Here is a 230,686-nt window from a genome sequence, read left to right on the forward strand (position 1 = left end):
CCCCGGCGCCGAACAAAAAAACCACCCCCCCCCCACACCACCACCCCCCCGCCCCCCCCCCCCGGGGGCGCCGGGGGGGCCCCCCCCCCCCCCCCGCCCCTGTGACGTCTACGCGTATCCGCTACGCGGACTTCTCGTGGCGGCCGTCGTTCTTCACGATGCGCGGCTCGCGCGGCACCAGCGTCGGGTTGACGTTGTCGCGGACGACCTCCGCCGTGATGACGACCCGGGCGACGTCCTTGCGGGACGGCACCTCGTACATCACCGACTGGAGGACCTCTTCGAGGATGGCGCGCAGCCCGCGCGCGCCGGTGCCGCGCAGGATCGCCTGGTCGGCGATGGCCTCCAGGGCCGGCCGGTCGAAGTCCAGCTCCACACCGTCGATTTCGAAGAGCCGCTGGTACTGCTTGACCAGCGCGTTGCGCGGCTCGACCAGGATCTGGAGCAGCGCCTCGCGGTCCAGGTTGTGGACGGAGGTGAGGACCGGGAGACGGCCGATGAACTCGGGGATCATCCCGAACTTCACCAGGTCCTCCGGCATGACCTCCTGGAACTGGTCGCTCTCCTCGACCTCGCGCTTCGAGCGGATCGTGGCGCCGAAGCCGATGCCCTTCGCGCCCGCGCGGGACTCGATGATCTTCTCCAGTCCGGAGAAGGCGCCGCCCACGATGAACAGGACGTTCGTCGTGTCGATCTGGATGAACTCCTGGTGCGGGTGCTTCCGGCCGCCCTGCGGCGGTACGGAGGCGGTGGTGCCCTCCAGGATCTTCAGCAGCGCCTGCTGGACGCCCTCGCCCGAGACATCGCGGGTGATCGACGGGTTCTCGCTCTTGCGGGCGACCTTGTCGATCTCGTCGATGTAGATGATCCCGGTCTCGGCCTTCTTGACGTCGTAGTCCGCGGCCTGGATCAGCTTGAGCAGGATGTTCTCGACGTCCTCGCCGACATAGCCGGCCTCCGTCAGCGCCGTCGCGTCGGCGATGGCGAACGGTACGTTCAGCATGCGCGCCAGCGTCTGCGCGAGGAGCGTCTTGCCGGAGCCGGTGGGGCCCAGCAGCAGAATGTTGGACTTGGCCAGCTCGATCGCGTCGTCGCGGCCCGAACCGCCGCCGTTCTCGCCGGCCTGAACGCGCTTGTAGTGGTTGTAGACCGCCACCGAGAGGGCCTTCTTCGCGGGCTCCTGCCCGACGACATAGCCCTCAAGGAACTCGTAGATCTCGCGCGGCTTGGGGAGTTCCTCCCACCGCACCTCGGAGGTCTCGGCGAGCTCCTCCTCGATGATCTCGTTGCAGAGGTCGATGCACTCGTCGCAGATGTAGACACCGGGTCCTGCGATGAGCTTCTTCACCTGCTTCTGGCTCTTGCCGCAGAACGAGCACTTGAGCAGGTCGCCGCCATCACCGATGCGTGCCACGAGGTGCTTCCCCTTCGCCTGGGAGCAGCTTGGTTCAGCGGCTCCTGTGCCTCATATCCGACGGTACCTTGCCCGGGCCCCCGTTCGGGCCCCCCTTGGCGCGGTTCACATGGTCGCGGATCTCCGACGACCGGTGTGAGGGCCCGCGCCAAGGGCGCCGGGTGTGTCAGGCGGCCGCTGCGGCGGCCGTCGTCTTGCGGGTCGCCACGATCTGGTCGACCAGGCCGTACGCGAGCGCGTCATCGGCGGTGAGGATCTTGTCGCGCTCGATGTCGTCGCGGACCTTCTCGATCGGCGTCGTCGAGTGCCGGGCCAGCATGTCCTCCAGCTGCGCGCGCATGCGGAGGATCTCGTTGGCCGCGATCTCCAGGTCGGAGAGCTGCTCGCGGCCCGTCTGGCTGGACGGCTGGTGGATGAGCACCCGCGCGTTGGGCAGCGCGAGGCGCTTGCCGGGGGTACCGGCGGCGAGCAGCACGGCGGCGGCGGAGGCGGCCTGGCCCATGCAGACCGTCTGGATGTCCGGCTTCACGAACTGCATCGTGTCGTAGATGGCCGTGAGGGCCGTCATCGAGCCGCCGGGGCTGTTGATGTAGATCGAGATGTCGCGGTCCGGGTCCATCGACTCCAGGCAGAGCAGCTGCGCCATGACGTCGTTGGCGGAGGCGTCGTCGATCTGCACGCCGAGGAAGATCACGCGCTCCTCGAAGAGCTTCGCGTACGGGTCGTACTCGCGCACGCCCTGAGAGGTGCGCTCCACGAAACGCGGCACGACGTAACGGTTGTCCACCTGAGGGCCGGAGTAGAGGCCGCTCGCGGAGTAGTTGTTCATGTGGGTGTTCACCATCCTGTGGCGTTCGAGTGGGCCGACGGGCTGCTGCGGGGCGAGAGGGGGTCAGGCCCCGGTGCCGCCGCCGCCCGGAACGTGCGAAGCAGCGGAGATGATCTCGTCGATCAGGCCGTACTCCTTGGCCTCTTCCACCGTGAACCAGCGGTCGCGGTCGCCGTCACGGATGATCGTTTCCGTGGTCTGGCCGGAGTGGTGGGCCGTGATCTCGGCCATCCGCTTCTTCGTACGGAGCAGGTACTCGGCCTGGATCTTGATGTCCGAGGCCGTACCGCCGATTCCGGCGGAGCCCTGGTGCATCAGGATGTCGGTGTTGGGCAGCGCGAAGCGCTTGCCCGCCGTGCCGCCGGTCAGCAGGAACTGGCCCATGGAGGCCGCCATGCCCATACCGATGGTGACGACGTCGTTCGGGATGTACTGCATGGTGTCGTAGACGGCCATGCCGGCCGTGACCGAACCACCGGGGCTGTTGATGTAGAGGTAGATGTCCTTCTCGGGCTCGGCCGCGAGGAGGAGGAGCTGCGCCGTGATCTTGTTGGCGATGTCGTCGTCGACCTGCTGGCCGAGGAAAACGATCCGCTCCCCAAGCAGTCGGCTGTAGACCTGGTCGCCGAGGCCACCGAGGGACGGCACATCGGCGGCGTAAGGCATCAGATTCGTCACGTATACACCTGCTCGTCTCTGACGGCTTCGGCCGTCTCAGCGTCTTCGTACCGGGGACGGGAGACTCCCCTGCCCTCGTATTCATGGACCCTAACGCGCTGGTCGGCGGGCGCCATCCCGCTTCCGTGACTGTTCGCTGGGAGCGCAAGGTAGTTGAGGGCTCCGTACGGGCACGGGACCGCCGGAGCGGGACAGGACGGGCCCCGGGCGCGTGTCGCGTCCGGGGCCCGTCCTGGCGGTGGGAGCGGGATCGCTCAGGCCCCGGCCTTCTCGTCCTTGGCCGCGTCCTTCGCGTCGTCCTTCGCCTCGTCCTTGGCGGCGTCCACGGCCGGCTCGGCGGCGGGGGCGGCGTCGGTGACGGCCTCGACGGTCTCGGCGGCGGCCTCGGTGATCTCGTCGGCCTCCTCGTCCTCCAGGTCGACGACCTCACCGTTGGTGTCGGTGACCGTGGCGGCCTCGACGACCACGGCGAGCGCCTTGCCGCGGGCGACCTCGCCGACGAGCATCGGCACCTGGCCACCCTCGACGACGGCCTGGGCGAACTGGTCGGGGGACATGCCGGAGGACTGCGCGCGCCGCATGAGGTGCTCGGTGAGCTCCTCCTGGTTGACGTTCAGCTTCTCCTTGTTGACCAGTTCGTCGAGGATGAACTGGGTCCGGATGCCCTTCTCCGCCTGCTCCTTGGTCTCGGCGTCGAACTCTTCCTCGGTCTTGCCCTGGATCTCCAGGTACTTCGCGAGGTCGAGGCCCATCTGGCCGAGCTGGTGGTGCTCGAGGTTGTGCTTGCGGGTGTTGATCTCCTCCGCGAGCAGCTTCTCGGGGATCGGGACCTCGGCCAGCTCCAGCAGCGCGTCGAGGACCCGCTCCTGGGCCTGGGTGGCCTGGTCGTACTGCTTGCTGGTCTCCAGCCGCTTGCGGCTGTCGGCCTTCAGCTCGTCGAGGGTGTCGAACTCGCTGGCCAGCTGCGCGAACTCGTCGTCCAGCGCGGGCAGCTCACGGGCGGCGACCTGGCTGACCTTGACGGTCACCTCGGCGGACTTGCCCTCGGCGGCACCGCCCTTCAGCTCGGAGGTGAAGGTGGCCTCGCCACCGGCCTCCAGGCCGATGACGGCCTCGTCGATACCGTCGAGCAGCTCACCGGAGCCGATGGTGTACTGCACACCCTCGGCGACCCCGTCGGGCAGGACCTCGCCGTCGACCTTGGCCTCCAGGTCGACCGTGACGACGTCACCGTCGGCGGCGGCGCGCTCGACCGGGTTGGTCGAGGCGAAGCGGTCGCGGAGCTGCTCGACCGACTTCTCGATGTCCTCGTCGGTGACCTCGATGGCGTCGACGGTGACCGCGATGCCGGAGTAGTCCGGGATCTCGATCTCGGGACGCACGTCGACCTCGGCGGTGAAGGAGAGCAGTTCGCCGTCCTTCAGCTCCTTGATGTCGACGTCGGGCTGGCCGAGGACGTTCAGCTCACCCTCGTTGACCGCTTCGGTGTAGAACTTCGGGAGGGCGTCGTTGACGGCCTCCTCCAGCACAGCACCACGGCCGAACCGCTGGTCGATGATCCGGGCCGGGATCTTGCCCTTGCGGAAGCCCTTCACCGTGACCTGCTGGTTGATCTTCTTGTACGCCGCGTCGAGGCTGTCCTTGAGCTCCTCGAAGGGCACCTCGACTGTGAGCCGAACCCGAGTCGGGTTCAGGGTCTCCACGGCGCTCTTCACGGTTCGGTCTCCTTGGTGGCTGATTCTTGGATTCTGCCGCGCCCACCGCGTCTGCGGCGGCCCCGGCGGATCGGCCCGGTTCTTCAGCGACTCTTCAGACACACGGGCACGCAGCTTGCATAGTAACCGCAAGCGGGAAGGCGCCCACAACGCGCTCGTGCGCTGCGATCATGAAAGAGATGGTCGGGGTGGCCGGATTCGAACCGACGACCTTCCGCTCCCAAAGCGGACGCGCTACCAAGCTGCGCCACACCCCGTCGGTGCGACACGTAGGGTACATGCTTGAAGGCCCCGCGCCGCCATCTTTGACCGGCGCTTTACGGGTGTGCGGCGAACGCCCCGGACCCGCTACGATGTTGTCCGTGCCGCACGTCCTCGACCTGCGGTGCGACGTATGCGGGCGTAGCTCAATGGTAGAGCCCTAGTCTTCCAAACTAGCTACGCGGGTTCGATTCCCGTCGCCCGCTCCAGCGCCTCCGGCCCGATCCGTGTGTTCACTTCCACGGGTCGGGCCGGAGGCGTTTCCGGCCCCGGAAGCCCCGGAAGCCCCGGAAGCCTCAGAAACTGATCTTGCTGATCGTTTCGGCCAGCGAGTTCAGGAAGTTGTTCACCGACGGAGCGATGTTGGTGGAGGCGAGGAAGAAGCCGAAGAGGATCGCGACGACCGCCGGCCCTCCCTTGATCGAGCCGCCACGGATCAGCACCACGAGGACGACCGCCAACAGAACCACCACAGACAGTGAAATGGCCACTACTGATCACACCCTCGGTCGGTCCGTCCAGCTCCCGCTCGGACCATCGTGCCACCAACTTCCCCGCAGATGTGGCCCGGTGACGATTTCTCGCCGCCACGTTCACGCCAATCCCATGACAGAACGGTCACCCCGTCCCATCTGACAGTTACTCAGTAAATCATTTGGTAAACTAATTACTGACGATTCCTTGACGCTCCCTTGACCCGACGGAGGAACGATCCCATCGGACACGCAGAGACCCTCATAGCAATGGGCGGCGCTTTCGTCGCCGCCGCCGTGCTCGCCCGTCTGGGCAGCAGAATCGGTCTGCCCACTATTCCCCTGTTCATCCTGGCCGGGATCCTCCTCGGCCCGCACACCCCCGGCATCGTGCTGGTCAAGGACCCGCACGAGCTGGAGATGCTCTCCGCCCTCGGCCTGGTGCTGCTGCTCTTCTACCTCGGCCTGGAATTCCATCTGGACGACCTCAAGGCGGGCGGCCGCAAGATGGCCCTCGCCGGAGGCGCCTATCTCCTGCTGAACGTGGGCGCCGGGCTCGGCTTCGGCTTCGCCCTGGGCTGGGGTACGTCGGAGGCACTGGTCCTGGCCGGTGTGCTCGGCATCTCCTCGTCGGCGATCGTCACCAAGGTCCTCGTGGACATGGGGCGCATCGGCAATCCCGAGACCAAGCCGATCCTCGGCATCATCGTGGTCGAGGACATCTTCCTGGCGCTCTATCTCGCCGCGCTCCAGCCGATCCTGTCGGGCGCGGACAGCGCGGGGGCCGCCCTCGTGGACGGCGGGAAGGCGTTCGGCTTCCTGCTGCTGCTGGCGCTCGCCGCCCGGTACGGCACGAAGGTCGTCGGCCGGCTCATGAACACCAGGGACGACGAGCTGCTCGTCATCTCCTTCCTCGGCGCGGCGGTCCTGGTGGCCGGCGTCTCCGAGTGGTTCGGGGTCGCGGACGCCATCGGCGCGTTCATGGTCGGTCTGATGCTCGGCTCGACGTCCTCGGGCGACCGGATCCGGGAGCTCGTCCACCCGCTGCGGGACGCGTTCGGCGCGATCTTCTTCTTCTCCTTCGGCCTGTCGATCAACCCGGGCGACCTGCCGTCGGTGGTGTGGCCCGTACTCATCGCCGTCGCGGTCACCCTGTTCATGAACATCGCGGCGGGCCTCTCCGCGGCGAAGATCTTCGGCTTCGGCGCCACCCCTGCGGCCAATATCTCGACCACCCTGCTGGCCCGCGGCGAGTTCGCGCTGATCCTGGCGACGATGGCGGCGGGAGCGGGCCTGGACAGCCGGCTCGCCCCCTTCATCGCCGGTTACGTCCTGGTCCTCGCGGTCCTGGGACCGCTGGCGGCCGGCCGCTCGCACTGGCTGGCCCGGATCCTGCCGGGTGGCCGCGGAGGCGGCGACGGGGACACTCCCGTACGGGAAGAACCACCACCCGCCGCCAAGGACCCGCAGAAGGACGCGGAGGCATCGGTGACGCACTGATTCCGATGCCCTTACCCACCACCGCGCCCGCACGGCAGGTCCCGCACCGCCCGCACCCCCGCCCCCGAGCGTCCTGGAATCGGCGCCAACCCCGCCCCACCGGCTCTCCCCCGCCGGTGGGGCGAACTATGTCCGGCTCACGCCTCTCGGCAGATCAGCAGCAGCGCGCGGTCGTCGTTGACGTCCTTGGCGACCGCCTCGATCAAATGCCAGGCCGCGCCCTCGAAGCCCGGGACGACATAGCGGTCCGCCTCGCCGGTGAGCCGGTCCATGCCCTCGTCCAGGTCCCGTCCAGGGGCCTCGACCAGCCCGTCCGTGAAGAGCATCAGCACGTCGCCGGGGCGCAGCGAGCCCTTGACCGGGTCGAACTGGGCGCCGTCGTAGACGCCGAGCAGCGGGCCCTCGCCCGACTTCTCCTCCCAGCGTCCGCTGCCCGCGTGGAGCTGGAGGGCGGGGAGGTGGCCGGCCGAGAGCAGTTCGTAGTCGCCGGATTCGAGGTCGAGGACGAGGTGGATGGAGGTGGCGAAGCCCTCGTCCCAGTCCTGCCGGAGCAGATAGCCGTTGGCCGCCGGGAGGAAGCCGTGCGGCGGGAGGGAGCCGAGGAGGCCGCCGAAGGCGCCGGAGAGCAGGAGGGCCCGGGAGGCCGCGTCCATGCCCTTGCCGGAGACGTCGGTGAGGACGACTTCGAGGGACCGGCCGCCGTTGGTGCGGGCCGCGACCACGAAGTCGCCGGAGAAGGACTGGCCGCCGGCCGGGCGCAGCGCCATCTCGTGGTGCCAGCCCTTGGGGAGCCAGGGCAGCGAGCTCTGGACCCGGATCCGTTCGCGCAGGTCGAAGAGCATCGTCCCGCCGCGCCGCCAGGGCACGCCGACCCGGGCCCTGAACTGGGCGATCAGCAGCCCGAAGAGCCCGCAGGCCGCCACCACGAGCACCGTGCCGGGGGTGACCCGGGCGGGGCCGTCCGGATACGGGCCGAGGACCATCGACTCGATGATCAGCGCGGCGGCCGAGGCGGCGTACAGGCTGAGCAGGCTGGCCGGCCGCAGCAGCAGTCCGCCCGCCACGATCGGCAGGACGAGCGCCGAGGGCGCGCACCAGACGGGCACCGCGATGGTGGCCAGGGCGATGGCCGGGACGGTCAGCAGGAGACCGACGAGGGCGATCCAGTCCGAGCCGTCGCCGCGGAAGTAGTCGACCCCGGATTTGCGCACGCCGGTGCGGACCCGGTGCAGCCTCATGCGCAGCCGGGCCGAGTAGGAATCCGCTCTCGCGATACCGGCCATTGTTGTGGACCCTATCGATCCGCCCGGGTGGCGTGCAGGGGACCCCCGTGACATTGCGTTCGAAATCGGGTCGCCCTGTTGTCGTACCCCTGGTACTGATGGCATATGACTACGGAGCTGCGAGTACTGGAACCGTCCGAATGGGAGCGCTGGTTCGGGACGTTGGAGCTGGCGTTCGGCGGAAACCCGTGGCAGGACGAGGAGCGCGCGCTCTTCCGGGACCTGACGGAGTGCGACCGCTCGGTCGGTGTCTGGGACGGCGAGGAGTGCGTCGGCACGGCGGGCGCCTACAGCTTCCGGCTCTCGGTACCGGGCGGCGCGCTGGTGCCCGCGGCGGGCGTGACGATGGTGAGCGTCGCGGCGACGCACCGGCGGCGCGGGATCCTGACGTCGATGATGCGGCGCCAGCTCGACGATGTGCGTGCGTGGGGCGAGCCGCTCGCCGTGCTGACGGCGTCCGAGCCGGCGATCTACGGCCGGTTCGGCTACGACCTGGCCGCGCGGCGGCTGTCGGCGGAGATCGACACGTCGCGGGTACGGATCACCGCGCCCGCGGCGGGTGAGGCATCGGACGGGTCGCACGATGTACGTCTGCGCCGGGTGAAGCCGGACGACCCGGCCGTACGCGACGCGTGCGAGGCGGTCTACGCCGCACAGCTCGCGGGGCGGCCCGGGATGCTCGCGCGGCGGCCCGGCTGGGAGCGGCTGCCCGTGGTCGGGGGCGGGAAGCCGAAGGACGGCGTGTCGGCGCTCCAGTGCGTGCTGGCGGAGCGGCACGGCGAGGTGGTCGGGTTCACGCTGTTCCGTACCAGGGCGGTGTGGGAGGAGGCGGTTCCCGAGGGGGTCGTCGAGCTGGACGAGCTGTACGCGCGCGACCCGGCCGCGTACAGGGCGCTCTGGGACTTTCTCTTCGGGATCGATCTGACCACGACGGTACGGGCGGGGAACCGGCCGCCGGACGACCCGATCCAGCATCTGGTCTCCGATGTCCGCCGGTGCGGGCTGCGCCTGCGGGACGAGCTGTATCTGCGGCCGGTGGAGGTCGGCGCGGCGCTGGAGGCCCGTACGTACCGCACCCCGGTGGATGTGGTCCTCGCGGTCGAGGACTCGTTCTGCCCGTGGAACGAGGGGACGTGGCGGCTCAGCGGCGACAGCAAGGGCGCGTCCTGCGAGCGCACCGGCGACCAACCTGAACTGGCGCTCTCCGTAAGGGAGTTGGGGGCGGCCTATCTGGGCGGCACCTCGCTGACCGCGCTGGCGGGCGCCGGGCGGGTGCGGGAGCTGCGCGGGGGCGCGCTGGCGGAGGCGTCGGCGGCGTTCGGCTCGGACGTGGCGCCCTGGCTGCCGCACGGGTTCTGATGGCCCGCCGCTAGCGGTCCTGGCAGCCCGGGCACCAGAAGAGGTTGCGGGCGGCGAGGGTCTCCGTACGGATGCCGGTGCCGCACAGGAGGCAGGCCATCCGGGCCCGGCGGTAGACGTAGACCTCGCCGCCGTGGTCGTCCACGCGGGGCGGGCGGCCCATGGCCTCGGGGGTGTGTTCTGGACGGACGGTGTCGATGCGGTTGTGCCGTACGCCCTCGCGCATCAGCGCGACCAGATCCGCCCAGATCGCGTCCCATTCGGCGCGGGTGAGGTCCTTTCCCGCCCGGTACGGGTCGATGCCGTGCCGGAAGAGGACCTCGGCGCGGTAGACGTTGCCGACGCCCGCGATGACCTTCTGGTCCATGAGGAGCGCGGCGACGGTCGTACGGGAGCGGGAGATGCGCGCCCACGCCTTCTCGCCGTCGTCGCCGGTGCCGTCGTCGCGGGCGCGCAGCGGGTCGGGGCCGAGGCGGTCGTGTATCGCGCGCTTCTCGGGCTCGGTGATCAGGGCGCAGGTGGTGGGGCCGCGCAGATCCATGTACGCCGTGTCGGAGCCGAGGCGCAGCCGGACCGTGTCGGTGGGCGGCGGGGCGGGCGCGTCACCGAAGCCGACCTTGCCGAAGAGGCCGAGGTGGATATGGACCCAGCCCGTGTCCCCGAAGCCGAGGAAGAGGTGCTTGCCGTGGGCGTCCACCGTGTCGAGCACCCGGCCGTCCAGGAGCGCCGCGCTGTCGGAGAACTTGCCCTGCGGGCTGCGGGCGCGGACGGTCCTGCCGCCGAAGCGGGCGAGATGGTCCTGGGCGAGGCGGTGGATCGTATGCCCCTCGGGCACGGGGTCCTGCCTTTCTGACGTGGGGTGGCGGGGCCGGACATGGCTGTGCCGCCGGGCCCGGCGCGATTCCGCGATTCCGGGGCCCGGCGGCACGGGCGGGTCGGACCGGTCGGTCTCAGTTCTCCGGCTGGGGGTGGTGGGCCGGGACGGGCGGCAGCTCGCCGGTCGTCTCGTACGCGGCGAGCATGGCGATGCGGCGCGCGTGGCGCTCCTCGCCGGAGTACGGGGTGGCGAGGAAGATCTCGACGAACTTGGTCGCCTCTTCCTGCGTGTGCATCCGGCCGCCGACCGAGATGACGTTGGCGTCGTTGTGCTCGCGGCCGAGCGCCGCCGTCTGCTCGCTCCAGGCGAGGACGGCCCGTACGCCCTTCACCTTGTTCGCGGCGATCTGCTCGCCGTTGCCGGAGCCGCCGATCACGATGCCGAGGGCGTCCGGGTCGGCGGCCGTACGCTCCGCGGCCCGCAGGCAGAACGGCGGGTAGTCGTCCTGGGCGTCGTAGATGTGGGGTCCGCAGTCGACGGGCTCGTGGCCGTGGGCCGTGAGCCACTCGACGAGGTGGTTCTTGAGTTCGTAGCCGGCATGGTCGGAACCGAGGTACACGCGCATGGGTGAAGTGTGGCACGAGAGGCATGAACGCGTAGCGGCGTCCTACGGGAAGAGGCGCTCCCGGCCGCCCTGTGCGGTGGCGGGGAGCGCCTCTCCGTATACGTATACGTATACGCGTACTCAGCCCCGGCGGCCCAGGAGCTTCCAGGCGGTGGGCAGCGCGCCCATCGCGAGGGCGGCCTTGAGGGCGTCGCCGAGCAGGAACGGTACGAGGCCGGCCGCGGCGGCGGCGCTCAGGGACATGCCGGTGGACAGCGCCAGGTAGGGCACGCCGACGGCGTAGATGACCGCGGAGCCGACGGCCATCGTCCCGGCCGTACGCAGCACGGAGCGGTCGCCGCCGAGCCGGGCCAGCGCGCCCACGACGGTGGCGGCGAGCAGCATGCCGAGGACATAGCCGAAGGTGGCGCCGCCCGCGCCGGAGGACCCGCCGGCGAACCACGGCACCCCCGCCATGCCGACCAGCGCGTAGAGCGCCAGGGAGAGGAAGCCGCGGCGGGCGCCCAGACCGGCGCCGACGAGCAGCGCGGCGAAGGTCTGGCCGGTCACCGGGACCGGGGAGCCGGGCACCGGCACGGCGATCTGCGCCGCCAGACCGGTCAGCACGGAACCGCCCAGCACCAGGGCGATGTCCCGGGTGCGGGTGGCGGGGAGAAGGTCGGCGAGAACCGCTCCGGTACGGGGAGCGGCGGCAGCAGTACTCATGGGGACTCCGGCGATCGTCGGGGTGTACGGGGGCGTACGGGAGTGCGGGGACGGTTCGACGTTAGTTCAGACAGTCGTGGGCGATCACCGTCAGACGCCGACAAAGCGGAGGTCAGGACCTTGTCGGAGGTGTCACAAGCACACGGCGGATCTATCGCTGCTAGTGTGCAGTTGCATAAGATGCGCAATAAGAGGCCGGAGGGTACGGACACATGGCCACGCTTCTCGAACACCCCTACACGCTCCCCGAACTCCCCTACGACTACGCGGCGCTGGAACCGGTCATCAATCCGCAGATCATCGAGCTGCACCACGACAAACACCACGCCGCCTATGTCAAAGGCGCCAACGACGCCCTGGAACAGCTGGCGGAGGCGCGCGACAAGGCCGCGTGGGGCTCGGTCAACGGGCTGGAGAAGAACCTGGCGTTCCATCTCTCCGGCCACATCCTGCACTCGATCTACTGGCACAACATGACCGGTGACGGCGGCGGCGAGCCGCTCGCCGAGGACGGCGTGGGAGAGCTGGCGGACGCCATCGCCGCCTCCTTCGGCTCCTTCGCCGGCTTCCGGGCGCAGCTCACGAAGGCCGCGGCGACCACCCAGGGCTCCGGCTGGGGCGTGCTCGCGTACGAGCCGGTGAGCGCCCGGCTGATCGTCGAGCAGATCTACGACCATCAGGGCAATGTCGGCCAGGGGTCGGTCCCGATCCTGGTCTTCGACGCCTGGGAGCACGCGTTCTACCTCCAGTACAAGAACCAGAAGGTCGACTTCATCGAGGCGATGTGGCAGGTCGTGAACTGGCAGGACGTGGCCAAGCGCTACGCGTCCGCCAAGGAACGCGCCCACAGCCTGCTGCTGGCCCCCTGACCGGCGGCCCCCGGACGTCCTGCCTCGTGATCGTCTTCTCAACCTTCACCGGCGGACGGCATGACGAAGGGCCCCCGCGAGGACAGGACTCGCGGGGGCCCTTCCAGACGTCACGTCAGTCGAAGACCGGGCCCTGCGTACGGGTCCGCTTGATCTCGTAGAAGCCGGGGATCGACGCCACCAGCAGGGTGCCGTCCCAGAGCTTCGCCGCGTCCTCGCCCTTGGGCGCCGGGGTGACCACCGGGCCGAAGAAGGCGACCTGCTCGCCGTTGGCGCCGGGGACGGCGATGACCGGGGTGCCGACCTCCTGGCCGACCTTGTCGATGCCCTCCTGGTGCGAGGCGCGCAGTTCGGTGTCGTACGCGTCGGAGTCGGCGTAGTCGATCAGCTCGGCGGGCAGCCCGACCTCGTCGAGCGCGGCGGCGATGCCCTCGCGGGTGACGCCCTCGCCCTGGTTGTGGAAGCGGGTGCCGAGCGCGGTGTACAGCTTGCCGACGACCTCGTCGCCGTGCTTCTGCTGCGCGGCGATGACGACCCGGACGGGGCCCCACGCCTTCGCGAGTCCCTCGCGGTACTCCTCGGGGATGTCCTTGTCCTCGTTGAGGACGGCCAGGCTCATCACGTGCCACCGGACCTCGATGTCACGGACCTTCTCCACTTCGAGCACCCAGCGCGAGGTCATCCAGGCCCAGGGGCAGAGCGGGTCGAACCAGAAGTCCACAGGCGTCTTGTCTGACATGTCTCTCCTCATCGGGCTGCCCCTGACCGGGCTTGCCGGTCGGGGCTTACTGGTCGGGGCTTGCTGGCGCACCTCTTCCCCCGAACGCCTCTCCGCACCACGGGCATTCCCGCACCCGTGGTGTCAGTGGCACGTGCGAGGATCGTTTTCGGCTGCTGAACGACCCTCTGAACGCGAGCCGAGAAGGAGTGACCGTGCCCGGTGAGAACCTGTCCCGTGACGAGGCCCGTGAGCGGGCCCGTCTGCTGTCCGTCGACGGGTACGAGGTCTTCCTCGACCTGCGGTCGGCGGTCGGCGACGCGCCGGACGGCTCCGGACCCCGGACGTTCCGTTCGGTGACGACGATCCGCTTCCGCTGCTCGGACCCGGGCGCGGCCACCTTCGCGGATCTGATCGCGCCGGCCGTGACCGCCCTGACGCTGAACGGGACGGATCTCGACCCGGCCACCGCCTTCGACGGCTCACGGATCGCCCTGGAGGACCTCAGCGCGGAGAACGTGCTGGTGGTGGACGCGCGGTGCGCGTACAGCCGGACGGGCGAGGGCATGCACCGCTTCGTCGACCCTGAGGACGGCGAGGTCTACCTCTACACGCAGTACGAGCCGGCCGACGCCCGTCGCGTGTTCGCCAACTTCGAGCAGCCGGACCTCAAGGCGCCGTACCGCTTCGAGGTGACGGCGCCCGAGGGCTGGACGGTGTGGAGCAACGGCGCGGGGACCCTGTCCGACACCGACAGCACGTGGCGGTTCGCGGAGACGAAGCCGATCTCGACGTACATCACGGCCGTCGTCGCCGGTCCCTACCACTACGCGACCGACTCCTACCGGCGCACCTTCGACGACGGCACGGTGCTGGAGATCCCGCTGGGCGCGATGTGCCGCAAGGGGCTGGCCAGGCACTTCGACGCGGACGACATCTTCCTGGTCACCAAGCAGGGGCTCGACCTCTTCCACGACCACTTCGACTATCCGTACCCCTTCGGGAAGTACGACCAGGCGTTCGTCCCCGAGTACAACCTCGGCGCGATGGAGAACCCGGGGCTGGTGACCTTCCGCGAGGAGTACATCTACCGGGGCCAGGTCACGGAGGCCGCGTACGAGCGCCGGGCGAACACGCTGCTGCACGAGATGGCGCACATGTGGTTCGGCGACCTGGTCACCATGGAGTGGTGGGACGACCTCTGGCTGAAGGAGTCCTTCGCGGACTTCATGGGCGTCTTCGCGCTCGTGGAGGCCACCCGTTACACCGATGCCTGGGTCACCTTCGCCAACAACCGCAAGTCGTGGGCATACCGCGCGGACCAGCTCCCGTCCACCCACCCGGTCACGGCGGACATCCGTGACCTGGAGGACGCGAAGCTGAACTTCGACGGGATCACCTACGCGAAGGGCGCCTCCGTACTGAAGCAGCTGGTGGCGTACGTCGGCCGGGACGCGTTCCTGGCGGGTGCCCGGCGCTACTTCAAGCGGCACGCGTACGGGAACACCCGGCTGGGCGATCTGCTCGCCGCGCTGGAGGAGACCTCCGGGCGGGATCTGACGGCCTGGTCGCGGTCCTGGCTTCAGACGGCCGGGCTCAACTCGCTGACGCCGCAGGTCGTGTACGACGCGGAGGGCCGGATCACCGAGCTGGCCGTCCTCCAGGAGGCCGCCGCGTCCCATCCGGAGCTCCGGCCGCACCGGGTGGCGGTCGGTCTCTACCGGCGGCTGCCCGACGGGGAGCTGGTGCGGTTCGCCCGCGCCGAGACGGACATCGACGGGCCGCGTACGGTCGTCAAGGAGCTGACCGGGGCCGAGCGTCCCGATCTGGTGCTGGTCAACGACGACGACCTGACGTACTGCAAGATCCGCTTCGACCAGGCGTCGCTTGACACCCTGCGCGCCCATCTCGGCGACATCGGTGACCCGTTGGCGCGCGCTCTGTGCTGGTCGGCGCTGTGGAACCTCACGCGGGACGCGCTGATGCCGGCCCGGGACTTCCTCGCGCTGGTGCTCGCGCACGCGGGCCGCGAGACGGACATCGGTGTGCTCCAGATGCTGCACGCCTGGGCGCGTTCGGCGCTGGGCCACTACGCGGCGCCGGCCTGGCGCGAGGAGGGCGGCCGGCTGCTGGCCGAGGGCGCCCTGCGCGAGCTGCGGAACGCGGAGCCGGGCAGCCAGCACCAGCTGACCTGGGCCCGCTTCACCGCCGCGGTGGCCGTGTCGGACGCGGACTTCCAGCTGCTGCGCGGGCTGCTGGACGGCACGGCGAAGATCGACGGGCTCACCGTCGACCAGGAGCTGCGCTGGGCCCTGCTGGGGCCGCTGGTCGCCGCCGGGCTCGCCGACGAGGCGGCCGTCGCCGCCGAACTGGCCCGGGACGACACGGCGTCGGGCAAGCGCCATGAGGTGCGCACTCTGGCCTCCCGCCCCTCGGCGGCGGTCAAGGCGCAGGTCTGGGCACAGGTCGTGGAGTCGGACGCGCTGTCGAACGCGCTGGTCGGCGCGGCCATCGCGGGCTTCGCCCAGCCGGGTCAGCGGGAGCTGACCGCGCCGTACGTCACCACCTACTTCGAGGCGATCGAACGGGTGTGGGCGGAGCGTTCGATCCAGATCGGTATCGATGTCGTGAAGGGGCTCTTCCCGGCGTACCAGGACGGCCGGCCGACGCTGGAGGCCGCGCAGGGCTGGCTGGAGGGCCACCGGGACGCGGCTCCGGCGCTGCGCAGGCTGGTGCTGGAGGCCACGGACGATCTGGCGCGGACGCTCCGGGGGCAGGAGTGCGACGCGGCGAGCGCGTGACGCGGCGGCATCGCCGGACCGGAAGACGGGCTGTCTGTCGGCCTGTCTGATCGGCAGTCGAACGCCCTTACTTTAGTACGAGCTTGTCCGGTTTTGTCGATGAATCGGTTACAGAGGTTGAGGAGCGGTGCGGGCGGGGCAGATCCCGGGACATGAAGAACAACTCCCCGCTCTCCCTCCGCCCCGCCGGCCTCCCCCTCCCCGTCGTCCGGCTCGCCGGCGACCCGCGTGGCCGGGTGCTCTCCCTCGCGCAGCTGCGCGCCCTCGGCGTCCCGGGCGGCCGGGCCGCCGCGCAGTGCCGGCCCGGCGGCCCCTGGCAGCAACTGCTGCCGGGCGTCTATCTGCTGCACACGGAAGCGCCGACCGCCGAGGAGCTGCTGCGCGGGGCGCTGCTGTACGCGGGCCGGCCCGGCGCGGCGAGCGCCGTCCGGAACGTACCGGCGCAGCCGGGCCCGCCGGACGGTCCGAGGGCGGCGGCGCCGGATCCGTACGGTTCGGCGATGGTCACCGGGCTGGCGGCGCTGGCGCTGCACGGCTTCTCGGTGTCCGCTCCCCCGCCGGACACCCTCGACCGGGTCGATGTGCTCGTACCGCGCACGCGGCGGCTGCGCTCCACGGGCTACGCCCGGCTGATCCGCGCGCATGTCCTGCCCCGGCCCGAGCGGATCGGCGGTCTGCCGGTGGCGCCGGTCGCCCGCGCGGTGGCGGACGCGGTCGCCCATCTGACCGACGCGGACTCGGTGGTCGCGGTACTGACCGAGGCGGTCCGCGACGGCCACTGCGAACCGGCCGTGGTGGTGCGGGAGTTGAACCAGTCGGGGCTGCTGGTGCGGCAGTACGTGGTGGACGCGGTGGACGCGCTGCTCGCCGAGGGACGCACCCTGGCCGAGGGCCGGCTGTACGAGCTGGTGCGGACGTACGGTCTGCCGGAGCCGGTCTGGAACGTCGATCTGCGGCTGCCGGAAGGCCCGGGGCTGGGCGCGGTGGACGCGTACTGGCCCGAGCGGTCGGTCGCGGTCGAGCTGGACACCCGGGCGCCCCGGCAGGACGGCCGGTGGAACAGTGACGACGACGAGCAGTGGTCGGTGGCCGTGCGCAAGCGGGAGCATCTGGAGCGGCTCGGCATCACGGTCGTCCATCTCACGCCGAAGAAGCTGCGCGAGTCACTGGAGCAGCAGGCGACGGTGGTCCGTACGGCGCTGTTGGCCGCGGACGACCGGGATCCGGTGGCGCGGGTGGTGGTCCTGCCGAGATAGGGGGCGACTTGATGGGAGGGGCGACTTGACGGGGAGCGGCCCGACGGGGGTGCGGGCGGCCGTGTGGCGATCGACGGCCGCCCGCACCGGGGCGATCGGGAGCGGTCAGCCGCAGAACTCGGCTTCGAGGACCGTCGTGCTGTCGCCCGCCCAGTCACCGTTGAGGTTCATGGCGAGGCTGTGGCGCCCGTCGCGAGTGGTGACGGCCGTGCTCAACGAGCCGTGTATCCCGCCGTTGTGGCCCCACACCTCCGTGCCGCAGGAGAGGGTCTGCCGGTAGAGACCGAGGCCGTAGCCGAAGGAGGGCCCTACCTCGGGGGTGGGCACGGTGGTGGTCATCTCCTTGAGCTGCTTCCGGGGGAGCAGCTCGCCCTTGAGCAGCGCGCGGTAGAAGCGGTTCAGATCGGCGGAGTCGGAGATGATCGCACCGGCCGCACCCGCCCACGAGGGGTTCTGCTCGGTGGCGTCGTGGACCGGGGCCGAGGGTTCGAGTCCGAGGGTGGAGTAGGCGCGGCTCGCCGGACCCGGCACGGTGGGGTCGGTGACCGGCACGGTGGTGGCGCGGAGGCCGAGGGGGCGGATGATCCGGCGCTCGACCTCGGTGCCGTACGGGCGGCCCGTGGTCTTCTCGATGACCATTCCGGCGAGGATGAAGTTGGTGTTGGAGTAGTTCCAGCCCTTGCCGGGCGCGAAGTCGGGCGCGTGGGTCATGGCCGCCGCGACCAGTTGCCGGGGCTTCCAGGTGTCGTAGCGGTGCTGGAGGAAGCCGTCGCCGGTGATCTTCGCCAGGACGCCCGGGTCCGTGGTGTAGTTGTAGATCCCGCTGGTGTGGTTGAGGAGCTGCCGGAGGGTGATCTTCCGGCCGTCGTTGCCGTTGCCCCTGACCAGTCCGGGCAGATGGCGGTCGACGGTGTCGTCCAGGTCGAGTCTGCCCTCCGCCTCCAGCTGGAGCAGGACGGTCGCGACGAAGGTCTTGGTGGTGGAGCCGACGCGGTAGCGGTCCTCGGCCCTGCGCGGCGCGTTGGTCGTACGGTCCCCGACCCCGGACGCGCCCTTCCAGACGCCCCTGTCGTCCTTCACCTGTGCGGCGACCCCGGGCACACCCTCCTCGACCAGCGCGTCGAGGGCCTTCCGGGTGGCGCTGTGGCCGGGTCCCGTACCGCCGGGCGCGGGAGCGGCCACCGCCGCCGGGGCGGTGAACGCCGTACCGGCGACGGCGACGGCCGCGAGGGCTCCGGTGAGGGCGAGACGGGTGCCGCGGGTGCCGCGCGCCGCGCGGCCGTTACGTATCGTGCGGGCTGTCATGCGACCAACTTCCCTGTCCGTGAATGCAGTTCGGCAGACAGGACGTGGACGTAACGGGCGGGGTTGACCGTCGGTGCGAGGTTGGCCCCTTTTGATCGCGCCCGCTTGAACCCGGGCAGGCGCCGCCCGGCCTCCGGCCGTGAGCGGTGACGCGATCCCGCCCCTTACGGACGGTCACCGCCCCAACTCCGAGCGGATTTGGTCGGGTTGGTTCCCGTTGGCGGGAGATTCACCGTGGCGGATCTCCGCCATGACCGTATCCCGTGCCCAACAGCTCTCCACAAATCCCTGGTTCGTAGGAAAAGCTGAACGATCAGCCGGTACCGAAATCCGGACTGTCTTCACCGAACAGGATCAGGATGCTGATGACCTCCGAATCCGATAGCCGCATATCCGGGCCGAGACGCGTGGCCAGGGTCACGGCAGCCGCCGGGCTGGTGGCGGCGCTGATCGCCGCCGGCGCCACGCCCGCGTTCTCCGCGACGGGCGCCGACGACCCGGCAGCCCCCGCGCCCGTGAAAACGTCCCAGGGCCCCGACGAGCTGGGGACGGCCAACGCGGAGCTGCTCGCCCAGGCGAAGGCCGAGGGCGAGAAGAGCGTCACCATGATGGTCGCCACCACCCCGGGGGCGACCAAGCAGGTTGCCGCCCAACTGGACGCCGTCGAGGGCTCCGTGGTCGGCAAGACGTACGACAAGCTCGGTTACGTACGGGCCACGCTCCCCACCGCGAAGGCGGAGGCCGCGATCAAGGCGGCCCAGAAGCTGTCCTCGGTCCAGGGCGTCGAACTCAAGCAGGAGATCCTCCTCGACGACCCGCGGCCCGACGCGGACGGCACCGGTCAGAGCGCCAAGGGCGGCACGTCCGGCGCGAACTCCGTGCCGTACCCCGCGCCGGACAGCAAGACCCCGGCGAAGAACCCGTACAACCCGTCCTTCGAGACGGGCGCGGTCGACTTCGTCCAGCAGAACCCCAAGGCGGACGGCCGCGGCGTCACCATCGGCATCCTGGACAGCGGTGTCGACCTGGGCCACCCCGCGCTCCAGAAGACCACCACCGGCGAGCGCAAGATCGTCGACTGGGTGACCGCGACGGACCCGGTCGTCGACAGCGACGGCACCTGGCTGCGGATGGACACCTCGGTGACCGGCCCCACCTTCACGGCGGACGGCCGCACCTGGAAGGCCCCGGCCGGCTCGTACAAGTTCTTCACGTTCAAGGAATCCGCCACCCTGGGCGGCGACATGGCGGGTGACCTCAACCGCAACGGCACCACCACCGACAGCTGGGGCGTGCTCTACGACCCGGCCAACGGGACCGTACGCGTCGATCTGAACAACGACGGCGACTTCACGAACGACACCGCGATGAAGCCGTACAAGGACGGCTTCCAGATCGGCTACTTCGGTACGGAGGACCCGGGCAACCCGGTCTCGCAGCGCATCCCGTTCACCGTCGAGATCCGCAAGGACGTCGTCTACAACGCGGCCGGCGCGAAGTCCGACTACGTGAACATCGGCGTCATCGAGAGCGCCCACGGCAGCCATGTCGCCGGGATCACCGCCGCCAACGGCCTCTTCGGCGGCAAGATGAACGGCGCCGCCCCCGGCGCCAAGCTGGTCTCCTCGCGCGCGTGCACCTGGAGCGGCGGCTGCACCAGCGTCGCGCTGACCGAGGGCATGATCGACCTCGTCGTCAACCGCGGTGTGGACATCATCAACATGTCGATCGGCGGTCTGCCGCCGCTCAACGACGGCAACAGCGCCCGCGCCCTGCTGTACAACCGCCTCATCGACACCTACGGCGTCCAGCTGGTGATCTCGGCCGGCAACGACGGCCCCGGCACCAACACCCTCAGCGACCCGGCCGTCGCCGAGAAGGTCATCTCGGTCGCCGCGTCGATCTCCAAGGAGACCTGGGCCGCGAACTACGGCTCCGTCGTCACCAAGAAGTACGCGCTGCTGCCCTTCTCCTCGCGCGGCCCCCGCGAGGACGGCGGCTTCACGCCGACCCTCACCGCCCCGGGCGCGGCCATCAACACCACCCAGACCTGGGCCCCCGGCGGCCCGGTCGCCGAGGCCGGCTACCAGCTCCCGGCCGGCTACACGATGCTCCAGGGCACCTCGATGTCCTCCCCGCAGGCCGCGGGCGCGAGCGCGCTGCTGATCTCCGCCGCCAAGCAGAAGAAGATCAGCCTCACCCCGGCGAAGCTGCGGACGGCGCTGACCAGCACCGCCACCAAGATCCCGGACCTCCAGGCGCACGAGCAGGGCGCCGGTCTGATCAATGTGGTCGCCGCGTGGAAGTCCATCGAGCGCGCCTCGGCCAAGAACGCCGTCGCCGCCCATGAGTTCGCGGTGAAGGCGCCGGTCAGCACGCTCCTCTCCGGCCTCCTCAAGACCCCGGGCTTCGGCACGGGTGTCTACGACCGCGAGGGCGGCCTCAAGACCGGCCAGACGCGGACGTACGACGTCGTCATCACCCGCACCACCGGCACCAAGGCCGCGCTCTTCCACACGCTGCGCTGGAAGAACAACGACGGCACCTTCAAGCTGCTCGGCAGCACGAAGGTCAAGCTGCCGCTGAACACGCCGGTGACCGTCAAGGTGCAGGCCAAGGCCGCCAAGGCCGGCGTGCACAGCGCGATCCTCCAGGTGGACGACCGCCTCACGGTCGGGATCGACAAGCAGATCCTCGCCACCGTGGTCGTCGCGGAGAAGCTGGCCAAGCCCACCTACGCCTACTCGGCCTCGGGCTCGACGCAGCGCAACAGCTCGACGTCGTACTTCATCACCGTGCCGGAGGGCGCGCGGACCCTGGAGGTGGCGCTGAGCGGGCTGGCCGCGAACAGCCAGACCCGGTTCATCAGCCTGCACCCGTACGGCGTGCAGATGGAGAACAGCTCCACGATCAACTGCTACCCGCACTACAACCCGGCCAACACCTGCCGCCCCGACGCGCGTTCGTACGTGAACCCGCAGCCGGGCGTCTGGGAGGTCGAGGTCGAGTCGCGGCGTACGTCGCCGCTGCTTGACAACCCGTACAAGCTGGACGTGACGCTGCTGGGCGTGGACTTCACCCCGGCGGTCACCTCGCTCCCCGAGGCGACGATCGGCGAGCCGACGCCGGTGTCCTGGACGGTCACCAACACCGCGGGCGCCGTCGAGGGCACGCTCGGCGGCGGTTCGCTGGGCTCGGCGAAGGTCGCGCGGCCGACGATCGAGGACGGTGAGCAGCAGGTGTCCACCGTCACGATCGGTTCGGGCGTCGAGCGGCTCGACATCGCCATCGGCAACACCACCGACGCCGGCGCCGACCTGGACCTCTTCGTGATCAAGGACGGCAGAGTGATCGGTCAGTCCGCGTCTGCCAGCTCGAACGAGTCCGTGAGCCTCGTCAGCCCGGCGGCCGGTACGTACACGATCGTCGTCGACGCCTACGCGGTCCCGGCCGGGTCCACGGCGTACGACTACCGCGACGTGTACTACGCGGCGTCGCTCGGCTCGGTCAAGGCCGACAGCACGCAGCCGGTGAAGCTGGCGAACGGCGCGTCGGCGCAGGTCTCTGCCGAGGTGACGGTGGGCAGCGAGGCCCCGGCGGGCCGGCAGTTCTTCGGCGAGGTCAAGCTTCTGAACGCGCGCGGTACGGCCGCGGGCACCGGAAGCGTCTTCATCGAGAGCGTCGTCACTCCGTAACACCGTGAAGCGCTGAGGAGGGCGGGTGTCCGTACGAACGGGCACCCGCCCTTCGCCGTCCCTCCGCCCGGCGTCCCTCCGCCCGCCGTCCCGGCAGGCGGACAATGGATTGGCAAGCGGGCCGGGGGCGGACGCATGATGAGAAAACGCACGGAGCACCCCCGCGCCCCCGCGCACACCCCCCGCCCACCAGCTAAGGAGCCTCAGTGAAGGTCGGAATCGTCGGAGCCACCGGTCAGGTCGGCACGGTCATGCGCAGGATCCTGGCCGAGCGCGGCTTCCCCCTGGCCGAGCTGCGGCTCTTCGCGTCCGCCCGCTCCGCGGGCTCGGTCATCGAGTGGCAGGACCGGTCCATCACCGTCGAGGACGCGGCCGAGGCCGACTACTCCGGGCTGGACATCGTGCTCTTCTCGGCCGGCGGCGCCACCTCCCGGGCGCTCGCGGAGAAGGTCGCCGCGCAGGGCGCCGTCGTGATCGACAACTCCTCCGCCTGGCGGCGCGACCCCGAGGTCCCCCTCGTGGTGTCCGAGGTCAACCCGCACGCGATCGCGGACCGCCCCAAGGGCATCATCGCCAACCCGAACTGCACCACGATGGCCGCCATGCCCGTGCTGCGCCCGCTGCACGCCGAGGCGGAGCTGACCGCGCTGGTCACCGCCACCTACCAGGCCGTCTCCGGCTCGGGCCTGTCCGGCGTGGCCGAGCTGCACGGCCAGGCGCTGAAGGTCGTCGCCGAGGCCGACCGGCTCACCCACGACGGCGCGGCCGTCGACTTCCCGGAGCCGGCCGTCTACCAGCGGCCCATCGCCTTCAACGTGATCCCGCTCGCGGGGAACCTCGTGGACGACGGCTCGTACGAGACGGACGAGGAGCAGAAGCTCCGCAACGAGTCCCGCAAGATCCTGGAGATCCCGGAGCTGAAGGTCTCCGGGACCTGTGTCCGGGTGCCGGTCTTCTCGGGCCACTCCCTCCAGATCAACGCCCGCTTCGCCCGCCCGATCAGCGTGGAGCGCGCGTACGAGCTGCTGAAGGACGCGCCGGGCGTCGAGCTGTCCGAGATCCCGACCCCGCTCCAGGCGGCGGGCCGGGACGCGTCGTACGTGGGCCGGATCAGGAACGACGAGACGGTGGAGAACGGGCTGGCCCTCTTCGTCTCGAACGACAACCTCCGCAAGGGCGCGGCCCTGAACGCGGTGCAGATCGCGGAGCTGGTGGCGGCGGAGCTGAAGGGCTGACGCCGGGGCGAGGGGGCCGGGGGCCCGGGGGCCGGTACGTCAGGGAGGGGTCACGTACGTCATGACCATCCCGTACGTCATGACCGTCCCGTACGTACGTGATGATCAGCCCGTACGGGCCCCCCGCGCCCGGCCCCGTCCCCCGCCCAGCGCCCCCGCCCCCAGCGCGAGGGCGGCGAGCGTGCCGCCCAGCCAGAGCGCCCCGGCCGCCGCGTAGCGGTCGGCGGCCCGGCCCCCGGCCAGCGCGCCCAGGGCGATCGCCGCGTTGAAGACCCCGGCGAAGAGGGCGGAGCCCGCCTCGCGGTGCGCGGGCACGGTTGCCATCAGCCAGTTCTGGGCGCTGACCGAGACACCCCCGTACGCCAGCCCCCAGACCGTCAGCAGCGCCACCGTGGCCGGCAGCGAACCGCCGGCGGGGACGGTCAGCAGGACGGCCCCGGCGAGGACGGCCGAGACGGTCAGCAGCGCCCGGCGCGGGGTACGGGCGGCGACCGCGCCGCCCAGGAAGTTCCCGGCGACGCCCGCGACCCCGTACACCAGCAGCAGCCCGCTGACCGCCTCGGTGCGGATCTCCGGGACACGCTCCAGTACGGGCCGTACGTAGGTGTACGCGGCGAAGTGCCCGGTGACCAGCAGCGTGACCACGAGCAGCCCGGAGCGGAGCGCGGGGATCCGCAGCAGCCCGGCGATCTCACCGGGGCGTACGGCGCCGTACGCGGGCAGCGGCGGCAGCAGGAGGGCGAGCAGCGCGGCGACCGCCAGGGCGAGCCCCGTCATCACGGCGAACGCCCAGCGCCAGCCGGCCAGGGAGCCCATCAGCGTCCCGGCCGGCACGCCGAGCACGGACGCCACGGCGATCCCGCTGAAGATCACGGCGGTCGCGCGCCCGGCGTGCGCGCCGTGTACAAGCCGGGCGCCGAGCCCCGCCGCCACCGCCCACACGCCCCCGATACAGACCCCGACCAGCGCCCGAGCGCCCAGCAGCACGCCGAAGGTGGGGGCGAGCGCGGAGAGCAGATTGGCTCCGGCCAGCAGGGCGAGCAGCGCGCAGAGCACGGTCCGCCGGTCCGCGCGGCGCACGACGACGGGCAGCACCAGCGCGGCGACGGCGGCGACCAGACCGGGCAGCGTGACGGTGAGCCCGGCCGTGCCGTCGCTGAGGCGCAGCCCGTCGCCGAGCGCGGTGAGCAGCCCGACCGGCAGCATCTCGGTGGTGACGACGGTGAAGGTGGCGACGGCGAGAACGAGGACGGCGGGCGCCAACGCGCCTCCACCCGGAGGTCGTTCGATTATTTGTTCCATAGGGAACAGCCTTCGCCGGACCGGGGCCGGATAATGCGCCTCCGCCCGTCCGGCCCCGCGTGGAAGGATGAACCCAGACGTCACAGACCGAGGACATACCGAGGAGATGACCGCGTGCCCGGCACCAATCTGACCCGCGAGGAAGCGCAGCAGCGGGCGAAGCTGCTCACCGTGGATTCGTACGAGATCGATCTCGACCTCTCCGGCGCTCAGGAGGGCGGCACCTTCCGGTCCGTGACCACCGTGCGCTTCCGGAGCGCGGAGGCCGGGGCGGAGACCTTCATCGACCTGGTGGCGCCCACCGTGCACGAGGCCGTGCTGAACGGTGTGCCGCTGGACGCCGCCGCCGTCTTCGCGGACTCGCGGATCGCGCTGGCCGGGCTGTACGCGGGCGACAACGAGCTGACGGTCGTCGCGGACTGCGCGTACACGAACACCGGCGAGGGGCTGCACCGTTTCGTCGACCCGGTCGACCAGCAGGCGTATCTCTACACGCAGTTCGAGGTGCCGGACGCGCGGCGCGTCTTCGCCTCGTTCGAACAGCCCGACCTGAAGGCGACGTTCCGGTTCACCGTGAAGGCCCCCGAGGGCTGGACCGTCGTCTCGAACTCGCCGACGCCGGAGCCCAAGGACCACATCTGGGCCTTCGAGCCGACGCCGCGCATCTCGTCGTACATCACGGCGCTGATCGTCGGCCCGTACCACTCGGTGCACAGCTCGTACGAGAAGGACGGGCAGTCCGTGCCGCTCGGCATCTACTGCCGTCCCTCGCTCGCCGAGTACCTCGACTCGGACGCGATCTTCGAGGTCACGCGGCAGGGCTTCGACTGGTTCCAGGAGAAGTTCGCGTACGACTACCCCTTCGCCAAGTACGACCAGCTGTTCGTGCCGGAGTTCAACGCGGGCGCGATGGAGAACGCGGGCGCGGTGACCATCCGCGACCAGTACGTGTTCCGGTCGAAGGTGACGGACGCGGCGTACGAGACGCGTGCCGAGACGATTCTGCACGAGCTGGCGCACATGTGGTTCGGCGACCTGGTCACCATGGAGTGGTGGAACGACCTCTGGCTGAACGAGTCGTTCGCCACGTACACCTCGATCGCGTGCCTGGCGTACGGTCCCGAGTCGCGCTGGCCGCACTCCTGGACGACGTTCGCCAACTCGATGAAGACCTGGGCGTACCGGCAGGACCAGCTGCCTTCCACGCACCCGATCATGGCCGAGATCCGCGACCTGGACGATGTCCTCGTCAACTTCGACGGCATCACGTACGCGAAGGGCGCCTCCGTACTGAAGCAGCTCGTCGCGTACGTCGGCCAGGACGAGTTCTTCAAGGGCGTGCAGGCGTACTTCAAGGCGCACGCGTTCGGCAACACGCGCCTCTCGGACCTGCTGGGCGCGCTGGAGAAGACCTCCGGGCGTGACCTCAAGGCATGGTCTGCGGCGTGGCTGGAGACGGCCGGCATCAACATCCTGCGTCCGGAGATCGTCCTGGACGAGGCCGGTCATGTGACCTCGCTGGCCGTCCTCCAGGAGGCCCCGGCGCTCCCGGCGGGCGCGAAGGGCTCCCCCGTCCTGCGCCCGCACCGGATCGCGGTCGGCTGCTACGACCTCGACGCGGACGGCAAGCTCGTCCGTACGAACCGGATCGAGCTGGACGTGGACGGCGCGCGCACCGAGGTGCCGTTCCCCGCGAACACCCCGCGCCCTGCGGTCGTCCTGCTCAACGACGACGACCTCTCGTACGCCAAGGTCCGGCTCGACGAGGAGTCGCTGCGCGTCGTCACCGCGCACCTCGGCGACTTCGCCGAATCGCTGCCGCGCGCGCTCTCCTGGGCCTCGGCGTGGGACATGACGCGCGACGGCGAACTGGCCACGCGCGACTACCTGGAGCTGGTGCTGGCCGGCGTCGCCAAGGAGTCGGACATCGGCGTCGTGCAGTCGCTGCACCGCCAGGTGAAGCTGGCGCTCGACCTGTACGCGGCCCCCGACTGGCGCGAGGCCGGCCTCACCCGCTGGACGGACGCCACGCTGGCGCACCTGCGCTCGGCCGAGCCGGCCGGCGACCACCAGCTCGCCTGGGCACGCGCGTTCGCCGCGACCGCCCGCACCCCGCAGCAGCTGGACCTGCTCCAGGGCCTCCTGGACGGTACGGAGACGATCGAGGGCCTGGCCGTCGACACCGAGCTGCGCTGGGCGTTCGTCCAGCGGCTCGCGGCGGTGGGCCTGCACGACGAGGACGAGATCAGCGCCGAGTACGAGCGCGACCGCACTGCAGCGGGCGAACGCCACGCGGCGGCGGCCCGCTCGGCCCGCCCGCTGGCCGAGGCCAAGGCGGAGGCGTGGGCGGCCGTCGTGGAGAGCGACAAGCTGCCCAACGCCCTCCAGGAGGCCGTGATCGGCGGCTTCGTCCAGACCGACCAGCGCGAGCTGCTCGCCCCGTACGCGGAAAAGTACTTCGCGGCGGTCGCGGACGTCTGGGAGTCCCGCTCGCACGAGATGGCGCAGCAGGTCGCGGTCGGCCTCTACCCGTCGCTCCAGGTATCGCAGGCGACCCTGGACGCCACGGACGCGTGGCTCGCGGCAGCGGGCCCGAACGCGGCGCTGCGCCGCCTGATCTCGGAGTCGCGCGCGGGGGTTGAGCGGGCACTGCGGGCGCAGACGGCGGACGCGGGGGCGGCGTAGCCGCGGGGTTTGTGTTCTTGGCCGAGCCCGGTGACCACCTGCGGGTGGTCGCTGGGCTCGGGTCGGGGCCCGGCGGTCGTGGGCTGAGCCCGGTGGCGCGGGTGCGGGTGGTCGCCGGGCGGGGCGGCGTGGCCGCCGGGGGCTGCGGTCTGTGGGCCGAGCCCGCTAACCGCGTGCGGGTGGTCGCCGGGCTCGGGCACGGTGGTCTTGGCCCGGAGCCCGGTGCGTACGTGCGGGTTGTTGCCGGGTGCCCCTCCGGGGGCACGCGCCCGGACTGCACGATTTACGCCGCGTGACGGGCCGGAACACCAGGCGCGGGTATCGCTCAGCGGCACAAATCGCGCTTTACGTCCGGACACATACCCCCTGCGGTGCCCCCTTCACCACCCGTCACAACCCCCGCGCCCCACGCCCGACCGCGACGGCCAAGGCGAGGATCCCGAGGACGGCCCCCAGCGTGACCGCCACGGCTTCCAGCCGCCTCACGAAGCGGGGTGGTGCGGGTGACGCCGGATCTCCACATTGCGATCGCTGACAAGGGACAGGTCCCCCGCCTTCCGCGCCTCCTCCCGCCGCACCCCCAGCCCCGTACACACCTCGCACCCGGACACCGGCACGGGCTCCAGCCCCGGAAGCCCAAGCCGAGGAGCCTCTCCCATGGCCCACTCCGAGCCGCTCACGACACCTCCCGGGCAGCGCACCAGTCGTCGTACGCGTCATCGAAGAGCCGCACGAACCGCCGGTCAGCCCCGTCCCGTACCTCCCCCAGCAGTGTGTGCCGCGCGTACTCCCACGCAGCCCGATTCTCCGGATGCCGCATGAAATCCGCCGCCACACGCCGGATCGCACCCGAGGCAACCGCGCCGGTCCGGTGCTGAAGAGACCACAGAAGTAACCAACGCCGACAGTGCAGTTGATACGTACGCTCCTCAGCAGCGAACGCGGCCAACGACGCCCACAACGCGGCCAACGCCGGATGCTGCTCCTCATCCGCCATGAGCCGCGCATGCATCTCACCGGTGACCAACCGACACCGCTCACGGTGCTGCCGCACACCAAGCACGATGTGGACAACACCGACCGCCGAGACGGTGAACAGGGCGGGGACAAGAAACCTCATGCGAGACCTTCCATGTGTGAAACATGCGGTGCGGTACGCGGCCGTGCGTGCCGGCGTCGAGTGCGGCCGAAGGGCCACCACCAGCGCCGCCGCCGACGGCCTCTGACGCCGCACGCGACGGCGGACAGGTCCGGCGGGGCAGTAGTCGGTACGGCGGTGAGGGTGTAACGGCCCGAGCCATCCACCGCGCTGACCGTCAGCCGGTCACCACACACCAACCGCCGCCGGGCCACGTCCTGCTGCCCGTCGTCGTCACACCACGCCCGCAACACCGAGGGAACGTGGGCCACTTGAGCCCCCACGGGCACGAGCACCGGCCCGGAGTAAGTGATCCAGCCCGCGTACGGGTCGGGTTCGAGCCCGTCGGCGATCCGGTACGCCTGCCCCCGCAGCCACTGCAAGGCCCCCTCGGGCGTATACGTCCGCCGCGCGCCCAACACCACCCGCACCACCGTCCCGTTCACCGGGCCCTCGGCCACCACGGTCGACACGTACACCCGCCCGTTCACGACGCCGCGCTTCCCGGAGCACGTCCCGTGCTCCGGATATGCGGCGAGCTGTCGACCACACCGCTCGACGGCGACCCGCCCAGTTCCCCGTAGCACCGTCGCCCCTGAACTACCCAGATACGCGCGCCTGTCTCCTGCTCGACGTGCTGCCTCATGGCATCCTGAAGGCCTGGCAGCCGAGCGAAGTGCCAGAGCGAGGGGACGATAATGTCCTTCACTTCGTGGCGTTTCAAGGCGTCGAGCATCGCGTAGAAGGCAGACTCCGAACACCAGATGTTCTCCATGAACATCTGGTCGAGCGTGAAGCCTTCACGCCGTGCGTACACGGCAAGTTCCTCTTTGGCACGCTCGGATTCGTCATCCATCTCGCCACCACTCACCACGCGCATGTAGCCGTAAATCGCAGGCCTCATTAAGTTCCCTCCCGGCAATGGAAGACCGACATGACAGCCGACTTGGAGTCCGACACCATGGGACTTGGCAACCAGAAAATCGCCTTGCCGTGGAAATACCCAGAGCGAAGTCGAGCTGAAAATGTCGCAAAAATGAGGCACTGGAGATCCTGACCTGGGAAAACAGGACCCGTCTGGCTATGGTTGGTGATCCCCCAATCCCGGGAGGGAAGAGCAATGGCAACCAAACGTGTGCGACTTGCTCAACGTCGCAAATCTGCGGGCTACAGCCAAGAGAAGCTCGCTGAACGGCTGGGCGTCGAGCGCTCAACGGTGGTGCGGTGGGAGGCGGCCGAGAGCGAACCCCAGCCGTGGGCACGTCCCAAGCTTGCCGCCGCGCTCAAGGTAACGGTTGACGATTTGCAGTCACTGCTGGATGACGTATCGGTCGTTCAGGCCAAGCCGAGTGAGCACATGAACTACGTGCTCGAACACCCCTCGTCCGTAGACTTGGTAGCTGTCGCCCATTTACACGAACGGATCCGCCAGCTCGACGAACAGTACGACCGAACGCCCTCAACGGCGCTTATGGGACCCGCCGGTCAGGTCCACGGGCTGGTGAAGTTCCTTCAGGAGAACGCAACCCGTCCGCGTGTGCGAAGAGCCCTCTTTGAGGTCGAAGCCGAGTCGGCCACATTCATGGGGCAGCTTGTCTGGGACGTAAGCCAGAGGCGCGACCATGGAGCGCCTGCTGCTTATCTGGATGAGGCAGTGACCGCGGCCCGCCAGGCCCACGATCCCTACACGGAGGCGTACGCAACCCTGCGGAAAAGCTTCGTGGCGCTCTACGGCGAGAGGGATCCCCTCAGAGGCGTGGCTCTCGCGGGACACGCGGCTGAAGTCGCCCGGCAGGTCAGTCCTTCCCTTACCGGGTTGAGCTTGCTTCACGTAGCCGAAGGCTCCGCTATGACCGGCGACCTCAAGTCATGTGAGCAGGCTCTGACGAAGGCGGAGGAACAGCTCAGCCAGGCCAGCGCCGACGACATGGCTGCCGATTACTACACGATTAACGAGTTCATCCGCTTGTCCGGGTCGTGCTACCTCTTCTTGAACCTGCCCGAGAGGGCGGAGCCCATTCTCCGTGAGGCAGCCAGGGCTCTCGTGGCGAAGCAGAAGAGCCAGGCCATCGTGCTCGGGAATCTCACCCTGTCGCTGATCCGCCAGCGGAAACTGGACGAGGCGGCAGCCGCCATGCACCGCACGATCGACACCGTGGAGCTCACACGCGGTGGTGGAGGTCTCAACTTGGCTTTCGCCGCTTGCCGAGAGCTCCGGGAGTGGCGGCACGAACCGTGGGCGCAGGACATCAACGATCGACTCCTGGCCCTTATGACGGCCATCTAGTGGTAGTGGTGAAACGTGACGAACATCGACCAGGCCAAGGAAATCGTTCGCGACCAGGTGTGGCGTCAACTCGAACGTGAGGGCGTGGTGCCGGAAGGCTCGTACGGCAAGATCCCCGGCTTCTACGGCGCTGAGGCGACCGCCGACCGACTTGCCGAGTTGGAGGTGTGGAAGCGCGCCCGGACGGTCAAGGCAAATCCCGACTGGGCACAGCTCCCGATCCGCACGCGAGCGCTCCAGGACGGCAAGTTGCTCTACATGGCCGTCCCTAGGATGGCGAGCCTCCAACCGTTCTTCCTGCTCGACCCGGAGACGCTTGAGCTGCCCGCCGAGCAGGCAGCGGAGAAGAAGGGGGCCGCGCGGGCGGCTCGCCGTGTCGGCGTCGAGGACATGAACCCCATCGACGTCGTAATCTGCGGCAGCGTGGCCGTCAACCGCTCCGGCGCGCGCATCGGCAAAGGCGCGGGCTACTCCGACCTGGAGGTGGCGCTCCTCATCGAGGCGGGCCTCGTAACGCAGGAGACAGTCATCGTTGCGCCCGTCCACCAATCGCAGGTCATCGACGGCGAGATCCCCGAGACGGAACACGACTTCCGTGTCGACCTCATCGTCACGCCGGACGAGGTGATCGAGTGCCCCAACCGCCGCCGCCCGCAAGGACTTGTCTGGGGCAACCTCACACCGGAGAAGATCGGGGCGATCCCGGTGCTGGCCGCACAGGCGCGTGCTCGGCAAGGGATTCAAAGCTCTCAAAGCTGACGAGGCACGGTACCGGCGAGTGTCCACACCACCTTCGTGCGAGCCACTGGAAGAAGCCCCTTCACCGCAGTTCCTGATCCCCGCCTTCGGCTTGAAGGCTGAGTTCCCTCATCCACTTCTGCGCCGACCGGAGATCAGGGGCCGTACCGACCGCTTCGTAAGCGAAGCCGTTCCACTCCTCCAGGACCCGCACCGCGTCCGGGGTGAGGTGCCGCCCGCCACCGAGCATGGGGCGGTGACGGCGGGAACCTTCCAGCGGCGCGCGGCGTCGTTTCTCGTACGCCGCCAGCGGGTCGGCCGCGTCAATGCGGGGGACGGCACGCGACGGCTGGTTCGGAGGGCCGGGGCGGCGGTGTCTGGCCATGGTCTCTCCATGCTCTCAGGCTGCGGCCGTGGTCGGCCTGACACGGGCAAGGTCCCTGGCTCGAACCCTCACCTCGTCCGCCGAGGCGTTTCGGTACGGCCGGCTGGAGCCCGCGTTCAGCCGGGCGGACGCGTGGCGCCGCACGCATCCCTGCGACGTCAAGAGGGAGGACGCCGAGCGGGCTCTTGGCCTTCTTGCCGCCGGCCCACTCCCGGCCCCCGGAGTCGGGGCGTGGGCGGGCGAGCCGTGGCGGACCAGCTTCGTCCGGTACTGGCAGGCCGCCTTCCGGCCGGGTGCGGTGGTGGGCGGACAGGCCGTGAGCTTCCTCGCTCTCCTGCACCATCAGCAGCTGTACGACCCGGGGTTCCCGGACCGGTGGCGGACGCGAGTCCTGGCCGCCATCGCGCAGGAGACGGGCGACGACGCGTACCACCCGGTGCGATCCGCGGCGGTGGAACGGTCCGCCCTGCGGGTCGCAGCAGCCGCAGGCGTGGAGGTGGCCGACATGTCCGGCGATCAACTCGCCCACTGGCTCACTGAGGAGGAGGTGAGACAGCTTCCGCCCGAGGAGGCGCTGGTGAGGGTCGCCGTCCGCTCAGCTCGGCTGGACGGGGCTTGGACGGTGTGGCCCGCCACGGTGGCCGAAGCGGGCAACCTGCTCGGTTCCGTTTCCCCGGTGGCCGAGGCCGTGGCCGCCGCGTTCGCCCTCAACACCGAAATCGAGGCGGCCGACCGGCACCACACCACGGCCCGCCTGAGCGCCGAGCGCATCGCAGCTCACCTCGCCCAGCGCTGGGAGCTGCCCGAGGGATGCGGCCGGGCCGTGCTCGATGCGGCGGCCCGGGACCGGGCGTTCCGGGACTTCGCCGGCGCCGTCGAAGTGGCCCGGGCGTTCCACCTCTCCGCTCGCGCCGTGGTTACGGCCCCGTCCGCGTCCTTGGCCGCCTCCGGCGCGAGGCACAGCCCCCGGACCTGAGCAAGGCCCAGCGGCACGACGGCGGCGGCCGTGATGATCAGGGCGCCCGTCGCCAGGGTCGTGCGGAGCCCGAACAGGTGGGAGACGGGACCGGCGAGGAGATAGCCGAAGGGCACAGGCAGGATCTGCCCGAGCGTCGAGTAGGACAGGGTCCGGCCCAGCAGGTCCGCCGGAATCCTCTCCTGCACCAGCGAGGCCCACACCGTCATGCTGACCGCCAGCCCCGTACCCGCCACCCCCGTGGCAATCACCAGCACGGGGAGCGGCACGGCCGCCGCCATCGCCGCCAGCGGCACCGCCATCGATCCGGTACCCGCACAGACGACGGGTCCGACCCGGCGCGGCTTCCACATCAGGGCGAGTGCCGCCCCGGCCACCAGCCCGGCGGTGAAGCCGGACACGACCACACCCCAAGGGGCGGCGCCGCCGAGCACCCGCTGCCCGTACACCGGGCCGAGAAGCTGGTAGCCGACCAGCCACACGGGAACGGTCACTGCGGCCTGGCAGACCATCACCCACAGCCAGCGGCGGGAGCGGAAGTCGTCCCAGCCCTCCCGCAGCTCGGTGGTGAACCCCGTACGGACCTTCACGTTCTTCGCCTTGAGGCTGATCCGGGAGAAGAGGAGGGCCGAGGCGGCGAATGTCAGCGCGTCCCATCCGAGGGCCCAGCCAGGGCCGACCACAGCGACCAGGACACCGCCCAGTGCGGGCCCGGCCACTTTCACCGTGTTCTGGCCGATCTTCAGCAGAGCGTTGGCCGCGTAGCGCAGTTCGGCCGGCACCACTTCCCCGACGATGCCCCCGGCCGCCGGGGTGAAGAAGGCCCCCGCCGCCCCGCAGACGGCCGACATCGCCACCAGATGCCACACCCTGGCCGTGCCCGAGACCAGCAGCAGCACCGCCGCCGTCTCCGCGACCGCACAGACGACGTTGGCCCACACCATCACCCGAGCCCGGGACAGCCGGTCCGCGACGACCCCGCCGACGAGCAGCAACAGGATCTGAGGCACGACGCTCGCCGCGAGAACCGCGCCCAGCGCACCCGGCCCGCCGCCGATCTTCAGGACCGCGAAGGCCAGACCGATGGGCGCGACGGCCGAGCCGGTCCAGGAGAGCAGACGGGCGGTGAAGTGCAGCCGGTACGGCCTGATGGCCAGCGGAGCACCGGCCTCCCGGACTCGGGCCGCCCAACTGATCCGTGGCACGGGCCCTGCTGGATTCCGGTTGTGCAGCCGCGCCTTACGCAAGATCCAACTCCGCCCGGAGTACACGAAATCCCGGCAGCGAGACGCCACCGGGAAGGTCGTCCCGACTCTAGAGCCACCCCAAGATCGTATGTCGCAAACGCACCAACATGCACCCGACAGACCCCGACCGGCGACCGGACGCCCTGCTCGGCCGTATCGCGCACAAACACGCTTGGACTCGTCGCGAGTCGTCTCGCGGGCCTCAGCCCGTCGGCGGCACCTCCCGCGCGCCCGGAAGCGCCCGTCCCAGCGTGCGAGCGGGGGCGGCGCCATCACCACGGGGGACAGCAGCATGCCCGCAGCCGTCACGAGGCGGATCCCCGGCCCGAAGATCTCCGACGCACCCGCTCACCTCACGGAGGATCCGCGTTGCTCAGCCGCCCGATCAGGTCACCGTGCGTGGGCGTACCGCCGGTTCGAGGAGCGACAGGGTCCGTTGCTGGGCGTCGAGGGCGACGCGGATACCGACCGGCATCGGCAGATTCGGACCCGCGTGTCCGAACTCGACGTTGCCCAGGACCGGGATGTCGCGGTCGCCAAGGACGTCGAGGACTATCTCGGACAGGGTCGGGAACGCATCGGGTGAGTCGAGTCCGTCGATCGCGTGCGGGATGCCCACGACCATGCCGGAGATTCGATCGAGGATGCCGGAGTGCCGCAGTACCTGGAGATAGCTCCACACATACGCAGCCTGGCCGCCCATCTCCTCCCAGAACAGCACCGCGCCGTCGAACCATTCGAGCGGCAGCGCGTAACGCGTCGCCTGCGCCAGCACGATGCGGTTGATCACCCCGCCGATCAGCCGGCCTTCGGCGCGACCGGCGCGCCAGCACTCCCACGACGGGGTGGCCGGCAGCGCGCCGATCGGCTCCGTACCGGTCAGCAAGGTTGAGTAGAGCTTCTCGAGTTCCGCTCTGCGTGCCGCAGGCACGGCCTGCCAGTGGCCACCGAGTCCGGGGGTGGCCATGTCGGCGTGGAAGCCGACCAGGCCCGTGCGTGCGTAGAGCACCAGGTGCAGCAGTGAGATGTCGCTGTAGCCGAGGATCGGCTTGGGGTCGGCCACGATCGCCTCGACGTCGATCAGGTCGAGGTAGCCGAGCGCCGTCTGGCCACCGTCATGCGCGATGATCGCGCGCACCTCCGGATCGCGGAGCAGTCCGTTGAACTCCTCGGCGATCTCCGCCGGCCGGGCCGCGCTCCACCAGCGGTGCCGTCCTGCTTCGAGGAGGGGTGCCCGCCGTACACGGAATCCCATCCGTTCGAGCACGACCACCGCGTGCTCGAGGTCGGGCTCGTAGACGGCGTGGAGCGGCCCGGACAGCGATGCGATGACGACGAGGTCTCCGGGCGTCAAGGCACGGGGGCGTAGCAGTTGGGGCGGTGCGGAAGCGGTCACCGCGGCAGTATCCCGACGCCCTCGGAAACACGCGACACCTTTACCGCTCGACCGCGCGTTTCCCCCGGCTGCCGGACTCGTCACGAGCCGTCTCGCGGACAGCCCGGAGAGGGACGGGTCAGTGGGTGAAGGCGACCGACGCGGCCACGTCCTTCTGGGTCTCGAGCGCGGCGAGACGTTCGGTGAGTGCCGCGTGGATGGGGCCATAGGTGTCGGAGCCGAGGGACAGTCGCAGCGGCGGGCTCGGGTGGCGGGTGGTGTCGTAGATGGCGGCGGCGGTCTTGGCCGGGTCGCCGGTGAAGGCGCTGTCGTCGGCGGTCTCCAGGTAGCGCCGGACCCGGCCGACGGCGTTGTCGCGGTAGGGGGTCGTCTCGGTGGTGTATCGCAGGGCCGAAGCGAAGCCGGTGCGGGTGCCTCCGGGCTCGACCAGCGTGAGGTGGATGTCGAAGTCGGAGACCTCGCGGCTGACGCTCTCGGTGAAGCCCTCCAGTCCCCACTTGCCCGCGTGATAGGAGCTGTGGGTGGGATGGACGCGCTGACCAAGAACGCACCCGCGGGCTGATCCGAGGGGCCCACAGGTACGCGTCCCCGACGCCGAGCGGCCCACCCGGTGCGATGTGCCGGGTGGGCCGCTCGGTCGCGCAGGTTCAGTACCGTCAGATGTTCGTGTACGTCGGGGCGGCGGCGGTACGGCCGGAGAGCGCCGCGGGGGCGACGGCCGCTCCCGGGAGTGCCACGCCCTCGAAGAAGGTACGGATGGACGACTGGCGCAGCAGCGCGCGCAGAACCCCGTAGCCGATCATGCCGCCGAGCGTGTTGGACAGCAGGTCGTTGATGTCGACGAGACGGCCCTGATTGAAGATGATGTATTCGAAGAGCTGGCTGGTTTCGATGGTGAGGCTGGTGAGAGCGGCCATCAGCGTGACACGGGCGAGCGAAGTGGCCCGGCGGGAAACAAGCGGCAGTACGAAGCCCAGCGGAACCAGCATCGCGATATTGGGAATGGCGCTGGGGTCGATCCTGGCCACGTCGAAGTTGAGCTGGTTGGTCCAGGGCATCTGGTTCTGGTAAATACCCCAGATGATATTCAGCGGGAAGAGCGTAAGAGTGACGACGGCGGCCCCGTACACGGCCGTTCCCAGCCGGAGAGCGGCATGCGACCCGGTCCAGCCGAACCGCCCGGCCCGTGCGCGCACCGTGACGAGGACGGCGTAGGCCAGGAACAGCGGTCCCAGTACGTACACCGCTTCGATCGTTACTCGAATGTCCATGCGGGGGCGATCCTCATCAGGCAGGGGTGGGAAGGGCGGCCGGGTGGGACGGGCACGCCCTCTGTCGTTCCTCAGGCTCCCGCCAGCGGGTGGGACCACACATCCGCCGAAGGTCATGTTCCTGTCCGGCGACTACGACTTTTGGCATAGCGCTTCCGGTGAGCGGCTCACGGGCCTCAGGCCGGCGGCGGCACTTCCCGCGCGTCCCGCACTTCCCGCGCGTCCGGAAGCGCTCGTCCCAGCCGTACGAGCGGGGACAGCGCCATCGCCACGGGGGACAGCAGCATGCCCGCGGCCGTCACGAGGAAGCTGGTGCGCAACCCCCACTCCTCCGCGAGGAATCCGCCGAGCAGCGAGCCGAGCGGGGCCAGCCCCATGCCGACGAAGCTGATCGTCGCAGCGGCGCGGGCCTGGAGCGCGTCCGGAGTGACGGCCTGCCGGACGGCCATGACCGTGACGTTCACCAGCTGGCCGCCGGCCCCGAACACGAAGTTGACCGCGAGGAGCGCGGGAACCGTTACCGCCGAGGAGCCGTGCAGCGCGGCCACGCACAGGAACACCCCGTCGCCGAGTGCCGCCGCCGACACGAGAACCGTGCCGTAACCGAACCGGCCCGGCAGCCGGGCTGCCAGCATCGAGCCCAGGAGCGCGCCCGGCCCCGTCGCGGCGAGCACCAGGCCGACGGCGGTGCCCGACAGGCGCAGTTCCCTCGGCAGGAAGATCAGGTAGACGGTCATCATGGCCGCGAAGGAGAAGTGGAAGGCGCCCGAAGCGCGGCACACGGCTCGCAGCGAGGCGTCACCGGCGACGAAGCGGAGGCCCTCGTGGATCCGCCGCCAGAGCCGAGGCGGACGTTCGGAACGTTCGGAACGCTCGGAGCACTCAGAGCGCCCGGAGCGCTCCGGGATGGATTCGGTCCTGCGGATGCGACGGATCGACAGGAACGACAGCGCGAAGAACAGCGCGCTGGAGGCGGCGGCGACCGGCGCCGACAGCAGGGACACCAACGCGCCGCCGAGGGCGGGACCGCCGATCTGGGCCGCGGACCGGCTGCCCTCCAGCGCGCTGTTGCCCCGTACCAACTGGTCGCGTTCCACCAGCCGTACGAGAGACGCCTGGTAGGCCACGTCGAAGAACACGGACAGGGCCCCGACCGTGAAGGCGACCACGAACAGCACGGGCAGACCGAGCAACCCGAGCAGACCGGCCACGGCGACGGCGCCCAGCGCCACGGTCCGGCCGATGTCCGTCAGCACCATCACGGTACGGGTCCGCCACCTGTCCACCCACGCGCCGACGAAGAGCGAGAGCAACAGGATCGGCGCCTGCCCCACCGCCCGCAGGACGCCCAACTGGCCGGCGCCGGCGTGGAGCGTCAGGACGGCGAAGAGCGGAAGAACCACCAGGCTCGCGTGTTCACCGAGCTGGGAGGCCGTCTGGCCCACCCAGAGCTTACGGAAGTCGCCGTCCCGCCACAGGCTTGCCGGAACAGGCCGACGGGATGCGGATGGGGCGGAGGAAGAGGAAGCGGACGACACGGGGTCCCCTGAGCTGCCGACAACGAGGCCCGGCCCCCGGGCACCCGACAGGTGCGCCGACGGTTCGGGCGGGAGAAGGCTCGCTGTGCCGCGACATCAAGGGCAGCACGCGATGACGGGCCGATCACGGCCTACAACGTCAACGCGCGCTCGGACGACCGGGCATGTCTCTCAATCCTCTTGGGTCACTCGCCGCGGCCGAGACGGTAACTCACGACGGGTCGCGCACGAAAGGTGTTTTCGGCGACAGCGCGGCCGGGGTTCCTATGCTGTCGGCCATGACCGTGACAAGGCGTATGGTGCGGGTCGCCGGGACCGTTGTCGGCTCGGCCGTGGGGGACGCGCTGGGCGGGCCGTTCGAGTTCGGGCCGGCCGGGGCGTTCTCAGCGCGGTTTCCCGTGGCCGGGGCCGGTGGGGAGATGGTCGGTGGCGGGGGCTGGGATCCCGGGGAGGCCACCGACGATACGCAGATGGCGGTCCTGGTCGGGGAGTCGCTGCTGGAGCGGGGCGGGCTGGATCTGCCGGACATCTTCGGGCGCTTCCAGCGGTGGGCGGCGGCCGAGCCCAAGGACATCGGGCTCCAGACGGAGGACGTACTGACCAACGGCTCGCCCTGGGACCTGGCCGCCGGGGTCCACTTCCAGGTCAGCCGGCACGCGGCGGGGAACGGTTCGCTGATGCGGGCGTCGACGTCGGCGGTGTACTTCGCACCGGGTGGGCGGCGTACGACGATGGACGCGGCCAGGCGGATCGCCGCGCTCACGCATGGCGACCGGGCCGCGTGGGAAGGTACCGCCGTCTTCCACGAGCTCGTCCGCACAGCGCTGGACGGGGCCGATCCGCTCGCCGCGCTGCCTGACATCCTGGCCGCCGTCCACCCGGACCACCGCGCGCGGTACGCCACCGTACTCGCGCCGGACTGGCACCCCGGGCTGGCTACGGAGTTCAACGGCGCCGTCTGGCCGTGCCTGGGCTCCGCCGTCTGGGCGCTGCGTACGACGGGAGGTTTCGAGGACGCCGTACGGGCCGCGATCGACCTCGGCGGGGACACCGACACCGTCGCGGCGGTCACCGGAGGGCTCGCGGGGGCACGGTACGGACTGGGCGCGATCCCCGGCCGCTGGGCCGCGCCACTGCATGTTCCACTGCCGGGCTTCGGGACGCGGGTGCTGCGGCTGCCGGAACTGCTGGACCTCGCACGGCGTCTCGGCGACGAGGCGTAAGCGCGGGGTCGATCTCCACCGGCCGTTGTCCAGCACGCGGTGGCTGCGGCGGAGCCTCCAGCGGTACGCGTGCCCCGTCGGCGCCCCGTCCGTCCCGTCAGCGACGCGGATCAGCGCATGACGGAGCGCGCGATACGGAACCCCACGTCGTCGACCCGGAAGCTCGGATGGCTGCGGCGCCGCGCGGAGGCCCTGCAACTCCAGTGCTCGTCGAACCAGCCGCCGCCACGCAGCACCCGGTAGGCGCCGTAGACCTCCGCGTCATAGATGTCCCAGCACCAGTTCCAGACGTTGCCGAGCATGTCGTGCAGGCCCCACGGGTTGGGCCTCTTGCCGCCCACGTCGTGGATGCGCTCGTCCGAGTTGCCCCGGTACCAAGCGATCTCGTCGAGCGGGCCGTAGTGCGGTCCTGCCGTGCCGGCACGGCAGGCGTGCTCCCACTCGGCTTCGGTCGGCAGCCGGTACCCGTCGGCGGACGCGTCCCACTCGATGCCGTCGCCTTCGCCGTCGCCGTCGCCGTCGCCGTGGAGGCGGTAGACGGGTGCGAACCCATCATGCTCGGACAGTGCGTTGCAGAACCGGACGGCGTCCCACCAGGAAACGCCCTCAACGGGAAGTTCGTCGCCCTGGACGGTGCTTGGCCGCCCGCCGGTGATCTGTGCGTACAGCGCCTGGGTGATCGGGAAAGTCGCGAGCTGGTAGGGCGCGAGTTCGACCGGCCAACTGCGCTGCGTCCGCCGGTCCGACAGCGTGATCCGCCCGCGCGGAATGGCGATCATCTCGTTTCCCGTGCGCGCATCCATGAGCTGTGATCTTACGGTCACACGGTCGGCGCGGATCCGGGTTCCGCGGACCCGGGGTCGTTCCGCCAGACGAAGACCTCGGTGCTCGGGCCGCGCTCGGAGAAGCGGCCCGACGGGGAGACCTCGCGCAGCAGTCGGCGCAGGTCCGCCTCGAACGCGGCGCCGCGTGGGCCGAACAGGTGCGGCGCCGAGAACGACATGGAGAAGACTCCCGCGACGACGTCGTCGGCCGTGCGTTCCAGTGGCTGTCCGCCGGGAACGACATGGCGTTCGGGACCGGTGAATCCCGCCCGCGCGAGCACCGCGGCCTCGCCGCCGGGTGTGCCTTGCGGCAGTACGCCCCGGCCGGCTCGTCGGACCGGTCCGAGGTACTGCCCGACCAGCTTCTCGATCGCCGCGTAGGGTGCCGCCGGACGGGGAAGGCCGTCGACGGTCCGGGTCTCCGTCTTCAGGTCCGCGATGTGGACCAGCGCCCCGCCGGGCCGGAGCATGTCCCTGGTGGTCGCCGCCACCAGGTCGCGGTCCATCCAGTGGAAGGACTGCCCGAAGGCCGCGACAGTGAACGTGCCGAGTCCCGCGGGCAGTTCTTCGGCGCGGGCCCGGACCCACCGGGCCTTCCCGGTCACTCCGCGCTCGGCGGCTTCGCGCGTGGCCTCGGCGATCATCCCGCTGTCCGGGTCCACACCGACGGTCTCGCCGAACAAGTGCGCAAGGCTCAGGGCGAGGGTGCCAGGACCGCATCCCACGTCGATCAGGCGTCCCCGCCCGTCGAGTCGCAGCACCTCGGCGAGCACGTCCGCCAGCCCGGGGGCGTAGGGGAGCCGCCCGCGCCGGTAGTAGGGGGCCGTGCCCGCGAACAAGGTGTCGTCCCATTCCCAGTCGCCGGTCATGTCGGCAGTCATATCCGCCCACCACTCTTCGCAAGCCGCGCTTGTCACGATCCAACGCGTTTTTCTGGAACCGATTCGATGAGACAGAACCCGGACATCCGCAGGATCATTTGAGGATCAACTCAGCTCTAGTGTCATCGGTGTCAGCAGGAATCACCGCAACCGACCTTCGCTGGAGACCACAATGCGTTCGCGCCGCGCCGCCCGTTCCGCCCGTCTCGTTCTGGCCGCCGTGGCCGTAACGGCCCTCGCCGCCACCACCACCGCGTGCGACCCCGACGACCTGGACGCCTCGGGCGCCGCCACACCGTCGGCCGCTTCCTCCGGCAGCAGCGGCAGCAGCGGTGGCAGCTCCGCCACGGGGGGCTCCGGGTCCAGCGGTTCAGGGTCCAGCGGCTCCACCTCGGGCGGTTCCACCTCCGGCGGCTCCGGCGACTCCGCCGACGACTCCAAGAAGGACGGCTACGGGCAGTCCTGCGGCACCAACGACCTCGACTTCACGGTCACTTCGGAGTCCCAGGCCGGCGGCTACTACCTCATCACCGCCAAGGCCAAGTCCGGCATCACCTGCTACCTGGACGTCAACACTCCCAGCGTGTCCTTCGGCTCCGGTGCGGACGGCGTCGCCTCCCCCGTCGGGCAGGGCGGCGAAGACCCCATCAAGCTCACCGGCTCCGCCGTCGCTTACACCGGCGTCAACCCCAAGTCCACCAATGACAATTCCGGCAAGGAGTTCGAGAACGTCATCATCGCCGTCACCGACGAGGACCCCGACCCCGCCGAGCTGAAGCTGCCCGAAACCGCCAGCGTCGACAAGCCCATCGTCACCAACTGGAGCCTCACCGCCGACGGGGCCGTTCCCCGGATCGTCTGACCCCGTATCCCCGGTACGGGCGGGTCAGGCGTGCTCGTGGCCCTGCTTGTGGGACTTGTCCAGGAGCATGACCAGGCCGGCGATGACGCCGAAGATCACCAGCGGGGTCACGACGAACAGACCCAGCGTCTCGGCGATGCTCAGGCCCGGGCCCGGGTCGTCGCCGTCGTCGCGGGTGAGCGCGAGCGCCGGGGACGTCATGAGCAGCAGCATCAGCGTCGTACCGGCCGTCAGGGCGCCGGCGCGCAGAGAGTTCTTCTTGTCCACGGTGCAAACGTAGCGAACGGCCCCGCACCGCGCGCGGGCGGGGGTGTCCATGGACGCGTCCGCGCGGCTATCGGCGCGGGTATCAGCGCGGGTGCAGTACGGACATCAGGCGGTGCAGGCGCGGCGAGGCCGCGAGCCGCTCCAGGGACATCGGGCGGCCGGCGGCGTCGGCGACGGGGAGCCGCCAGTTGGGGTACTGGTCCCAGGTGCCGGGAAGGTTCTGCGGGCGGCGGTCGCCGACCGTGTCGGGCAGCCAGACGCCGACCATCCGCGCCGGGGTGCGCAGCAGGAAGCGGTAGACGGCACGGATGTCCTCCTCCTCGCTGCCGTCGCCCTCGGGGAGCAGCCCCAGCCTGGTGAGCGTGGCGAGCCACTCGGCGACCTCGGTACGGTCCTCCGCCTGCTCCCGCTCCAGCGGCCGGGTGAGCAGGCCCAGTCGGTGGCGCAGCTCCACGTGTTCGCCGGTGAGCCGGGCGGCGGTGGACGGCAGGTCGTGGGTGGTGGCGGTGGCCACGCAGCCGGCGCGCCAGGACTCGGGGGCGAGCGGCTGCCCCGTACCGTCCCAGTCGCGTTCGAACCAGAGCACGGATGTGCCGAGGATCCCGCGCCGTTCCAGCGCCTCGCGTACGCCGGGTTCGACGGTGCCCAGGTCCTCCCCTATGACGACGGCGCCCGCGCGGTGCGCTTCCAGGGCGAGGACGGCGAGCATCGCCTCGGCGTCGTACCGTACGTACGTCCCGCTCGTGGGCCGCTGCCCCTGGGGTACCCACCAGAGCCGGAACAGGCCCATCACATGGTCGATCCTGAGCGCTCCGCCGTGTCGCAGCAGGCCCTGGAGCAGGCCGCGGAACGGGGCGTAGCCGGACGCGGCGAGGGCGTCGGGGCGCCACGGGGGCAGGCCCCAGTCCTGGCCGAGCGCGTTGAAGGCGTCGGGCGGGGCGCCGATCGACATGCCGTGGGCGAAGGCGTCGCGCTGCGCCCAGGCGTCGGCGCCGTCGGGGTGGACGCCGACCGCGAGGTCGTGGACGATCCCGACGGCCATGCCGGCCTCCCTGGCCGCCCGGGAGGCGCCCGCGAGCTGTTCGTCCGTCAGCCAGGCGAGCCGGGAGTGGAAGTCGACACGGTCCCGGAGGCGCCCGCGGGCCTCCGCGGTCTCCTCGGAGCGCGGGTCGCGCAGCCCGGCGGGCCACTCGGACCAGCGCGGGCCGTGCACCTCGGCGAGGGCGTACCAGGTGGCGTGGTCCTCCAGCGCCGTGCCCCGGTCCGCGAGGAAGTCCCAGTAGCCGGCCAGCCGGCCGGGGGCGAGGGGGACGGCGGCGAGGATCTCCAGCGCCGCGCGCTTCAGCTCCCAGACGGCGTCCCGGTCGATCAGCGCGTCCTCTTCGAGGACGGACGCGCGCAGTTCGGCGGCCCGCGCCACGAGCGCGTCGAGCCGCTCCCGGTCGGCGCCGCGCGCGTACGCGTACTCCGGCACGTCCTCGATCCGCAGATGCACCGGGTCGGGGAAGCGGCGGGAGGAGGGGCGGTAAGGGGAGGGGTCGACCGGGGCGCCGGGTACGCCGGCGTGCAGCGGGTTGATCTGGACGAATCCCGCGCCGAGGGTACGGCCGGACCAGGCGGCGAGGTCGGCGAGGTCGGCGAGGTCGCCCATGCCCCAGGAGCGGGCGGAGAGCAGCGAGTAGAGCTGGACGAGGAAGCCGTGCGTACGGGCGGGCGGCGCGGGCACGCGCGCGGGGGCGCGTACGAGCGTGACGTTCTGGGCGCGGCCGTCGGGGGCCTCGGCGGCCAGCCGGTGGACGCCGAGCGGCAGCCGTGCCCAGGCGGCGGGGTCGTCGTGCGCGGTGCGGGGCAGCTCGATCGACTCGCCCTGCTCGGTCTCGATCCGGAGCGTCGTGCCGGGCGCGAGGGCGGTCAGGGCGGGCGGCAGCGGGGGCGGCACCGCTTCCTCCGTACCGGCGGACCACAGGACGAGCGTCGGGGGCAGCAGGCGGCTCGCGGCGGCGGCCTCGGCGCGGCTCAGCGCGTCGCTCACGGCGACGGGGGTGGACGCGTCGACATCCAGGGCGGCGAGCACCCCGACGACCGTGTCGTCGGAGACCGGGACGGTGACGCCCGGGGAGGGTGAGTACGCGGTGGCGACACCGTGCAGCTCGGCGAGCCTGGCCAAGCCCATACGGACTCCTGTTCAGACGGTCAGACGGGTCGAACGGGTCGGGCAGTCGAGCAGTCGAGCAGGTCGAACGGGTCGAGCAGGTCGAACGGTCGGTCAGGCGCCCGGGGACTCGGAGCCGCCCGCCGTGCCGTGCGCGGTCGGTTCGCTGGTCAGCGGCGCGGTGTCGGCGAGCGGGGGCTCGCTGGTCAGCGGGGCCGCGTCGGCGAGCGGGGGCTCGCTGGTGAGGGGCCCCGTCCGCCGGGAGGGAGCGGAGAGCGGAAGCCGTGCGGACGGTGTGGATGCGGACGGTGTGGCTGCGGAAGCGGCGGATGGGGATGCGGATGCGGATGCGGATGCAGCCATGGTGGCGACTCCGGTGGACGGGGAGGGGGGAACAGGTCACCGCAGCCCTACCCAGTGGGCGTGGCCGCAGACGCGTACTGCCGGTAAACGTGCGTCGCGTCCTGTTCTGTTCCCCGGACCGGGGTCGTGCGTCCTACCTATCACAACGGGCAAATCCGACACAACGGCCACGCGCATTGACACCTTCACCGCGGGGGTGGTGGGCTCGTGCCGCTCGGCCGGAACGCCTGGCTCCGACCAGGCAGCGCTGGCTCGACCAAGCAGCAGGAGGGGAGCCAGGCAATGCAGTTCGGGCACAGGAAGCGGACCGCGACCGCCGTCGCGGTCGCGGTGATCGGGGGCCTTCTCGGCGCCGCGCCCGGCGCGCTCGCCGCCCCCCGGGACCCGGGGTCGCCGTCGGCCAGCACGCCCGATACGCCCGACACCCCCGACCGCGCGGGGCAGTCGGACCTGCCCTCCGTCTGGCCCCGGCCGCAGACCATCAAGGCGGCGGGGCGGACCGTACAGCTCGGCGACGAGGTGACCGTCGTGGCGGGCGCGGGTGCCGACGCGTACGCCGTGGAGGAGCTGGCGGACGTGTTGCGCGCGGCCGGGGTCCGTACGGTCCGTACCGCCGCCACCTCGGCCACTCCGCCCGGCTCGGAGCCGGTCATACTCGCCGGCGGCACCGGCGCGCGCGACGCGTTGCGCGCCCTTCGCGCGCCCGCGCAGAGTGATCTGCCCGCCGGCGGCTACCGGCTCGCCGTGGGCGCCGTGGACGGCCGGAGCACCATCGCCCTGGACGGCATGGGCGACGACGGCCTCTTCCACGCCACCCAGACGCTGCGTCAGCTGATCGTGCGGCAGGGGCAGGACGGAAAGAAGGACGGCGACGGAGAGGGCGACGGAGAGAAGGGCGCCGGCGGATCCGCCAGCGTCCCAGGGGTCGCCGTGCGCGACTGGCCGGGCACGGCCGTACGCGGCACCGCGGAGGGGTTCTACGGGCAGCCCTGGACCCACACACAGCGGCTGGCGCAGCTGGACTTCATGGGGCGTACGAAGCAGAACCGCTTCCTGTACGCGCCCGGCGACGACCCGTACCGGCAGGCGCGCTGGCGCGATCCGTACCCGGCCGCGCAGCGCGCCGAGTTCCGCGAGCTGGCCGAGCGCGCCCGGCGCAATCATGTGACGCTCGCCTGGGCCGTCTCCCCCGCCCAGGCCATGTGCATGACCGCCGAGAGCGATGTCAGGGCGCTGACCCGCAAGATCGACGCGATGTGGGCGCTGGGCGTGCGCTCCTTCCAGCTCCAGTTCGAGGACGTCAGCTATACGGAGTGGCACTGCGCCCAGGACGCGAACACCTACGGCTCGGGGCCGGCCGCCGCCGCCCGCGCGCAGGCCGCGGTGGCGAACGCGGTGGCGGCGCATCTGGAGGCCAGGCACCCGGGCGCGGAGCCGCCGACCGTGATGCCGACCGAGTACTACCAGGACGGTGTGACGGAGTACCGCACGGCGCTCGCCGACGCGCTGGACGCGCCGGTGCGCGTGGCATGGACCGGGATCGGGGTCGTGCCGCGCACGATCACCGGCCAGGAGCTGATGGGGGCGCGCGACGCGTTCAAGCGCCCCCTGGTGACCGTGGACAACTACCCGGTCAACGACTACGACCAGAGCCGGATCTTCCTCGGCCCGTACACCGGCCGGGAGCCGGCCGTCGCCGCCGGTTCGGTCGCGCTGCTCGCCAACGCCATGGAGCAGGCGGTCGTGTCCCGTATCCCGCTGTTCACGGCGGCGGACTACGCCTGGAATCCGCGCGGCTACGAGCCGGAGGAGTCCTGGCGGGCCGCGATCAACGATCTCGCGGGCGGCGACGCCAAGGCGCGCGAGGCGCTGCGCGCGCTCGCCGGAAACGACGCGTCGTCCATCCTCGACACCTCGGAGTCCGCGTATCTGAAGCCGCTGCTGACGGACTTCTGGCGGTCCCGTACGACGACGGACGCGGCGGCGCGCGGCACGGCGGCGAAGCGGCTGCGGGCCGCGTTCACGGTGATGCGCGAGGCGCCGGAGCGGCTCGCCGGGGTGGCCGGCGGGCGGCTGGACGACGAGATCGGGCCGTGGCTCGACCAGCTCGCGCGCTACGGCGAGGCGGGCGAGCTGGCCGTCGACGCGCTGCGCGCGCAGGACGGCGGCGACGGCGCGGTCGCCTGGCGGCACTCGGTGGCGCTGGAGCCGCTGCGCGAGGCCGCGGCGGCGAGCCGGGTCACGGTCGGCAAGGGCGTCCTGGGGCCGTTCCTGGACCGGGCAGTCAAGGAGGCGGCGGGCTGGACGGGCGCGGACCGCGTCAAGGAGCAGAGCGTCACCAGGGACACCACGGAGGCGGGCCGCACCTACACCGTCAGCCTGGGCAGGCCCCGGCCCGTCGAGACCCTGAACACGATGACCGAGCCGGGCACGGGCGCGGGGGCGACCGTCGAGGCGCATGTGCCCGGGCAGGGCTGGCGGCCGGTGGGGAAGCTCTCGGCGAGCGGCTGGACGGAGTCGGACACGAAGGGGCTGCCGGTCGACGCGGTACGGATCGTCTGGGCCGGCGCGGCGGGCTCCGCGGCGGCGGCCGGCGGCGCCGCGGCGAAGGCCCCGTCCCTGCGGCGGGTCGTGCCCTGGTACGCGGACGATCCGGAGGCCAGGATCGATCTGGCGGCGGACGAGACGGTCGCGCAGATCGGCGGGAAGCCGGAGAAGGTCGACGCGCGCCTCGCCTCGCTGCGCTCCAAGGAGGTCAAGGGCGCGTTCACCGCGAAGGCGCCGTCCGGCATCCGGGTGACGGCGCCCAAGGAGGCGACCGTGCCGCGCGGTTCCCGTACGAAGGTTCCCGTCGAGGTCAGCATCCCCGAGGGCACCCCGTCCGGCACGTACGAGGTGCCGCTCGCCTTCGGTGGTGAGGAGCGCACACTGACGGTGCGCGCCATCCCGCTCACCGGCGGCCCGGATCTCGCCCGTACCGCCACGGCCACGTCCTCCGGGGACGAGACCCCGGACTTCCCGGCCTCGGCGGTCGTCGACGGCGACACCGGCACCCGCTGGTCGTCACCGGCCGAGGACGGCGCCTGGGTGCAGCTGGAGCTGGCGGCGCCCGCGCGGGTGGGCCGGCTGGTGCTGCGCTGGCAGGACGCGTACGCGAGCCGCTACCGCGTCCAGGTCTCCGCCGACGGCCGCACCTGGCGTACGGCGGCGACGGTCACGAACGGCAAGGGCGGGCGCGAGGTGATCGGGATGGACGCCAAGGACGCCGGGTTCGTCCGGATCCAGGGCGACGAGCGCGCGACGCGGTTCGGCTACTCGCTGTACTCGGTGGAGGCGTACGCGGTGGCGAAGCAGTCGAAGCGGCAGCCGAAGCAGCCGTGAGACGGCCGGAGGGGCGGCCCCGCGGGACATTTCCGCGGGAACCGCCCCCTCGGGCCGGGAAAGCGCCAAAAAAAGAAGGCCCCTAGGCGGAAATTCCGTCGATCCGGGCCACGGCGTCCTCCGCTCCGTACGGTTGCAGGTATGGCATCCAGCGCGGGTCGCGGTGACCGGTGCCGATGATCCGCCAGGCCAGTCCGGACGGTGGCGCCGGCTGGTGGTTCAGCCGCCAGCCCAGCTCGCGCAGGTGCCGGTCGGCCTTGACGTGGTTGCAGCGGCGGCAGGCGGCCACCACGTTGTCCCACACGTGCTGCCCGCCACGGCTGCGCGGAATGACGTGGTCGACGCTGGTTGCGACGCCACCGCAGTACATGCAGCGCCCGCCGTCGCGGGCGAAGAGCGCGCGGCGGGTGAGGGGAACGGGCCCCCGGTAGGGCACCCGCACGAAACGCTTCAGCCGCACGACGCTGGGCGCGGGGATGACACGGGTCTCGCTGTGCATGAAGGCGCCGGATTCCTCAAGACAGAGGGCCTTGTTCTCCAGAACGAGGACGAGCGCGCGGCGGAGCGGTACGACGCCGAGGGGCTCGTACGACGCGTTGAGGACCAGGACATGCGGCACGGATGCCTCCTTGTACGCCGGCGGCACGTGGCTTCGTGCCGTGACGATCTGCTCCAGTCTCCCCTTATGCGAGGCCGAAACGCCACCACGTCCAGGTAACGGGCTCGGGGTGTTTTCGCCCACACGGCTCCCCCGGAGGGCCGCGGACCGGCCCGCACAAGGCCCGTAGGGCCCTTACGGCTCCGGCGCGAGGAGCACGTGAGGAGTGTCTCTCCGGAGGCTCACGGCGCCGGTGGGCGCGCACTGCCCCGTTAGTGTGGTTGGCCAGCCCGGCGATATCTGGAGGTTTCCGTCGTGTCCTGGTCCGCCCTGCCGAGCGCAGCCGACCCGACCCCGTCGTCCGACCCCGTCACCCTGAACGAGGCGGCCGACCGGGCGAGCGCCGCCGCGAGCTGGGTGGAGGAGAACTGGGCCACCTGGCTGAGCGTCTCGCTGCGCATGGTGCTGATCCTGGTGATCGCGCTGGTGCTGCGCCGGGTGATCCGGCGCGCGCTGACCAAGCTCATAGACCGGATGAACCGCGGCGCGCAGACGGTCGAGGGCTCCGCGCTGGGCGGTCTGCTGGTCAACGCCGAACGGCGGCGGCAGCGCTCCGAGGCGATCGGCTCCGTGCTCCGTTCGGTGACGTCGTTCCTGATCCTGGGCACGGCGGCGCTGATGATGCTCGGCGCGCTCAACATCAATCTGGCCCCGCTGCTGGCCTCGGCCGGGGTCGCGGGCGTGGCTCTGGGCTTCGGCGCGCGCAATCTCGTCACCGACTTCCTCTCCGGCGTGTTCATGATCATCGAGGACCAGTACGGCGTCGGGGACACCATCGACGCGGGCGTGGCCTCCGGCGAGGTGATCGAGGTCGGGCTGCGGGTCACGAAGCTGCGCGGCGACCACGGCGAGATCTGGTACGTGCGCAACGGCGAGGTCAAGCGGATCGGCAACCTCAGCCAGGGCTGGGCCACGGCCGACGTCGATGTGGTGGTCAGGCCGACGGAGGACCTGGAGCGGGTCCGCACGGTCATCACGGAGGTCGCCGAGAACCTCGCCAAGGACGACCCGTGGAACGAGCGGCTGTGGGGTCCTGTCCAGGTACTCGGCCTCGACTCCGTGACGCTGGAAGCGGCGACGGTACGGGTCTCGGCGAAGACGATGCCGGGCCAGGCGAAGGGCATCGAGCGGGAGCTGCGCTGGCGCGTCAAGCGCGCCCTCGACGAGGCGGGCATCCAGCTGGTCGGGGCCGGCCCCGCGGTGGCGCCCGCGGTGGAGACCGACTCGTCGGCGGGCGTCTCGGCGCCCTCGGCGCTGGCCAGCCCCACCTCGCCGCAGTCGCTTGCGACGGCGCCGATCCCACCGGGTCCGACGCTCGCGAAGTAGCGGGTTCGCCCGGAGCAGGGGCGGCGGGGGCGGACGTGCGCGCCACTACCCGGCCGGCGGGGTATTACGCGGAAATCAGGGGGTAATCCGGGCTGCCCGCGGGGAGGTTCATCCGTACGCGTAAGAACGGCCTGCCGGGGAACCGATCATGAGGGCCGGGGCGTATTCATGGTGGGGAGAACAGGAGCCGTGCCCGTGTGATACGTACAAGATCCAGTCAAGCCTGATGTGGTTGACGGTCGTTGCGGTCATACTGCTGGCCGGGAGTTCTCCCCAGACCCGCGGGAGGCGGGCCGTCGTCGAACGACCGAGGGGGAGGCCACGTGACATACCCGCCGAATGTGCGCACCGCGCCACCGCCGGCTCCGACGCACGCGCCCGCCCCGGCCGTCCCCCCGCCCGGCGCCCCGCCGACGGAACCGCCCGCGCGGGCCGCCGCGTGGACGGAGACCAGGGACCGGCTGCGCGCTGCGGCGACGACGGAGCCGGGCCGGCTGAGAATCATCGGCGCGGCCCTGGCCCTGCTGGTCGTGGCGTTCGGCGCGGTCACGGCGTGGGAGGTCTCCGACCGTTTCTCCGCCGCGGACAACGTGGTGAACCGCAGTCAGACGCTGAGCGTGGACGCGGCGCACATCTACAGCTCGCTGGCCGACGCCGACACGTCCGCGGCGAGCGCCTTCCTGTCCGGCGCGCCGGAGCCCGCCGAGTTCCGCGACCGGTACAAGGAAGACATCGAGCGGGCGTCCAAGCTGCTGATCGAGGCGGCCACCCACACGGACAGCGCCAGCACGTCGGGCCGTCAGATCACCGAGCTCAACAAGGGACTGCCCGTCTATACGGGTCTGATCGAACAGGCCCGCGCCTACAACCGGCAGGGCCTGCCGCTGGGTGGCGGCTATCTGCGGTACGCGAACGAGCGCATGACCAATGATCTACTGCCCGCGGCCGAGAAGCTGTACGCGGCGGAGACGGACCGGCTCGCGGCGGACAGCGACGACGCGCGGCGGTGGCCGTTCGTCTCGCTGGCGCTGGGGATGCTGGTGCTCACCGCGCTCCTCTGGACGCAGCGGCGCAACTTCCGCCGGACGAACCGGGTGTTCAACCAGGGGCTGGTCGCGGCGACCACCGCCTCCGTGGTCCTGCTGGTGTGGCTGGCGGCCGGGCAGACCTTCGCGCGGATGGACCTGAAGAGCGCGCAGACACACGGTCAGGCGTCCCTGAAGGTCCTCAACGACGCGCGGATCGAGTCGCTCAAGGCGCGCGCCAATGAGAACCTCACCATGGTCGCACTGGGTTCGGTCCTCACCCCGGACCGCAAGCACGACAAGTACGAGATGGATTACCAAACGGCGATGGCACGACTCAGCACCGCGCTCGACAGCGCACGGCGGCTCGCCGACAACGGCGCGGAGGGCGAGCGGGTGGACGCGGCGCGCGCCTCGGTCGCGCAGTGGACCGCGCGCCACAAAGAGGCACGTACGGCGGACGCGGCCGGGGAGTACGGAGCGGCGGTGGCGAAGGTCATCGGCGGCGCGGACTCCACGCGCCAGTCCTTCGACGCCGTGGTGAGCGCGCTGGACGTCTCGCTCGGCAAGAAGCAGGCGGAGTTCAGCGCGTTCGCCTCGGACGGCCGGAAGGCGCTGAACGGGCTGGCGATCGGGGCCGGCGCGCTGGCCCTGGCGGCGGCGGCGGGGGCCGTCCTGGGTATCGGCCGCAGGCTTTCGGAATACCGGTGAGAGGGGGAGGGATGACTTCCATGGACAGGCTCCGCCGCATCCGCGGGCTCCGTCCGTCCGGCAGGTTCCGCCCGTCCGGCAGGTTCCGCGGCTGGGGCGGGGTCTCGGCGATGGTGGCCGCCTGCGTACTGACCGGGACACTGGCGCTGCTGCCGCTGTCCTCCGTCGCGGACGGGGAGGACTATGCCCCGGAGCGGATCTCCACGGCGGTGCCGGCCGCGGCGGACGACTGCGAGCCGCAGCGCAGCAGGGTCGAGCCCTCGTCCGAAGACGGCGACGCCATAAAGGCGATCAAGGCCCGCAAGGTCCCGAGGCTGATCGTCGGCATCGACCAGAGCAGCTACCGCTGGGGCTACCGCAATCCGCTCAGCAAAGAGCTGGAGGGCTTCGACATCGATCTCGCCCACGCGGTCGCCGAGGAGATACTCGGCGACCGGAACGCCATCACGTTCCGGGCGATCACCACGGGCGAGCGGGTCGCCGCGCTGGAGGACGGCACCGTCGACCTGGTCGTCAGGACGATGTCGATCAACTGCGAGCGCATGAAGGAAGTCGCCTTCTCGACGGCCTACTTCGCGACGGGGCTGCAGCTGCTCGCCCCGATCGGCTCGGACATCACGGGGTACGACGACTCGCTGAAGAAGAAGCGCGTCTGCTCCGCGCAGGGTTCGACGGCGTACAACAAGCTCCAGGCCGATCCGCAGGGCACGGCGTCCGACAATCTGACGGTGCCCAATCAGCTGGACTGCCTGGTGCGGCTCCAGTTGGGCGACGCCGACGCCATACTGACGGACAACTCGCTGGCCGCCGGGCTGATGGCGCAGGACCCGGCGATCGAGCGGGTGGGCGAGCAGTTCCAGATGGAGTACTACGGAGTCGCCGCCAAGCTCACCAACACGGACTTGACGGCCCGGGTGAACCAGGCGCTGGAGAAGTACCGGGAGGGCGGGGCCAACAGCCCCTGGATGGTGTCGTACCGGAAGTGGCTGGCGGAGGGGCTGCCGGGGCTCACCGGACCGCCGAAGGCGTACTACAAGGCCGGCTGACCGGGGAGGGCGCCGGCGGCTCGCGGGATCGGTGGACAGCAGAGCGGAGAGGTGATCGATGGGCGGCACGGGCTCCTTCCCCGACGCGACGGCGAGACCGCCGGTACCGGTGATGGACCGGGACGAGGCGGACCGGGCTCTGGCGCGCCTGGAAGCGGAGCACGAGGCCATCGAGACCTCGCTGCTCGCCCTGCAGGACCACGCGGGCCGCAGGCTCCTCGAAGGCGCCGAGCTGACCGGCACCACCAGGGACCGCTGGGCGGTGGCCGAGCGGTCGATCGCCCGGCTGTGGACGTACTTCGACAGCTATACGGCCGCGCTGCACGGCGCCAGGGAGACCCGGGCCCGGCGGCGCTGGCCCAGCCGGGACGATCTCGTGGAGCTGACCGAGACGCTGCGCGGGCGCGGGGTCACGGTGGCGGGCGCGGCGGGGCCCGCGTCGCCGGGGAGCCCGGCCCTGCTCTCCGAGCACTTCACGCTCGCGGAGCTGGTCGCCCGGATGAACGAGCTGTACGCGTCCTCGCTGGACATGGTCGTGACGGCGGACGCGGTGTGGTCGGCGCTGCCCGCGCGGATCGATCTGCTCGCGGCCGAGCTGCGGCGGACCCTGTCGCTGGCGCACTCCGTGGGCGTACGGCCCGGGGAGCATCCGGCGGGCGACGATCTGGAGGCGATCACGCACGAGCTGGCCACGCTGCGCGCGCAGGTGGTCTCCGATCCACTGGCGTTCTGGCGCCCCGCGGCGGGGAGTTCGGCCCCGGGCGGCGGCCGGCCCGACACCGAGCGCTACGACCGCGCGGCGCTCGCCCTGGAGGAGGTGCGGCGCGAGATCGAGGCGGTGCTGTACGTGCGCCAGGACTCGGAGCAGCGGCTGCTGCGCCTGCGCGACGTGCTGTCGCGCGCGGACCGCACGCTGACCGAGGCCAGGTCGGCGCGCGGCGAGGTGCTGGCGAAGATCGCGGCGTCCGAGGTGCCCGCCGTCAGCGGTCCGCTGACGTCCCTCCAGGAGCGGCTGTCGACCGCCGCGGAGTACCGCAGGCACGCCCAGTGGCACCGTCTGTCGCCGCTGCTCGAGTCGCTGGAGCGCGACGCTGAGGACGAGCTGCTGCGGGCCCGCGAGTCCCTGACCGCGGTCACGGCGCCGCTCGCGGTCCGCGCGGAGCTGCGCGGCCGGCTGGACGCGTACAAGGCGAAGGTGGCGCGGCACGGCATGGCCGAGGATCCGGTGCTGATCGAGCGGTACGACGCGGCGCGCCGGATGCTGTGGAGCGCGCCGTGCGATCTGCGCGTCGCGGAGGAGGCGGTGCTGCGCTACCAGCGCGCGGCGGCGGAGATCCTGGTCCCGCGCGGGCCGGGTCCGGGCGGCAGGGGGGCCGGCGCGTGAACGCGGCCCGGAGAACGGCCCGGAGAACAGAGAGTGAGCGGGGGGACGGATGAGCGGGACGAACACATGTCAGCGCCCCGGCTGCGAGGGCTCGTACGAGGACATGGGCGGCGGTGAGCTGTACTGCGACACCTGCGGTCTCGCTCCCGTGGTCGCGCCCGACGGGAGGCTGTCCTCGCCGCCCACCGGCCTGACGAGCGGCGGCAACAGCGGCGGTTCCGGCCGGGCGAGCGCCCGGGGTTCGGGGAGCGGGGACTCGTCGCGGTCCTCGTCGCGCGCCTCCTCCCGGGCGTCCTCGCGCTCGTCCACGTCCCGGCGTTCGGTCTCGGGGCGGCTGTCGCGCGCGCTGTCCGGGGAGGTGTCGACGCGGTCGGTGTCGGTCCGCAGCTCCGGTTCGTCGACCGGTTCCTCGGGGCGCAACCGGCTGGGCGCCGGCCTGGTCGCCGTACCGGACGTGCCGCGTCCCGATCCGCGCGGCGCCGTCATGACGAACCCGGAGGTGCCGGAGCGCAAGCGGTACTGCTCGCGCTCGGACTGCGGGGCGCCGGTGGGCCGGGCGCGCGGGGACCGTCCCGGCCGTACGGAAGGGTTCTGCACCAAGTGCGGGCACCCGTACTCGTTCGTGCCGAAGCTGTACGAGGGCGATGTCGTGCACGGGCAGTACGAGGTGCTGGGGTGTCTGGCCCACGGCGGTCTCGGCTGGGTGTATCTGGCGATGGACCGGGCCGTCTCGGACCGCTGGGTGGTCCTCAAGGGCCTGCTCGACACGGGTGACCAGGACGCCATGGAGGCGGCCATCTCCGAGCGGCGCTTCCTCGCGGAGATCGAGCACTCCAACATCGTCCGCATCTACAACTTCGTGGAACACCTCGACCAGCGGACCGGCTCGCTGGACGGCTACATCGTCATGGAGTACGTCGGCGGCAAGTCGCTCAAGGAGATCGCCAACGAGCGGCGCACCCCGTCCGGGCGGCGCGATCCGCTGCCGGTCGAGCAGGCGTGCGCGTACGGCATCGAGGCGCTGGAGGCGCTCGGCCATCTGCACAGCAGGAACCTGCTGTACTGCGACTTCAAGGTCGACAACGCGATCCAGACCGAGGGCCAGCTCAAGCTGATCGACATGGGCGCGGTCTGCCGGATGGGCGACGACGAGGCGGCGATATACGGCACGGTCGGCTATCAGGCGCCGGAGGTCGCCGAGGTCGGCCCCTCGGTCGCCTCGGACCTGTACACGGTCGCGCGCACCCTCGCGGTCCTGACGTTCGACTTCCAGGGCTATACGAACGTGTACGTGGACTCGCTGCCCGACCCGGCCAATATCGAGGTCTTCCACCGGTACGAGTCGTTCTACCGGCTGCTGGTACGGGCGACGGACCCCGATCCGGCCCGGCGGTTCTCCTCGGCGCCGGAGATGGCCGAGCAGCTGACGGGGGTGCTGCGGGAGGTCGTGGCGCTCCAGACGGGCCGGCCGCGGCCCGCGCTGTCGACACTGTTCGGTCCTGAACTGCGGGTGACGGACAGCGAGCTGTTCGCGGAGCTGACGGAGGATGTCTCGCGGCTGGGCGGGCGGGTGACGGCCCCGGCCGGCCGGCTCGGCGGCGGCGGCCGGCCGAAGGCCCTCACCACGGGCGGCGACGGCGAGGGTACGGATACGGGTCCGGCGGCGACGACGGCGGCGCCCGACGCGGGCGGGCCCCGGCTCGCGGCGCTCGACGCGCGGGCGACCTCGCTGGCCCTGCCCGTACCGCTGGTCGATCCGACCGATCCCAACGCCGGTTTCCTGGCCGGGCTGATGGCCTCCGCGCCCGCCGACCTGCTCGCCGCGCTGGCCTCGGCGCCCGCCGAGTCGGTGGAGCGCGGGCTGCGCGAGCTGCGCGCCCGGCTGGAGATGGCCGACCCCGCCTCCGCCACCGGGGTGCTGGACGCGCTGGAGGAGGAGCACTCCGACGACTGGCGGATCGTCTGGTACCGGGCCGTGCTCTCGCTGGCGACGGGCGACCACGAGACGGCGGCGCTCTCCTTCGACGCGGTCTACGACGCGTTCCCCGGCGAGCCCGCCCCGAAGCTGGCGCTGGGGGTGTGCGCCGAGGTGCTCGGGCAGCTCGACAACGCGGCGGAGTACTACCGTCTCGTCTGGACGACGGATCCGAGCTATGTCAGCGCCGCGTTCGGGCTCGCCCGGGTGCAGCTGGCCGCCGGTGACCGGGTCGGCGCCGTACGGTCCCTGGAGTCCGTGCCCGAGTCGTCGATCCACTACACGGCGGCCCGGGTCGCCGCCGTACGGGCGCGGCTGCGGCAGCGCGGCCTCCAGCAGGCCGTGCCCGCGCCGCGCGCTCCCGGGGCCGTCCCCGAGCCCGCCCTGATAGACGATCTGACGGCGGCGGCCCACCAGGTCTCCGCGCTCGGGCAGTTCGGTCTTGACGCGGTGCGGCGCGAGCAGTTGTCGACGGAGGTACTGGGCACGGCTCTGGACTGGGTACTCTCCGGTAGTCCCGGGGTACGGCCCGCGCAGGCGCTGCTGCTCGGCAGTGAACTGGACGAGCGCGGCCTGCGTTTCGGACTGGAACGCTCGTACCGGGTGCTTGCCCGGCTCGCTCAGCGCGGCGAGGAGAGGATCGAACTGGTGGAGCGGGCCAACCGTTTCCGCCCCCGGACGTGGGTGTGATTGATGTCCCAGAAGAACCGGTCGGCCGCGGCGCCGACCTGCCCCGGCTGCACGGAGCCGCTGGAATCCGGCGACCGGTTCTGCGGGGTGTGCGGCTACGACCTGTCGACCGCCGCGCCGCGTCCCGGGGACCAGCCCACCCTGGTCATGACGAGCCCGGAGCCGACGGCGCCCGCCGCCGGGGTGGAGTGGCCGGCGGTCACCGGTGCGGACGGCTCGGGCGCGCCCGTACCCGTCCATCTGCCCGACGAGGTGCCGGGACTGGACTCGGACGGCACCCGGATCCCGTCCCCTTCGGGTGACTTCGAGCTGCCCGCGCCGGCACCCGCACCCGTACCCGCGTCGGCAGCGGCACCAGCGCCGTCACCGGGACCGGCACCGGCACCGGCACCGGCACCGGCCGATCCGCGTACCACCGTCCACGACCCGGCCCCCGCGGCCGGCACCAAGCTCTGTGTCGCCTGCCGCGCCGGCCGGGTCGACACGGACGGCTACTGCGAGAACTGCGGTCACGCGCAGCCCCGCGAGCGCGACCACATCGAGCAGGAGCTCGGCGCGGTGGCCGCGGTCAGCGACCGGGGTCTGCGCCACCACCGCAACGAGGACGCGTTCGCCGTGTCGACCGCCGCGCTGCCGGACGGCTCGCCCGCCGTGGTCGCGGTGGTCTGCGACGGTGTCTCGTCCGCGACCCGCCCGGACGAGGCGTCGGCCGCCGCCGCCGCCGCGGCGAACGAGTGCCTGCTCGCCGCCCTGGAGCACGGTACGCATCCCCAGCAGGCCATGCACGAGGCGATCGTCGCCGCCGCGGAGTCGGTCAACTCCCTGGCCGAGGCGGTCCCCGGCACCCCTGAGCACGATCCGCACCACCACCAGAACGCCCCGGCGTGCACGATCGTCAGCGCGGTCGTGGCGAACGGGCTGCTGGTGATCGGCTGGATCGGCGACAGCCGGGCGTACTGGGTGCCGGACGACCGCGCGTGCCAGTCGGCCCGGCTCACCGAGGACGACTCGTGGGCCGCGCAGATGGTCGCCGCCGGCCTGATGAACGAGGCGGAGGCGTACGCGGACGCGCGCGCCCACGCCATCACGGGCTGGCTCGGCGCGGACGCGTACGAACTGGACCCGCACACCGCGTCGTTCAAGCCGGACCGCCCCGGATGCGTGGTGGTCTGCACGGACGGGCTGTGGAACTACGCGGAGGGGGAGGACGAGATGGCGCGCGCGCTGCCCGCCGACGCCGCGCTCCGGCCGCTGCACGCCGCTCAGGTGCTGGTCGGACACGCCCTCGACGGAGGGGGCCACGACAACGTAACGGTGGCCGTACTCCCGTTCGCGCTGCCGCCGCGAGGGGCAGGATCCGGCTGCGTCACGGTGTGAGCACCGTACGGCCCGCCGATGGCCCGTCCCGCTGATTTTCCGCTACGTTTCTCCGCCGCGCGGAGCGTCAAGGAGCCGATACAGATGGCGAAATTCTCCAAGTCGAGCGTGCCGCGGTTCTCCGTGGACGTGTACCAGAACGCGTATCTGCCCGAGGGCGGACGCGAGGTCAACGCGATCGTCACGGTCACCTCCACCGGTGGCGGCACCACCGGCGGGGTGCCCCTGGCGCCGACCGCCGGCGGACCGTCGGCCGTCCCCGGGCAGCGCGCCGACGCGGCCGTGGTGATCATGGTGGACTGTTCCGGCTCGATGGACTACCCGCCGACGAAGATGCGCAACGCGCGCGACGCCACGGCCGCCGCCGTCGACACCCTGCGCGACGGCGTCTCCTTCGCGATCGTCGACGGTACGCATGTGGCGCGGGAGGTCTACCCGGGCGGTGGCCGGCTGGCGGTCGCCGACGCGCGGACCAGGGAGCAGGCGAAGCAGTCCCTGCGCGCGCTGAGCGCGGGCGGCGGCACGGCGATCGGCACCTGGCTGCGGCTGGCCGACCGGCTGCTGGCCACGGCCGATGTCACCATCCGGCACGGGATCCTGCTCACCGACGGCCGCAACGAGCACGAGTCGGCGGCCGATCTGAAGGCGGCGCTGGACGCCTGCGCGGGCCGGTTCACCTGTGACGCCCGGGGTGTCGGTACGGACTGGGAGGTCAAGGAGGTCACCGGGATCGCCTCCGCGATGCTCGGCACCGCCGACATCGTCGCCGATCCGGCGGGCCTGGCCGAGGACTTCACCCGCATGATGGCGAACGCGATGGGCAAGGAGGTCGCGGATGTGGCGCTGCGGATGTGGACCCCGGTCGGGGTGGAGATCGCCTTCGTCAAGCAGGTCGCGCCCACCGTCGAGGACCTGACGCCCCGGCGTACGGAGGCGGGACCGCGCGCCGGGGACTATCCGACCGGGTCGTGGGGGGACGAGTCCCGCGACTACCACGTCTGCGTACGGGTCCCGGAGGCCGGCATCGGGCAGGAGATGCTCGCCGCGCGGATCTCGCTGATCCTGCCGGCGCCCGGCGGCGGCACGCCGGAGGTGCTGTCCCAGGGACTGGTACGCGCGGTGTGGACGGAGGACCTGTCGGCGTCCACCTCCATCAACCCCCAGGTCGCGCACTACACGGGCCAGGCGGAGCTGGCGCTGGTCATCCAAGAGGGCCTGAATGCCCGTAAGTCGGGTGATTTCGACGGCGCGACGGCGAAGCTGGGGCGCGCCGTGCAGCTCGCGGCCTCGTCGGGGAACGCGGATACCGCGAAATTGCTTTCGAAGGTGGTGGACGTGGTCGACGCGGCGACCGGTACTGTGCGACTGAAGGCGAAAGTCGCGGATGCGGACGAGATGACCCTCGAAACGCGTTCCACCAAGACCGTTCGCGTCAAGAAGTAGCCACCGAGAAGTACACCCGACAGCGGCTGTGGCAGCCGCGAGAGAACATCGGCCTGCGGGCCGGACGAGGAGAGGGGGAAGCGCCGACATGCCGACCTGCCCGAACGGACACCAGTCGGGTTCCGAAGACTGGTGCGAGGTCTGCGGCCATCGCATGGCCGGCCAGGGCGCTCCCGCGGGCGCCGTGCCGCCACCGCCTCCCCCGCCGCCCGCGTCCGGTTACGGCTACCCGGCCACGCCCGGGTTCGGACCGGCTCCCGGGGCCGGATCCGGTCCTGGCGCCGGGCCCGGTGGCGGTCCTGGCGCCACCATGCAGGCCCAGCTCTGCCCGCAGTGCCGTACGCCGCGCGAGTCGATGGCGCCGTTCTGCGAGGAGTGCCGCTGGAACTTCCTCACGAACACGGCGACGTCGTACACGCCGCTGGCACCCCAGCACCCGATGCCCGGCGGACCTGGCGGCCCCGGTGGCCCCGGCGCCGGTGGGCCGCCCGCGCCGCCTCCGGGGCTGAATCTGCCGCCCGGGTTCCAGGCGCAGCAGCCGCCCCGGCCGCCGGATCCGTTCGAGTACCAGAGTTCGAGCCCCTCCCGGCTGAACCGGCCCGCCGAGCCGCTGGCGTCCGAGCCGCCCCCGGAGCGGCAGGGCCCGCCGCCGTACCAGCAGCAGAGCGGTCCGCCGCCGCCGTCCTTCCCGCAGCAGTCGGCCGCGCCGCTGGCACCGCCGCGGCGGACGGGCGACGACGACTGGATGCTGCCGCCGCCCGGCCCCGGCCAGGCGCCGCCGCCGTACCAGTCCCAACAGGGCTCGCCGCAGGGTGCGCAGCAGTCCGAGCCGATGCGGCAGTACCAGCCACCGCCGCCGATGCCGTCGGCGCCGTCCGCGCCCGCGACATGGACGGCGGTCATCGGTCCCGACCGCGACTACTTCATGGCGATGATGCAGCGCAGCGGACCGGAGGCCACCGGGCTGAATCTGCCCGCGTACTCGCCCGAGCAGCGCCTCCAGCTCTCCGGGAACCAGGTCGCCATCGGCCGCCGCCGGCACTCCACCGGCGAGTCCCCGGAGATCGACCTCTCCGTGCCGCCGGAGGACCCGGGCGTCTCGCACCAGCACGCGGTGCTGGTGCGCCAGCCGGACGGCAGCTGGTCCGTCGTCGACCAGAACTCCACCAACGGCACCACGCTCAACGGCGCCGAGGACCCGATACAGCCCTACGTCCCCATCCCGCTCAAGGACGGCGACCGGGTGCATGTCGGCGCCTGGACGACAATCACCATCCGCCGGGACTGAGCGGCCAGGTGTACGGTCCCGCCGGGTCGTCCAGCCATGCCCACTGCCGGTCCCCGGCGACCGTGACGCCGAACCGCTCGCGCTCCGGGTGGCGTTCGCGCTCCCAGAGGGCGAGGGCCTCGCGCGGTTCCAGGCTGCCCGCGGTCAGCGTCAGCAGGAAGCGGAAGAGTTCGTTCCCGCTCGCGCCCCTGGGCATCCGGCCGAGGGGCGGCCGGGCGCCGAAGCCGCTCTCGGGCCCACCCCGCAGCGGTACGAAGTAGGCGGCGGTGTGCAGGAAGCGCCCTTCCGCGTACGGCACGAGCCCCTCCCCCGTTCCGTCGCCGCCTCCCCCCTCCCCCTGATCGTCGCCGCCGACGCGCAGCGCGATCAGCCCGGTGGCGAGCGGCGCGAGGATCCTGGCGCCCGGTCGGCACTGCGCCGGCCATCCCGCCGGCACCGACGGCAGGGTGCAGGTCGCGATGATCCGGTCGAAGGGGGCGCGCTCGGGGCAGCCGCGCGCGCCGTCACCGGCGACGACGGCGGGCCGGTAGCCGGCCGTGGCCAGATGGGTACGGGCGGACTCCGCGATCTCCGGGTCAAGCTCGACGGTGGTGACCAGGTCGTCGCCGAGCCGGTGGGCGAGCAGCGCCGCGTTGTAGCCGCTGCCGGCACCGATCTCCAGGACGCGGTCCCCGTCCCGTACGTCCAGCGCCGCCAGCATGCCGGCCATCAGCGAGGGCTGGCTGCTGGACGAGATCAGCTCGCCGTCGCGCACCCTGATCGCGAGCGGGCCGTCCGTGTACGCCCCGCGCAGCCAGCGCGCCCGCCGCGCGGGGTCCGGGTCGCCGCTCCAGAGCCGCTCCCAGCCGCCGGGGCGGCTGACGAAGTAGTACGGCACGAACACATGGCGCGGCACCTCCTCGAACGCCGCCCGCCAGGCCGGATCGTCGAGGGCGCCGGTCGCCGCGATCTCCGCGACCAGCGCGGCGCGCTCCTCGACGGCGACGGAGCCGTCCGGACCGTCCGGGCCGTCCGAGCCGTCGGATCCTGTGAAGCCTGTGGAGCCGTATGGATCATTCCGGTGTGCGCCCATATGTCCACTGTCCCGGGTAGCGGCCCCGGAGGCGAGCTCTCGGGCCGCTGCCCGGGACACCCGGGAGAGGTCCTAGGACCGGAGACCTCCGCCGGTCCGTCTGAGAGCATGGACGGGTGAACGAGATTCCGCGCGGCACGCTTCAGGAGCAGACCTTCTACGAGCAGGTCGGCGGCGAGGAGACCTTCCGGCGCCTGGTCCACCGCTTCTACCAGGGGGTGGCGCAGGACCCGCTGCTGCGGCCGATGTACCCCGAGGACGACCTGGGCCCGGCCGAGGAGCGCTTCGCGCTCTTCCTGATGCAGTACTGGGGCGGCCCGCGCACCTACAGCGAGAACCGCGGTCACCCCCGGCTGCGGATGCGGCACGCTCCGTTCGCGGTGGACGGGGCGGCGCACGACGCGTGGCTCGGGCACATGCGGGTGGCGGTGGACGAGCTCGGGCTGTCCGAGGAGCACCGGACCCAGCTGTGGGACTACCTGACGTACGCCGCGGCCTCCATGGTCAACACGGCGGGCTGACGACAGCCCGGGGCGCTTCGCGCGCTCAGCTCCCGGGCCCGGCGCTCAGGCCGGGGTGACGGTGAGCGCGCCGAGCCCCGCGCGCCGTACCGCGATCGAGCCGTACGGTGTGCGCAGCCGCAGCCAGCCGCCGGACGCGAAGAGCGCCCACGGCTGCTCGGGCGGGCCGGCGGGGGCCGCCACCGTGGCCCGTACCGGCCGCAGGAAGCCCAGTGACTGGGCCGCGTGCACGGCGCGCAGCGGGAGTCCGGTGTCGCCGAGGGTCCGCGACCAGATCTCCCGGCCGATGCGGTCCCGTTCCGCGCGGGTTCTGGTGTCGGGCGTCAACCGCTCGTCGCGGGCCCGGAATTCGGCGACGGACAGAGCCAGCGCGCGCCGGATCTCCGTCTCGCCGGGCAGCCCCGGCACCTGGCGCCAGCCGCCGCGCGGTGGCAGCACCCCGGCCCAGGGCGGCCCGGTGACGGCCCCGGGGACGGTCGCGGCGCCCGCGGTCTCGTCGAGGGATTCGAGGAGTTCCCCGGCGGAGACGGTGACGTCGAGGACCCCGGGCGCGTACGGCGCGGCGAGCCGGGCCGTACGGATGGCGAGCACCTCGAAGGACGCGGGCCGCCCGAACACGGCGACCGCGCCGCCACCGCCGCCACCGGCCTGGAGGCGGACGGCGGCGGCACGGTCGTAGTGGATCAGCCGGGCGAGGAAGGCGCCGAGGTCAGCGGCCTCCCTCGCGTCGGCGAACTCCAGTCTTCGCACAGGCACCGTCATGCCGCGAGAGCACCCTTTTCACCGGCGGCGGCGCCGTCGCCGTTGCCGTCGTCCAGGAACTGCTGGAGGTGCGCCTTCTCGTACGCGGTGATCCGCCGCGGCCGGCCGGCCGCCAGGTCGTACGGGACGACGACGGTCGAGGCCTTGACGTACACCTGGGCGGCCCGGTCCTCGGTCTCCGGGTCCTTGACCTCGTACGCGATCGTCAGCGACGCGGCGTTGATCTTCGTCACCCAGGACTCGATGGTCACCGGCTCGTGCCGGTGGAGCAGCGGGCGCTTGTAGTCGATCTCGTGCCGGGCGACCACGGAGCCGCCGGCGAAGGACGGCGAGCCGTCGCCCGGCGCCAGCCGGAACATGAAGTCGATCCGGGCCTCCTCCAGGTAGGTGAGGAAGACCACGTTGTTGACATGCCCGAAGGCGTCCATGTCCGACCAGCGCAGGGGGCAGCTGTAGATATGACGGGCCATCTGCTGCGCCTCAGCCCCGGGTGAGCTTCTTGTAGGTGGCACGGTGCGGACGGGCCGCGTCGGCGCCGAGCCGCTCGATCTTGTTCTTCTCGTAGGACTCGTAGTTGCCCTCGAACCAGAACCACTTGGATTCGCCCTCGTACGCCAGGATGTGCGTGGCGACGCGGTCGAGGAACCACCGGTCGTGGGAGACGACCACGGCCGCGCCCGGGAACTCCAGGAGCGCGTTCTCCAGCGACGACAGGGTCTCGACGTCGAGGTCGTTGGTGGGCTCGTCGAGGAGCAGCAGGTTGCCGCCCTGCTTGAGGGTGAGCGCCAGGTTGAGGCGGTTGCGCTCACCGCCGGAGAGGACGCCGGCCGGCTTCTGCTGGTCCGGGCCCTTGAAGCCGAACGCGGAGACGTAGGCGCGCGAGGGCATCTCGACGTGGCCGACGTTGATGTAGTCCAGCTCGTCGGAGACGACGGCCCACAGCGACTTCTTCGGGTCGATGTTGCCGCGGCCCTGGTCGACGTAGCTGATCTTGACGGTGTCGCCGACCTTGATGGAGCCGGAGTCCGGCTCCTCGAAGCCCTGGATCATCTTGAACAGCGTGGTCTTGCCGGCGCCGTTCGGGCCGATGACCCCGACGATGCCGTTGCGCGGGAGGGAGAACGACAGGTCGTCGATGAGGACCTTCTCGCCGAACGCCTTGGAGAGGTGCTCCACCTCGACCACGATGCTGCCGAGCCGGGGACCCGGCGGGATCTGGATCTCCTCGAAGTCCAGCTTCCGCATCTTGTCGGCCTCGGCGGCCATCTCCTCGTAACGGGCGAGCCTGGCCTTGGACTTGGCCTGGCGCCCCTTCGCGTTGGAGCGGACCCACTCCAGCTCGTCCTTGAGCCGCTTGGCGCGCTTGGCGTCCTTCTGGCCCTCGACCTTGAGGCGGGCCTGCTTGGTCTCCAGGTACTTGGAGTAGTTGCCCTCGTAGCCGTGCAGACGGCCGCGGTCGACCTCGCAGATCCACCCGGCGACGTTGTCGAGGAAGTACCGGTCGTGGGTGACGGCGACGATGGTGCCGGGGTACTTGGCGAGGTGCTGCTCCAGCCACTGCACGGACTCGGCGTCCAGGTGGTTGGTGGGCTCGTCGAGGAGCAGCAGGTCGGGGGCTTCGAGGAGCAGCTTGCAGAGCGCGACGCGGCGGCGCTCACCACCGGACAGGTTGGTGACGGGCCAGTCGCCGGGCGGGCAGCCGAGCGCGTCCATGGCCTGCTCGAGCTGGGTGTCGAGGTCCCACGCGTTGGCGTGGTCCAGCTCCTCCTGGAGCTTGCCCATCTCGTCCAGCAGCGCGTCGGAGTAGTCGGTCGCCATCAGCTCGGCCACTTCGTTGAAGCGGTGGAGCTTGCCCATGATCTCGGCGGCGCCGTCCTGGACGTTCTGCAGCACGGTCTTGGACTCGTCGAGCTCCGGCTCCTGGAGGAGCATGCCGACGGTGTAGCCCGGGGACAGGAACGCCTCACCGTTGGACGGCTGCTCCAGACCGGCCATGATCTTCAGGATGGTGGACTTTCCCGCGCCGTTGGGTCCCACCACACCGATCTTCGCGCCCGGCAAGAAGCTCTGCGTCACGTCATCGAGGATGACCTTGTCGCCGTGCGCCTTACGCGTCTTGCGCATCGTGTAGATGTACTCAGCCAAGAGAAACCGTCCGGCAATCGAGAAGGGCCAATGTGCGGCTCCGCCGCGTGAGGGCAGATACACCCCATCCTGCCTGACGTCCACCCCCCAATGGAAACCAGATACGGCACCCCCGGCCGCCGCCGGTCCGGCGTGGGAACGGCACGGCCCCCGGCGCGCTGTCGCGTCCGGGGGCCCCGCCTGCATCGCGTCGCTCAGTGCGATGGATCACTCACTCTCGGGCGTTGTTCCGGTCGACGCCTTCTTCTTGCGGAGGAGGAAGACCGCGCCGCCGCCGAGGACGACGAGGGCGATCGCGACGCCCGCGATGACCGGGGTGGCGCCGGAGGAGCCGGTCTCGGCGAGGTCGCCGGTGAGACCGCCGCCGGTGCTGCCCGCGCCCGTGACGATGCCGGTGCCCGTGCCGGCCGTGCCCGCCGTGCCGCCCTCGGCGGAGCCGCCGATGGAGGCCGGGAGGGGCTGTGAGGACGCCTGCTTGGTCTCGGGCTCGTTCGCGGGCTCAGGGGCGCCGGTGGTCAGGCAGTCCAGCACGCCCGTGAAGGTACGGGAGAAGCCGCCGGAGCCGGTGACGGTGAGGGCGTACGCCTCGTCCTCGACGACCGGGACCGTGACGGTGGTGGTCCCGCCCGGCGCGACGGTGTATTCGGCGCCCGCGAGTTCGAAGGTGAACGGCTCGTCGCCCTGGTTGGCCGCCGTGACGTCGACACCGCCCTCGGCGCAGTTCCGCTCGGCGGTGACGGCGGGTATCGCGCCTTCCTTGGCCCAGTTGGCGGTCGCCGTCGCGGAGACGGTCGAGTCGCTGGAGCCGGCCAGGATCTGTGTCTGGCTCTTGGTCACGCCGGCGAAGGCGCGGCCGACGGGCACCGAGGTGGTCGCCTCCACACCGAGCGCGGCGCTGCCGTCCGCGCTGTCTTCCGGCACGTCGAAGTACAGCTCCGTGCCGTTGACGGCGGTGGTGACCGGGTTGCCGTCCTTGTCGGTGATCCTGATGCCGCTGGCGGCGGCGTCGGCGGGCGGCGTCACCGTGACGCCCGTGGCGTCCGTACGGACCGTGACGGGTCCGAGCGGCTCGCCGGCCCTGCCGGAGACCGCGCTGGGCTCCAGCGTGAGCGACGCCCTGGGCTCGGCGGAGTCCTTGGCGCTCTTCTCCAGCCAGTCGGCGAGCTTCTCGGCCGCCGCGTCACCCGCGTCGACGTCCGCGCCGTCCGAGTACCGCCAGATGGCCACCTGGGTGCCGGCCGCGGCCGTCCTGTCGGTGAGCGGCCCGCTGCCCGCGCTCTTGGCCAGCGCCGCGAGGTCGTCGATCTGCGGGTAGGAGTGCTCCAGGATCCAGCGGATCTTCCCGGCGTTCTTGTTGGCACCCAGCGAGGTCTGGTCCCAGGGGGTCTCCAGGTACTTGGCCTGGTCCTGGGTCGGGTTGTGGATGTCGATGCAGTACGTCTTGAGTCTGCCGCCGCCGTCGACGGTCATCTCGAACAGCCCCGCGGGCAGCCGCTGGTCCTCGCCGTTCACGTGCAGGACCGCGGTGTCGTAGGTCTTCAGTCCGTCCAGGGTCGCGGCGGCGCCCCCCTGATGCCCCGGAGCCTCGTCGGCCGTGGCGGAGCCGGCGCCGGCCAGCGAGAGCGTCGCGACCAGACCCGGGACAAGAACCGCGGCAGCGAGTCGGGCGGCGCCCCGCCTCCGTACGGATGACGCGGGTATCGAAGAAAACAAAGAATTCCCCTTCGGGCGAGGTCGCTCGCGTGCGACGCGTGGGGGGTGTGCCTCGCCTGCAGACTCAAGTGCCCCGTGAGTACTCGCGAATCCTATGGACGGAAAGAAGCGCGGATCGCCGACCGTATGCCTTGACAACCGTTCCGAATCGGAATCGTTATCGATCACCCCGCACATCCATGCAGGCGGCCCACGAAAATCGACAAGTCTCCACAACTCCCGCTCAGGGAACGGCTGTCGGGGCCGCGTCACGGGGTGTTCCGGGTGCCTCACCGAGGGTCTCGCCCCCGGAGATCACCACCGCCGCCCGCACCTCCTTCTGGCCCTGCGTCGGCCTGCCGTGACCCTGCGTCAGAGGCGGGACTCTCCAGGTCATCCGTCTGAACGCGGCCGTCCCCCGGGTCAGATCGTGTCCGGCCGCCACCGCGTCGATCTCCGCCGAGGTCCACCGCCGGCCGTCCTTCTCCTCCTCCCTGACCCGCAGCCGCCCCCGCACCACCAGCGGCTCGCCGACCGCGACCGAGGCCGCCAGATTCGCCCCCAGCGTCCGCCGCGCCCACACCGTGTAGAAGCTCGTCGGCCCGTCGATCCAGCCGCCGCCGCGCCGGTCCCAGCGACGTGCCGGCACCGCGAATCGGAAACGCGCCACTCCGCCCGCGGCCGACTGCCGGAATTCCACCCCTGTAGCGACATTCCCCACCACCGTCACCATGGTGTCGTTCATTTCCATGCCTCCCGTCCGGCCGCATTGGCCGATCCCCGACCATGCTGGCCCGGACGGAAAGAATGTGCCGACGCCTGTGGATTTCCCGTCGGTTGTGAATATCCCGCTCACCCGATCGCGTCACCCGATCCCGCTCATCCGATCGCGTCACCCGATCGCGTCACCCGATCGCGCGGGACACCGTCGCGTACTGCTCGCGCACCTCCCGGTAGCGCATCAGCTCCGCCGAGATCGGGTCCAGCACGCGCGCCCGTCCGCAGCCCGCCGCCGCCTCGCGCAGCCGGCGCTCGGCGTCCTGCCCGTACCGCCGCGCGGGCCCCCGGGCGGCGGCCCCGCAGGCCCACTCCACGAAAGGACCGCCCACGATCCCCGCCACCATCACCAGCACCGGCGGCAGCAGCAGCGGCTCCAGTACGCCCACGATCTGGCCCACCAGCCACAGCGCGCCGAAGATCTGGAGGAGCGTCATGGACGCCTGCGCCAGTACGGCGGCGGGCCACCAGGCCGGGCGCGGCGGCCGGCCGCTGGGCGCCGCAGCCACCGCCAGTTCGTCGAGCGCCTCGGGCAGCCCCTCCGCGCCCTTCACGGCGGCCTCGCGCACGGAGTGCGCCCACGGCGCGGGCAGCCCGGCGGACGCCTCCTCCACCACCGTCCGTACGGCCTGCTCGACGCGCTGGCGCGCCGTCAGCTCCTCCTCGACGACGGCCGGGAGCCGCGGGGGCTCGCAGCCGGGGACGCGCTTGCTCTCGTACCAGCGCCACAGCCGCAGCCACGGCGTCCCGCACGCGCGCCCGGCGTTCCTGCGCCACTCGCGCTCCGCCGCCTCACCGGCGGCGACCGCGCCGACCGCCCAGGCCAGCCGGTCGGCGAACCGTTCCCGCGCGCGTTCGCCGAGTCCCGCTCGCCCCTCGGCGACGTACGCGGACCGCAGCCGGTGCGCCGCCGCGTCCACGTCGGCCGAGAGGCGCCGTGCCGCCGCGTCGCGCCCCTGGACGAAGCGGCCGAGCAGCTCGCGCAGTTCGCCCACGCCCTGGCCGGTGAGCGCGGAGATCCCGAGGACCGTGGCGCCGGGCTCGCCGTGTTCGCCGAGGGCCATCCCGTCGTCGTCCAGCAGCCGGCGCAGATCGTCCAGCACCAGGTCGGCGGCGTCGCCGGGCAGCCGGTCGATCTGGTTGAGGACGACGAACGTGACCTCCGCGTGGCCGGCGAGCGGGCGCAGATAGCGCTCGTGCAGCGCGGCGTCCGCGTACTTCTCGGGGTCGACGACCCAGATGACGGCGTCCACGAGCGCGAGCACCCGGTCCACCTGTTCGCGGTGGCGGACGACGGCCGAATCGTGGTCGGGGAGGTCCACCAGGACGAGCCCCGCCAGCTCCTCGTCACCGTCGCCGCCGGCCAGCGGCCTGCGCCGCAGCCGCCCGGGGATCGCGAGCCGGTCGAGCAGCCCGGCCGCGCCGTCCGACCACATACAGGCGATGGGGGCGGAGGTGGTGGGCCTGCGCAGGCCCGTCTCCGAGATCGGCACCTCGGCGAGGGCGTTGAACAGCGCCGATTTGCCGCTGCCCGTCGCGCCCGCGATGGCGACGACGGTGTGGCGCGCGGAGAGCCGCTGCCGGGCGGACGCCTCGTCCAGCACCCGTCCCGCCTCGGCGAGTACGGCGCCCTCGACCCGGGTACGGGAGAGCCCCACCAGCTCGCCGAGCGCGTCGAGCCGGATCCGCAGCCTGCCCCCGTACGCGCCGCCGATGGGCGTGTGCGCGCCGCTCTCCTCGTCGGGGACCTCCGGGGCCGCCGGGGCGGTCGGCGTCCCCAGGGCCTCCAGAGCGGCCAGGGTCTCCAGAGCGGCCTTCTCCGCGGCCTTGTCGGTGGCTTTCCCGGTGGACCTTTCGGTGGCGCGGCGGGCGATGAAGCCGTCGTCCCAGCCGTCGCCGGACCGCTTGGCCCCGACCACCACGTCAGCCACGTCAGCCATGTCAGCCGCTTCGGTCTCGTTGACCACTTTGATCTCGTTGACCTCTTCGGACACTTCGACCACTCCGGCCACTCCGGCCGCCTCAGCAGCCCCAGTCGGCGATTCAGCCATCTCGGTCACCTCTCCTTCTGCAGCAGGGACAGGGCCGCGATCAACTCGGCCTGCGGTTCCGGGCTCACCTCGAGAGCGTCCAGAGGAGCCAGGCGCCGGTCGCGCTCCCCGTGCAGGACGCGGTCGATGTACGTCGTCACCAGCTCGCCGCCCCGGTCGCGCAGCCGCAGCGCGCTCTGCGCCCCGACCCGCTCCGCGAGCCGCTCGCCCGCCGCCCGCGCGCGCCGCCCGCCGAGCAGGGCGGCGGCCAGCAGCGCGGCCACGGTCTCGGCGTCGGGCGCCGCGCCGCGTTCGAGCTGCCGTACCTCCTCCTCGGCCAGCTCCTCCAGGACGCGGCGCCAGCGGCGTACGGCCATCCCGACCCGTTCCGCCGCCTCCCCGTCCTGAGCCGGTACGGGCAGCGCCCCGGCGGCCGGTTCGCGCCGCCACGCCTCCTCGACCCGCTCGTCGGCGGCGGCCACCGCGCACTGGAGCAGCGCGCCGAGGCTCTCCACCAGCGAGTCGAGCAGCTCGCGCGCCGAGCTGTCCCGGGGATGGCCGCGCCACCGGGTCCGCGCGTCCCCGGCGAGTACCGCGCCGCGCCGGAGCTGACCGCGTACCCGCTCGCCCTCGGCCGTGTACGCGTCCTCCACCGCTCCCGTCAGCCGTACGGCGGCGGCGTACTGCGCGGCGACCGCGCCGGCCAGCTCCGGCATCCGTACGTTCAGCGAGTCGACCACCCCCGCCGCCGTACGCACCAGGGCCTGCTGACGGGCCGCCGGATCCCGCACCCGGTGGGCGAGCCAGGCGAGCAGCGGCGCGATGGCGGTGGTGGGCAGCAGCCCGCGCCCGGCGCCCGCCGATTCGGGCAGTTCCGGGATGGTGAACCGGGGTACGTCGCCGAGTCCGGCCCGGGTCAGCAGCGCCGCGTACTGCCGTGAGACCTCGTCGAGCACCTGGTGGGGCACCCGATCGAGGACGGTCACCAGGGACGCGTCGTACTCCTTGGCGGTACGGAGCAGATGCCACGGCACGGCGTCCGCGTACCGCGAGGCGGTCGTGACCATCACCCACACGTCCGCGGCGCAGATCAACTCGGCGGCGAGCAGCCGGTTGTCCACCACGAGCGAGTCGATGTCGGGCGCGTCGAGCAGTGCGAGCCCCCGGGGCAGGGTCGCGGCGGTCTCGATCCGGAGGGTGTTCCGCTCCGGCGGCGTCCCGTCTCCGCCCGCCCCGTCGTGGCCCTCCCTGTCGTCGCCCGTCCCGTCGCCGCCCGTGCCGCGGTCGTCCTCCTGGTGCGGCAGCCAGACGCGGGTGAGGTCCGGCAGGACGCGCATCCCGGCGAACCAGTGGTGGTCGTCGGGATGGCAGACCAGCACCGGGGTGCGGGTGGTGGGGCGCAGCACGCCCGCCTCACTGACCCGCCGTCCCACAAGGGAGTTGACCAGCGTGGACTTCCCGGCCCCGGTGGACCCGCCCACCACGACGAGCAGCGGAGCCTCGGGGTCGCGGAGCCGGGGCAGCAGATAGTCGTCCAGCTGCGCCAGCAGTTCGGCCCGGGTCTGCCGGGCCCGCGGCGCACCCGCGAGCGGCAGGGGAAGACGCACGGCGGCGACACGGTCGCGCAGTGCGGAGAGTGCGTCGATCAGCTGGGGCCGTACATCCAAGGTCACCACATGCGAAGAATGCCCAATTTTGGCGCCTTTTTGAAGCGTATAGCCCTCTCTGCGCGCCGGTCACGCTTCGGGACAGACGGGACGAGTGGGGCGCAGGCATAACGAGTGCACAACACCCGGGGCGCGCGAGGCGAAAAGCGATGCGTAATCCGCACCTACCTGCGACTATCGGTTCGCTTCACTGAACCTCCACAACGTGCCACGCACGCGAAGCAGCCGGGGCAGGGTGATCGGAGCCCTATCCTTGACCCGGCAAAGGTCACGGAGCCCAGCGTCGCGCTCCGCGCCACCGAGGTCGCCACACACACCGGCCCCCGTAGCTCAGTGGATAGAGCAGGTGCCTTCTAAGCACTTGGCCGCAGGTTCGAGTCCTGCCGGGGGCGCTTTTCTACGCGCGTGCACGGCCCTCCCGAAGGGAGGGCCACTGTCACAGCTCACGGACCTTAGCGCGGTCGACGTAGCGACGGCATAAGCATCGGCCCCGGCTCAAGACCGACCGGATCGGACCGGTCATTCCGCGGCCGGCCCGCCCCACACCCGTACGACAACATGCTCGGTGAAGGCGTGTACGAGCCGGTGCGCGGACGCGCCCATGGGCCGCGCGTGCTCGGCGGTGAGGTACGACTCGGCGTCCCGCCGGCTGCGGCGGGGTGTGCCGCACAGCTGCCAGTGCCGCCCGTTCCACATCTCCGGAATCCAGCGCTCCTGCGGCCCCGGGCGCTCGTCCCTGATGCCGTAACTGGACCGGACGCGCGACGGCGGCCCGTCCCCGGCCCGTACGGGCGCGGGCGCGCCCCCCTGCCCGAACCGGCCGTACCGCGCGGAGCGGCGCCGGGTCTCGCAGAGCAGGCACAGGTCCGGCGCGCTCTCGTCGACCGGACCCGCGGGGTGCTCCGGGCAGCGCGTGGTGGGCTTGACGGTGGTCACGGACGCGTCGAGCAGGGCCAGCGCGCGCTTGATGTCCGCGCGGATCTCGTGCAGTTGCCCCTCGGTCGTCTCCGCCGTGAGCCGGTCGCCGTGCTCACCGACGAGCCGCATGGCCCGGCCCAGCGTGATGGACTCGGCGTGGTTCATGAACAGTTCCCCTCTCCGCCGCCTCGCGGCCCCCTGAGTGCAGAAGGTAACGATTCCGCCACTCCCCCCGCCGGGCCGCCAGGACCCGGCCGGATCGAATCGCGGCGGGAAAGGCCGTGGCGCCGGGAACTGCCGCAGATAAATCGCAGATTTGATCGAAGAATTATCGATCGCGCTCGACTTTGACCGAAGAGACCCCATGAACGCACGGAAAACCACAGCCCGGTGACCAGGGACCGCTGTGGCAGGTGGCAGAAGGGGCGCGGCGTACCCGAGTTCGATAGGTACGCTGGAGCCGCCTCCCCGGTCGATCACTACTGATCAAACACCGGACCGACCAGGGGAGGAGGTGGGAATGAGACCGTCCTCAACGGACCCACGAGAGAGGGAGGTCGGCGATCACAAGCCCAAGGAGTTGCCCCTCCGAACGGCTTGACGCCAACCAGCTTCCCCGTGGATCGCGGCAAAACGATCGCTTTCCATTGGTCCGCATCCCCTGTTGTCTTGTTCGGGCACAGGGATGCGGGCCCACCGACACAGGAGTGGGCGCCGGGCTGGCAATTGAATATTTGCGAGCAGGGCGTTCGCTTCCCGTGTGACAAGTAATGTGCCGCCCTCGACCGGCTGCCAAACGTGCGATCCTGCCTCTAAACCGGAGAATCCGCCGATCGCAGCATCGCCCCAGGGAAACTGCACCCCCACTCTCGTTCACGGAGTGCCCCTAAAATTCGCGGCGAGCGTGCTTGGGGAGGTTGTGATGGCAAGAGGGCTGGCCGTCATGTTCGACGGCGGGAAGCTGCGCGCGGCCCGGATCCGTGCGGACGGGGGCAGCGGGCTCACCACGGCCCAACTCGCGCGGCTGGTGGGGACGACGAGCGCGCAGATCGACGCCTACGAGCAGGGCCGGGGCCGTCCGGACCCGGAGCGCATCAGCGCGCTGGCCCACGCGCTGGGGATCGCCCCGCTGGAGCTGTCGGACCTCAGCAGCAAGAACGTCTGGACGCTCGCCGAACTGCGCAGGGCGAAGGGGCTGCGCGCCAGCGATCTCAGCACCCGGCTCGGCATGTCCCCCCGCAGCTACCGGCGGCTGGAGACCGAAGGGATCGTCCCCGCCAAGCACTTCGGACTGCCGGTCCGGGTCGCGGCCGTACTCGGCATCTCCGTCGCCGAGCTGGAGCGGCATCTGAGCAGGGCCCCCGGTCTGCACGCCCGGCTGCACCGCGCCCGGGAGCCCTTCCTGCGCCTGATCGACGACTACGTACGGCCGGGCTGCCTCGACCTGCCGGGCCAGGACGACTTCGAAGTACGGCAACTCGCCGCCGCGCACCACCGACCGGCCGGGACCGTCGCACGCGTCGTCGGCCACGAACTCGTCCGGATCAGAGGGATGCGCCGCCGGCTGGCCGGCTTCAACGCGAGCGCCGACTTCGGCGCCTCCTTCGGCGAACAGGCCATCGGATTCACCGCGGCGCAGGAGGAGGCCCAGCGGATCGAACGGCGCGTCACGGCGCTGCCCCAGCGCATGGACGCCTTCTTCCGCTGCATGCTGCCCAGAGAGCTCTGGCGGGTACTGGCCCTGCTGCACGCCCTGCGTTCGGCGGAGCTGTGGCTGCCCGCGGAACAGCTCCAGTCGACGGCGGAACAGTTACGCGCCATGCCGGCCCATCTGGTGACGGTGCGCCGGGCCCCGGACGGCGGAGAGGTGCCTCAGTTCCGCATCTCCGAGGAGGGCGCCAAGCACTGTGCCACGTACCGTCCCTGGTACGACGCGTGTTATCCGGAGGTCAAGTCCTTCCTCCAGGTGCGGGAGACGAAACTCGCCGGCCATATGCGCGGCTCCGATCTGGAAAAGCTGTTCGCGGAGACCGACACCCTGCTGTTCAGTTTCGACGGACTGCTCTGCCGGGTCTTCGCACAGAACCTTGAGACCGTCTCCCAACTGCTCATCCAGGCCGCCCTGTCCCAGCATCTGCCGCTCGCGTACCAGACGCCCTCCGACCCCGTGGGAATGCTGCGCAGCCTCGGCCGCCAGGGAACCTCCGCCCAGATCCGCCATCTCGACCGGGTACTCACCGGCTATGAGACGGAGGCGGCGCGAAACGCGGCTCCGCTGCCCGGTATCAGCCAGCTGCTGCACACACTCACGGAGGGCAGCTGGCGGCTGGCGGTGGTCACCGACCACGCCTCGGCCGCCGTCGAAGCGTTCCTGGAGCGGCTCGACCCGCGGATCAACGCGCGTATCGCGGTCTTCGGCCGGCCCGGCGATCCACGGCTGATGAAGCCCCATCCGCACGGGCTCACCCTGGCCGCCGGATCGCTGCGCAGCCCCCGGTCCAGGGCCGTGCTCTTCGGCGAGTCGGTCGCGGACGCGCTGGCCGCGCAGTCCGCCGGCATCCCGTTCGTCGGGGTGGCTCCCACCTCGCGCAAGGCCCGGATACTGCGGGAGGCCGGGGCCACCCATACGGTCAGGACCGTACGCGCCCTCTCCGCGGCCGTCCGGAACAGGACGGGGCCGCGGACGGCCCCCACCGCTCCGGCCGATCAGACCTGGTGACCCTCCTCGCGGCTCCAGCGCTCCAGGGTTCTGACATGGCTCAGGCTCTCCGGATGCCCGGCGCCGAGCAGTTGGTGGCTGCGGTCCCGCGCGTCCCGCATCAGGCTCACGGCCTCGTCCACCCGGTCCAGCGCGTACAGCACCAGCGCCAGCAGATGGGCCGTGCCGAGCGTCAGCGGATGGCTCGCGCCGTACAGGGCGCGCCGGGCTTCCAGTACGTCCTGGCACTCCGGGAGCGCCTCGGCCATGCGCCCCAGCTCGTACAGGACGCAGGCATGGTTCTGGCGCGCCTGGACGGTCTTGGGATCGGCCTCGCCCAGCAGCCGCAGGTTGATCGCCGTCAGCGCCTCGTACTCCTGGCGGGCCCGGTCCAGTTCACCGCGCTCCTGAAGGACCCTGGCCAGTACGTGCCGGGTCGCGAGCGCCCCCGGATCCTCCTCGGCGCCGGCGCCGTGCGCCTCGTACACCGCGCTCAGGTGTTCCTGCGCCTCGGCCGTCCGGCCCTCGTCGAGGAGGAGCCGGCCCAGCTCGTGGCGGGCGGTGAGCGTGTGGGGGTGGGTCTCGCCCCGGACTCCGCGCCAGAACTCCCACACGCGCCGGTAGAGGTCCTCCGCACCGCTCCAGTCACCGATGTCGTGGAGCGCGGTGGCGAGGTTGTGCATGGTGGAGATGGTCTCCGGATGGTCGGTGCCCAGCAGCTCCACCCGGACGGCCAGCACCCGTTCGAACTCCCGCCGGGCCTGGCCGAAGAGCCCCTGCGACTGGAGGTAGCGCGCGGCCAGCTCCGCCGCGTTCGCGCAGACCGTCTGCTGCCCCTCGTCCAGCTCCAGCCCGCCCGCTCCTGCGTGCCGCAGCAGATCGAGCGCGTGCGGGGCCAGCGCCCGCCAGGTGGGCCACGACCGCGGGTCCTCGGGCGGTACGCGCACTTCGTCGAGGTGCAGAGCCTGTTCCATCAGGACCACGGCCGTGCCGTCCTCGGTCCCGGCCCTGGCGATGTCCCGGATGAGCGGATGCAGTCTCACGCAAGGCAGCCCTTCACACGCGACGGATTCTTCAGGAACGTTCACCAGTCCCAACGCGATCAGCTCGCCGAGGGTGCGCCATAACGTCGTACCGTCCAGGCCGGCGAACGCCGGAACGGTCGTGGACAGTGCGGAGGGCCGTAGCACGAGTGTGTACGGAATCGGCGCGTCGGCAAAGGTCGCCAGCGTGTTCAGTACCCGGCCGGCGTACACCAGGCCGATGTGGTGCAGCAGGTTCACCGACATCCGCCAGGCTCCGGCGGCGGCCCGCGCGGGGTTGATGCCGGCGCCGTCGCCGTCGAGGGCGCGGCGGTACGAGGCGAAGTCCGCCGGTGTGTTCGCGTCCCTGAACACCGCCGGCATGCCGTTCACCTCGGCGAGATAGGAGCCCGCGACGGTCAGCGCCAGCGGCAGCCCGCCCAGCCGCCCGGCCAGCGCGCGGGCCTCGGCCGGGGAGCCCGCGCGGTCGCCCGTGCGGTCCAGCAGAATCCGTGCGGCGTGGTCGGGCGCGACCGGTCCCACCGCGTGCAGCACGGCGGAGGGGCCCCAGAGCCGCGCCATGCCGTGCCGGGTGGTCACCACCACCAGTCCGCGGGGGCAGGTGTGCGGGCGGAGCCACCCCGTACCGGCCACGAGCCGTCCGGGGCCGTCCAGCAGCGACAGGTCCTCGGCGTTGTCGACGACGAGCAGCCAGTCGTGCGGGGCCCGGTCGAGGCGTTCCCACAGGGCGTCGACGGCGACCGGGTCCCGTACCTCGTCCGTCCCCAGCCCCATGTGCCGGGCCACGGCCCGCATTCCGGCGGTGAGCGTGTCGGCGTGCCGGGCGTCGACCCACCAGACGCGGCGCGGGGACTTCCCGTCGGCCGGGGACTGCCCGCCTGCCGAGGAATCCCCGGCCGCCGGGGAATCCCCACCCACCGGGGACTCCCCGGCCGCGCGCGACTTCAGCCGGCTGACGAGTTCCAGTGCGATCGCGGTCTTTCCGCAGCCGCTCATGCCGTGCAGCACATGCAGCAGGCCGTCACCGCGCCCCAGGCACAGCGGCAGCAGGGTCTCGATCAGCTCGTCCCGTCCGCGCAGGGGCCGCGACGGATCGCGCTCGCCCAGCGGCGGCACCAGGGTGACCGGCGGATCGTCGCCGCGCTCCGCCGCCGCCAGGACCAGTTGGGCGATGTCCACCCGGCCCGCCGCCATCGCGCCGTGCTGCGCGACCACGGTCAGCCGGCCGCCCGGCGGCCTCGGGGGGACTACGTCCGCCGCCGTCCCTCCGGAAAAGGGGCCGCCAGATGGACACCCCCTTCCACCCGTACGACACCTCCGGCCACGGATCCGTCCTCCGCCGTCACCGACACGTCCCCGCCCGCCGCGAGACCGCCGGCCCCGGCCGTCGTCCGCCCCGGCCCGGCGGGGGCGGCCGGCCGTACGAGACCGACCACCGCCTGAAGCTCCGCCGCGGCGCGGCGCCGGTCGTCCTGCGCGAGCGCCTCCAGCAGGAGTTCCAGGCGCGCCTGCCACACGCCTTCCCAGCGCACCCGCCGGTGTTCGGCATCGGCCTCCGCGTCCACGTCCGCGTCCGCCTCGGCCTCCGGCCCGGCGCTCGCGGTCAGGTCGGCGGAGGTCTGGTCGAGCCGGGTCAGCTCCGCCCGCTGCCGTTCGGCATCGCCGCGCCCGACCAGGCGCGCGATCCGCTCCCGTACGACCGTCCACGCGTCCGTACCGGCTGCCTGGACAATCGCCCCGCCCCCGGCCGCCGCTAACGCCACCATCGACTCGGCCAGCACATTCGCCCCCGTGAGAAGTGTGTGTACGTGTTCCTCCGCATCATTCCGTACCCCCACGCGCTTCATCCGCGAATGGCGAATTTCCGACCGGAATACGCCACGCGCAAGGGAGTTGTTCGCCCGAGCAACCAGCAGTGCCGTAGGGCCGCCTCGCATGGGCGCAGACACGTACGGGTGGAAACGGGTGGGGTGGCCGGGGCCGGCGGGGTGGCAGGGGAGGGCGGTTCACTCTTTCGTGGCGGCTGAATTCCTCCTTTTTCCGGATGTAACACGTCCGACACGATGGAGATCCGCACCCCGGAACGACCAGCCATTGACCAGTGGCCCGCCGGTGCGGGCAGCGCGAACGGAGCGCTGGGGAAAGAGAAACGGGCAGCAGAGAGCAGGGGGAACAACCATGTCATTCCGCAAACTTCTGGCGGCACTGACCGCGGCCGTGGCGCTCGTCGCGGTTCCGGTCGTCACCACCAGCGCCTCGGCGGCACCCGCGTCGGCGCCCTCGTCGGCCGGGCAGGCCGCGTACGCCGCGCAGGCGGTCGAGGCCGGCCTGACCGGGCAGCAGGCGGCGGGGCTTCAGGCGGACGTCGACGCGGCGCTCGCGCGGCAGGTGGGGGCGCGGCAGGTGTCGGCCAACCGGATCGCGTTCGACGGGGGCAGCGCGACGCTTGCGGCTCCGGGGCAGAGCGGGGCCCGCGACCTCGCGGCGCCGCAGGCGGCGCCGTCCTGTGCCAACGGCTATCTGTGCATCATCGACGGCCGCGGCACCCGGTACGAGTACTACACCTGCGGCTATTACAGCTTCAGCGGCATCGGGGACGGCACGTTCAACAACAACCAGACCAGCGGCACGGTCGCGCGCTTCTACAACTCCGACGGCAGCCAGCGGTGGACGAGCACCGCGAAGGCCACCGGCACGGCGTCGTGGACGCCGGTCTACTACATCCGCCCCTGCGGCTGATCCGGCCGCGTCCACTCGTACCGCCTCGCACCACCGCGCACCATCTCGCCCTTCCACGGCGGTGCCCCCGGCTGCGCGACAGCCGGGGGCACCGCTGTTTCCGTGCGTCCGGACCCCGGCGAACCCGCTTTTAATCCTCGCCGCCCATCTTTTGACGGATCACAAGAAAGTTCCGGAGATTCGTACCGAACCTCTGGACAGCCCCCACGCGGCCCCCTAGTGTCTCGGCCAACCAGGACAGTGTTTCGGCGCGGTAACACCTACAGGCACACACCGGACACCGAGCACGCCGGACACAACAGACACGTCTTTGTACGTCTCCCCCCACGGTCGGGCGGTCTCCACCCCTGCCCGTTCCAGGCGTTGCGCGATTTCATCCGGACCGACGGCCGCGTATCCCACGCGGTCGTGACCGCAGCAGGAAGGGAAGCGTTATGAAGATCCGTACCTTCATCGCCACCACGTCCATGGCGACCCTCGTCGCCTCCGGAGGGCTCGTCGCCCTCGCCGGGTCCGCCCAGGCCGCGCTCTACACCGTCTGCGTGGGTGAGGGCGGTGCCGTCACCGTCAGCGGCGACCTGGTCATCCCGGCCGGGAAGTCCTGCACCCTGACCGGCACCAAGGTCAAGGGCAACGTCACCGTCGAGGCGGGCGCCGACCTCGTCGCCGCCGGCGCCACGTTCAACGGCGCGGTCGAGGTCGCGTCGAACGCCTATCTCGACCTCACCGACACCACCGTCAAGGGCGCGCTCACCGCCAAGTCCGCCTTCGGCGCGCACCTGGAGGACTCCACGGTCAAGGGCGCCGTCCTCACCCAGCAGGGCTTCGTCTACGCGGTCGACTCGGCGCTCGGCAGCTCGGTCAAGGCCGAGGCGGGCGAGCTGTACGTCTCCGGAAGCACCGTCAGCGGGGCGCTCACCGGGGAGAAGACCCAGTACACCGACGTCTACGACACCACCGTCAAGGGCGCGCTCACGGTCAGCGACAGCACCCTCGGCGGTGTGCTGTGCGAGAGCGAGGTGCAGGGGAACACCGTATACAAGAACAACGCGGACACCCTCCAGCTCGGTGGCACCGGCCTGCTCGGCACCTGCCTCGGCGCCACGTACCTCGGCGGCGACCTCACGGTCACCGGCAACACCGCCAACGCCGTACTGGACAACACCATCGTCCGCGGCAACCTCACCGCCACCGGCAACACACCCACGCTGAAGGTCGGCGACCTCGCCCGGGTGCGCGGCACGACGACCAACACGGCCGCGTCCGCCTCCAAGTTCTCCATCGCGGGACAGCCCCGTACCACCAAGACCGCCGCGCGCGACAACGCGGCCAAGCTGACGGCCAAGGCCGACAAGCGCACTGCCGAGGCCCGTGCCGACGCGCGCGCCGCGGGCAAGTCCAAGCTCAACTGAGTCCAGAATCAACCGAGTCCAGGCTCAACCGAGTCCGGGCGCGACGGACAGCACGTTCAGCCGAGTCCCGGCTCTGTCAGTGCTCCTCCCGCACTGATGCCCTTCCGGCACGCCTTGCCCTCTCCCCGCCCCACACCGCCGGGAGAGACGCGCACCCCGTGCCCGCGGCCCTTCGCGCCGTCACACCGGCCCCGCCGCACCGCCTCACCCTCACGCCCGTCTCCGGGCCGCCTCCCCCACCACCCCCGTACTTCCTCGCACCGCATTCCTCAGGAGTGATCGTGGGCCATCTGCACAAGTCCTTCGACCGCAGGGACTTCCTCCGCGCCACCGCCGGCACGACCGTGGCGCTCGCCGCCGCCTCCGTCACCGGAGTCGCCGCCGCCACCTCCGCCTCCGCCGCCACCGGCGTGCCCATCCCCAAGGACCGCCTCGGCATCCAGCTCTACAGCATCCGCGACAAGGTCAGCGCCCTCGGCTTCGGCGTCGTCCTGCCCGAGCTGGCCCGGATCGGCTACCGGGAGATCGAGTTCGCCGGCTACACCCAGAGCACCTCCATCCTGGGCCGGCAGATCACCCTCCCCGAGATCAAGAAGCTCCTCGACGACAACGGGCTGCGCGCCGTCGGCAGCCATGTCGGCATCAACAATCTGCGCACCAACCTCCAGGCGGAGCTGGACGCCGCCCAGATCCTCGGCATGCCGCACGTCGGCACCGCCAACGCGCCGTCCAACGTCAACACGGTCGCGGGCTACCGCGCCGCCGCCGACGAGTTCAACGTCTGGGGCGCGGCGGCCACCGCGCGCGGACTCAAGCTCTACCAGCACAACCACGCGGGCGAGTTCGCGTTCGCCACGGACCAGCCGTCCGTACGGCTCTACGACGTCTTCCTCAAGAACACCGACCCGCGCCACGTCTATCTCGAACTGGACGTGTACTGGGCGTTCGTCGGCAAGCACCTCTACCCCGGCTTCGAACCGGCCACGTACGTACGCAACCAGCCGTACCGCTACCCGCTGTTCCACATGAAGAACGGCGCGAGCAACCCGGCGAACTCGAACGGCTACGACATCGTCGAGTTCGGCGCCGGCAACCTGCCGTACGAGCGGTTCATCCGGGACATCGGCCCGCGCGTGGAGCACATCGGCATCTGGGAGCAGGACACCGCGCCCAACGCGCTGCCCAACCCGCCGGGTTCGCTCGGTGCCGCCGAGCGCAGCTACGGAGCGCTGAAGACCCTGCTGGCCTGACCGCGCGACGAAGGAGCCGCATTCCGTGGACATGAACGTGAACGTGAATCCATCCGTGAGAAGCAGACTCAGACGGCTGGTGGCCGGTGTTCTGCTCACCGCGCTGCCCGCCCTCGGCCTGACCGCGCTCGCCCCCGTCGCACAGGCCCACGAGAACCATGAACACGCCCTGGACTGGGCGAACTACGAGAAGGTCACCCTCACCAAGGACACCGGTGAGCCCATCGACCTCGCCGTACTCCCCGACAGCCGGGTGCTGCACACCGCGCGCAACGGCGATCTGCGGCTGACCGACCCGGGCAGCGGCGTCACGAAGGTCGTCAACACGATCGACGTGTACGCGAACTCGGAGAACGGGCTCCAGACCGTCACCCTGGACCCGGACTTCGAGACCAACCAGTGGGTCTATCTCTACTACTCGCCGAAGCTCGACACCCCGGCGGGCTCCGCCCCGCTCCAGCTGCCCGCCGGCGAGACCGACGCGTACTGGAAGCGCTGGGAGGGGTACGACCTGCTCGCCCGCTTCAAGTGGACCGGCGACAAGCTGGACCTGTCCACGAAGCAGGAGATCATCCGGATCGACGCCAACCGCGGCCAGTGCTGCCACGTCGCCGGTGACGTCGACTTCGACGCCGACGGGAACCTGTACCTCTCCACCGGCGGCAACACACCCGCCTCGGGCCCCAACGTCAACGGCTACACGCCGATCAACGACGCGCCCACCTACAACCCGGGCCTCGACGAGCGGCGCGGCTCGGGCAACACCAACGACCTGCGCGGCAAGATCCTCCGGATCAACGTCAAGGAGGACGGCAGCTACACCGTCCCTGAGGGCAACCTCTTCGCGCCCGGTACGGCGAAGACTCGGCCCGAGATCTTCGTGATGGGGCTGCGCAACCCGTTCCGGATGACCGTCGACCGGGAGACCGGCGCGGTCATGTGGGGGGACTACGGACCCGACGCGGGCACGGCCGACCCGAACCGCGGCCCCATGGGGTACGTGGAGTGGCAGACCACCACGAAGCCCATCAACGGCGGCTGGCCGTACTGCGCGGGCGACAACAGCCACCCCTACCGGGACTTCGACTTCGCGACGCTCACCCCCGGGCCCGCCTTCGACTGCGCCGCGCCCGTCAACGACTCGCGCTGGAACACCGGGCTGAGCGTCCTGCCGCCGTCCACCCCGGCCACCCTCTGGTACGGCGACCGCGACACCGACCAGCCGTGGCCCGAGCTGACCGCCTTCCGCGGTCCCGGCGGACCCGGCGGCCAGGCGCCGATGGCGGGGCCGGTCTACCACTACGACGCCGACAACCCGTCGCCGGGCAAGTTCCCCGCGTACTGGGACAAGAAGGCGTTCTTCGGCGAGTTCTCGCAGGACTACGTGGCCGCCTTCACGCTCGAAGGCCCCGACGGGCCGGTCTCCAAGCTGGAGAACTTCCTCCCCAACAGCGAGCGCTCCCAGAACGGCATCCCGCCCTGGGACAACCCGATGGACCTGGAGTTCGGGCCCGACGGCGCGCTCTACGTACTCGACTACGGCGACGGCTTCTTCCGGCAGAACCCGGACGCGGGCCTCTACCGGATCGACTACGCGGAGGGCAACAAGGCGCCCACCGCGCTGATCAAGGCGGATGTGACCTCCGGACAGGCGCCGCTGACGGTGTCGTTCGACGCGACGGGGTCCTCCGACCCCGAGGGCGGCGAACTCACCTATCAGTGGGATCTGGACGGGGACGGCACCTTCGACGCGACCGGTCCGCGCGTCACCCGTACCTACCCGGACAACGGCCAGTTCCAGGCGCGCCTGAAGGTCACCGACCCGCAGGGCAAGACGGGACTGTCGAGCCGGCAGATCACGGTGGGCAACACGGCGCCGGTCGTGGAGATCACCTCACCGCCGGACGGCGGGTTCTTCAACTGGGGTGACGCGGTCGCGTACGGCGTCGACATCGAGGATGTCGAGGACGGCAAGAACGTCGACTGCGCCAAGGTCGCCTGGACCTTCGGGCTCGGGCACAACGAGCACGGCCACCCGGTCAACAGCGGGACCGGCTGCACGGGCGCCGTCGTGACCCCGTCGGACGCGGGACACGGCGAGACGGAGAAGGTCTTCGGGGTCCTCGGTATCGCGTACACCGACAAGGGCGCGAACGGGGTGCCGCCGGCCACCGGTGACGCCCAGGTGGTGCTGAACCCGGCCGTCATGGAGGGCGAGCACTACGACTCGGCGCACGGGGTGACGGTCACCGACGACACCACGGCGTCCGGGCAGCGGAAGCTGACGTCCTTCGACGCCGGGGACTGGATCGCGTACGACCCGGTCTCGTTCAGCGGCATCACCGGGGTGAAGACCCGCGCGAGCGGCGCCGGCACACTGGCGCTGCGCTGGAACGCGGCGGACGCCGAGCCGTTCGCCACCGTCTCCGTACCGGCCGGGAACGGCTGGCAGACCGTCACCACCGCGCTGGACAAGGCGCCTTCGGGCAGCGGCGAGGTGTTCGTGACGTCCTCCGGCGGGGTCGAGCTCGACTCCCTGACCTTCCAGGGTCCGGGCGTCGCGGACAAGACGCCGCCGAAGGTGACGGCCACGCTCAACCCGCCGCGGCCCAACGGCGACAACGGCTGGTACACCGGCAATGTGTCGCTGAGCGTCACGGCGACCGACAACGGTACGGTCGCGAGCCGTCAGTACTCGGTCAACGGCGGTACGACCTGGCTGTCGGCCACCTCCGCCGTCACCCTGTCCACGGAGGGCGCCACCACGGTCCTCTACCGGGCGACGGACAGCGGCGGCAATGTCTCCGAGGCGGGGACGCTGACCGTACGGATCGACAAGAGCGGCCCCGCCGTGACGGTCACCGGGGTCGACGCGGACGCCACGTACGGCGACTCGAAGCGGCTCACGCCGGTGGTCACGGCCACCGACGCGGTCTCCGGGGGCGCCACCGCGAGCGTCACCCTGGACGGGGCGGCGATCACCTCCGGGCAGGCCCTGGAGCTGTGGAAGCTGCCGCTGGGCGGTCATGACCTCACGGTCACCGCCAAGGACCGGGCGGGGAACACCACGGTGAAGACCGTACGGTTCACCACCCGCGCCTCCTTCGACGACCTCGAAGCGCTGCTGCCGAAGCTGCGCGCGGACGGGCTGGTGTCGGCACAGGGGCTCCAGCGGCTGACCGTACGGCTCGGCCAGGCACAGGCACACGCCGAGGCCGGCAGGACCAGTCAGGCCAGGGCGGTGCTGGACTCGTTCGCCGAGTACGCGGGCGACCCGGCGCTGGTGCCCGACCGGACTGCGGGCGGCGCGCTGGCGCGCGACGCCCGGGCCGTGAAGGCGGCGCTGTCCTGATCTGTACCGGTGAGTAGGCGCTGTCCCGGCCACTGTGGTGGCTGGGACAGCGCTTACCGGACTTTCACCGCCAGACTTTTGCAAGAGAGAACGAAAGTTGCGTACGGTCGCACCATAAGGGCCTGTCACCGAGCGGGCGTTCCAGGAGCGAGGAGTGAGCCCCGTGAGTGAGCCCGTGCGTGAGCCCGAGAGCGTTCCGTACCGCGTCCTGAGCCTCCTGCGGGACAACGGCCCGCTCTCCCGCGCACAGTTGTCGGACCGGCTGGAGATCCCGCGCCCCCGGCTGCTGGCCGAGCTCGACCGGATGGTCGCCGCCGGCAAGGTCCTGGAGGCGGGTCCGGCCGCCTCGCGCGGCGGACGCCGCTCCACGCTCGTACAGCTGGATCCCGGGCTGCGGTTCGCCGCCGTCGACCTCGGCGCCAGCTCGCTGGACATCGAGATCACCGACGGCGGCCTGGAGCCGGTGGCGTCCTACTCCGAGGCCGCCGACATCCGCTCGGGCCCGGTCGCCGTACTGGGCCGGGTCAGCGAGATCCTCCACAAACTGGCCGCGCAGGGCCACTGCACCCGGCTGGACGCGATCGGCATCGGGCTGCCGGGGCCGGTGAGCTTCCGCGACGGGGTGCCCGTATCGCCGCCCATCATGGTCGGCTGGAACCGCTATCCGGTACGGGACACCCTCGCGCGGGAGCACGGCTGCCCGGTGGTCGTTGACAACGACGTCAACGTGATGGCCCTCGGCGAGCGGCACAGCGGCGTCGCCCGGACCGTCGAGCATCTGCTCTTCGTCAAGATCGGCAGCGGGATCGGCTCGGGGATGCAGCACCACGGCCGTATCTACCGGGGCGCGGAGGGCTGCGCGGGCGACATCGGCCATATCCAGGTCGAGTCCGAGGGACCGCTCTGCACCTGCGGCAACACCGGCTGCCTGGAGGCGTACTTCGGCGGGGCCGCGCTGGCGCGGGACGCCACGGCCGCCGCCCGCTCCGGGGAGTCGCCCGCGCTGGCCGTCCGGCTGGCGGAGCGGGGGGTGCTGACCGCCGAGGACGTCGCCGAGTGCGCCACCGGCGGGGACACGGCCTCGATCGCGCTCATCCGCAACGGCGGCCACCGGGTGGGGCAGGTGCTCGCCACCCTGGTCAGCTTCATGAACCCGTCGATGATCGTGATCGGCGGCGGGCTGGCGGGGCTGGGGTTCGTCCTGCTCTCGGAGATCCGGAGCGTGGTCTACAAGCGGTCGCTGCCGCTGGCGACCGGCAACCTCCCGATCGTGATGTCGGAACTCGGGCCGCGGGCGGGGGTCGTGGGGGCGGCGCTGCTGGCGAGCGAGCTCTGTTACGGCGAAGGGGCGGCGTGAGACACGGAGTGGCGGCGGTGTGAGGCACGGAGCAGCGGTGGCGTGAGGCACGGAGTGGCGCGCTCCGCAACATAACGCCCCCGGATGCCCGAAGCACCTCCCCCTGGCTAACCTTTATGCGGTGGCTTGACCAGAAAAGGCCCCTCCTCCCACAGGAAGAGGAACAGCGCATGATGAAGCCCACTCGCACCACACGCCCCACCCGCACCACACGTATCCGCGGCACGCTCGTGGCCGCCGCCGTCGCGGTGGCGCTCCCCGCCACCCTCGCGGCGGCTCCGACTCCGGCACCGAGCCCATCGACGTCGCCGAGTGCGTCCCCGAGTACGTCGCCGAGTACGTCGCCGAGCGCGTCCCCCGGCGTCACCGCGCCATTCGGCCCGGGCTGCGCCTCCGTACCGGACACCGCCGAGGAACCGGTGGCCGCGGCGGCGGCGCGCACCCCGGAACTCTCGGCGCTGGTCGCCGCGGTCAGGAAGGCGGGCCTGACGGACTCGCTCAACTCCGCCACGCGGCTCACCGTCTTCGCGCCGACCGACAAGGCGTTCGCGAAGCTCCCGAAGGCCGAACTCACCAGGCTGCTCAACGACAAGGCGCTCCTCGCCAAGGTGCTCACGTACCACGTGGTGGACGGCCGGCGGATCTTCCCCGACCAGCTCCCGAACGGCACCTTCAGGACCCGCGAGGGCGGCGACCTCACCACCTCGGGCTCCGGCTCGGCGTTCACGGTGAACGGCACCGCGAACATCCTCTGCGGCAACATCAAGGTGGCCAACGGCACGCTCTATGTGATCGACACCGTCCTCATGCCGAATCCATGAAACCCCTGAACTGCACTTGTCACGGTGAGCAATGATGTGCGTACATTGAGTTGCGTGCGGCTCCAAGGGGATGGCGGGGGGTGGTCGGCCGTGACGGACGTGTCGGGTTCCGTACTCAACAGGGCGACGCTGTCGGTGGGCGGGCAGGCGGGCGGAGCGCGGGAGGACGCGGCGGACGCCCCGCCCCACCCGCCGGGCCGGCCGATCCAGGGCGTACGGGAGGTGACGTCGACCCTGACCGCGCTGGTCCGCTCCGCCCGCCGTGAACTGCTGATCTTCGACGACCCCGGCAGCTGTCTCGGGCAGTGCCTCCCCGACGAGTTCCTCGACTTCGCCGCCGCGTGCGTGGCCGCGGCGGGCGACCGGGAGTACGACTGGACGGCGCACGGCCCGGCGGGCCAGGAGAGCCGGGCGGGCCAGGAGAGCCCGGCGGGCGGGCAGCCTACGGGGGTGCGGCGCCGGCGGCGCTCCCCGGCGGTCGGCGTGCGCCGGATCGTCCCCCGGCACGGACTGGCGGGGCTGGCGTATCCGCTCCCCCGGCACCTGCCGGGCCGGGCGCGGCAGACCGAGTCCATCCCGTTCAAGATGATCCTGGTGGACCGCTCGGTGGCCGCCGTCCCCCTCGATCTCCAGCTCCACTACCACGGTCTGCTGCTGATCCGCGATCCGGTGGTCGTGCAGGCCCTGGCACGTACGCACGAGACCTGGTGGGAGACGGGCGAGGAGCTGCCGAGCGCCCGCTCCCCCGTCCCGGGGGTGCTGCCGGGCGCGTTACGGCCGGTGCTTGAGGCCCTGTTGGCCGGGCTCACCGACGACGCGGCGGCGACCCGGCTCGGCATGTCCAACCGTACGTACAGCCGCCGGGTGGGCGAGCTGATGGCCGCCCTCGGCACGACGAGCCGCTTCCGCGCGGGTGCGGAAGCGGCTCGTCGGGGCTGGATCTGAGAAGCGCGGTCCGGCCGTGCAGCGTTACGACACGATGTCCTTGCGCGCGAAGCCACGGAAGGCCAGCGCGAACAGCACCACGGCGAAGGTCACCGAGACCGCCGAGCCCTTCAGCATGCCGCCCCACTCCAGCTGCGGCTGGAGCGCGTCCGCCCATGCGAACTGCCAGTGCGCGGGGAGGAATTCGCGCCAGGAGCCGAGCGCCGTCACCGCGTCCAGCACATTGCCGATGATCGTCAGCCCGACCGCCCCGCCAACCGCGCCCAGCGGGGCGTCTGTCTTGGTCGACAGCCAGAACGCCAGCCCGGCGGTGACGAGTTGGGAGACGAAGATGTACGTGACGATCAGCGCCAGCCGGGGCACGGTGTCGGCGGCGGCCAGGGAGCCGCCCGTCGGCAGCTCCAGCGGTCCCCAGCCGTACGCCACCGTGCCCGCCGCCAGCGCGACCAGCGGCAGCAGCACCATCGCCGCCGCGCTCATCGCGAGCGCGACCGTCAGCTTGCTCCACAGCAGCCGGCCCCGGGGCACCGGCGCGGCGAGGAGATAGCGCAGCGAGGACCAGCTCGCCTCGGAGGCCACCGTGTCCCCGCAGAACAGCGCGACGGGCACCACCAGCAGGAAGCCGGCCGAGACGAAGAGGGCCGTGGCGGCGAAGTTGGCGCCGGAGGCCGTCGCGGTGTCCATCAGGGTCACCCGGCCGTTGCGTCCGCCGTCCGGGGTGCCGCCGATGGCGAACGCCACGATCAGCACGAAGGGCAGGGCCGCCAGCATGATGCCCATGGCCAGCGTCCGCCGGCGGCGCAGCTGCCGCAGCGCCTCGACGCGGAACGGCAGGGTGCCCCGCGCCCGGTAGCCGGGGGCCGTTTCGATCAGCGCGCTCATGCGGAGCCTCCGGAGATCAGGGTGAGGAACGCGTCCTCCAGGCGGCGGTGCGGTCCGACGCCGGTCAGCGGGACGTCCAGCCGCAGCAGCTCGGTGACCAGGGTGGCGGTGCTCGCGCCGTCGAGCCGTACGAGCAGCCCGGGACCGGCGCCGGCCGCCGCGCGCTCGGCCGAGCCGATGCCGGGCAGCGCGGCGATCTTCTCGATCACCGGCTCCGGTACGTCCTCGGCGGTGGTGATGAGCAGGGTGTCGCCGGATCCGGTGATCTCCGCGACCGGTCCCGCCTGGATGAGCTGGCCCCGGTGCATGACCACCAGGTGCGTGCAGGACTGCTCGACCTCGGAGAGGAGATGGCTGGAGACGATGACCGTGCGGCCGGCCTCCGCGTACCGGATCATGACGTCGCGCATCTCGCGGATCTGGGGCGGGTCGAGTCCGTTGGTCGGTTCGTCGAGGATCAGCAGGTCCGGCAGGCCGAGCATCGCCTGGGCGATGGCGAGCCGCTGCCGCATGCCCTGCGAGTACGTGCGGACGGCGCGTGCGAGCGCGTCGCCGAGCCCGGCGATCTCCAGCGCCTCGTCGAGGTGGGAGTCCTCGGCGGGACGTCCGGTGGCCGCCCAGTACAGCTCCAGGTTGGCCCGTCCCGACAGATGCGGCAGGAAGCCGGCGCCCTCGACGAACGCGCCGACCCGGGAGAGCACCGGCGCGCCTGGCCTGATCGCCTGCCCGAAGACCCGGATCTCGCCGGCGTCGGGGGTGATCAGGCCCATCAGCATCCGCAGGGTGGTGGTCTTCCCTGCGCCGTTGGGGCCGAGCAGCCCGAGCACCTGGCCCTTGCCGACCTCGAAGGAGAGGTCCCGTACGGCGTACCGGTCGGCGGACTTGGCGTACCGCTTCGTCAGCCCCTCGATCCGCAGGGGTACGTCGGCGAGCGCGGGGTCCGGCGCCGGGGTGCCGGTGCGCCGCCGGGCGGTGAGCAGCAGGACGGCCGCGATCAGCGCGCCGGCGGCAGGCAGCCCCCAGACCCACGCGGGCAGCGCGGTGGCGGCGGTGGTGAGCGCGGGCACGGTCGGGACGTTCAGCGGGCCGTCGAGGGTGACGCGGTACGTGGCGGGGGCGGCCGGTGAGGCGTAGCCGAGGTCGGTGGCGGCGAGGACGAGGCGCAGCCGGTGGCCGGGCTCGATCCGGTGGTCCACGGCGGGCAGGGTCAGCTCGACGGCCTTGCCCTTCGCGGCGTTCTCGACCCGGACGGGCGCGACGAGCTGCGAGGGCAGTACCTGCTGCGTACCGTCGGGCCCGACGTCGTACACCTTGGCGAAGAGCACGGCGTCGCCGGTGCTGGAGGCGACGGTGGCGCGGATGGTCGGTGAGCCGGTGATCCGCAGCGCGTCGGTGACGGGCGCGGAGTCGAAGCCGGCGTTCTGGCCGGGGAAGTCGAGGGAGAGGCCGACGCCGAGCGAGGAGAGCTGGGAGAGGCCGCCGCCGATGCCGGGGACGGCGGAGATCGCGGGCGGGGTGGCGCCGGCCGGGTTGTCGAAGGTCTTGGTGCCGCCGCTGAGGGTGATGGCGGTGGTGCCGTTCTCCAGGCCGGGGTAGCGGTCGCTGCTCGCGCCCCTGAGCTGGGCGCGGCCGTCGGTGGAGTCGACGCCTCCGGTGCGGCTGACCCGGAAGGCGGGTCCGGTGTCCGCGCTCTTGTCGTCCTTGAGGTAGCGGTCGAACCAGGAGGCGACCCGGTTCTGGACCCGGTCGCTCTCCGTGTCGCCGCCGTCGTGTCCGCCGGAGATCCAGTCGACGTCGACGGGGGCGCCGTTGGCCTTGATCGCCTTGGCCATGGCGTCGGCCTGGCCGAGCGGGAAGAGCGAGTCCGTCTGGCCCTGGACGATCAGCGCGGGGACGTCGATCCGGTCGGCCACGGCGGACGGGCTGCGCTCCGCGAGCAGCTCGCGGGCGGCGGGGTCGGGGGTGCCGGAGACGGCGACGCGCTGGTACATGGAGCAGAGTTCGGGCTCGAAGGTGTCGCAGCCGCCGCCGGTGGAGAAGAAGATCCCGGCCCAGAGCTTCTTGAAGACGCCGTTGGGGAAGAGCGCGTCGGCCAGGTTCCAGTACGTGATCTCGGGGGCGATCGCGTCGACGCGCTTGTCGTACCCGGCGGCGAGCAGCGAGACCGCCCCGCCGTACGAGGCTCCCGTGACCCCGACCCGGGGGTCGCCCTTGGCGTCGAGCTGCACTTCGGGCCGTTCCGCGAGCCAGTCGATGAGCCGGGAGACGTCCTTGACCTCGTGCTCGGGGTCGTTGAGCCCGATCTCGCCGGTGGACTTGCCGAAGCCGCGGGCGGACCAGGTCAGCACGGCGTAGCCGTCGCGGGCGAGCTTCTCGGCCTGGGCCCGTACGTCGTCCTTGCTGCCGCCGAATCCGTGCCCGATCAGCACGGCGGGCCGGCGTCCGCTGCCGCCCGCGGTGAAGTACGAGGTGTCGATCCGGGCACCCGGCATCCGCATCACCTGGTCCTCGCGGTGCACGGTGGGCGCACGGTCCGAGGCGGCGGCGGTCCAGGTGCCGGCTCCGACGAGCACGGCGAGCGCGGCGAGGCCCGCCGCCCATCGTGCGCGCGGCCGGGACCGGCGGGGGATTGGGGTCTCCATCCTTGAACCCTAAACGGCCCCGGGGGCCACCCGTCCGGCCCCCGGTCGGAACTCGTCGGCATCCTTGAGGCGTACGGACACCCGGCCGCGTACCGCGGTCGCGGTACGCGAGGGCGCGGCGCGCGGCGCGCGGCGCGCGGCCCTACGGGTCGAGCGGCCGGGCCGGGTCCGCCGTCAGAGCTCGGGAAGCACGACCACGTCGTTCGCGGGTTCGTCGAGCCAGAGGCGGTGTGTCCCGTCCCGGTCGACCGACAGGCCGTACCGCCCGGCGCCCGGGCGGCCCGCGCTCACCCAGTGCAGGAGAAGCGAGCGGCGCTCGGCCCAGAGATCACGCGGCCCACCGTGCTCAAGACGTGCCGTCCGGACATCCAGCGGGGTAATGCGGGCCCAGGACGACGTGCCGGGCTCCCGGAGACAGCGCGTCTCCTGTCCGCCGTCGTTCCTGAGAACGACGGTTCTGACAGTGGGATGCACGAGGGACGACAGGAACTGAGCCATATCGGCTCCAAGATCCACGGGCAGCGAGATCGCCCGCGACTCGCCCGTGGCGGAGAGGACCGCGCTCGCGTGCTCCTGAGCCGTGGCACTGACGCCGTCCGTGTCCGGACGGGCGCCCATGAAGGCCGCCAGTCCGGGGAGGAACCGTCCCTCGGCGCGGTGGTCGGAGTCAACCGTCAGGCGTGCGATTCCGTAGCCCACATTGGCAACGATGACGCCGCCCGGACGGACCTGCTCCCGCCACGCGTCCGGGATGCGGCCGACGCCGCATGTGGCCAACAGCCGGTCGTACGGGGAGTGTTCAGCGCAGCCGGCCATGCCGTCCCCGGCGATCAGCGCGGGGAGGTAGCCGGCCTTCCCGAGCCGGTTCCGCGCCGCGCTCACCAGGCCGGGGTCGACATCCAGCGACACGACGCGCTCGCTGCCGAGGCGGTGGGCCAGGAGTGCGGCGTTGTATCCCGTACCGACACCGATCTCCAGGACGTGGTTACCGTCCACCACATCCAGGGCTTCGAGCATCGTGGCCATGAGGGAGGGGCGGGTGGAGGAACTGGTGGCGACGCCGGCCGCGTCGAACTGCGTCAGCAGCGACGTGTCCCGATAGGCCGCGGCGAGCCACCTGGGGTCTTCCCGGTCGTAACGGTGCAGGCCGCCCTGCGCCCGTACGGTGAACGTGGGCACGAACACGTGCCGGGGGACGCCGGCGAAGGCGTCAATCCAACGCGCGGAGCGCAGGGCCCCCGCGGCGGTGAGCCGGTCCGTCATCATGCGGCGCAGATCCTCGGCGGACGGTGCGGTGAGTGTCATTGGGCGCCTTCCAGTAAGTCGGCGAGTGCGTGGGTGATGGGAGCGCGCAACTCCGGGACGAACGCCCACTGTCCGTTCGGATTCACGTCGATGAGGTGCCACTCCCCGCCCTTACCAACGAGGAAGTCCAGGGCGGCGTAATGGAGTCCGAAGACGTCCATCAGCTTGCGAACGCCCGAGGCGACCGCGCGGGGCACGTCGCAGGGCTCGTAGGTGTGGCTGCCGTAGTCCGCACGGATGTCGACGCGTGCGGCCTCCGACGAGGTATGGATCTTGGCCGCGAACATCTTGTGGGCCACGACCGTCAGGCGGACGTCGTACGCCTTCGGGATCCACTCCTGGAACTGGTGGGCGGTGAGGCGGACAGCGTCCGTGATCTCCGCGGTGCGCACCTGGGTGGTCCACAGGGCGTACGGCTCGCCGTTGACGCCGCTGGGCCCCTGCCCGCCGAGGGCTTTGTACGCGGCGACGCGGCCGGGCAGGATCCCGATGAAGGCGCGGGCTTCGTCCGGGTCGTTGGTGATCAGTGTCTCGGGGATACTCAGGCCGCACTGGGCCCCCGTCGCGAGGGCGACAGGCTTGGCACCTGCGGCGGCGTTCCGCCGTGGATGGTTCAGCCAGGTGCACTCCAGCGCCGCGAGCAAGCCGCCGAGTCCGGCCCGGGCCTCGGCGGCTGCCCACTGCGCGTCCTGCTCCGACAGATGGGGGCAGGAACCGGCTTCCGACGGACGTCGGTAGTAGACGGAACGGACCTGCCTGAGGTCCAGGTCCCGGTGCTCACCACGTAACACGCCCGCCCAGACGCTGCGCTTCGGGCCGATACGAGCCGTCATCCCCAGGTGCCCGGGGAAGTCTCCCGGGTCGAGCCGGTGAACCGGCACCGACCGCTCGTTGAGTTCCGCGATCACCAGGTCGGCGGTTGAATCCTTGGGACGGGTCAGCACCAGGACAGTCATCGATCAGTTCCTCCGTCGCTCAGCCGGTCGGTCAGTGCGTGAGTGAGTCAGTCCTTGTCGTTGGTGGTCTCCTCGTCCAGCTGGCTGTCCTCCGTGGTCTGCGCCGTCGTCTCGAACTTCGACGCCATCGAGGGGGCGTGGATGAACGGCTCGCCACCGTCCACGGCCACGCTGATCTGCCGCTCCGGGCAGAGATCCAGGGCCGGCCAGACGCCCGCGTCGGGGCGTACCGGGACGGCCTTGGTCAGCCCGAACGGGCGGTCGAGGACCTGATTGGCGGTCATTTCGTGCTCCTTCGTTGTGTGAGACCTACTGATCTGCCCGGTGTCGGGCGATGCTTATTCAAACGGCGGACGAGGTATCCGGGACAGATGAAACGGTTGGGTCCGCCACCGCACGGACCGGTGATTTTTACCTTCGCTCGTGTTCCCTGAGCCGCTCATGGCTAGCGTGGGTGCATGCCTCAGGTGAACCGGAAGCTTGCGGACCGAATTGCGGAACGCGGCTTCAGTCAGGCCGAGTTAGCACATCAGGTCAATATGGAGATCGAGATCCTCACGGCGAAGCCGGGCAATGTCACTGACTCGGATGTGCGCCGATGGTTACGCGGCGAGACAAGGTGGCCGCAGGATCGCATCAGGCTCTGCCTGGAACGGGTTCTCTCCGCCCCTGCCGAGGATCTGGGCTTCGTGCCTCGCAGGAAAAGCAGCGGGTCCCCGGAGACAGACGCTGTGCGCCGCCGTACGTTGCTCGCCGCGGCGAGCGGTTCAGTACTGGCCGTTGGAACCTCGGACGCCGGCGACTATGGAGGACCGGGCATCCGTCTCGGTGTCAATGATGTCCGCCGCTTCCATCAGGACTACGTCTCCGTCCTCCGGCGCGACCAAGCGGGACGGGGCACTCGGGAGGTAGAGAGCCTGGCGGTGGAGCTGGCCTCTCGAATCCAGTCCGCTCTAGCGGCTTCCTGTGCGACAACTCGCGTACAGGACATGCTCTACAGGCTTGCTGCGGAGGTCACCAGCTCGGCGGCCTTCGCCTCGATCGACGCAAGCGCTCCGCTGCGGGCACGGGCGCATCTCGGCCAGGCACTGACCTTCGCCGGTCTGTCCCGGGACAGTGAGGCGATGTATCACGTCTGGGACCACATGACTCTGGCATCCAGCCAGCGGGAGAATCATGCTGAAGCCGTCGCCGGCGCGGAAGTCCTGAAGCGCTCGCCGATCGCCCGGCGAGACCCGCTGTACGCCTCTCTCGGGCACATGCGCAGCGCCAACGGACTGGCGCAGTTACGTCGTCGCTCCGAAGCTCTGCGCGCCCTCGCGGACGCGGAGCGGGCTTTTGCCCGCGCTGCCGACCAACAGCGCCCGGAGTGGGTTGGGTTCTATGACAACAGTGAGGTCGACGCTCTGTCCTCGTTCGTATGGACGGCACTCGGGGATCACGGGCGTGCCGAATACTGCCTGCACCGCACCCTCGCGGCCATTCCTGAAATGAGGGTCCGCAACCGAGCCCTGTATACCGCTCACTTGGCCCTGTCCCAGGCCAAGCAGGACGATATGGAGCTTGCCTGCGCAACCGGCCGGCAGGCGTACTCGATGCTGCCTCCGTCCTCCGGATCGCGGCGCACGGCCAACACATTGGCCGCGACGCGCAGGGTGCTCGTAGCCTCGGGATCGAAGGCCCCTGCGGTCACCGAGTGGATTGAGGAGTCCGGCCGATGGATCTGAGGCGCCACACGCACGCTGACGCGCGCGATGTACGGTCTCTGCTGCTGGACGTCCATGACGAGGCGTACGCCGACGATCCGGATCCGTTCCACTCGCGCGAGCGCTTCTCCTACTTCGTTGATCTCTGGTCGTCGCGGGCGGACTGGCAGTGTGTCTCGGGCTGGGAGGAGGGTCGCCCAGTCGGGTATGCCTACGGCTCGAAGCTCAGGCCGGGTGGATGGTGGAAGGGGCACCGGCGTCCCCCCGGCCTCAGGGGCTCCGTGTTCGCCCTGTCCGAGCTGATGGTGATACCCACGTGGCGCGGCACTGGACGGGCGCGGCGCATCCACGACGCGCTGCTCGCGTCGGTGTCGGCCGACATGGTGAGCCTTCTGGTGGACACCGGGCATCCCGGGGTCCAGGCCCTGTACGAGCGCTGGCACTACAGCAAGGAAGGCGAGGCGAAGCCCTCCGCCGATTCCCCGCTGTACGCGGTCATGGTCCGAAAGCTGTAAGCGGCTGCTCACTGGGCCTCTGATGGCGGCCCGGCCGCGTGCGACGGCGACCGCGACCAAGTCCGGGCCCGGACGACGGCCCCGCCCGCCCCCGGCCGGGCAGGCCTAGCCGTCTCAGTCGACCAGCATCCCCCAGCCCGGCGCGTAATTTCCGTGCAGGATGAGTGAGGCGGCGCCCACCGCGCCCACTGTGTCGCCGATCACACTCCGCTCGATGGTGATGTCGCGGGTGCCGCGGCCGACGGAGGTGCAGTTGACGGCGGCGTCGATCTCCTCGGAGAGGATGGGCTCGATCCCGCGCAGCCCCTCCCCGCCGAGCACCACGGACCCCACGTCGAGCAGGCTGACCGCGCCCCGGGTCGCCTGGCCCAGCCGGCGGGCCGCCCGCCGTACGACGTCGGCCGCGGCCGGGTCGCCGTCGCGGGCGGCGCGGCGCAGCAGCTTCCAGTCGCGGTGCAGGTCGCCGGGGGCGCCGGTGAGGCCGAGCGCCTCGGCGGCGGCCGGGCCGTGCAGGGTCAGCAGGTCGTCGATGATCGCGGCGGGGTTGACGTACGGGCCGAGGCAGCCGGTGCTGCCGCAGTGGCAGACGCGGTCGCCGGGCTCGACGGCCATATGGCCGAACTCGCCGGCGTTGCCCGAATCGCCGTGCAGGACGGTGTTGTTGAGGACGACTCCGGCGCCGATGCCGGTGCCCATGTAGATGAAGAAGAAGCTGCCGGCCCGGCGCTTGCCGCCGATCCAGCGTTCGCCTATCGCGGCGGCCGTGGCGTCGTTGTCCATCGCCACGGGCATGCCGGTGGCCTTGCCGAACATCTCCAGCAGGGGGACGTACTCCCAGCCGGGCAGGTTGGGCGGTGCGATCACCGCGCCGGCGCGGCCGTCCAGCGGGCCGGGGGCGGCGATGCCGGTGCCGAGCAGCCGGTCCTGGTCGATCGCGGCGCGGGCGGTGAGGCGGCGGGCCGCCCGTACCGACTGTTCGACCACGCTCTCCGGGTCGCGCGGGTCGGTGAGCCGGACGCGTCTGCCGGTCAGCACCTCGCCGACCAGGTCGACCACGACGACCACGGCCGACTCGGGGTCCAGATGGATGCCCACGGCGTAGGCGCCGTCGGCGCGCGGGGAGAGCAGCGTCCGGCGCTTGCCGCCGCTGGAGGGGGCGTGGCCGGATTCGGACACGAGACCGGCGTCGAGCAGCCGGCGGACCACGTTGGAGACGGTCTGTGCGGTCAGTCCGGTGAGCGGAGCCAGTTCGACGCGGCTCACCGGGCCTCTGGTGCGGATGGCGTCCAGGACGACCGCCTGGTTGTAGTCCCCCACGCGCGGGAGATTGGTCCCGCTCCGAGTCACTTCGCGTTCCCTCCTTCACCCTGTCCGGAGGCGGGTGCCACCGGCGCGGGCTCAAGGATCTCAGGCGCTGCCGCAGCCGACGATCCGGAATTGTGACGGAAGTTTACATTCCGGAAGCGTTGACTTAATCCATCCATTGGATTTAGCTTTCGGTCAGCAGGCCAGGGCAAAAGCGCCCGGATAGGCAACGGTATCCGTTTTGAACGGATTGGTCGATTGCCTATCTTTTCGGGCTTCGATCGGGTTCTTCGTCGGAGGATCTTCTGTGCGTACCAGACTTCTCGCCGCCGTCAGCGTCACGGCCGCGCTCGCCATCACGGCGACAGCCTGTGGAGGGTCCTCCTCCGGCAGCTCGAGCAAGACGATCAAGGTCGTCTATCAGCAGCAGCTGAACAACAGCAACAAGGTCCAGGCGAACTTCCTGGCCCCCATGGTCAAGCAGTTCGAGAAGGACAACCCGGGCACCAAGGTGCAGCTCGTACCGGTCACCGCCTCCTCGAACGACTACTACACCAAGCTCCAGCTGATGATGCGGTCCCCCTCGACCGCTCCCGACCTGGTCTACGAGGACACCGCGACGATCAACTCCGACATCGCCAGCGGCTACCTCAAGCCCCTCGACGACTACATCGCGAAGTGGTCGGACTGGTCGCAGTTCGCCGACGCCTCCAAGGCGGCCGTGAAGTCCGGCACCGACGGCAAGACGTACGGCGTTCCGGACAACACGGACACCCGCGGTATCTGGTACAACAAGAAGATCTTCGCCAAGGCCGGTATCGCCGTGCCGTGGCAGCCCAAGACCTGGGCCGATGTCCTCGCCGCCGCCAAGAAGATCAAGGCCGCCGACCCCTCGATCACCCCGTTCAACATCTACACGGGCACCGCGGGCGGCGAGCAGTCCACCATGCAGGGCTTCGAGATGCTGCTCTACGGCACGAAGGCCGGCGGCAACTCGCTGTACGACAGCGACCAGAAGAAGTGGGTCGTCGGCAGCCAGGGCTTCAAGGACGCGCTCCAGTTCATCAGGACCGTCTACAGCGAGAAGCTCGGCCCGCCGGTCGAGCAGGCGCTCGGCGCGAACATCGGCGCCGCCGTCGGTACGGAGATGATCCCGGCCGGCAAGCTCGCCATGGACATCGACGGCTCCTGGATGCCCAACAACTGGATCCGCAACGGCAGCAAACCGTGGGCCGAGTGGGAGTCCACCATGGCCACCGCCGCCATGCCGACCCAGAGCGGGCAGGCTCCCGGCAAGGTGAGCATGTCCGGCGGCTGGGCCTGGTCGGTTCCCGCCAAGGCCGGCAACCCGGACCTCGCGTTCAAGTTCATCCAGTTCCTGGAGACGAAGGACGCCTCCGCCAAGTGGAACGCCGACAACGCGACGATCGCCGTCCGCAAGGACGTGGCGACCGACCCGACGTACCTCAAGGCGCTGCCCACCAACAAGTTCTTCACCGAACTCGTCGCCGACACCCACTACCGTCCCGCGCTGCCCGCCTACACGCAGGTCTCCACCGCCATCCAGAAGGCCATGGAGTCGGTGACCACCGGTCAGGCGAGCGTGGACAAGGCCGCTTCGACATTCGACAACGATGTCAAGACGGCTGTCGGCGCCGACAACACGGTCAAGGGCTCCTAGTGTCAAACACCGTCACCACGCTCGACGGCGACACCACGTCGCCCGGCGGCCCGGCCGGTTCCGGCGGCACCAGCGGTACGGGCGGCTCCGGCCGCCGGTCCGCCGGTCCCGCCGGGGCCGGCGGGCCTCGCCGCCGTACCGTATCCCCGGCCGTCCAGGGCCTGTTGCGGGGCATGCCGCTGCTGCCCTCCGCCGTGCTGCTCGCGGTCTTCCTGGCCGGGCCCATCGGGTACTGCGTCTACTACGCGTTCACGAACATGCAGTTGACGGGCTCGTCGACCACCGACTTCGTCGGCTTCGACAACTTCACCCGGGCGTTCGGCGACCCCGACTTCCTCAACGCGGTCTGGCTCACGCTGGTCTTCGTCGTCGGGTCGGCCATCATCGGGCAGAACACCCTCGGGCTGGCGCTGGCCGTCCTGATGGAGAAGGCGTCCAAGCCGGTCAAGGCGATCACCAACGCGGTGGTCATCGCGGCCTGGGTGCTCCCCGAGGTCGTCGCCGGCTATCTGATGTACGCGTTCTTCTTCCAGCAGGGCTCGCTCAACGCGATTCTGGACACGCTGCATCTGCCGCAGCAGAACTGGCTCTACACGCTGCCGATCCTGGCGGCCTGTTTCGCCAACATCTGGCGCGGTACGGCGTTCTCGATGATGGTCTACTCGGCCGCGCTCAACGACGTGCCGCAGGAGCTGATCGAGGCGGCCGAGATGGACGGCGCCGGGCCCTGGCAGCGGCTGTGGCGCGTCACCCTGCCGGTCATCAGGCGCTCCATCATGACCAACCTGATGCTGGTCACGCTCCAGACCCTCTCGGTCTTCGGGCTGATCTACACCATGACCCGGGGCGGCCCGGGCAACAAGAGCCAGACCCTGCCGATCTTCATGTACCAGCAGGCCTTCCAGAACAGCCTGATCGGCTACGGCACGGCCATCGCGCTGGTGCTGCTGCTGGTGGGCGCCGTGTTCTCCACCGTCTACATCCGGCTGCTGAAACTGGAGGAGGACTGATGGCAGCGACCACCACCCCACCCGCCACCGCCCCGACCGCCACCAAGGGCGCGAAGAGCGCCAAGGGCGCACCGGCCGCGCGCGGTTCACGCTCCGGCCGCATCCGGTCGAGCAAGCTGGCCGTCAACGCCGTACTGCTGCTGGTCTCGGTGCTGTACATCGTGCCGCTGCTGTGGATGCTGCTGGCCTCCGTCAACGCGCACGCCAGCTTCAAGCTCTCGCTGCCCGATCCGTTCACGCTCGACAACTTCGGCAAGATCCTCAACGTCGACACGACGTTCCGGCCGATGCTGAACGGGCTGATCCTGTGCGGCGGCGCGACGTTCCTGTGCGTGGTGCTGTCGATCCTGGCGGCCTACCCGCTCTCGCGCTACCGCTCGCGGCTGCGCAAGCCGTTCCTCTACACGATCCTGTTCTCGACGGGCCTGCCGATCACGGCGGTCATGATCCCCGTCTACAGCATGTTCGTGCAGGTCAACCTGATCGACTCGATGGCCGGTACGACGCTCTTCCTGGCCGCGTCCTCCCTCCCGTTCGGCATCTGGCTGATGAAGAACTTCATGGACGGGGTGCCGATCGTGCTGGAGGAGGCCGCCCGCATCGACGGCGCCGGCTCCATGCAGGTGCTGTGGCGCGTCGTCCTGCCGCTGATGTGGCCGGGCGTGACCGTGGTGACGATCTTCACCTTCATCGGGATGTGGGGCAACTTCTTCGTCCCCTTCATCCTGCTGCTCGACCCGTCGAAGCTGCCCGCCTCGGTCAGCGTCTTCAACTTCCTCAGCGCGCACGACCAGACGCAGTACGGACAGCTGTCGGCGTTCTCGATCATCTACTCGATCCCCGTCGTGGTGCTCTACCTGCTGCTGGCGCGCAAGCTCGGCGGCGGATTCGCACTGGGCGGCGCGCTCAAGGGCTGACGTCCAAGGGCTGACGCTCGCGGGCACTGCCCTCACGGGCTGACGGCACGGCCTCCCCCACCCGGTACGCACCACCCGTACCGCACCCGTTCCACCCTGACTTCCTGTTACGGAGAACCACCCATGCACAACGACCGCGAAGTGATCGAGCAGCGGCTCGACCGCGTGCTGAACACGCGGATACGGCCCGCCGTCCACGCCCGGTCCATTCCGCTCCAGGTCGAGATCTGGAACGTACCCGGCGAGCCCGTCCCGGTCGCCGAGGGCCTGGCCGCCGCGTACCGCCCGGTCGCGGTCGGGGACATCTGGGGACCCGCGTGGTCGACCAGCTGGTTCCGGATCTCCGGTACGGTCCCGGCCGAGTGGGCCGGACTGCCGGTGGAGGCCGTGCTCGACCTGGGATTCGGCACGACGGAGCCCGGCTTCTCCACCGAGGGCCTGGTGTACCGGGCCGACGGGACCGCCGTGAAGGCGCTCAACCCCCGTAACTCCTGGCTGCCCGTGACCCCGAGCGCCGAGGCGGGCGAGGAGTTCGTCCGCTACATCGAGGCCGCCGCCAACCCGGTGGTCATGCACACAGGACCCGGCCAGCTCTCCTTCGGCCCGACCCCGGTCGGCGGCCGGGCGGCCTGGCTGGGCGACGAGCACGGCTCGACCCCGGCGGGCGAGCCGCTGTACCGGCTGCGCCGGATGGACCTCGCGGTCTTCGACGCGACGGTCTTCGAGCTCGTCCAGGACCTCGACGTCCTCGGCCAGCTGATGCACGAGCTGCCCACCGACACCCCGCGCCGCTGGCAGCTCGCCAAGGCCGTCGAGCGCGCGCTGGACGCCATCGACCTCCAGGACATCAGCGGCAGCGCCGCCGCCGCGCGCGAGGCACTCGCCCCCGCGCTGGCCGCGCCGGCCGTCGCGAGCGCGCACCGTATCTCCGCCGTCGGCCACGCGCACATCGACACGGCGTGGCTGTGGCCGCTGCGCGAGACGGTCCGCAAGGTCGCCCGTACGGTCTCCAACGTCACGCAACTGATGGACGACCACCCGGAGTTCAAGTTCGTGATGTCCCAGGCGCAGCAGCTCGCCTGGCTGAAGGAGCACCGCCCGGAGGTCTACGCGCGGGCCCAGGAGAAGGCGAAGACCGGGCAGTTCCTGCCGACGGGCAGCCTCTGGGTGGAGCCCGACACGAACATCACGGGCGGCGAGGCGCTGGCGCGCCAGTTCGTGCACGGGAAGCGCTTCTACCTCGAAGAGTTCGGCGTCGAGACCGAGGAGATGTGGCTGCCCGACACCTTCGGCTACAACGCGGCGCTGCCGCAGCTGATGAAGCTGGCCGGGGTGAAGTGGTTCCTGACGCAGAAGATCTCCTGGAACACCACCAACAAGTTCCCGCACCACACCTTCCGCTGGGAGGGCATCGACGGCACCCGGATCCTGAGCCACTTCCCGCCCGTCGACACGTACAACAGCGATCTGTCCGGCGCGGAAGTCGCGCACAGCGTGCGGAACTTCCAGGACAAGGGCGCCACGAACCGCTCCATGATCCCGTTCGGTTACGGGGACGGCGGCGGCGGCCCGACCCGCGAGATGGTGGCCCGCGCCAACCGTCTGGCCGACCTGGAGGGCTCGGCCCGGATCGCGATCGAGAAGCCGGCCGACTTCTTCGAGCAGGCGGAGGCCGACTATCCGAACGCGCCGGTGTGGGTCGGGGAGCTGTACCTGGAGTTCCACCGGGGCACGCTGACCAGCCAGCTGGCGGGGAAGCAGGGCAACAGGCGCAGCGAGCACCTGCTGCGCGAGGCGGAGCTGTGGGCGGCGACGGCGGCGGTCCGTGGCACTTTCGAGTACCCCCACGAGCAGCTGGACCGCATCTGGAAGACGGTCCTGCTCCACCAGTTCCACGACATCCTGCCGGGCACGTCGATCGCGTGGGTGCACCGCGAGGCGGAGGAGACGTACGCCGGGCTGGCGCGCGAGCTGGGCGAGCTGATCGCGGAGGCGCAGCGCTCGCTGGCCGGTCCCGCGACGGGCGACAGCCAGGTCGTCTTCAACGCGGCGCCGCACGCACGGGGCGGCGTACCGGCGCTGGGCGGCACGGTCCGCGGGGCGGCGCCCGCGGCCCCGGTGACCCCCGTGGCCGAGGGCACGGACCTGATCCTGGACAACGGCCTGGTACGGGTCGTGATCGACGCCCGGGGCCTGATCACCTCGGCCTACGATCTGACCGCGGACCGCGAGGCGCTGGCCCCCGGCACGACGGCCAACCTGCTCCAGCTGCACCAGGACTTCCCGAACGAGTGGGACGCCTGGGACATCGACGCCTTCTACCGCAACACGGTCCGTGACCTGACGGAGGTGGAGGAGGTAACGGCGACGGCGACCGGTGTGACCGTGACCCGCGCCTTCAACTCCTCCCGGATCACCCAGACCCTGACCCTGCGGGAGGGCGCGCGCCGGCTGGACATCGACAACGTCATCGACTGGCACGAGAAGGAGAAGCTCCTCAAGGCGGCCTTCCCGCTGGACGTACGGGCCGCGCACTCCACGGCGGAGATCCCCTACGGGCATGTCGAACGCCCCACCCACACCAACACCAGCTGGGACGCGGCCAAGTTCGAGTTCTGCGCGCACCGCTTCCTGCACGTGGGCGAGCGCGGCTGGGGTGCGGCGCTGGTCAACGACTCGACGTACGGCCACGACGTCACCCGGGACATACGCGAGGACGGCGGCACGACCACCACGGCCCGCCTCTCCCTCCTGCGCGCCCCTCTCTTCCCGGACCCCGACACGGACCAGGGCCGCCACCGGCTGAGCTACGGCTTCGTCATCGGCGCCGAGGTCGCGGACGCGGTCCGCGAGGGCTACCACCTGAACCTGCCCGAGCGCACGGTCCCCGGTTCGGCGGAGGTGGCACCGCTGGTGACCGTCGATTCCGACGCGGTGGTGATCGAGGCGGTCAAGCTGGCCGACGACCGCTCGGGCGACCTGATAGTCCGCCTCTACGAGTCCCACGGCGCCCGCGCCGAGGCGACGCTGTCCACCAGCTTCCCGCTGGTGTCGGCCGAGGCGACGGACCTGCTGGAACGCCCGCTGCCGGACGAGACGGCGGCGGCGTACACGCCCGGCTCGGACGCGTCGGTCGGCCTGACGCTGCGCCCGTTCCAGATCCTGACGCTGAGGCTGAAGGGCTGAGGCTGAGGACGGGCGCTGAGGGCAGGCGCGTAACAGCGTAGGAGCGCAACGGAGGGGACGGACCCAAACCGGGGTCCGTCCCCTCCTTCGTACCCTGACAAGATGGGGGAATGACCGAGATCCAGACCCCCCGCCTGCTCCTGCGCCGCTGGCACGAGGACGACCTCGTCCCCATGGCCGAGATCAACGCCGACCCCGAGGTCATGCGGTGGATCGACGACGGCTCGGTCCTCGACACCGACGGCACGGCCGAGGCCATCGAGGTGTGGGAGGAGGAGTGGGACGAGGAGGGCCTCGGGCTCTTCGCCGTCGAACTGCTCGCCTCGGGCGAACTCATCGGCTTCACGGGTCTCTCCGTACCGAACTACCTGCCCGAGGTACTGCCGGCCGTGGAGATCGGCTGGCGCCTGGGTCAGCCGTTCTGGGGCCAGGGTTACGCGTCGGAGGCGGCCCACGCGGCACTGGAGTTCGCCCTCCAGGACCGCGGCCTGGACCGCGTCATCAGCATCAGCCGGCCCGGCAACGAGGCGTCCGAGAACGTGATGCGGAAGCTGGGCATGGACCTGGACCACACCACCACCCACCCCCGCTACGGCTTCCCCCTCCACGTACACGCCATCGACCTCACGGAGTACGCGGCCTGAACCTCCTGTGGCGCGTCAAAAGACTGCGCCCGGTTCCGTGGCGGGAAGACATCCGCCGTACGAACGCGGCGGTCGCCGGAGGGCCAACTCCCGCCCGCCGCCGCGCCGTTACACGACCTTTACATTTTCTCCAGAACCAGCCCCGGGCAGATCCCATCTCAGTCTCCGTATTGATCAGTTGGAGCGGTGGGACCAGGCGGAAGCAGCGGTCGCACCGCACCCGAAGCGCATGGAGATTCTGTGAAGTCCGCTCGTCGCGCAGCCCGTTCCATCGGGTTTGCCACCCTCGCCACTGTCGCCGCGCTCTCGCTGACGGCCTGTGATGGCGATGACAGCCAGGCCGCCGCCGGCCCATCGGCCAGCACATCGGCCAGCCCATCGGCCTCCACCGATGCGTCAGCCTCCCCCGAGGCGTCGAAGGAGTCCGAGTCGGGCGATTCGGGCTCCGACAAGGCGGGTTCGACCGGCTCCACCAGCTCCGGCTCCACGGGCGGCTCCGGCTCGTCCGGCTCCTCCGGCGGCTCCAGCTCCACGGGCGGCTCCGGATCCACCGGCGGCTCCAGCTCCTCCGGATCCACGGGCGGCGGGAGCAGCACGGACGACGACGAGGACGTACCCGAGGCCCGTTCGTGCGACACCAGCTCTGTCAGCGTCAAGCTCGAAGCCACCGGCGGTACCGTGCCGGCCGCCATTCTGAAGGCCACCAACAAGACGTCCACAGCCTGCAGCCTGCACGGCTTCCCGTTCGTCGGCTGGCCGAACGCCCAGGCGCCACTTTTCGAAGCGACCAGCACCGCCTACAACGCCGGGATATTCCTGGAGCCTGGCGCCACCGCCTACTCCTCAATCCGTCTGGAGACGGGTGATGCCAACAACATGCACCGCGAGAAGAGCATCACCGTCCAGTTCGGCGACTCCCAGCAGAGGGCCATCGGTGGCACCGCCACACTCTCCGCCCCCGGCAGCGCCGGCATCGCCCTGAGCGACAAGTCCACCGTCACCTACTGGGTCGACACCCTTGAGCTGGCGATGCGCTGAGCATCGCGCTCGGACCGCCGGTCCGAGTAGTCCAGCAGGAGCTGTCCGCCTCCCCCAGGGCGGACAGTGAACAGCCGGGTCAAGCCTTCAGAGCCCGGCCGGATCATTAGTTCCGGAGGTTGGGGATGGCCTTCTGCTGGTCGGTGTGCCAGTACGAGACGATGGGCTTGTTGACCTCGCCCCAGCCCTTGGGGACCTTGAACGTGACGGGCGTGTCGGTCTCGAAGGTGATGAGGGAGAAGTTGCTGTACTCCTTGGCCGCGCCGTCGTCGACGGAGATGGGCATGACGCCGAGGTAGGCGACGGCGGAACCGGTGAGCTTGATGTTCTCGGACTTGTCCTTCTTGTCGATGGTGGCATTGCCGTCCACGTCGGCGCCGTAGAAGAGCGACGGCATGTCACCCAAGTTGCAGGTGATGCCGGACTTGGCCGTGGCCTTGACGAACATGTAGCCGCCGGCCTGGCTGTCCGTGCCGACCGTGAGGTTCAGGTCGCCGTTTCCGCACGCCTGCCCGTAACCGCCCTTGGCGCTGTCGTCGCTGCCGGAGCCGGAACCCGAGCCGGTGGAACCCGAGCCGCTGGAACCGGAACCGCTGGAACCGGAACCGGTGGAGCCACTGGAGCCCGAGCCGCCGCTGGTGGAGCCGCCCGTCGAACCGCCAGAGCTCGAACCGCCAGAGCTGGAACCGCCAGAGCTCGAACCGCTGCTGTCGGCGTCCGGGCTGGCCGAGGCGGAGTCCGAAGGGGAGGAGGCGCTGTCGCTCGGCGCAGGAGAGGCGGAACTCTCGCTCGCCGAGGGGCTACTGCCGGCGGCCGCGTCGGCGGTGTCGTCCGAGTCGCAAGCGGTGGCGGTGGCGGCGATGGCCGTTACCGCCGTGACCGCCAGGGCAAGGCGGGCGAGACGGGAGGTGGGGCGCGAGCGCATGCGTAACTCCGAAGACTGGGTGGGTTGGTTGTGCTGCGTTCAGAGGTGTCAGCCGAACCACCTGCTCTGCCCGTTGTCATCCGTGGCGAGCTGTCGTGCTGTCCTGCTGTTGTTGAAAACAGTAGAGGTAGGAGTTGTGTAAATGATCTCGCAAATGTTGTGATTCTGTATCAACAGTCTTGTTTTGCTGGGAGGTTGAGAGGGAAGAGGAGGGACCCAAACGCTGGGCGGCCGCCTATCGGTCGCGTGGGTGCCTCGATCGGGGTCACGCGTTCGCATCAGGCTCTGGCACGCGAAGCCACCAGCCGCCCCACCAAGTCGCCACCCGCCGGGTACCCCGTCTCCACCGGCAACAGCGCAGCCGCCGCGGCCAGGTCCCCGTCCCGTACGGCAGCACGCACCCGGTGCGCGAGCGGTGTCACGTCCCGTACGGACACGGTCCACTCATCCGCGTACCGCCGCGCCGCCTCCCCCACCAGCCCGAGCTGAAGTCCCTTTCTCTTTCGTGCCATGCCCGGCTCGTCTGCCACCGCTTCCCGTGGGTACGGTCGCATTGACGTCTGTTGCGGGCCAGGGAGTGGGGAAGGGCATGCCATCTACTGCGGCGGGAAGTGCGGGTACGGGCTTCACGGCGGCCCGCGCCGCAGAGGTGATGGCTCTGGCATGCCGACGCGCAGGACTCGACGGTGACGGCGCCCGACTTCTCCGGCTGGGAGAAAACGCGCTGTTCCGTCTCGCCGCGCACCCGGTGGTGGTACGGATCGCCCGCTCCACGGAATACCTGGAGTCAGCTCGGGGTGAGGTGCTGGTGTCGCGCTGGCTGGCGGGCGAGAGCTTCCCGGTCACGCGGGTGATCGATGACCTCGAACAACCGATGGTCGTCGACGGTCACCCGGTGACGTTCTGGCACCTGATCAAGGAGAGCGACCGGAAGCCGACGTACGGGGAGCTGGGCGGGGTGCTGCGCGACCTGCACGCGCTGAGCCTGCCGACCGGGCTGACGCTGCCCCCGTACCCGGTCCTGGACCGGACGGACCGCCGGATCAACACGGCGGTGGACATAGCGGAGGACGACCGGGCGTTTCTGCGCAAGCGGGCGCGTGAGCTGCGGGACCGGGTGGGGGATCTCCGGTTCGACTCCGAGAAAGGGCCCGTGCACGGGGACGCCCACGTACAGAACCTGATGGTGGACAGGAACGACCGGGTGATCCTGATCGACCTGGAGAGGTTCAGCTACGACTTCCCCGAGTGGGATCTGATGGTCACGGCCACCGAGCACCACAGCCTGGGGTGGCAGAGCCCCGAGGAGTACGGCGACTTCGTCGGTGCGTACGGGCGGGATCTCCGTACCTGGTCCGGATTCCCGACGCTTCGGGCGGTGCAGGAGTTCAACATGACGACGTGGCTCATGCAGAACGTCGCCCAGAGCCCCGAGACAGCGGCGGAGTACGACCGACGTATCTCCTCGCTGCGGAATGACGACGCGCCCCGCGACTGGAACCCGGGCTGAGCTGAGCGCTTCGGCTACTCGCCGTCGTCCAGCCGCTCCATCGCCTCCCGTACCTGCCCGTTGAACTGCTGGACCATCGGGAGCGTCCCGTGAACGGACACCTCGCGCTGGAAGTCGCCCACGTACCGCTGGAACCGGGCGGACTGGAGGGCGTCTCCGGCTTCGACGGCGAGACCGGCGGTCGTCACGGCTGCGTCAAGGTCTCCGTTGAGCAGGTGGCTCTGCGCGAGCACCATGCGGCAGAAGCCCAGCGTACGGGCGTACTTGGGGTCGGTGAGGGCGACGGCGCGCTCGGCGAACCGGACGGCCTCCGCGCCTTGCCCCAGGTCCCGGAAGCAGTGGCAGAACTCGCCGATCAGCTCGGCTTCGTCCATATAAGCGAGCCACTCAGGATCCCCACCGCTGTCGGCTCGCTCGAAGTACCTCTCGGCGTCGTTCATCGCACGGGCGGCGCCCTTGTGATCCTGCGCGGTGGACAGCGCGCGGGCCTCGTGAGCGGAGAAGAGCGCCATGGCCCGTGGGGTCGAACTGCCCTTCCCGCCCTCCACCGACGCGCGGGCGAGCGTGACGGCCCGGGGTGCTCGGCCCAGATAGTTCGCCTGGTGGCTCATGTTGGTGAGGATGCGCGCACCCATCATGCGGTCGCCGGAGACCTGCGTCAGTCGCAGCGTCGACATCAGATAGCGGTCCGCGAGCGCGTGGATTCCGCTGTCGTACGCGCTCCACGCGAGGAGCTGCGACATCTCGGACGCTGCCGCGAACAGCGCTTCCCCCACCTTGGCGCTGTAGCCGGCGCCGAGGAGGGGCAGGACCTCTTCGCGGAAGTAGTGGCGGAACGCCTTGTGCGCGTGTCCGCCGCCGAATTGGAAGTCGAGCTGCATGAAGAACCCGGCGGCGGTCCGGATGGCCGCGACATCGCGCATGCCGACGCGGCGGGTGGCCGGGGCGTCAATGGGCACACCGTCCGGACGGGATACCAGCCAAGCAAGGGCGGCGAAGTGAACATCGCTGTCGGGCACGGGAGGCTCGTTCCCCGGGCTGTCTTCGGGCCGCTGATGCGTAAGACTTTCAAGGGTACTGAGCGCTTCGGCCAGAGAACCGGCGTAGCTCATACCCGCCAAGGGTTCGGGCGTCAGCGCCGTACCGGGGAAGCCAAGATCCTTCGGCGTGACCCTCCGCCGTAACTTCTCGCTCAGTGCTTCGGCGACGAACGCGGCGGTCTGACGCTGGATCCCGCCCCCGTTCAACCAGCGCTGCACGGCAATGTGCGTAGTTCCCACCTGCTCACCGTGGCGCCGCGCAACCTCGCAGACGCGCTTGGCCAGTCCCTTGTTCGAGGACCCGGCCTCCGCCATGACGGCGGCCAACTGATGGTTCGGTGATCTGCTCACGTTCTGCCGACACCCCCAAACGTCACTACGCGTATCCATCCTGTCACAGCAATGTCGGCCAAGGGGGTTCATGGTGAACCCCCATGCCGGAAATTCACGGACCCACGTGTGTACGTGAACCCCCTTATGAACGCTGCCGCACGGCCACAGACGGTCGTTGACTGTCGAGACAAGACACCCCGGCGATGCGTGACGGCATCCCGGGGCATGGCCCACCTGAGGAAAGCAGGTAGACATGCGGAACCTTATCGGCAGGATTTTCGAGTCGCTGCTGAGACTGCTACTTCCCGCCCCCGGAAACCACCGAGCGGCCGAAACCAACTCCTTCGCACACTGCGTGACCCCACCCACGCCGGACGGCCCGCGCGTTCCCGACCCGTACGTCTGGCCCGCGATCCGCGGTGAGGACGTACGCCTCATCCGCCCGTACGTCATCGCGCACGAGCGCGGCACGCGGCCCGGTCCGGCCACGGACACCCACTGGACGGCGGTGGCCCGATGAGCAAGAACCCCCGTCTCCTGCCGTGGCTCGGCCCGGCCGGACAGCGCTCCTACCTGGTGACCGACGACGACGGGAGAAGCCACCTCTCCCGACTCGCCGACCAGATGGAAGAGGTACAGCTCCAGGCCAGTGAAGTCCTCCTCGGCCACGCGGCCGACATGCTCAAGGACGACAACGTCAAGCCGTGGGAACTCCGCTACCTGAGCGCCCGCCTGTACGAAGCGCTGCGCGACACGCTGCGGGTGGCGGAGAGCAGGGGCGACCGTCTTCCTCAACCCGAAGACGACGACACCGGCTCGGACACCGACCTGTACGACGACGCGCCGCCCTCCGAGGAGACACCCTCATGAAGCGGCCGACGCACAAAACGAAACCTGAGTGGCAGATCGAACAGGCAGCGGACCGCCCCATCACCCGCGACCAGAACGGCGCCCTGGCCGTTCCTCTACGCCTCGTCCATCAGGGCGAACACGTAGCCACTCCCCCGCTGCTCCTGACCGTGGCCGAGGCGGAAAAACTTCACGCCTCGCTCTGCTACGCCCTCGACAGCGAGCCCACGCCCGACGACGCACCCGACTGCCGCAAGTCCATCCAGTGCCCCGGCGGCCGGCAACGCTACTGACCTCAAACAACACCGGACCACCCCTCAAACCCTGGCAGGCGCGGGGTGGTCCGGCTGGGGACCGCTCACAAACGATCACGAACCCCGGTGCCGATGGTACCGGGGCCGTCGTCGTGTCCACTTGCGGCGTGCCCCGACAAGGTCAGTGTTCAGCCAGCTTGCGGGGAAAGGGACTTGAGAGAATGGACGGCATCGGGGACGGCACATTCGACGGCGAGGACCTGAACCTCGACGCCCTGCTCTGGACACGCGGCGTCGACTACCTCACCGGCTGGCGGGACGCGACCCAGGCAGCAACAGAGCTGAGCGACGCCCTGACAGCGGCCGGCATCAACTTCCAACTGAGCCGCCTGAGCCTCTGTCGACCAGTCAGCCACGACCAATGGCGCCGGATACTACAGCGCTGCCCTGCCCCCGACCGGGCTGGAGCGGGCGGAGGCAGGAGTGCAGTCCCGCGCCGCCGGGCCGCGCGCGGGGAGCGGAGCGAGCCGCACTTGAGTAAGTGACACAGGTTTCGACAGTTCGAGTGTGCGCGCGGTCAGACTGCGTGGAGTGTGCGCGGGCTGTCCGGCGTGATGCGGTAGGCCAGTTGGGCTCGGTCGGCGCCTGGTCACCGCGGGCACTCGTCAGGCTTTGGCGTCGACACCACCAGCCGCCCCGCCAAATCGTCACCCGCCGGGTACCCCGTCTCCACCGGCAACAGCGCCGCCGCCGCGGCCAGGTCCCCGTCCCGTACGGCAGCGCGCACCCGGTGCGCGAGCGGCGTCACGTCCCGTACGGACACGGTCCACTCATCCGCGTACCGGCGCGCCGCCTCCCCCACCAGCCCGAGCTGAAGTGACCGCAGGGGCAGCGGGTTCAGGTGGAGGTCGCGTTCCGGATCCCACTGCACCCGCGCCGGCGCCCGCTTCAACTCCCTTTTCCAGGAGGCCCGGTCGGCGTGGACCGAGGGCGCGTAGTGCGAGAGGCAGGCGTTCCGCAGCGCCCAGTCGAAGCCGGAGCGGCTGATCTCCACCGCCAGGACCGTCGTCTGACCCTCCTTGGTACCCCAGCCGCTGCGGTACATCATCCAGAGGAACGACGGCTTGATCCATGTCATGCGGTCGCGCTTCCACTCGCCGGGGAAGCGGCCGTCGCGCGCTGCGGGCAGGCCGATTTCGGGCGCGTAGGCCTGGTAGACGGTGATCGTGGATTCCGTGTGGAGCGCGCGGATTCGGTGTTGCGGTTCTGGCATGGGGCAAGGCTGCTGAACCGTGTTCCGGCCGGCCACCGAATATTGCGGGGATGGCGAGCGAAGCGGAACCTGTCAACCGACCGCGGAGGCGGGGCATCGGCCGGTGAGCCGAACGGTATGTCCTCCGATTCTCCAGAGTGGTTACCGTTCACCGGGCGGGGTCGACTGGCAGGTCTCCGGTCGGGTGCGGCACAACGCGAAGCTCGCCCGTGCGGACATGACAAGTTACCGCCGATGTCCACCTATGGATGACGGGAGCCCGGTTTGGGCACAGGAGAGAGCCCGGCACCGGTACCCACAAGACCAATAGCCTTGACCACAGCGGCCAATGCGGGCAGCCCCGAGGCTCCGCTGGCGACGGCCCGCCCGGCCCTCCGGGCGGGCCGTCGCCGTTCCGGGGCCCGTAGCGCCGCTACTCGGTGATGAGGGTGACCTCGATGTTGCCCCGGGTGGCCTTCGAGTACGGGCAGACCTCGTGGGCCTGCCGCACGAGTCCCTCGCCGATCTCGCCGGAGAGACTGTCGGGAAGCTCGACACGCAGGGTGACGGCGAGGCCGAAGCTGGTGCCGTCCTTGCCGATGCCGACCTCGGCGGTCACCGAGATGTCGCTGGTGTCGACCTTCGCCTGCCGGCCGACCAGGCCCAGGGCGCTGGCGAAGCACGCCGCGTACCCGGCGGCGAAGAGCTGCTCGGGGTTGGTGCCCTTGCCGTCGCCGCCCAGCGCCGGCGGCATGGCGAGCGGCAGGTCCAGCTGGCCGTCGGAGCTGACGGCCCGCCCCTCACGGCCGTTCGCAGTGGCCACAGCGGTGTAGAGCGCGTCCATGGAAACCATTCCTCTCGTCCTGGTCGGCGGCTGTCCGCCGCCGTCGAGTAGAAGTAGAGCACACAATTAAATTGTGCGCAATCAAATGCCGCGCACTGAGCTACCCTGGACCCCATGACCGCGACGCCGACCCCGACGACCCCGCCACCCTCCTCGCCGACCCCGACGACCCCGCCACCCTCCTCGCCGACCCCAACCACCACCACCGCCGCCGCCGAGGACTACCTCCGCCTGGACCGGCAGATCTGTTTCTCTCTGCACGCCGCCTCGCGCGCCTTCGGCGGCGTCTACCGCGTCCTCCTGAAGGACCTCGGGCTCACCTACCCGCAGTACCTGGTGATGCTGGTGCTCTGGGAGCGCGGCCCGCTCCCCGTCAAAGAGCTGGGCGAGCAGCTGCGGCTCGACTCCGGGACCCTGTCCCCGCTGCTGAAGCGGCTGGAGAGCGCCGGGCTGCTGCGGCGCGAGCGCGGTACCCGGGACGAGCGGACGGTACACATCCACCTCACCGGGAGCGGTACGGCGCTGCGGGAGCGGGCGCTGACCGTGCCGCCGCGGATCGCGGCGGCCACCGGGTTCGGCCTCGACGAGATCAACGACCTGCGGGCCAGGCTCGACCGGCTCACCCACGCGCTGGACACCGCCGAACTCGACGACGAGGCGGCGGGCGAAGGGAAGAGCGAAGGAAAGGGCGAGGGAGACGGCGGCTGCGCCTGACGGCTGCCGCACCCCGGCGGCCCGCTCGCCCCGCGCACCTCACTCGCCCCACCTCGCCCGGCGGGCTACTTCTTCCCGGTCTCCATGTCCTTCACGGGCGCCTCGGCCGCGTTCGCCTTCACCGAGGCGATGCCCTTCTCCGCGGACGCCTTGCTGTTGTACGCCTCGCCCACGGCGATGATCTCGCCGTTGCCCGCCTTGAGGCGGAAGCGGTGCTTCCCGGCCTTGTCCTGGTAGAGCTCGAAGTGTCCTGACATCGGGTCATCCCTTTCTCGTATCGACCCCCTGTCATATAAACCACCTGGCGGAGAGGGCACCCTCGATCCGCACGGCGAGTCCCGGGCAGCTTCACTCCATTGCCGCCGCCATCAGGCCATTGCCACCGCAGTCAGGCGATGGCCGCCGCCGTCAGGCGAAGGAGACCTCCGGGTTGTAGAGGTCCATCCAGAGCGCGAGGTCCAGGGTCCGTTCCATGCCACGCCGCGACGCCGTCGTGCTCTGCGGGGTGCGGCGCTCCGCGAGGCGCGCGACCTTGGCCGCGTCCACCAGGCCGAAGACCGGATGGTCGGGGCGGGCGAGCAGTTCCCTGGTCTGCTCCTGGAGGGCGACCGCGTACCCGGGGTCCTGGGTGGAGGGGTACGGGCTCTTCACCCGGTCGTACACCGACCGCGGCAGGACATCGGCCGTCGCCTCCCGCAGCAGGCTCTTCTCCCTGCCGTCGAAGGATTTGAAGGACCACGGGGTGTTGTAGACGTACTCGACCAGCCGGTGATCGCAGAACGGCACCCGCACCTCCAGCCCCACCGCCATGCTCGCCCGGTCCTTCCGGTCCAGCAGGATCCGTACGAAACGGGTCAGATGGAGGTGGCAGATCTTCCGCATCCGGTACTCGAAGTCGCTCTCGCCGGACAGCCGTTCGATGCCGGCGACGGCGGTGGCGTAGCTGTCGCGGATGAAGACGGGCAGATCGATGCTCCGGTTCACCTCGGGCCGCAGCACCCCCGCGTCGTCGCCGAAGTGCTCCTCGAACTCGACGAGCCAGGGGTACATGTCGGCCTTCCGCGCGCGCTCGTCGAAGAACTGGAGGTAGCCGCCGAAGACCTCGTCCGCCGACTCCCCGGAGAGCGCGACCGTGGAGCGCTGCCGGATCGCCCGGAAGAGCAGGTAGAGGGAGGAGTCCATGTCCCCTAGCCCCAGGGGGAGATCGCGGGCCCTGATCATCCGGGTGCGGACCTCGGGGTCCGCCAGGGCCGTCGAGTCGAGCACGATGTCCTGGTGGTCCGTGCCCGAGGCGCGTGCGACGTCGTGCACGAAGGGCTCGTCGGGGGTGGCGCGGAACGCGTCGGCGACGAAGTTCTCCGTACGGCCGGCGAAGTCGACGGAGAAGCTGCGTACGGTCTCACCGGTCTCCGCGAGCTGCCGCGCCGCGAGCGCCGTCATGGCGGAGGAGTCGAGTCCGCCGGAGAGGAGGGTGCAGACCGGCACATCGGCCACCAGCTGCCGCCGCACGATGTCGTCGAGGAGCGTACGGACCTGCCGCACCGTCGTGTCGAGGTCATCGGTGTGCGGCCGGGTCTCCAGCGACCAGTAGACGCGCCGGCGCGATCCGGCGCGGTCCACGGTGACGACGGTGCCGGGCTCGACCTCGTACATGCCCTCCCATACGCCGTGGCCGGGCGTCTTGACGAAGGCGAACAGTTCCCGCAGGCCGTCGAGGCCGACCCGGGCGCGGGCGAGCGGGTTGGCGAGAATGGCCTTGGGCTCGGAGCCGAACAGCACCCCGTCGGGCGTCGGGTAGTACGAGAACGGCTTGATGCCCATCCGGTCCCGGATCATCACCAGTTTCTGGTGCCGGCCGTCCCAGATGGCGAAGGCGTACATGCCGTTCAGCCGCTCCGCGACCGCCTCGCCCCACCGGAGATACGCCTGTAGGACGACCTCCGTGTCGGAGTTCGTGGTGAACCGGTGTCCCCTGTCGGTGAGTTCCCGGCGGAGCTCGGTGAAGTTGTACGTCTCGCCGGAGTAGACGAGGGCGAGCGTGCCCTCCGGAGTGTCCAGCGTCATCGGCTGCCGCCCGCCGGGCAGGTCGATGATGGCCAGCCGGCGGTGGCCGAGCGCCGCGGGGCCGCTGATCCAGGTGCCGCGGTCGTCCGGGCCGCGGCAGGACATCGTCTCCGTCATCGCGTCCACGGTGGTGGACGCGGATCTCAGGTCACGGTCGAAGGAGACCCAGCCGGTGATGCCACACATGTGTGTTCTCCTGCTTCCGATCCAGCGCGGGGGCACGCGAGTCACGCGAGTCGTACGACTGCGGACGGTCAACGCGCCTGTCACGGCGGCGGTTACGGGAGAACGGGCCTCGGGCCGAGGCGTACGCGGGTGCACGCGGGTGCACACGGGTGTACGGAGGCGTACGGGGGCGTACGCGACAGCGGCCCGTACGGCATGTGGCGCCGTACGAGCCGCTGTCGGGACGCTGTCGGGACGCTCCGCTGTGTCGGGGCGCTCCGCGTCAGTGGTTGCGCGGGAAGCCCAGGTCCACGCCGGACGGGGCGTCGGCCGGGTCGGGCCAGCGGGTGGTGACGACCTTGCCGCGCGTGTAGAAGTGCACGCCGTCGTTGCCGTAGATGTGGTGGTCCCCGAAGAGCGAGTCCTTCCAGCCGCCGAAGGAGTGGTAGCCGACCGGGACGGGAATCGGTACGTTCACCCCGACCATGCCGGCCTCGATCTCCAGCTGGAAGCGGCGGGCCGCGCCGCCGTCGCGGGTGAAGATGGCCGTGCCGTTGCCGAACGGCGAGGCGTTGATGAGCGCGACGCCCTCGTCGTAGGTCTCCGCGCGCAGGACGCAGAGCACCGGGCCGAAGATCTCGTCGCGGTACGCGTCGGAGTCGGTGGAGACCCGGTCGAGCAGGGACAGCCCGATCCAGTGGCCGTCCTCGTGCCCCTCCACCGTGTATCCCGTACCGTCCAGGACGACTTCGGCGCCCTGGGCCGCCGCGCCCGTGACGTATCCGGCGACCTTGTCGCGGTGCGCCCGGGTGATGAGCGGGCCCATCTCGGAGGCCGGGTCGTCGCCGGGGCCGATCTTGATCTTCTCGGCGCGCTCGCGGATCTTCGCGACCAGTTCGTCGCCGATCGCGCCGACGGCCACGACGGCCGAGATCGCCATGCAGCGCTCGCCCGCCGAACCGTACGCGGCCGAGACCGCCGCGTCCGCCGCCGCGTCGAGGTCCGCGTCCGGCAGGACCAGCATGTGGTTCTTCGCGCCGCCGAGCGCCTGTACGCGCTTGCCGTTGGCCGAGGCGGTGGTGTGGATGTAGCGGGCGATCGGGGTGGAGCCGACGAAGGAGACCGCCGCCACGTCCGGATGCGCGAGGAGGGAGTCCACGGCGACCTTGTCGCCGTGCACGACGTTGAGCACACCGTCGGGCAGTCCGGCCTCGGCGGCCAGCTCCGCCAGCAGGTTGGCCGGGGAGGGGTCCTTCTCGCTGGGCTTGAGGACGAAGGTGTTGCCACAGGCGATGGCCAGCGGGAACATCCACATCGGCACCATCGCCGGGAAGTTGAACGGTGTGATGCCCGCGACGACGCCCAGCGGCTGCCGGATCGAGGACACGTCCACCCGGCTGGAGACCTGGGTGGACAGCTCCCCCTTGAGCTGGGTGGTGATCCCGCAGGCCAGCTCGACGATTTCGAGTCCGCGCGCCACCTCGCCGAGCGCGTCCGAGTGCACCTTGCCGTGCTCGGCGGTGATCGCCGCGGCGATGTCGTCACGGCGCGCGTCGAGCAGCGCGCGGTAGCGGAAGAGAACGGCCGTCCGCTGCGCGAGCGACGAGGTTCCCCACGTGGCGTACGCGGCCTTCGCGGCGGCTACCGCGCTGTCCACCTCTTCGGCGGAGGCGAGGGCGACCTGGGTGGTGACTGCGCCGGTCGCGGGGTCGGTGACCGGTCCCCAGTTGCCCGAGGCGCCCTCGACGGTCTTGCCACCGATCCAGTGGTTGACGGTCTTCATCTCTTCTCTCCCTCACAGACGGCGGTGTGCGCTCCCGGCCACGGAGACAACGGGGCCATCCCACCACGCCGGGACGCGCGGGTCGCCCGAAACTGTGTCTGACGTTCCGGTCTCCGCATAGACACCTGCCGCGGCGCCTCCCGGAGGACGTGCCGCGGGGACGGGAAACCTCCGGCGCGGGGCCGTGCGAGCGGGGAGCACTCGCTCGCGTTCCGCTCCTGCCAGGGCGAAACGGCCTCCGCGCCGGAGGCGATCTGTGCTTGGGCGTCGCGGGGGCTTCCGGGCGAGGTCGGTGACCCCGCCGAAAGCGCTCTCGCCGCCCAGCGGTTCAGTGGATCTCACGGTACGTGCGCACGGTACAACCGCCGGTCCCCAAGGTCTCCGACCACCTCTCCGACCACATCGCCGGCCACACCTCCGACCACACCTCCGACCTCATCGCCGGCCACCTCAGAGGAGCCCCACGGCCGTATCGACGGCGCCTGCCACATCGCCGTCGGACGGATAGAGCAGCGACCGGCCCACGACCAGCCCCTGGACGGTCGGCAGGCGCAGCGCCCCGCGCCACTTCTCGTACGCGCCCTCCTGGTCGCCGCCGGTCTCGCCGCCCAGCAGGACCGCGGGCAGGGTCGAGGTCTCCAGCACCCGCGCCATGTCGTCGGGGTTCTCGGTGACGGGCACCTTCAGCCAGGTGTACGCGGAGGTGCCGCCGAGCCCCGAGGCGATGGCGATCGACCGCGTCACGGCGTCCGCGCCGAGGTCGGTACGGAGCCGGCCGGCGACGCGGCGGCAGAGGAACGGCTCGACGAGGACCGGCAGCCGGCGCTCCGCCATGGCGTCGATGGCGCGCGCGGCGGAGTGGAGGGTGTCGAGGGAGCCGGGGTCGTCGTAGTCGATACGGAGGAGGAGTTTGCCCGCGTCGAAACGGAGCCGGGCGAGGTCTTCGGGACGGTGTCCGGTGAAGCGGTCGTCGAGTTCGAAGGCGGCGCCCGCGAGGCCGCCGCGGTTCATCGAGCCGATGACGACGCGGTTCTCCAGAGCGCCGAGGAGCAGCAGGTCGTCGAGGATGTCGGCGGTGGCGAGTACGCCGTCGACGCCGGGGCGTGACAGGGCGAGGCAGAGCCGTTCCAGCAGGTCGTGGCGGTTGGCCATGGCCAGGGGGCGGTCCCCGACGGCGAGCGCGCCGCGCGCTGGATGGTCCGCCGCGACGATCATCAGCCGACCGGTGGCCAAGGCGTCGCCGGAACCGCCGGCGGGGCGGAGCAGGGGCCGCCGGACGCGGCGCTCGGCGGCCTCGGTGACGGCTTCGGGGTGGCGCGCGCGGATCCCGGCCAGCTCGGACACGTCGACGCGGATCACCTCATCCCTTCGGCAGCGGCGGCGGCCGGGCGCGGCAGATCATGGGGCGATCGTGGGGAGATTCCGGTGCCGGTGCCGGGCACCACCTTGCTGGTCGCGCCCGGGGCCTGTCAACATTTTGTCCTTACATCCGGACGATGGGTTGACACTCTTTCCGAATGGCCTGAAAGCTGACCGGTATGACCTCCTCCGTTCCCACGTCGAACCGCATCAGGGTCGGGTCCGCCCCCGACTCCTGGGGTGTGTGGTTTCCCGACGACCCCCAGCAGGTTCCCTGGCAGCGCTTCCTCGACGAGGTCGCCGAAGCCGGCTACGAGTGGATCGAACTCGGTCCCTACGGCTATCTCCCGTCCGATCCAGAGCGGCTGCGCGACGAGACCGCCCGGCGCGGGCTGAAGGTCTCCGCCGGGACCGTCTTCACCGGGCTGCACCACGGCCCCGCGGTCTGGGAGAAGACCTGGGCCCATGTCGCGGACATCGCCGCGCTCACGCGGGAGATGGGCGCGGAACATCTCGTCGTCATCCCGTCGTTCTGGCGGGACGACAAGACCGGCGAGGTGCTGGAGGACAGCACGCTCACCCCGCAGCAGTGGCGCGACCTGACGGCCCAGACCGAGCGCCTCGGCCGTGAGGTGCGGGACCGGTACGGGCTGAGCATCGTCGTCCACCCGCACGCCGACACGCATATCGACAGCGAGGAGAACGTCAGCCGGTTCCTCGACGCGACCGATCCCGATCTGGTCTCGCTCTGCCTGGACACCGGTCACTACGCCTACTGCGGGGGCGACAGCGTCAAGCTGATCGAGACCTACGGCGAGCGGATCGGCTATCTCCACCTCAAGCAGGTGGATCCGGAGATCCTCGCCGATGTCGTGGCGAACGAGGTGCCGTTCGGCCCCGCGGTCGGCCGCGGGGTGATGTGCGAGCCGCCGACCGGGGTGCCCGCGCTGGAGCCGGTCCTCGCCGCGGCGGCCAAGCTGGACGTGGATCTCTTCGCCATCGTCGAGCAGGACATGTACCCGTGCCCGCCCGACAAGCCGCTGCCCATCGCCACCCGCACCCGCCAGTTCCTGCGGAGCTGCGGCGCGTAGCCAGTGCTGTGACCGGCCGGCCCCGCCTTCGGCGCCGTACGGTACGGACGGATCGCGCCCGTACCGTACGGCCCCCGCCACCGGGGCCGGCCGGGGGTACCGGCCAGGAGTACCGGCCGGGGTGTCAGACCCCGGCGGGGTCCCGGTCACGGACCGGGGGATCCTCGCGATCCGCGGCGGCCGGTGCCGATTCGCCCTCGCTCAGACCGAACCGCTCGTGGAAGCGGCGCAGCGGAGCCGGTGCCCACCAGGTCGCCTTCCCGGTCAGCCGCATCACCGCGGGGACCAGCAGGCTGCGTACGACCATCGCGTCCATGAGCACGGCGAGCGCGAGGCCGAGCCCCAGCATCTTGGTGTTGGTCACCCCCGAGGTGCCTATCGCCACCATGACCACCGCGAGGATGACGGCGGCAGCGGTGATCAGCCCTCCGGTGCGGCTGACGCCGAAGACCACCGCGCGGTCCAGGTCGCCGCCCCGGTCGTACTCCTCCTTGATCCGGGAGAGCAGGAAGACTCCGTAGTCCATGGAGAGCCCGAAGGCGACGCAGAACATCACGACCGGCACGGTCGTCTCGATGTCGCCGGTGGAGGTGAAGCCGAGCAGTCCGGAGAGATGGCCCTCCTGGAAGACCCAGACCATCGCCCCGAACATCGCCGTGAGACTGAGTGCGTTGAGCACGACCGCCTGGATCGGCACCAGCACACTGCCGGTGAGGAGGAAGACCAGCACCAGGGTGGCCACCACGATGACGGCGAGCGCCCAGGGCAGCGCCCCGGCTATGGCGTCCTTGGAGTCGACCAGCACAGCGGCGCTGCCCGTCACCGAGGTGTCGAAGGGGGCCGGCACGGCCCGGATGTCGCGGACGAGCTGCTGGGTGTCCTGGTCCACCGCCTCACCCTTGGGCAGCACCGTGAAGTAGGCGTGCGTGCCCGAGGTGACGGGTCCGTCGGCCGTCAGGACGTCCGGCAGGGCGGCGATCCTGCCTCGGTAGTCGGCGTACTCGGCGGGGGTGGCGGCGCCTTCGGTGAGGATCTGCAGGGCCCCGCCCGGGTTGCCGGCGAAGCTGTCGCGCAGATGCTCCTGAATGACCCGGGACTCCGCGTCCGAGGGGAGCTGCCGGTAGTCGACGGTGCCGAACTTGGCGCCCAGGAAGGGCAGTCCGAGCAGCACGAGCACGGCGGTGGTGCCAAGGGCGAAGAACGGGGCCCTGCGCATCACCAGCTTCGTCATGCGCGCCCAGCCCGCCCCCTCCTCGCGCGGGGCCGACGCGTCGGACCCGTCGCGCCGCCGGCGCAGCAGCTTCCGCAGGTCCAGGGCGTTGACCCGGTGCCCCAGCAGCATCAGCGCGGCCGGCAGCAGGATCAGCGCGGCTGCCGCCGCCAGCAGGACCACCGCTATCCCCGCGTAGGCGAAGGACTTCAGGAAGTACTGCGGGAAGACCATCATCGCGGCCAGCGACACCGCCACGGTCAGCGCGGAGAACAGCACCGTCCGCCCGGCGGTGCGCAGGGTGACGCCCAGCGCCTCGCGGGTCTCCGCTCCGGCGGCCAGCTCCTCGCGGAATCTCCGCACGATGAACAGCGCGTAGTCGATGGCGAGTCCGAGCCCGAGGGCGGTGGTCAGGTTCTGCGCGAAGACCGAGACGTCGGTGAACTCGGTCAGCCCGCGCAGCACCGCGTTGGTGCCCAGGATGGCGACGATGCCGACGCCCAGGGGCAGCAGGGCGGCGATCGCGCTGCCGAAGACCATCACCAGCAGCACCAGCGTCACCGGCAGGGCGATCATCTCGGCCCGCAGCAGATCCGTCTTGATGGTCTCCTGGATCTCGTGCCCGACGGCGACGGGACCGGCGAACGCGACCTTCAACGACCCCTGCGCGCCGCCGTACTCGGGCGTTATCCGGTTCAGGACCGCCATCGCGTCCTTGTCGCCGCCCTCGATCCGCGCCGCGATCAGGGCTTCGTGCCCGTCCTCGGCGCGCAGCGCGGGCGCCTTCGTCTGCCAGTAGGACCCGACGCCGATGATGCCCTTCTCCGCCGCGAGGCGGTCGGTGAGGCGCTGGGCCTCTGCGGCCACCGCGGGGTCGTCGACGCTCCTGCTTCCGCTGTCGACGAGGAGGAGCAGATTGGGCTGGGAGGCCGGGAACTCACGCTCCAGCGCCTTGGTGGCGTACGTCGACTCGGCGCCCGGATCCTCCCAGCCGCCGCTTCCCATATGGTCCGCGACACCGCTTCCGGCGAACACGGCCAGGGCTGTGATGACCAGCGTGACCAGCAGAGAGAGCCTCGGACGCGCGGTCACGAACCGCGTCCAGCCCCCCAGCTGCGATGGCGTGTTGACTTCGGACATCGTGCGGTGTCCCCTTCACCGTGACCCATTGCGCGGGTCGGCCAACATCATAGAATGGAAAACACGAGCCTTCTCTCGCATTACCCAAGAATGCGAGCACACACTCGCATTTGTCAACCGAACCAGAAAGCCGGGGATGGACATGCCGGAGGAGAAGAGCGGCGGCGACACCGTGACGGCCAGGCCGCGCCGCCGCCAGGCGCGCGGTGAACGCCGGATCGCACAGCTCCTCGAAGCGGCGGCCACCGTCTTCTGCACCACCGGCTACACCGCCGCGAGCACCAGCTCCATCGCCCGCGAGGCCGGCGTCTCCCCCGGCACGCTCTACCAGTTCTTCCCCAACAAGGAGGCCATCGCCGTCGAGCTCGGTGACCAGCTCCTCAAACGCTGGCACGCCACGTACGGCGAGGCGCTCACGCCGGCCCATCTCGAACTGCCGCTGGAGGATCTGCTGGACGCCGTCCTCGATCCGCTGATCCAGTTCAACTTCGAGAACCCCGCCTTCGGCGTCCTGATGCACGGCTCCGACATCCCCGGCCATATCTCCCTGGAGCACGACGCGCTCCACTCCGCCGCACTCACCCGGATCGAGGAGATCCTCGCCGGCTACCTCCCCGACGCCCCCCGCGCCGATACCGCTCGGACCGCCCGGATGGTCTTCACCGTCTTCAAGGGCGGACTCGACCTGATCCTCGCCGCGGAGCCCGCCGAGCGGGAGGCGTACATCGCCGAGCTGAAAACGGTCCTCCGCCGCTACCTCGACCCGCTCGTCGGGTGCCTCTGAGGCACCCCGGGGGCACCGGCGACCCGCACGCTCCCGCGGTTCGCTTTCATACCCCCTAGGGGTACAGTCGATGGCGAGCGCATCGCTCTGCCAGAACCCCCGAAGAGGAGTACGCCATGACCACCGAGGCGAAGAGTCAGGTCACCACCGTCTACCGGGTCACCGGCATGACCTGTGGCCACTGCGAGGGCGCCGTCACCGGCGAGATCTCGGGCATCGAGGGGGTCATCTCCGTGCAGGCCGCCGCCGCGACCGGAGAGGTGACCGTCGTGTCGCAGGCACCGCTGGACGAGGCCACCGTACGGGCGGCCATCGACGAGGCGGGATACGAACTGGCCGGGCAGTCCTGACCCGACCCCTCGATCACAGGCACAATCAAGCCATTCCCTCCATTTGCCTGGTTACCACTCCTCTGGACCTGTGACCCTTCACATGCACCACAAGTCCTTCACAAAGAGATCTAGATCACATAGATTGCGGGGTAACCATTAGGCCATCTCGCGTGTCTAAGAGGACGATGCCAGAAGAACGTCTTGGGGGACGTTCGATGGGATCGCAGGGGATGTCTTGGGGGACATCCCAGGCAAGCGATTGGCCGGGGCACGTGCACCGGGGAGCTTTGAGCGGCCCTCCCGTACGTACCCCGGTCCGACCGCGCGAGTAGCCGTTCTGGTTACGGCAGACGCCCGGCCCGGATCCCGTGGGGGGAATCCGCTCCGGGGATATGGAAAGCGCCCCGCTCACCGACCCGTGGGGGGATCGGTGGCGGGGCGCTTTTCGCCGTGAACGGCGAGGTCGAACCGTACGGCCGCGAGGTGCGGGTGCGACCGGTGTCAGCGGCCTTCGACCGGCACGAAGTCACGCAGGACCTCGCCGGTGTAGATCTGGCGCGGACGGCCGATGCGCGAGCCGGGCTCCTTGATCATCTCGTGCCACTGGGCGATCCAGCCGGGCAGCCGGCCGAGCGCGAACAGCACGGTGAACATCTCGGTCGGGAAGCCCATGGCCCGGTAGATCAGACCGGTGTAGAAGTCCACGTTCGGGTAGAGCTTGCGCTCGACGAAGTAATCGTCGGCCAGCGCGTGCTCCTCCAGCTTCAGCGCGATGTCGAGCAGCTCGTCGGACTTGCCGAGCGCCGAGAGGACATCGTGCGCCGCCGCCTTGATGATCTTCGCCCGGGGGTCGAAGTTCTTGTAGACGCGGTGCCCGAAGCCCATGAGCTTCACGCCGTCTTCCTTGTTCTTCACCTTGCGGATGAAGGTGTCGACATCGCCGCCCGACGCCTGGATGCCCTCGAGCATCTCCAGCACCGACTGGTTGGCGCCGCCGTGCAGCGGGCCCCAGAGGGCACTGATGCCGGCCGAGATCGAGGCGAACATGTTCGCCTGCGAGGAGCCGACCAGCCGCACGGTGGAGGTCGAGCAGTTCTGCTCGTGGTCCGCGTGCAGGATGAGCAGCTTGTCGAGCGCGGCGACCACGACCGGGTCCGGCTCGTACTCCTGCGCCGGGACCGAGAAGGTCATCCGCAGGAAGTTCTCGACGTACCCGAGGTCGTTGCGCGGGTAGACGAAGGGGTGGCCGATCGACTTCTTGTACGCGTACGCCGCGATCGTCGGCAGCTTGGCGAGCAGCCGGATCGTGGAGAGGTGGCGCTGCTTCTCGTCGAACGGGTTGTGGCTGTCCTGGTAGAACGTGGAGAGCGCGCTGACCACGGAGGACAGCATCGCCATCGGGTGCGCGTCACGCGGGAAGCCGTCGTAGAACCGCTTGACGTCCTCGTGCAGCAGGGTGTGCTGCGTGATCTCGTTCTTGAACGTGGCCAGCTCGTCAACGGTCGGCAGCTCACCGTTGATCAGCGTATACGCCACCTCGACGAAGCTGGACGACTCCGCCAGCTGCTCGATCGGGTAGCCGCGATAACGCAGGATCCCCTGCTCGCCGTCGAGATAGGTGATCGCGGACTTGTAGGCGGCGGTGTTGCCGTAGCCGCTGTCCAGCGTCACCAGACCCGTCTGAGAACGGAGCTTCCCGATGTCGAAGCCCGTATCGCCGACGGTGCTGTCGATCACCGGATAGGTGTACTCGCCGTCGCCGTACCGCAGTACTACCGCGTTGTCGCGTTTCTCGCTCACGTCATCCCTCACCGACGTAGTGCCTCTTCTTCGAGGTGCCCTGACTGTCTCTACCATCCCCCATTTGGCTCAGGAGAGTGCACTCGGGGTCGGCCATTAGGCCTTTTGGCGGCACTCAGTGCCGCCAACCTGCTTATCCTGCCCCGTTCGCCCCGGTTGTGGGAAGTCGCGGTGCGGGAAGTGCCCCGAGCCGATGATCGAGGGCAGTGAAGCGTCTGCCCGCGGAAACCGTGCGCACCGCCTGCCCTATCGCTTTTCTGGATCCGACCAGCACGACGAGCTTCTTGGCACGGGTCACCGCCGTGTAGAGCAGATTCCGCTGGAGCATCATCCAGGCGCCGGTGGTGACCGGGATGACCACGGCCGGGTACTCGCTGCCCTGGGAGCGGTGGATCGTCATGGCGTACGCGTGCGCCAGCTCGTCCAGCTCGTCGAAGTCGTACGGCACCTCCTCGTCCTCGTCCGTCAGGACGGTCAGCCGCTGGTCGTCCAGGTTGAGCGCGGTAACGACGCCCACCGTGCCGTTGAAGACCCCGTTCTCCCCCTTCTCGTAGTTGTTGCGGATCTGGGTGACCTTGTCGCCGACCCGGAAGACCCGGCCGCCGATCCGCTTCTCCGGGAGATCGGGCCGGCCCGGCGTGATGGCCTGCTGGAGCAGTCCGTTCAGCGCGCCGGCGCCGGCCGGGCCGCGGTGCATGGGGGCCAGCACCTGGACGTCACGCCGCGGGTCAAGACCGAATTTGGCGGGAATCCGATGGGCCGCGACCTCGACCGTGACCCGGCCGGCGTCCTCCGTCTCGTCCTCCACGAAGAGGAAGAAGTCCGCCAGCCCGTCGGTGAGGGGCGGCGCCCCGGAGTTGATGCGGTGCGCGTTGGTCACCACGCCCGACTGCTGGGCCTGCCGGAAGATCCGGGTGAGTCTGACCCGCGGCACCGGGCCGCCCTCGGCGAGCAGATCACGCAGCACCTCCCCGGCCCCGACCGACGGAAGCTGGTCCACGTCCCCGACCAGCAGCAGATGCGCGCCCGGCGCCACCGCCTTGACCAGCTTGTTGGCCAGCAGCAGATCCAGCATCGACGCCTCGTCGACCACCACCAGATCGGCGTCCAGCGGCCGGTCCCTGTCGTACGCCGCGTCCCCGCCGGGGCGCAGCTCCAGCAGCCGGTGCACCGTGGAGGCCTCGGCGCCGGTCAGCTCGGCCAGTCTCTTGGCCGCCCGGCCGGTGGGAGCGGCGAGGACGACCTTGGCCTTCTTGGCCCGTGCCAGCTCGACGATCGAGCGGACCGTGAAGGACTTCCCGCAGCCGGGGCCGCCGGTCAGCACGGCGACCTTCTCGGTGAGCGCGAGCCGGACCGCGTCCCGCTGCTCGGGGGCCAGCTCGGCGCCCGTACGTCCGGCCAGCCATGTCAGCGCCTTGTCCCAGGCCACGTCCCGGAAGGCCGGCATCCGGTCCTCGCCGGTACGCAGCAGGCGCAGCACCTGGCCGGAGAGGGACAGCTCGGCGCGGTGGAACGGCACGAGATAGACCGCGGTGACCGGCTCGCCGCCGTCAGGACCGGGCACCTTCTCCTTGACGACTCCCTCGTCCTCGGCCGCCAGTTCGGCGAGGCACTCGATGATCAGGCCGGTGTCCACCTGGAGCAGTTTGCCCGCGTCCCGGATGAGCTGGTCCTCGGGCAGGAAGCAGTGTCCCTGGTCGGTGGATTGCGACAGCGCGTACTGGATTCCGGCCTTGACCCGTTCGGGGCTGTCGTGCGGGATGCCGACGGCCTGGGCGATCCGGTCCGCGGTGAGGAACCCGATGCCCCAGACGTCGGCCGCGAGCCGGTACGGCTCGTTCTTCACGACCGAGATCGAGCCGTCGCCGTACTTCTTGTAGATGCGGACGGCGATCGAGGTGGAGACACCGACTCCCTGGAGGAAGACCATGACCTCCTTGATGGCCTTCTGCTCCTCCCAGGCGGCGGCGATCATCTTCGTCCGCTTGGGGCCGAGGCCGGGCACCTCGACGAGCCGCTTCGGCTCCTGTTCGATGATGTCGAGGGTGTCGACGCCGAAGTGGGTGGTGATCCGGTCGGCCATCACCGGGCCGATGCCCTTGATCAGGCCGGAGCCGAGATAGCGGCGGATGCCCTGGATCGTGGCGGGCAGGACCGTGGTGTAGTTCTCCACCGTGAACTGCTTGCCGTACTGGGAGTGCGAAACCCAGCGCCCCTCCATCCGCAGGGACTCGCCGGGCTGCGCGCCGAGCAGCGAACCGACCACGGTGAGGAGATCGCCCCCGCGGCCGGTGTCGACGCGGGCGACCGTGTAGCCGTTCTCCTCGTTGGCATACGTGATGCGCTCAAGGACGGCTTCCAGAACGGCCATCGGTGGATTGGACATGCCCCGACGCTACCGTCCGGCTCCGACAGTCCGGTCGGCCTGTGGACAACTCCGCGCACTACCAGGGGCCCGGTCCGTCGGACCGGGCCCCACGCGCTCCCCCTCGAACAGGGCCTTCCGATCCCCCCGGATCCATACCCCGAAGGCCCTGTTGACATATACGACTCACGTCACCCCGGGAGGGTTGTACGGATCCGCAGAGTTATTTTCTCCGCGGTCACCAGGTGTGCGTGACGTATCGGCGCGTGACCTCGGTGAGGAGTTCCACGCCGTCGCGCGCCCAGAGTCCGTCGTTGAACAGCTCCACCTCGATGGGGCCGGTGTAGCCGGCCGCGTCCACCCGTTCGCGCCAGGCGCGCATGTCGATGGAGCCGTCACCGATCTGGCCGCGGCCGTTCAGTACGCCGGCCGGGAGCGGGGTGATCCAGTCGGCCAGCTGGAAGGTGAAGATCCGCTCCGCCGCGCGGGCGACGGCCGCGGGCGCGCGGTCGTCCCACCAGATGTGGTACGTGTCCACGGCCACCCCGACCTGGTCGGCGGGGAAGCGTTCCGCCAGGTCGAGGGCCTGGTCGAGGGTGGAGACCACACAGCGGTCGGACGCGAACATCGGGTGCAGCGGCTCGATCGCGAGCCGGACGCCCCGCTCGGCCGCGTACGGCGCCAGTTCGGCCAGCGCGTCGGCGATACGTTCGCGGGCGGCGATCAGGTCCTTGTCGCCCTCGGGGAGGCCCCCGGAGACCAGCACCAGGGTGTCCGTGCCGAGCGTCGCCGCCTCGTCGATCGCGGCCCGGTTGTCGGCCAGCGCCTCGGCACGCGCGCGTGCCTCCACCGCGGTCAGGAAGCCGCCGCGGCAGAGCGTGGTGACGGCGAGGCCCGCGTCGCGGACGAGCTTGGCCGCGGCCTCGACGCCGTACGCCTGGACGGGTTCGCGCCAGAGCCCGACGCCCGGTACGCCGAGGCGTACGCAGGCTTCGGTCAGCTCGGGCAGCGACAGCTGCTTGACCGTCATCTGGTTGATGCTGAACCGGCTCAGGCCGGGGGTGGCGCGCTCGGTCATCGGTCCACTCCGTACACGCTGAGCAGGGACCTCATCCGGGCCGCGGCCAGTGCCGGGTCGGGGAACAGGCCGAGGCCGTCGGCCAGTTCGTACGCCCGGGCCAGATGCGGCAGGGAGCGGGCGGACTGGAGGCCGCCGACCATCGTGAAGTGGTCCTGGTGGCCGGCCAGCCAGGCGAGGAAGACGACGCCCGTCTTGTAGAAGCGCGTGGGCGTCTGGAAGAGATGCCGGGACAGCTCGACGGTGGGGTCGAGGAGATCGCGGAAGCCCTTCGTGTCGCCGGTGTCCAGGACCCGTACGGCCTCCGCCGCCAGGGGCCCCAGCGGGTCGAAGATGCCGAGCAGCGCGTGGCTGAAGCCCTGCTCGTCGCCGGCGATCAGCTCGGGGTAGTTGAAGTCGTCGCCGGTGTAGCAGCGCACGCCCTTCGGCAGCCGGCGGCGCAGCTCGATCTCGCGGTCCGCGTCCAGCAGCGAGATCTTGATGCCGTCGACCTTGTCGGGGTGGTCCGTGATGACCTGGAGGAACGTCTCGGTCGCCGCGTCGAGGTCGGCGCTGCCCCAGTAGCCGTCCAGCGCCGGATCGAACATGGGGCCGAGCCAGTGCAGGACGACCGGTTCCGCGGACTGCCGCAGGAGGTGGGCGTAGACGTCGAGATAGTCGTCCGGGGTGGTCGCGGCGGCGGCGAGGGCCCGCGAGGCCATCAGGATGGCCTGCGAGCCGCTCTCCTCCACGAGGGAGAGCTGCTCCTCGTACGCCGCGCGGACCCGGTCCAGGGAGTGCGTTCCGGGGGCCAGCTGGTCGGTGCCCACGCCGCACGCGATCCGGCCGCCGACGGCCTTGGCCTCGGCCGCCGAGCGGCGGATCAGCTCGGCCGCGCCCGCCCAGTCCAGCCCCATGCCGCGCTGCGCGGTGTCCATGGCCTCGGCGACCCCGAGGCCGTGCGACCACAGGTGCCGGCGGAAGGCGAGGGTGGCGTCCCAGTCGACGGCGGCGGGCGCGTCCGGGCTGATGTCGGCGTACGGGTCGGCGACCACGTGCGCCGCGGAGAAGACCGTACGGGAGGCGAGCGGCGAGGCGCCCGCGGCGAACCGGGCCGGCTCGCCGCGAGGCGTGTACGCGCGCGTGCCGCCGTCCGGGGCGGGGAGGCGGAGGGTGGTCACAGCGTCAGCTCCGGGACGTCGAAGCGGCGGCCCTCCGCCGAGGAGCGCAGTCCCAGCTCGGCGAGCTGGACACCGCGCGCGCCGGCGAGGAGGTCCCACTGATAGGGCTCGTCGAGCACGACATGGCGCAGGAACAGCTCCCACTGCGCCTTGAAGCCGTTGTCGAACTCGGCGTTGTCCGGCACCTCCTGCCACTGGTCGCGGAAGGACTCGGTGACGGGCAGGTCGGGGTTCCAGACCGGCTTGGGCGTGGCGCTGCGGTGCTGGACACGGCAGTTGCGCAGCCCGGCGACGGCGGATCCGTGCGTACCGTCGACCTGGAACTCGACGAGTTCGTCGCGGTTGACGCGGACCGCCCAGGAGGAGTTGATCTGGGCGACGGCGCCGCCCTCCAGTTCGAAGATCCCGTACGCGGCGTCGTCGGCCGTGGCGGCGTACGGCTTGCCCTGCTCGTCCCAGCGCTGCGGGATGTGGGTGGTGACGTGTGCCTGGACGCTCAGGACGCGCCCGAACAGCTCGTGCAGGACGTACTCCCAGTGCGGGAACATGTCGACGACGATGCCGCCGCCGTCCTCCGCGCGGTAGTTCCAGGAGGGGCGCTGCGCGTCCTGCCAGTCACCCTCGAAGACCCAGTAGCCGAACTCTCCCCTTACGGAGAGGATGTCGCCGAAGAATCCGCCGTCGATGAGGCGCTTCAGCTTCAGCAGGCCGGGCAGGAAGATCTTGTCCTGCACGACGCCGTGCTTGATCCCGGCCGTCCGGGCCAGCCGGGCCAGTTCGAGGGCGCCTTCGAGGTCGGTCGCGGTCGGCTTCTCCGTATAGATGTGCTTTCCTGCGTCGATCGCCTTCTTGATGGCATCGACACGGGCCGAGGTGACCTGCGCGTCGAAGTAGATGTCGATCGTGTCGTCGTCGAGAACGGCGTCGAGGTCGGTGGACCACTCGGTCAGACCGTGCCGCTCGGCGATCTCCCTGAGCGCGTGGTCGCGGCGGCCGATGAGGACGGGCTCGGGCCACAGCACCTCGCCGCCGCCGAGATCCACCCCGCCCTGCTCACGGATCGCGAGGACGGAGCGGAGCAGATGCTGCCGGTACCCCATTCGCCCCGTGACGCCGTTCATGGCGATCCGCACTGTCCTTCGTGTCACGAAGTTCCCTCCATACAGCCGCAGCAAGCGCTTTCTATTGAGTAAGAAGCTAGCCTGCGACAGCGGCCCGGACAAGTGCCGCGCCCGATCTCTCCCTGATGCCACCCGTAGATCCCACCGGTACACCTCGGACCCCTCGGAGGAAAACGATGACAGTCACGCTGGCGGATGTGGCGGCCCGCGCCCGGGTCTCACCGGCCACCGTCTCCCGCGTGCTGAACGGCAACTATCCGGTCGCCGCCGCCACCCGGGAACGCGTCCTGCGGGCGGTGGACGAGCTGGACTACGTACTGAACGGGCCCGCGAGCTCGCTCGCCGCCGCCACCTCCGACCTGGTCGGCATCCTCGTCAACGACATCGCCGACCCGTTCTTCGGGATCATGGCCGGGGCCGCGCAGACCGAGATCGGCGGGCAGGAGGGGACGGGGAGAGCGGGCGGCGAGAAGCTCGCCGTCGTCTGCAACACGGGCGGTTCGCCCGAGCGCGAACTGACGTATCTGACCCTTCTCCAGCGGCAGCGGGCCGCGGCCGTGATCCTCACCGGCGGAGCCCTCGAAGACCCCGCGCACATCGCCGCGATGACGGCGAAGCTGGCGAAACTCGCGGACGCGGGAACCCGGGTGGTGCTGTGCGGACGGCCGCCGCTGCCGGGGAGCGACGCGATCGTGGCGGCGCTGGCCTTCGACAACCGGGGCGGCGGGCGGCGCCTGACGGACCATCTGCTCACACTGGGGCACCGGCGGATCGGCTATGTCGCGGGACCGGTGGAGCGAACGACGACCCGGGACCGGCTGGAAGGACACCGGGCGGCGCTGCGGGACGCGGGACTGGACGGCGGATCGGAGGAGCTGACGGTGCACGGCTCCTACAGCCGCCGCTCCGGATACGAGGCGACGCTGGAGCTGCTGCGCCGCGCACCCGACCTGACCGCGGTGGTCGCCGCGAACGACACGGTGGCGCTGGGGGCGTGCGCGGCGGTACGGGACCAGGGACTGCGCATCCCGGCGGACGTCTCGGTGGCCGGCTTCGACGATCTGCCGTTCTCGGTGGACGCGACACCGGCGCTGACGACCGTACGGCTGCCGCTGTTCGAGGCCGGGGCCCGGGCGGGCCGGCTGGCGATGGGCGCGGAGAGCGCGCCGCCGGGCGGGATCGCCACGATCCCGGCGGAGTTGATGGCGCGGGCGTCGACGGCGCCGCCCCGCACGGGGTGAGGCGGGGGCGGGCCGGTGGCAGGCGCGGGCCGGTGGAGGAAGCAGGGAGCGGCGGAGCGCGGCGGGTGGGATTTGGCGAGTAGACGCCAATCGGTGGACAGGTCTTGCCGAGTGGCGGAGGTCCGGCCTAGCGTTGACTCAGTCAAAGGAAAAATCCGGGGGCACGGGAGTCGATCATGGCTGTCCAGGAAATCCGCGCGTTCAACCGCTTCTACACGAATCTCATCGGGGCGCTCGACTACGGCAAGCACCTCTATACGCCGTTCACCCTCACCGAGTCGCGGGTGCTGTACGAGCTGGCGCACGCCTCGCGTACGGACGCCGCGGATCTGCGGGCCGAGCTGTCGCTCGACGCCGGATATCTGAGCCGGCTGCTGACCAAGTTCGAGCGGGACGGCCTGGTCGGCCGCGCACCGTCCGAGCAGGACGCGCGGCGCCAGCGGATCACCCTGACGCGCCAGGGCCGCGAGGCCGCGGCGCTCCTCGACGAGCGGTCGAGGGAGGCCGTGGGCTCGCTGCTCGACCGGGTCGAGCCGGCGCGCCGGCCGGAGCTGGCACGGGCGATGCGGACGGTGCGGGACCTGCTGGACCGCTCTGCCGGAGCGCGCGAGGACGGACCGGTGCGCGGCGAACCGCTGCTGCGGAATTCCGTGCCGGGTGAGCTGGGCTGGATCGTGCAGCGCCACGGCGCGGTGTACGCGGCGGAGTACGGCTGGAACACCGAGTTCGAGGGGATGGTCGCCCGGATCGTCGCGGACTTCGCGCAGCGCCACGACCCGCGGCGGGAGCGGGTCTGGATCGCCGAGCTGGACGGCCTGCCGGTGGGCTCGGTGATGTGCGTACGGGACGACGAGCCCGGGACCGCGCGGCTGCGGCTGCTGCTGGTCGAGCCAGAGGCCAGGGGGCACGGGCTCGGGGCGCGGCTGGTCGGCACAGTGGTGGATTTCGCCCGGCAGGCGGGATACGAGGCGCTGACGCTGTGGACCAATGACGTCCTGGCCGGTGCCCGTGTTCTCTACGAGCGTGCCGGATTCACGCTCGTCTCGGAGAAACCCCACCACTCGTACGGCGCGGAGCTGATAGGCCAGGACTGGCGGCTCCCTCTTCGGGAGCCGGCCGTACGCCAGGAAGGAACAGCACCATGAAGTTCGCCTTCTCCACCCTCGGAGTACCGGGTCTGCCCATCCCCGAGGTCGTCGCGCTCGCCGCGTCGAACGGATACCGGGGAGTGGAGCTGCGGGCCCACCCGGAGGAGCCCGTGCACCGGGGGATCGGGCGGCGGGACCGGGCCGCCGTGGCCGACGAGTTCAAGCGCGCCGGCGTGGAGATCCTGGGGATAGCCGGGTACGCCCGGGTGGCGAGCGCGGAGACCGACGAGGATCGGGTGCGGCAGGAGCTGGAGGAGCTGCTGTGGCTCGCGCGGGATCTGGGCGCGCCGTTCGTGCGGGTCTTTCCTGGGGGTGACGGCCGTCCGTCCGCGGAGGCCGACGCGACGGCCGCGCGACGGCTGGCGTCGGCGGCCGAGGTGGCGTCGGACCTCGATGTGCGGATCCTGCTGGAGACGCACGACTCGCACCGTACGGGCAGGGACGCGGCCCGGGTGGTGGGGCCGGTGGGACACCAGCGGGTCGGGGTGCTCTGGGATGTGATGCACACCTGGCTGGGCGGTGAGGATCCGGTCACCACGCACTCGGTGCTGGCCCCGCACCTCGGCTATGTCCAGGTGAAGGACATCGCCTCGGCGCGGGACACCACTCCGCTGGCGCTCGGCGCCGGGGTGCTCCCGCTGGGCGAGTGCCTCGCGCTGCTTGACGAGGACAGTTGGGTCTGCTGGGAGTACGAGAAGCGCTGGTATCCGCAGGCGGAGGAGTTGCCGAAACTGCTGGCGGCGGGACGGGTGCATCTGGAGGCGCTGGCGGGCGGGCACGGCTGAGCGGGGCCGCCGGGCTCAGGCGCCAAGCTCAGGCGCCGGTGGTGGAGCCCGGTCTCACGATCATCAGGACGGTGACCGTGGCCCAGAGCAGGTTGAAGACGCCGGTGTACATGGCGAGTCGGGCGACGGCGGCCCGGGGCGCCGCCTCGGACACCTCGGACACCTCGGACACGGCGGATGCCGTGGGCTCGCCGGGCTCGCTGCCGGCGGTCGCTCCGGCGGTCGCTCCGGCGGTCGCTCCGGCGGTCGCTCCGGCGGTCGCTCCGGCGGTCGCCAGGAGGGCTTCCTGGCGCGGCAGTACCAGGGCCGCGAGTACGGCGGCGGCCGCGGCGGTCAGCGCGATGGAGACGATCAGCCAGGTGTCGCCCAGCACCCCCATGGTGTTCGCCGTGGCGAGGCCGAAGACGGGGACGGTGACCCCGACGACCGCGTAGACGCGGCAGATGCGGTGGAGTACGGCGACGCTCGCCCAGGCGTTGGCGCGGACCGCCGCGGTGAACATGCTGGCCGCCACGGTGACCGGACCGATGGCGATGATGGCCGCGAGGACATGGACCGAGAGGAGGAACTTCGTCATGACAGTGAACGTCCCGTCGGAACAGGCGAGTCGAAGCCTTCGGGCGGCACGGTCGGAACGGCGGGCACGGAGCATCAGTCCTTCGCGGTACGGCGGCACGCCCGGGGAGGGCGCCGTGGCCGACGGTAGTGAGCGTCCGGCGCCCGGGGTAGTGGCAGCAGTGCCATATAGCAACGGATTCTCGCCAGCACCGCCGGGACTGGAGAAACCGCCGGCACCGTCGGAACCGCCAGTACCGCCGGCGCTGCCCGTGACGCCGCTCGCGAGGCTCTCGGCACCCCCTCACAGGGGCGTCCCGCCGCCCTTCTACCTTGGCGCCATGCACACCGTGGCCGTACTCGCCCTCGACGGCGTCATCCCCTTCGATGCCGCCACCCCCATCGAGACCTTCAGCCGGGTCCGGCTGCCCGACGGGACGGCGCCCTACCGGGTGCGGGTGTGCTCGCCGGCCGAGGAGGTGTCGGCCGGGGCGTTCGCGCTGCGGGCGCCCTGGGGGCTCGACGTGCTCGCCGAGGCGGACACGATCGTGCTGCCGGGCGTGGCGGAACCGGCCGCGCCCGTACCGCCGGAGGTGCTCGACGCGCTGCGCGAGGCGGCGGCGCGGGGCACCAGGATCGTCTCGGTCTGTGTCGGCGCGTTCGTTCTCGCGGCGACGGAGCTGCTGGACGGCCGGCGGGCCACCACGCACTGGCTCGCCGCCCCGCTGCTGGCCCGGCTGTATCCGGCGATCGAGGTGGATCCCGAGGTGCTGTACGTGGACAGCGGACAGTTCCTGACGTCCGCGGGCGCCGCGGCGGGGCTCGATCTCTGTATGTACATCATCCGGCGCGACCATGGCTCCGCCGTGGCCGCCGACACGGCCCGGTTGACGGTGATGCCGCTGGAACGGGAAGGCGGCAAGGCCCAGTTCATCGTCCACCAGCGGCCTCCCGTGCCGCGCGGTTCGGCCATGGAGCCGCTGCTGAACTGGCTGGAGGAGAACGCGGAGCACGAGCTGACACTCGGCACCATCGCGGACCGGGCCGGGATGAGCACCCGCACGCTGAACCGGCGCTTCCGCGAGCAGACCGGCACCACCCCGCTCCAGTGGCTGCACCGGGCCCGGATCCGCAAGGCGCAGTATCTGCTGGAGACGACGGCGCACCCGGTCGAGCGGATCGCCGAGCGCGTCGGCTTCGGGAGCCCCACCGCGTTCCGGGACCGGTTCAAGCGTCTTGTCGGGACGAGTCCGCACGCGTACCGCCACGCGTTCCGCGGGACGCGGCCACCGAGGGAGGCGGGCCCGTGAGCACCGTGGCGGGGCCGGCCGCCGGAGCGCTCCGTGCGAGCGAGGCGAGGGCCACTCCCCCGACCAGCAGGACGGCCGCGCACCAGCGCAGCGGGCTGAGGGACTCGCCCAGGACCAGGGCCGCCGCGGACATCCCGAAGACCGGTACGAGCAGCGAGAAGGGCGCCACGGAGGAGGCCGGATAGCGGCGCAGCAGGAAGCCCCAGACGCCGAAGCCGAAGACGGTGGTGCCCCAGGCGACGTAGAGGATGATCGCGGCGCCGGTTCCGTCCAGCGCGCGCAGGGCGGCCAGATCGGCGGACGGCCCTTCGAAGAGGAGCGAGAGACCGAGCAGCGGGAGTACGGGGACGGTCGAGACCCACACCATGAAGTTCAGCGAGTCCGGCGGGGAGGCCTTGCGGGTGAGCACATTGGAGACGCCCCAGAACACGGCGGCGGCGATGACCAGGGCGAAGGCGGCCAGCGGCCCGGAGGTCCCCTCGTCGACGGCGGCGACCGCGATACCGGCGAGTGCGACGCCCATGCCCAGCAGCCGTGTCCGGCCGGGCCGCTCGCCGAGGGCGACCGCGGCGAACAGCGCGGTGAAGACCGCCTGGATCTGGAGGACGAGCGACGACAGCCCGGCCGGCATCCCCTGGTTCATCCCGACGAAGAGCAGCCCGAACTTCGCCACGCCGAGCGCGAGCCCGACCCCGATCACCCACTTCCAGGCCACCTTCGGCCGCCCGACGAAGAAGACCGCGGGCAGCGCCGCGACCAGGAACCGCAGCGCGGAGAAGAGGAGGGGCGGGAAGTGGCCGAGGCCGATCTCGATGACGACGAAGTTCACCCCCCAGAGCGCGGTGACAAGGACGGCGAGAGCGATATGTGCAGGACGCATGGAGACAGGTTCCCGCGCCCGATCATGTAGCACTAGCTCGGATTTCTTCATGGTTGAATTGAGCGTTGCTTACGAATGAGGTGACCCATGCTCGACCTGGCCCGGCTGCGGGCGCTGCACGCCGTGTCCGTGCACGGCTCCGTCGCGGCGGCGGCGGCCTTCCTCGGCTACACCCCCTCGGCCGTGTCCCAGCAGATCACCAAGCTGGAGCGGGAGACCCGGACGCCCCTGCTCGAACGGCGTGGCCGTGGCGTGGCGCTCACCGACGAGGCGCGCCATCTCGCCGCCACGGCGGAGGAGTTGCTCGCCATCGTCGAGCGTGCCGAGACCACGCTGGAGGAGCGCAGGGGGCAGCCGACCGGACAGTTGACGGTCGGGGCGTTCGCCTCGTCGGCCCGGGGGCTGCTCCCCGGTGTGCTGGCCGAACTGGCCGAGCTGCACCCCGCTCTCGATGTGCGGCTCCGTGAGGTCGATCCGCATCTCTCCATCGATCTGGTCGCCCGTGGCGCGATCGACCTGGCGGTCGCCCACGACTGGGACATCGCACCGCTGCCCGCGCCCGAGGGCGTGGAGCAGGCGGTCATCGGGGACGACAGGTGCGATCTGCTGGTCCCGGCCGGACATCCGCTGGCGGCACGCTCCTCGCTGCGCAGGGAGGAGCTGGCGGGCCAGCGCTGGATCTGCCAGCCACCAGGAACGGTCTGCCACGACTGGCTGGTCCGCACCCTGCGCGCGGCGGGCTGCGAGCCGGATCTCGCGCACCAGGCCGAGGAGAACCATACGCAGCTGGCCCTGGTCGCGGCCGGCCTCGGTATCGCCATGATGCCCCGCCTGGGCCGCGGTCCGCTGCCGGAGGGGATACGGGCGATCACCCTCGACCCGGTGCCGACGCGGCGGCTGTACGCGCTGTGGCGTACGGGCGCGGCCAGGCGCCCGGCCGTCACGGTGGCCGTGGAGACCCTGCGGAGACGCTGGCCGACGGTCGCCGCCGGCTGACGGCACCCGGACGGGCCCGACCGCCGTACGAGCGCACGTCCGGCCCGCGTCCGCGTCCGTGTCCGCGCCCGCGTACGGACTCGCGTACGGACTCGCGTACGGACTCGCGTACGGACTCGCGTACGGACTCGCGCCGGGGCTCCCGTACGGTCCCGCGAGCGTTCGAATTCCGTGGCGCGCGGCGGAACCCCGGGCTCGTGGCTCTCGTCCTACTGACGTGCGCCGACGGGTCTCCGCGCCGTCGGCCCACACGTCCGCCACCGGTGCGTCCCCCTTTCCGCGCCGGTGGCGGCCCTTCCCGCTCCCCCGCCGGTGGTCGCCCTGCCGGCTCCGCGCCGCCGCGTCTCTTGACTGACAGTTATTTTCCGTGACAGTTATTTTCCGGATACCCGTGAATATTTGGAAGTTTCCTTCCGCTTCCTCGCAGTGCAAGGCCGAAAGGAGCACCCGTGCAGGACCGGTCCCTCTCCAGACGCACTCTTCTCAGCGCGACCGCCGTAGCGGCGGCCGCGGTCTCCGCCACGGCTCTCCCCGCGCACGCCCGGCCCTACCCCGCGCCCGCCGTCGCGCGCCCCGGCCGGCTCCGCCGGATCGTCTCCCGGATGACCCTGGAGGAGAAGGTCGGCCAGCTCTTCGTCATGCGGGTGTACGGACACTCCGCCACCGCCCCCGACCGGGCCGACATCGACGCCAACCTGGCCGAGATCGGGGTGCGTACCGCTGCCGAGCTGATCGCCAAGTACCACGTCGGCGGCATCATTTACTTCAGCTGGGCGCACAACACCCGTAACCCGCGGCAGATCGCCGCGCTCTCCAACGGCATCCAGCGGGCCGCACGGGACCGGCCCGGCGCCGTGCCGATGCTGATCGCCACCGACCAGGAGCACGGCGCCGTCGCCCGCGTGGGGAAGCCCGCCACCCTGCTGCCGGGCGCGATGGCGCTCGGCGCCTCGCGCTCCCCCGCCGACGCGCGCGAGGCCGCCCGGATCGCCGGCGCGGAGCTGGCCGCCATGGGCATCAACCAGAACTACGCGCCGGACGCGGACGTCAACGTCAACCCGGCCAACCCCGTCATCGGCGTACGGTCGTTCGGCGCCGATCCGGCGGCCGTCGCCGGGCTGGTGGCGGAGCAGATCAAGGGGTACCGGAGCGCGGGGATCGCCACCACCGCCAAGCACTTCCCCGGGCACGGCGACACGACGGACGACAGCCACTACGCGCTGCCCACCATCCACCACACCCGCGCGCAGTGGACCGCCCTGGACGCGCCGCCGTTCCGGGCCGCGATCGCCGCCGGGACCGCCTCGATCATGACGGCGCACATCGTCGTCCCCTCGCTCGACCCGAGCGAGGATCCGGCGACGCTCTCACGGCCCATCGTCACCGGCATCCTGCGCGAACAGCTCGGCTACGACGGTGTGGTGATCACGGACGCGCTCGACATGAAGGGCGTCCGGGAGAAGTACGGCGACGACCGGGTGCCCGTCCTCGCCCTCAAGGCGGGCGTGGACCAGCTGCTCAACCCGCCGAATCTGCGCCTCGCCAGGGACGCCGTGCTGGCCGCCGTCCGCGGCGGTGAGCTGAGTGTGCGGCGGATCGAGGAGTCCGTGCTGCGGGTGCTCACGCTCAAGGAGCGGCTGGGGCTCTTCCGTGATCCGTACGTCCCGGTCGCCGAGGTGAGCCGTACGGTCGGCTCCCGGGCGCATCTCGCCGCCGCGGACCGCATCGCCGACGCGACCACCACCCTGCTCGTCAACGAGGGCGGGCTGCTGCCGCTGAACCGGAACCGGGAGCGGGATCTGCTGGTCGTCGGCGCGGACGTAGCCTCGCCCTCGGGGACGACCGGGCCGCCCGTGAGCGTCCTGGCGGGCGCCCTGACGGAGCTGGGCTTCACGACCACCACCCAGGTCACCGGTACGGCGCCGGCCCAGGCGCTGATCGACGCGGCCGTGACCGCCGCGCGGGGCAAGGGCGCGGTGATCGTGGCCACGTACAACGTGTCGGCGAGCAGCGCGCAGCGCACGTTGGTCCGCGCGCTGGCCGAGACCGGGGTGCCGGTCGTGACGGTCGCGCTGCGCAATCCGTACGACATCGCCCAGCTGTCCGGGGTCAGGGCGTCGCTCGCCACCTACTCCTGGACGGATGTGGAGGTGCGGGCCGCCGCGCGGGTGATCGCGGGCCAGGTCCGGCCGCGGGGGCGGCTGCCCGTGCCGGTGCAGCGCGCGGACGATCCGGCCCGGGTCCTCTATCCGATCGGGCACGGGCTGACGTACTGACGCGGAAGCCCGCCGGGCACCGCCGCCGCCGTCGCCTGTCCGGCGGCGGCGGGCCCGGCGGCGGGAACTACGGCCGCAGCGTGTGGCGGCGGTCCAGCTTCTGCTGGTCCAGCTTGGCGTCGTACGCCGCCAGCGGCTTCGCCTTCGCCTCGTCCTTCTGTACGGCGGCGGGCGCGACGCCGGCCCACTCCAGGATCCGGGCGGTGGCCTTGGCCTGCTGCTCCGGGACCAGACCCGCCACATTGGCACCGTGGTTGGCGCCCGGCGCGACATACACATAGCTGTCGCGCGCGCCGCGGCCGAGGTGGAACGGCTTGGAGCCCCACGGGTCGTTCTGCCCGTACACGAACAGCATCCGGTTCGCGTGGTCGCGGACCCACTTGTCGACGTCCGGCATCACGCGCGGGTCGAACTTCATCGGGATCTCGCTCGGCACGAAGCTGCGCGGCGGCTGGTAGCCGTACCGGCTCAGCTTGGCCAGCTTCGGCTGCTTGATGGTGGGCCAGCCCAGCTGGGTGCCCGCCTGGTAGTAGTACGGCGTGTACGTGGCGAGGCTCTGGTCGGTCGGCGCGGAGAAGCCGGAGATCGCGTCGACGCTGTTGTAGATGTCGTCGTCGGACGCGGTGGCCGGCGGGATGCTGTCGCAGTCGTCGAGGAGCCCGTACTGCCAGAAGCCCCACGCGTAGTCGAGCACGACGGCCTCGTACGCCTTGTCGAGCGTGCCGATGGTGGTGAAGGTCGCGCCCTCCTCCTCGGCCCACGCCCGGTACTTCTTCTGCAGCGGTACGCGGCGGATCAGCGCCTCGCGCTGCACGGCGGTGAGCTTGTCGCGGCACTCCTTGGTGCCGACGCGCTCGAAGAAGCGGTCGTACGCCGAGTCGTCGTTGTTCACCACGTCGTTGGGCGCGACGTACGCGACGACGCCGTCCATGTCGCGCGGGTAGAAGCGCTCGTAGTACGTGGCGGTCATGCCGCCCTTGGAGCCGCCGGTGGCCAGCCAGTTCCGCTCGTAGATCTTCTTCAGCGCGGTGAAGACGCGGTGCTGGTCACTGGCCGCCTGCCAGATGTCCAGCTTCGACCAGTCGGCCGGCTGGGGCCGGGACGGGGTGAAGAAGCGGTACTCCAGCGAGACCTGGTTGCCGTCGACGATCCGGGTCGGCTCACTGCGGCCGGGGTTCGTGGAGACGTTGTAGCCGCTGGTGAAGAAGACCGTGGGGCGGCTGGTGTCCTTGTGCAGCAGCGTGATGCGCTGCTGGAAGGTCCCCTTGGACGGGTGCCGGTGGTCCACCGGCTGGGTGTAGTTGAGAACGAAGTAGCGGTAGCCGGTGTACGGCTTCTCCTGGATCAGGCTCATCCCCGGGATCGCCAGGATTCGGTCCTTGATGTCGGTGTCGGTGGTCTCGGCGGCGGTGGCCGCACCCGCTGTGGCCACCGCGCCTATGACCAGCACGAGCGACAACAACCATCTCAACGCCTTGCGCATGCACGCTCCCTGTGTTCATGACAGACGTCGTGAACCTAGCGGGCGGCCACCCGCCCCGCCAGACCCACACCACGTCAGGGAGCGCGCTACGGCGCCGGGGACGCGTGCCTCAGCGTGCCTCAGCGTGCCTCAGCGTGCCTCAGCAGAGGATCCAGCCGGTCGAGCCCGACTTCCCGGCGACGGAACCGGTGGCGCGCACACACCGGTTGAGCGCGTGGACCGTGACCGGACCCGCGTGGCGCGTATAACGGCCGCTGTCCACCACGGCGTTGCCGCCGCGCGGCTGGAGGCTGACCGACATGGGGCGCTTCTGGCCCGGCTTCTTGGCGACGGTGATCGCGCAGGCGTAGTCGCGGACCTTGTACACCCGCAGCTCACCGGTGGCGAACGGCACCGTACGCACGGGTCGGCCCGAGCACACGGAGGCCGCTCGGGCCGGCTCGGCGCCCGGGTCGGCCACCACCAGGGCGCCCATCGCCGTCAGCACCGCGAGGCCGTGGGTCATCGACCTCCCGAGCCCGGTCCAGCGGGTCCAACGGGTCCGGGTCCCGCGCGCCCCCGGCCTGAACCGCGACGCCCGTGCCCCCGCCCCTGGCAAACCGAACAAAGGTGCCCCCTATGGCTTTTCTACGTACACGCGTACGACGCGCAGGGAGCGGGGATGGTTGCGATCAATCCTCGGTCTGTCGCGCCCGACCCACCACAGCCGCTTCTTCCTCCGCCTCGCCCTCCCCGAGGCCCAGGAAACTGCGCCAGAGCCTGGCGTACCGGCCGTCCAGCGCGAGCAGTTCCTCGTGGGAGCCGTCCTCCACGATCCGCCCGTGGTCCATCACGACCACCCGGTCCGCGCGCGCCGCCGTGGTCAGCCGGTGGGCGACGACCAGGGTGGTACGGCGGCCCGCGAGCCGCTCGGTGGCCTGGTTGACCAGTGCCTCGGTCGCCAGGTCCAGCGCGGCCGTCGCCTCGTCGAGCAGCAGGATGTCCGGATCGACCAGCTCGGCGCGGGCCAGGGCGATCAACTGGCGCTGGCCCGCGGACAGGTTGCGGCCACGCTCGGCGACCTCGTGCAGATAGCCGCCGTCGAGCGTGGCGATCATGTCGTGCGCGCCAACCGCGCGGGCCGCCGTCTCCACCTGCGCGTCACTCGCCCCGGGACGCCCGTACGCGATGGCGTCCCGCACCGTACCGGCGAAGAGGTACGGCTCCTGCGGCACGACACCGAGCCGGTGCCGGTACGAGGCGAGGTCCAGCGCGCGCAGGTCCTTGCCGTCCGCCGTGACCCGGCCGCCGGTCGGGTCGTAGTACCGCGCGACCAGTTTGACGAGGGTCGACTTGCCCGCGCCGGTCTCACCGACGAAGGCGACGGTCTGGCCGGCCGCGATCCGCAGATCGATCCCGGACAGCGCCACTTCACCGGCCGACGGATCCGCGCCGGCCCCCGTCGGCTCCCCCGTCGGCTCCCCCGTCGCCTCCCCTGTCGGCGCCGCCTCCGTACCCGCACCCGCCTCCGCGCCCGTCTCCGCACCAGCTCCGTACGCGAAGCTCACGTTCTCGAAGGCGATCTCACCGCGCAGCGACCCGACGTCCAGCGGCTTCTCGGCGGCGCCCGTCGAGGTCGGCTCCCGCAGCAGCTCCTGGATGCGGCCCAGCGAGACGGTCGCCTGCTGGTATCCGTCGAAGACCTGGGAGAGCTGCTGCACGGGCGCGAAGAACAGGTCGATGTAGAGCAGGTACGCGACGAGCGCGCCCGTCGTCAGCGTGCCGGCCTCCACCCGCCCCGCGCCCACGATCAGCACGGCTGCGGCGGCCACCGAGGACAGCAGCTGCACGAACGGGAAGTAGACCGATATCAGCCACTGCCCGCGCACCCGGGCCTTGCGGTAGTGGTCGCTGCGGGCGGCGAACCGCTCGGCGCCGGACCGCTCCCGCCGGAACGCCTGGACGATACGGAGCCCGGAGACGGACTCCTGGAGGTCGGCGTTGACGGCGCCGACGCGCTCGCGCGCCAGCTCGTACGCCTGCACGCTCTTGCGGCGGAAGAAGACCGTACCGATGATCAGCACGGGCAGTGTCGCGAAGACCACCATCGCGAGCTGGACGTCGATGACGAGCAGCACCACCAGAATGCCGCTGAAGGTCACGACGGAGACGAACGCGGTGACCAGTCCGGTCTGGAGGAACGTCGAGAGCGCGTCGATGTCGGTCGTCATCCGCGTCATGATCCGACCGGTCAGCTCGCGCTCGTAGTAGTCGAGTCCGAGCCGCTGGAGCTGCGCGAAGATCTTCAGCCGCAGCGCGTAGAGGACCCGCTCGCCGGTGCGGCCGGTCCGCCGCGTCTCGCCGATCTGCGCGGCCCACTGGACGAGTACGACAAGCAGACCGAGCGACGACGCCGCCCACACCGCGCCGAGCGCGAGCTGCTCCACGCCCTGGTCGATGCCGTGCCGGATGAGGACCGGCAGCAGCAGGCCCATGCCCGCGTCGACGGCGACCAGCCCCAGGCTGACCAGCAGCGGCAGCCAGAACCCGCGCAGCAGCGCGCGCAGTCCGTACGATTTCTCGGCGGCGACCGCGCGGGCCTCGTCGACATCGGGCGTGTCGGTGGCCGGGGGCAGCGCCGCTACGAGGGCGAGAAGTTCGGGGGAGGCACCGGAGCCGTCACCGGAAGCAGCGGGGTCAGCGGGGGCAGTACCTGGGGCCGTGCCGGACGCGATGGACGCGGCAGGCGCGGCGGAGCCGTCGGGACATCGTTCGCCGCGACATCGCTCGTCGCGCACGTCACCCGCGTCACGTACCCACAGGGCCGGGGTGACCCCGCGCTCGGCGTCGAACTCGGCGTCGATCTCCCGCTGGATCGCCCGGTCGTCCTCCGGGCTGCCGCCGTCGGCGGCGGACGCCTCGACCGGGGCGTGGCCGGGCGAGACCCCGCCCAGTTCGCCGGGCTCGGTGAGCAGCCGCCGGTAGAGAGCGGAACGTTCCTGTAGCTCGTCGTGCGTGCCGATGTCGGCGAGCCGGCCCGCGTCCAGGACGGCGATCCGGTCGGCCAGGCCGAGGGTCGAGCGACGGTGGGCGATGAGCAGGGTCGTACGCCCGGCCATCACGTCGCGCAGCGCCTCGTGGATCTCGTGCTCCACGCGCGCGTCCACGGCGGAGGTCGCGTCGTCGAGCACGAGCAGCCGGGGGTCGGTGAGGATCGCCCGCGCCAGGGCGACGCGCTGGCGCTGGCCGCCGGAGAGCGTCATGCCGTGCTCGCCGACCGCCGTGTCGTAGCCGTCGGGCAGCTCGGTGATGAACTCGTGGGCCCGGGCGGCACGGGTGGCGCGGTGGATCTCCTCGTCGGTGGCGTCCGGTTTCCCGTAGGCGAGGTTGGCGCGGACGGTGTCGGAGAAGAGGAAGCTGTCCTCCGGTACGAGCCCGATGGCGGCGCGCAGCGAGTGCGTCGTCAGCTCGCGTACGTCGTGGCCGCCGACGAGGACGGCGCCGTGCGAGACGTCGTAGAAGCGGGGCAGCAGCAGTGAGAGCGTGGACTTGCCGCTGCCCGAGGCACCGACGACGGCGACGGTCTCGCCCGCGCGCATCTCCAGCGAGAAGCCGTCGAGCACGGGCCGGCCGTCCTCGTAGGCGAACGACACGTCGTCGAACTCGACCGACGCCTCGGCGTCCGCAGGAAGCTCCTTCGTACCGTCCTGAAGGGTGGGTTCGGTGTCGATCAGCTCCAGCACCCGTTCCACGCCGGCGCGCGCCTGCTGCCCGACGGTCAGGACCATGGCGAGCATCCGGACCGGGCCGACGAGCTGGGCCAGATAGGTGGAGAAGGCGACGAACGTGCCGAGGGTGATCTCCCCCCGGGTGGCCAGCCAGCCGCCGAGCGCCAGCATCGCGACCTGGCCGAGGGCGGGGACGGCCTGTAGGGCTGGGGTGTAGCGGGAGTTGAGCCGGATGGTGCGCAGCCGTCCGGCGAAGAGGGTGCGTCCCGCCTCGCGCAGCTTGCCGGTCTCCTGCTCCTCCTGCCCGAAGCCCTTGACGACCCGGACCCCGGAGACGGCGCCGTCCACGACCCCGGCGACGTTCCCTGCCTGCGACTGCGCGTACCAGGTGGCGGGGTGCAGCTTGGCGCGGCTGCGGCGGGCGATGAGCCAGAGGGCCGGGGCGACGGCCAGCGCGACCAGGGTCAGGGGCGGTGACAGCCACGCCATGATCCCCAGGGAGATCACGAACAGCAGGACGTTGCCGATGGTCATCGGCAGCATGAAGAGCAGGCTCTGGATGAGCTGGAGGTCGCTGGTGGCGCGGCCGATGACCTGCCCGGTGGACAGGGTGTCCTGGCGCCGGCCGTCGAGGCGGCCGATCGTCTCGTACATCTCGGTACGGAGGTCGTGCTGTACGTCGAGGGCGAGCCGCCCGCCGTAGTAGCGGCGGATGAACGTGGCGACGTAGACGACGAGGGCGGCGAGGACCAGCAGGCCGGTCCAGACCGCGAGGGAGCGCGATCCGGCGCCGATGACATCGTCGATGACGACCTTGGTGATCAGCGGTACGAGCGCCATCACCGCCATGCCGACGAGCGACGACCCGAGAGCGAGCAGCACATCCCGCCGGTACCGCCACGCGTACCCGGACAGCCGCCGTGCCCAGCCCTGCTCCGCCGCCGCCACTGCTGCCTCCCGCTCGCCGGACCATGGGTCCGATCGCCCTGCTCTGCCGGATGGCACCAACGCGGGCGGCAGCGGATTTCATCCCTCCGCAACAAAAGACGGTCCTGAGGACCTAGGTCTCGAACAGACCCGCGACCGCGAACGGTCCTACGGCGCGGAACGGGCCTACTGCCTCGAACGGGCCTACTGCGTCGAACGGGTCTCCGGGGTGGCGGGCATCGTGTCGTACGCGGCCGACGGGGCGACCTGGACCGTGGCGGTGGACTTGGCGGCGGTGGGGTTGAGGTTCTTGTGGACGACCTTGGCGACGGCCTGGATGGTGTTGATGCCGTCGTTCATCGTCTTGTTGTCGTGGGTGAGCACGCTGATCGTGTAGTCGTGGCCCTTGCCGGTGAAGGCGCCGATGCTGTGCACGCGCCAGCCGTGCGTGGACCGCTGGAGCCAGCCGTTCTTGAGCTGGACCGTGGCGGTGGTGGGGGCCCCGGCGGGGACGCCCCAGCGCTGGGAGGCGACGACCTTGCTCATCCGGCCGAGGATGTACGCGCGGGAGGCGTCGCTGAGCACGGTGTTCTTGGCGGTCACCAGGGAGAGCAGCTGCCGCTGGTCGGCGGCGGTGATCTGGGTGAGTCCCCAGTAACCGTCCGCGCCTGGAGTGGTCTGCGTCATCTTCGCGGCCTTGAGGAAGCCCTTGATCTTGGTCAGACCGAGCTGCTTCCAGAGCGTGCTGGTCGACGCGTTGTCCGACTTGGTGATCATGGCCGTGGCGAGACCGGTCTCCCGCGTGGTGAGCTTGCGGCCGGTCTTCTGCGCGTCCCAGAGCAGCGTGGCCAGGACCGTGACCTTGACCACACTGGCCGAGTCGTACTTCTGTGTGGCCCGCAGGGTGCAGCGGGTGTTGGTGGTGCGGTCATGGACGGAGAGGGCCGTGGTGGCCTTCCTGCCGGCGAGCGCCGCGGTGATGTCCTTGACCATCTTGGCGGCGAGGCCGGCCTTGTCCGAGGTGCAGACCACGGCCGGGGTGGCGGCGGAGGCCGGCGCGGCGGCGGCCACGACCGGTATGAGTACACCCCCGGCGAGGGCGACGGAGAGTACGCCCCGGGCACGCCGGGGTATTCGCTGGTGAGTCATGAAGAGTCCCGCCCCTGCTGCGCGTAAGTGCGACTACATATGCGAGTGCGTACGCGAGTACGTACCGAGTACGCGTGCGCCGTCAGCGCCGCACTCGAACACATGATGCATGGGGCGGTCGGAAGGTTGTATGGCGCCGGACACAGTACGCGTTCTGTAAAGGCCCGGCGCCCGTCGGACGGCGTTCAGGGACGGGTCAGCGCCTGGTCAGCGACTGGTCACCGGCCGGTGAGATGTGTCGGAGCGAACATCTTGAGCGACGCCGGGAGGACGACGACCGACGGGCCCGGAGTCGCCAGCGCCTTGGCGAGATCCTCACGGAGCGTCTCCGGGGCCGTACGGACGGCCGGGACGCCGAAGGACTCGGCGAGGGCGACGAAGTCGGGGCGGGCGGGCGCGTCGGTCGTGTACGCGCCCAGGGTTCCATAACCGCCGCCGTCACCGTCACCCTCACGGTCGCCGTCACCGTCGCTGTCACCGCCGTGGACAATCAGCCAGGTCACCGGCAGGCCGTACTGGCGGGCGGTGGCCAGCTCCGCGATCGAGTACAGCGCGCCGCCGTCCCCCGAGACGGCGAGGACCGGCGTCGTACGGTCGGCCGCGGCGGCGCCGAGCGCGGCGGGGAAGCCGTAGCCGAGGCCGCCGGCGCCCTGGCCGGAGTGCATCGGTCCCGGCCAGGCGGACCAGGCCCAGTAGGTGAGGACCGTCATGTCCCAGAAGCCGGCGGACGTGGCGGGCAGCGCCTCGCGCACCGCGGCGAGCACCCGCTGTTCGAACCCCAGGTCCTGGCCGGCGATCCGCTCCCGTACCTTCGCGAGCACCGTACGGACCGATTCGGCCGCGGCCGGGTCGCGGCGCTCCGCCACCGAGTCCAGCAGGGCGGACAGCGCGGCCCGCGCGTCGGCGTGGATGCCGAGCGCCGGGTGGTTGGACTCCAGCTTGCCGAGGTCCGCCTCGATCTGGATCACCCGGCCGCGCGGGCGGAAGGTGTGGTGGTTCGAGGAGAGTTCGCCCAGGCCCGAACCGACGACCAGCAGGACATCGGCGTCCTCCAGGAAGTCGGTGGTGTGCCGGTCCTCCAGCCAGGACTGAAGCGAGAGCGGATGGTCCCAGGGGAAGGCGCCCTTGCCACCGAAGGTGGTGACGACGGGCGCGTCCAGCCTCTCGGCGAGCGCGCGGAGCTTCCCGGCCGCGTCGGCCCGTACCACCCCGCCGCCCGCGATGATCACCGGTCGCTCGGCGTGGGACAGCGCGTGCGCGGCGACGGCGGTCAGCTCGGGGCGCGGCGGCAGCTCGCGCGGGGTGGCGTCCACCGCGGTCACCGGCGGCAGCGTGGTCTCGGCGAGCAGGACGTCCTGCGGGATCTCCACCCAGACCGGGCCGTGCGGCGCGGTGAGCGCGGACTCCCAGGCGGCGGCGATCGCGGACGGGATCTGGGAGGCGGTACGGACCGGGTGCACGGACTTCACGACATCGCGGAAGGACGCCTGCTGGTCGCGGAGCTCACGCAGATGACCGTGGCGCCCACCGCCGAGACCGGCCGTGGGGACCTGGCCGGCGATGGCGACGACGGGGGCCGAGGCCGCGGCCGACTCCTGGAGCGCGGCGAGCGCGGCAAGCGCGCCGGGCCCGGCGGAGAGCAGCAGCGGAGCGGCCTCCCCGGTGACCCGGCCGTACCCGTCGGCGGCGAAGCCCGCGTTGCTCTCGACGCGCAGGCCGACGTAGTCGAGGGAGGAACGGCGCAGCGCGTCGAACATGCCGGGCGCGTGCTGTCCGGACAGCCCGAAGACGGTGGTGGCGCCGAGGCCGTAGAGCGTCTCGACGACGAGGTCGCCACCGGTGCGCCCGGGAGGAGGGTTGAGGGCGGCCGCGGTCTGTTCGGGGGTGAAGGGCGGGATGTCGTGGTCGTGGTCGTGCATTTACGCCGGGGCCCTTCCGGATCCGGTCCCGCGGCAGGCCGCGATCCGGCGGGACGTGTTCATCGTCTTCATCGTCGGCTCTCTCCGATGGTGCGGGCGCTGATGTGGTTGCGTACGGCTCTGCGCTGCTTTGAGCTGCTCCGCCAAGAATGAACCAGACCACTGACAACGGTCCCCTCGGGGCACAGGCTGCCGGCACACCCTCACCTCTCACCCCCTCCTCATCTCTCACCCCCTCCTCACCTATTACCTCCTCCTCCACACAAGCCCGACCAGTAACCTGATGCGTCATTGTTCTGCGACGGGGGACTTCATGCGCGACGACTCAACGCATGACGGAACGGCACTTGCCGCGCGCATAGCCGAGCGGCGGGCCGGGGTGGGGGATCACCGGGCGCTCGTGGGCGAGTTGCGGCGGGCGCTGGTGCTGGTGCCGATCGACGGCGGCGGTCTGTGGACGGGGCAGTCGGGCGGGGTGCGGTGGATCTTCGGATTCACGGATCAGGCCGCGCTGGCCCGGTTCGCGCAGGCACGAGCCGCCGAAGCCACCGGCGCCACCGGCGCCACCGAAGGCACCAGTGACGCCAGGAACGCTTACGGCACAAGCGCACCCTGGGAGTTCGCGGAGCTGCGCGGTGCGCGGTTGCTCGACGAGATCGTGCCGGCGATGGGTGTGCCAGGCGGGGTGGCGATCAACGTCGCCGACCCGGACGGGGCGATGCTCTTCCCGCCGGTGGTGGGGATCGTGCCCGACGCGGTCGCCGTGGACGCCGGGATCGACGTACCGCACAGGATCGACGTACCGCACGGGATCGACGTACCGCATCAGGTACGTACCTGATGGGCGGCGGTGGCGCGGAGGATCTGAACGTCGGCGCGGAGAGCGTCCGGCTGATCACCGAGGGGCTGCGGGCGGTGGTGTCCGACCTGGGCGAGGTCGGCTCCACGACCGGTTCGGCGCTGGGCAAGGGATTCTCGGGCCTCGCGATGACCGGCATGGAGGCCGGCCACTCCGGTCTGTCAGCCGATTTCGAGGACTACTGCGAGCGCTGGGAGTGGGGAATCCGCGCCCTCGTCCAGGACGCCAACACCATCGCCGCGAAGCTGGGCCTGGCCGCGGGGATCGTCTGGGAGGAGGACCAGTACGTCCAGGGGGCGATGAAGGTCGTCGTGAACTCCGCCGTCGGCAGTCCCCATGCCTCGGAGGACGACATCGCCGAGAAGGGCTGGGGCGATGTACTCGCCCCGGATCTGCGCCCCGACTACAGCGCGGAATCGTTCCGGCAGGCGGCGGACGAAGCCGGGCAGGCCTGGAAGGACACCGGGCGGGCGATGGCCACCGAGGGCACCTTCGGTGAGCGTTCCAGCGTGCTCAGCACTCTGATCGGCGTGGACGAGGAGGACTTCGACCGGGCCGTGGACGACACGTTCGGCCCCTCCCCCGAGGAACGCGCGCAACAACAGGGGCAGCAACAGGACCAGCAGCAGGCCGACGGGGACGGGGGCAACTGAGCCATGGGCATTGGTGATTTCGTCCGCGACCTCACCCCCGACGTCGTCGAGGACGCGGTCGAGAGCGCGACCGAGTGGGCCGGCGACCGGGTCGCGGAAGCCGGCAACCGGACCGCCGACGGGATGAAGAAGGCCGGCTGGGACTCCGGCTCCGACTGGGTGCGGGAGCAGTCCCGTTCGGTCGCCAACCGGATGGGCGCCGAGGTCGACGAGATGGACCTCGGCCAGACCGAGGACAAGACCAAGCTGGTGTACGGCAGCGCCTCCAAGCTCCGCGCGACCGCCACTCATCTGAAGGACTTCCAGAAGGCCCTCAACGACGTCGGCCGCGGCCTGAAGGGGCTGGACTCGTCCGCGCTCAAGGGGGAGGCGGCGGACGCGTTCCGGGACACGGTGTCGATCGAGCCGCCGAAGTGGTTCAAGGGCGCGGACGCGTGCGAGAAGGCCGCCGGCGCGCTGGAGTCGTTCGCGGGGACCGTCGAGTGGGCGCAGGGCCAGGCGCAGACCGCGATCGATACGTACAAGGCGGGTAAAGAGGCGTCCGAGGAGGCTCGGACCGCCTTCAAACAGAAAGCGGACACCTACCGGACAGCGGCCGAACGCTACAACGCGCTCCCCGCCGATCAGCAGGACCCGGCCACCCTGCCGCCCTACCCCGGCGAGTTCAAGGACCCCGGCAAGGCGCGGATGGACGAGGCGCAGGACATCCTGGCCGAGGCCCGGCGCCAGCGCGACGCCGCCGCCGAGACGGCCCGTAGCGCCGTACGGGCGGCCCGGGACGCGGCGCCGCCCAAGCCGTCGTACGCGGAGCAGGTCAAGGACGGCATGGCCGAGTACCGCGTCCTCAACACCCACCTCGCCGGCGGCATCGCCAAGGGCACCGCCGGGCTGCTCACCTTCGCCCGCAGCGTCAACCCGGTCGACCCGTACAACGTCACCCACCCCGCCGAGTTCGCCCTCTCGCTGAACAGCACGGCCACCGGGCTGCTCCGGGTCGCCAACGACCCGTACGGCACGGGCAGGCAGATGGTCACGGACTTCATGAAGGACCCCGCCGAGGGCCTCGGCCGGATGGTCCCCGATCTGCTCCTGACCGCCGCCACCGGAGGCGCGGGCGCCGGCGTCAAGGGCGCCCGGGTCGCGAAGGAGGCCGCTGACCTGGCCGCCGACGCCAACAGGGCCCGCCGTCTCTCCGACGAGACCCCGAAGGGCACCCACGAGCGTCCGGACCCGAAGCGGACCAGCAAGGGCACCGACCCGGTGGACCTGGCCTCGGGCCGTATGTTCCTGCCGCAGACCGATGTGGCGCTGCCCGGCACGCTGCCCCTGGTCTTCACCCGCCGCGTCGAATCCGGTTACAGCGCGGGCCGGTTCTTCGGAGTCTCCTGGTCCTCCACCGTCGACGAACGCCTGGAGATCGACGCGGTAGGCGTTATCCACGTCACCGCCGACGGCCTGCTGCTCACCTACCCGCATCCCGTCCCCGGCGTCCCGACCCGTACGGACACCGGCGCCTCGCGCGATCTGCTGACCCGTGAGGAGAACGGCGACTACACCGTCACCGACCCCGACACCGGGCTGATACGCCACTTCGCCGCGTCACCCGGTTCCGAACCCGGCGACGACGGCGACGCCTGGCTCGTCCAGACCACCGACCGCAACGGCCACACCCTCACCATCGACCGCACCGACGACGGCACACCCCAGGCCCTCGTCCACTCGGCCGGATACCACCTGCGCGTATCCACGGCCGAGGACCGCGTCACGCGGCTCGCTCTCGTGACGGGGGACGACGCTCCCACCCCCTTGATGGCGTACGGCTACACGGACGGCAACCTCACCACCGTCACCAAACCGTCCGGCGCCACCCTCACCTTCGCGTACGACGAACGCCGCCGGGTCACCGCCTGGACCGACTCCAACGACAGCCGCTACGACTACGTCTACGACGACCGGGACCGGGTCATCGCCGAGGGCGGCGAAGCGGGACATTTCCAGCTCACCCTCGCCTACAGCGAACCGACGCCCGAACCCATGCCCGCACCGACACCCGAACCGACACCCGGCCCTGGACCCACCACAGGCCACCGCGTCACCACCCTCACCACCGCCGACGGCGCCACCACCCGCCACCTGATCGACGACCGGTGCCGGGTCCTGGCCACCACCGACCCCCTCGGCCACACCACCCGCTTCACCTACGACGCCCGCGGCAATCAGCTGACCCGCACCGACCCGCTCGGCCGCACCACCGCCTTCGCGTACGACGAGGACGGCAGGCTCGTCGGCGTCGTACACCCGGACGGCGGCGAACTGCACGCCGTACGCGGCCCGTCGGGCCTGGTGACGCAGCTCACCGAGCCGGGCGGCGCCCGCCACCACCAGGAGTTCGACGAACGCGGCAACCGGATCGCGCGCACCGATCCGGCCGGTCACACCACCCGTTACGCGTACGACTCCGCCGGCCGGATCACCTCCGTCACGGACGCGCTGGGGAATGTGACCGCGGTGCGCTGCGACCCCGCAGGGCTGCCGCTGGAGATCACCGATCCTCTCGGCGGCACCACCCGTTACGTGCGGGACGCTCTGGGCCGTCCCGTACGTATGCCGGACCCGCTGGGAGCCGTCACCCACCTCCGGTGGACCGCCGACGGCGAACTGGCGAGCCGTACCGGCCCCGACGGCGCGACCGAGTCCTGGACCTACGACGGCGAGGGCAACCGCCTCACCCACACCGACCCCATCGGCGGCATCACCCGTTTCGAATACACCCACTTCGACCTGCTCACGGCCCGCACCGGCCCGGACGGCGCCCGCTACGAGTTCACCCACGACGCCGAGCTGCGCCTGACGCAGGTCGCCAACCCGCAGGGCCTGACCTGGTCGTACGCGTACGACCCGGCCGGCCGGCTGATCTCCGAGACCGACTTCGACCGGCGCACCGTCGCTTACACCCTCGACCCGGCCGGACAACTCGCGGCCCGGGACACTCCGCTCGGGGAGACCATCGCGTACGCGCACGACCCGCTCGGCCGGGTGATCCGCAAGGACGCGGCGGGCGCGGTGACCACGTACACGTACGACCGGGCCGGGCGCTTGACCGAGGCCGGCGGCCCGGACGGTGAGCTGATCTATCAGTACGACCGCCGCGGCCAGGTCAAGACGGAGCTCGCGGACGGCCGCGCCACCACGTACGCGTACGACGTGCTGGGCCGCCGCGTCCACCGGACCACGCCCACCGGCCGGCGCACCACGTACGCCTATGACGCGGCCGACCGTGTAACCGGCCTGACCAGCGGCGACCACCGCGTCACCGTCGCCCACGACGCCGCAGGACGCGAGCTGGAACGCGCCTTCGGCGACACGCTCACCCTCACCTCGGCGTGGGACGAGGCGGGCCGCTTGACCTCCCAGGGCGCGATCGCCGCTGGTGAGGTGCTGAACACCCGCACCTACACCTACCGCGCCGACGGCCACCTCACCGCCCTCGACGACACCCTGCGCGGCCCCCACCGCTTCGACCTGGACGAGACCGGCCGGGTCACCGCCGTCACCGCCGCCAACTGGACGGAGACGTACGCCTACGACGCGGCCGGGAACCAGACCTCCGCGTCCTGGCCCGTCTCCCACCCCGGCCACGAGGCGACCGGCCCCCGCGCCTACACCGGCACCGCCATCACCCGCGCGGGCGGCGTCCGTTACGAACACGACGCCGCCGGCCGCATCACGCTGCGCCAGAAGACGCGGCTCTCCCGCAAGCCCGACACCTGGCGCTACGAGTGGGACGCGGAGGACCGCCTCACCGCCGTCACCACCCCCGACGGCACCCGCTGGCGCTACCGCTACGACCCCCTCGGCCGCCGCACGGCAAAGCAGCGCCTCGCCGACGACGGCCGGACGGTCGTCGAGGAGACCCGTTTCACCTGGGACGGCACGACCCTCTGCGAACAGACCACCATCGGGGTCGCTCTCCCCCACACCGTCGCCCTCACCTGGGACCACCAGGGACTACGTCCCCTGACCCAGACGGAGCGCATCCTCGCCCCTGACGCCTCCCAGAACGCGATCGACGAACGCTTCTTCGCCATCGCCACGGACCTCATCGGCACCCCCACCGAACTGATCGACGAATCCGGCACCCTCGCCTGGCGCACCCGCACCACCTTGTGGGGCACCACCACCTGGGCCAGAACCAGCAGCGCGTACACCCCGCTCCGCTTCCCCGGCCAGTACTACGATCCCGAGACCGGCCTCCACTACAACCACCACCGCCACTACGACCCCGAAACGGCCCGCTACCTCACCCCGGACCCCCTGGGCCTGACCCCGGCACCGAACCCGGCCGCTTACGTCCACAACCCGCACACGTGGAGCGACCCGCTGGGGCTGGCGCCCTCGGACGGATGCCTTGAGCATCCAGCGGTTGCCGAAACACGAAGTCGCGTGGGCCAAGGAAGCATCGTGAGCGATCATCCAATGACGGCTGATGAAGCTCTGGATGCCGCTCAGCGATTCCTGGGTGACGACTATCAGGAACTGGGTAAGAATCGTGGAGTATTCCGCAGTTCAGACGGGCTGCGGCAGTTTCGAATGGATCCCCAATCCCTGGAAGGAAGCCACTGGCCCGACGTACCGCACGTACACTTTGAGATTTTCGACCACCCTGGAGCCAAGAAGGCATCGGTCAACAACCACGTACCTCTGACTGAATAATCCGCACAGATCCATCTTTTACACCCTTGGAGTTCCGAATGATTGAGATCGGAAAAGTTGGAAAGATCTCAAGTGGCGACGATTCCGGTAAATTCGTAAAAGTCCAGGAACTTCACGACAATCCATCGAGCTTTCTGATCCTGATGGCATATGATTCTGAATTCAAGGTCGGGTATGGCGACTACTGGGTGGAAGATTATGAATCCCTGAAGGGATTCTTCACCGAATCTCAGTGGAAAATCGAATGGATTGAAAACAGCTGAGACGGCCTCCTCGCCCCAGAGCTTGACCCCAAGCCCCTGGAAACGCCCGCCTGGACGGGGCGCGTGGCGGCTCACTTCGGAATCCAATGGCTTGAAAACCGGCTGGGATTAATGTGTACGAATTTCACGGCTGGTTCGGAATCGCCGAATCCCCCGAGGAGGCGGACACCGGGGGCCTCGCCGCCGGCATCGCAGAGCTACGCGCACGGATCGCGGTGATCGACTGGGCGACCGGCGAAGTGGCGCTGAACGTCCACAACGGCGAGTGCTTTGTCCTGGCCAACGGCGTCATGAACCGGCGCCGCGACGAGGCCGCAGAACTTGACGGCCTGTTGCATCACATCGCCAGGCGATTCCCGGGCTCATGGGGACTTCTCTACGAGCGCTCCGCCGACATGAAAGACCCACCGGGACAGGGCGCTTTCCGTGTCCGCGTCATGACCAGAGGAGAAATCCAAATACGTCTGGACCCATTCCTCTCACCCGTCCGGCCAGTCATAGAGGATTGACCGCAGAAGCGGACACACGTCACCGGGCGTGTGCGGGAGGCCCTGTCACACGAGATGGACCACGGCGCGCGCGATGACGACGGGGCAGAACGCGCCGGGGCGCACCGGATTTACCGGCACGCCCCGGGGCGCGGTGATTCGGCGTCGTGACGTGCGGCGCGGACGGGGCCGGGCCGAGTCCGGCGCCGGGACCGGTCAGGCGCCGGAAGCCGCCGGCCCGCCAGCGTGGCCGGGCTCGTCGGGGCTGTCGCAGGCGTGCCGGCCTGCTTGGCCCCCGCCTTCCTGGCCTTCGCCGTCCACCTCTTCGTCTTCTTCGTAGGCGGGAGCGGGAAGGCGGGCGCCCCGGCTCTCCGCGACACGGTGGACGTCCCGCAGCGACTCGGCCATGCAGGTCGCGAGGAAGCGCAGCTGCGGAGACGTCACCTTGCGGTCGGCGAGCATGTCGTCCGCGTGGTCGAGCAGTTCGACGGACATGGCGAGCTGCGCGCTCTCGACCTCGTCGGCAAGACGGGAGACGTACCCGGTGCCGTCGACGGAGGAGAGGTAACAGGGTTTGCCCTCGGGGCTGGACCACGGAAGCAACCGCATGGCGCGCACCTGACCGGAGATCTGGCCGTCCATCATCACGCGGCCACCTCCACACGGAGGGCAGTGCACGGCCTGATGTCGAAGCACACCTCGGGGCGGGCCGGGCAAGGCAGTTGGTGCCCGGGGTCAACCGGCAGCGGGAGCCACAGGAACCGCACCAGTGGCTCGAAAAGGCGGACGATACAGTGCAACACGTCGTCAACTCCTGTTAGTTGATGGCCACGCCCCCGGGCCGCCCTCAGCGGTCGCGGGGGTCTCGGCATCGTTGTGTAGCGATGCACTCACAGAGTGAGACGAGGCGGGCTAGGCTCGCCAGAGGGGAGCGGGTGACACGGCATCAGGCACAAAGGAGCTGATGGTGAGCAACATCTACGGAGACTGGCTCAAGGCGCAGCGCAAGGCAGCGGACATGACGCAGCAGGAGCTGGCCGTCGCCGCGATCATGACGCGCTCGCACATCGCGCACATCGAGGCGGGACGCCGGGTGCCCTCGAAGGAGGACGCACGGAGGCTGGACATGGCGCTGGGGACGGGGGATGTGCTGAGCAGCTTCCTGCCCAAGGACGACCATGCGGTGGCCGAGTACTTCGAGGCAGCACGACAGCTCGAACAACAGGCAACGATGATCCACGAATTCGCGCCGGCCTTCGTGCCAGGAATCCTTCAGACCAGGAGGTACGCGGACGCGGTCATGCGAACCGCCTTCCCGCCATGGAGCAAGGAAGAACGTGACAGGCTCGTGGGATCACGGCTAGATCGCGCGAAGATCCTGGACACCCCGGCAACCCCCGTAGTGTGGGCGCTGTTGGACGAGGTGGTGCTGCGCCGTCCGGTCGGCGGTCCGAAGGCCATGGCGGAGCAAATCACCCACATCGTCCAGCTGGCAGAGGAAGAGCGCGTCCGTGTGCACGTCATGCCGATCAGCCTGGGCGCTTACCACCTCCTACAGAGCACAATGACGTTGATGTGGTTCGAGGACCAACCCCCTGCGGCCTACATCGAGGGCCTGAGCATCGCCAAGTTGCACGACGCTCCGGACGTGGTCAAGCAACTTCAAGGCGCCTACTCTCTGGCACTGGGCGATGCGCTTCCCTTCAAGGATTCACTCGCCTTCATGAAGGCGACAGCGAAGGAATACGAACACCATGACTGAGTACACCGCCCCGAACGCTGCTGGGTGGCGCAAGTCGTCGTACAGCGACCCCACCGGGGGCAACTGCGTCGAGGTTCTGGACAACCACCCCTCCGGCATACCCGTCCGCGACTCCAAGACCCCCCAGGCCCCCGCCCTCCTCTTCCCGGCGGCCGGCTGGTCCTCCTTCGTCACCGCCATCAAGACCGACAAGTTTCCCGCCTGAACCATCCAGCGGGCCCGCCGTTCTGGCCGAGCTGGTCGGCTGTCTGCGGGTCAGTACCAAGAGGTAGACAGGGGTGGGTCGGTGGCGGAGGCCGTTGGGCGTGGGGCCGCCCCTCCAGCTGTGAGTATCGCGCCTCCAGGACAGGAGTAAAGGGCGCTCCTGCGTCGCGTCGGCTGCGCCGATTACGCTTCGCTACACCCTTGACACCTGCCCTTCCGGCGCAAGTGCGGCTTTTTGGGAGGGGCGGCCGGGTGGGAGGGGGTTGCCCGGGGGACCGGCCGGACTGCCACTCGGTTCAGGGTCCGGCGGCCCGGTGGGCCCTGCGGGGCTGCGCACACTTTCAATGGGGCTGCCCGGCTCGTCTCAGCGGCTGACGGCCGCCCGTTAGCTGGCACTCATGCCCCGCTGGTCACCCATGCATTGTGGTGCCCGGAAGACGGGCGGGACTTGCTGTCCGGCCGGGGTCCTCGGGCCGGACCGGGGGCTCCAGGCAGTCCACCCCCATCCATATATCCCATATGGGTTGATTTGACGGGCCGTTGGGGGCCCTCCGGACGGCACATGTGTCCTGAGGTGCGTTAGACGCCCTTCTGGATGCAAAGACCGCCTCCGGGAGCCCACTTACCGCCACACACGCCCCACCAACCCCTCCTCCACCCAGAGTTACCAGCGGGGCATGAGTCTCAGCAAACAACAGACCGCCGGCCGCCGAGACGGTGTCGGACCGCCCCTCTCCTCTGCCGCGCAGCCCCGCAGGGCCCACCCGCCCGCCGGACCCTGAACCGAGTGGCAGTCCGGCCCGCCCCCGGGCAACCCCCCACCCCCCGGCCGCCCCTCCCACACCCGCACTTGCGACTCCGGGACAGGAGTCAAGGGTGAAGCGAAGCGAAATCGGCGCAGCCGACGCGACGCAGGAGCGCCCTTTACACCTGTCACGGAGACGCGACACTCACACCAGGAGGGGCGGCCCACCTACCCACAACCCCCGCCACCCACCCACCCCACTCGGCGCTGCTCTGACCCGCACCCTCCGCACCCTCCGCACCCTCCGCACCCCGCATCCGTGCGTAGTGGCCTTCTCCCATTTACACGGCTCTTGCCGCTCCGGGCGAACGGAATGCCTCCCGGCTGCGTCTTCTAAAATTGCGCCCTTAGGGGCGTTTGCCACTCATACTCGGGGGATCACCATGCACCGTTCCACGCTGGCCATTGCCGTCTTCGCCGTCTTGCTCGGCGTCTCGGCCTGTACCGCTTCGAAGGCCGACGGGGACTCGAAGGACACCGCGTCATCGGCCTGCTCCGGTTCCACGGCGGCCTCGTCCGGCCCCTTCACATGGAGCAACGTGCGGCACGAGACGAAGCTGACCGGCGTCAGCAAGCCCGTCCACTATGCAGGTGGGGACTTCGTGTCGACCGACATCCTGCCCGTCAAGGAGCGCTACAAGCCGGCCGTCACCGGCACGTCCCAGGGGCGTTCGACCGCCGAGGTGATCACCGCGCTCGGCGCGCACCTCAAGACCGACGAGCCGCTCGCCGGGCCCGACGAGGGGCCGGTGCAGGAGAAGCCGAGCCAGTTCGAGGCCGCCACCGGGCTTCCGGCGGGCGACTACTACGCCTGGAGCTGGGTATCGCTGGTGACGGCCGACTTCACCAACCCCTGCGCCCCCAAGAGCGGCGACCGCACCGACTCGGTCGGTCATGTCGTGACCTGGGAGGCGACAGGCTCCGGGATGCTGTCCTGCGCCAACCGCGGTAACGCGGCCGGCGACGCGAAAGAGAAGGCCGAGGCTGCCGTCGCGCGCCAGGCCGCCGTCGCCGCGTGCCCCGAAGGGACCCCGGCCACCCTGGAGCCGAGCGCCTGAGCCGGTCCGGGTGTCCGGGCCTCTGGACACCCGGACGAACCGCCGGGTAACTTGGCGAGGGCTGAGCAAGCGCTTAGAGCCGCGTGCCTCGGCCGTCAACAGTGAGCAACCCCGGCGGCGGTTCAGCCGCAGGCTAAGGAGGCTGTCCCGTGCGCCGTACCGTTTACAACGAGGACCACGAGGCGTTCCGGGAGACCATCCGCGCCTTCATCGAGGCCGAGGTCGTTCCCGTGCACGACGAGTGGAACGCGGCCGGGCAGGCGCCCCGCGAGTTCTACCACACCCTCGGTGAGCTGGGGATCTTCGGGATAGAGGTGCCCGAGGAGTACGGCGGGGCCGGCGAGGAGTCGTTCAAGTTCCAGGCGATCCTCTCGGAGGAGACGGCCCGCGCGGGCGTCTCCTTCGGCGGCTCGGGCGTCCATGTCGCGCTCTGCCTGCCGTATCTGAAGGCATACGCGACGGACGAGCAGAAGAAGCGCTGGCTGCCGGACTTCGTCACGGGCCGCACGATGTACGCGATCGCCATGACGGAGCCGGGCACCGGCTCCGACCTGGCCGGGATGAAGACGACGGCGAAGCTGTCCGAGGACGGTACGCACTACGTGCTGAACGGCGCGAAGACGTTCATCACCGGCGGGGTCCACGCCGACCGCGTCATCGTCTGCGCGCGCACCGCCGCGCCGACGCCCGAGGACCGCAGGTTCGGGATCTCGCTGCTGGTCGTGGACACGAAGGCCGAGGGGTACGCGGTCGGGCGCAAGCTCGACAAGCTGGGACTGCGGACCTCGGACACCGCCGAGCTGTCCTTCTCGGACGTCAAGGTCCCCGTGGGGGACCTGCTCGGCGAGGAGAACAGGGGCTTCACCTATCTGGGCCAGAATCTGCCGCAGGAGCGCCTGGGCATCGCCGTCGGCGCGTACGCGCAGGCCGCGGCGGCGGTGCGGTTCGCGCAGGCGTATGTGAAGGAGCGGACGGTCTTCGGGCAGAGCGTCGCGTCCTTCCAGAACACCAAGTTCGAGCTGGCCGCCTGCAAGGCGGAGGTGGACGCGGCGGAGGCCGTCGTGGACCGCGCGCTGGAGGCGCACGACCTGGGCGAGCTGACGGCCGCCGAGGCCGCGTCCGCGAAGCTGTTCACCACGGAGGTCGCGCACCGCGTGATCGACAAGTGCCTCCAGTTGCACGGCGGATACGGCTACATGAACGAGTACCCGATCGCGCGACTGTACGCGGACAACCGGGTCAACCGGATCTACGGCGGCACCAGCGAGGTCATGAAGATGATCATCGCGAAGTCGATGGGGCTGTAGGAGGGCGTCCGAGAGCCGGCCATGTCCCCCGACCACGACACCGGCGCCCTTGAGGAACTCCTCGGCCTGCTCGATCCGGAGCGGGTCGGGGAGGACGTCTTCCGCGGCCGGAGCCACGCCTCCGTCGTCCCGCGCGTCTTCGGCGGGCAGGTCGCCGCGCAGGCGCTGGTGGCGGCGGGCCGTACCGTCGCGGCGGACCGGGCGCCGCACTCCCTGCACGCGTACTTCCTGCGGGCGGGTGACCCCGGCGAGCCGATCGTCTACACCGTCGACCGGATCAGGGACGGGCGCTCCTTCACCATGCGGCGGGTCGTCGCCGCCCAGCGCGGTGAGCCGGTCTTCCATCTCTCGGCGTCTTTCCAGACGTACGAGGAAGGCCTGGAACACCAGGTGGAGATGGGTGCGGCGCCCGATCCGGAGACGCTTCGGACGGACGAGGACATGATGTCCTGGTACGCCGACCGGTTCGACGATCCGGCGATGCCGGCGCGGCTGCTGCGTTCGCGCGCCGCGATCGATCTGCGCTACGTGGAGCCGCCGCCGTACGTCCGTGTGGGGGAGCCGCGCGAGCCGCGCTCCCAGGTGTGGTTCCGTACGGCGGGGAAGCTGGCGGACGACCCGCTGCTGCACGCCTGTCTGGTGACGTACGTCTCCGACATGACGCTGCTCGATCCGGTGCTGCTGGCTCATGGGCGGGGCGGCTGGGTGGTCGGGGACGTGGTGGGTGCGAGTCTGGACCACGCGATGTGGTTCCACCGGCCGTTCCGGGCGGACGAGTGGCTGCTGTACGACCAGGAATCGCCGTCCTCCTACGGAGGGCGCGGACTCGGCCAGGCGCGGATCTTCACGCGGTACGGCGGGCTGGCGGTCACGGTGGTCCAGGAGGGCGTGATCCGCGTACCGCGCGGCTGAGCGGGTACGCGCGCGGCGCCGGGTGCCCGCTTCCTCAGATCAGGTCCGCCTCATTGAGCAGATACGCGGTCATCGGGTCGTAGAAGCGCGGGTCCGTGACATGGTCGTCCAGCGGAACCGTCACCTGGAGTGTGCCCTCGGCCTCCGCGAGGAAGAGCGCGGGGTCGTTGCAGTCCGCGTACCCGATGGAGTCGAGCCCGCGCTGGCCCGCGCAGCCGGCCCAGCCGTGGTCCGCGACAACGAGGTCCGGCTGTGGTCGGCCGTCGCGCTCCAGCCCGTCCAGGATGGCGCGCATGGGCTCGGGCGAGTGGGTGTGCCAGAGGGTCGCGCCGCGCTCCAGTACGGCGACGTCGGCGAACTGGAAGACCATGCCCTCGTCCGCGACGAGCCCGCCCGGGATCCGTACGATCTCGCAGCCCGCCGCGCGCAGGGCGTCCGCGGTCTGCCGGTGGACGTCGAGCAGCCCGCCGGGGTGCCCGGTCGCGAACAGCACGCGCTCCCGCCCCGCCGCGGCCTTCCGCAGCCGGGCGGCCATCCGCTCCAGCGCGTCGACGGTCAGCTCGGGGTCGATGGTGTCCTGCCCGGACCGGTGCTCCGGATCGTCGATGACCCCGCACCGCTCGGCCATCACGGCGAGCACGTCCTGCTCGTCCCGCCACCGTTCGCCCAGCTCAAGGCCGAGCCAGTAGTGGCGGTCGCCGTTGGCGAGCTTGCGGTAGTGGGAGAGGTTGTTGTCGCGGGGGGTGGCGACGTTTCCGGCGATACGGGTACGGACGAGGTGCTCGACGAGGGCGGCGCGACTTGGTATGGGCATGAGCCCATTGTGCCGTCCGGGGGCCCGCCGTACCGAGCGTCCCGACGGGCGGACCGGATGGACGGACACCCCGATGCCCGCCGAAGCCCGCCGAAGCCTGCCGGCGCCCGCCGGCGCCCGCCGGCGCCCGCCGGCGCCCACCGGGGCGTCCACCGCCTGCGGCGGGCCGTCGGCCGCGTGGTCCACTGAACTCTTCGCTACGTACTACGTACGTACCTTCCTCGCAGCTTGGGAGTGACCAGTGGCAGCTTCACCCGAACTCGGCCGGACGGTGGCGGACTTCACCCTGCCGGGCGGTGTCCTCGACGGTGAGACCTTTGTGCGGCGGGACTACGGCCTGGCGGAGCGGCGCGGTCTGCCGCTGGTGATCGCGTTCTATCCCGGCGACAACACGTCCGTCTGCACCAAGCAGTTGTGCTCGTACTCCAGCGGGCTGGAGACGTTCACGGATCTCGGGGCGGAGGTCTGGGGCATCAGTCCGCAGGATGTGGACAGTCACGAGTCCTTCGCGCGGGCGAACAACCTCCGGATTCCGCTGCTCGCCGATACGGACCGGGCGGTCGCGCGGGCGTTCGGGGTGGCCGCTCCGGGGATCGGGGTGCGGCGGTCGGTGTTCCTGGTGGGGCCGGACGGGGCGCTGCGGTGGAAGCATGTGGCGCTGCTGGGCGTGACCTTCCAGCCGGTGGAGACCCTGGCGCGCGAGCTGTCGCGGATCGAGGCGCCCTGATCCGGGGCGGCCACGCCTGATCCGGGTTACGGCCGGCGCGGGCCGATCCCGGTCGGCGGGGGCCAGGCCCCCTCGTCCGATACGCCGGCGCCCTCGTCGCCCAGCGCGGCGAAGGCGCCGTGCGCCAGGCGGCGCAGCAGGGACTCGGTGGCCGCGCGGCCCGGCGGGCCGCCGCCGTGCGGGCCGAGGCGCGGGGTGGAGTTCAGCAGGCCGAAGACGGCGTGGACGGCGCCGCGCGCCTGCGCCTCCGGGATGTGCGGGTACAGCTGCCGTACGACGGTGACCCATAGCTCGACGTACTGCCGCTGGAACTGGCGCACCAGCTTGCGGTCGCTCTCCCTGAGCCGGTCCAGCTCCCGGTCGTGGAGGGTGATCAGCGGGCGGTCGTCGAGGGCGAAGTCGATGTGCCCGTCGATCAGCGAGGCGAGCACCGCCGCCGGATCGCCCGCGGCGCCGTCCGAGGCTGCGGCGGCGGCCTCCCTGACCCGTAGCCGCCCGCCGTCCAGCAGCCGGCTGCTGATGCCGACCAGCAGCTCGGCGAGCATCGCCTCCTTGCCCGGGAAGTGGCGGTAGAGGCCGGGGCCGCTGATGCCGACCGCCGCTCCTATCTCATCGACACCGACCCCGTGGAACCCGCGCTCGGCGAAGAGGCGCGCGGCCTGTCTGAGGATCTGTTCGCGGCGGGTCGGGGCGGGGGTCCGGGTGCTCATGGGAAATATTCTAGACAGGGCGGTTAGCGGTCGTTAACTTGGACATAATCGAGTTAGCGGTCGTTAACGAACGGGCCGTGGGGCTGAACCGACGAGGGAGGGTCGCGGAATGCGGCAGGCACCGGTGCTGACAAGCTCCGCCGATCCGGCGTCCGACGCCTGGCGTGCCAACGAGGCGGCGCACGAGGAGCTGGCCGCCGAGCTGCGCGGCCGGCTCGCGGCGGCGCGGCTCGGCGGCGGAGAGAAGGCCCGCGCCCGGCACACGGCGCGCGGGAAGCTCCTCCCGCGCGACCGGGTGGACACCCTGCTGGACCCGGGCTCGCCCTTTCTGGAGCTGGCACCGCTCGCGGCGGAGGGGATGTACGGCGGGGCGGCGCCGGCCGCCGGGGTGATCGCCGGGATCGGCCGGGTCAGCGGCCGGGAAGCGGTGATCGTCGCCAATGACGCCACGGTCAAGGGCGGCACGTACTACCCGCTGACGGTGAAGAAGCACCTCCGCGCCCAGGAGGTCGCGCTGGAGAACCGGCTGCCGTGCCTGTATCTGGTGGACTCCGGCGGCGCCTTCCTGCCGATGCAGGACGAGGTCTTCCCTGACCGGGACCACTTCGGGCGGATCTTCTACAACCAGGCCAGGATGTCCGGCGCGGGCATCCCGCAGATCGCGGCGGTGCTCGGGTCGTGCACGGCGGGCGGGGCGTATGTCCCGGCGATGAGCGACGAGGCCGTGATCGTCCGCGGCCAGGGCACGATCTTCCTGGGCGGGCCGCCGCTGGTGAAGGCGGCGACGGGCGAGGTCGTCACGGCGGAGGAGCTGGGCGGCGGCGAGGTCCACTCCCGTACGTCGGGGGTCACCGACCATCTCGCGGAGGACGACGCGCACGCGCTGCGGATCGTGCGCACCATCGTCTCGACGCTTCCTGCACGCGGGGAGCCGCCGTGGTCCGTCGAGCCGGTCGAGGAGCCCAAGGCCGACCCGGCGGGGCTGTACGGCGCGGTGCCGGTCGATTCCCGTACGCCCTACGACGTGCGGGAGGTGATCGCCCGGGTGGTGGACGGCTCGCGGTTCGCCGAGTTCAAGGCCGAGTTCGGCACGACCCTGGTCACCGGGTTCGCGCGGATCCACGGTCATCCGGTCGGCATCGTCGCGAACAACGGGATCCTCTTCTCCGAATCGGCCCAGAAGGGCGCGCACTTCATCGAGCTGTGCGACCAGCGCGGCATCCCGCTGCTCTTCCTCCAGAACATCTCGGGCTTCATGGTCGGCCGGGACTACGAGGCGGGCGGTATCGCCAAGCACGGCGCGAAGATGGTCACGGCGGTGGCCTGCGCGCGGGTGCCGAAGCTGACGGTCGTGGTCGGCGGGTCGTACGGCGCGGGGAACTACTCGATGTGCGGCCGGGCCTACTCCCCCCGCTTCCTGTGGATGTGGCCCAACGCCAAGATCTCGGTGATGGGCGGCGAGCAGGCCGCCTCCGTCCTCGCGACCGTCAAGCGCGACCAGTTGGAGGGGCGCGGCGAGCAGTGGGCGGCCGAGGACGAGGAGTCCTTCAAGGAGCCGATCCGCGCGCAGTACGAGTCCCAGGGCAACGCCTATTACGCGACCGCGCGGCTCTGGGACGACGGCGTGATCGACCCGCTGGAGACCCGGCAGGTGGTGGGGCTGGCGCTGTCCGCGTGTGCCAACGCCCCGCTGGGCGAGCCCGGCTTCGGCGTCTTCCGGATGTGAGAGTGAGGGCGGGAATGTTCGACACGGTTCTGGTCGCCAACCGCGGTGAGATCGCGGTCCGCGTCATCCGTACCCTGCGCGCGCTGGGGGTCCGCTCGGTCGCGGTCTTCAGCGACGCGGACGCGGACGCCCGGCATGTGCGGGAGGCCGACACGGCGGTACGGATCGGCCCGGCACCGGCCGCCGAGAGCTATCTCTCGATCGGTCGGCTGCTGGACGCGGCGGCGCGTACGGGGGCGGAGGCGGTGCACCCGGGGTACGGCTTCCTCTCGGAGAACGCGGCCTTCGCGCGTGCCTGCGCGGACGCGGGGCTGGTCTTCGTCGGGCCGCCCGCGTCCGCCATCGAGCTGATGGGCGACAAGATCCGCGCCAAGGAGACGGTACGGGCGGCCGGGGTGCCGGTGGTGCCGGGCTCCTCGGGCAGCGGGCTGACGGACGGGCAGCTCGCGCGGGCGGCGGCGGAGACCGGGATGCCGGTGCTGCTCAAGCCCTCGGCGGGCGGTGGCGGCAAGGGCATGCGGCTGGTGCGGTCCGAGTCCCTGCTCGCCGAGGAGATCGCGGCGGCCCGCCGCGAGGCGCGGTCCTCCTTCGGGGACGACACCCTGCTGGTGGAACGGTGGGTGGACCGCCCGCGCCATATCGAGATCCAGGTCCTGGCGGACACCCGGGGCAATGTGGTGCATCTGGGTGAGCGCGAGTGCTCGCTCCAGCGCCGCCATCAGAAGGTGATCGAGGAGGCGCCGTCCGTCCTGCTGGACGGGGCGACCCGCGCGGCGATGGGCGAGGCGGCGGTGCGGACGGCGCGCTCCTGCGGGTACACGGGGGCGGGGACGGTCGAGTTCATCGTGCCTGGCCGCGATCCCGGGTCGTACTTCTTCATGGAGATGAACACCCGCCTCCAGGTCGAGCACCCCGTCACCGAGCTGGTCACCGGGGTGGACCTGGTGGAGTGGCAGCTGCGCGTCGCCGCCGGGGAAGAGCTGCCCTTCGCCCAGGACGGCGTCACGTTCACCGGCCACGCGGTGGAGGCCCGGCTGTACGCCGAGGATCCCGGCCGGGGCTTTCTGCCCTCCGGCGGGCGGGTGCTGACGCTGCGCGAGCCGCGGGGCGCCGGCGTACGGACGGACTCGGGCCTCGCCGAGGGCACCGAGGTCGGCTCGCTGTACGACCCGATGCTCTCCAAGGTCATCGCCCACGGTCCCGACCGGCCGACGGCGCTGCGCAGGCTCCGCGCGGCCCTCGCGGAGACCGTCACCCTCGGCGTTCCGACCAACGCCGGTTTCATGCGGCGGCTGCTGGCCCATCCGGCGGTGGTCGCGGGCGAGCTGGACACGGGGCTGGTGGAGCGCGAGGCGGCGGGGCTCGTGCCGGACGCGGTCCCGCCCGAGGTGTACGCGGCGGCGGCGCTGCTGCGCCAGCGCGCGCTGGCGCAGGCCGGCGGCGGCGCCGGGAGCGCGGGCGCCCGCCCCGGCTGGACGGATCCGTTCTCCGTGCCCAACGGCTGGCGCCTGGGCGGCGAGCCCGCGTGGACCGGGCACCCCGTGCGGGTGCCCGGCCAGGAGCCGGTGACGGTGTCCGTGCGGGTACGCGGAGCCGTCGGCGCGGCGGACGGCAGCGCGACGGTCCGGATCGACGACGGCCCTGCGGTCCCGGCCCGGCTCCTGGTCAGCGACGGGAGCGTCGCCGGGGACATCGGCGGAGAGACCGGTGGGGCGGACACGGCGCGCGTGCGCGTCGAGTACGACGGCGTGACCCATGCCTTCGTGCACGCGCGCGGCCCGGAGGGCGACTGGCTCGGCAGGGACGGCGACAGCTGGTATGTACGGGATCACGACCCCGTCGAGGCGGCGCTGCGCGAGGTGGCCGGGGCGGGCGGCGCCGGTTCGCTGACCGCGCCCATGCCGGGGACGGTGACGGTCGTGAAGGCGGCGGTCGGGGACGAGGTGAGGGCCGGCCAGAGCCTGCTGGTCGTCGAGGCGATGAAGATGGAGCACGTCATCTCCGCGCCGCACGACGGCACCGTCACCGAGCTGGACGTCTCCCCCGGCACCACCGTCGCCATGGACCAGGTGCTCGCCGTCGTCACACCGTCCGCCACCCCGGCCGTCACACCGGCCGGCGCGTCCGAGGAGGTGGCGTCATGACCGGTCCGTCGGCCGGCGGGCTGCCCATGGCCGTCCCCCTGCCCGGCCTGCCGTCCCGGGTGCGGATCCATGAGGTGGGCGCGCGCGACGGGCTCCAGAACGAGAAGGGCGTCGTACCGACCGAGGTGAAGGCCGAGTTCATCCACCGGCTGGCCGGCGCCGGGCTGACCACCATCGAGGCGACCAGCTTCGTGCACCCGAAGTGGGTGCCCCAACTGGCCGACGCGGAGCGGCTCTTCCCGCTCCTGAGCGATCTCCCGGACATCGCGCTGCCGGTGCTCGTGCCGAACGCCCGGGGGCTGGAGCGCGCCCTCGCCCTCGGCGCCCGCCGGGTCGCCGTGTTCGGCAGCGCCACGGAGTCCTTCGCGCGGGCCAATCTCAACCGGAGTGTGGCCGAGTCGCTCGCCATGTTCGCGCCGGTCGTCGCGCGGGCCCGGGCGGAGGGGCTCCATGTCCGCGGCTATCTCTCCATGTGCTTCGGCGACCCCTGGGAAGGGGCCGTGCCCGTCGCCCGGGTGGCCCGGGTCGCCAAGGCGCTGCTGGATCTCGGCTGCGACGAGCTGAGCCTCGGCGACACCATCGGCGTCGCCACGCCCGGTCATGTGCGGGCGCTGCTGGCCGAGCTGACCGGGAAGGGCGTACCGGTCGGCGTGGTCGGGGTGCACTTCCACGACACGTACGGCCAGGCCCTCGCCAACACCCTGGTCGCGCTCCAGCACGGCGTGACCACCGTGGACGCCTCCGCCGGCGGCCTCGGCGGCTGTCCGTTCGCGAAGAGCGCCACCGGGAATCTCGCCACCGAGGATCTCGTGTGGATGCTCGACGGACTCGGCATCGGCACCGGGGTCGACCTCGGCAGACTCACCGCCACCAGCCGCTGGCTGGCCGGGCTGCTGGGCCGCCCCAGCCCGTCCCGTACCGTCCGCGCGCTGTCGCCGGACCCGGCGCAGTCCCCGTCCTCCGAGGAGTGAGCACCGTCATGTCGCTGGACCACCGGCTCTCCGCCGAACACGAAGAACTGCGCCGTACCGTCGAGGCGTTCGCGCACGACGTGATCGCGCCCAAGATCGGTGACTTCTACGAGCGGCACGAGTTCCCGTACGAGATCGTGCGCGAGATGGGACGGATGGGGCTGTTCGGGCTGCCGTTCCCCGAGGAGTACGGCGGGATGGGCGGCGACTATCTCGCCCTGGGGATCGTCCTCGAAGAGCTGGCCCGGGTGGACTCCTCGGTGGCGATCACCCTGGAGGCGGCCGTCTCGCTCGGCGCCATGCCGGTGTACCGCTTTGGTACGGAGGAGCAGAAGCGCGCGTGGCTGCCCGTCCTCTGCTCCGGTGAGCGGCTCGGCGCGTTCGGGCTGACCGAGCCGGACTGCGGCTCCGACGCCGGCGGCACCCGGACCACCGCGGTGCGCGACGGCGACGCGTGGGTGATCAACGGCACCAAGTGCTTCATCACCAACTCCGGTACGGACATCACGGGTCTGGTGACGGTCACCGCCGTCACCGGCCGTACGGAGGACGGCCGGCCGCGGATCTCCGCGATCATCGTGCCGTCCGGCACCCCCGGCTTCACCGTCGCCGCGCCCTACTCCAAGGTCGGGTGGAACGCGTCGGACACCCGGGAGCTGTCCTTCGCCGATGTTCGGGTCCCGCTGGCGAATCTGCTGGGCGAGGAGGGCCGCGGCTACGCCCAGTTCCTGCGCATCCTCGACGAGGGCCGGATCGCGATCTCCGCCCTGGCGACCGGTCTCGCGCAGGGGTGCGTGGACGAGTCCGTGGCGTACGCGAAGGCGCGGCACGCGTTCGGCCGGCCGATCGGCGCCAACCAGGCCATCCAGTTCAAGCTCGCCGACATGGAGACCCGGGCGCACATGGCGCGGATCGGCTGGCGGGACGCGGCCTCCCGGCTCACGCACGGTCAGCCGTTCAAGAAGGAGGCGGCGATCGCGAAGCTGTACTCGTCGACGGTCGCGGTGGACAACGCGCGCGATGCCACACAGATCCATGGCGGCTACGGCTTCATGAATGAATATCCGGTGGCGAGGATGTGGCGCGACTCCAAGATCCTGGAGATCGGTGAAGGGACGAGCGAGGTCCAGCGGATGCTGATCGCAAGGGAGTTGGGCCTGACCGGCTGAGCGGCGGCGGACCCGTCACCGGGTGGGCGAGAGGTCCGGTTCCGAGGCGCTCTGGGCGAGATGGTGAGGTTAGGCTAACCTACCCTCGAACCGCCCACCGGCCGGATATCTGACCTGTACGCCAGAGAGCTGATCATCATGCGCGAGACCCGAGTGTCCCATCTCACCCGTCGTGGCCTGCTGGCCGCGGGCGGCGCCGCCGGCCTCGGTGCCGCGCTCGCCGCCTGCGGGGGCGGCAAAGACTCGACGAGCGGCTCGGGTTCGGCCAAGGAAGCCACCACTTCCGGCCCCTGGTCCTTCGAGGACGACCGCGGGGTGACCGCGAAGGCGAGCCGCACCCCCGAGAACATCGTCGCCTTCACGGGCACGGCCGCCGCACTGCACGACTACGGCGTCGCGGTGAAGGGCGTCTTCGGCCCGACGAAGACGGCCGACGGCAAGCCCGACGTCCAGGCCGGCGACCTCGACATCACCAAGGTCAAGATCCTCGGCAATGTCTGGGGCGAGTTCAACGTCGAGGAGTACGCGGCGCTCGCCCCCGATCTCCTGGTGACCGCGATGTGGGCGAAGGACGCGCTCTGGTACGTGCCGGACGCGTCCCGGGCGAAGATCCTCAAGCTCGCCCCGAGCGTCGCCCTGTGGGCCGCCGAGACGACGATGCCCAAGGCGATCCAGCGCCACGCCGAACTGGCCGCGGCCCTCGGCGGCGACCTCGGCACGGCCAAGGTCGCGGACGCCAAGGCGCGCTTCGAGAAGGCCGCCGAGCGGCTGCGCCAGGCCGCCAAGGCCAACCCCGGCATCAAGGTGCTGATCGGCTCGGCCAGCCAGGACCTGTTCTACGTCTCGCCCGCGAAGGTGTCCCCCGACACCCGCTACTTCCAGAGCCTGGGTGTGGAGTTCGTCGAGCCGAAGGTCGACGCCCAGGGCTTCTTCGAGAGCCTGAGCTGGGAGAACGCCGACAAGTACGACGCCGATCTCATCATGATGGACAACCGCACCTCGGCCATCCAGCCCAGCGCGCTGACGTCCAAGCCGACCTGGAAGACGCTGCCCGCCGTCAAGGCGGGACAGGTCATCCCCCGGACCACCGAGCCCATCTACTCCTACGACAAGTGCGCCCCGATCCTTGAAGATCTGGCCCAGGCCATCGAGACCGCGAAGAAGGTCGGCTGACCCCATGAAGACGGCTACCGAGACCGCCCCGTTCGGTTTCTTCTCCCTCCAGGTCGCGCGGACGAGGCGGCTCGGTCCGTCCATGACCCGGATCACCTTCGCGGGCCCGGACCTCGCCCGCTTCACCTCGGCCGGCCGGGACCAGAGCCTCTCGCTCTTCCTCCCCCACCCCGGCCAGGACGAGCCCGTCGTCCCGGTCGAGGAGGGCGACGACTGGTTCACCGCGTTCCGGGCGCTGCCCGAGGACGTCCGGGCCGTGATGCGCTCGTACACCCTGCGCGAGGAGCGGCACGACCCGGACGAGATCGACATCGACTTCGCCCTGCACGCCGACGGCGGACCCGCCTGCCGCTGGGCGGAACGGGCCGCGGCCGGGGACCGGGTGCTGCTGCTGGGGCCGGTCGTGACGGACAACACCGGCGTACGGTTCCGGCCGCCGGCCGACGCCGACTCGGTGCTGATCTGGGCCGACGAGACGGCGCTGCCCGCCGCGGCGGCGATCCTCAAGACGCTCCCCGCCCATCTGACGGCCGATGTCTGGCTGGAGGTCCCGCACGCCGGCGACCGTCGGCCGCTGCCCACCGCCGCCGACGCCAGAATCACCTGGCTGATACAGGACGAGGGCGCGCCCCGCTCGCTGGACGCCGTACGGGCCGCGGAGCCGCGCGGCGGCAGCCCGTACGCCTGGATCGCCGGGGAGTCGGGGACGGTCAAGGAGCTGCGCCGCCATCTGGTGCGCGAGCGTGAACTCGACCGCCGGCGCGTCACGTTCGTCGGGTACTGGCGGCGCGGGCTGAGCGAGGATCAGTTCCGCGCGGCGGCGGTCTGACCGGCCGCCGCCCCGTCACCGCGCCCCGCCGTGTCGCCGGCGTCGTCGCCGTCCGCCCGCCGTGTCGCCGTCGCTTTGCGCAACGCACGCGTTACATGCGCGACCCCTGAGGGATATGAGTCACACCGCGACGCCATTGAGTAACGAAGTTAGGTTAGGCTAGCCTTACTTCCAGGCCGTGCCTTCGCCCCTCACTCCTGTCCTGAGGGCGCGGCAAACCCCCACATCCGGGAGGACCTTGATGCGTGCGCACCTGCTCAATGACACGACGGCGGAGCGCTACCGACGCTCCGTCACCGAAGGAGTCGAGCGGGTGGCGGCCCAACTCGCCGCTACGAAAAGGCCGTTCAGCGGGGTGACACCCGACGCGCTGGCCCCCGTGGTCGCCGCCGTCGACCTCGACCAGCCTCTCGGCGACGCCTCGGCCGCCCTGGACGAACTGGAGCGCGTCTATCTGCGGGACGCGGTCTACTTCCACCACCCGCGTTACCTCGCCCACCTCAACTGCCCGGTCGTCATACCCGCCGTCCTCGGCGAGGCCGTGCTCACCGCCGTCAACTCCTCCCTCGACACCTGGGACCAGAGCGCCGGCGGCACCCTCATCGAGCGCAAACTGATCGACTGGACGACCGCCCGCATCGGCCTCGGCGGCGCCGCCGACGGCGTCTTCACCAGCGGCGGTACGCAGTCCAACCTCCAGGCCCTGCTGCTCGCCCGCGAGGAGGCCAAGGCCGACGAGCTGACGAAACTGCGCGTGTTCGCCTCCGAGTGCAGCCACTTCAGCGTCCAGAAGTCGGCCACCCTGCTCGGGCTCGGCCCCGACGCCGTCGTCTCCGTCCCCTGCGACCGCGAGAAGCGCATGCAGACCGTCGCCCTCGCCGCCGAGCTGGAGCGCTGCCGCGCCGAGGGACTGACCCCGATGGCCGTCGTCGCCACCGCGGGCACCACCGACTTCGGCTCCATCGACCCGCTGCCTGAGATCGCCGCGCTCTGCGCCCAGTACGGCACCTGGATGCACGTCGACGCCGCGTACGGCTGCGGGCTGCTCGCCTCCCCCACCCGGCGCGCCCTCCTCGACGGCATCGAGCACGCCGACTCCGTCACCGTCGACTACCACAAGTCCTTCTTCCAGCCGGTGAGTTCCTCGGCCGTGCTGGTACGGGACGGCGCCACGCTGCGGCACGCCACGTACCACGCGGACTACCTCAACCCGCGCCGTACGATCGAGGAGCGCATCCCCAACCAGGTCGACAAGTCCCTCCAGACGACCCGCCGCTTCGACGCGCTCAAGCTCTGGATGACCCTGCGCGTCATGGGCGCGGACGGCATCGGTGAACTCTTCGACGAGGTATGCGACCTGGCCGCCGAGGGCTGGCAGGTGCTCGCCGCCGACCCGCGCTACGACGTCGTCGTGGAGCCCAGTCTCTCCACCCTCGTCTTCCGCTACATCCCCGGGCGCATCACCAGCCCCACCGAGATCGACCGGGCCAATCTCCACGCCCGCAAGGCGCTCTTCGCCTCCGGTGAGGCCGTGGTGGCCGGGACGTCCGTCGGCGGCCGGCAGTACCTCAAGTTCACGCTGCTCAACCCCGAGACCACCGTGCGGGACATCACCGCCGTCCTCGATCTCATCGCCGGCCACGCCGAGCAGTACCTGGGAGAGAACCTTGTCCACGCGTCCTGACCACCGCGCGCCGCACGCGATCCACGACTTCGTCGGCATCGGTCTCGGCCCGTTCAACCTCGGTCTCGCCTGCCTGACCGAGCCCATCGGTGAACTCGACGGGATCTTCCTGGAGTCGAAACCCGACTTCGAGTGGCACTCCGGGATGTTCCTGGAGGGCGCCCACCTCCAGACCCCGTTCCTCTCCGACCTGGTCACCCTGGCCGACCCGACCTCGCCGTACTCCTTCCTCAACTACCTGAAGGAGTCCGGGCGGCTGTACTCGTTCTACATCCGCGAGAACTTCTATCCGCTGCGCGTCGAGTACAACGACTACTGCCGCTGGGCCGCCGCGAAACTCTCCAACGTGCGCTTCAACCGGACGGTGACCTCCGTCTCGTACGACGAGAGCGCCGAGCTGTACGAGATCACCACCGCGGAGGAGACCTACCGCGCCCGGCGCCTCGTGCTCGGCACCGGCACCCCGCCGTACGTACCGGACTCCTGCCGGGAGCTCGGCGGTGACTTCCTGCACAACTCCCGCTATGTCCAGGGCAAGGCGGAGCTCCAGAAAAAGGACTCCATCACCCTCGTCGGCAGCGGGCAGAGCGCGGCGGAGATCTACTACGACCTGCTCTCCGAGATCGACGTCCACGGCTACCGGCTGAACTGGATCACCCGTTCGGCCCGGTTCTTCCCGCTCGAATACACCAAGCTCACGCTGGAGATGACCTCCCCGGAGTACATCGACTACTTCCACGCGCTGCCGGAGGCCACCCGCTACCGGCTGGAGGCCGGCCAGAAGGGCCTGTTCAAGGGCATCGACTCGGAGCTGATCAACGAGATCTTCGATCTGCTCTACCAGAAGAACCTCAAGGGCCCGGTGCCCACGCGGCTGATCGCCAACACCGCGCTGCACTCGGCCTCGTACGACGCCGGGAACGGCACGTACACGCTGGGGCTGCGCCAGGAGGAGCAGGAGCGGGACTTCTCGCTCACCAGCCAGGGGCTGGTCCTCGCCACCGGGTACAAGTACGTCGCCCCGGCGTTCCTGGCGCCGGTCGCGGACCGGCTGCGCCTGGACGGGCAGGGCCGCTTCGACGTCGCGCGCAACTACAGCATCGACACGACCGGGCGCGGGGTCTTCCTCCAGAACGCCGGCGTGCACACGCACAGCATCACGTCGCCCGATCTGGGTATGGGCCCGTACCGCAACGCGTACATCATCGCCGAGCTGCTGGGCCGCGAGTACTACCCGGTCGAGAAGGCCATCGCGTTCCAGGAGTTCTCCGCCCCGGAAGGCAATGTCGTATGAACGACCGCATCCTGTTCGCCCGCGCCGACGAGCGGCTCGGCCGTTTCGAGGTCCGCGCGGTGGATCCGTTCCGCGACGCGGAGCTGCTGCACAGCTGGGTCACCCACCCCAAGGCCGCGTACTGGCTGATGCAGGACGCCACGCTGCCCGATGTCGAGCGCGAGTACATGTCGATCGCCGCCGCAGGGAACCACGACGCATTCATCGGACTGCACGAGGGCCGGCCCGCGTTCCTCATCGAGCGCTACGACCCGGCGGAGGTGGAGCTGAAGGGCCTGTACGACGCCCTGCCCGGCGACATCGGCATGCACTTCCTGGTCGCGCCGGTCGATCAGGACCGGCGGCTGCACGGCTTCACGCGTGCGGTGATCACCACGGTGATGGCGCTGCTCTTCGACGATCCGGCCGTACGGCGGGTGGTCGTCGAGCCCGACGTACGGAACACGGCCGTCCACGCCCTCAATGAGGCCGTCGGATTCACGGTCGTGGAGCGGCTCGCCAAGCCGGAGAAGGACGCGCTGCTGAGCGTGTGTACGCGTGAGATGTTCCAGTCCGCGGTGTCCGCGGCCCAAGCCACCGCGACCGCGACCGCGACCGCACAAGGAGTCACCCGATGAGCCGCCCCACCGCCGCCGCAGGCACCACCCCGAGCGCCGCCGACATCACTGACAGCGTCGCCCATCTGACCCCGGAGCTGTGGGACCGCGCGGGCCGGCTGCTGATCCGCAAAGCGCTCGCGGAGTTCTCCCACGAGCGCATCCTGACCCCGGAGCCGCTGCCCGGCGAGGACGGCCGCTACCGCGTCCTCAGCGACGACAGCGCCACCGAGTACCGCTTCACCGCCCGCCGGTTCGCCCTCGACCACTGGGCGATACCCGCCGAGTCGGTCGAGCGCCACCGCGGTGACGAGGAACTGCCGCTGGACGCGCTGGACTTCTTCATCGAGCTGCGCGACACGCTCGGGCTCTCCGCCGGGATCCTGCCGGTCTATCTGGAGGAGATCTCCTCCACGCTGGCGGGGACCGCGTACAAACTCACCAAGAAGCCCGTGACCTCGGCGGAGCTGGCCACCGCCGGCTTCCAGGAGATCGAGACGGGGATGACCGAGGGCCACCCCTGCTTCGTCGCCAACAACGGCCGGCTCGGCTTCGGCGTCGACGAGTACCGCGCGTACGCCCCCGAGACCGCCAGCCCCGTCCGGCTGGTCTGGCTCGCGGCCCGCCGCGACCGCGCCACCTTCACCGCGGGCGCCGGGCTCGACCACGCCTCCCTGATGCGCGAGGAGCTGTCCGAGGAGACCCGGGAGCGGTTCGACGGGGTGCTGCGCGGGCAGGGCCTCGACCCGGACGACTTCCTGCTGATCCCGGTGCACCCCTGGCAGTGGTGGAACAAACTGTCCGTGACCTTCGCCGCCGAGCTGGGCCGCCGCTATCTGGTCTGCCTCGGCGAGGGCGACGACAGCTATCTCGCGCAGCAGTCGATCCGTACGTTCTTCAACAAGAGCGACCCGTCGAAGCACTACGTGAAAACCGCGCTGTCCGTCCTCAACATGGGCTTCATGCGCGGCCTGTCCGCCGCGTACATGGAGGCCACCCCGGCGATCAACGACTGGCTCGCCGGGCTGATCGAGAGCGACGCCGTCCTGCGCGCGGCCCGGTTCTCGATCATCCGGGAGCGGGCGGCCGTCGGCTACCACCACCGCCAGTACGAGGCCGCCACCGCCAAGGGCTCCCCGTACCTGAAAATGCTGGCCGCGCTCTGGCGCGAGAGCCCGGTGCCCTCGCTCCGGGGGCGCGAGCGGCTCTCCACGATGGCGTCGCTGCTCCATGTCGACCGGGAGGGCGGCTCGTTCGCGGGCGCGCTGATCGCCGAGTCGGGGCTGGCGCCGGCGGAGTGGCTGCGCGGCTATCTGGACGCGTACCTCGTACCGGTGCTGCACTCGTTCTACGCGTACGACCTGGTCTTCATGCCGCACGGCGAGAACGTCATCCTGGTCATCGAGGACGGCGCCGTCCGGCGGGCGATCTTCAAGGACATCGCCGAGGAGATCGCGGTGATGGACCCGGGCGCGGTGCTGCCGCCGAAGGTCGAGCGCATCCGCGCGGACGTCCCCGAGGACATGAAACTCCTGTCGGTCTTCACGGATGTCTTCGACTGCTTCTTCCGCTTCCTGAGCGCGGAGCTGGTGGCGGACGGGACGCTCGCCGACGAGGAGACGTTCTGGCGGGCGGTCGCGGACTGCGTCAGGCGCTACCAGGCGTCGGTGCCGCAGCTCGCGGCGAAGTTCGAGCAGTACGACCTGTTCGCGGGCGAGTTCGCGCTGTCCTGCCTCAACCGGCTCCAGCTGCGCAACAACGAGCAGATGGTCGACATCGCCGACCCGGCGGGGGCGCTCCAGCTCGTGGGCCATCTCACCAACCCGATCGCGCGGTTCGCCGACGCGGCGGCATGAGCCGGGCGGGCGGCGGGGGTTTGGCAGAGCCCCCGCCGCCCGCTCTTGTGATGAAAGAATCGTCGTATGGCGGAAATCATCCAGAAGGACGGCACCTGGACCTTCGACGGGGACGCGATCCGTATCGTCCCCGGCAGGGACAAGGGCGTCAGCCCGCTCCGCGCCACCGTCGGTGAGATCGTCGTACCGCTGACTGCCGTGGCGGGCATCTCCTTCGAGGCGGGGCGCAAGTCCGGGCGGCTGCGGCTGCGCCTGCGGGACGGCGCGGACCCGCTGCTCCAGATCGCGGCCGGCCGGCTGGGCGATGCCTCGGATCCGTACCGGCTGACCGTGGAGGGCGACCGCGCGGGCGTCGCCGAGTATCTGGTGGACGAGATACGCAACGCCCTGCTGCTCGGCGAGGTGGAGTCAGGACCGGTGGACCGCTATCTGCTGCCGGGGCCCGCGCTGCCGATCACGGTGGGCGCGGGCGACGCGACCGTCACCTTCGACGGGGAGCGGATCAGGCTGGAGTGGAACTGGAAGACGGAGACCTCCAAGTCCTCCGGCGGCCCCCGGGTCCTGGCGCTGGGCGAGGTGCGGGCGGTGGAGTGGCAGCCGAGCGCCGGGCTGGAGAACGGGTATCTGCGGTTCCGGACGGGCCCGGCGCCGGTCACCGTACCGCCGAAGTACGACCCGAACGCGGTGGAGCTGTGGGGCTTCAAGAAGGATCCGCTGATGGCGCTGGTCGGGGCGGCGGTGCTGGCGCGGCTGCCGCACCCGTCGGCTCAGACACCGGCTCAGACACCGGCTCAGGCACCGGCGAAAGCGGCGGCGGAAGCGGCGGCTCCGGCCGCCCTGGAGTACGCGCCGACGTCCGCGCCGGCACCTGAACCCGCTACCGCCCCCGCCCCGGCGCCCGCGCCCGTCCCGGCCGGTGGGGATGATCATGACGCCCTGCTGCGCCGGCTGCGGGAGCTGGGCGAGCTGCATCAGTCCGGGGTACTGACGGCGGACGAGTTCACCGCCGCCAAACAGGCCGTGCTGAAGCGGCTCTGACCGCCTCCCCGAGTGACTCTCTCCTCATTCCTGCCCGATTCCGGGCAGGAATCTTGCGAATGTCCGGCTTCCCCAGCAATATCAACGGGTGCTCGAACGCCGCCCGTCGTACGACGACCTCATCGACCACCTGGTCCGCTCCACCGCGCTCCACCGCGGTGAGGCCGCCCGGGTCGTGCTCGACGTGCTGGCGTACTTCGACGAGACGACCGAGGAGTTCGTCCGCCGCCGCCACCGGGAGATGCAGTCCGGCGGGGGCACGAACGCGGAGATCTTCGAACGGATCGCCGCCGAACTGCCGCACCGCGCGGTGGCGCCCCCGGAGCTCTCGCTCCGGCAGCTGCGCCGCATCGTCTACGGCTGAGGCGACGACCGAGGCGCGAAGCGCCGCCGGGCACACACCATTCATCAGGAGGGGCAGAGACCGTATGTGCGGAATTGTCGGATACATCGGTAAGCGGGACGTGGCACCACTGCTGCTGGAGGGGCTCCAGAGGCTGGAGTACCGGGGGTACGACTCGGCGGGCATCGCCATCACCTCCAAGCCGGCCGCGGGAAAGACCGCCACGCTGAAGACGGTCAAGGCCAAGGGCCGCGTCCGCGAGCTGGAGGCCCGGGTCCCCAAGCGCTTCGCCGGCACCACCGGTATCGCGCACACCCGCTGGGCCACGCACGGCGCCCCGAGCGACGAGAACGCCCACCCGCATCTGGACCACGACGGCAAGGTCGCCCTCGTCCACAACGGCATCATCGACAACGCCTCCGCGCTGCGCGTGAAGCTGGAGGCGGACGGGGTGGTGTTCCTCTCCGAGACCGACACCGAGGTGCTGACGCATCTCATCGCCCGCTCCCAGGCCCCGACGCTGGAGGAGAAGGTCCGCCAGGCCCTCCAGCTGATCGAGGGCACGTACGGCATCGCCGTGCTGCACGCCGACTTCCCCGACCGTATCGTCGTCGCCCGCAACGGCTCCCCGGTCGTCCTCGGCATCGGCGAGAAGGAGATGTTCGTCGCCTCCGACGTGGCGGCGCTGGTCTCCCACACCCGCCAGGTCGTGACGCTGGACGACGGCGAGATGGCCACGCTGAAGGCCGACGACTTCCGTACGTACACGACCGAGGGCTCGACCACCTCGGCCACGCCGACCACCGTGGAGTGGGAGGCCGAGTCGTACGACATGGGCGGCCACGACACGTACATGCACAAGGAGATCTCCGAGCAGCCCGACGCCGTGGACCGGGTGCTGCGCGGCCGGATCGACGACCGGTTCTCCACCGTGCACCTCGGCGGGCTCAATCTGGACGCGCGCGAGGCGCGGGGCGTGCGCCGGATCAAGATCCTGGGCTGCGGCACCTCGTACCACGCGGGTCTGATCGGCGCGCAGCTGATCGAGGAGCTGGCCCGGATCCCCGCGGACGCCGAGCCGGCCTCCGAGTTCCGCTACCGCAACCCGGTCGTGGACCCCGACACGCTCTATGTCGCGGTCTCCCAGTCCGGCGAGACGTACGACGTGCTGGCGGCCGTGCAGGAGCTGAAGCGCAAGGGCGCCCGGGTGCTGGGCGTGGTCAATGTCGTCGGCTCGGCGATCGCCCGGGAGACCGACGGCGGTGTGTACGTGCACGCCGGTCCCGAGGTCTGTGTCGTCTCCACCAAGTGCTTCACCAACACCGTGGTCTCCTTCGCGCTGCTCGCGCTGCACCTGGGCCGGATCCGCGATCTGTCCGTCGCCGACGGCAAGCGGATCATCGCGGGGCTGCGCAGGCTGCCGGAGCAGATCTCCGAGATCCTGGCGACGGAGAGCGACATCGAGAAGCTGGCCGCGCAGTACGCCGAGGCCAGTTCGATGATGTTCATCGGCCGGGTGCGCGGCTATCCGGTGGCGCTGGAGGCGTCGCTGAAGCTCAAGGAGATCTCGTACATCCACGCCGAGGCGTACCCAGCCTCGGAGCTGAAGCACGGTCCGCTGGCGCTGATCGAGCCGGCGCTGCCGACGGTCGCGATCGTCCCCGACGACGATCTGCTGGAGAAGAACCGGGCGGCGCTGGAGGAGATCAAGGCGCGCAGCGGTCCGATCCTGGCCGTGGCGCACCAGGAGCAGGAGAAGGCCGACCACACGATCGTCGTGCCGAAGAACGAGACCGAGCTGGACCCGATCCTGATGGGCATCCCGCTCCAACTGCTGGCCTACCACACGGCGCTGGCGCTGGGCCGGGACATCGACAAGCCCCGTAACCTCGCGAAGTCCGTGACGGTCGAGTAGCCGGAACCTCCGGGGGCCGAGACCCCCGCGAGACCCCCTCGGTGAGGGATGAGAGCGCCTCCAGCGCGTGCCACCCGTCGCGCTGGAGGCGCTCCCCGGAGGGGGCCGGTGCTTGCCCGGGCACCGGCCCCGGGGCCGGCTGCCGCGTGCCCCTTCGGGCACTATCCGGTGGCCGTCACGCCCCGGTCGGCAGCACGACGCGGGAGCAGCCGGCGCGGCACCGCGGTCGGCCAGTGCGCGAGCGCGGCCGTCGCTCCGTACCAGGAGGCGAGGCCCGCCACGGCCGCGATCCAGCCCGCGACCTTGAAGAGCACCGTGGACTCGCCGAACAGCGCGATCGCTATCAGCAGCAGCGCGACGGTGAACAGGCCGTACGCCGCCTGGAAGAGCCGTCCGGCACCCCCGGCGCCCAGGGTCAGGCTGAACGCCAGCAGGGCCCACAGGAGGACGAAGAGCCCCGCCGCGTTCGCGGACACGAGATCGCCGGAGCTGATCGCCCAGATGAACCAGAAGGCACCGAAGCCGGCGAAGGCGGTGCCGGTGGACGTGTCGCCCGTCCGCAGGGCGAGCAGCCCGGCGAGGAAGAGCGTCCCGCCGCCGAGGTAGAGCGCGAGGGGCAGGCTGGTGGCCGCCACGACGCCGTCGATGGCGCGTGTCTGGCCGAGGCCGAAGGCCAGCAGGGTGAGTCCGAGGGCGAGATGACCGAGAACCGAGGTCGAGGTGGTGCTTCCCGCGGAGACGTCTTTGTCCACGGCGGGCTCCCTTCGTGATGCGCGGTGTACCGAGTCCCAGCGACCGTTATGTACCCTTCACAAGCGCGCAATCCACCTCTACGCGTGAGTAAATTCACTTAAGAAGTACGGGAGTTGACAGAGGTTGACGGGAGACGCAGCCCTTCCGTCAGTTCCGGTCCGCCGGTCCGCCAGCCCGGTCCGCCAGTCCTGTCCGCCAGTTCCAGGGGGACGGTGTTACGGAATGACCACCACGGGCCGCCGCGCCCGGCGCGCGAGCCGGCCCGCGACCGAGCCGAAGATCCGTCCGACGATGCCGTGCGTGGACCCGACGACGATCGCGTCGGCCGAGTACTCCTGGCCGACCTCTTCCAGTTCGTGACAGATGTCACCACCGCGCTCGACCAGGATCCAGGGCACCTCGGCGAGGTAGTCGGCGCAGGCCAGCTCCAGGCCGAGGACTTCGGTGCGGTGGTCGGGCACGTCCACGAAGACGGGGGGCTCACAGCCCGCCCAGACCGTGGTCGGGAGCCGGTTGGCGACATGGACGATGATCAGGCCGGAACCGAGCCGTCTGGCCATGCCGATCGCGTAGGCCAGCGCCCGTTCGCTGGACATCGAGCCGTCGAAGCCGACGACAACTCCGTGCATGAAGGCGGGATCGCAGGAGGCGTGGGTCTGCGCCGCAGGCCGTAGCTCCGACAAAGGGTCGGCTACGCGCTCGCGGTCTGCGGGTTCTGGGATTTCGTGACCGGCCATGGGTGTCTCGGCGAAGAGGTCCTCGTGAAAGATCAACGGGGGCGTGACGGACGGATGGAGCTGTGTCCGGGAATCATCTTCCCAAGCCCATACCCCGAAGGGTACGGCGACACTCCTCTCATGCCCAGAGCCGGGCGTCCCACACCCGGCATTTCAGGGGAGCATGCACGAGGCGGGGCCGGATCGCAATGGCGGGTGGCCCCTACAGCCGTCGGGGCGGAGTGACCGTACTGTTCCCCTTCTGGTTGGCCGTCGGCCATCTCGCAGCCCCCAGGGAGCCCCCGTGTCCGCCGAGCCCGCCCCACCGCCCGCCCGGGCCCCCGCCGGCCACTCGCCGGGCCGTGGGACCCACGTGGCCCGCCAGGACCCTCCCGCGGCGCCCGTGGCGGCCCCTGAGGGCCCCCGGAGGGCCGGGAGGCGGACCGGGCGGACCACGGGCCTCCCGGAGCGGCACGCGGCCGTACGCGGGTTCAAGCCCGCCTGGTCGCGCTCCCACGCGCCGGAGGCGCCGCCGTACCCGCCGTGCCGAACGTCCAGAAGTCGCCAATCCGGCGTCGGGCACCGGGGCGGGCGCGGAAGCGGACAGGGGCGCGCCCCGGCTCGCACGCACGCGAGAGGAGTGCGCCGGGGGGCTCAGGGCGCCCCCAAGACACACCCATCACTTTTCAGCCAACTTCGCACTTGAGCAGAACCTTTGGTGAAATGGCCTGCCAACCCCCTTGCCACCAGGCAAGAAAGGACCGTTACCGTCGTCCGCACCCTACGGGGACGGGCCATGCGCGTGAGGCCCACTTCCACTCTCGGCTTCCGAGTGGAACGCTTCGTGATCGAATGCTTCGCGCCAAGTTGCCTTGTCGACATAGCGCCGGTTGGGGAACTTGTCACGCCGGCACCACGGAACACAGTAGATTCGATCATGAGTATCGACGGCTGGGGACCCGTGCAAAACCGAGGGGAATCGTGCAGGAGCGAAAGGCCCGACAAGAACGGGGAGACGCGAACACCGAGGGGGGCTTAGCACCATGAGCCAGGACTCCACTGCCGCACCGGAGTCAGTACGGAAGCTTTCCGGGCGTCGACGCCGGGAAGTCGTCGCCGTGCTGCTCTTCAGCGGCGGCCCCATCTTCGAGAGCTCCATCCCGCTCTCCGTGTTCGGAATCGACCGCCAGGATGCCGGGGTTCCCCGCTACCGCCTGCTCGTCTGCGGCGGGGAGGACGGACCGCTGCGGACCACCGGCGGCCTCGAACTCACGGCGCCGTACGGACTGGAGGCGGTCAGCAGGGCCGGCACGGTCGTCGTACCGGCCTGGCGGTCGATCACATCACCGCCACCACCGGAAGCGCTCGACGCGCTGCGCCGTGCCCATGAGGAGGGTGCCAGAATCGTCGGTCTGTGCACCGGTGCGTTCGTGCTCGCCGCGGCCGGCCTGCTGGACGGCCGCCCGGCGACGACGCACTGGATGTACGCGCCGACGCTCGCCAAGCGCTATCCGTCCGTACACGTGGATCCGCGAGAGCTGTTCGTCGATGACGGAGATGTACTCACGTCCGCCGGCACGGCGGCCGGAATCGATCTGTGCCTGCATATAGTCCGGACGGATCACGGCGCGGAGGCCGCGAGCGCGCTCGCGCGCCGACTCGTCGTACCGCCCCGGCGCGGCAGCGGTCAGGAGCGCTATCTGGACAGGTCTTTACCAGAGGAAATCGGCTCCGACCCGCTCGCCGAGGTCGTCGCCTGGGCGCTGGAGCATCTGCACGAGCAGTTCGACGTGGAGACGCTCGCGGCCCGCGCGTACATGAGCCGCCGGACCTTCGACCGGCGGTTCAGATCGCTCACCGGGAGCGCGCCGCTCCAGTGGCTGATCACCCAGCGGGTGCTTCAGGCACAGCGGCTGCTGGAGACCTCCGACTACTCGGTCGACGAGGTCGCGGGCCGCTGCGGCTTCCGCTCCCCGGTGGCGCTGCGCGGTCACTTCCGGCGGCAGCTCGGCTCGTCCCCCGCGGCCTACCGGTCCGCGTACCGGGCCAGGCGTCCGCAGGGCGAGCCCATGTCGCAGGGGGGCATGGATCCGGTCGTACCGGCCCAGGCGTCCCCGCACTCCCGGCGGACGGCGGCTTCCGGCGCCCCGGGGCACGGACCGGCCCCGTCGGCGCTCCCGGAGCACCCGAAAGCGAGTTCCGACATGTACGTGACAGGTTCGGGCCGTCCGAGTCTGCCCGGCCAGCGGAGCGCACCGTAGGGTAAGGCGCATGAACGATCGAATGGTGTGGATCGACTGCGAGATGACCGGGCTCTCGTTGACGGACGACGCACTCATCGAGGTGGCCGCGCTGGTCACCGACTCGGAACTGAACGTGCTCGGTGAAGGGGTGGACATCGTGATCCGCCCGCCGGACGCGGCGCTGGAGACCATGCCCGAGGTGGTGCGGCAGATGCACACCACCTCGGGGCTCCTCGACGAGCTGGCGGGCGGCACCACGCTCGCGGCCGCCGAGGAGCAGGTCCTGGCGTACGTACGCCAGCACGTGAAGGAGCCGGGCAGGGCGCCGCTCTGCGGCAACACGGTCGGCACCGACCGCGGCTTCCTGCTGCGCGACATGGGGACGCTGGAGAGCTACCTGCACTACCGCATCGTCGATGTCTCCTCGATCAAGGAGCTGGCCCGCCGCTGGTACCCCCGGGCCTACTTCAACAGCCCGGAGAAGAGCGGCAACCACCGCGCTCTCGCCGACATCCGCGAATCCATCGCGGAGCTGCGCTACTACCGCGAGGCCGTCTTCGTACCCCAGCCGGGCCCGGACTCGGACACGGCGAAGCAGATCGCCGCGAAGCACGTGCTGCGCGAGGTCTGAAAGGCTGGTGCGAGCACCCTTTCAGACCCTGTACACTTTTTCTCGGCCGGTCAGGGAAAAAGACCGGGCATGGTGGGTATAGCTCAGCTGGTAGAGCACCTGGTTGTGGTCCAGGATGTCGCGGGTTCAAGTCCCGTTACTCACCCTTGAAGGATGAAGGCCCGGCCCGCGGAAAGCGGACCGGGCCTTCATCGTGTGCGGCCATGTGCGGCCGTGTACGGCACCCTCCGCGCCGCCCGGTGTTTCTGCGTTTCTACGACGACTCCCGCACCACCAGCTCCGTCGGCAGCACGATGTGGCGCGGACCCGGCTCCTCCGCCAGCGCCGACAGGACCAGTTCGGCCATCGCGCGGCCCATCTGCTCGATCGGCTGGCGGACGCTGGTCAGCGGCGGGTCCATGTGACGGGCCACCGCCGAGTCGTCGAAGCCGATGAGGGCCACGTCGTCCGGGGTGCGGCGGCCGGCCGCGCGGAGGGTCTGGCGGGCGCCCGCGGCCATGACGTCGGAGGCGGCGAAGACCGCGTCCAGGTCCGGGTGGCGGGCCAGCAGACCGGCCATGGCGCGCCTGCCGCCCTCCTCCGTGAAGTCGCCCACGGCGATCAGGCCGGGCTCCGGGGCGTGGCCCGCCTCGGCGAGGGCACGGCGGTAGCCGTCGAGGCGGCAGGCCGCGCCGTACACCTCCAGCCGGCCGGTGATCGTCCCGATGGTGCGGCGCCCGCGGGCGAGCAGGTGGGCCACGGCCGTACGGGCCCCCTCGGCGTTGTCGGAGTCGACGGACGGCAGCGGTTCGGCCGCCGAGCGGGGGCCGCTGATGACCGTCGGGATGCCGATGCCCGCCAGCAGCTCGGGCAGCGGGTCGTCGGCGCGTACGGAGACGAGGAGCGCGCCGTCGGCGCGGTGCGCGGCGAGGTACTGGGCCAGCCTGCGCCGCTCGCGCGCGCCGCCGGCGAAGGTCAGGAGCAGCTGCATCCCGGAGTCCGTGAGGGCGTCGCCGATGCCGCCGACGATGCCCGAGAAGTACGGCTCGGCGAAGAACCGGGTCTCCGGTTCGGGAACGACCAGGGCGATCACATCGCCGCGGTTCGCGGCGAGCGCGCGGGCCGCGCGGTTCGGTACGTACCCCAGCTCCGCGACCGCCGCCTCGACCACGGCCCTGGTGCGCTCACTGACGCGCGGGGATCCGTTGATCACCCGGGAGACCGTGCCGCGGCCGACACCGGCGCGTGCGGCGACCTCCTCCAGCGTGGGCGGTCTCCCGTCCCGCGTTTTCCCTTCCCGCGAGCGCGCTCCACGTGATGTCATGTCCGCCTCCACACCCTGGACCCACGGGTCCGCCCCCGTCGTTCAACCCACAAATGGATAAAGGAGTCAGCTCCCGCCGCCCGGTCCCTTGACACCCCCACAGGGACGGGCGACCCTTCAACACATCACACATGGGAGCGCTCCCACCGTACCCGACCCATACATGCCCCGCACGTGGCCCGACCGCGCCGGACCCCCCTCCAGCAGCGGACGCAGCACGCAGCAGTCGGCCGGAGTCCGGCCCGTCGGTGCACTCAGGAGGACGTCAATGCGTACACGTACTCGTTCGTCATACCGGGTGGTGGTCCTCATGGCCGTCGCCGCCTTAGGAGCCGGAGTCCTCTCCGGCTGCTCGAAGGACAGTGACGAACCCTCCGACGGCGCTACGAGCGCCACGAGCGGTGGCGGGGGCAGCGAGAAGGGCAAGACCACGCTCACGGTGGGGCTCTTCGGTGCCTTCGGATACCAGGAGGCCGGGCTCTACGACGACTACATGAAGCTCAACCCGGACATCGTCATCAAGCAGACGACGATCGAGCGGAACGAGAACTACTACCCGCCGCTCCTCACCCACCTCGGCACCGGCAGCGGGCTCGCCGACATCCAGGGCGTCGAGATCGCCAATATCAACGAGGTCACCAGCACCCAGGCCGACAAGCTGATGGACCTCGGCAAGGCGCCGGGCGTGCAGAAGGACAGCTTCCTGCCCTGGAAGTGGGGGCAGGCCACCAACGCGGCCGGCAAGACCATCGGGCTCGGCACCGACATCGGCCCCCAGGGCATCTGCTACCGCAAGGACCTCTTCGCCAAGGCCGGGCTGCCCACGGACCGCGACGAGGTCAGCAAGCTGTGGGCCGGCGACTGGCAGAAGTACCTGGACACGGGGAAGCGGTTCCAGGCCAAGGCGCCCAGCGGGGTGTCCTTCGTGGACGCGGCCGGCGGGGTGCTGAACGCCATCCTCGGCGGCAGCCCTGACCGGTTCTACGACAAGAGCGGCAAGATCATCTACAAGACCAACCCGGGCGTGCGCGAGGCCTGGGACACCGCCGCGGGCTTCGCCGAGGCCGGACTGAGCGCCAAGCTCCAGCAGTTCACCCCGGCCTGGAACTCGGGCTACGCCAACAGCAAGTTCGCCACCGTGGCCTGCCCGCCGTGGATGCTCGGCTACATCCAGGACAAGGCGGGCGCCGCCGGCAAGGACAAGTGGGACGTGGCCGCCACGCCCACGCCGAGCAACTGGGGCGGGGCCTTCCTCACCGTGCCCGAGGCGGGCAAGAACAAGGAAGAGGCCGCCAAGCTCGCCGCCTGGCTGACCGCTCCCGAGCAGCAGGCCACGCTCTTCACCAAGCGCGCCAGCTTCCCCAGCTCACAGGGCGCGTACGCGCTGCCCGCCGTGAAGGACGCCAAGCACGAGTACTTCGACAACGCGCCCATCGGGGAGATCTTCATCAAGGCGGCCCAGGACATGCCGGTCCAGATCCTCGGCCCGAAGGACTCGATCATCCAGCAGAACCTGTCGGACATCGGCATGCTCCAGGTCGACCAGAAGGGCAAGTCCTCCAAGGACGGCTGGAACGCCGCCGTGAAGGCGATCGACAACGCGCTGGACCAGTGACCGATGACCACGGACGCACCCGCCGCGCCCTCCGAGAAGGAGGGCGCGGCCCCCGCCCCCGACACGGACGCCATCCTCCGGGAGGAGCGCCGCCGGGAGCGGCGCAGCCGCTGGTACCGCCGCGATGTGCGGTGGAGCCCGTACGCGCTCGTCGCCCCGTTCTTCGTCTTCTTCCTGGCCTTCGGGCTCTTCCCGCTCCTCTACACCGGCTGGGCCTCGCTGCACCGGGTGGAGCTGACGGCGCCCACCGACATGGAGTGGGTGGGGCTGCGGAACTTCTCGCGGCTGCTGAGTGACGAGTTCTTCTGGAACGCGCTGCGCAACACCCTGACCATCGGGGTGATCTCGACCGTTCCCCAGCTGCTGATGGCGCTGGCCATCGCCCATATGCTCAACTACCGGCTGCGCGGCTCGATGTTCTTCCGGGTCGCGGTCCTCACCCCGTACGCCACCTCGGTGGCCGCCGCGACGCTCGTCTTCGTCCTGCTCTTCGGACGTGACTACGGGATGATCAACTGGGCGCTGGACATGGTCGGCATCGACCCGGTCGACTGGCAGAACGGCACCTGGACCTCCCAGTTCGCCGTCTCCACGATCGTCATCTGGCGCTGGACCGGCTACAACGCGCTGATCTATCTGGCGGCGATGCAGTCGATCCCCGACGATCTGTACGAGTCGGCGGCGCTGGACGGGGCCTCGCGCTGGCAGCAGTTCCTGCACGTGACCATTCCGTCGCTGCGGCCGACGATCCTGTTCACGGTCGTGGTCTCGACGATCGGGGCGACCCAGCTCTTCGGTGAGCCGCTGCTGTTCAACGGCTCGGCGGGCGCGAACGGCGGGTCCGACCACCAGTTCCAGACGCTGGGTCTCTACCTGTACGAGCAGGGCTGGGTGAATCTGCATCTCGGCCGGGCCTCGGCGATCGCCTGGACGATGTTCCTGATCCTGCTGCTGATCGGCGCGGTGAACTGGCTCGTCAGCCGTCGTCTGCGCAAGAGCTCGTAGAGGAGACACATGTCGACGACGACTTCGCGGCCCCCGGTCCTCGGCGGGAAGCAGGGCGAGAGCGAGAAGGGCGGCGGGCGCGGCAGGGTCCGTAAGGGCTCCAAGGGCGCGGGCCGCCAGCTGCACGGCGGGAAGCTCACCTATGCCGTGCTGGCCGTCTTCACCGTCGGTTCCCTCTTTCCGCTGGTGTGGACGGCGATCGCCGCGTCCCGCAACAACACCCGACTCGCCCAGACGCCTCCGCCGTTCTGGTTCGGCGGGAACCTCTTCAAGAACCTGGAGATCGCCTGGACCGACGCCAACATGGGGACGGCGCTGTTCAACACGACTCTGGTGGCCGGGTCCATCTCCGCCGGTACGGTCCTCTTCTCCACGCTCGCCGGTTTCGCCTTCGCCAAGCTGCGCTTCCGGTTCCAGAACGTACTGCTGCTGATGGTGATCGGCACGATGATGGTGCCGCCGCAGCTCAGCGTCGTACCGCTCTACATGATGGTCGCCAAGCTGTCGTGGACCGATCAGCTCCAGGCCGTCATCCTGCCCACCCTGGTCAGCGCCTTCGGGGTGTTCTTCATGCGGCAGTACCTGCTCGGCGCGCTGCCCGCCGAGCTGATCGAGGCGGCGCGCGTGGACGGCGCGAGCAGCTGGCGCGTCGTGTGGCACGTCGTCTTCCCCGCCGCGCGGCCCGCGATGGCCGTGCTGGGGATGCTCACCTTCGTCATGGCCTGGAACGACTTCTTCTGGCCCATCATCGCGCTGACGCAGAACGGCAGCCCCACCGTGCAGGTGGCGCTGACCGGGCTCGGCCGCGGCTATATCCCGGACCAGTCGGTGATCATGGCCGGCGCGCTGCTGGGCACGCTGCCGCTGCTGATCGCGTTCGTGCTGTTCGGCAAGCACATCGTCGGCGGGATCATGCAGGGAGCGGTCAAGGGCTGAGCCGTACGGCGGCGCCCGCCCGCACCGCCGCGTCCGCTCACGCCCCGCCGTCCGTCCGCACCCCGCCCTCCCCTGTGCCGCGTCCCGTGGACGGACGCGGCATGTGCGCATCACCCCCCATCCCTACGGTCATTGGGAGCTGCAACATGTCCGACACCTTTCCGGCGGGCTTCCTCTGGGGCACCGCCACAGCCGCCTACCAGATCGAGGGCGCGCCCCAGGAGGACGGCCGTACCCCGTCCATCTGGGACACGTTCAGCCATACGCCCGGCAAGACCGAGGGCGGCGCGACCGGCGACATCGCCGTCGACCACTACCACCGCCGGGCCGAGGACGTCCGGCTGATGGCCGACCTCGGGCTCAACGCGTACCGCTTCTCGGTCTCCTGGCCGCGCGTCCAGCCCACCGGCCGTGGGCCCGCCGTCCAGCGCGGGCTGGACTTCTACCGCGGGCTCGTCGACGATCTGCTCGGCCACGGCATCGAGCCCGTCCTCACCCTGTACCACTGGGACCTGCCGCAGGAGCTGGAGGCGGCGGGCGGCTGGCCCGAGCGCGAGACCGCGTACCGCTTCGCGGAGTACGCGCGCCTGGTCGGTGAGGCGCTGGGCGACCGGGTACGCCGCTGGACGACCCTCAACGAGCCCTGGTGCAGCGCCTTCCTGGGGTACGGCTCCGGGGTGCACGCCCCCGGCAGGACGGACCCCCTGGCCGCCCTGCGCGCCGCCCACCACCTCAACCTCGGCCACGGTCTCGCGACCCAGGCGCTGCGCTCGGTGCTCCCGGCGGACAGCCAGGTCTCCGTGAGCCTCAACCCGTCGTGCGTACGGGCCCGTACGCAGTCGCCCGGCGACCTGGACGCGCGCCGCCGGATCGACGCCCTCGCGAACCGGGTCTTCAGCGGGCCGATGCTGAGCGGCGCGTACCCCGAGGACCTCTTCGCGGACACCGCGCGCCTCACCGACTGGTCCTTCGTCCAGAGCGGCGACGAGGCGCTCTGCAAGCAGCCGCTGGACTCGCTGGGCATCAACTACTACACGCCCGCGGTGGTCTCGGCGTCCACCGACCCGACCGCCGAGCGCCACGACGGACACGGGGCGAGCGACCACTCCCCCTGGCCGGGCGTCGACTCGATCGCCTTCCACCAGCCGCCCGGCGAACTGACCGAGATGGGCTGGTCGGTGGATCCGACCGGGATGTACGAGCTGCTCATGCGCTACTCCCGGGAGGCGCCGGGCGTGCCGCTGCAGATCACCGAAAGCGGCGCCGCGTACGACGACAAGCCGGACGCCGACGGCGTGGTCCACGACCCGGAGCGGATCCGCTATCTGCACTCCCATCTGTCGGCGGTACGGCGGGCGATGAACGACGGCGCGGATGTCCGTGGCTACTTCCTCTGGTCGCTCCTGGACAACTTCGAGTGGGCGTACGGCTACACCAAGCGCTTCGGCGTGGTCCGCGTCGACTTCGACACCCAGCGCCGCACCCCGAAGTCCAGCGCCCAGTGGTACGCGCAGCTGGCCGCCACGGGCGTCCTGCCGGACGTACCGCTCGGCTGACGCGGGCCGTCAGTTCTTGACCGTGCCGGTCTGCCGGTCGGACGCGCCGACACTCGTCGGCGCGTCCGGCGCGGCGGCGAGGAGCACGCCTCCGCCGAGCACGAGCGTTACGGCTATAGCGGCGAACACGCGTCGTACGGTCACAGCGAGCCTCCCCCGAGTACGGCGACGGGGTACGTCCCCCGTCGCTCTGTACCGGTATGCCCACGGGGCCGGGCCGGTGAACCGCGCCGGCGGACCTTGGCGACTTCTCGCCATCACGTCGTCGCGTCGTTTCGTCGTCGCGTCGTCGCGTCGTCGCGTCGTCGCGTCGTCGCGTCGTCGCGTCTTCAGGCTTTGGCCGCCGCGCGCCCGCGCCACGGCCACCGGCCCTGGCCCCTGCCCCGGCCCCGGCCCCGCAAGCGGTGGCCCACGCGCCGGACGTCGGCGCCGAGGTCGCCGTGCAGGCCGATCCAGACCCGGATCTCGGTGCCGCCGAGGACCGAGCGGCCGATGCGCACATCGCCGCCCGTCGACTCGGCGACCCGGCGCGCGATGTCGAGGCCGAGGCCGGTGGAGCCGTCACGGCCACCGCTGTTGCCCCGGGCGAGCGCGGCCTCGGGGTCGGCGATGCCGGGTCCCGCGTCGGAGACGAGGACGATGACGGCGTCGTCGCCGTTGTGGACGTCGACGGCGAACGCCGTGCCCTCCGGGGTGTGGCGGAAGACATTGCCGAGCAACGCGTCGAGCGCGGCGGCGAGTTCGGCGCGTACGACCGGGATACGTACCGGCCGGTCGACACCCGCGAGGCGTACCGTACGGCCCTCGTCCTCCGCCAGCGCCGACCAGAAGTCCATCCGCTCCCGGACGACCTCGGAGACGTCGCAGCCGCCGGCGGGTCCGGCCGCGACCGTTTTCGGGGTGGTCTCGCGGGCGGTGCGGATGATCGTGTCGACCTCGCGCTCCAGCTGGGCGACCGCCGCCCTGGTCTGGTCGGCGGCCGGCCCCTCGCCCAGCGAGGCGGCGTTGAGGCGGAGCACGGTGAGGGGGGTACGGAGGCGGTGCGAGAGGTCGGCGGCGAGTTCGCGTTCGTTGGCGAGGAGCCCGACGACCTGGTCGGCCATCGAGTTGAAGGCGAGCGCGGCGGACCGCAGTTCGGCGGGCCCCTCCTCCGGGACCCGTACGCCGAGCTTCCCCTCGCCGAGCGCGTGCGCCGCGCCCGCGAGCCGCCGCGCGGGGCGCACCATCCGTACGCCGAGCCGGTCGGCGACCGCGACCGACCCGGCGATCAGGGCGAGACCGACGCCCGCGAGGACCAGCCAGGCGGTGGTGACCCCGTTGGTGACCTCGTCCCGGGGCACATGGATCTCGACGACCGCGATCCGGCCGGAGCCGAGGGCGATCGGCTGGAGCAGCACGGAGCCGCCCGGCGCCCCGGCGGTGGCGGCGCGCGGCACGCGCTGGACGGTGCGCAGGTCCTTGGCGGCGGCCCGGGTCGTACCGATCTCCAGCGCGGGTTCCGACCCGTCGGCCGCCGCCGGGACATGGACCGCCATCCGCCCGGCGGCCCCGGCCTGGGTGGAGGCCATCGCCCGCTCCAGGGCGCCCCGTTCGGTGGTGATGGAGAGGGTGGGGCCGATCGCGGCGGCCTGCCGCTCGGCGTTGGTCAGGGCCCGGTCCCGAGCCATCTCCTTGACCACCAGCCCGAGGGGGACGGCGAAGGCCACGACGACCATCACCGTCGCGGCGAGAGCCACCTTGACCAGGGCCCATCTCATACGGGCGGCTCCAGAACCGGCGGCTCCGGTACGGGCCCGTGCGCCGGCGCCGGCGGCTCCAGCTTCACCCCGACACCGCGCAGCGTGTGCAGATAGCGCGGGCGCGCCGCCGTCTCCCCCAGCTTCCGCCGCAGCCAGGAGAGATGGACGTCGATGGTCTGGTCGTCGCCGTACGACTGCTGCCACACCTCGGCGAGCAGCTCCTTGCGCGGTACGACGACCCCGGGGCGCCCGGCGAGATACGCCAGCAGGTCGAACTCCCGGCGGGTCAGATCCAGCCGTCCGCCGTCCAGTTCGGCCTGACGGCGCAGCGGATCGATGGCGAGCCCGCCGACCCGGAGCACGCGCGGGGAGGCCCCCGGTTCGGTGGCGGCGCGTGCCCTGCGCAGTACGGCGGCCATCCGGGCCGACAGGTGCTCGACGGAGAACGGCTTGGTGAGGTAGTCGTCGGCGCCGTCGTTGAGCAGCCGTACGATCTCCGTCTCGTCGTCGCGCGCGGTGGCGACGATCACAGGGACGTCGGTGATGCCGCGCAGCATCTTCAGCGCCTCCGACCCGTCGAGATCGGGCAGTCCGAGGTCGAGGATGACCACGTCGAACCGGAAGTGGGCGACTTCACGCAGCGCCTCCAGGGCCGTTCCGACGCTGCGCACGGTGTGCCCGGCCTCGGTCAGATGCCGGATGAGGGCGGAGCGTACGAACTGGTCGTCCTCGACGACGAGCACACGGGGCATGGGCGGCACCGTACGCCATTCGGGTGAGTCGGGGAGCGGTGTCGCGGCGGTCGGGGCGTCGTCGTAGTGCATCGGCCGGAGGTGGAACAGTCCGGGATCGCCAAACACCTGCTACTCAATTCCGTCCCAAACCCCCATCCGAGTGCGCGCGACCAGTCGCCGCACGTCCTCGGCGCACCCCCAGGACAGCGTCACCCCGGCGCCACCGTGCCCGTAATTGTGGACGATCAAGGTGCCGTCATCACGGTGTTCGGCCTCAACGCGTACCGCCGTGCGGGTGGGCCGGGCACCGATGCGGTGTTCGAGGATCCGCGCCGCGGCGATCCGGGGTTCGATCTCAGAACAGCGCGCGAGAATACCGGCCGCGGCCTTGTCATCGGCCTCCAGGCTGCCATCGCCGTCCACGGCTGTGCCGCCCAGGACGACGGTGTCGCCGTGCGGATAAAAACACAACAAGTCTGGCGAGGGGCCGGTGTCCTCGGAGAAGAACTCCGTCAGGCCGGGGTTGGTGACCACGACGTGCTGTCCCCGGATCGGCCGGAGGCCGGGGTCCGGTACCAGGGTTCGGGAGCCGAGCCCCGAGCAGTTGACGATGGCGGCGGCCGGGCCCGCGTCGTCGAGGGAGGTGAGCTTGCGCTGCTCGATGGTTCCTCCGGCGGCCCGAAGCCGTTGGAGGAGGTGGCCAAGGTAGACCGGCATGTCGATCAGCGGCACGGTGAACCGGTAGCCGGAGGTGAATCCGCCCGGGAGTTCGGTGGTCTCGCAGGGGCGGAAGCCGGGCAGCTCGGTGGCCCATTCCGGTGGGGCCTCGGCCTTGCGGGATGCCTCAATGCCGCTCGCCAGCCGGACGCCGGTGGTCGGGTCGCCCGAAAGCGTCCGAAAGACCTCCAGTGACCGCTGACCCCACTGGTCGACCTTGTCCTTCGGCTCTACCAGGTACGGGCCCCACATCGCGCCGGCGGCCAGCGACGTGACCCCGGGCACCTGCTCGGCGATCACCTGAACCGGTGTTCCGGCCTCTGCAAGCAGGACGGCGGTGGTGAGTCCCGCTACGCCCGCCCCTACGACGACTACGCGCTCCGCTGCGGTCATGCGCTCGACCCTAACGGCCGGGCGGGCGTGGGTGGTGAGTGGTGGGCGAGGGCGTCCTCCAGGACGGGAAGGAAGCCACGTACGTACGGATTGCGCTGGCGGCGCCGCAGGTCGCCGGCGAGTTGGTGGAGCAGGGCCGCGCTCCTGGGCGAGCGGACGGCGTCGAGGCGGTCTGTTGCGATCTGGCCGACCTCGCAGGCGGTTTCCAGGTCGCCATGGGCGCTGTGGCCGAGGGCGAGCCAGGCGCCCTCGAACATGGCCCGCCGCTGGCTCGGGTCGCCACGCGGGACCTCGTACGCCCCGGTCCGTAGCATTTCCGTGCCCTGAGCGAGGAAGCGTCGGCCCTGAGCGGCGTTGCCTTCCTTCTGCTGCTTGCGTCCCATCTGGATGAGGGAGTAACCGGCTTGGCAGTCAAGGTGGTTGTCGGTGAGGAAGTACATCCAGCGCGGTTCTTCCCGCCCGCTGTCTCGACTCCCGATGAGTTCGCGCGCGGCTCCCCGGGTGTGGGCGAAGTCGTTGTCCCGGCCGGCGGAGGCATACGCGTAGGCGAGGCGCGACAGCACGGAGGCCCGGACGCCTACAGGCCCGGCCTCACTCGCCCGGCGGGCGGCCTCGCCCAGCGCGATGGCGTCGGCCGGGTGGCCCCGACTGGCGGCCTGGAAGGAGAGGTCACCGAGGATGTGCGAGCAGAGCGCGAGATCGTTGACCTGGTGTGCGGCTCGTAGGGCGGTGGCGAAGTAGCGCTGGGCGAGGCCGTGGTCGGCCGCGTCAAAAGCCATCCATCCGGCGAGCTGCCCGATCTCGGCGAGTGCCCGGATCAGCCTGGTCGTCACGGCGGAGGAGTGTCCGCCCTCATGAATCAGCAGTCCGACGGCCCGGAACTGTGCTCCCACGTAGGACAGATGGCGGGCGCCGCCATGCTCGTCGTCGAGCAACTGGAGCATGGGGAGGTGATGCTCGACCTGGTCCACCAGCGGGTTGGCGCCGAACGCTTCCGTGATCCGGGGTGCGTACTCGCCACGGCCGGCGGTTCCGTCCAGATACTGAGCGACGACGGCGGTCAGCCCCGATCCCGAGATCGCCAGAAAGCGTCGGCGGTCGACGAGCCCGCCCATGACCCAGTCCTCCACGATCCCCTCCAATCCCCGCACGGTCCACGGACGCTCGAGATCGGTGTCCGCCGGAACGAGAGCCGATGAGTCTCCCGTGCGTCCCTGCCACAACTCGGCCACTGATACGCCTCTTCCCAGTTCCTGGGAAAGCACATAGGCGACCATGGCCGGCAGTGGCGAGCGAGGCAGCGAGCCGGTGTTTCGCCAGTGGTACGGGGCGGACTCCGCCACCGTTCCGGCGCCGAACACCCTGTTGAGCTTGCGGGCGAGGGCCTTGGGGCTCCAGCCGAGTTCGTCCAGGCATCCCGTCAGCACAACGTTCGGTTCACCTGCCGCGTGCATTGCCACGTGCGACCACCTCACGCCCAGCGGTTCATCGGAGACCTCACCCTTCCCCATGGTGACGCTTCAACACCGTCGAGTAACCGATATCGCAGGGAAGTTGACCCAGTTGACCCGTTGATCGGGTCCTGCCGATCTGCCTCCTCCGGTGTTCTTGAGGAGAGCAGAAGGCACCGCCTTCGGCGCTGAAGGAGAAGGGGTCGGGTCTTGAACCACCACGCGAGCACCTCCCAAGACCTCCCGAGCGGCGTATCGGGGGCCATACGCGAGCGAAGCGAGCCGGCACCCGTGCTTCGGCGTTCCGGCGAGCACACCGCCGCGACGCTGATCACGGATCTCCCTTTCGGCCCGAGAGCGGCCGAGATCGCACGAGAGGCCATCGCGCTGGCCCTTCGCGGGAATACGGCGACAGATCTGGTCGATGACGCCCGACTGGTCGGTTCGGAGCTGGCGACCAACGCATTCACCTCGGGGAGTCCGCCCCTGGTGCTCTGCGTCGATCGGATCAGACGGATCGCAGATCGGTACGAGGCCCAGGCTCGGGTTGAGGTCGCCGTCGAGATCACCGTCACCGACGGTGGTTGTCCGCTCCCTGAGGTCCCAGTAACACAGGGAGCACCAGACGAGGCGGAGTCGGGACGCGGGCTGGTCATCGTCGAGGCCCTCGCCGATGCCTGGTCGCTGACCACCGGTGCCCACGGCAGCAGCGCCTGGTGTCGTCTATCTCGATCCGTCCGCTGACGTTCGCCTTCATCCCCACCGGTACTTCTCTCGAAGGAGGCAGTACACCGTGCGCACAACACGTCCGCTCGCCAAGGCGACCGATCTGCCGCGCGTGATCGTCGCGCTCCACGAAGGCGTTTACGGAGCCAGTTCGGGGACCGGCTTCAGCAACCGTGCCTTCCTTACCGCGCTCGCTCGTCTGTTGCCCACGGGTCGGCTGGCCGTGGTCACCCCGCGCATTCCCGAGTCATCGGGCGACCATGACCCGCAGTGGACCGTTGAGGTCCGGCAGATGCTCAAAGAGGCCGAGGCGGAGATCATCACGATCCCCGGCGGGCATCTGCTGCCGAACTCGGTCCAGGGCTGCGAGCAGTTGTGCGACCTCGTCGCCGAGGCTGCCGTACGTATTGCCGACCGTTCGGGGCGCTGTCTGCTGATCGGCCTCGACGTGCCCTTCCTCGGTCTCGCTCCCTACACGCCGTCGACCATGGACCTGCTGCTCGTACCCCGCTCGACCGCCGCGTTGACGCGACCGCACGACCGCGCCCGCATCCGTTGGGAGAAGGCCGGACTCCGGGCGGCCACCGCCCATGGTGGTCGGATCGGCGCGATCTCCAGCCACATGCGTGGGCACCTCACGGTGAACTGTGGCCTTCGCCGCAGGAGCATCGTGGACATCCTGAACGGTCTGATCCTCGAAGAGATCGGCCCGCCATCGGCCGTACTCCCACTTCCGTTCTCGGCCCGGGGCGGGTTTCTGCTGGCGATGGGACGGCCGGTCCCGACCAAGGGTTTCGAAGACCTCCTCAAGGCCCTGCATGTCCTCAAGAACCACGGCGTACGCCTTCCCCACCTGCTGCTGGCGGCCACGACCCCCGCCGAGGGCTCCGACGGGCTCACTCCCCACCAGGCCCACTTGGCCGCAGGTATAAGCGAGTACGGGATCGACGCGACGCTGGTCACGCACTTCAGCCCGGCCATCCGCAGCTGGCTTCACAGCCCGGCCCTGCGCGCGGTCGTCGTACCGTCCCGCGAGGAGCCCTTCGGCCGGATACCGCTGGAGGCATTCGCGGCGGGGGCAGGTCCGGTGGTCGCCACGGCCGCCGGTGGGCTGGTCCAGACGGTGATCGAGGGGGAGACGGGGTTCAGCGCGACACCCGGCGATCCAACCTCCCTGGCTGAATCCCTCCACCGGGCTCTGACTGTCATGCCAGGCGAACGCGCCCGCCTTGTACAGGCCGGGACAGCGCTCCTTCGGTCGCGTCACGACTACGAGGCCACCATCGGCTCCGCTCTCAGCCGTATCGCCCCCTGGTCCCTGGACCCGATGCCCGACGCGGGGAGTGGGAGCCGATGAGCCGTCCCGTCGTGCTGATCTGCCTTGAGTCCCCGCATGCCTTCTGGCGCCTTTCCGCACAACACGAGCGGTCCCTGCGGGCCGCTTTCCCGGACGTCGATGTCCGCGTTGCCACCGCCGAGAGCCTTCCCTGCCATCTCCCTTATGCACAGGTGTATTTGGGTTGGAGGTTCAAGTCCGAGTGGCTGGCTACCGTCCCTCACCTGAAGTGGGTCTCCTCGCCTGCGGCCGGTACGGATCACCTCCCTGTGGCGGAGATCGCGGCAGCCGGGGTGGCGCTGACCCGCTCGTACGGATTCCACGGCCGCCCCATGGCCGAGCACGCCATGGGGTTGGTTCTCGGCTTCTCGCGCGGCCTGTTCCTGAGCCAGCGTCTTCAGCGGAACCGGACCTGGTGGAAGGGCGATCTCGCCGAGGAATTCTTCGACCTGGCCGGGGCGACGATGACCATCGTCGGCTGCGGCAGCATCGGCGGGCACCTCGCCCGAACCGCTCGCGCCCTCGGTATGAACGTGATCGGCGTACGGCGCACACCTCCGTCGGCTCCGCGCGACGGCATCACGTGGATACGCGCGTCGGCGGTTCACGAGGCGGTCGCCGTCGCCGACGTGACGGTCGATCTGCTACCCACCACGAGCGCGACACGGCATTTCTTCGACCACGAACTCCTCTCCGTCTGTAAGCCCGGATCCCTCTTCATCAATCTGGGCAGAGCGTCGACCGTCGATCAGCGGGCGCTCATCGCGGCCCTCGATTCCGGGCGTCTGCGCGGAGCCGCCCTGGACGTCACTGATCCGAAGCCCTTGCCCGCACGCGACCCGCTGCGACTCCACCCTCGCGTTCTGCTCACGCCAAAGAGCGCCGTCTTCTCCCGCACCTACATGGACGAGGCGGTCGCTTTCTTCGCCGACAACCTGCGCCGCCACCTCGCCGACCGGCCGCTGAACGGTCTGGTCGATGTCTCCCTTGCGCACTCTCCCCTCTCAGGAGGCTGACCCGATGCTCAGCACCAGCCACCGCGACCTCGTCGCCGCCTTCACCGCGACCGGCCGCAACCACCCCTATCTGGCGCTCACCCTGAACTCGCTCTGCAACCTGGACTGCGTGTTCTGCAAGCCGCGCTGCATGCCGGACTACGGGCACAAGGACCGCCCCCTGACCTCGGCGGACTACGCGGCCATCGCTGCCGAGGCCGGAGCCTGGCAGGTGAGGAAGGCCCACTGCTCCGGAGGCGAGCCGACCCTGCGGGCGGACATCCTGGCCGTGATCGAGGGACTGGCCGACGGTCTCGGACCCGGCGCGACGATCGGCATGACCAGCCACGGCAACCTGCGCCGTGGACTGAGCGTCGAACAGCTCCAGCAGGCCGGTCTTACCTATCTCAACGTCAGCCTCCACAGCCTCGACCCTGGCCGGTCTGCCGCGATCATGGGAGGCGGAGACCCCCGCGAAGCCAGGGCCACGATCGACGCCGCGCTCGCCCTCGGCCTGCGCGTGAAGGTCAACTGCGTACTCCAACGCACCTATATCGAGGACGCGTTCGCGGTCGCCGAGCTGGCCAGGGATCTTCCTGTCGCCGTGCGTCTGATCGAGCTGCAGAACATCGGCCCGGCACAGGCCCTGTTCGACACGGAGTTCATCAGCGAGGCCGAAGTACGCGATCGGCTCCAGCGATGGTTCACGGGCGCGGGCGAAGTCCCTCGTACCCAGCTCGGAGTACGCAGCCCCGGCCGCTACCTGCGGCCCGACGGCTGGGCCGGCTCGATCGGTTTCATCTCCAACTCCAGCTGCGCCACCTGCTCCGACGCGAACCGGATCAAGATCACCCCGACCGGCGTGGCTCGCCCCTGCATCCTCCACAACCGCGACATCCCCCTGAAGCCCCATCTGGCCGACGGGACCCTCGGCGACGCCTTCGCCCACCTGTTCCGGTCCATGCTCGACCGCGACACGAACGACGCGTGGCAGGGCTATCACTACGTCGACTACGACCTGCGCTGGGACCGGATGGAACGCCCCCAGGACGCGCCCATACTTCCCCTGCTGCCCGTCCTCAGCAGGGGCACGGCCGAGCCGCCGTCGTGCGGTCGTCGCGCCCCCGGGGAGGGCTGATGGCCGCCTCCCCGACCGACACACTGCCGCTGTACGTGGCACTCGGTGATCTGTACGGGAACGAGCTGGACGCCGAGGGCGTCGGCGCGGCGATGCTCACACACAAGTGGCAGCCCGCCGACCTGCTGGCTCCCCACTCCGACCTCGACGTACGCGTCCTGCTGCGCGAGGCACCCGAGGACTGGCAGGAGTGGAACCACCGCCTTGCCGCCGCGCACCGAGCAGCGGTCACGCGGGACACCTCCCACCGCCGCCTCCTTGAGCACCCGCCCGGCTTCGCCTTCACCCTCTCCGAGGCCGATCGCCGGCTGATCTCCCCACCCGAACTCGCGACCTGGAGCCTGGTCCGCGGGAGCGTGCGCGACTTTCAGCGCTGGAAGTCCCATGCGCAGATGGCGCCTTGGGGTGGTGTCGACGAGCAGTTCTACCGAGGCATCCTGCACACGCGGCTTGGCGGACGGTATCGGCTGGCGGCCGACAGTACGGACAACGTCACCGAAGACATCCCCGGCTACCGGCGCCACTGCGTGGCCTGGCACTACCTCGCTCCGTGCTGGTTCGCCGCCGCCGCGCTGGCGACCCGTACCCGCTGTCCCGGCAAGACCGCCGCTCTCAGCCAGTGGCATCCGGGCGGGCTGGAACGGTACGCCGAGCTGTTCTTGCGGGAGGCGAAGACCACCAGCGCCGTCCGGGCTGCGTCCGCCCTCAGCGCTCGGCAGCTCCTCCGTACCGCTCATGTCGCTCTCGAAGCGGCCGTGCGGCAAGTCCCCGATACATCCGTGAAAACTGACACCACCGCTGACTCCCGGATCGCCTGGACGATGACCGCCGGGATGCTCCGCGTACGGGTGGCGCGCTGGCTGTACTACCTCGACCCACCGCCCGGTGTCGCCACCGGATATCTGATCACTCGCGAGGCGAAGGAACTCCAAGCCGCCACGGAAACCCTGCGGACCCTGGCCGTCGACGAGATCAGTCCCTCCCAGGGACTGGCGGGCCGGATGGCCGAACTGCTCCCCACTGGCCCCACTACCGCCGAAACCTTGCGCGACACGCTCGCCCTCTGGGCGCGGCACAGCCCGGTGGTGCGGGACTTCCTCACCTTCCACGCCGAATGACGTACCTCTCACAGAAGGAGCTGACCGCCATGCCGCCCGCCGGAGATCTCCCTCCCCGGACCCTCAAGACCGCCAAGATCAAGATCACGACCAAGTGCAATCGCTCGTGCGACTTCTGTATCTTCGCCGACGGCGCCCAGGGCGAGAACATGCCCCTGGAGATGTTCTCCACCGTCCTGACCCGGCTGGAGACCATCCCGTTCCAGCAACTGCACATCAACGGGGGCGAGCCCACCGTCCACCGGGACTTCCCCGCCCTCAGCGACCTGGCCCGCACCCGGCTGCCGGAGAAGGTCCTCGTCCTCGGCACGAACGCCATCACCCTGGCCCGCAACCAGCGGATCATGGAGGCCACCCTCCGCTCGTACGACCAGATCCTCATCGGCTGCGACGACGAACACGAGAACTACGCGGAGGTCCACGCCGTCGTTCCCCGCCTCCGCGCGGCCGGAAAGACTGTCGTCGTCAACAGCGTGCTGGAGGGCATCAGCGCCAGTCGGCTCGTGGAGATCGCGGACCTGTGCGCCGCGCACGGAGCGATTCACGTCACCAACCACGTGCACCACGTAGACGTCGGGCAGCCGGCCAACAAACTGCGCGGGATCTGCTCCCGCTATCTCGATCAGCACCTGATGGTCGAGCTGGACGGCTCCTGCTACCGCTGTTTCAACGCCATGGCCAAGGACGACAGCGAATTCAGCGTCTGGGACGAGGACTTCGCCGCGAAGGTGTTCGCGCCGCGCTGTCACCACTTCCGGTTCTGCCTGAGGTGCCACGAGTACACCGACTCCGGATCGGCAGTCGTCCCCGCTCCGGCCCCGGCCGCCGCCATCGCCGTCTGACCCGTACCTGGAGGTGTGCGCTCATGCCCGCGGTTCTCGGACTGAACTTCCACCACGACACATCCGCCGCCCTGGTCGTCGACGGCCGCCTCTACGCCGCCGAGGAAGAACGCTGGAGCGGCGTCAAGCACCACCGGCACACCCGCAAGGGTGTCCTCACAGCCCCCGCCCGATCCCTTGAGTGGTGCATGGAGGCAGCCGGTATCGGCCCGGAGGACGTGGACGCGGTCTGGGCCGCTTCCATGCGCCCCACCCCCGCCGCCGGCTCGTGGCTCGCCGAGGAGCGCGACGAACTCGCCGCCCTGCTCCCGGCCCCGCTCGGCGAGCACCTGCGGCTGCTGTCCCACCACACCGCGCACGTCCTCTCCGGCTTCCTGCTCTCCGGGCACGACCACGCGGCCGGACTCGTCATCGACGCCGGCGGCTCGGCCCTCGGCTCCGACTTCGGGCCGGGCCGCGAACGCGTCACCGGCTACGACTTACGGCCCGACCGCATTGACCGGCTCCATCAGGGCATGCCCCTTGTGGTGCCCGGTCCCGTCGGGCCCCGCCGCGTCCACTCCTCGCTCGGCCACTTCTACCGCAACCTCGCCCAGCGGGTGATCCCACCGGGCGACGAGCCCGAGGGCAGCATGATGGCCCTGGCCGCCTTCGGCGATCCCCTGCGGTACGGGCCACAGGTCCGCGAACTGATCCGGCTCGGCGACGAGGGCGAGATCCGCGTCGCGCATCCGATGGGCTCGGCGGACAGCGGCACCCCGCTGCTGATCGGCGAACGGGCCTGGACCGCCGACAACGTAACGGACCACCCCGAGACCGCACGCGCGGATCTGGCCGCCGCCGCCCAGGAGGTGTTCGCCGACTCCGTCGTACACGTTGCCAGGCACGTCCAACGGCTGACCGGGGCAAGGACCTTGGTGTTCTCGGGCGGCTGCGCCCTGAACTCCCATCTCAACGGCCACCTGGCCGCCGACAGCGGTTTCGACACACTGTTCGTGGCGCCCGCGCCCCATGACGCGGGCACTGCGGTGGGGGCCGCGCTGTACGGCTGGCACTACCAGCTCGGGCAGGCCCGGCTTCCCGTACCGACCGATGCGGCCTGGGGCCCGGAGCCGGGCCGTATATCCGACGCGCTCGTGCCGCCCGGATACAGCGTGGTCTCCGGCCTCGGGAAGGATCTCGCGCCGGCCGTGGCGGCGCTGCTCGCCGACCGCCGCGTCGTCGGCTGGGTGCGGGGACCGATGGAATTCGGACCGCGCGCCCTCGGCCACCGCTCGATCCTGGCCCACCCGGGACACACCGCCACCCGTGACCGGCTCAACGCGATCAAGAGACGGGCCGCCTACCGTCCGTTCGCGCCCGCCGTACTCGCCGAGCACACCGCGGACTGGTTCGAGACCGCTGGCGACCCGTTCATGAACCGCGTCGCCCGCGCCAGGCCGAGCCGGGCCGCGCGCATCGCCGCCGTCACACACCACGACGGCACCGCCCGCGTCCAGACCGTATCCGCCGACCACCAGGGCCTCCGCGAGCTCCTGGAACAGTTCCACCGCCGCACCGGCCTGCCCCTCCTGCTGAACACGTCCTTCAACCGCAAGGGCGCCCCCATCCTGCGGACCGCCGAACAGGCCGTACGCGCGACAGCCGAGCTCGGACTCGACGCCCTGGCCGTCGGGGACATCCTGCTACTCGCCGACCACGTCCCCGATCCCCACCGGCCGCTCCTGTCGAACACACGCGAGAGGTGAGCCCGATGGGCACGATTCACCTGGCACACATCCTGTCCACGCTCGGCACCACCGAATGGAACGCCCGGGACCGGACCCGTGCGCGTGTGTCCGGCGGCCTGGCCCTCACGGTCTACGGCGGGCACACGCGTGATCAAGGCACCCCGTACATCCAGCACCCCGTGGCCGTGGTCGCCGTCCTCCGGACCGAACTCGGTGTAACGCATCCCGACACGCTTCTCCTCGGCCTCCTGCACGATGCGCTGGAGATCAACCCCGGCGCGGAGGCCCTCCTCACCAACCAACTGGGCGTCGCCTTCAGCGCCCGTCTCCGCGCCATCACCCCTGACCACCGGCTGGAACGAAGGCGAAAAGAGCCCGGGGACGAGGCCCGCTGGCGGGCGAAGACGGCCGGTCTGTCACCGGAGGGACTCCTGGTCCGGTTCGCCGACCGCATCCACAATCTGCGCGACCTGCACCGCTCGCCGAACCGCGACCGGCACGCGAAGTTCCTCCGGGCCCTGGCCGACTTCCACCTTCCTCTCGCCGAGGCCGCACGCCCGCTCAGCGTCCATCTGGAAGCGGCGCACACGCTGCTCCAGGCCGAGTACGTCCGCCATCAGCAGGTGATGCCGGTGATACCGGAGGTACGCCCATGAGACAGGTCGCGTACTCGATGGAACCGGTCGGCCGTACAGGAGGCCGGGCCTACTTACGGATGCTCCACGGCGTGACCGCCGACCACGTCGAATGGCGCACGGTGCCGGACTACAAGCGCGCCTACCGCGTCCGCCGCTGGCGCAAGCTGCGCCACCTCGCCCGCCTCGCCCCCGCCGTCCGGGCCCTGGACCGGGAGGACGGCTCCTTCGTCTGGGACGACCTGAGCCTGCTGCTCTTCACACCGGGCATGAGAGCCAGAACCGTGTTCCTCTTCCACCACTACGAACCGTTGCAGCACGACTCCGCGCCCTTCGAAGCCATGCTCTGGGAGCGGCTCTTCGATGTCCTCCCGCAGTGCGCCGGCGTGGTGTGCGTCGCCCCGTACTGGGCCGAGTTCCTCCGGGCCAGAGGGGTCCGCGACGTACGGATCATCCACAACGCCTTCGACCTCGCCGAGGTGGAGCGGGTACGCCGCCTCGACCGGCACGAGTGCCGCGCCGAGTTCGGTATCGCCCCGGACATCGTTGCTGTGTACGCGGGCAAGGCCGTGCACTGGAAAGGCACGCTGAACGTCGCCGACGCCCTGGCCGGTGCTCACCCGATACAAGTGATCACCAGCGGCAGCAACACCATCGGCTTCGACGGCACCCACTACGACCTGCCGCGCGAGCGCTACCTACGTCTCCTGCGCGCCTGCGACGTCGGTGTCTTCGCGCCCCGGATGCGGGAGGGCTGGAGCCGCTGCGCGGCCGAGGCCCTCCTGCTCGGACTGCCCTGCCTGATCCGCCCAGTGGCGGGACTCGGCGACCTCGCCGAGCTGACCGGCCAGCCCGCCCCCGACCTCAGCCGTCTCGCCGCACAGGTGCTGGAGCGCGCCGCCGCGCCGGAGGCCGAGGCCAAGGGCGCGTACGACGCCCTGGCCCGGTTCAGCCTGCCCTACTTCGCCAACGCCTGGGGTGAACTGCTGGCGGAGCTCGCCTGACCGCGAAGGCGACCGCGGCTACGCCGGCCCGGCCAGCTTCTTCGAAGCAGCGTCCAGGCGTGCCAGCACCCGGTCCCGGCCGAGCACCTCCATGGACTCGAACAGCGGCAGCCCGATCGTCCGGCCGGTGACCGCGACCCGGATGGGAGCCTGGGCCTTGCCCAGCTTCAGACCGTGCTTCTCACCGACCGCCACCAGTACGGCCTTGAGATCGTCCGCCCGCCACTCCGCGGTGGCCAGCTCCGCGCGGGCGTCGCGCAGGACATCGGCGGCGCCCGCCTTCATCGCCTTGTTCCACGACGCCTCGTCCTCGACCGGCTCGTCGAGGAACAGGAAGTCGACGTAGCTCGTGATCTCCGACAGGACCGCCAGCCGGGTCTGCGCCAGCGGTGCCACCGTCTCGAAGACCGCCGCGTCGAACGCCTGCGGCGCCCACGGCGCGTACGGAGCCACCAGCCACGGCGCACACGCCGCGGCGAACTGCTCCGGCGACAGCGCGCGGATGTAGTCACCGTTGAACGCGGTCAGCTTCTTCACGTCGAAGAAGGCCGGCGCCCCGTTGACGTCCTCGATCCGGAAGAGCCGCTCCAGCTCCTCGTACGGAAGGATCTCCTGGTTGTCGCCGGGCCCCCAGCCCAGCAGCATCAGGTAGTTCACCATCGCCTCGGGCAGGAACCCCTCGGCGAGGTAGTCCTCCAGCGCCACCTTGTCCCGGCGCTTGGACAGCTTCTGCCGCTTCTCGTTCACGATCACCGGCAGGTGCGCCCACACCGGCGCCTTCGCCCCGAGCGCCTCCCACAGCAACTGCTGCTTCGGCGTGTTCGACAGGTGCTCCTCACCCCGGATGACCTGCGTGATGCCCTCGTCCAGGTCGTCGACCACATTCGCGATCAAGAAGACCGGCGACCCGTCACCGCGCGCGATCACGAAGTCTTCGATCGCACTGTTCGGAAACGCCGGCTCCCCACGGATCAGGTCGACAACGACGGTCTCGCCCTCGTCCGGCGTCCGGAACCGCAGCGCCCGCCCCTCCTCGTACGCCAGTCCGCGCTCACGGCAGAACCCGTCGTACCCGAGGTGCTCCGACCCGGTGCGCCCCTTCAGCTGCTCCCGGGTGCAGTCGCAGTAGTACGCCTTGCCCGCCGCGAAGAGCTGCTGTGCGGCCTCGGTATGCCGGGCGGCGTTCCGCGACTGGAAGTACGGCCCCTCGAACGCGCCGTCCTCCTCATGGATGCCGATGGCCGCCAGCGCGCTGATGATCCCGTCGATCCACTCCGGCTTGTTCCGGGCCGCGTCGGTGTCCTCGATCCGCAGCACGAACGTGCCGCCGGACTGTCGCGCCACGGCCCAGTTGTAGAGAGCGGACCGCGCGCCACCGACATGGAACATGCCGGTCGGAGACGGGGCGAAACGAACACGAACCGGGGCAGTAGGCATGAGCCCAAGACTACCGAGGTCGAAGGTCTGCCTAGGCCACCCCAGCGCCGAGGAACTCCTTGCCCAGCTCGAAGCCGATGACATCCGGGTCAAGCCCCGGCCGGCCCGTCCGGAGACCTCCTCGGCCACACGGCCGGATGCCCCGTAGCCTCAACAGGAACGGTGAACAGATCCTCCATCGTTGAGGATCACCACGAAGTGCTCCTGCACTACGTGTTCTGCGGGGCTCCTGGGACAACTGGTGTACGCGTGGGGCACTATGGCCCCGATGAAGGCCCCGACGCGTACCGGACTCGTCCACACCACGGCATGGCTGCTCGCCACGGGCGCCGCCGTCACGTTGTCGTGGTGGGGTGTCCATACGGTCATGGCGGGCACGGCGTACGACCCCCCGCGCGCGCTCCCGCTGCCCGCCGGCAGTGCGCCGGAGCAGGGCTCGGAGCCGGTCGTCTCGTCCGCCCGGCCGTCGGAGAGCCCGGCGGCGGAGGAGACGCGGCCGGCGGGCCCGGAGGCCACGGGGGCACCGTCCGGTGCGGGTTCCGGTGCCGGATCCGGCTCCGGCTCTGGTACCGCTCCCCCCGCCGTCTCCCCCTCGGCGCCGTCGCCGAAGGCGTCCCGTACCGCCGAACTCCCCGGCGGGGGGACGGAGTCGACGGACGGCGGGCAGGTGAAGAGCTATACGGTCGACGGCGGCCGGGTCGCCCTCGACCTGGGCGAGACCTCGGCGGAGCTGGTCTCTGCGACGCCGGAGGCGGGCTGGCGAATGCAGGTGTGGACCGAGCCGTACTGGATCCGGGTGACGTTCACGCTGGACGGCCGCGAGGTCTCGGTGTTCTGTACCTGGCACGACCATCCGCCGATGGTCGAGTTCGACGACCGCTGATTCGGTGGTGGCCGCAGCCTTCAAGAAGCGAACGTGCCCGGCGGTGGCAGCGGGGACGCCTTGGCGGTCGCGTCCGTCACTGCGGGGGCGCCGCCGGTGAAGTCCGTGAGCTCACGCCCGTGTTCGACCCGTCCGGGGTGCGGATCGCCCGCGATCCGGCGGGTCAGTTCGGCGATGGGCAGCTCCCGGTCCGACGCGACCAGGACGGCGTTGCCGAAGCGCCGCCCGCGCAGCACGGCCGGGTCGGCGGCGAGCGCGAGCTGTCCGAACACCCCGGCGGCGGTGGAGATCTGGCCGCGCAGATGGGCGAGCGGCGGCCCGTCGGCGAGGTTGGCCGCGTACCAGCCGTCCGGCCGCAGCGCCCGCCGTACCTCCCGCAGGAACTCCGTACTGGTCAGATGCGCGGGGGTGCGGGCGCCGCCGAACACATCTGCGATCACCAGATCCGCCCATCCGTCCGGCACCTTGGCGAGCCCCGCGCGGGCGTCGGTGGCGCGGACCCGGATCCGGGCCGCCGGATCGAGCGGCAGCCGCTCGCGTACGAACCGGACGAGCGCCGCGTCCAGTTCCACGATCTGCTGGGTGGACCGGGGGCGGGTCGCGGCGACATAGCGGGCGAGCGTGAAGGCGCCGCCGCCGAGGTGTACGACGTGCAGCGGCCGGCCGGCGGGCGCGACGAGGTCGGCCACATGCCCGAGCCGGCGCTGGTACGCGAACGAGAGATACGCCGGGTCGGCCAGGTCGACGTGCGACTGCGGGGCGCCGTCGATCAGCAGCGTCCAGGCGCGGCGGCGCTCCCGGTCGGGTATCAGCTCGGCGGTACCACCGTCGACGGCCTCGGCGGTTCCGGCGGTCCCGGCCGACTCGGCGTCGCCGCCGTCGCGCCCACGGCGCTTGTTCTTTGCCACCCGTCCATTATCGGCCGGATCTAGGAACAGCGGTCGGCGGCCTCGATCAGCCGCGCCGCCTCGCCCAGCGCCTCCCGCAGCACCGCCGGGTCCGTGACCGGGCCCGTCGTGTCGGGCGGCAGGAGCCAGTCCGAGCCGGTGACCGGCGGTTCGGCCGGGATACGCAGGCCGCGGCCGTCGGTCCGCGTACAGGCGCTGCCCGGCACGTCCCAGGCCGCCGCGGTGCCGGGCGGCACCAGAAAGCCGAGGGTGTCGCACGGACCGTCGTGCAGCACGGGCCCCACCGCCGGGGTGGCGCCGCGGCGCAGGATGTCGACCGCCTCAAGCCCCTGCCTGGCGGGCACCGTCACGAGATCGCACGGTTCCTCCGCGGCCCCGCTCCCTGCCCCGCTCCCGGTCCCTGCCCCGTTTCCGTTCCCGTCCCTGGAATGCGCGCTGAACTCCATACCGACCTCCAACGTGGGCGTCATCCATGAGGTTCAACGCGACATCGCGTCAACAGCTACGGCGGCACGCCGCCGCAAAGGATGGCATTTCATGGCGGATCGTGGGCGAGAAATCCGATTTGTAGCAGAACTCGGCGTGAAGACCCCATCACAGACGGTACGTTCTTGATCCGCCGGAACAACCGGAGTCGGGCGCCGCGAGGCCGTGTCATCCATGGCACCAGGCCCGCGGCACCGACGGCTGTACCAGGAGAGGGATCGGCCATGGCGTCGTCTCGGGCAGTTCCCAACCTCGCCTTCCGCCGGCTGCGTGCTCAGCACTCGCCGGGGGAGTTCGCCGCCGCCGTACGCCGGGCGGCACGCGAGATCGGTGAACAAGTCGCCTGTGACGCACGTTATATCGGACGGGTGGAGGCAGGCGAGATCCGCTGTCCCAACTACGCGTACGAACGGGTCTTCCTGCATATGTTCCCCGGACTGACGCTCCAGGACCTGGGCTTCCGCGCCCGCGCGGAGGTACGCGGCAGAGCGGCGCGGCCCGCGCCGTTCTCCCCGACCGACCCGTTCCCCCCGACCGACCCGACCGACCCGGCGACCGATCCGCCGACCGACCCGACGTACGGCTCCGGCCGCCCCCGCCCCCCGGGCACGGCCGGTGAACTCAGCGAAACCAGCGAAACCCACGAGGAGAGCGACGTGCTGCGTCGCGCATTCATGACCAGCGGCTCCGCCACGGTGATGGCGGCGTCCCTCGGCCTCGGCGGTGCGCCCGTGTCCGCCGCCGCGGCCCCGCCCCCCGTCCTCTCCGTACCCGCCATCCCCTCCCCGCGGCGGGTCGGGGAGGCCGAGGTGAAATCCGTCGAGGACGCCGTACGGAGAATCCGGCTGCTCGACGACCGGCACGGCGCCGACGGCCTGTTCCGGCGCGCGGCCCAGCCGCTGCGCGCCGCGTACGCCCTGCTGGACGCGGGCGCGACCACCCGGCAGTCCACGGCCGACCGGCTGCACGCCGGCGCGGGCGAGCTGTCGATCTCGGTGGGCTGGCTGGCGCACGACTCGGGCCGTCTCGACGACGCGCGCTCGTACTACGCGGAGGCGCTGGCGACCGCGCGGATCGCGGGCGACCTGGCGCTGGAGGCGCACGCGTTCTCCAACACCTCGTTCCTGGCCCGGGATTCGGGCCGCTGCCGGGAGGCCGTACGGGCCGCGCAGGCGGGCCGGCGCGCGGCACGGACGCTGGGCTCGGCCCGGCTGCTGTCGCTGCTCGCGCTCCGGGAGGCGGCGGGGTGGGCAGGTCTCGGCGACCGCGCGGGGTGCGAGCAGTCACTCGCCCAGGCGCACCAGCTCTTCGCCAAGGGCCCCCACGACGCCGACCCGGAGTGGATGTCCTTCTTCGGCGAGCCCGAACTGGAGGCGCAGGAGGCGCTGTGCCACGAGGCGCTCGGTGACTGGACACGGGCGGCCAGGCACGCGCACCGCGCGACCGTCCTCCAGGAGCCGCACTTCGCCCGCAACCTCGCCCTGTACCGCGCGGAGCTGGCCACCTATCTGGCGCGCGCGGGGGCGCCTGACGAGGCCGCGGCAGCGGGCCACCAGGTGCTGGATCTGCTCGACGAGGTCCAGTCGTCCCGTATCCAGACGAAGCTCGCGTCCACGGCCCGCGCGCTGCTGCCCCAGCGGCGGCTGCCGGACGTCGGCGGCTTCCTGGAACGGCACGCGGCGACGAACGTACGGGCGTGACGGGGAACGTACGGGCGTGACGGCGAACGTACGGGCGTGACAGCGCGGCTGCCGGTAAGTCCCGCTCGCCAGGCTTGCGGGGCTTACCAGGCTTACGGCGCGAGGTGCCCGGTGTCGTTCCACACGTGGATCGCGGGCATGTCGTACGCCCAGCCGAGCACGGACAGCGAGGTCGGGTCCAGCCTGATCCGGGCCGCGAACGCGATGTCCTCGCCCAGCCAGCGCGCGGCGATCACGCGCAGGATGTGGCCGTGGGCGAAGACCAGCACGTCGCGCTCGGCGGAGCGCGCCCATTCCACGACCTCGTCCGCGCGCGCGGAGACCTCCGCCAGCGTCTCGCCGTCCGGGACGCCGTCGCGCCAGATGAGCCAGTCGGGCCGGCCGGCCTTGATCTCGTCCGGCGTCATGCCCTCGTAGGCGCCGTAGTCGAACTCCATCAGCGCGTCCCACGGCTCGGCCCGCTCGCCGAAGCCCGCGAGCGCGCAGGTCTCGGCGGCGCGGACCAGTGGGCTGGTGCGTACGTCCATGCCTTCCAGGCCCGACCAGGGCTCGCGGTGCAGCCGTTCGCCGAGCAGCTTGGCGCCGCGACGCCCCTCCTCAAGGAGGGGGATGTCCGTCCTGCCGGTGTGCTTTCCGGACAGTGACCAGGCGGTCTGGCCGTGCCGGGCGAGCAGGATGCGCGGTGCCATGGTGGTACTCCCTGAGTTCAATACGGGTGCACATAGGGGTGCCGTTCCATCATCACGCACCTGAATGGGAGGCAACCGTCAGGGGGATCCTGACGTCCCTCATGGCAGCCGGGAGACCCCTTGATCGCACACCCGATCGAGACACCACCCGGTCGGAGGGCAAGAGCGCCTACACCGTACGGTTGAACGTCGGCCGACAGCTGCACGAAAACATGATGGAGACCGTTCCGAATGCCGTACAGCGCCAGCGCCCGCGCGACCACCGGACCGCTGCCCAGCCCCGGACCGCGCCCCGAACCCGGGTCCCCGACCCGGATCCGGCCCCGCTGGTGGACCGAGCTGATCCTGCTCGTCCTGGTGTACGGCGCGTACTCGGGCGGCCGGCTGCTGGCGCGCGGCGACGTGTCGACGGCGGTCGACCACGGGCTGGCGATCCTGCGCGTGGAGAAGATGTTCTTCCTCAACGCCGAACACCCGCTCAACCGGCTCTTCACCAGCACCCCGGCGATCGGGATACCCGCCGACTTCGTCTACGCCTCGCTCCACTACCTCGTCACCCCGGCCGTGCTGATCTGGCTCTTCCGCCGCCGTCCCGCCCGCTACCGGGCGGCCCGCACCTGGCTGATGCTCTCCACCCTCCTCGGCCTCGTCGGCTTCACCCTCCTGCCCACCTGCCCGCCCCGGCTGCTGGACGCCGGGCACGGGTTCGTCGACACGATGGCGCAGTACAGCTCGTACGGCTGGTGGGGCGCCGAGGCGAGCGCGCCGCGCGGGCTCGGCGGGATGACCAACCAGTACGCGGCGATGCCGAGCCTGCACGTCGGCTGGGCCCTGTGGTGCGGGGTGCTGCTGTGGAAGCACGCCCGCACCCCGCTGGTGCGGTGGCTGGGCGTGGCGTATCCGCTGCTGATCACGGTGGTGGTGATGGGCACCGCCAACCACTACTTCCTGGACGCGGTCGCGGGCTGCGCGGTGATGGGGCTGGGGGCGCTGCTGGCCGCGCCCGGGATGCGCGCGGCGGACCGCGCGCGGGCCTGGGCGGGGGCCCGGACCCGGGCCCGGGCGGCGAACGGCGCGGGCGCCGGGCCCACCGCGCCGGCCACCCTGCCCGACCCGTCTCCTGTGCTGTCGTCCACCGCCTCCACGGCCTCCACCCCGCGTTCCGCCCCGATTGTCAGTGCCGGATGCGAGACTTCCGCGGGTGAGCGATTCCCTGAGCAGCGGACCCGCGCCAACAACGCCGACGACGGCGTCCGTGGCGGCGTCGACGGTGTCGGCGGTGGCGCCTCCGCCGCCGCCTCCACGGCCGACGACACTCCGGCGGCGACTCGCTGAGCTGCGCGGCCCCGCCGTCGCGCCGCATCCGCTGGACGCCCGCGCGCTGGCCGCCCTCGCCGCCAACCCCGGCTGCCGGCGGCGCGCTCTGCTGGACGGCGCCGGGGTCGACAAGTCGGCGCTCGCGACGGCGCTCGGCTCGCCCGCGCCGTTCGGCCAGTCCCAGTTCGCCTTCATGCGCGGGAACGCGTTCGAGGCGAAGGTCAAGGCCGACGGCGGTACGGAGCTGATGCGCCTCCTCGCCGAGCGCCTCGGCGACGGGGTCCCGGCGCCCGAGCCCGGCGAGGTGCTCGTCCCCGACCTCGCGGCGGCCGGCCCCGAGGGACGTACGGCCCGTACGGCGCTGGCCCTGCGCGAGGCCACCGAGGCGGGCGCCTGGGCGCTGCTGGACCATCCGCTGCTCGCCCTGGAGGTCGCGGGATCGCCCGCGTATCTGGAGCCGGACGCGGTCGTGGTGCGCCCCGACGGCCGGTGGACGGTCGTGGAGATCAAGTCCTTCCCGATGATCGACGGTTCCGCCGACGCGGCCAAGGTCGGCGCGGCGGCGCGGCAGGCCGCGGTGTACGTCCTGGCCCTGGACCGGGTCGTCGGCCGCACCCCGGGCGCCGAGGTCGGTGACCGCGTCCTGCTGGTCTGCCCGAGGGACTTCTCGAACCTGCCGACCGCGTCCGTCGTGGACGTACGGAAGCAGCTGTCGGTGACGCGCCGCCAGCTGGCCCGGCTGACCCGGATCGAGGACATCGCCGCCGCGCTCCCCGAGGGCACCACGTTCGACGTGGGCAGCCGCTCGGGCGCGGAGCTGACCGCCGCCGTCGAATCCGTCACCGCGGCCTACGCGCCCGAGTGCCTGGCCGCCTGCGAACTGGCCTTCCACTGCCGCTCCCGGGCCCGCGAGGCGGGCGCGGTGGAGGCGCTGGGCCGGAGCGTACGGGGCGAGCTGGGCGGTCTGACGACCGTTGCCGACGTCCTCGCGGCGGCGCACGGCGAGGCGGGCGACCCGGTCGACCCGACGGTCGCGGCGCTGCGCAGGGCGGCGGCGCTGCGGGCGGAGGCCCTGGGCCCGGTCGGGGCGGGGGTGACGGCATGTCACTGATCGGCACCCTGGCCCGGCTGGAGGCCGTACACGGCGGGCGGGCCCAGCCGCTGGCCACCGTCCGCCACCGCCGTATCACCGACCGGCCGCTCGTGCTCGTCCCGCTCAGCACCTCGGGCGAGGCCGGCGCCCCGCTCGGCGCGCTCGTCGGGACGGACCGGGACGCGCCCCGGCTGCTCACCGTCGCGCAGCCGCGCGACCGCGATCTACGGTTCGCGTTCCTCGGTGAGCTGGCCGAGGCCGTCCTGCCGTATTTGGACGCCTACGCCGACGTCGTCGAGCCCGCCGAGCGGAACGAGACCGACCCGGAGACCGGGAAGCGGGTCAAGGTCGAGGTCGAGCTGTGCGTGGACGCGCCGCAGCTGATCGTGCCGAGCCGGCCCGGCCTCGACTTCGTACGGCTGCTGGGCCGGTCCATGCGGTTCCGGCGCACCGCCGAGGACGATCCGGACGCGCCCTACCCCGCGCCCCCGCGCGTGCCGCTGCTCGGCCGCTGGCTCACGCACTACGGCGAGCGCGCGCGGGTGCCCGGCGCGTCCCTGCTGCTCGCGACGACCGACCTGCTCAACCGGCACTGGGCGACCGGCCAGTCCAGCCTGGAGGACCAGCATCTGGGTGCCCTGCTCGCCTGGCTGGATGCCCCTGCGGGCGGCTCGGGCGCGGAGGCGGCGCTCCGCGCGGAGCTGGACCGGGACCGGGAGGGCCAGCTGCTGTGCCCGCCCGCGGGCCCGGCGACGGACCCCGCCTTCGACAACCGGCTGCTGGCCCCGGCCATCGAGGCCTACGACCGTGCCCGCCAGGCGCTCGCGGCGGCCGAGGACGGGCCGGACGCGGAGGAGCAGCTCGCCCGGCTGACGGCGGCGGAGCGACGGATCCGCGAGCTGCTGGCCGGGGTCATGCGGCCGACCTGGGACGCGGTCTGGCACAGCCTCGACCTGCTCCGGGAGCTGCCGGAGGGTTCGCGGGTCGAGGACCGCTGGACCCGCGACCGCTGGTCCTTCACCGGCCACCGCGACCGCGTCCGCGCGGGCGAGCCGCCGCAGCCGCGCCGGGACGACGCGGTCACGGCCGCGCAGAAGCTCGCGTCGCGCGAGACGGCCCAGGCGCAGCTGGACGCCCAGGAGGCCCTGGACGACCCGCTGGTCCTGGCGGGCCGCCGGCTCTCCGGCGAGGCGTTCCTCTGCGAGGTCACCGAGGTCGTCATGGCCTACACCGAGACCAAACGCCCGAGCCCCCGCCCGCTCCTCACCGTCCGCACGGACGACGACCCGCGGCTGGCCGAGGGCACGAAGGTCTACCGCTCGCTGGACGGCAAGCCCCAGTCCGCCGAGTTCGTCCACGCGGTGCCCGCCGACGGTGTCCTCGTCCTGAGGCTGACGGACCGGATGGGCCGCTCGAAGGAACCGGCCCCGGGCTCCGTGCCGGCCAAGGGCGACCGCATCACCTGGACGCTCTTCGAGCACGACCAGCGCGGGGGCCCGAAGCTCCCGGCGCCCGAGGAGACTCCCTGGACCCATGGCGGCCCGCCGGCCCCACCGGGAGACGCGCTTCCCGGCGTGGGGCCGTAACACCACAAGGCACTCACCGAACCCCCTGACCGACCGCCGATCCGACCACGCCCCGGAGCCCAGATGCCCCCGACCGTTCCCGCCGACCCCGCCGTCGCCGCCGGTCTCGCGACCGAGGCGATCCTGCGCGACACCCTCCACAGCCCCCACCGGGGCATCGTCGTCGACTCGCCGCCCGGGGCCGGGAAGTCGACGCTCGTGGTGCGGGCCGCGCTGGAGCTGGCGGCGGCCGGGCGGCCACTGATGGTCGTCGCGCAGACGAACGCGCAGGTGGACGATCTCGTCGGGCGCCTCGCGGAGAAGAACCCGGAGCTGCCGGTCGGCCGGCTGCACAGCAACGACGCCGACCCGTACGACAAGGCGCTGGACGCGCTGCCCTCCGTACGGAAGTCCGCGAAGGCGGCGGACCTCGCGGGGCTGGACGTCGTCGTGTCGACGGCCGCGAAGTGGGCGCATGTGCAGGTCGCCGAGCCGTGGCGGCACGCGATCGTGGACGAGGCGTACCAGATGCGGTCGGACGCGCTGCTCGCCGTCGCGGGGCTCTTCGAGCGCGCGCTGTTCGTGGGCGACCCGGGCCAGCTGGACCCGTTCAGCGTGGTGGGCGCGGACCAGTGGGCGGGGCTGTCGTACGACCCGTCGGCGAGCGCCGTGTCGACGCTCCTGGCGCACAACCCGGAGCTGCCGCAGCACCGGCTGCCCGTCTCCTGGCGGCTGCCCGCGTCGGCGGCGCCGCTGGTGTCGGGCGCGTTCTATCCGTACACCCCGTTCCGCAGCGGTACGGGTCCGGGCGACCGGCGGCTCGCGTTCGGGGTGGCGTCGGACGGTTCCGGCCCCGACCGGGTGCTCGACGAGGCGGCCGAGTCGGGCTGGGGCCTGCTGGAGCTGCCCGCCCGGCACACGCCCCGTACGGACCCGGAGGCGGTACGGGCGGTGGCGCTGGTCGTCCGCAGGCTGCTGGACAGGGGCGCGGCGGCGACGAGCGAGCGGTCGCCGGATCCGGTGCCGGTGACGGCGGACCGGATCGCGGTCGGCACGGCCCACCGCGACCAGGCGGCGGCGGTCCGCGCGGCGCTGGCCGGGCTGGGGGTGAGCGGGGTGGCGGTGGACACGGCGAACCGGCTCCAGGGCCGCGAGTTCGATGTGACGGTGGTGCTGCATCCGCTCTCGGGCCGCCCGGACGCGACGGCGTTCCACCTGGAGACGGGCCGCCTCTGCGTCCTCGCGTCCCGGCACCGCCACGCCTGCGTCGTGGTGTGCCGCGCGGGCGTCGCGGAGCTGCTGGACGAACACCCGTCGACGGAGCCGGTCCAGCTGGGCGTGACGGTGAAGTTCCCGGACGGCTGGGAGGCCAACCACGCGGTCCTCGCGGAACTCTCCGAGCACCGGGTGAGCTGGCGGCCCTGAGGGAAGCTGTGACCGACCGGCAGGCCCTCTTGCGCCGGGCTGGACAATGGACGGTGGCCCATGGGGCCGGTACACGCACGAGCAGGAGGAACCACATGGCGGATGCCGAGCGGAGTGAGCGGCGGACACGTCCCGCGCCGCTGCTCTTCGAGCCGTCGGCGGCGGTCGCCGATCCGGAGCACTTCTTCGATCTGGAGTCCGTCGAGGATCCGGCCGAGCTGCTGGCCAGAGCGACCGAGCTGACGCTCGCGTTCCGGGCGGCGACGGACCGGGCCGTGGAGTTCCAGGCGGTGGCCGCGGCGCAGCTCGCGGACCCGCGGCGGTTCGACCGGCTGACGTCCGCGGACATCGCGCTGCGCGCGGAGTGGACCGAGGACTACGCGAAGAAGATGGTCGAGTTCGGCCGGGAGCTGCTGAGCGGCGAGGGAGCCGCGGGCGGGGCGCCGGCCGGAGGGCGGTAGGGGCGGGGGCTGCGCGGGGGCCGTCGGGGCCGGGGCTGCACGGAAGGAACTGCGCGAGAGGGTCTGCGCGCCAGCCGTGTGGCATATGCCGGGGTGCAGGTTACGCGCATGCGTACCGTCCCGTCCGGGTTTTCCCGAACTCTCGGGAGCAGGATCGTCACTCCCGGTAGACATGAACGTATGAGCGCATGGCTGCGAGACGAATCCCCCCACCGTCGCCCCGACATCCTGGGCGTCCTCCGCGACGAGAGCCGCCACCAGACCGCGTACGTCACCCCCGCCGGCGCGGACTGGCTGGCGTCCGCCGGACCGTACCCCCGCGCGACCCGTTCGCTGTGGGCCGCCCGGCCCGCCGCGCCGAGTGTGCTGCCCTGCGGCGGCGCCTTCGACGTGGTGAGCGCCCCGGCGGTGTTCGGCCGCCGGATGCTGGACCGGCTCTGGTGCGACGGGCCCGGCTCGGGGCCGGTCGCCGAGCACCGGAGCCGTACGCTCCTGTTCGCCGCGCCCGGCACGGCGCAGCGGCTGCCGTCGCTGCTGTCCTGGGAGGAGTGGGGCAGCGGCCGGGGTATCGCCCCGCCGCCGCTGCTCTGTCACGGCGCCGGTGACGCCGTGACCGTACCGCCGCTGACCCCGGGCCCCGCGGCGGGTCCGCGCTGGCTGGTCGCGCCCGACACCCGCCATCCCTGGCTGCCGGGACCCGAGGTGCTGCTCTGGGCGTGCGTACGGGCCGCCCGTTCCGCCGCGCGCACCGCCCTGACCACCTGAAACAGTCCTGGTGATATCGATTTTTCCTGGCGGCGATCCGGGTGCTAAGGTCTACGACGTCAGCAGGCGCCGCTAGCTCAGTTGGTTAGAGCAGCTGACTCTTAATCAGCGGGTCCGGGGTTCGAGTCCCTGGCGGCGCACCGACAGCGAGAAGCCCCTCACTTCTGTGAGGGGCTTCTCGCGTATGCCGTACGCCGTGCCGTATGCCGTACGCCGTGCCGTATGCCACGGTTCGGCCGTCACGGGTTCGGCTGTCACGGGTACGGCTCTCACGGGTTCGGCGTGATCTTCACCGTCCACGCGCCCGTCGCCGTCCGGTCCTCCACCTGCACCCGCGTCCCCTCGCCCGGCACCGTGAAGGTCTCGCCGACACCCAGCGGCGCGTCCGCCAGCTGCGGGTACACCGACCGGTCCGTGCACGCCTCGCTGCGCGGATGGGTGTCGACGACCTCCACCGGGCCGCCGCCCGAGGCGGTCGAGCCCCGCACCCGGTAGATCAGCACGCCCTCGGTGCAGGTGTGGGCGTCATTGCCGGTCGCCGCGCGCGCCTCGATGGCCAGCGCCGTGTCCTTGCCGGTACGGACGACCGCGAGCCGGGTCCCGGCGGCGCCGGCGACGGAGGCCGGGGCGGAGATCGGCTCCAGGGTGAGCACGCTCGTGCCCGACGGCGGTACGCAGCTGACCTGGCGCCGGTCCAGCCAGCCCAGCTTCCACTTGTGCCAGCCGAAGAGGTCCGGGGCCAGTCCGAACTGGCTGCCCATCACGTCCCAGTCCCCCACATAGGTGTCCCAGTCGCCCTTGCCGTCCATGGGCCGGTGGTAGAGATCGGCCAGGTCGAAGATGTGCCCGGTCTCGTGGGCCAGCACATTGCGGTCGGGGGGATGCCGTTCGAATACGGTGACGACGCGCTTGATGTCCGTCCCGCCCGCCCGCATCGGCCGCTCGAAGTTGACCACCTTCGTGGCGTCCGAGTCGACGCCCGGGGCGTCCGGGTCGGCGACGAAGTAGACGATGTCGTACCGCGAGAAGTCGACCTTCCGTTCGGCGACGGCCAGCGCGTCACGCAGATAGGCGGTGCGGCGGGCCGGCGCCCAGTCGCGCCGTATGCCGTACGCGGTGGAGGGCCGCGGCATCCGGAGCCAGCTGAGCCGCGGGTGCGCGCGCAGCCTGAACTTGCCGTACGAGGCGCGCTCGTAGAACTGGCCGGTGGCGGGGAAGTGGTCGGCGGCCAGCGCGGCGGGCGCGGTCAGCGGCTTCGAGTCGGGGAAGGACAGGAAGACCATGACCGCGTCGAGGGTGCGGTCGGGGCGCGGGTAGGAGGAGTTCCAGGTGTCGAGCCCGAGGGAGTGGTGCGCGGCGGTACGGGGCAGGGCGCACGGCCCCCGCGCGGTCCCGGCCGCGGCGGAGCCGGCCACCAGGGACGTGGCGGCGAGCGCCATGAGCGAGGTGAGGGCCGCCGCGGTCCTGCGCAGTCGGGGCCGCTCCCCCGGCCCGGGTGGCTGCGGACGCTCCACATCGACCTCCGGCTGCGGGATTGAGGGACACCACTCCCACCTTGTGGGATTTTGTGGTGATACGCCCTGTTCCGCTGCCCCACCCGGGTGAGGGGCCGTCAGCGCGGCACCCTCCGCCGCCCGTGCTGAGCCGTCAGCCCGGCGACACCCCGGGACTCACGGAAAGTCACCTCGGTTCCCCGGCCGCGCCATTCGGCGTCCACCGAGGCCAGACGCACAGAAACGATCGTTCAATCACTCGTCCGTGGACTTCCGCGGCCCGCTTCTCCACCCAGGAGCTGGAACGGCCACCCGGCCTACCTCTATGATCGGCACACTTTCTCTGGCTGACCGTCCCGAATCCCCTGTACGCCACCACTGCACCGCGGGAGCGAGCCGTGAGCGGAACCTCCGAAGGGCCGCAGCCGGCGGCAGTCGCGGCGGCCGGCACCGTAAGTCAACCCATGACAGAGAGTCACGTTCTCGGCAGAGAACCCGGAGCCGGGACCGGCGAGACGGCGGAGGCCGCGGCTGCCGTTGCCGCAGCCTCCGCCTCCGTAGCCTCCGCGTCCGTAGCCTCCGTGTCCGCGTCCGCCGCATCACGCGACTACCGCGCCGCGTTCCAGATCGCGCAGCTCGCGATGGCCGTCGTCGACCACGAGGGCGCGGTCGTCCGCGCCAACGACGCGCTGGGCGCGCTCCTCGGCGCGGAACCCGCCGCGCTGCGCCGGCGGCCCGCGGCCGACCTCGTCGACCTCGCCTCGGACAGCCGCACCTGGCACTCGTACCGCCAGGTGCTGGACAACCGGCGCGCCCGGTTCCGCTGCACCCGCCGGCTCAAGCACGCCGACGGACGGACGGTCTGGGCCGAGGTGACCGTCGCCCCCGTACCGGAGAGCGGCGACGTCCTGCTGTCGGTCACGGACATCAGCGACCGGCGCGAACTCCAGGCGCGGCTGCGCCATCTCCAGATGCACGACTCGGTGACCCTGCTGCCCAACCGGGCCCTGTTCTTCGAGCGGCTCGCCTCGGCGCTGGAGTCGGCGTCGTGCGACACGGGGGTGTTCCACCCGGCGCCCCGGTCGTACGGCGGCGGCAGGGGCGAGGGCGGAAGCGAAGGCGGCGGGGATGGCAGAACAGGGCGGATTGGTCTCTGCTACCTGGATCTCGACGGTTTCAAGGCCGTCAACGACACCCTCGGGCACCGCACCGGCGACCGGCTGCTCGCCGCCGTCGCGGGCCGGCTGACCGAGTGCGCCGAGTACGACGACCGCACCGGCGGCGGGGACCATCTGGTGGCCCGGCTCGGCGGGGACGAGTTCGCGGTCCTCGTCGAGGACTCCACCGGTACGGAGCAGCTCGCCGGCCTCGCCCGCCGGATCCTCACCGCGCTCCAGCGCCCGTTCGACCTGGCCGGGCAGCGGCTGTCGATGTCCGCGTCGATCGGGGTCGTGGAGCGCGCGGCGGAAGGCACCACGCCGACCGGGCTGATGCAGGCCGCGGACACCACGCTGTACTGGGCGAAGGCGGACGGCAAGGCGCGCTGGACGCTCTTCGACCCGGAGCGCAACGCGCACCGGATGACCCGGCAGGCGCTCAGCTCGACGCTGCGGCCTGCCGTCGAGCGCGAGGAGTTCGTCCTCCAGTACCAGCCGCTGGTGGGCATGGCCGACGGAGTCGTGCGCGGGGTGGAGGCGCTGGTGCGCTGGAACCACCCGCAGTTCGGGACTCTCGCGCCGAATCGGTTCATCGGGATCGCCGAGGAGGACGGCTCGATCGTGCAGCTCGGACGGTGGGTGCTGGCGACCGCCTGCCGTCAGGCGCGGCGCTGGCAGCTGGACCATCCGGGCGCCGCGCCGCTCTTCGTCAGCGTCAATGTGGCCGTGCGGCAGGTCTGGGACTCGGATCTGGTCGCGGATGTCGCCGGGATCCTCGCCGAGACGGGGCTCGCGCCCGAACTGCTGCAACTGGAGCTGACCGAGTCCGCCGTGATGGGCTCCGCGGGCCGCCCCCTCCAAGCGCTCCAGGCGCTGAGCGACATGGGGGTGCGGATCGCCATCGACGATTTCGGCACCGGCTACTCGAACCTCGCGTATCTGAGCAGGCTGCCCGTCTCCGTCCTCAAGCTGGACGGCTCGTTCGTACGGGGGTTCCGCTACGACGAGGGTGTGCACCCGAGCCCGGCCGACGAGACGATCGTCGAGGCCCTCGTCCAGCTCGCGCACCGGCTGGGGCTCACGGTCACCGCCGAGTGTGTGGAGACCTCGGGCCAGGCCGCCCGTCTCCAGCGGATCGGCTGTGACACGGGCCAGGGCTGGCTGTTCTCCCGCCCGGTCGCACCGGAGCGGATCGCGGAGATGATCGTCGCCCTGGACCCGGACCGCGTCACACCGCCGGACCGCGTCACACCAAACGCCTGATCTCGCCCCGCACCCGGTAGAAGCCCGCCCGGGCCGGATGCAGGGCATCGACCACATAGCGGGTGCCTGCCTCGCGTATGCCGCGCGGGAACTGCACGTTCCACGTCGGCTCGTAGCCGTCGGAGACGACCTGGACGCGGAGCCTGCCGCCCGCGTCGACGCACTCCACGACCACTCCGCCGGCCGGGGCCGCGCTCACCGTGGTGACCGTACGCACCGAGGTCGCCGGGGTGTAGGTGGGCAGCGCCGCGGCCGACTTGACGTCCATGGCGACGGGGACGGTGCCCTGCTGGGCGGCGGCGATCGCGGCGGGGCTCGCGTCGACGCAGACCAGGGTGCCGTCGGTGGTGACCATGTACAGCTTGTCGTCCAGGAACTGCATGGAGAGCGCCGAGCCGCCGCCCGTGCCCAGCTTCCACAGCCGTGTCCCGTCGGCGTCGAAACAGTAGACCGACGAGGACCGGTCGCCGGCGAAGACATAGCGCCCGCCCGGCGCGGTCGCGCACGAGTAGACCGTCCCGTCGCAGCGGTAGGTCGCCTCGATCGCGCCGGTGGTCTTGGCGAGCCGCTGCACGACATGGCTGGACGTGCCCGCGTACACCGCCTCGTTCTCCTGCCAGCCGAAGAGCACCCCGCCGTTCGTCCGCGTGTGCCACAACTCCCCGGCGCCGCCCGGCTCGTACGCCGTGACGCCCTCGCCGTGCCCGTGGTAGACGGCGCGTTCGTCGGCGCGCACCATCCAGCCGTACGAGCCGGCGGACTTCCGGGACCACTGGTGTTCGTCCTCGTGGTCGATGACCGTCAGTCCGCCGTTGTGGTCCGAGACGTTCAGCACGCCCTCGCGGATGTCCAGCCAGAAGATGTCGACGTCCGGCGCGATGTCGTACGCCGCGAAGGGCAGCTTCGACGACAGGTCGTAGACCTTGCCGTCGTCGCAGCCGGCGTAGATCCAGAAGTCGTCCGCCACCAGGCACTTGACGCCGTTGGGGAGCGCGTAGCGGGAGAGCACCTCGCCGCCGTGGCTGAGCGTGTAGACGTCCCCCGCCTGATTGCCCACCCAGCAGTGGTCGGCGTCGATGTGGATGCCGAACGCCGGCGAGCCCGTACGGAAGCGCCACAGCACCGGAGCGACCGCGCGGGACGTGCTGGGCGCCGAGGAGACCTCGCGGCGCGTCACCGGGCGGGCCGCGCGCTGCCCCTGGACGGCCGGGGCGTACCCCTTGCGGATCTTCTCGCCGATCTTCTTCGCCGCCGCCGCTTCCGCCTTGGCCCGCGTGGGGAAGGACGAGGTCTGCGCCTGGCCGCCGGCGCCGATCCGTCCGTACCGCACGGAGACGACGGTGTCCTCGACGATCACCTCGTAGAACTTGTGCGCCCCCGCGCCGTCCTGCGACAGCTCCAGATACGTCCTCGTACGCGACATGGCAGACCTCTCCCCCCACGTGAGGGTGCGGCGGCCGTTCCGCCGCACCCACTACGAGAACGCTACGAGGGGGCACTGACAATCGGCCCTGACCTGCGCCAACGGCCGCCGCGTGCCGGTCCGTTCCCGGCCCGCGTCACTCCGTCGGCAGGCCGTACGCGTCCGCGATCAGGTCGTAGCTGCGCAGCCGCGTCGCGCCGCCGTGGGCGTTCACCGTGATCATCAACTCGTCGGCGCCGGTGCGCTTCTGAAGGTCGTTCAGGCCCTCGCGCACGGTGTCCGGGGTGCCGTGGACGATATTGGTGAGCCAGCCGTCCACGAAGTCCCGCTCCATCGCGGTGTACGGGTACGCCGCGGCCTCCTCCGGCGTCGGGATGAGCCCGGGGCGGCCGGTGCGCAGCCGGAGCATGGAGAGGGCGCCGGTCATCACCTGTGCGCGGGCCTCGGCCTCGTCGTCGCAGGCCAGGGCCGCGACGCCGATCAGCGCATACGGCTCGGCCAGCACCCCGGAGGGCCGGAAGGACTCGCGGTAGAGGTCCAGCGCGGGGACGGTGTTCTGCGCGGAGAAGTGGTGCGCGAAGGCGAACGGCAGCCCCAGCGTCCCGGCCAGCCGCGCGCTGAAGCCGGAGGAGCCGAGCAGCCAGACCGGCGGGCGTCCCGGCGGCCCCTGGACCGGGCCGGGCACCGCGTGGATACGGGAGTACGGGTGGCCGTCGGGGAAGTCGTCGTCCAGGAAGCGGGTCAGCTCGGCGAGCTGCTGCGGGAAGTCGTCGGCGCCCTCGTTCAGCCGCTCGGAGCGGCGCAGCGCGGCGGCCGTCGCCCCGTCGGTGCCCGGCGCGCGGCCCAGGCCCAGGTCGACGCGGCCCGGGGCGAGCGCCTCCAGGGTGCCGAACTGCTCGGCGATCACCAGCGGCGCGTGGTTGGGCAGCATCACCCCGCCGGAACCGAGCCTGATGCGCTCGGTGTGCGCGGCGAGATGGGCGAGGATCACCGCCGGGGAGGACGACGCGACGCCCGGCATGGAGTGGTGCTCGGCGACCCAGTGGCGGTGGTAGCCCCTGCGCTCGGCCAGCCGGGCCAGCTCGGCGCTCGTGCGGAGCGCCTGGGCGGCGGTGGAGCCGCTGCCGACCGTGACCAGGTCCAGTACCGACAGGGGTACGGGGGCGGTGCCGCGCGTCACCCCCCGGATCGCGTCGGTCGCGCCTCTCTCGCCGGCCGTGCCGTCCGTGCCGTTCTCCGTGGTGCTCCGGCTCGCCTCGTCCACCTGTTCAAACCCTTCGCGCGTCACGTTACGTACAGTCCCAGCACAACAGGAGGGATGCTCCGGTTATTCCCCGGCCCGGCCCCGGGAGCCTCCGGAGCGCGGCCACGCCGGGCGCACGCCGCTTGTTGACGATGGCCTGAGCCGGGTGCGAGCGTGGTCGATCGTCACCTCTCCCCTGTCGCACGGCAGAAGGGCTCATCCATATGCCGTCATCGCAGCCCGAAACCCGTTCCGCCCGCCCCGGCCGTCCGGCCCGTCCCGCCCTCCCCACGCTCCTCGTGCTCGAAGCGGCCTCCCCCGGCACGCCGTCCCCTCGGCTGGGCCGGCTCACCGGCCGGGCCCGGATCCGTACCACCGACGCGGCGGGGCTCGCCGCCGAACTGCCGGCCGCCGACGCCCTGCTGGTCTGGGACTTCACCTCGGACGCCGTCAGGGACGCCTGGCCGGGCGAGGGCCCCAGGCCCCGCTGGGTGCACACCGCGAGCGCAGGGGTGGACCGGCTGCTCTGCCCCGGGCTGGTCGCCTCCGACACGGTCGTGACCAATGCCCGGGGGATCTTCGAGGAGCCGATCGCCGAGTACGTGGCCGCCCTGGTGCTCGCCATGGCGAAGGATCTGCCCGGCACGCTGGACCTCCAGCGGCAGCGGCGCTGGCGCCACCGGGAGGGGCTGCGGGTCGCGGAGAGCCGCGCCGTCGTGATCGGCTCGGGCCCGATCGGCCGGGCCGTGGCCCGTACGCTGCGCTCGCTCGGCGCGACGGTGGCCGTCACCGGGCGTACGGCGCGCCCCGGCGTGTACGGCGCCGACCAGCTGGACCGGCTGCTCACCCGGGCCGACTGGGTGATCGGCGCGGCGCCGCTCACGGACGCGACCCGGGGGATGTTCGACGCGCGGCTGTTCGGGCTGATGCAGCCCTCGGCGCGGTTCATCAACGTGGGGCGCGGACAGCAGGTCGTGGAGAAGGACCTCGCGGCGGCCGTGTCGAAGCGGTGGATCGCGGGCGCGGCGCTCGATGTCTTCGAGCACGAGCCGCTGGACGCCCGGAGCCCGCTGTGGGACGTGCCGGGGCTGATCGTCTCCCCGCACATGAGCGGCGACACCGTGGGGTGGTGCGACCGTCTGGGTGAACAGTTCGTAGAGCTTTACGGACTTTGGTCGGCCGGAAAGCCCCTTCTCAACGTGGTGGACAAGAAACGTGGGTACGTCCCCATGCATGACTGATCACACACTTCTCACCGACTTGACCCGACTCTCCGCACGGCAGTTGCTGGCCGGCTACGCGCGCGGCGACTTCTCCCCCGTCGACGCGACACGCGCCGTGCTGGACCGGATCGAGACGGTCCAGCCGCTGGTCAACGCCTTCGTACGGATCGACTCCGAGGCGGCGCTCGACGGGGCCGGGAAGTCGGCCGCGCGGTGGCGGAACAAGGAGCCGCGCGGGCTGCTGGACGGGGTGCCTGTGTCGGTGAAGGACCTCTTCCTCCAGAGCGGCGGCCCCACCCTGCGCGGTTCGCGGACCGTACGGACGGCCGGCGCCTGGGCGGAGGACGCGCCGGCGGTGGCGCGGCTGCGCGAGCACGGCGCGGTGCTCGTCGGGAAGACGACGACGCCGGAGTTCGGCTGGAAGGGCGTCACGGACTCGCCGCTGAACGGCGTGACCCGTAATCCGTACGACCTCTCCCGCACCTCGGGCGGGTCCAGCGGCGGCAGCGCGGCGGCGGTGGCGACGGGCGCGGCTCCGCTGTCGATCGGCACGGACGGCGGCGGGTCGGTCCGTATTCCGGCGTCCTTCTGCGGGATTTTCGGTTTCAAACCCACGCACGGGCGCGTACCGCTGTACCCGGCAGGCCCGTTCAGCACGCTCGCGCACGCCGGGCCGATGGCGCGCGACGCGGCGGACGCGGCCCTGCTGCTTGATGTGATCAGCGGCGCCGACTGGCGGGACTGGTCGCAGCCCGCCCCGGCGGCGCCGCTCACCGCCGCGCTCGCGGACGGGGTGAACGGGGTGAAAGGGGTGCGGATCGCGTACTCCCCCTCCTTCGGAGGGCAGGTGGCGGTCCGGCCGGCGGTGGCCTCGGCGGTACGGCGGGCGGTGGAGCGGCTCGCGGAACTGGGCGCGTACATCGAGGAGGCCGATCCGGACATCACCGATCCCGTGGAGACCTTCCACACCCTGTGGTTCGGCGGCGCGGCCCGGCTGGTGCAGCCGTACGGCGAGGACCGGCGGGCGCTGCTCGATCCGGGGCTGCGGGAGATCGCGGCGGCCGGCGAGCGGTACAGCGCGCTGGACTATCTCAAGGCGGTCGACGCGCGGATGGAGCTGGGGCGGCGGCTGGGCAGGTTCCACGCGTCGTACGACCTGCTGGTCACGCCGACGCTGCCGATCACGGCGTTCGAGGCGGGCCGGGAGTCACCCCCCGGCGGGCGCGGGGTGCCGGGCTCGCGGAGCGCGGGGCAGCGCCGGTGGACGACGTGGACACCGTTCACGTACCCGTTCAATCTGACGCGGCAGCCGGCTGCGACGGTGCCGTGCGGGGTGGACGGGGACGGGCTGCCGATCGGGGTGCAGCTGATCGCGGCACGGCACGGCGACGCGCTGGTGATGCGCGCCGCGCACGCGCTGTACGAGGCGGGGGCGGCGCACATCCCGGAGCCCGCGCTCCGCTGAGTACGGTCGGCGGAAATTCCGCGCCCCGGCCCGGAGCGGGCAAACCTACTCGCGAGTTTCCCCGCGCGGCCCTCCTGCCCGTACCGCACGGCTCTGACCTCACACTCTGTTGAAGTGGTATGCGTCTGGCATATGCCAGCGTAGTGCTGCCCAGTACAGGGGCCCTGGGCCGCACGCTCATCCGTGCGCCTCGGCGGCCCCGCCGCGGCCCCCCGGCGGCTATCGTGGTCCGTGAGCTTGCGGTCACAACCTGCTAGGGGGAACCGTGGTGCTGAAGCCGGAGCCGACCGCGCCCTTCCACTCGGTGCGGTACGTCCTGCGCGTACTGGAGACCGTTTCCAAGTACGGCGGCGGCGTCATGGACACCCAGATCGCCCGGGAGAGCGGGCTGCCGGCCGGGCATCTCACCCCGCTGCTGTCGATGCTGCGCCGCGAGGGATACGTGGAGCAGATCCCGGACGGCGCGTATGTGATCGGCGACTCGCTGGCCCTGCTCGGCTCCGGCGCGGACCGGACACAGGCGCTGGCCGCCCGGGTGCGCGACAGCCTCGACAAGCTGCGCGACATCGTGGGCGCGGCGGTCTATGTCAGCCGCTACATCGACGGGGAGATCCGGGTCACCGAGGTCGCGGACGGCCCGCTCACCCCCGCGGTCAACGAGTACGTCGACTTCCGCGCGTCCGGCCACGCCAGCGCGATCGGCAAGTGCCTGCTGACCCAGCTGGACCACCACGGCCGCAAGGACCATCTGGCCCGGCACCGGATCGCCCGGTTCACCTCGCGGACGATCACCAGCGAGCAGCTGCTGCTGTCCAGGCTCGACAGCCAGCCGGCGACCATGCCCGTACTGGACATCCAGGAGTACGCGCTGGGCACGGTCTGCGCGGCGGTCCCGCTGACGGCGGGGTCCACGGTGGGCTGCCTGGCGCTCTCCCTCCCGCTCGAACACATACACCGGCTGCGCGCGGCGGCGGAGACGCTGAACCGCAGCGCGGCCCCGATGGCGCTGGCACTGACGATCTAGCTTGATCTTTAACCAGTGCGGCGTGGTCGTGAGCGCTGGTCCGGAGCACCCCGGAACAGCGGGTATTATTTTCGAGTCAGCAGGCGCCGCTAGCTCAGTTGGTTAGAGCAGCTGACTCTTAATCAGCGGGTCCGGGGTTCGAGTCCCTGGCGGCGCACCGACAGAGTGAGGCCCCTCGTGAGAGCGAGGGGCCTCACTTCTTGTGCCGGGGTCCCGTTTACGCGGGCGTCCCGTTTACGCGGAGATCTACGCGGGCGTCCCGTTCGCCGGGGCGACCCCGAAGACGTCGACCGCCTTGTAGTACGTCCACGCCGTGCTGTTGCACGAGACCTTCGTCGCACCCGAGTACCCGGCGCACACGCGCTTCAGGTCCTCGTAGAAGGCCGAGTCGAGCCGGGCCTTGTTGGCGCTGAACGTGCCGGC

186 protein-coding genes, 6 tRNA genes and 4 pseudogenes (1 of these 196 cut by a window edge) are annotated in these 230,686 nt (G+C 71.1%); 109 read left to right on the forward strand and 87 right to left on the reverse strand.

The window, feature by feature from the left end:
• Nucleotides 1-121 precede the first annotated feature (121 nt).
• From clpX to AB0389_RS07085, 5 genes are all read right to left on the reverse strand, one after another.
• The gene (clpX, locus tag AB0389_RS07065) at nucleotides 122-1,414 is read right to left on the reverse strand and encodes an ATP-dependent Clp protease ATP-binding subunit ClpX (RefSeq protein ID WP_114659208.1); all 1,293 of its coding nucleotides are present in this window, start codon (nucleotides 1,412-1,414) and stop codon (nucleotides 122-124) included.
• Nucleotides 1,415-1,580: 166 nt separating this feature from the next.
• Nucleotides 1,581-2,258 (reverse strand): ATP-dependent Clp protease proteolytic subunit, encoded by a 678-nt coding sequence (locus AB0389_RS07070; RefSeq protein WP_114659209.1) that lies wholly within the window; start codon nucleotides 2,256-2,258, stop codon nucleotides 1,581-1,583.
• 48 nt (nucleotides 2,259-2,306) lie between these two features.
• On the reverse strand, nucleotides 2,307-2,921 hold the full coding sequence (locus tag AB0389_RS07075) for an ATP-dependent Clp protease proteolytic subunit (protein ID WP_366394302.1): 615 nt from the start codon (nucleotides 2,919-2,921) through the stop codon (nucleotides 2,307-2,309).
• A gap of 254 nt (nucleotides 2,922-3,175) precedes the next feature.
• Nucleotides 3,176-4,636, reverse strand: coding sequence for a trigger factor (gene tig, locus AB0389_RS07080; protein ID WP_366394303.1), 1,461 nt, complete (start codon nucleotides 4,634-4,636; stop codon nucleotides 3,176-3,178).
• A gap of 180 nt (nucleotides 4,637-4,816) precedes the next feature.
• A tRNA-Pro gene (locus tag AB0389_RS07085) sits at nucleotides 4,817-4,893 on the reverse strand.
• Between the two features lie 139 nt (nucleotides 4,894-5,032).
• On the opposite strand from AB0389_RS07085, the gene AB0389_RS07090 reads away from it, so the two are divergent.
• Nucleotides 5,033-5,106, forward strand: a tRNA-Gly gene (locus AB0389_RS07090).
• 87 nt (nucleotides 5,107-5,193) lie between these two features.
• Here the strand turns inward: AB0389_RS07090 and AB0389_RS07095 are convergent.
• The gene (locus AB0389_RS07095; protein WP_366394304.1) at nucleotides 5,194-5,388 is read right to left on the reverse strand and encodes a hypothetical protein; all 195 of its coding nucleotides are present in this window, start codon (nucleotides 5,386-5,388) and stop codon (nucleotides 5,194-5,196) included.
• A 252-nt stretch (nucleotides 5,389-5,640) separates the two neighbouring features.
• Here AB0389_RS07095 and AB0389_RS07100 point away from each other — a divergent pair, with 252 nt between their 5' ends.
• Nucleotides 5,641-6,870 carry a cation:proton antiporter gene (locus tag AB0389_RS07100; RefSeq protein WP_366394305.1) on the forward strand — a complete coding sequence of 410 codons (1,230 nt, stop codon included), beginning with the start codon at nucleotides 5,641-5,643 and terminating at the stop codon, nucleotides 6,868-6,870.
• 137 nt (nucleotides 6,871-7,007) lie between these two features.
• Here AB0389_RS07100 and AB0389_RS07105 read toward each other — a convergent pair whose 3' ends face one another.
• Nucleotides 7,008-8,153, reverse strand: coding sequence for a PP2C family protein-serine/threonine phosphatase (locus tag AB0389_RS07105; RefSeq protein WP_366394306.1), 1,146 nt, complete (start codon nucleotides 8,151-8,153; stop codon nucleotides 7,008-7,010).
• A gap of 105 nt (nucleotides 8,154-8,258) precedes the next feature.
• Here AB0389_RS07105 and AB0389_RS07110 point away from each other — a divergent pair, with 105 nt between their 5' ends.
• Complete coding sequence (locus AB0389_RS07110) at nucleotides 8,259-9,512, forward strand: GNAT family N-acetyltransferase (RefSeq protein WP_366394307.1); 1,254 nt, start codon at nucleotides 8,259-8,261, stop codon at nucleotides 9,510-9,512.
• A 10-nt stretch (nucleotides 9,513-9,522) separates the two neighbouring features.
• On the opposite strand, the gene AB0389_RS07115 is transcribed toward AB0389_RS07110, so the two are convergent.
• The 3 genes from AB0389_RS07115 to AB0389_RS07125 form a co-directional block, all read right to left on the reverse strand.
• Complete coding sequence (locus AB0389_RS07115) at nucleotides 9,523-10,347, reverse strand: DNA-formamidopyrimidine glycosylase family protein (RefSeq protein WP_366394308.1); 825 nt, start codon at nucleotides 10,345-10,347, stop codon at nucleotides 9,523-9,525.
• A gap of 115 nt (nucleotides 10,348-10,462) precedes the next feature.
• A complete protein-coding gene (locus tag AB0389_RS07120; protein WP_366394309.1) occupies nucleotides 10,463-10,954 on the reverse strand; it encodes a ribose-5-phosphate isomerase in 492 nt (163 codons plus the stop codon).
• Between the two features lie 120 nt (nucleotides 10,955-11,074).
• Nucleotides 11,075-11,659 (reverse strand): biotin transporter BioY, encoded by a 585-nt coding sequence (locus tag AB0389_RS07125; RefSeq protein WP_366394310.1) that lies wholly within the window; start codon nucleotides 11,657-11,659, stop codon nucleotides 11,075-11,077.
• Between the two features lie 212 nt (nucleotides 11,660-11,871).
• On the opposite strand from AB0389_RS07125, the gene AB0389_RS07130 reads away from it, so the two are divergent.
• Nucleotides 11,872-12,528, forward strand: a complete 657-nt coding sequence (locus AB0389_RS07130) for a superoxide dismutase (RefSeq protein WP_366394311.1) — start codon at nucleotides 11,872-11,874, stop codon at nucleotides 12,526-12,528.
• Nucleotides 12,529-12,643: 115 nt separating this feature from the next.
• Here the strand turns inward: AB0389_RS07130 and AB0389_RS07135 are convergent, their stop codons facing one another.
• Nucleotides 12,644-13,267, reverse strand: a complete 624-nt coding sequence (locus tag AB0389_RS07135) for a DsbA family protein (protein ID WP_366394312.1) — start codon at nucleotides 13,265-13,267, stop codon at nucleotides 12,644-12,646.
• Between the two features lie 194 nt (nucleotides 13,268-13,461).
• Between AB0389_RS07135 and pepN (AB0389_RS07140) the strand changes: the two genes are divergently transcribed.
• Nucleotides 13,462-16,047, forward strand: coding sequence for an aminopeptidase N (gene pepN, locus AB0389_RS07140; protein WP_366394313.1), 2,586 nt, complete (start codon nucleotides 13,462-13,464; stop codon nucleotides 16,045-16,047).
• Between the two features lie 152 nt (nucleotides 16,048-16,199).
• On the forward strand, nucleotides 16,200-17,303 hold the full coding sequence (locus tag AB0389_RS07145; RefSeq protein WP_366394314.1) for a hypothetical protein: 1,104 nt from the start codon (nucleotides 16,200-16,202) through the stop codon (nucleotides 17,301-17,303).
• Between the two features lie 105 nt (nucleotides 17,304-17,408).
• Here the strand turns inward: AB0389_RS07145 and AB0389_RS07150 are convergent, their stop codons facing one another.
• Nucleotides 17,409-18,608, reverse strand: a complete 1,200-nt coding sequence (locus AB0389_RS07150; protein ID WP_366394315.1) for a serine hydrolase domain-containing protein — start codon at nucleotides 18,606-18,608, stop codon at nucleotides 17,409-17,411.
• Nucleotides 18,609-18,967: 359 nt separating this feature from the next.
• Here AB0389_RS07150 and AB0389_RS07155 point away from each other — a divergent pair, with 359 nt between their 5' ends.
• Both AB0389_RS07155 and AB0389_RS07160 read left to right on the forward strand, forming a co-directional pair.
• Nucleotides 18,968-22,303 (forward strand): S8 family serine peptidase, encoded by a 3,336-nt coding sequence (locus tag AB0389_RS07155; RefSeq protein ID WP_366394316.1) that lies wholly within the window; start codon nucleotides 18,968-18,970, stop codon nucleotides 22,301-22,303.
• Nucleotides 22,304-22,509: 206 nt separating this feature from the next.
• The gene (locus tag AB0389_RS07160) at nucleotides 22,510-23,538 is read left to right on the forward strand and encodes an aspartate-semialdehyde dehydrogenase (protein ID WP_366394317.1); all 1,029 of its coding nucleotides are present in this window, start codon (nucleotides 22,510-22,512) and stop codon (nucleotides 23,536-23,538) included.
• 105 nt (nucleotides 23,539-23,643) lie between these two features.
• On the opposite strand, the gene AB0389_RS07165 is transcribed toward AB0389_RS07160, so the two are convergent.
• Nucleotides 23,644-24,801 (reverse strand): MFS transporter, encoded by a 1,158-nt coding sequence (locus tag AB0389_RS07165; RefSeq protein WP_366394318.1) that lies wholly within the window; start codon nucleotides 24,799-24,801, stop codon nucleotides 23,644-23,646.
• Between the two features lie 153 nt (nucleotides 24,802-24,954).
• Here AB0389_RS07165 and pepN (AB0389_RS07170) point away from each other — a divergent pair, with 153 nt between their 5' ends.
• A complete protein-coding gene (pepN, locus tag AB0389_RS07170; RefSeq protein WP_366394319.1) occupies nucleotides 24,955-27,525 on the forward strand; it encodes an aminopeptidase N in 2,571 nt (856 codons plus the stop codon).
• Nucleotides 27,526-28,201: 676 nt separating this feature from the next.
• On the opposite strand, the gene AB0389_RS07175 is transcribed toward pepN (AB0389_RS07170), so the two are convergent.
• From AB0389_RS07175 to AB0389_RS07185, 3 genes are read right to left on the reverse strand one after another with little or no spacing between them, the layout of a single operon-like run.
• The gene (locus tag AB0389_RS07175; protein WP_366394320.1) at nucleotides 28,202-28,645 is read right to left on the reverse strand and encodes a DUF6082 family protein; all 444 of its coding nucleotides are present in this window, start codon (nucleotides 28,643-28,645) and stop codon (nucleotides 28,202-28,204) included.
• Nucleotides 28,642-29,154 (reverse strand): hypothetical protein, encoded by a 513-nt coding sequence (locus AB0389_RS07180; protein ID WP_366394321.1) that lies wholly within the window; start codon nucleotides 29,152-29,154, stop codon nucleotides 28,642-28,644. Before AB0389_RS07180 ends, AB0389_RS07175 begins: the two co-directional genes overlap by 4 nt.
• Nucleotides 29,151-29,567, reverse strand: a complete 417-nt coding sequence (locus AB0389_RS07185; protein WP_366394322.1) for a recombinase family protein — start codon at nucleotides 29,565-29,567, stop codon at nucleotides 29,151-29,153. Before AB0389_RS07185 ends, AB0389_RS07180 begins: the two co-directional genes overlap by 4 nt.
• A 216-nt stretch (nucleotides 29,568-29,783) precedes the next feature.
• Here AB0389_RS07185 and AB0389_RS07190 point away from each other — a divergent pair.
• A pseudogene (locus tag AB0389_RS07190) lies at nucleotides 29,784-29,963 on the forward strand (helix-turn-helix transcriptional regulator); the annotation flags it as partial.
• Between the two features lie 784 nt (nucleotides 29,964-30,747).
• Here the strand turns inward: AB0389_RS07190 and AB0389_RS07195 are convergent.
• Nucleotides 30,748-30,804: pseudogene (locus AB0389_RS07195) on the reverse strand (hypothetical protein); the annotation flags it as partial.
• A gap of 161 nt (nucleotides 30,805-30,965) precedes the next feature.
• Here AB0389_RS07195 and AB0389_RS07200 point away from each other — a divergent pair.
• Entirely contained in the window at nucleotides 30,966-31,709 is a 744-nt protein-coding gene (locus AB0389_RS07200) for a 5-formyltetrahydrofolate cyclo-ligase (RefSeq protein ID WP_366394323.1), read from the forward strand.
• A 61-nt stretch (nucleotides 31,710-31,770) separates the two neighbouring features.
• Here the strand turns inward: AB0389_RS07200 and AB0389_RS07205 are convergent, their stop codons facing one another.
• The 6 genes from AB0389_RS07205 to AB0389_RS07230 all read right to left on the reverse strand — a co-directional run bounded on the left by AB0389_RS07205 (nucleotide 31,771) and on the right by AB0389_RS07230 (nucleotide 38,441).
• Nucleotides 31,771-32,073: a DUF6087 family protein gene (locus AB0389_RS07205; RefSeq protein WP_366394324.1), complete on the reverse strand. Its 303-nt coding sequence runs from the start codon at nucleotides 32,071-32,073 to the stop codon at nucleotides 31,771-31,773.
• A gap of 777 nt (nucleotides 32,074-32,850) precedes the next feature.
• Nucleotides 32,851-34,254 carry an MFS transporter gene (locus AB0389_RS07210; RefSeq protein ID WP_366394325.1) on the reverse strand — a complete coding sequence of 468 codons (1,404 nt, stop codon included), beginning with the start codon at nucleotides 34,252-34,254 and terminating at the stop codon, nucleotides 32,851-32,853.
• A gap of 427 nt (nucleotides 34,255-34,681) precedes the next feature.
• Entirely contained in the window at nucleotides 34,682-35,692 is a 1,011-nt protein-coding gene (locus tag AB0389_RS07215; RefSeq protein WP_366394326.1) for a S66 peptidase family protein, read from the reverse strand.
• Between the two features lie 118 nt (nucleotides 35,693-35,810).
• The gene (locus AB0389_RS07220; protein ID WP_366394327.1) at nucleotides 35,811-36,299 is read right to left on the reverse strand and encodes an SDR family NAD(P)-dependent oxidoreductase; all 489 of its coding nucleotides are present in this window, start codon (nucleotides 36,297-36,299) and stop codon (nucleotides 35,811-35,813) included.
• Nucleotides 36,300-36,348: 49 nt separating this feature from the next.
• Nucleotides 36,349-36,963, reverse strand: a complete 615-nt coding sequence (locus tag AB0389_RS07225; protein WP_366394328.1) for a VanZ family protein — start codon at nucleotides 36,961-36,963, stop codon at nucleotides 36,349-36,351.
• 176 nt (nucleotides 36,964-37,139) lie between these two features.
• A complete protein-coding gene (locus AB0389_RS07230) occupies nucleotides 37,140-38,441 on the reverse strand; it encodes an MFS transporter (protein ID WP_366394501.1) in 1,302 nt (433 codons plus the stop codon).
• A 338-nt stretch (nucleotides 38,442-38,779) separates the two neighbouring features.
• Between AB0389_RS07230 and AB0389_RS07235 the strand changes: the two genes are divergently transcribed.
• Nucleotides 38,780-39,724: an ADP-ribosylglycohydrolase family protein gene (locus AB0389_RS07235; RefSeq protein ID WP_366394329.1), complete on the forward strand. Its 945-nt coding sequence runs from the start codon at nucleotides 38,780-38,782 to the stop codon at nucleotides 39,722-39,724.
• A 110-nt stretch (nucleotides 39,725-39,834) separates the two neighbouring features.
• Here the strand turns inward: AB0389_RS07235 and AB0389_RS07240 are convergent, their stop codons facing one another.
• Both AB0389_RS07240 and AB0389_RS07245 read right to left on the reverse strand, forming a co-directional pair.
• On the reverse strand, nucleotides 39,835-40,527 hold the full coding sequence (locus tag AB0389_RS07240; RefSeq protein WP_366394330.1) for a formylglycine-generating enzyme family protein: 693 nt from the start codon (nucleotides 40,525-40,527) through the stop codon (nucleotides 39,835-39,837).
• Nucleotides 40,528-40,544: 17 nt separating this feature from the next.
• Nucleotides 40,545-41,417 carry a methyltransferase domain-containing protein gene (locus tag AB0389_RS07245; RefSeq protein ID WP_366394502.1) on the reverse strand — a complete coding sequence of 291 codons (873 nt, stop codon included), beginning with the start codon at nucleotides 41,415-41,417 and terminating at the stop codon, nucleotides 40,545-40,547.
• 184 nt (nucleotides 41,418-41,601) lie between these two features.
• Between AB0389_RS07245 and AB0389_RS07250 the strand changes: the two genes are divergently transcribed.
• Nucleotides 41,602-42,291 carry a DUF4232 domain-containing protein gene (locus AB0389_RS07250; protein ID WP_366394331.1) on the forward strand — a complete coding sequence of 230 codons (690 nt, stop codon included), beginning with the start codon at nucleotides 41,602-41,604 and terminating at the stop codon, nucleotides 42,289-42,291.
• A 24-nt stretch (nucleotides 42,292-42,315) separates the two neighbouring features.
• On the opposite strand, the gene AB0389_RS07255 is transcribed toward AB0389_RS07250, so the two are convergent.
• The 3 genes from AB0389_RS07255 to AB0389_RS07265 all read right to left on the reverse strand — a co-directional run bounded on the left by AB0389_RS07255 (nucleotide 42,316) and on the right by AB0389_RS07265 (nucleotide 45,073).
• Nucleotides 42,316-42,558 carry a hypothetical protein gene (locus AB0389_RS07255; RefSeq protein ID WP_366394332.1) on the reverse strand — a complete coding sequence of 81 codons (243 nt, stop codon included), beginning with the start codon at nucleotides 42,556-42,558 and terminating at the stop codon, nucleotides 42,316-42,318.
• Nucleotides 42,559-42,640: 82 nt separating this feature from the next.
• Nucleotides 42,641-44,731 (reverse strand): 4-alpha-glucanotransferase, encoded by a 2,091-nt coding sequence (gene malQ, locus AB0389_RS07260; protein WP_366394333.1) that lies wholly within the window; start codon nucleotides 44,729-44,731, stop codon nucleotides 42,641-42,643.
• 93 nt (nucleotides 44,732-44,824) lie between these two features.
• Nucleotides 44,825-45,073, reverse strand: a complete 249-nt coding sequence (locus AB0389_RS07265) for a hypothetical protein (RefSeq protein ID WP_366394334.1) — start codon at nucleotides 45,071-45,073, stop codon at nucleotides 44,825-44,827.
• Nucleotides 45,074-45,355: 282 nt separating this feature from the next.
• Between AB0389_RS07265 and AB0389_RS07270 the strand changes: the two genes are divergently transcribed.
• Nucleotides 45,356-48,454: a beta-N-acetylglucosaminidase domain-containing protein gene (locus tag AB0389_RS07270; RefSeq protein WP_366394335.1), complete on the forward strand. Its 3,099-nt coding sequence runs from the start codon at nucleotides 45,356-45,358 to the stop codon at nucleotides 48,452-48,454.
• An 82-nt stretch (nucleotides 48,455-48,536) separates the two neighbouring features.
• Here the strand turns inward: AB0389_RS07270 and AB0389_RS07275 are convergent, their stop codons facing one another.
• Complete coding sequence (locus AB0389_RS07275) at nucleotides 48,537-49,073, reverse strand: HNH endonuclease (protein WP_366394336.1); 537 nt, start codon at nucleotides 49,071-49,073, stop codon at nucleotides 48,537-48,539.
• Between the two features lie 294 nt (nucleotides 49,074-49,367).
• On the opposite strand from AB0389_RS07275, the gene AB0389_RS07280 reads away from it, so the two are divergent.
• From AB0389_RS07280 to AB0389_RS07315, 8 genes are all read left to right on the forward strand, one after another.
• Entirely contained in the window at nucleotides 49,368-50,438 is a 1,071-nt protein-coding gene (locus tag AB0389_RS07280) for a mechanosensitive ion channel family protein (protein ID WP_366394337.1), read from the forward strand.
• 461 nt (nucleotides 50,439-50,899) lie between these two features.
• Entirely contained in the window at nucleotides 50,900-52,174 is a 1,275-nt protein-coding gene (locus tag AB0389_RS07285) for a hypothetical protein (protein WP_366394503.1), read from the forward strand.
• Between the two features lie 20 nt (nucleotides 52,175-52,194).
• Nucleotides 52,195-53,220: a glutamate ABC transporter substrate-binding protein gene (locus AB0389_RS07290; RefSeq protein WP_366394338.1), complete on the forward strand. Its 1,026-nt coding sequence runs from the start codon at nucleotides 52,195-52,197 to the stop codon at nucleotides 53,218-53,220.
• A 58-nt stretch (nucleotides 53,221-53,278) separates the two neighbouring features.
• The gene (locus AB0389_RS07295) at nucleotides 53,279-54,604 is read left to right on the forward strand and encodes a hypothetical protein (protein WP_366394339.1); all 1,326 of its coding nucleotides are present in this window, start codon (nucleotides 53,279-53,281) and stop codon (nucleotides 54,602-54,604) included.
• 49 nt (nucleotides 54,605-54,653) lie between these two features.
• On the forward strand, nucleotides 54,654-57,269 hold the full coding sequence (locus AB0389_RS07300) for a tetratricopeptide repeat protein (RefSeq protein WP_366394340.1): 2,616 nt from the start codon (nucleotides 54,654-54,656) through the stop codon (nucleotides 57,267-57,269).
• 3 nt (nucleotides 57,270-57,272) lie between these two features.
• A complete protein-coding gene (locus tag AB0389_RS07305) occupies nucleotides 57,273-58,646 on the forward strand; it encodes a PP2C family serine/threonine-protein phosphatase (protein WP_366394341.1) in 1,374 nt (457 codons plus the stop codon).
• Between the two features lie 84 nt (nucleotides 58,647-58,730).
• Complete coding sequence (locus AB0389_RS07310; RefSeq protein ID WP_366394342.1) at nucleotides 58,731-60,089, forward strand: VWA domain-containing protein; 1,359 nt, start codon at nucleotides 58,731-58,733, stop codon at nucleotides 60,087-60,089.
• A gap of 88 nt (nucleotides 60,090-60,177) precedes the next feature.
• The gene (locus AB0389_RS07315) at nucleotides 60,178-61,377 is read left to right on the forward strand and encodes an FHA domain-containing protein (protein ID WP_366394343.1); all 1,200 of its coding nucleotides are present in this window, start codon (nucleotides 60,178-60,180) and stop codon (nucleotides 61,375-61,377) included.
• Here the strand turns inward: AB0389_RS07315 and AB0389_RS07320 are convergent.
• Entirely contained in the window at nucleotides 61,358-62,449 is a 1,092-nt protein-coding gene (locus AB0389_RS07320) for a methyltransferase domain-containing protein (RefSeq protein ID WP_366394344.1), read from the reverse strand. The genes AB0389_RS07315 and AB0389_RS07320 overlap by 20 nt on opposite strands.
• Before the next feature lie 116 nt (nucleotides 62,450-62,565).
• Here AB0389_RS07320 and AB0389_RS07325 point away from each other — a divergent pair, with 116 nt between their 5' ends.
• Entirely contained in the window at nucleotides 62,566-62,970 is a 405-nt protein-coding gene (locus AB0389_RS07325) for a globin (protein ID WP_366394345.1), read from the forward strand.
• A 45-nt stretch (nucleotides 62,971-63,015) separates the two neighbouring features.
• Here AB0389_RS07325 and AB0389_RS07330 read toward each other — a convergent pair whose 3' ends face one another.
• The 7 genes from AB0389_RS07330 to AB0389_RS07360 form a co-directional block, all read right to left on the reverse strand.
• Nucleotides 63,016-63,732 (reverse strand): hypothetical protein, encoded by a 717-nt coding sequence (locus tag AB0389_RS07330; RefSeq protein WP_366394346.1) that lies wholly within the window; start codon nucleotides 63,730-63,732, stop codon nucleotides 63,016-63,018.
• Nucleotides 63,729-64,202, reverse strand: a complete 474-nt coding sequence (locus AB0389_RS07335; RefSeq protein WP_366394347.1) for a thioesterase family protein — start codon at nucleotides 64,200-64,202, stop codon at nucleotides 63,729-63,731. The genes AB0389_RS07330 and AB0389_RS07335 overlap by 4 nt, the downstream gene beginning before the upstream one ends.
• A 10-nt stretch (nucleotides 64,203-64,212) precedes the next feature.
• The gene (gene ettA / locus AB0389_RS07340) at nucleotides 64,213-65,877 is read right to left on the reverse strand and encodes an energy-dependent translational throttle protein EttA (protein WP_366394348.1); all 1,665 of its coding nucleotides are present in this window, start codon (nucleotides 65,875-65,877) and stop codon (nucleotides 64,213-64,215) included.
• 207 nt (nucleotides 65,878-66,084) lie between these two features.
• Nucleotides 66,085-67,590, reverse strand: coding sequence for a thioester domain-containing protein (locus AB0389_RS07345; RefSeq protein ID WP_366394349.1), 1,506 nt, complete (start codon nucleotides 67,588-67,590; stop codon nucleotides 66,085-66,087).
• A gap of 223 nt (nucleotides 67,591-67,813) precedes the next feature.
• On the reverse strand, nucleotides 67,814-68,314 hold the full coding sequence (locus AB0389_RS07350; protein ID WP_366394350.1) for a single-stranded DNA-binding protein: 501 nt from the start codon (nucleotides 68,312-68,314) through the stop codon (nucleotides 67,814-67,816).
• Nucleotides 68,315-68,474: 160 nt separating this feature from the next.
• Nucleotides 68,475-70,286 (reverse strand): YfjP family GTPase, encoded by a 1,812-nt coding sequence (locus AB0389_RS07355; protein WP_366394504.1) that lies wholly within the window; start codon nucleotides 70,284-70,286, stop codon nucleotides 68,475-68,477.
• Between the two features lie 116 nt (nucleotides 70,287-70,402).
• Nucleotides 70,403-72,043, reverse strand: a complete 1,641-nt coding sequence (locus tag AB0389_RS07360; RefSeq protein ID WP_366394505.1) for a GTPase domain-containing protein — start codon at nucleotides 72,041-72,043, stop codon at nucleotides 70,403-70,405.
• 319 nt (nucleotides 72,044-72,362) lie between these two features.
• Between AB0389_RS07360 and AB0389_RS07365 the strand changes: the two genes are divergently transcribed.
• Nucleotides 72,363-72,435: transfer RNA gene (locus AB0389_RS07365), tRNA-Arg, on the forward strand.
• Nucleotides 72,436-72,562: 127 nt separating this feature from the next.
• On the opposite strand, the gene AB0389_RS07370 is transcribed toward AB0389_RS07365, so the two are convergent.
• A complete protein-coding gene (locus AB0389_RS07370) occupies nucleotides 72,563-73,126 on the reverse strand; it encodes a hypothetical protein (protein ID WP_366394351.1) in 564 nt (187 codons plus the stop codon).
• Nucleotides 73,127-73,883: 757 nt separating this feature from the next.
• Between AB0389_RS07370 and AB0389_RS07375 the strand changes: the two genes are divergently transcribed.
• Nucleotides 73,884-75,680, forward strand: a complete 1,797-nt coding sequence (locus AB0389_RS07375) for a helix-turn-helix domain-containing protein (protein WP_366394352.1) — start codon at nucleotides 73,884-73,886, stop codon at nucleotides 75,678-75,680.
• Here the strand turns inward: AB0389_RS07375 and AB0389_RS07380 are convergent.
• Nucleotides 75,668-77,917, reverse strand: coding sequence for a tetratricopeptide repeat protein (locus AB0389_RS07380; protein WP_366394353.1), 2,250 nt, complete (start codon nucleotides 77,915-77,917; stop codon nucleotides 75,668-75,670). The genes AB0389_RS07375 and AB0389_RS07380 overlap by 13 nt on opposite strands.
• A 32-nt stretch (nucleotides 77,918-77,949) precedes the next feature.
• A complete protein-coding gene (locus AB0389_RS07385) occupies nucleotides 77,950-78,549 on the reverse strand; it encodes a hypothetical protein (protein WP_366394354.1) in 600 nt (199 codons plus the stop codon).
• Between the two features lie 331 nt (nucleotides 78,550-78,880).
• On the opposite strand from AB0389_RS07385, the gene AB0389_RS07390 reads away from it, so the two are divergent.
• From AB0389_RS07390 to AB0389_RS07420, 7 genes are all read left to right on the forward strand, one after another.
• On the forward strand, nucleotides 78,881-79,441 hold the full coding sequence (locus AB0389_RS07390; protein WP_366394355.1) for a hypothetical protein: 561 nt from the start codon (nucleotides 78,881-78,883) through the stop codon (nucleotides 79,439-79,441).
• Between the two features lie 434 nt (nucleotides 79,442-79,875).
• Nucleotides 79,876-80,853: a hypothetical protein gene (locus tag AB0389_RS07395; protein ID WP_366394356.1), complete on the forward strand. Its 978-nt coding sequence runs from the start codon at nucleotides 79,876-79,878 to the stop codon at nucleotides 80,851-80,853.
• Nucleotides 80,854-81,134: 281 nt separating this feature from the next.
• Entirely contained in the window at nucleotides 81,135-82,103 is a 969-nt protein-coding gene (locus AB0389_RS07400; RefSeq protein WP_366394357.1) for a TIM barrel protein, read from the forward strand.
• A 55-nt stretch (nucleotides 82,104-82,158) separates the two neighbouring features.
• Nucleotides 82,159-85,455: a PQQ-dependent sugar dehydrogenase gene (locus tag AB0389_RS07405; RefSeq protein WP_366394358.1), complete on the forward strand. Its 3,297-nt coding sequence runs from the start codon at nucleotides 82,159-82,161 to the stop codon at nucleotides 85,453-85,455.
• A 163-nt stretch (nucleotides 85,456-85,618) separates the two neighbouring features.
• A complete protein-coding gene (locus tag AB0389_RS07410; RefSeq protein ID WP_366394359.1) occupies nucleotides 85,619-86,812 on the forward strand; it encodes an ROK family transcriptional regulator in 1,194 nt (397 codons plus the stop codon).
• A gap of 173 nt (nucleotides 86,813-86,985) precedes the next feature.
• Complete coding sequence (locus tag AB0389_RS07415; RefSeq protein ID WP_366394506.1) at nucleotides 86,986-87,633, forward strand: fasciclin domain-containing protein; 648 nt, start codon at nucleotides 86,986-86,988, stop codon at nucleotides 87,631-87,633.
• Nucleotides 87,634-87,723: 90 nt separating this feature from the next.
• Nucleotides 87,724-88,578 (forward strand): DNA-binding response regulator, encoded by an 855-nt coding sequence (locus AB0389_RS07420; protein ID WP_366394360.1) that lies wholly within the window; start codon nucleotides 87,724-87,726, stop codon nucleotides 88,576-88,578.
• 24 nt (nucleotides 88,579-88,602) lie between these two features.
• On the opposite strand, the gene AB0389_RS07425 is transcribed toward AB0389_RS07420, so the two are convergent.
• From AB0389_RS07425 to tgmA, 5 genes are all read right to left on the reverse strand, one after another.
• Nucleotides 88,603-89,460, reverse strand: a complete 858-nt coding sequence (locus AB0389_RS07425) for an ABC transporter permease (RefSeq protein ID WP_366394361.1) — start codon at nucleotides 89,458-89,460, stop codon at nucleotides 88,603-88,605.
• Nucleotides 89,457-92,102 (reverse strand): alpha/beta fold hydrolase, encoded by a 2,646-nt coding sequence (locus tag AB0389_RS07430; protein WP_366394362.1) that lies wholly within the window; start codon nucleotides 92,100-92,102, stop codon nucleotides 89,457-89,459. The genes AB0389_RS07425 and AB0389_RS07430 overlap by 4 nt, the downstream gene beginning before the upstream one ends.
• A gap of 174 nt (nucleotides 92,103-92,276) precedes the next feature.
• Entirely contained in the window at nucleotides 92,277-93,407 is a 1,131-nt protein-coding gene (locus AB0389_RS07435; protein WP_366394363.1) for a methyltransferase domain-containing protein, read from the reverse strand.
• On the reverse strand, nucleotides 93,404-94,363 hold the full coding sequence (tgmB, locus tag AB0389_RS07440) for an ATP-grasp ribosomal peptide maturase (protein WP_366394364.1): 960 nt from the start codon (nucleotides 94,361-94,363) through the stop codon (nucleotides 93,404-93,406). The genes AB0389_RS07435 and tgmB overlap by 4 nt, the downstream gene beginning before the upstream one ends.
• A 47-nt stretch (nucleotides 94,364-94,410) precedes the next feature.
• Nucleotides 94,411-94,647: a putative ATP-grasp-modified RiPP gene (gene tgmA, locus AB0389_RS07445; protein WP_366394365.1), complete on the reverse strand. Its 237-nt coding sequence runs from the start codon at nucleotides 94,645-94,647 to the stop codon at nucleotides 94,411-94,413.
• Between the two features lie 174 nt (nucleotides 94,648-94,821).
• Between tgmA and AB0389_RS07450 the strand changes: the two genes are divergently transcribed.
• Entirely contained in the window at nucleotides 94,822-96,090 is a 1,269-nt protein-coding gene (locus tag AB0389_RS07450) for an XRE family transcriptional regulator (RefSeq protein WP_366394366.1), read from the forward strand.
• Nucleotides 96,081-96,584: a GNAT family N-acetyltransferase gene (locus tag AB0389_RS07455; protein ID WP_366394367.1), complete on the forward strand. Its 504-nt coding sequence runs from the start codon at nucleotides 96,081-96,083 to the stop codon at nucleotides 96,582-96,584. The genes AB0389_RS07450 and AB0389_RS07455 overlap by 10 nt, the downstream gene beginning before the upstream one ends.
• Nucleotides 96,585-96,698: 114 nt before the next feature.
• Here the strand turns inward: AB0389_RS07455 and AB0389_RS07460 are convergent, their stop codons facing one another.
• A complete protein-coding gene (locus AB0389_RS07460) occupies nucleotides 96,699-97,931 on the reverse strand; it encodes an ROK family transcriptional regulator (protein ID WP_366394368.1) in 1,233 nt (410 codons plus the stop codon).
• Nucleotides 97,932-98,196: 265 nt separating this feature from the next.
• On the opposite strand from AB0389_RS07460, the gene AB0389_RS07465 reads away from it, so the two are divergent.
• The 6 genes from AB0389_RS07465 to AB0389_RS07490 all read left to right on the forward strand — a co-directional run bounded on the left by AB0389_RS07465 (nucleotide 98,197) and on the right by AB0389_RS07490 (nucleotide 106,365).
• Nucleotides 98,197-99,570, forward strand: a complete 1,374-nt coding sequence (locus AB0389_RS07465; RefSeq protein WP_366394369.1) for an extracellular solute-binding protein — start codon at nucleotides 98,197-98,199, stop codon at nucleotides 99,568-99,570.
• A 173-nt stretch (nucleotides 99,571-99,743) separates the two neighbouring features.
• Entirely contained in the window at nucleotides 99,744-100,580 is an 837-nt protein-coding gene (locus tag AB0389_RS07470) for a sugar ABC transporter permease (protein WP_366394507.1), read from the forward strand.
• Nucleotides 100,580-101,497, forward strand: coding sequence for a carbohydrate ABC transporter permease (locus AB0389_RS07475; RefSeq protein WP_366394370.1), 918 nt, complete (start codon nucleotides 100,580-100,582; stop codon nucleotides 101,495-101,497). Before AB0389_RS07470 ends, AB0389_RS07475 begins: the two co-directional genes overlap by 1 nt.
• Before the next feature lie 123 nt (nucleotides 101,498-101,620).
• Nucleotides 101,621-104,683 (forward strand): glycoside hydrolase family 38 C-terminal domain-containing protein, encoded by a 3,063-nt coding sequence (locus AB0389_RS07480; RefSeq protein WP_366394371.1) that lies wholly within the window; start codon nucleotides 101,621-101,623, stop codon nucleotides 104,681-104,683.
• Nucleotides 104,684-104,793: 110 nt separating this feature from the next.
• A complete protein-coding gene (locus tag AB0389_RS07485; protein WP_366394372.1) occupies nucleotides 104,794-105,327 on the forward strand; it encodes a GNAT family N-acetyltransferase in 534 nt (177 codons plus the stop codon).
• Nucleotides 105,328-105,567: 240 nt separating this feature from the next.
• Complete coding sequence (locus tag AB0389_RS07490) at nucleotides 105,568-106,365, forward strand: DUF4232 domain-containing protein (RefSeq protein ID WP_366394373.1); 798 nt, start codon at nucleotides 105,568-105,570, stop codon at nucleotides 106,363-106,365.
• A gap of 106 nt (nucleotides 106,366-106,471) precedes the next feature.
• Here the strand turns inward: AB0389_RS07490 and AB0389_RS07495 are convergent, their stop codons facing one another.
• Together AB0389_RS07495 and AB0389_RS07500 are read right to left on the reverse strand one after the other, a co-directional pair.
• Nucleotides 106,472-107,290: a hypothetical protein gene (locus AB0389_RS07495; protein ID WP_366394374.1), complete on the reverse strand. Its 819-nt coding sequence runs from the start codon at nucleotides 107,288-107,290 to the stop codon at nucleotides 106,472-106,474.
• A 278-nt stretch (nucleotides 107,291-107,568) separates the two neighbouring features.
• Nucleotides 107,569-107,787 (reverse strand): annotated as a pseudogene (locus AB0389_RS07500) (DUF4291 family protein); the annotation flags it as partial.
• Between the two features lie 92 nt (nucleotides 107,788-107,879).
• On the opposite strand from AB0389_RS07500, the gene AB0389_RS07505 reads away from it, so the two are divergent.
• Nucleotides 107,880-108,800: an aminoglycoside phosphotransferase family protein gene (locus AB0389_RS07505; RefSeq protein ID WP_366394375.1), complete on the forward strand. Its 921-nt coding sequence runs from the start codon at nucleotides 107,880-107,882 to the stop codon at nucleotides 108,798-108,800.
• A gap of 14 nt (nucleotides 108,801-108,814) precedes the next feature.
• Here the strand turns inward: AB0389_RS07505 and AB0389_RS07510 are convergent, their stop codons facing one another.
• Entirely contained in the window at nucleotides 108,815-109,759 is a 945-nt protein-coding gene (locus AB0389_RS07510) for a regulator (protein WP_366394376.1), read from the reverse strand.
• 769 nt (nucleotides 109,760-110,528) lie between these two features.
• Here AB0389_RS07510 and AB0389_RS07515 point away from each other — a divergent pair.
• From AB0389_RS07515 to AB0389_RS07530, 4 genes are all read left to right on the forward strand, one after another.
• Nucleotides 110,529-110,693 (forward strand): hypothetical protein, encoded by a 165-nt coding sequence (locus AB0389_RS07515; protein WP_366394378.1) that lies wholly within the window; start codon nucleotides 110,529-110,531, stop codon nucleotides 110,691-110,693.
• Nucleotides 110,690-111,043 (forward strand): hypothetical protein, encoded by a 354-nt coding sequence (locus AB0389_RS07520; RefSeq protein ID WP_366394379.1) that lies wholly within the window; start codon nucleotides 110,690-110,692, stop codon nucleotides 111,041-111,043. Before AB0389_RS07515 ends, AB0389_RS07520 begins: the two co-directional genes overlap by 4 nt.
• Complete coding sequence (locus AB0389_RS07525) at nucleotides 111,040-111,315, forward strand: hypothetical protein (RefSeq protein ID WP_366394380.1); 276 nt, start codon at nucleotides 111,040-111,042, stop codon at nucleotides 111,313-111,315. The genes AB0389_RS07520 and AB0389_RS07525 overlap by 4 nt, the downstream gene beginning before the upstream one ends.
• Nucleotides 111,316-111,497: 182 nt before the next feature.
• Nucleotides 111,498-111,821 (forward strand): hypothetical protein, encoded by a 324-nt coding sequence (locus AB0389_RS07530; protein WP_366394381.1) that lies wholly within the window; start codon nucleotides 111,498-111,500, stop codon nucleotides 111,819-111,821.
• 104 nt (nucleotides 111,822-111,925) lie between these two features.
• Here AB0389_RS07530 and AB0389_RS07535 read toward each other — a convergent pair whose 3' ends face one another.
• Nucleotides 111,926-112,549, reverse strand: a complete 624-nt coding sequence (locus tag AB0389_RS07535) for a DUF4291 domain-containing protein (RefSeq protein ID WP_366394382.1) — start codon at nucleotides 112,547-112,549, stop codon at nucleotides 111,926-111,928.
• A gap of 412 nt (nucleotides 112,550-112,961) precedes the next feature.
• Nucleotides 112,962-113,372, reverse strand: a complete 411-nt coding sequence (locus tag AB0389_RS07540) for an organic hydroperoxide resistance protein (protein WP_366394508.1) — start codon at nucleotides 113,370-113,372, stop codon at nucleotides 112,962-112,964.
• A 114-nt stretch (nucleotides 113,373-113,486) separates the two neighbouring features.
• On the opposite strand from AB0389_RS07540, the gene AB0389_RS07545 reads away from it, so the two are divergent.
• Nucleotides 113,487-114,086, forward strand: a complete 600-nt coding sequence (locus AB0389_RS07545) for a MarR family transcriptional regulator (RefSeq protein WP_366394383.1) — start codon at nucleotides 113,487-113,489, stop codon at nucleotides 114,084-114,086.
• Nucleotides 114,087-114,151: 65 nt separating this feature from the next.
• Here the strand turns inward: AB0389_RS07545 and AB0389_RS07550 are convergent, their stop codons facing one another.
• The 4 genes from AB0389_RS07550 to AB0389_RS07565 form a co-directional block, all read right to left on the reverse strand.
• Nucleotides 114,152-114,343: a DUF1508 domain-containing protein gene (locus AB0389_RS07550; RefSeq protein ID WP_366394384.1), complete on the reverse strand. Its 192-nt coding sequence runs from the start codon at nucleotides 114,341-114,343 to the stop codon at nucleotides 114,152-114,154.
• Between the two features lie 151 nt (nucleotides 114,344-114,494).
• On the reverse strand, nucleotides 114,495-116,336 hold the full coding sequence (asnB, locus tag AB0389_RS07555; RefSeq protein WP_366394385.1) for an asparagine synthase (glutamine-hydrolyzing): 1,842 nt from the start codon (nucleotides 116,334-116,336) through the stop codon (nucleotides 114,495-114,497).
• A gap of 262 nt (nucleotides 116,337-116,598) precedes the next feature.
• The gene (gene mmsA, locus AB0389_RS07560; protein WP_366394386.1) at nucleotides 116,599-118,098 is read right to left on the reverse strand and encodes a CoA-acylating methylmalonate-semialdehyde dehydrogenase; all 1,500 of its coding nucleotides are present in this window, start codon (nucleotides 118,096-118,098) and stop codon (nucleotides 116,599-116,601) included.
• Between the two features lie 450 nt (nucleotides 118,099-118,548).
• Nucleotides 118,549-119,457, reverse strand: a complete 909-nt coding sequence (locus AB0389_RS07565; RefSeq protein WP_366394387.1) for a deoxyribose-phosphate aldolase — start codon at nucleotides 119,455-119,457, stop codon at nucleotides 118,549-118,551.
• A gap of 179 nt (nucleotides 119,458-119,636) precedes the next feature.
• On the opposite strand from AB0389_RS07565, the gene AB0389_RS07570 reads away from it, so the two are divergent.
• Nucleotides 119,637-120,548: a sugar phosphate isomerase/epimerase gene (locus AB0389_RS07570; protein ID WP_366394388.1), complete on the forward strand. Its 912-nt coding sequence runs from the start codon at nucleotides 119,637-119,639 to the stop codon at nucleotides 120,546-120,548.
• Nucleotides 120,549-120,672: 124 nt separating this feature from the next.
• Here the strand turns inward: AB0389_RS07570 and AB0389_RS07575 are convergent, their stop codons facing one another.
• Nucleotides 120,673-122,898 (reverse strand): MMPL family transporter, encoded by a 2,226-nt coding sequence (locus AB0389_RS07575; protein ID WP_366394389.1) that lies wholly within the window; start codon nucleotides 122,896-122,898, stop codon nucleotides 120,673-120,675.
• A gap of 136 nt (nucleotides 122,899-123,034) precedes the next feature.
• Between AB0389_RS07575 and AB0389_RS07580 the strand changes: the two genes are divergently transcribed.
• On the forward strand, nucleotides 123,035-123,682 hold the full coding sequence (locus tag AB0389_RS07580) for a TetR/AcrR family transcriptional regulator (protein WP_366394390.1): 648 nt from the start codon (nucleotides 123,035-123,037) through the stop codon (nucleotides 123,680-123,682).
• Between the two features lie 116 nt (nucleotides 123,683-123,798).
• Complete coding sequence (locus AB0389_RS07585) at nucleotides 123,799-124,032, forward strand: heavy-metal-associated domain-containing protein (protein ID WP_366394391.1); 234 nt, start codon at nucleotides 123,799-123,801, stop codon at nucleotides 124,030-124,032.
• A 483-nt stretch (nucleotides 124,033-124,515) separates the two neighbouring features.
• Here the strand turns inward: AB0389_RS07585 and AB0389_RS07590 are convergent, their stop codons facing one another.
• The 5 genes from AB0389_RS07590 to AB0389_RS07610 all read right to left on the reverse strand — a co-directional run bounded on the left by AB0389_RS07590 (nucleotide 124,516) and on the right by AB0389_RS07610 (nucleotide 131,565).
• Nucleotides 124,516-125,814: a citrate synthase gene (locus tag AB0389_RS07590; protein ID WP_366394392.1), complete on the reverse strand. Its 1,299-nt coding sequence runs from the start codon at nucleotides 125,812-125,814 to the stop codon at nucleotides 124,516-124,518.
• A gap of 133 nt (nucleotides 125,815-125,947) precedes the next feature.
• Nucleotides 125,948-128,200, reverse strand: coding sequence for an ATP-dependent RecD-like DNA helicase (locus tag AB0389_RS07595; RefSeq protein ID WP_366394393.1), 2,253 nt, complete (start codon nucleotides 128,198-128,200; stop codon nucleotides 125,948-125,950).
• 217 nt (nucleotides 128,201-128,417) lie between these two features.
• Nucleotides 128,418-129,257, reverse strand: a complete 840-nt coding sequence (locus AB0389_RS07600) for a sugar phosphate isomerase/epimerase family protein (protein WP_366394394.1) — start codon at nucleotides 129,255-129,257, stop codon at nucleotides 128,418-128,420.
• A complete protein-coding gene (locus AB0389_RS07605; RefSeq protein WP_366394395.1) occupies nucleotides 129,254-130,417 on the reverse strand; it encodes a dihydrodipicolinate synthase family protein in 1,164 nt (387 codons plus the stop codon). Before AB0389_RS07605 ends, AB0389_RS07600 begins: the two co-directional genes overlap by 4 nt.
• A complete protein-coding gene (locus tag AB0389_RS07610) occupies nucleotides 130,414-131,565 on the reverse strand; it encodes a Gfo/Idh/MocA family oxidoreductase (protein ID WP_366394396.1) in 1,152 nt (383 codons plus the stop codon). Before AB0389_RS07610 ends, AB0389_RS07605 begins: the two co-directional genes overlap by 4 nt.
• Before the next feature lie 149 nt (nucleotides 131,566-131,714).
• Between AB0389_RS07610 and AB0389_RS07615 the strand changes: the two genes are divergently transcribed.
• From AB0389_RS07615 to AB0389_RS07625, 3 genes are all read left to right on the forward strand, one after another.
• Nucleotides 131,715-132,779 carry a LacI family DNA-binding transcriptional regulator gene (locus tag AB0389_RS07615; protein ID WP_366394397.1) on the forward strand — a complete coding sequence of 355 codons (1,065 nt, stop codon included), beginning with the start codon at nucleotides 131,715-131,717 and terminating at the stop codon, nucleotides 132,777-132,779.
• Between the two features lie 176 nt (nucleotides 132,780-132,955).
• Entirely contained in the window at nucleotides 132,956-133,924 is a 969-nt protein-coding gene (locus AB0389_RS07620; protein ID WP_366394398.1) for a helix-turn-helix domain-containing GNAT family N-acetyltransferase, read from the forward strand.
• Nucleotides 133,921-134,712: a sugar phosphate isomerase/epimerase family protein gene (locus AB0389_RS07625; protein ID WP_366394399.1), complete on the forward strand. Its 792-nt coding sequence runs from the start codon at nucleotides 133,921-133,923 to the stop codon at nucleotides 134,710-134,712. The genes AB0389_RS07620 and AB0389_RS07625 overlap by 4 nt, the downstream gene beginning before the upstream one ends.
• 28 nt (nucleotides 134,713-134,740) lie before the next feature.
• Here the strand turns inward: AB0389_RS07625 and AB0389_RS07630 are convergent, their stop codons facing one another.
• Entirely contained in the window at nucleotides 134,741-135,289 is a 549-nt protein-coding gene (locus AB0389_RS07630; protein WP_366394400.1) for a protease, read from the reverse strand.
• 319 nt (nucleotides 135,290-135,608) lie between these two features.
• Here AB0389_RS07630 and AB0389_RS07635 point away from each other — a divergent pair, with 319 nt between their 5' ends.
• Nucleotides 135,609-136,577, forward strand: a complete 969-nt coding sequence (locus tag AB0389_RS07635; protein ID WP_366394401.1) for a helix-turn-helix domain-containing protein — start codon at nucleotides 135,609-135,611, stop codon at nucleotides 136,575-136,577.
• On the opposite strand, the gene AB0389_RS07640 is transcribed toward AB0389_RS07635, so the two are convergent.
• Nucleotides 136,495-137,457 (reverse strand): EamA family transporter, encoded by a 963-nt coding sequence (locus AB0389_RS07640; protein WP_366394402.1) that lies wholly within the window; start codon nucleotides 137,455-137,457, stop codon nucleotides 136,495-136,497. The genes AB0389_RS07635 and AB0389_RS07640 overlap by 83 nt on opposite strands.
• Before the next feature lie 87 nt (nucleotides 137,458-137,544).
• On the opposite strand from AB0389_RS07640, the gene AB0389_RS07645 reads away from it, so the two are divergent.
• Together AB0389_RS07645 and AB0389_RS07650 are read left to right on the forward strand one after the other, a co-directional pair.
• Complete coding sequence (locus AB0389_RS07645; protein WP_366394403.1) at nucleotides 137,545-138,453, forward strand: LysR family transcriptional regulator; 909 nt, start codon at nucleotides 137,545-137,547, stop codon at nucleotides 138,451-138,453.
• A 449-nt stretch (nucleotides 138,454-138,902) separates the two neighbouring features.
• Nucleotides 138,903-140,729: a glycoside hydrolase family 3 protein gene (locus AB0389_RS07650; protein ID WP_366394404.1), complete on the forward strand. Its 1,827-nt coding sequence runs from the start codon at nucleotides 138,903-138,905 to the stop codon at nucleotides 140,727-140,729.
• A 67-nt stretch (nucleotides 140,730-140,796) separates the two neighbouring features.
• On the opposite strand, the gene AB0389_RS07655 is transcribed toward AB0389_RS07650, so the two are convergent.
• The 5 genes from AB0389_RS07655 to AB0389_RS07675 form a co-directional block, all read right to left on the reverse strand.
• Nucleotides 140,797-142,212: a S28 family serine protease gene (locus tag AB0389_RS07655; RefSeq protein WP_366394405.1), complete on the reverse strand. Its 1,416-nt coding sequence runs from the start codon at nucleotides 142,210-142,212 to the stop codon at nucleotides 140,797-140,799.
• Between the two features lie 139 nt (nucleotides 142,213-142,351).
• Nucleotides 142,352-142,717, reverse strand: coding sequence for a hypothetical protein (locus AB0389_RS07660; RefSeq protein ID WP_366394406.1), 366 nt, complete (start codon nucleotides 142,715-142,717; stop codon nucleotides 142,352-142,354).
• A gap of 166 nt (nucleotides 142,718-142,883) precedes the next feature.
• The gene (locus AB0389_RS07665; RefSeq protein WP_366394407.1) at nucleotides 142,884-146,867 is read right to left on the reverse strand and encodes an ABC transporter ATP-binding protein; all 3,984 of its coding nucleotides are present in this window, start codon (nucleotides 146,865-146,867) and stop codon (nucleotides 142,884-142,886) included.
• 183 nt (nucleotides 146,868-147,050) lie between these two features.
• Nucleotides 147,051-147,995, reverse strand: a complete 945-nt coding sequence (locus AB0389_RS07670) for a serine hydrolase (RefSeq protein ID WP_366394408.1) — start codon at nucleotides 147,993-147,995, stop codon at nucleotides 147,051-147,053.
• A gap of 218 nt (nucleotides 147,996-148,213) precedes the next feature.
• The gene (locus AB0389_RS07675) at nucleotides 148,214-149,914 is read right to left on the reverse strand and encodes a thiamine pyrophosphate-binding protein (protein WP_366394409.1); all 1,701 of its coding nucleotides are present in this window, start codon (nucleotides 149,912-149,914) and stop codon (nucleotides 148,214-148,216) included.
• A 313-nt stretch (nucleotides 149,915-150,227) separates the two neighbouring features.
• Here AB0389_RS07675 and AB0389_RS07680 point away from each other — a divergent pair, with 313 nt between their 5' ends.
• From AB0389_RS07680 to AB0389_RS07700, 5 genes are all read left to right on the forward strand, one after another.
• Nucleotides 150,228-150,755, forward strand: a complete 528-nt coding sequence (locus AB0389_RS07680; RefSeq protein ID WP_366394410.1) for a hypothetical protein — start codon at nucleotides 150,228-150,230, stop codon at nucleotides 150,753-150,755.
• Nucleotides 150,755-151,426 carry a hypothetical protein gene (locus tag AB0389_RS07685; protein ID WP_366394411.1) on the forward strand — a complete coding sequence of 224 codons (672 nt, stop codon included), beginning with the start codon at nucleotides 150,755-150,757 and terminating at the stop codon, nucleotides 151,424-151,426. The genes AB0389_RS07680 and AB0389_RS07685 overlap by 1 nt, the downstream gene beginning before the upstream one ends.
• A gap of 3 nt (nucleotides 151,427-151,429) precedes the next feature.
• On the forward strand, nucleotides 151,430-156,139 hold the full coding sequence (locus AB0389_RS07690) for a putative T7SS-secreted protein (RefSeq protein ID WP_366394412.1): 4,710 nt from the start codon (nucleotides 151,430-151,432) through the stop codon (nucleotides 156,137-156,139).
• A gap of 38 nt (nucleotides 156,140-156,177) precedes the next feature.
• Nucleotides 156,178-156,402, forward strand: a complete 225-nt coding sequence (locus AB0389_RS07695) for a hypothetical protein (RefSeq protein WP_366394413.1) — start codon at nucleotides 156,178-156,180, stop codon at nucleotides 156,400-156,402.
• Between the two features lie 113 nt (nucleotides 156,403-156,515).
• Complete coding sequence (locus AB0389_RS07700; RefSeq protein WP_366394414.1) at nucleotides 156,516-156,911, forward strand: Imm7 family immunity protein; 396 nt, start codon at nucleotides 156,516-156,518, stop codon at nucleotides 156,909-156,911.
• Nucleotides 156,912-157,106: 195 nt separating this feature from the next.
• Here AB0389_RS07700 and AB0389_RS07705 read toward each other — a convergent pair whose 3' ends face one another.
• The gene (locus tag AB0389_RS07705) at nucleotides 157,107-157,532 is read right to left on the reverse strand and encodes a hypothetical protein (protein WP_366394509.1); all 426 of its coding nucleotides are present in this window, start codon (nucleotides 157,530-157,532) and stop codon (nucleotides 157,107-157,109) included.
• 325 nt (nucleotides 157,533-157,857) lie between these two features.
• Here AB0389_RS07705 and AB0389_RS07710 point away from each other — a divergent pair, with 325 nt between their 5' ends.
• From AB0389_RS07710 to AB0389_RS07730, 5 genes are all read left to right on the forward strand, one after another.
• Nucleotides 157,858-158,652, forward strand: a complete 795-nt coding sequence (locus tag AB0389_RS07710; protein WP_366394415.1) for a helix-turn-helix transcriptional regulator — start codon at nucleotides 157,858-157,860, stop codon at nucleotides 158,650-158,652.
• On the forward strand, nucleotides 158,645-158,857 hold the full coding sequence (locus AB0389_RS07715) for a DUF397 domain-containing protein (RefSeq protein WP_366394416.1): 213 nt from the start codon (nucleotides 158,645-158,647) through the stop codon (nucleotides 158,855-158,857). The genes AB0389_RS07710 and AB0389_RS07715 overlap by 8 nt, the downstream gene beginning before the upstream one ends.
• A gap of 1,187 nt (nucleotides 158,858-160,044) precedes the next feature.
• Complete coding sequence (locus AB0389_RS07720) at nucleotides 160,045-160,719, forward strand: hypothetical protein (RefSeq protein ID WP_366394417.1); 675 nt, start codon at nucleotides 160,045-160,047, stop codon at nucleotides 160,717-160,719.
• Between the two features lie 149 nt (nucleotides 160,720-160,868).
• Nucleotides 160,869-162,026 (forward strand): acyl-CoA dehydrogenase family protein, encoded by a 1,158-nt coding sequence (locus AB0389_RS07725; protein ID WP_366394418.1) that lies wholly within the window; start codon nucleotides 160,869-160,871, stop codon nucleotides 162,024-162,026.
• 21 nt (nucleotides 162,027-162,047) lie between these two features.
• A complete protein-coding gene (locus AB0389_RS07730; RefSeq protein ID WP_366394419.1) occupies nucleotides 162,048-162,938 on the forward strand; it encodes an acyl-CoA thioesterase II in 891 nt (296 codons plus the stop codon).
• 34 nt (nucleotides 162,939-162,972) lie between these two features.
• Here the strand turns inward: AB0389_RS07730 and AB0389_RS07735 are convergent, their stop codons facing one another.
• Nucleotides 162,973-163,752, reverse strand: a complete 780-nt coding sequence (locus AB0389_RS07735; RefSeq protein ID WP_366394420.1) for a phosphatase — start codon at nucleotides 163,750-163,752, stop codon at nucleotides 162,973-162,975.
• A gap of 241 nt (nucleotides 163,753-163,993) precedes the next feature.
• Between AB0389_RS07735 and AB0389_RS07740 the strand changes: the two genes are divergently transcribed.
• Nucleotides 163,994-164,479 carry a peroxiredoxin gene (locus tag AB0389_RS07740; RefSeq protein WP_366394421.1) on the forward strand — a complete coding sequence of 162 codons (486 nt, stop codon included), beginning with the start codon at nucleotides 163,994-163,996 and terminating at the stop codon, nucleotides 164,477-164,479.
• 26 nt (nucleotides 164,480-164,505) lie between these two features.
• Here AB0389_RS07740 and AB0389_RS07745 read toward each other — a convergent pair whose 3' ends face one another.
• A complete protein-coding gene (locus AB0389_RS07745) occupies nucleotides 164,506-165,189 on the reverse strand; it encodes a TetR/AcrR family transcriptional regulator (protein ID WP_366394422.1) in 684 nt (227 codons plus the stop codon).
• 109 nt (nucleotides 165,190-165,298) lie between these two features.
• Here AB0389_RS07745 and AB0389_RS07750 point away from each other — a divergent pair, with 109 nt between their 5' ends.
• The 13 genes from AB0389_RS07750 (at nucleotide 165,299) to glmS (ending at nucleotide 181,927) form a co-directional block, all read left to right on the forward strand.
• Nucleotides 165,299-166,915: a carboxyl transferase domain-containing protein gene (locus tag AB0389_RS07750; protein WP_366394423.1), complete on the forward strand. Its 1,617-nt coding sequence runs from the start codon at nucleotides 165,299-165,301 to the stop codon at nucleotides 166,913-166,915.
• Nucleotides 166,916-166,929: 14 nt separating this feature from the next.
• A complete protein-coding gene (locus tag AB0389_RS07755; RefSeq protein ID WP_366394424.1) occupies nucleotides 166,930-169,059 on the forward strand; it encodes a biotin carboxylase N-terminal domain-containing protein in 2,130 nt (709 codons plus the stop codon).
• The gene (locus AB0389_RS07760) at nucleotides 169,056-170,030 is read left to right on the forward strand and encodes a hydroxymethylglutaryl-CoA lyase (protein ID WP_366394425.1); all 975 of its coding nucleotides are present in this window, start codon (nucleotides 169,056-169,058) and stop codon (nucleotides 170,028-170,030) included. Before AB0389_RS07755 ends, AB0389_RS07760 begins: the two co-directional genes overlap by 4 nt.
• An 8-nt stretch (nucleotides 170,031-170,038) precedes the next feature.
• Entirely contained in the window at nucleotides 170,039-171,199 is a 1,161-nt protein-coding gene (locus AB0389_RS07765) for an acyl-CoA dehydrogenase family protein (protein WP_366394426.1), read from the forward strand.
• Between the two features lie 138 nt (nucleotides 171,200-171,337).
• Complete coding sequence (locus tag AB0389_RS07770) at nucleotides 171,338-172,372, forward strand: ABC transporter substrate-binding protein (protein WP_366394427.1); 1,035 nt, start codon at nucleotides 171,338-171,340, stop codon at nucleotides 172,370-172,372.
• A gap of 4 nt (nucleotides 172,373-172,376) precedes the next feature.
• A complete protein-coding gene (locus AB0389_RS07775) occupies nucleotides 172,377-173,201 on the forward strand; it encodes a siderophore-interacting protein (RefSeq protein WP_366394428.1) in 825 nt (274 codons plus the stop codon).
• A 241-nt stretch (nucleotides 173,202-173,442) separates the two neighbouring features.
• On the forward strand, nucleotides 173,443-174,885 hold the full coding sequence (locus tag AB0389_RS07780; RefSeq protein ID WP_366394429.1) for an aspartate aminotransferase family protein: 1,443 nt from the start codon (nucleotides 173,443-173,445) through the stop codon (nucleotides 174,883-174,885).
• Nucleotides 174,869-176,179: a lysine N(6)-hydroxylase/L-ornithine N(5)-oxygenase family protein gene (locus tag AB0389_RS07785; RefSeq protein WP_366394430.1), complete on the forward strand. Its 1,311-nt coding sequence runs from the start codon at nucleotides 174,869-174,871 to the stop codon at nucleotides 176,177-176,179. The genes AB0389_RS07780 and AB0389_RS07785 overlap by 17 nt, the downstream gene beginning before the upstream one ends.
• Nucleotides 176,176-176,796 (forward strand): GNAT family N-acetyltransferase, encoded by a 621-nt coding sequence (locus tag AB0389_RS07790; RefSeq protein ID WP_366394431.1) that lies wholly within the window; start codon nucleotides 176,176-176,178, stop codon nucleotides 176,794-176,796. The genes AB0389_RS07785 and AB0389_RS07790 overlap by 4 nt, the downstream gene beginning before the upstream one ends.
• Complete coding sequence (locus AB0389_RS07795) at nucleotides 176,793-178,631, forward strand: IucA/IucC family siderophore biosynthesis protein (protein ID WP_366394432.1); 1,839 nt, start codon at nucleotides 176,793-176,795, stop codon at nucleotides 178,629-178,631. The genes AB0389_RS07790 and AB0389_RS07795 overlap by 4 nt, the downstream gene beginning before the upstream one ends.
• Before the next feature lie 66 nt (nucleotides 178,632-178,697).
• On the forward strand, nucleotides 178,698-179,669 hold the full coding sequence (locus AB0389_RS07800) for a DUF4429 domain-containing protein (RefSeq protein ID WP_366394433.1): 972 nt from the start codon (nucleotides 178,698-178,700) through the stop codon (nucleotides 179,667-179,669).
• 88 nt (nucleotides 179,670-179,757) lie between these two features.
• Nucleotides 179,758-180,033 (forward strand): hypothetical protein, encoded by a 276-nt coding sequence (locus AB0389_RS07805; protein WP_114659361.1) that lies wholly within the window; start codon nucleotides 179,758-179,760, stop codon nucleotides 180,031-180,033.
• Between the two features lie 64 nt (nucleotides 180,034-180,097).
• Nucleotides 180,098-181,927 (forward strand): glutamine--fructose-6-phosphate transaminase (isomerizing), encoded by a 1,830-nt coding sequence (gene glmS, locus AB0389_RS07810; protein WP_366394434.1) that lies wholly within the window; start codon nucleotides 180,098-180,100, stop codon nucleotides 181,925-181,927.
• 161 nt (nucleotides 181,928-182,088) lie between these two features.
• Here the strand turns inward: glmS and AB0389_RS07815 are convergent, their stop codons facing one another.
• Both AB0389_RS07815 and AB0389_RS07820 read right to left on the reverse strand, forming a co-directional pair.
• Entirely contained in the window at nucleotides 182,089-182,679 is a 591-nt protein-coding gene (locus AB0389_RS07815) for a GPR1/FUN34/YaaH family transporter (RefSeq protein WP_366394435.1), read from the reverse strand.
• A gap of 216 nt (nucleotides 182,680-182,895) precedes the next feature.
• Nucleotides 182,896-183,417, reverse strand: coding sequence for a universal stress protein (locus tag AB0389_RS07820; RefSeq protein ID WP_114665031.1), 522 nt, complete (start codon nucleotides 183,415-183,417; stop codon nucleotides 182,896-182,898).
• Between the two features lie 1,022 nt (nucleotides 183,418-184,439).
• On the opposite strand from AB0389_RS07820, the gene AB0389_RS07825 reads away from it, so the two are divergent.
• From AB0389_RS07825 to AB0389_RS07835, 3 genes are all read left to right on the forward strand, one after another.
• Entirely contained in the window at nucleotides 184,440-185,657 is a 1,218-nt protein-coding gene (locus tag AB0389_RS07825) for a helix-turn-helix domain-containing protein (RefSeq protein ID WP_366394436.1), read from the forward strand.
• 10 nt (nucleotides 185,658-185,667) lie between these two features.
• On the forward strand, nucleotides 185,668-186,270 hold the full coding sequence (orn, locus tag AB0389_RS07830; RefSeq protein WP_366394437.1) for an oligoribonuclease: 603 nt from the start codon (nucleotides 185,668-185,670) through the stop codon (nucleotides 186,268-186,270).
• Between the two features lie 72 nt (nucleotides 186,271-186,342).
• Nucleotides 186,343-186,415: transfer RNA gene (locus AB0389_RS07835), tRNA-His, on the forward strand.
• A gap of 108 nt (nucleotides 186,416-186,523) precedes the next feature.
• On the opposite strand, the gene AB0389_RS07840 is transcribed toward AB0389_RS07835, so the two are convergent.
• Nucleotides 186,524-187,573 carry a LacI family DNA-binding transcriptional regulator gene (locus AB0389_RS07840; protein ID WP_366394438.1) on the reverse strand — a complete coding sequence of 350 codons (1,050 nt, stop codon included), beginning with the start codon at nucleotides 187,571-187,573 and terminating at the stop codon, nucleotides 186,524-186,526.
• A gap of 268 nt (nucleotides 187,574-187,841) precedes the next feature.
• Between AB0389_RS07840 and AB0389_RS07845 the strand changes: the two genes are divergently transcribed.
• The 4 genes from AB0389_RS07845 (at nucleotide 187,842) to AB0389_RS07860 (ending at nucleotide 192,685) form a co-directional block, all read left to right on the forward strand.
• Nucleotides 187,842-189,188 (forward strand): ABC transporter substrate-binding protein, encoded by a 1,347-nt coding sequence (locus AB0389_RS07845; protein ID WP_366394439.1) that lies wholly within the window; start codon nucleotides 187,842-187,844, stop codon nucleotides 189,186-189,188.
• A 3-nt stretch (nucleotides 189,189-189,191) separates the two neighbouring features.
• Nucleotides 189,192-190,193, forward strand: coding sequence for a sugar ABC transporter permease (locus AB0389_RS07850; RefSeq protein WP_366394440.1), 1,002 nt, complete (start codon nucleotides 189,192-189,194; stop codon nucleotides 190,191-190,193).
• A gap of 9 nt (nucleotides 190,194-190,202) precedes the next feature.
• Nucleotides 190,203-191,129, forward strand: a complete 927-nt coding sequence (locus tag AB0389_RS07855) for a carbohydrate ABC transporter permease (RefSeq protein ID WP_366394441.1) — start codon at nucleotides 190,203-190,205, stop codon at nucleotides 191,127-191,129.
• A 146-nt stretch (nucleotides 191,130-191,275) separates the two neighbouring features.
• The gene (locus AB0389_RS07860; RefSeq protein ID WP_366394442.1) at nucleotides 191,276-192,685 is read left to right on the forward strand and encodes a GH1 family beta-glucosidase; all 1,410 of its coding nucleotides are present in this window, start codon (nucleotides 191,276-191,278) and stop codon (nucleotides 192,683-192,685) included.
• Nucleotides 192,686-192,694: 9 nt separating this feature from the next.
• On the opposite strand, the gene AB0389_RS07865 is transcribed toward AB0389_RS07860, so the two are convergent.
• The 5 genes from AB0389_RS07865 to AB0389_RS07885 all read right to left on the reverse strand — a co-directional run bounded on the left by AB0389_RS07865 (nucleotide 192,695) and on the right by AB0389_RS07885 (nucleotide 197,722).
• Nucleotides 192,695-192,829 carry a hypothetical protein gene (locus tag AB0389_RS07865; protein ID WP_366394443.1) on the reverse strand — a complete coding sequence of 45 codons (135 nt, stop codon included), beginning with the start codon at nucleotides 192,827-192,829 and terminating at the stop codon, nucleotides 192,695-192,697.
• Between the two features lie 185 nt (nucleotides 192,830-193,014).
• The gene (locus tag AB0389_RS07870; protein WP_366394444.1) at nucleotides 193,015-194,442 is read right to left on the reverse strand and encodes a HAMP domain-containing sensor histidine kinase; all 1,428 of its coding nucleotides are present in this window, start codon (nucleotides 194,440-194,442) and stop codon (nucleotides 193,015-193,017) included.
• A complete protein-coding gene (locus tag AB0389_RS07875; RefSeq protein ID WP_366394445.1) occupies nucleotides 194,439-195,176 on the reverse strand; it encodes a response regulator transcription factor in 738 nt (245 codons plus the stop codon). The genes AB0389_RS07870 and AB0389_RS07875 overlap by 4 nt, the downstream gene beginning before the upstream one ends.
• A gap of 111 nt (nucleotides 195,177-195,287) precedes the next feature.
• Nucleotides 195,288-196,268, reverse strand: a complete 981-nt coding sequence (locus AB0389_RS07880; protein ID WP_366394446.1) for an FAD-dependent oxidoreductase — start codon at nucleotides 196,266-196,268, stop codon at nucleotides 195,288-195,290.
• Nucleotides 196,265-197,722, reverse strand: coding sequence for a carph-isopro domain-containing protein (locus AB0389_RS07885; protein ID WP_366394510.1), 1,458 nt, complete (start codon nucleotides 197,720-197,722; stop codon nucleotides 196,265-196,267). Before AB0389_RS07885 ends, AB0389_RS07880 begins: the two co-directional genes overlap by 4 nt.
• 288 nt (nucleotides 197,723-198,010) lie before the next feature.
• Here AB0389_RS07885 and AB0389_RS07890 point away from each other — a divergent pair, with 288 nt between their 5' ends.
• From AB0389_RS07890 to AB0389_RS07930, 9 genes are read left to right on the forward strand one after another with little or no spacing between them, the layout of a single operon-like run.
• On the forward strand, nucleotides 198,011-198,463 hold the full coding sequence (locus tag AB0389_RS07890) for an ATP-binding protein (protein ID WP_366394447.1): 453 nt from the start codon (nucleotides 198,011-198,013) through the stop codon (nucleotides 198,461-198,463).
• Between the two features lie 49 nt (nucleotides 198,464-198,512).
• On the forward strand, nucleotides 198,513-199,802 hold the full coding sequence (locus tag AB0389_RS07895) for a glycosyltransferase family 4 protein (protein ID WP_366394448.1): 1,290 nt from the start codon (nucleotides 198,513-198,515) through the stop codon (nucleotides 199,800-199,802).
• The gene (locus AB0389_RS07900; RefSeq protein WP_366394449.1) at nucleotides 199,799-200,797 is read left to right on the forward strand and encodes a D-2-hydroxyacid dehydrogenase; all 999 of its coding nucleotides are present in this window, start codon (nucleotides 199,799-199,801) and stop codon (nucleotides 200,795-200,797) included. Before AB0389_RS07895 ends, AB0389_RS07900 begins: the two co-directional genes overlap by 4 nt.
• Before the next feature lie 4 nt (nucleotides 200,798-200,801).
• Nucleotides 200,802-201,914 (forward strand): radical SAM protein, encoded by a 1,113-nt coding sequence (locus AB0389_RS07905; RefSeq protein WP_366394450.1) that lies wholly within the window; start codon nucleotides 200,802-200,804, stop codon nucleotides 201,912-201,914.
• On the forward strand, nucleotides 201,914-203,032 hold the full coding sequence (locus tag AB0389_RS07910; protein ID WP_366394451.1) for a hypothetical protein: 1,119 nt from the start codon (nucleotides 201,914-201,916) through the stop codon (nucleotides 203,030-203,032). The genes AB0389_RS07905 and AB0389_RS07910 overlap by 1 nt, the downstream gene beginning before the upstream one ends.
• Entirely contained in the window at nucleotides 203,029-203,874 is an 846-nt protein-coding gene (locus tag AB0389_RS07915; RefSeq protein ID WP_366394452.1) for a radical SAM protein, read from the forward strand. The genes AB0389_RS07910 and AB0389_RS07915 overlap by 4 nt, the downstream gene beginning before the upstream one ends.
• A 23-nt stretch (nucleotides 203,875-203,897) precedes the next feature.
• Nucleotides 203,898-205,622, forward strand: coding sequence for a carbamoyltransferase C-terminal domain-containing protein (locus AB0389_RS07920; RefSeq protein ID WP_366394453.1), 1,725 nt, complete (start codon nucleotides 203,898-203,900; stop codon nucleotides 205,620-205,622).
• A 5-nt stretch (nucleotides 205,623-205,627) separates the two neighbouring features.
• Entirely contained in the window at nucleotides 205,628-206,260 is a 633-nt protein-coding gene (locus AB0389_RS07925; protein ID WP_366394454.1) for an HD domain-containing protein, read from the forward strand.
• Entirely contained in the window at nucleotides 206,257-207,243 is a 987-nt protein-coding gene (locus AB0389_RS07930; RefSeq protein WP_366394455.1) for a glycosyltransferase, read from the forward strand. The genes AB0389_RS07925 and AB0389_RS07930 overlap by 4 nt, the downstream gene beginning before the upstream one ends.
• A gap of 18 nt (nucleotides 207,244-207,261) precedes the next feature.
• On the opposite strand, the gene gltX is transcribed toward AB0389_RS07930, so the two are convergent.
• A complete protein-coding gene (gene gltX / locus AB0389_RS07935) occupies nucleotides 207,262-208,632 on the reverse strand; it encodes a glutamate--tRNA ligase (protein WP_366394511.1) in 1,371 nt (456 codons plus the stop codon).
• 316 nt (nucleotides 208,633-208,948) lie between these two features.
• Here gltX and AB0389_RS07940 point away from each other — a divergent pair, with 316 nt between their 5' ends.
• Nucleotides 208,949-209,563, forward strand: coding sequence for a hypothetical protein (locus AB0389_RS07940; RefSeq protein WP_366394456.1), 615 nt, complete (start codon nucleotides 208,949-208,951; stop codon nucleotides 209,561-209,563).
• Nucleotides 209,564-209,583: 20 nt separating this feature from the next.
• Here the strand turns inward: AB0389_RS07940 and AB0389_RS07945 are convergent, their stop codons facing one another.
• Nucleotides 209,584-210,375, reverse strand: coding sequence for a fused MFS/spermidine synthase (locus tag AB0389_RS07945; protein ID WP_366394512.1), 792 nt, complete (start codon nucleotides 210,373-210,375; stop codon nucleotides 209,584-209,586).
• 116 nt (nucleotides 210,376-210,491) lie between these two features.
• Entirely contained in the window at nucleotides 210,492-210,917 is a 426-nt protein-coding gene (locus AB0389_RS07950; protein WP_366394513.1) for a hypothetical protein, read from the reverse strand.
• A 264-nt stretch (nucleotides 210,918-211,181) separates the two neighbouring features.
• On the opposite strand from AB0389_RS07950, the gene AB0389_RS07955 reads away from it, so the two are divergent.
• On the forward strand, nucleotides 211,182-212,657 hold the full coding sequence (locus AB0389_RS07955) for a tetratricopeptide repeat protein (protein WP_366394457.1): 1,476 nt from the start codon (nucleotides 211,182-211,184) through the stop codon (nucleotides 212,655-212,657).
• A gap of 92 nt (nucleotides 212,658-212,749) precedes the next feature.
• Here AB0389_RS07955 and AB0389_RS07960 read toward each other — a convergent pair whose 3' ends face one another.
• Nucleotides 212,750-213,346 carry a histidine phosphatase family protein gene (locus AB0389_RS07960; RefSeq protein ID WP_366394458.1) on the reverse strand — a complete coding sequence of 199 codons (597 nt, stop codon included), beginning with the start codon at nucleotides 213,344-213,346 and terminating at the stop codon, nucleotides 212,750-212,752.
• A gap of 231 nt (nucleotides 213,347-213,577) precedes the next feature.
• Between AB0389_RS07960 and AB0389_RS07965 the strand changes: the two genes are divergently transcribed.
• From AB0389_RS07965 to AB0389_RS07995, 7 genes and pseudogenes are all read left to right on the forward strand, one after another.
• Nucleotides 213,578-214,681 (forward strand): phosphatase PAP2 family protein, encoded by a 1,104-nt coding sequence (locus tag AB0389_RS07965; protein ID WP_366394459.1) that lies wholly within the window; start codon nucleotides 213,578-213,580, stop codon nucleotides 214,679-214,681.
• On the forward strand, nucleotides 214,602-215,774 hold the full coding sequence (locus AB0389_RS07970) for a hypothetical protein (protein ID WP_366394514.1): 1,173 nt from the start codon (nucleotides 214,602-214,604) through the stop codon (nucleotides 215,772-215,774). The genes AB0389_RS07965 and AB0389_RS07970 overlap by 80 nt, the downstream gene beginning before the upstream one ends.
• Complete coding sequence (locus AB0389_RS07975) at nucleotides 215,765-217,342, forward strand: hypothetical protein (protein ID WP_366394460.1); 1,578 nt, start codon at nucleotides 215,765-215,767, stop codon at nucleotides 217,340-217,342. Before AB0389_RS07970 ends, AB0389_RS07975 begins: the two co-directional genes overlap by 10 nt.
• Before the next feature lie 63 nt (nucleotides 217,343-217,405).
• Nucleotides 217,406-218,746: an AAA family ATPase gene (locus AB0389_RS07980; protein WP_366394461.1), complete on the forward strand. Its 1,341-nt coding sequence runs from the start codon at nucleotides 217,406-217,408 to the stop codon at nucleotides 218,744-218,746.
• A gap of 95 nt (nucleotides 218,747-218,841) precedes the next feature.
• On the forward strand, nucleotides 218,842-219,207 hold the full coding sequence (locus AB0389_RS07985; protein ID WP_366394462.1) for a hypothetical protein: 366 nt from the start codon (nucleotides 218,842-218,844) through the stop codon (nucleotides 219,205-219,207).
• 180 nt (nucleotides 219,208-219,387) lie between these two features.
• Nucleotides 219,388-220,048: pseudogene (locus AB0389_RS07990) on the forward strand (bifunctional DNA primase/polymerase).
• A tRNA-Lys gene (locus AB0389_RS07995) sits at nucleotides 220,039-220,112 on the forward strand. The pseudogene AB0389_RS07990 and the gene AB0389_RS07995 overlap by 10 nt, the downstream one beginning before the upstream one ends.
• Nucleotides 220,113-220,241: 129 nt before the next feature.
• Here the strand turns inward: AB0389_RS07995 and AB0389_RS08000 are convergent.
• Nucleotides 220,242-221,486, reverse strand: coding sequence for a M6 family metalloprotease domain-containing protein (locus AB0389_RS08000; protein ID WP_366394463.1), 1,245 nt, complete (start codon nucleotides 221,484-221,486; stop codon nucleotides 220,242-220,244).
• Between the two features lie 377 nt (nucleotides 221,487-221,863).
• Here AB0389_RS08000 and AB0389_RS08005 point away from each other — a divergent pair, with 377 nt between their 5' ends.
• On the forward strand, nucleotides 221,864-223,885 hold the full coding sequence (locus AB0389_RS08005) for an EAL domain-containing protein (RefSeq protein ID WP_366394464.1): 2,022 nt from the start codon (nucleotides 221,864-221,866) through the stop codon (nucleotides 223,883-223,885).
• On the opposite strand, the gene AB0389_RS08010 is transcribed toward AB0389_RS08005, so the two are convergent.
• Together AB0389_RS08010 and AB0389_RS08015 are read right to left on the reverse strand one after the other, a co-directional pair.
• Nucleotides 223,869-225,308: a WGR domain-containing protein gene (locus AB0389_RS08010; RefSeq protein ID WP_366394465.1), complete on the reverse strand. Its 1,440-nt coding sequence runs from the start codon at nucleotides 225,306-225,308 to the stop codon at nucleotides 223,869-223,871. The two genes, AB0389_RS08005 and AB0389_RS08010, sit on opposite strands and share 17 nt — an antisense overlap.
• A gap of 136 nt (nucleotides 225,309-225,444) precedes the next feature.
• On the reverse strand, nucleotides 225,445-226,497 hold the full coding sequence (locus AB0389_RS08015) for an LLM class flavin-dependent oxidoreductase (RefSeq protein ID WP_366394515.1): 1,053 nt from the start codon (nucleotides 226,495-226,497) through the stop codon (nucleotides 225,445-225,447).
• 278 nt (nucleotides 226,498-226,775) lie between these two features.
• Between AB0389_RS08015 and AB0389_RS08020 the strand changes: the two genes are divergently transcribed.
• The 4 genes from AB0389_RS08020 (at nucleotide 226,776) to AB0389_RS08035 (ending at nucleotide 230,420) form a co-directional block, all read left to right on the forward strand.
• The gene (locus AB0389_RS08020) at nucleotides 226,776-227,792 is read left to right on the forward strand and encodes a D-2-hydroxyacid dehydrogenase (RefSeq protein WP_366394466.1); all 1,017 of its coding nucleotides are present in this window, start codon (nucleotides 226,776-226,778) and stop codon (nucleotides 227,790-227,792) included.
• Nucleotides 227,785-229,239, forward strand: a complete 1,455-nt coding sequence (locus AB0389_RS08025; RefSeq protein WP_366394467.1) for an amidase — start codon at nucleotides 227,785-227,787, stop codon at nucleotides 229,237-229,239. The genes AB0389_RS08020 and AB0389_RS08025 overlap by 8 nt, the downstream gene beginning before the upstream one ends.
• A 265-nt stretch (nucleotides 229,240-229,504) precedes the next feature.
• Nucleotides 229,505-230,263, forward strand: coding sequence for an IclR family transcriptional regulator C-terminal domain-containing protein (locus AB0389_RS08030; RefSeq protein WP_366394468.1), 759 nt, complete (start codon nucleotides 229,505-229,507; stop codon nucleotides 230,261-230,263).
• Nucleotides 230,264-230,346: 83 nt separating this feature from the next.
• Nucleotides 230,347-230,420 (forward strand) — tRNA-Lys (locus AB0389_RS08035).
• Between the two features lie 89 nt (nucleotides 230,421-230,509).
• Here the strand turns inward: AB0389_RS08035 and AB0389_RS08040 are convergent.
• Nucleotides 230,510-230,686 carry the 3' portion of a phospholipase gene (locus AB0389_RS08040; protein WP_366394469.1) on the reverse strand. Its footprint extends 303 nt past the window's final position, so only the last 177 of its 480 coding nucleotides appear in the window; the start codon falls outside the window, past its right edge — the gene reads right to left on this strand; its stop codon occupies nucleotides 230,510-230,512.

It is taken from the genome of Streptomyces sp. NPDC093109 (assembly GCF_040701725.1).
Lineage (GTDB): Bacteria > Actinomycetota > Actinomycetes > Streptomycetales > Streptomycetaceae > Streptomyces.

What these genes read in the sequence shown, in the direction of transcription:
- AB0389_RS07070 (WP_114659209.1), bottom strand. Translation starts at nt 2,258, where the DNA reads ATGGTGAACACCCACATGAACAACTACTCCGCGAGCGGCCTCTACTCC.
- AB0389_RS07100 (WP_366394305.1), top strand. Translation starts at nt 5,641, where the DNA reads ATGGGCGGCGCTTTCGTCGCCGCCGCCGTGCTCGCCCGTCTGGGCAGC.
- AB0389_RS07105 (WP_366394306.1), bottom strand. Translation starts at nt 8,153, where the DNA reads ATGGCCGGTATCGCGAGAGCGGATTCCTACTCGGCCCGGCTGCGCATG.
- AB0389_RS07110 (WP_366394307.1), top strand. Translation starts at nt 8,259, where the DNA reads ATGACTACGGAGCTGCGAGTACTGGAACCGTCCGAATGGGAGCGCTGG.
- AB0389_RS07120 (WP_366394309.1), bottom strand. Translation starts at nt 10,954, where the DNA reads ATGCGCGTGTACCTCGGTTCCGACCATGCCGGCTACGAACTCAAGAAC.
- AB0389_RS07125 (WP_366394310.1), bottom strand. Translation starts at nt 11,659, where the DNA reads ATGAGTACTGCTGCCGCCGCTCCCCGTACCGGAGCGGTTCTCGCCGAC.
- AB0389_RS07130 (WP_366394311.1), top strand. Translation starts at nt 11,872, where the DNA reads ATGGCCACGCTTCTCGAACACCCCTACACGCTCCCCGAACTCCCCTAC.
- AB0389_RS07135 (WP_366394312.1), bottom strand. Translation starts at nt 13,267, where the DNA reads ATGTCAGACAAGACGCCTGTGGACTTCTGGTTCGACCCGCTCTGCCCC.
- AB0389_RS07145 (WP_366394314.1), top strand. Translation starts at nt 16,200, where the DNA reads ATGAAGAACAACTCCCCGCTCTCCCTCCGCCCCGCCGGCCTCCCCCTC.
- AB0389_RS07150 (WP_366394315.1), bottom strand. Translation starts at nt 18,608, where the DNA reads ATGACAGCCCGCACGATACGTAACGGCCGCGCGGCGCGCGGCACCCGC.
- AB0389_RS07155 (WP_366394316.1), top strand. Translation starts at nt 18,968, where the DNA reads ATGCTGATGACCTCCGAATCCGATAGCCGCATATCCGGGCCGAGACGC.
- AB0389_RS07175 (WP_366394320.1), bottom strand. Translation starts at nt 28,645, where the DNA reads ATGAGGTTTCTTGTCCCCGCCCTGTTCACCGTCTCGGCGGTCGGTGTT.
- AB0389_RS07185 (WP_366394322.1), bottom strand. Translation starts at nt 29,567, where the DNA reads ATGAGGCCTGCGATTTACGGCTACATGCGCGTGGTGAGTGGTGGCGAG.
- AB0389_RS07205 (WP_366394324.1), bottom strand. Translation starts at nt 32,073, where the DNA reads ATGGCCAGACACCGCCGCCCCGGCCCTCCGAACCAGCCGTCGCGTGCC.
- AB0389_RS07225 (WP_366394328.1), bottom strand. Translation starts at nt 36,963, where the DNA reads ATGGACATTCGAGTAACGATCGAAGCGGTGTACGTACTGGGACCGCTG.
- AB0389_RS07235 (WP_366394329.1), top strand. Translation starts at nt 38,780, where the DNA reads ATGACCGTGACAAGGCGTATGGTGCGGGTCGCCGGGACCGTTGTCGGC.
- AB0389_RS07240 (WP_366394330.1), bottom strand. Translation starts at nt 40,527, where the DNA reads ATGGATGCGCGCACGGGAAACGAGATGATCGCCATTCCGCGCGGGCGG.
- AB0389_RS07245 (WP_366394502.1), bottom strand. Translation starts at nt 41,417, where the DNA reads ATGACCGGCGACTGGGAATGGGACGACACCTTGTTCGCGGGCACGGCC.
- AB0389_RS07250 (WP_366394331.1), top strand. Translation starts at nt 41,602, where the DNA reads ATGCGTTCGCGCCGCGCCGCCCGTTCCGCCCGTCTCGTTCTGGCCGCC.
- malQ (WP_366394333.1), bottom strand. Translation starts at nt 44,731, where the DNA reads ATGGGCTTGGCCAGGCTCGCCGAGCTGCACGGTGTCGCCACCGCGTAC.
- AB0389_RS07265 (WP_366394334.1), bottom strand. Translation starts at nt 45,073, where the DNA reads ATGGCTGCATCCGCATCCGCATCCGCATCCCCATCCGCCGCTTCCGCA.
- AB0389_RS07270 (WP_366394335.1), top strand. Translation starts at nt 45,356, where the DNA reads ATGCAGTTCGGGCACAGGAAGCGGACCGCGACCGCCGTCGCGGTCGCG.
- AB0389_RS07290 (WP_366394338.1), top strand. Translation starts at nt 52,195, where the DNA reads ATGGACAGGCTCCGCCGCATCCGCGGGCTCCGTCCGTCCGGCAGGTTC.
- AB0389_RS07295 (WP_366394339.1), top strand. Translation starts at nt 53,279, where the DNA reads ATGGGCGGCACGGGCTCCTTCCCCGACGCGACGGCGAGACCGCCGGTA.
- AB0389_RS07300 (WP_366394340.1), top strand. Translation starts at nt 54,654, where the DNA reads ATGAGCGGGACGAACACATGTCAGCGCCCCGGCTGCGAGGGCTCGTAC.
- AB0389_RS07305 (WP_366394341.1), top strand. Translation starts at nt 57,273, where the DNA reads ATGTCCCAGAAGAACCGGTCGGCCGCGGCGCCGACCTGCCCCGGCTGC.
- AB0389_RS07310 (WP_366394342.1), top strand. Translation starts at nt 58,731, where the DNA reads ATGGCGAAATTCTCCAAGTCGAGCGTGCCGCGGTTCTCCGTGGACGTG.
- AB0389_RS07315 (WP_366394343.1), top strand. Translation starts at nt 60,178, where the DNA reads ATGCCGACCTGCCCGAACGGACACCAGTCGGGTTCCGAAGACTGGTGC.
- AB0389_RS07320 (WP_366394344.1), bottom strand. Translation starts at nt 62,449, where the DNA reads ATGGGCGCACACCGGAATGATCCATACGGCTCCACAGGCTTCACAGGA.
- AB0389_RS07330 (WP_366394346.1), bottom strand. Translation starts at nt 63,732, where the DNA reads ATGACGGTGCCTGTGCGAAGACTGGAGTTCGCCGACGCGAGGGAGGCC.
- AB0389_RS07335 (WP_366394347.1), bottom strand. Translation starts at nt 64,202, where the DNA reads ATGGCCCGTCATATCTACAGCTGCCCCCTGCGCTGGTCGGACATGGAC.
- AB0389_RS07350 (WP_366394350.1), bottom strand. Translation starts at nt 68,314, where the DNA reads ATGAACGACACCATGGTGACGGTGGTGGGGAATGTCGCTACAGGGGTG.
- AB0389_RS07355 (WP_366394504.1), bottom strand. Translation starts at nt 70,286, where the DNA reads ATGGCTGACGTGGCTGACGTGGTGGTCGGGGCCAAGCGGTCCGGCGAC.
- AB0389_RS07370 (WP_366394351.1), bottom strand. Translation starts at nt 73,126, where the DNA reads ATGAACCACGCCGAGTCCATCACGCTGGGCCGGGCCATGCGGCTCGTC.
- AB0389_RS07375 (WP_366394352.1), top strand. Translation starts at nt 73,884, where the DNA reads ATGGCAAGAGGGCTGGCCGTCATGTTCGACGGCGGGAAGCTGCGCGCG.
- AB0389_RS07385 (WP_366394354.1), bottom strand. Translation starts at nt 78,549, where the DNA reads ATGAAGCGCGTGGGGGTACGGAATGATGCGGAGGAACACGTACACACA.
- AB0389_RS07390 (WP_366394355.1), top strand. Translation starts at nt 78,881, where the DNA reads ATGTCATTCCGCAAACTTCTGGCGGCACTGACCGCGGCCGTGGCGCTC.
- AB0389_RS07395 (WP_366394356.1), top strand. Translation starts at nt 79,876, where the DNA reads ATGAAGATCCGTACCTTCATCGCCACCACGTCCATGGCGACCCTCGTC.
- AB0389_RS07415 (WP_366394506.1), top strand. Translation starts at nt 86,986, where the DNA reads ATGAAGCCCACTCGCACCACACGCCCCACCCGCACCACACGTATCCGC.
- AB0389_RS07425 (WP_366394361.1), bottom strand. Translation starts at nt 89,460, where the DNA reads ATGAGCGCGCTGATCGAAACGGCCCCCGGCTACCGGGCGCGGGGCACC.
- AB0389_RS07430 (WP_366394362.1), bottom strand. Translation starts at nt 92,102, where the DNA reads ATGGAGACCCCAATCCCCCGCCGGTCCCGGCCGCGCGCACGATGGGCG.
- AB0389_RS07435 (WP_366394363.1), bottom strand. Translation starts at nt 93,407, where the DNA reads ATGACACTCACCGCACCGTCCGCCGAGGATCTGCGCCGCATGATGACG.
- tgmB (WP_366394364.1), bottom strand. Translation starts at nt 94,363, where the DNA reads ATGACTGTCCTGGTGCTGACCCGTCCCAAGGATTCAACCGCCGACCTG.
- tgmA (WP_366394365.1), bottom strand. Translation starts at nt 94,647, where the DNA reads ATGACCGCCAATCAGGTCCTCGACCGCCCGTTCGGGCTGACCAAGGCC.
- AB0389_RS07450 (WP_366394366.1), top strand. Translation starts at nt 94,822, where the DNA reads ATGCCTCAGGTGAACCGGAAGCTTGCGGACCGAATTGCGGAACGCGGC.
- AB0389_RS07455 (WP_366394367.1), top strand. Translation starts at nt 96,081, where the DNA reads ATGGATCTGAGGCGCCACACGCACGCTGACGCGCGCGATGTACGGTCT.
- AB0389_RS07470 (WP_366394507.1), top strand. Translation starts at nt 99,744, where the DNA reads ATGCCGCTGCTGCCCTCCGCCGTGCTGCTCGCGGTCTTCCTGGCCGGG.
- AB0389_RS07475 (WP_366394370.1), top strand. Translation starts at nt 100,580, where the DNA reads ATGGCAGCGACCACCACCCCACCCGCCACCGCCCCGACCGCCACCAAG.
- AB0389_RS07480 (WP_366394371.1), top strand. Translation starts at nt 101,621, where the DNA reads ATGCACAACGACCGCGAAGTGATCGAGCAGCGGCTCGACCGCGTGCTG.
- AB0389_RS07485 (WP_366394372.1), top strand. Translation starts at nt 104,794, where the DNA reads ATGACCGAGATCCAGACCCCCCGCCTGCTCCTGCGCCGCTGGCACGAG.
- AB0389_RS07495 (WP_366394374.1), bottom strand. Translation starts at nt 107,290, where the DNA reads ATGCGCTCGCGCCCCACCTCCCGTCTCGCCCGCCTTGCCCTGGCGGTC.
- AB0389_RS07505 (WP_366394375.1), top strand. Translation starts at nt 107,880, where the DNA reads ATGCCATCTACTGCGGCGGGAAGTGCGGGTACGGGCTTCACGGCGGCC.
- AB0389_RS07520 (WP_366394379.1), top strand. Translation starts at nt 110,690, where the DNA reads ATGAGCAAGAACCCCCGTCTCCTGCCGTGGCTCGGCCCGGCCGGACAG.
- AB0389_RS07525 (WP_366394380.1), top strand. Translation starts at nt 111,040, where the DNA reads ATGAAGCGGCCGACGCACAAAACGAAACCTGAGTGGCAGATCGAACAG.
- AB0389_RS07530 (WP_366394381.1), top strand. Translation starts at nt 111,498, where the DNA reads ATGGACGGCATCGGGGACGGCACATTCGACGGCGAGGACCTGAACCTC.
- AB0389_RS07535 (WP_366394382.1), bottom strand. Translation starts at nt 112,549, where the DNA reads ATGCCAGAACCGCAACACCGAATCCGCGCGCTCCACACGGAATCCACG.
- AB0389_RS07540 (WP_366394508.1), bottom strand. Translation starts at nt 113,372, where the DNA reads ATGGACGCGCTCTACACCGCTGTGGCCACTGCGAACGGCCGTGAGGGG.
- AB0389_RS07545 (WP_366394383.1), top strand. Translation starts at nt 113,487, where the DNA reads ATGACCGCGACGCCGACCCCGACGACCCCGCCACCCTCCTCGCCGACC.
- AB0389_RS07550 (WP_366394384.1), bottom strand. Translation starts at nt 114,343, where the DNA reads ATGTCAGGACACTTCGAGCTCTACCAGGACAAGGCCGGGAAGCACCGC.
- asnB (WP_366394385.1), bottom strand. Translation starts at nt 116,336, where the DNA reads ATGTGTGGCATCACCGGCTGGGTCTCCTTCGACCGTGACCTGAGATCC.
- mmsA (WP_366394386.1), bottom strand. Translation starts at nt 118,098, where the DNA reads ATGAAGACCGTCAACCACTGGATCGGTGGCAAGACCGTCGAGGGCGCC.
- AB0389_RS07570 (WP_366394388.1), top strand. Translation starts at nt 119,637, where the DNA reads ATGACCTCCTCCGTTCCCACGTCGAACCGCATCAGGGTCGGGTCCGCC.
- AB0389_RS07575 (WP_366394389.1), bottom strand. Translation starts at nt 122,898, where the DNA reads ATGTCCGAAGTCAACACGCCATCGCAGCTGGGGGGCTGGACGCGGTTC.
- AB0389_RS07580 (WP_366394390.1), top strand. Translation starts at nt 123,035, where the DNA reads ATGGACATGCCGGAGGAGAAGAGCGGCGGCGACACCGTGACGGCCAGG.
- AB0389_RS07585 (WP_366394391.1), top strand. Translation starts at nt 123,799, where the DNA reads ATGACCACCGAGGCGAAGAGTCAGGTCACCACCGTCTACCGGGTCACC.
- AB0389_RS07595 (WP_366394393.1), bottom strand. Translation starts at nt 128,200, where the DNA reads ATGTCCAATCCACCGATGGCCGTTCTGGAAGCCGTCCTTGAGCGCATC.
- AB0389_RS07600 (WP_366394394.1), bottom strand. Translation starts at nt 129,257, where the DNA reads ATGACCGAGCGCGCCACCCCCGGCCTGAGCCGGTTCAGCATCAACCAG.
- AB0389_RS07615 (WP_366394397.1), top strand. Translation starts at nt 131,715, where the DNA reads ATGACAGTCACGCTGGCGGATGTGGCGGCCCGCGCCCGGGTCTCACCG.
- AB0389_RS07620 (WP_366394398.1), top strand. Translation starts at nt 132,956, where the DNA reads ATGGCTGTCCAGGAAATCCGCGCGTTCAACCGCTTCTACACGAATCTC.
- AB0389_RS07625 (WP_366394399.1), top strand. Translation starts at nt 133,921, where the DNA reads ATGAAGTTCGCCTTCTCCACCCTCGGAGTACCGGGTCTGCCCATCCCC.
- AB0389_RS07630 (WP_366394400.1), bottom strand. Translation starts at nt 135,289, where the DNA reads ATGACGAAGTTCCTCCTCTCGGTCCATGTCCTCGCGGCCATCATCGCC.
- AB0389_RS07635 (WP_366394401.1), top strand. Translation starts at nt 135,609, where the DNA reads ATGCACACCGTGGCCGTACTCGCCCTCGACGGCGTCATCCCCTTCGAT.
- AB0389_RS07640 (WP_366394402.1), bottom strand. Translation starts at nt 137,457, where the DNA reads ATGCGTCCTGCACATATCGCTCTCGCCGTCCTTGTCACCGCGCTCTGG.
- AB0389_RS07645 (WP_366394403.1), top strand. Translation starts at nt 137,545, where the DNA reads ATGCTCGACCTGGCCCGGCTGCGGGCGCTGCACGCCGTGTCCGTGCAC.
- AB0389_RS07655 (WP_366394405.1), bottom strand. Translation starts at nt 142,212, where the DNA reads ATGCGCAAGGCGTTGAGATGGTTGTTGTCGCTCGTGCTGGTCATAGGC.
- AB0389_RS07660 (WP_366394406.1), bottom strand. Translation starts at nt 142,717, where the DNA reads ATGACCCACGGCCTCGCGGTGCTGACGGCGATGGGCGCCCTGGTGGTG.
- AB0389_RS07670 (WP_366394408.1), bottom strand. Translation starts at nt 147,995, where the DNA reads ATGACTCACCAGCGAATACCCCGGCGTGCCCGGGGCGTACTCTCCGTC.
- AB0389_RS07675 (WP_366394409.1), bottom strand. Translation starts at nt 149,914, where the DNA reads ATGCACGACCACGACCACGACATCCCGCCCTTCACCCCCGAACAGACC.
- AB0389_RS07680 (WP_366394410.1), top strand. Translation starts at nt 150,228, where the DNA reads ATGCGCGACGACTCAACGCATGACGGAACGGCACTTGCCGCGCGCATA.
- AB0389_RS07685 (WP_366394411.1), top strand. Translation starts at nt 150,755, where the DNA reads ATGGGCGGCGGTGGCGCGGAGGATCTGAACGTCGGCGCGGAGAGCGTC.
- AB0389_RS07690 (WP_366394412.1), top strand. Translation starts at nt 151,430, where the DNA reads ATGGGCATTGGTGATTTCGTCCGCGACCTCACCCCCGACGTCGTCGAG.
- AB0389_RS07695 (WP_366394413.1), top strand. Translation starts at nt 156,178, where the DNA reads ATGATTGAGATCGGAAAAGTTGGAAAGATCTCAAGTGGCGACGATTCC.
- AB0389_RS07705 (WP_366394509.1), bottom strand. Translation starts at nt 157,532, where the DNA reads ATGGACGGCCAGATCTCCGGTCAGGTGCGCGCCATGCGGTTGCTTCCG.
- AB0389_RS07715 (WP_366394416.1), top strand. Translation starts at nt 158,645, where the DNA reads ATGACTGAGTACACCGCCCCGAACGCTGCTGGGTGGCGCAAGTCGTCG.
- AB0389_RS07720 (WP_366394417.1), top strand. Translation starts at nt 160,045, where the DNA reads ATGCACCGTTCCACGCTGGCCATTGCCGTCTTCGCCGTCTTGCTCGGC.
- AB0389_RS07730 (WP_366394419.1), top strand. Translation starts at nt 162,048, where the DNA reads ATGTCCCCCGACCACGACACCGGCGCCCTTGAGGAACTCCTCGGCCTG.
- AB0389_RS07735 (WP_366394420.1), bottom strand. Translation starts at nt 163,752, where the DNA reads ATGCCCATACCAAGTCGCGCCGCCCTCGTCGAGCACCTCGTCCGTACC.
- AB0389_RS07745 (WP_366394422.1), bottom strand. Translation starts at nt 165,189, where the DNA reads ATGAGCACCCGGACCCCCGCCCCGACCCGCCGCGAACAGATCCTCAGA.
- AB0389_RS07750 (WP_366394423.1), top strand. Translation starts at nt 165,299, where the DNA reads ATGCGGCAGGCACCGGTGCTGACAAGCTCCGCCGATCCGGCGTCCGAC.
- AB0389_RS07755 (WP_366394424.1), top strand. Translation starts at nt 166,930, where the DNA reads ATGTTCGACACGGTTCTGGTCGCCAACCGCGGTGAGATCGCGGTCCGC.
- AB0389_RS07760 (WP_366394425.1), top strand. Translation starts at nt 169,056, where the DNA reads ATGACCGGTCCGTCGGCCGGCGGGCTGCCCATGGCCGTCCCCCTGCCC.
- AB0389_RS07765 (WP_366394426.1), top strand. Translation starts at nt 170,039, where the DNA reads ATGTCGCTGGACCACCGGCTCTCCGCCGAACACGAAGAACTGCGCCGT.
- AB0389_RS07770 (WP_366394427.1), top strand. Translation starts at nt 171,338, where the DNA reads ATGCGCGAGACCCGAGTGTCCCATCTCACCCGTCGTGGCCTGCTGGCC.
- AB0389_RS07775 (WP_366394428.1), top strand. Translation starts at nt 172,377, where the DNA reads ATGAAGACGGCTACCGAGACCGCCCCGTTCGGTTTCTTCTCCCTCCAG.
- AB0389_RS07780 (WP_366394429.1), top strand. Translation starts at nt 173,443, where the DNA reads ATGCGTGCGCACCTGCTCAATGACACGACGGCGGAGCGCTACCGACGC.
- AB0389_RS07790 (WP_366394431.1), top strand. Translation starts at nt 176,176, where the DNA reads ATGAACGACCGCATCCTGTTCGCCCGCGCCGACGAGCGGCTCGGCCGT.
- AB0389_RS07795 (WP_366394432.1), top strand. Translation starts at nt 176,793, where the DNA reads ATGAGCCGCCCCACCGCCGCCGCAGGCACCACCCCGAGCGCCGCCGAC.
- AB0389_RS07800 (WP_366394433.1), top strand. Translation starts at nt 178,698, where the DNA reads ATGGCGGAAATCATCCAGAAGGACGGCACCTGGACCTTCGACGGGGAC.
- glmS (WP_366394434.1), top strand. Translation starts at nt 180,098, where the DNA reads ATGTGCGGAATTGTCGGATACATCGGTAAGCGGGACGTGGCACCACTG.
- AB0389_RS07820 (WP_114665031.1), bottom strand. Translation starts at nt 183,417, where the DNA reads ATGGCCGGTCACGAAATCCCAGAACCCGCAGACCGCGAGCGCGTAGCC.
- AB0389_RS07825 (WP_366394436.1), top strand. Translation starts at nt 184,440, where the DNA reads ATGAGCCAGGACTCCACTGCCGCACCGGAGTCAGTACGGAAGCTTTCC.
- orn (WP_366394437.1), top strand. Translation starts at nt 185,668, where the DNA reads ATGAACGATCGAATGGTGTGGATCGACTGCGAGATGACCGGGCTCTCG.
- AB0389_RS07840 (WP_366394438.1), bottom strand. Translation starts at nt 187,573, where the DNA reads ATGACATCACGTGGAGCGCGCTCGCGGGAAGGGAAAACGCGGGACGGG.
- AB0389_RS07845 (WP_366394439.1), top strand. Translation starts at nt 187,842, where the DNA reads ATGCGTACACGTACTCGTTCGTCATACCGGGTGGTGGTCCTCATGGCC.
- AB0389_RS07850 (WP_366394440.1), top strand. Translation starts at nt 189,192, where the DNA reads ATGACCACGGACGCACCCGCCGCGCCCTCCGAGAAGGAGGGCGCGGCC.
- AB0389_RS07855 (WP_366394441.1), top strand. Translation starts at nt 190,203, where the DNA reads ATGTCGACGACGACTTCGCGGCCCCCGGTCCTCGGCGGGAAGCAGGGC.
- AB0389_RS07860 (WP_366394442.1), top strand. Translation starts at nt 191,276, where the DNA reads ATGTCCGACACCTTTCCGGCGGGCTTCCTCTGGGGCACCGCCACAGCC.
- AB0389_RS07870 (WP_366394444.1), bottom strand. Translation starts at nt 194,442, where the DNA reads ATGAGATGGGCCCTGGTCAAGGTGGCTCTCGCCGCGACGGTGATGGTC.
- AB0389_RS07875 (WP_366394445.1), bottom strand. Translation starts at nt 195,176, where the DNA reads ATGCCCCGTGTGCTCGTCGTCGAGGACGACCAGTTCGTACGCTCCGCC.
- AB0389_RS07880 (WP_366394446.1), bottom strand. Translation starts at nt 196,268, where the DNA reads ATGACCGCAGCGGAGCGCGTAGTCGTCGTAGGGGCGGGCGTAGCGGGA.
- AB0389_RS07885 (WP_366394510.1), bottom strand. Translation starts at nt 197,722, where the DNA reads ATGCACGCGGCAGGTGAACCGAACGTTGTGCTGACGGGATGCCTGGAC.
- AB0389_RS07900 (WP_366394449.1), top strand. Translation starts at nt 199,799, where the DNA reads ATGAGCCGTCCCGTCGTGCTGATCTGCCTTGAGTCCCCGCATGCCTTC.
- AB0389_RS07905 (WP_366394450.1), top strand. Translation starts at nt 200,802, where the DNA reads ATGCTCAGCACCAGCCACCGCGACCTCGTCGCCGCCTTCACCGCGACC.
- AB0389_RS07910 (WP_366394451.1), top strand. Translation starts at nt 201,914, where the DNA reads ATGGCCGCCTCCCCGACCGACACACTGCCGCTGTACGTGGCACTCGGT.
- AB0389_RS07915 (WP_366394452.1), top strand. Translation starts at nt 203,029, where the DNA reads ATGACGTACCTCTCACAGAAGGAGCTGACCGCCATGCCGCCCGCCGGA.
- AB0389_RS07920 (WP_366394453.1), top strand. Translation starts at nt 203,898, where the DNA reads ATGCCCGCGGTTCTCGGACTGAACTTCCACCACGACACATCCGCCGCC.
- AB0389_RS07925 (WP_366394454.1), top strand. Translation starts at nt 205,628, where the DNA reads ATGGGCACGATTCACCTGGCACACATCCTGTCCACGCTCGGCACCACC.
- AB0389_RS07930 (WP_366394455.1), top strand. Translation starts at nt 206,257, where the DNA reads ATGAGACAGGTCGCGTACTCGATGGAACCGGTCGGCCGTACAGGAGGC.
- gltX (WP_366394511.1), bottom strand. Translation starts at nt 208,632, where the DNA reads ATGTTCCATGTCGGTGGCGCGCGGTCCGCTCTCTACAACTGGGCCGTG.
- AB0389_RS07940 (WP_366394456.1), top strand. Translation starts at nt 208,949, where the DNA reads ATGAAGGCCCCGACGCGTACCGGACTCGTCCACACCACGGCATGGCTG.
- AB0389_RS07950 (WP_366394513.1), bottom strand. Translation starts at nt 210,917, where the DNA reads ATGGAGTTCAGCGCGCATTCCAGGGACGGGAACGGAAACGGGGCAGGG.
- AB0389_RS07955 (WP_366394457.1), top strand. Translation starts at nt 211,182, where the DNA reads ATGGCGTCGTCTCGGGCAGTTCCCAACCTCGCCTTCCGCCGGCTGCGT.
- AB0389_RS07960 (WP_366394458.1), bottom strand. Translation starts at nt 213,346, where the DNA reads ATGGCACCGCGCATCCTGCTCGCCCGGCACGGCCAGACCGCCTGGTCA.
- AB0389_RS07965 (WP_366394459.1), top strand. Translation starts at nt 213,578, where the DNA reads ATGCCGTACAGCGCCAGCGCCCGCGCGACCACCGGACCGCTGCCCAGC.
- AB0389_RS07975 (WP_366394460.1), top strand. Translation starts at nt 215,765, where the DNA reads ATGTCACTGATCGGCACCCTGGCCCGGCTGGAGGCCGTACACGGCGGG.
- AB0389_RS07980 (WP_366394461.1), top strand. Translation starts at nt 217,406, where the DNA reads ATGCCCCCGACCGTTCCCGCCGACCCCGCCGTCGCCGCCGGTCTCGCG.
- AB0389_RS07985 (WP_366394462.1), top strand. Translation starts at nt 218,842, where the DNA reads ATGGCGGATGCCGAGCGGAGTGAGCGGCGGACACGTCCCGCGCCGCTG.
- AB0389_RS08010 (WP_366394465.1), bottom strand. Translation starts at nt 225,308, where the DNA reads ATGTCGCGTACGAGGACGTATCTGGAGCTGTCGCAGGACGGCGCGGGG.
- AB0389_RS08020 (WP_366394466.1), top strand. Translation starts at nt 226,776, where the DNA reads ATGCCGTCATCGCAGCCCGAAACCCGTTCCGCCCGCCCCGGCCGTCCG.
- AB0389_RS08025 (WP_366394467.1), top strand. Translation starts at nt 227,785, where the DNA reads ATGACTGATCACACACTTCTCACCGACTTGACCCGACTCTCCGCACGG.